This is a genomic window from Streptomyces sp. iso_384, assembly GCF_056172905.1.
Genome location: NZ_JBWBTT010000001.1, coordinates 3,906,753 through 4,137,438, shown reverse-complemented (window position 1 = coordinate 4,137,438; position 230,686 = coordinate 3,906,753). Strand labels below are relative to the sequence as shown.

The 230,686-nt window shown below is 70.1% G+C and carries 177 protein-coding genes, 1 tRNA gene and 18 pseudogenes (2 of these 196 only partly in view); 94 read left to right on the top strand and 102 right to left on the bottom strand.

Annotated features, from left to right (window positions below):
• On the bottom strand, positions 1–2,025 hold the 5' portion of the coding sequence (locus AC0VY3_RS18400; RefSeq protein ID WP_475550066.1) for a polysaccharide lyase 8 family protein. Its footprint begins 390 nt before the window's first position; the window shows 2,025 of its 2,415 coding nt (coding positions 1–2,025); the start codon lies at positions 2,023–2,025; its stop codon lies off the left edge, out of view.
• Between the two features lie 368 nt (positions 2,026–2,393).
• On the opposite strand from AC0VY3_RS18400, the gene AC0VY3_RS18395 reads away from it, so the two are divergent.
• From AC0VY3_RS18395 to AC0VY3_RS18370, 6 genes are all read left to right on the top strand, one after another.
• Positions 2,394–3,524, top strand: a complete 1,131-nt coding sequence (locus AC0VY3_RS18395) for a substrate-binding domain-containing protein (RefSeq protein ID WP_475550065.1) — start codon at positions 2,394–2,396, stop codon at positions 3,522–3,524.
• 225 nt (positions 3,525–3,749) lie between these two features.
• Entirely contained in the window at positions 3,750–5,054 is a 1,305-nt protein-coding gene (locus AC0VY3_RS18390) for an ABC transporter substrate-binding protein (protein ID WP_475550064.1), read from the top strand.
• Positions 5,055–5,173: 119 nt separating this feature from the next.
• Positions 5,174–6,175: a carbohydrate ABC transporter permease gene (locus AC0VY3_RS18385; protein ID WP_475550063.1), complete on the top strand. Its 1,002-nt coding sequence runs from the start codon at positions 5,174–5,176 to the stop codon at positions 6,173–6,175.
• Positions 6,172–7,110: a carbohydrate ABC transporter permease gene (locus AC0VY3_RS18380; RefSeq protein WP_475550062.1), complete on the top strand. Its 939-nt coding sequence runs from the start codon at positions 6,172–6,174 to the stop codon at positions 7,108–7,110. Before AC0VY3_RS18385 ends, AC0VY3_RS18380 begins: the two co-directional genes overlap by 4 nt.
• Positions 7,111–7,157: 47 nt before the next feature.
• Positions 7,158–8,144, top strand: a complete 987-nt coding sequence (locus AC0VY3_RS18375) for a hydroxyacid dehydrogenase (RefSeq protein WP_475550061.1) — start codon at positions 7,158–7,160, stop codon at positions 8,142–8,144.
• A 45-nt stretch (positions 8,145–8,189) separates the two neighbouring features.
• Positions 8,190–9,716, top strand: coding sequence for an HAD-IA family hydrolase (locus AC0VY3_RS18370; protein ID WP_475550060.1), 1,527 nt, complete (start codon positions 8,190–8,192; stop codon positions 9,714–9,716).
• 112 nt (positions 9,717–9,828) lie between these two features.
• Here AC0VY3_RS18370 and AC0VY3_RS18365 read toward each other — a convergent pair whose 3' ends face one another.
• A complete protein-coding gene (locus AC0VY3_RS18365; RefSeq protein WP_475550059.1) occupies positions 9,829–10,698 on the bottom strand; it encodes a class II fructose-bisphosphate aldolase in 870 nt (289 codons plus the stop codon).
• A gap of 125 nt (positions 10,699–10,823) precedes the next feature.
• Positions 10,824–11,711: an SIS domain-containing protein gene (locus AC0VY3_RS18360; protein WP_030080582.1), complete on the bottom strand. Its 888-nt coding sequence runs from the start codon at positions 11,709–11,711 to the stop codon at positions 10,824–10,826.
• Positions 11,712–11,970: 259 nt separating this feature from the next.
• Between AC0VY3_RS18360 and AC0VY3_RS18355 the strand changes: the two genes are divergently transcribed.
• A complete protein-coding gene (locus AC0VY3_RS18355; RefSeq protein ID WP_103507297.1) occupies positions 11,971–12,735 on the top strand; it encodes an SDR family oxidoreductase in 765 nt (254 codons plus the stop codon).
• A gap of 104 nt (positions 12,736–12,839) precedes the next feature.
• On the opposite strand, the gene AC0VY3_RS18350 is transcribed toward AC0VY3_RS18355, so the two are convergent.
• The 9 genes from AC0VY3_RS18350 to AC0VY3_RS18310 form a co-directional block, all read right to left on the bottom strand.
• A complete protein-coding gene (locus tag AC0VY3_RS18350) occupies positions 12,840–15,701 on the bottom strand; it encodes a DUF5682 family protein (protein ID WP_475550058.1) in 2,862 nt (953 codons plus the stop codon).
• Entirely contained in the window at positions 15,698–16,828 is a 1,131-nt protein-coding gene (locus AC0VY3_RS18345) for an ATP-binding protein (protein WP_475550057.1), read from the bottom strand. The genes AC0VY3_RS18350 and AC0VY3_RS18345 overlap by 4 nt, the downstream gene beginning before the upstream one ends.
• Positions 16,829–16,920: 92 nt before the next feature.
• Positions 16,921–18,306, bottom strand: a complete 1,386-nt coding sequence (locus AC0VY3_RS18340; protein ID WP_475550056.1) for a VWA domain-containing protein — start codon at positions 18,304–18,306, stop codon at positions 16,921–16,923.
• On the bottom strand, positions 18,303–19,742 hold the full coding sequence (locus tag AC0VY3_RS18335; protein WP_475550055.1) for a hypothetical protein: 1,440 nt from the start codon (positions 19,740–19,742) through the stop codon (positions 18,303–18,305). Before AC0VY3_RS18335 ends, AC0VY3_RS18340 begins: the two co-directional genes overlap by 4 nt.
• The gene (locus AC0VY3_RS18330) at positions 19,712–20,215 is read right to left on the bottom strand and encodes a hypothetical protein (protein WP_242738140.1); all 504 of its coding nucleotides are present in this window, start codon (positions 20,213–20,215) and stop codon (positions 19,712–19,714) included. The genes AC0VY3_RS18335 and AC0VY3_RS18330 overlap by 31 nt, the downstream gene beginning before the upstream one ends.
• A gap of 111 nt (positions 20,216–20,326) precedes the next feature.
• Positions 20,327–32,911 carry an amino acid adenylation domain-containing protein gene (locus AC0VY3_RS18325; RefSeq protein WP_475550054.1) on the bottom strand — a complete coding sequence of 4,195 codons (12,585 nt, stop codon included), beginning with the start codon at positions 32,909–32,911 and terminating at the stop codon, positions 20,327–20,329.
• 353 nt (positions 32,912–33,264) lie between these two features.
• Complete coding sequence (locus tag AC0VY3_RS18320; RefSeq protein ID WP_103508768.1) at positions 33,265–33,582, bottom strand: antibiotic biosynthesis monooxygenase family protein; 318 nt, start codon at positions 33,580–33,582, stop codon at positions 33,265–33,267.
• A gap of 125 nt (positions 33,583–33,707) precedes the next feature.
• Positions 33,708–34,796, bottom strand: a complete 1,089-nt coding sequence (locus AC0VY3_RS18315; RefSeq protein ID WP_475550053.1) for a sensor histidine kinase — start codon at positions 34,794–34,796, stop codon at positions 33,708–33,710.
• The gene (locus tag AC0VY3_RS18310; protein ID WP_475550052.1) at positions 34,789–35,505 is read right to left on the bottom strand and encodes a response regulator transcription factor; all 717 of its coding nucleotides are present in this window, start codon (positions 35,503–35,505) and stop codon (positions 34,789–34,791) included. The genes AC0VY3_RS18315 and AC0VY3_RS18310 overlap by 8 nt, the downstream gene beginning before the upstream one ends.
• 87 nt (positions 35,506–35,592) lie before the next feature.
• On the opposite strand from AC0VY3_RS18310, the gene AC0VY3_RS18305 reads away from it, so the two are divergent.
• Both AC0VY3_RS18305 and AC0VY3_RS18300 read left to right on the top strand, forming a co-directional pair.
• A complete protein-coding gene (locus tag AC0VY3_RS18305; RefSeq protein WP_103508770.1) occupies positions 35,593–36,291 on the top strand; it encodes a M15 family metallopeptidase in 699 nt (232 codons plus the stop codon).
• 23 nt (positions 36,292–36,314) lie between these two features.
• Complete coding sequence (locus tag AC0VY3_RS18300; RefSeq protein ID WP_475550051.1) at positions 36,315–37,364, top strand: endonuclease/exonuclease/phosphatase family protein; 1,050 nt, start codon at positions 36,315–36,317, stop codon at positions 37,362–37,364.
• 48 nt (positions 37,365–37,412) lie between these two features.
• Here AC0VY3_RS18300 and AC0VY3_RS18295 read toward each other — a convergent pair whose 3' ends face one another.
• The gene (locus tag AC0VY3_RS18295; protein WP_475550050.1) at positions 37,413–38,273 is read right to left on the bottom strand and encodes a helix-turn-helix transcriptional regulator; all 861 of its coding nucleotides are present in this window, start codon (positions 38,271–38,273) and stop codon (positions 37,413–37,415) included.
• Positions 38,274–38,400: 127 nt separating this feature from the next.
• Here AC0VY3_RS18295 and AC0VY3_RS18290 point away from each other — a divergent pair, with 127 nt between their 5' ends.
• Entirely contained in the window at positions 38,401–39,393 is a 993-nt protein-coding gene (locus tag AC0VY3_RS18290) for an aldo/keto reductase (protein WP_242738125.1), read from the top strand.
• Between the two features lie 64 nt (positions 39,394–39,457).
• Here AC0VY3_RS18290 and AC0VY3_RS18285 read toward each other — a convergent pair whose 3' ends face one another.
• Entirely contained in the window at positions 39,458–40,900 is a 1,443-nt protein-coding gene (locus tag AC0VY3_RS18285; protein WP_475550049.1) for a S1 RNA-binding domain-containing protein, read from the bottom strand.
• A 328-nt stretch (positions 40,901–41,228) separates the two neighbouring features.
• Here AC0VY3_RS18285 and AC0VY3_RS18280 point away from each other — a divergent pair, with 328 nt between their 5' ends.
• Genes AC0VY3_RS18280 through AC0VY3_RS18270 form a run of 3 tightly spaced genes read left to right on the top strand, consistent with a single transcriptional unit; the run spans position 41,229 to position 44,158 of the window.
• Positions 41,229–42,338, top strand: coding sequence for a FecCD family ABC transporter permease (locus AC0VY3_RS18280; RefSeq protein WP_103508775.1), 1,110 nt, complete (start codon positions 41,229–41,231; stop codon positions 42,336–42,338).
• On the top strand, positions 42,338–43,120 hold the full coding sequence (locus tag AC0VY3_RS18275; protein WP_475550048.1) for an ABC transporter ATP-binding protein: 783 nt from the start codon (positions 42,338–42,340) through the stop codon (positions 43,118–43,120). Before AC0VY3_RS18280 ends, AC0VY3_RS18275 begins: the two co-directional genes overlap by 1 nt.
• A gap of 15 nt (positions 43,121–43,135) precedes the next feature.
• A complete protein-coding gene (locus AC0VY3_RS18270; RefSeq protein ID WP_475550047.1) occupies positions 43,136–44,158 on the top strand; it encodes an ABC transporter substrate-binding protein in 1,023 nt (340 codons plus the stop codon).
• 75 nt (positions 44,159–44,233) lie between these two features.
• Here the strand turns inward: AC0VY3_RS18270 and AC0VY3_RS18265 are convergent, their stop codons facing one another.
• On the bottom strand, positions 44,234–45,139 hold the full coding sequence (locus AC0VY3_RS18265) for an NAD-dependent protein deacetylase (protein ID WP_475551700.1): 906 nt from the start codon (positions 45,137–45,139) through the stop codon (positions 44,234–44,236).
• A gap of 287 nt (positions 45,140–45,426) precedes the next feature.
• Between AC0VY3_RS18265 and AC0VY3_RS18260 the strand changes: the two genes are divergently transcribed.
• Positions 45,427–46,011: a snapalysin family zinc-dependent metalloprotease gene (locus AC0VY3_RS18260; RefSeq protein WP_103508778.1), complete on the top strand. Its 585-nt coding sequence runs from the start codon at positions 45,427–45,429 to the stop codon at positions 46,009–46,011.
• 65 nt (positions 46,012–46,076) lie between these two features.
• On the opposite strand, the gene AC0VY3_RS18255 is transcribed toward AC0VY3_RS18260, so the two are convergent.
• Positions 46,077–47,285, bottom strand: a complete 1,209-nt coding sequence (locus AC0VY3_RS18255) for a GDSL-type esterase/lipase family protein (RefSeq protein WP_103508779.1) — start codon at positions 47,283–47,285, stop codon at positions 46,077–46,079.
• 75 nt (positions 47,286–47,360) lie between these two features.
• Positions 47,361–47,933 carry a TetR/AcrR family transcriptional regulator gene (locus AC0VY3_RS18250; RefSeq protein ID WP_103508780.1) on the bottom strand — a complete coding sequence of 191 codons (573 nt, stop codon included), beginning with the start codon at positions 47,931–47,933 and terminating at the stop codon, positions 47,361–47,363.
• Positions 47,934–48,015: 82 nt separating this feature from the next.
• Here AC0VY3_RS18250 and AC0VY3_RS18245 point away from each other — a divergent pair, with 82 nt between their 5' ends.
• A complete protein-coding gene (locus tag AC0VY3_RS18245; protein WP_103508781.1) occupies positions 48,016–48,507 on the top strand; it encodes an FBP domain-containing protein in 492 nt (163 codons plus the stop codon).
• Positions 48,508–48,553: 46 nt separating this feature from the next.
• Here the strand turns inward: AC0VY3_RS18245 and AC0VY3_RS18240 are convergent, their stop codons facing one another.
• Positions 48,554–49,114, bottom strand: a complete 561-nt coding sequence (locus AC0VY3_RS18240; RefSeq protein ID WP_475550046.1) for a flavodoxin family protein — start codon at positions 49,112–49,114, stop codon at positions 48,554–48,556.
• A gap of 373 nt (positions 49,115–49,487) precedes the next feature.
• Between AC0VY3_RS18240 and AC0VY3_RS18235 the strand changes: the two genes are divergently transcribed.
• Positions 49,488–50,753, top strand: a complete 1,266-nt coding sequence (locus AC0VY3_RS18235) for a cytochrome P450 (RefSeq protein ID WP_103508782.1) — start codon at positions 49,488–49,490, stop codon at positions 50,751–50,753.
• Between the two features lie 5 nt (positions 50,754–50,758).
• Positions 50,759–50,956 (top strand): ferredoxin, encoded by a 198-nt coding sequence (locus AC0VY3_RS18230; protein WP_181010832.1) that lies wholly within the window; start codon positions 50,759–50,761, stop codon positions 50,954–50,956.
• Between the two features lie 486 nt (positions 50,957–51,442).
• Here AC0VY3_RS18230 and AC0VY3_RS18225 read toward each other — a convergent pair whose 3' ends face one another.
• From AC0VY3_RS18225 to AC0VY3_RS18210, 4 genes are all read right to left on the bottom strand, one after another.
• A complete protein-coding gene (locus AC0VY3_RS18225) occupies positions 51,443–51,997 on the bottom strand; it encodes a tellurite resistance TerB family protein (protein ID WP_181010833.1) in 555 nt (184 codons plus the stop codon).
• A 9-nt stretch (positions 51,998–52,006) separates the two neighbouring features.
• On the bottom strand, positions 52,007–52,147 hold the full coding sequence (locus tag AC0VY3_RS18220; RefSeq protein ID WP_181010834.1) for a hypothetical protein: 141 nt from the start codon (positions 52,145–52,147) through the stop codon (positions 52,007–52,009).
• A complete protein-coding gene (locus AC0VY3_RS18215) occupies positions 52,144–52,800 on the bottom strand; it encodes a DedA family protein (protein WP_103508784.1) in 657 nt (218 codons plus the stop codon). Before AC0VY3_RS18215 ends, AC0VY3_RS18220 begins: the two co-directional genes overlap by 4 nt.
• Positions 52,801–53,624: 824 nt before the next feature.
• Entirely contained in the window at positions 53,625–54,248 is a 624-nt protein-coding gene (locus AC0VY3_RS18210) for a hypothetical protein (protein WP_103508786.1), read from the bottom strand.
• 342 nt (positions 54,249–54,590) lie between these two features.
• On the opposite strand from AC0VY3_RS18210, the gene AC0VY3_RS18205 reads away from it, so the two are divergent.
• Positions 54,591–55,406 carry a class I SAM-dependent methyltransferase gene (locus AC0VY3_RS18205; RefSeq protein WP_475550045.1) on the top strand — a complete coding sequence of 272 codons (816 nt, stop codon included), beginning with the start codon at positions 54,591–54,593 and terminating at the stop codon, positions 55,404–55,406.
• A gap of 183 nt (positions 55,407–55,589) precedes the next feature.
• On the opposite strand, the gene AC0VY3_RS18200 is transcribed toward AC0VY3_RS18205, so the two are convergent.
• A complete protein-coding gene (locus AC0VY3_RS18200; protein WP_475551699.1) occupies positions 55,590–58,172 on the bottom strand; it encodes a helicase associated domain-containing protein in 2,583 nt (860 codons plus the stop codon).
• 202 nt (positions 58,173–58,374) lie between these two features.
• On the opposite strand from AC0VY3_RS18200, the gene AC0VY3_RS18195 reads away from it, so the two are divergent.
• From AC0VY3_RS18195 to AC0VY3_RS18180, 4 genes are all read left to right on the top strand, one after another.
• Complete coding sequence (locus AC0VY3_RS18195) at positions 58,375–59,991, top strand: helix-turn-helix domain-containing protein (protein ID WP_475550044.1); 1,617 nt, start codon at positions 58,375–58,377, stop codon at positions 59,989–59,991.
• A complete protein-coding gene (locus AC0VY3_RS18190) occupies positions 59,991–60,566 on the top strand; it encodes a transcriptional regulator (RefSeq protein WP_103512620.1) in 576 nt (191 codons plus the stop codon). The genes AC0VY3_RS18195 and AC0VY3_RS18190 overlap by 1 nt, the downstream gene beginning before the upstream one ends.
• A 53-nt stretch (positions 60,567–60,619) precedes the next feature.
• Positions 60,620–61,246 carry a class I SAM-dependent methyltransferase gene (locus AC0VY3_RS18185; protein ID WP_098024085.1) on the top strand — a complete coding sequence of 209 codons (627 nt, stop codon included), beginning with the start codon at positions 60,620–60,622 and terminating at the stop codon, positions 61,244–61,246.
• Positions 61,247–61,418: 172 nt separating this feature from the next.
• Entirely contained in the window at positions 61,419–61,685 is a 267-nt protein-coding gene (locus tag AC0VY3_RS18180) for a hypothetical protein (RefSeq protein ID WP_181011109.1), read from the top strand.
• Between the two features lie 420 nt (positions 61,686–62,105).
• On the opposite strand, the gene AC0VY3_RS18175 is transcribed toward AC0VY3_RS18180, so the two are convergent.
• The 5 genes from AC0VY3_RS18175 to AC0VY3_RS18155 all read right to left on the bottom strand — a co-directional run bounded on the left by AC0VY3_RS18175 (position 62,106) and on the right by AC0VY3_RS18155 (position 68,071).
• Entirely contained in the window at positions 62,106–63,362 is a 1,257-nt protein-coding gene (locus AC0VY3_RS18175; RefSeq protein WP_475550043.1) for a sugar ABC transporter permease, read from the bottom strand.
• A gap of 29 nt (positions 63,363–63,391) precedes the next feature.
• The gene (locus tag AC0VY3_RS18170; RefSeq protein ID WP_475550042.1) at positions 63,392–64,234 is read right to left on the bottom strand and encodes an ATP-binding cassette domain-containing protein; all 843 of its coding nucleotides are present in this window, start codon (positions 64,232–64,234) and stop codon (positions 63,392–63,394) included.
• 61 nt (positions 64,235–64,295) lie between these two features.
• The gene (locus tag AC0VY3_RS18165) at positions 64,296–65,330 is read right to left on the bottom strand and encodes a substrate-binding domain-containing protein (protein ID WP_475550041.1); all 1,035 of its coding nucleotides are present in this window, start codon (positions 65,328–65,330) and stop codon (positions 64,296–64,298) included.
• Positions 65,331–65,484: 154 nt separating this feature from the next.
• Entirely contained in the window at positions 65,485–66,957 is a 1,473-nt protein-coding gene (locus tag AC0VY3_RS18160; RefSeq protein WP_103512623.1) for an FGGY-family carbohydrate kinase, read from the bottom strand.
• A gap of 58 nt (positions 66,958–67,015) precedes the next feature.
• Positions 67,016–68,071, bottom strand: a complete 1,056-nt coding sequence (locus tag AC0VY3_RS18155; protein WP_103512624.1) for a 2-hydroxyacid dehydrogenase — start codon at positions 68,069–68,071, stop codon at positions 67,016–67,018.
• 195 nt (positions 68,072–68,266) lie between these two features.
• Between AC0VY3_RS18155 and AC0VY3_RS18150 the strand changes: the two genes are divergently transcribed.
• The 3 genes from AC0VY3_RS18150 (at position 68,267) to AC0VY3_RS18140 (ending at position 71,273) form a co-directional block, all read left to right on the top strand.
• A complete protein-coding gene (locus tag AC0VY3_RS18150) occupies positions 68,267–68,902 on the top strand; it encodes a histidine phosphatase family protein (RefSeq protein WP_103512671.1) in 636 nt (211 codons plus the stop codon).
• Between the two features lie 5 nt (positions 68,903–68,907).
• Positions 68,908–69,684, top strand: a complete 777-nt coding sequence (locus tag AC0VY3_RS18145) for a DeoR/GlpR family DNA-binding transcription regulator (protein WP_103512625.1) — start codon at positions 68,908–68,910, stop codon at positions 69,682–69,684.
• Between the two features lie 104 nt (positions 69,685–69,788).
• Positions 69,789–71,273 carry an FGGY-family carbohydrate kinase gene (locus AC0VY3_RS18140; protein ID WP_475550040.1) on the top strand — a complete coding sequence of 495 codons (1,485 nt, stop codon included), beginning with the start codon at positions 69,789–69,791 and terminating at the stop codon, positions 71,271–71,273.
• 22 nt (positions 71,274–71,295) lie between these two features.
• Here AC0VY3_RS18140 and AC0VY3_RS18135 read toward each other — a convergent pair whose 3' ends face one another.
• Positions 71,296–72,294 (bottom strand): helix-turn-helix transcriptional regulator, encoded by a 999-nt coding sequence (locus AC0VY3_RS18135; protein WP_475550039.1) that lies wholly within the window; start codon positions 72,292–72,294, stop codon positions 71,296–71,298.
• Positions 72,295–72,411: 117 nt separating this feature from the next.
• Positions 72,412–76,167: a S8 family serine peptidase gene (locus tag AC0VY3_RS18130; protein WP_475550038.1), complete on the bottom strand. Its 3,756-nt coding sequence runs from the start codon at positions 76,165–76,167 to the stop codon at positions 72,412–72,414.
• Between the two features lie 224 nt (positions 76,168–76,391).
• On the opposite strand from AC0VY3_RS18130, the gene AC0VY3_RS18125 reads away from it, so the two are divergent.
• From AC0VY3_RS18125 to AC0VY3_RS18115, 3 genes are read left to right on the top strand one after another with little or no spacing between them, the layout of a single operon-like run.
• Positions 76,392–76,700, top strand: coding sequence for a GNAT family N-acetyltransferase (locus AC0VY3_RS18125; protein ID WP_103512629.1), 309 nt, complete (start codon positions 76,392–76,394; stop codon positions 76,698–76,700).
• A gap of 29 nt (positions 76,701–76,729) precedes the next feature.
• The gene (locus tag AC0VY3_RS18120; protein ID WP_475550037.1) at positions 76,730–77,107 is read left to right on the top strand and encodes a GNAT family N-acetyltransferase; all 378 of its coding nucleotides are present in this window, start codon (positions 76,730–76,732) and stop codon (positions 77,105–77,107) included.
• Positions 77,108–77,149: 42 nt separating this feature from the next.
• Positions 77,150–78,088 (top strand): zinc-binding dehydrogenase, encoded by a 939-nt coding sequence (locus AC0VY3_RS18115; protein ID WP_475550036.1) that lies wholly within the window; start codon positions 77,150–77,152, stop codon positions 78,086–78,088.
• Positions 78,089–78,156: 68 nt separating this feature from the next.
• Here AC0VY3_RS18115 and AC0VY3_RS18110 read toward each other — a convergent pair whose 3' ends face one another.
• The 3 genes from AC0VY3_RS18110 to AC0VY3_RS18100 all read right to left on the bottom strand — a co-directional run bounded on the left by AC0VY3_RS18110 (position 78,157) and on the right by AC0VY3_RS18100 (position 80,571).
• On the bottom strand, positions 78,157–79,284 hold the full coding sequence (locus tag AC0VY3_RS18110; RefSeq protein ID WP_475550035.1) for an MFS transporter: 1,128 nt from the start codon (positions 79,282–79,284) through the stop codon (positions 78,157–78,159).
• The gene (locus AC0VY3_RS18105; protein ID WP_475550034.1) at positions 79,191–79,712 is read right to left on the bottom strand and encodes an MFS transporter; all 522 of its coding nucleotides are present in this window, start codon (positions 79,710–79,712) and stop codon (positions 79,191–79,193) included. The genes AC0VY3_RS18110 and AC0VY3_RS18105 overlap by 94 nt, the downstream gene beginning before the upstream one ends.
• Positions 79,713–80,118: 406 nt before the next feature.
• Positions 80,119–80,571, bottom strand: coding sequence for a MarR family winged helix-turn-helix transcriptional regulator (locus AC0VY3_RS18100; protein WP_103512634.1), 453 nt, complete (start codon positions 80,569–80,571; stop codon positions 80,119–80,121).
• 120 nt (positions 80,572–80,691) lie between these two features.
• On the opposite strand from AC0VY3_RS18100, the gene AC0VY3_RS18095 reads away from it, so the two are divergent.
• Positions 80,692–81,597, top strand: a complete 906-nt coding sequence (locus AC0VY3_RS18095) for an NADP-dependent oxidoreductase (protein ID WP_103512635.1) — start codon at positions 80,692–80,694, stop codon at positions 81,595–81,597.
• Between the two features lie 111 nt (positions 81,598–81,708).
• On the opposite strand, the gene AC0VY3_RS18090 is transcribed toward AC0VY3_RS18095, so the two are convergent.
• From AC0VY3_RS18090 to AC0VY3_RS18075, 4 genes are all read right to left on the bottom strand, one after another.
• On the bottom strand, positions 81,709–82,290 hold the full coding sequence (locus tag AC0VY3_RS18090) for a TetR/AcrR family transcriptional regulator (RefSeq protein WP_181011110.1): 582 nt from the start codon (positions 82,288–82,290) through the stop codon (positions 81,709–81,711).
• Between the two features lie 189 nt (positions 82,291–82,479).
• Positions 82,480–83,466 (bottom strand): pyridoxamine 5'-phosphate oxidase family protein, encoded by a 987-nt coding sequence (locus AC0VY3_RS18085; protein WP_475550033.1) that lies wholly within the window; start codon positions 83,464–83,466, stop codon positions 82,480–82,482.
• Between the two features lie 72 nt (positions 83,467–83,538).
• Entirely contained in the window at positions 83,539–85,278 is a 1,740-nt protein-coding gene (locus AC0VY3_RS18080) for a pyruvate dehydrogenase (RefSeq protein ID WP_475550032.1), read from the bottom strand.
• A 322-nt stretch (positions 85,279–85,600) separates the two neighbouring features.
• Positions 85,601–86,077, bottom strand: a complete 477-nt coding sequence (locus AC0VY3_RS18075; protein ID WP_475550031.1) for a carboxymuconolactone decarboxylase family protein — start codon at positions 86,075–86,077, stop codon at positions 85,601–85,603.
• A gap of 61 nt (positions 86,078–86,138) precedes the next feature.
• Between AC0VY3_RS18075 and AC0VY3_RS18070 the strand changes: the two genes are divergently transcribed.
• Positions 86,139–87,125, top strand: coding sequence for a pirin family protein (locus AC0VY3_RS18070; protein WP_103512640.1), 987 nt, complete (start codon positions 86,139–86,141; stop codon positions 87,123–87,125).
• Between the two features lie 57 nt (positions 87,126–87,182).
• On the opposite strand, the gene AC0VY3_RS18065 is transcribed toward AC0VY3_RS18070, so the two are convergent.
• The 3 genes from AC0VY3_RS18065 to AC0VY3_RS18055 all read right to left on the bottom strand — a co-directional run bounded on the left by AC0VY3_RS18065 (position 87,183) and on the right by AC0VY3_RS18055 (position 90,545).
• Complete coding sequence (locus AC0VY3_RS18065; protein ID WP_475550030.1) at positions 87,183–88,976, bottom strand: carboxylesterase family protein; 1,794 nt, start codon at positions 88,974–88,976, stop codon at positions 87,183–87,185.
• Between the two features lie 312 nt (positions 88,977–89,288).
• Positions 89,289–90,128 (bottom strand): alpha/beta fold hydrolase, encoded by an 840-nt coding sequence (locus AC0VY3_RS18060; RefSeq protein WP_103512641.1) that lies wholly within the window; start codon positions 90,126–90,128, stop codon positions 89,289–89,291.
• A 54-nt stretch (positions 90,129–90,182) separates the two neighbouring features.
• Positions 90,183–90,545 (bottom strand): nuclear transport factor 2 family protein, encoded by a 363-nt coding sequence (locus tag AC0VY3_RS18055; RefSeq protein WP_030089380.1) that lies wholly within the window; start codon positions 90,543–90,545, stop codon positions 90,183–90,185.
• A 304-nt stretch (positions 90,546–90,849) separates the two neighbouring features.
• Between AC0VY3_RS18055 and AC0VY3_RS18050 the strand changes: the two genes are divergently transcribed.
• The 6 genes from AC0VY3_RS18050 to AC0VY3_RS18025 all read left to right on the top strand — a co-directional run bounded on the left by AC0VY3_RS18050 (position 90,850) and on the right by AC0VY3_RS18025 (position 94,712).
• On the top strand, positions 90,850–91,500 hold the full coding sequence (locus tag AC0VY3_RS18050) for a MarR family winged helix-turn-helix transcriptional regulator (protein ID WP_146065971.1): 651 nt from the start codon (positions 90,850–90,852) through the stop codon (positions 91,498–91,500).
• Between the two features lie 504 nt (positions 91,501–92,004).
• The gene (locus tag AC0VY3_RS18045) at positions 92,005–92,730 is read left to right on the top strand and encodes a flavodoxin family protein (RefSeq protein ID WP_242738058.1); all 726 of its coding nucleotides are present in this window, start codon (positions 92,005–92,007) and stop codon (positions 92,728–92,730) included.
• A 35-nt stretch (positions 92,731–92,765) separates the two neighbouring features.
• Positions 92,766–93,722 (top strand): DUF5996 family protein, encoded by a 957-nt coding sequence (locus AC0VY3_RS18040; RefSeq protein ID WP_103512644.1) that lies wholly within the window; start codon positions 92,766–92,768, stop codon positions 93,720–93,722.
• A gap of 113 nt (positions 93,723–93,835) precedes the next feature.
• Entirely contained in the window at positions 93,836–94,012 is a 177-nt protein-coding gene (locus AC0VY3_RS18035) for a hypothetical protein (protein ID WP_475550029.1), read from the top strand.
• A gap of 215 nt (positions 94,013–94,227) precedes the next feature.
• Positions 94,228–94,440 carry a hypothetical protein gene (locus AC0VY3_RS18030; protein ID WP_103512645.1) on the top strand — a complete coding sequence of 71 codons (213 nt, stop codon included), beginning with the start codon at positions 94,228–94,230 and terminating at the stop codon, positions 94,438–94,440.
• Positions 94,441–94,457: 17 nt separating this feature from the next.
• Positions 94,458–94,712 (top strand): hypothetical protein, encoded by a 255-nt coding sequence (locus AC0VY3_RS18025; RefSeq protein ID WP_258047425.1) that lies wholly within the window; start codon positions 94,458–94,460, stop codon positions 94,710–94,712.
• An 84-nt stretch (positions 94,713–94,796) separates the two neighbouring features.
• Here AC0VY3_RS18025 and AC0VY3_RS18020 read toward each other — a convergent pair whose 3' ends face one another.
• Positions 94,797–95,108, bottom strand: coding sequence for a MoaF-related domain-containing protein (locus tag AC0VY3_RS18020; RefSeq protein WP_103512646.1), 312 nt, complete (start codon positions 95,106–95,108; stop codon positions 94,797–94,799).
• 444 nt (positions 95,109–95,552) lie between these two features.
• Between AC0VY3_RS18020 and AC0VY3_RS18015 the strand changes: the two genes are divergently transcribed.
• The 7 genes and pseudogenes from AC0VY3_RS18015 to AC0VY3_RS17985 form a co-directional block, all read left to right on the top strand.
• On the top strand, positions 95,553–96,623 hold the full coding sequence (locus AC0VY3_RS18015) for an LLM class flavin-dependent oxidoreductase (RefSeq protein WP_475550028.1): 1,071 nt from the start codon (positions 95,553–95,555) through the stop codon (positions 96,621–96,623).
• Positions 96,620–97,273, top strand: a complete 654-nt coding sequence (locus AC0VY3_RS18010) for an NADPH-dependent F420 reductase (protein ID WP_475550027.1) — start codon at positions 96,620–96,622, stop codon at positions 97,271–97,273. The genes AC0VY3_RS18015 and AC0VY3_RS18010 overlap by 4 nt, the downstream gene beginning before the upstream one ends.
• A 71-nt stretch (positions 97,274–97,344) precedes the next feature.
• Complete coding sequence (locus AC0VY3_RS18005; protein ID WP_181011112.1) at positions 97,345–97,848, top strand: N-acetyltransferase; 504 nt, start codon at positions 97,345–97,347, stop codon at positions 97,846–97,848.
• On the top strand, positions 97,821–99,152 hold the full coding sequence (locus AC0VY3_RS18000) for a glutaminase (protein ID WP_475550026.1): 1,332 nt from the start codon (positions 97,821–97,823) through the stop codon (positions 99,150–99,152). Before AC0VY3_RS18005 ends, AC0VY3_RS18000 begins: the two co-directional genes overlap by 28 nt.
• A 343-nt stretch (positions 99,153–99,495) precedes the next feature.
• Positions 99,496–99,960, top strand: a complete 465-nt coding sequence (locus tag AC0VY3_RS17995; protein ID WP_475550025.1) for a MarR family winged helix-turn-helix transcriptional regulator — start codon at positions 99,496–99,498, stop codon at positions 99,958–99,960.
• Between the two features lie 124 nt (positions 99,961–100,084).
• A complete protein-coding gene (locus tag AC0VY3_RS17990; RefSeq protein ID WP_475550024.1) occupies positions 100,085–100,576 on the top strand; it encodes a DUF6086 family protein in 492 nt (163 codons plus the stop codon).
• Between the two features lie 148 nt (positions 100,577–100,724).
• Positions 100,725–101,093 (top strand): annotated as a pseudogene (locus tag AC0VY3_RS17985) (transposase family protein); the annotation flags it as partial.
• 44 nt (positions 101,094–101,137) lie between these two features.
• On the opposite strand, the gene AC0VY3_RS17980 reads toward AC0VY3_RS17985, so the two are convergent.
• From AC0VY3_RS17980 to AC0VY3_RS17945, 8 genes and pseudogenes are all read right to left on the bottom strand, one after another.
• On the bottom strand, positions 101,138–101,707 hold the full coding sequence (locus AC0VY3_RS17980; RefSeq protein WP_475550023.1) for an SMI1/KNR4 family protein: 570 nt from the start codon (positions 101,705–101,707) through the stop codon (positions 101,138–101,140).
• A 243-nt stretch (positions 101,708–101,950) separates the two neighbouring features.
• A pseudogene (locus tag AC0VY3_RS17975) lies at positions 101,951–102,246 on the bottom strand (transposase); the annotation flags it as partial.
• Between the two features lie 336 nt (positions 102,247–102,582).
• The gene (locus AC0VY3_RS17970) at positions 102,583–104,400 is read right to left on the bottom strand and encodes an ATP-binding SpoIIE family protein phosphatase (RefSeq protein ID WP_103512653.1); all 1,818 of its coding nucleotides are present in this window, start codon (positions 104,398–104,400) and stop codon (positions 102,583–102,585) included.
• Positions 104,401–104,523: 123 nt separating this feature from the next.
• Positions 104,524–104,934, bottom strand: a pseudogene (locus AC0VY3_RS17965) (SMI1/KNR4 family protein); the annotation flags it as partial.
• A 460-nt stretch (positions 104,935–105,394) separates the two neighbouring features.
• A complete protein-coding gene (locus AC0VY3_RS17960; RefSeq protein ID WP_475550022.1) occupies positions 105,395–106,063 on the bottom strand; it encodes a cytochrome b/b6 domain-containing protein in 669 nt (222 codons plus the stop codon).
• Positions 106,047–106,712, bottom strand: coding sequence for a molybdopterin-dependent oxidoreductase (locus AC0VY3_RS17955; protein ID WP_475551698.1), 666 nt, complete (start codon positions 106,710–106,712; stop codon positions 106,047–106,049). The genes AC0VY3_RS17960 and AC0VY3_RS17955 overlap by 17 nt, the downstream gene beginning before the upstream one ends.
• A 363-nt stretch (positions 106,713–107,075) precedes the next feature.
• Positions 107,076–108,326 (bottom strand): PP2C family protein-serine/threonine phosphatase, encoded by a 1,251-nt coding sequence (locus AC0VY3_RS17950; protein WP_103512656.1) that lies wholly within the window; start codon positions 108,324–108,326, stop codon positions 107,076–107,078.
• Positions 108,327–108,553: 227 nt separating this feature from the next.
• Positions 108,554–108,937 carry an ATP-binding protein gene (locus AC0VY3_RS17945; RefSeq protein ID WP_475550021.1) on the bottom strand — a complete coding sequence of 128 codons (384 nt, stop codon included), beginning with the start codon at positions 108,935–108,937 and terminating at the stop codon, positions 108,554–108,556.
• Positions 108,938–109,779: 842 nt separating this feature from the next.
• Between AC0VY3_RS17945 and AC0VY3_RS17940 the strand changes: the two genes are divergently transcribed.
• Together AC0VY3_RS17940 and AC0VY3_RS17935 are read left to right on the top strand one after the other, a co-directional pair.
• Positions 109,780–110,103: a helix-turn-helix domain-containing protein gene (locus tag AC0VY3_RS17940; protein ID WP_103512658.1), complete on the top strand. Its 324-nt coding sequence runs from the start codon at positions 109,780–109,782 to the stop codon at positions 110,101–110,103.
• A 1,404-nt stretch (positions 110,104–111,507) separates the two neighbouring features.
• Positions 111,508–112,266, top strand: coding sequence for a hypothetical protein (locus AC0VY3_RS17935; protein WP_181011113.1), 759 nt, complete (start codon positions 111,508–111,510; stop codon positions 112,264–112,266).
• Positions 112,267–112,281: 15 nt separating this feature from the next.
• Here AC0VY3_RS17935 and AC0VY3_RS17930 read toward each other — a convergent pair.
• Positions 112,282–113,021, bottom strand: a pseudogene (locus AC0VY3_RS17930) (transposase).
• Between the two features lie 512 nt (positions 113,022–113,533).
• Complete coding sequence (locus tag AC0VY3_RS17925; protein WP_475550020.1) at positions 113,534–115,471, bottom strand: BTAD domain-containing putative transcriptional regulator; 1,938 nt, start codon at positions 115,469–115,471, stop codon at positions 113,534–113,536.
• Positions 115,472–115,606: 135 nt separating this feature from the next.
• On the opposite strand from AC0VY3_RS17925, the gene AC0VY3_RS17920 reads away from it, so the two are divergent.
• From AC0VY3_RS17920 to AC0VY3_RS17885, 8 genes and pseudogenes are all read left to right on the top strand, one after another.
• Complete coding sequence (locus AC0VY3_RS17920) at positions 115,607–116,485, top strand: alpha/beta fold hydrolase (protein WP_103512660.1); 879 nt, start codon at positions 115,607–115,609, stop codon at positions 116,483–116,485.
• Positions 116,486–116,897: 412 nt separating this feature from the next.
• A pseudogene (locus tag AC0VY3_RS17915) lies at positions 116,898–117,902 on the top strand (peptidase); the annotation flags it as partial.
• Positions 117,903–118,242: 340 nt separating this feature from the next.
• The gene (locus tag AC0VY3_RS17910; RefSeq protein WP_103512661.1) at positions 118,243–118,716 is read left to right on the top strand and encodes an effector-associated constant component EACC1; all 474 of its coding nucleotides are present in this window, start codon (positions 118,243–118,245) and stop codon (positions 118,714–118,716) included.
• Positions 118,713–123,104 (top strand): caspase, EACC1-associated type, encoded by a 4,392-nt coding sequence (locus tag AC0VY3_RS17905; protein WP_475550019.1) that lies wholly within the window; start codon positions 118,713–118,715, stop codon positions 123,102–123,104. Before AC0VY3_RS17910 ends, AC0VY3_RS17905 begins: the two co-directional genes overlap by 4 nt.
• 178 nt (positions 123,105–123,282) lie before the next feature.
• Positions 123,283–123,561, top strand: a complete 279-nt coding sequence (locus AC0VY3_RS17900) for a hypothetical protein (RefSeq protein WP_475550018.1) — start codon at positions 123,283–123,285, stop codon at positions 123,559–123,561.
• Positions 123,518–124,063: a DUF6879 family protein gene (locus tag AC0VY3_RS17895; protein ID WP_475550017.1), complete on the top strand. Its 546-nt coding sequence runs from the start codon at positions 123,518–123,520 to the stop codon at positions 124,061–124,063. Before AC0VY3_RS17900 ends, AC0VY3_RS17895 begins: the two co-directional genes overlap by 44 nt.
• Positions 124,064–124,079: 16 nt before the next feature.
• Positions 124,080–124,298, top strand: a pseudogene (locus AC0VY3_RS17890) (helix-turn-helix domain-containing protein); the annotation flags it as partial.
• 616 nt (positions 124,299–124,914) lie between these two features.
• The gene (locus tag AC0VY3_RS17885; RefSeq protein WP_103512666.1) at positions 124,915–125,478 is read left to right on the top strand and encodes a P-loop NTPase family protein; all 564 of its coding nucleotides are present in this window, start codon (positions 124,915–124,917) and stop codon (positions 125,476–125,478) included.
• A gap of 377 nt (positions 125,479–125,855) precedes the next feature.
• Here AC0VY3_RS17885 and AC0VY3_RS17880 read toward each other — a convergent pair whose 3' ends face one another.
• Complete coding sequence (locus tag AC0VY3_RS17880; protein ID WP_475550016.1) at positions 125,856–126,482, bottom strand: hypothetical protein; 627 nt, start codon at positions 126,480–126,482, stop codon at positions 125,856–125,858.
• A 515-nt stretch (positions 126,483–126,997) separates the two neighbouring features.
• Here AC0VY3_RS17880 and AC0VY3_RS17875 point away from each other — a divergent pair.
• Together AC0VY3_RS17875 and AC0VY3_RS17870 are read left to right on the top strand one after the other, a co-directional pair.
• Positions 126,998–127,615: a hypothetical protein gene (locus tag AC0VY3_RS17875; protein WP_146065973.1), complete on the top strand. Its 618-nt coding sequence runs from the start codon at positions 126,998–127,000 to the stop codon at positions 127,613–127,615.
• Between the two features lie 55 nt (positions 127,616–127,670).
• Positions 127,671–128,150, top strand: a complete 480-nt coding sequence (locus AC0VY3_RS17870; RefSeq protein WP_475550015.1) for a hypothetical protein — start codon at positions 127,671–127,673, stop codon at positions 128,148–128,150.
• A 234-nt stretch (positions 128,151–128,384) separates the two neighbouring features.
• On the opposite strand, the gene AC0VY3_RS17865 is transcribed toward AC0VY3_RS17870, so the two are convergent.
• Entirely contained in the window at positions 128,385–128,576 is a 192-nt protein-coding gene (locus AC0VY3_RS17865; protein ID WP_308462594.1) for a hypothetical protein, read from the bottom strand.
• 2 nt (positions 128,577–128,578) lie between these two features.
• Here AC0VY3_RS17865 and AC0VY3_RS17860 point away from each other — a divergent pair.
• The 4 genes and pseudogenes from AC0VY3_RS17860 (at position 128,579) to AC0VY3_RS17845 (ending at position 142,339) form a co-directional block, all read left to right on the top strand.
• Positions 128,579–129,105: pseudogene (locus tag AC0VY3_RS17860) on the top strand (transposase).
• Between the two features lie 85 nt (positions 129,106–129,190).
• Positions 129,191–129,613 (top strand): hypothetical protein, encoded by a 423-nt coding sequence (locus tag AC0VY3_RS17855; protein WP_475550014.1) that lies wholly within the window; start codon positions 129,191–129,193, stop codon positions 129,611–129,613.
• A 468-nt stretch (positions 129,614–130,081) separates the two neighbouring features.
• Positions 130,082–130,477, top strand: coding sequence for a hypothetical protein (locus AC0VY3_RS17850; RefSeq protein WP_146065974.1), 396 nt, complete (start codon positions 130,082–130,084; stop codon positions 130,475–130,477).
• A complete protein-coding gene (locus AC0VY3_RS17845; RefSeq protein WP_475550013.1) occupies positions 130,478–142,339 on the top strand; it encodes a hypothetical protein in 11,862 nt (3,953 codons plus the stop codon).
• Between the two features lie 441 nt (positions 142,340–142,780).
• Here AC0VY3_RS17845 and AC0VY3_RS17840 read toward each other — a convergent pair whose 3' ends face one another.
• On the bottom strand, positions 142,781–142,927 hold the full coding sequence (locus AC0VY3_RS17840) for a hypothetical protein (protein WP_181011095.1): 147 nt from the start codon (positions 142,925–142,927) through the stop codon (positions 142,781–142,783).
• A gap of 108 nt (positions 142,928–143,035) precedes the next feature.
• On the opposite strand from AC0VY3_RS17840, the gene AC0VY3_RS17835 reads away from it, so the two are divergent.
• Entirely contained in the window at positions 143,036–143,647 is a 612-nt protein-coding gene (locus AC0VY3_RS17835) for an ankyrin repeat domain-containing protein (RefSeq protein ID WP_103512427.1), read from the top strand.
• 181 nt (positions 143,648–143,828) lie between these two features.
• Here AC0VY3_RS17835 and AC0VY3_RS17830 read toward each other — a convergent pair whose 3' ends face one another.
• The gene (locus AC0VY3_RS17830) at positions 143,829–145,094 is read right to left on the bottom strand and encodes an ISL3 family transposase (protein ID WP_475550012.1); all 1,266 of its coding nucleotides are present in this window, start codon (positions 145,092–145,094) and stop codon (positions 143,829–143,831) included.
• 416 nt (positions 145,095–145,510) lie between these two features.
• Between AC0VY3_RS17830 and AC0VY3_RS17825 the strand changes: the two are divergent.
• A pseudogene (locus AC0VY3_RS17825) lies at positions 145,511–145,795 on the top strand (transposase); the annotation flags it as partial.
• Between the two features lie 34 nt (positions 145,796–145,829).
• Here AC0VY3_RS17825 and AC0VY3_RS17820 read toward each other — a convergent pair.
• The 7 genes from AC0VY3_RS17820 to AC0VY3_RS17790 all read right to left on the bottom strand — a co-directional run bounded on the left by AC0VY3_RS17820 (position 145,830) and on the right by AC0VY3_RS17790 (position 154,229).
• Positions 145,830–147,962: a prolyl oligopeptidase family serine peptidase gene (locus tag AC0VY3_RS17820; RefSeq protein WP_475550011.1), complete on the bottom strand. Its 2,133-nt coding sequence runs from the start codon at positions 147,960–147,962 to the stop codon at positions 145,830–145,832.
• 64 nt (positions 147,963–148,026) lie between these two features.
• The gene (locus tag AC0VY3_RS17815) at positions 148,027–149,484 is read right to left on the bottom strand and encodes an MFS transporter (RefSeq protein WP_475550010.1); all 1,458 of its coding nucleotides are present in this window, start codon (positions 149,482–149,484) and stop codon (positions 148,027–148,029) included.
• Positions 149,481–150,398 carry a DUF6895 family protein gene (locus AC0VY3_RS17810; RefSeq protein WP_103512430.1) on the bottom strand — a complete coding sequence of 306 codons (918 nt, stop codon included), beginning with the start codon at positions 150,396–150,398 and terminating at the stop codon, positions 149,481–149,483. Before AC0VY3_RS17810 ends, AC0VY3_RS17815 begins: the two co-directional genes overlap by 4 nt.
• Before the next feature lie 2 nt (positions 150,399–150,400).
• On the bottom strand, positions 150,401–151,603 hold the full coding sequence (locus tag AC0VY3_RS17805; protein WP_103512438.1) for a radical SAM protein: 1,203 nt from the start codon (positions 151,601–151,603) through the stop codon (positions 150,401–150,403).
• 68 nt (positions 151,604–151,671) lie between these two features.
• Complete coding sequence (locus AC0VY3_RS17800; RefSeq protein WP_475550009.1) at positions 151,672–152,646, bottom strand: DUF6895 family protein; 975 nt, start codon at positions 152,644–152,646, stop codon at positions 151,672–151,674.
• Entirely contained in the window at positions 152,621–153,817 is a 1,197-nt protein-coding gene (locus tag AC0VY3_RS17795) for a glycosyltransferase (RefSeq protein WP_103512432.1), read from the bottom strand. Before AC0VY3_RS17795 ends, AC0VY3_RS17800 begins: the two co-directional genes overlap by 26 nt.
• Positions 153,818–154,106: 289 nt before the next feature.
• A complete protein-coding gene (locus tag AC0VY3_RS17790; RefSeq protein ID WP_258047405.1) occupies positions 154,107–154,229 on the bottom strand; it encodes a hypothetical protein in 123 nt (40 codons plus the stop codon).
• 205 nt (positions 154,230–154,434) lie between these two features.
• On the opposite strand from AC0VY3_RS17790, the pseudogene AC0VY3_RS17785 reads away from it, so the two are divergent.
• The 3 genes and pseudogenes from AC0VY3_RS17785 to AC0VY3_RS17775 form a co-directional block, all read left to right on the top strand.
• A pseudogene (locus AC0VY3_RS17785) lies at positions 154,435–154,587 on the top strand (transposase); the annotation flags it as partial.
• 914 nt (positions 154,588–155,501) lie between these two features.
• Positions 155,502–156,734, top strand: a complete 1,233-nt coding sequence (locus AC0VY3_RS17780) for an IS110 family RNA-guided transposase (protein ID WP_103512433.1) — start codon at positions 155,502–155,504, stop codon at positions 156,732–156,734.
• Between the two features lie 42 nt (positions 156,735–156,776).
• Complete coding sequence (locus AC0VY3_RS17775; RefSeq protein WP_475550008.1) at positions 156,777–157,085, top strand: YrhB domain-containing protein; 309 nt, start codon at positions 156,777–156,779, stop codon at positions 157,083–157,085.
• 839 nt (positions 157,086–157,924) lie between these two features.
• On the opposite strand, the gene pcaD is transcribed toward AC0VY3_RS17775, so the two are convergent.
• Positions 157,925–158,731 (bottom strand): 3-oxoadipate enol-lactonase, encoded by an 807-nt coding sequence (pcaD, locus tag AC0VY3_RS17770; RefSeq protein ID WP_475550007.1) that lies wholly within the window; start codon positions 158,729–158,731, stop codon positions 157,925–157,927.
• A gap of 98 nt (positions 158,732–158,829) precedes the next feature.
• Here pcaD and AC0VY3_RS17765 point away from each other — a divergent pair, with 98 nt between their 5' ends.
• Positions 158,830–159,777, top strand: coding sequence for a LysR family transcriptional regulator (locus AC0VY3_RS17765; RefSeq protein ID WP_475550006.1), 948 nt, complete (start codon positions 158,830–158,832; stop codon positions 159,775–159,777).
• Positions 159,778–159,873: 96 nt separating this feature from the next.
• On the opposite strand, the gene AC0VY3_RS17760 is transcribed toward AC0VY3_RS17765, so the two are convergent.
• The 3 genes from AC0VY3_RS17760 to AC0VY3_RS17750 form a co-directional block, all read right to left on the bottom strand.
• Positions 159,874–160,673, bottom strand: a protein-coding gene (locus tag AC0VY3_RS17760) for an IS5 family transposase (protein ID WP_475551697.1) whose coding sequence is annotated in 2 segments (ribosomal slippage) — positions 159,874–160,334 and positions 160,334–160,673 — 801 coding nt in all. Because the reading frame shifts where the segments join, the coding sequence is not laid out codon by codon here.
• Positions 160,674–160,716: 43 nt separating this feature from the next.
• Positions 160,717–160,971 (bottom strand): DUF6332 family protein, encoded by a 255-nt coding sequence (locus AC0VY3_RS17755; protein WP_475550005.1) that lies wholly within the window; start codon positions 160,969–160,971, stop codon positions 160,717–160,719.
• A gap of 52 nt (positions 160,972–161,023) precedes the next feature.
• Positions 161,024–161,416: a hypothetical protein gene (locus tag AC0VY3_RS17750; protein ID WP_475550004.1), complete on the bottom strand. Its 393-nt coding sequence runs from the start codon at positions 161,414–161,416 to the stop codon at positions 161,024–161,026.
• 711 nt (positions 161,417–162,127) lie between these two features.
• Between AC0VY3_RS17750 and AC0VY3_RS17745 the strand changes: the two genes are divergently transcribed.
• Both AC0VY3_RS17745 and AC0VY3_RS17740 read left to right on the top strand, forming a co-directional pair.
• Positions 162,128–162,691 (top strand): RNA polymerase sigma factor, encoded by a 564-nt coding sequence (locus AC0VY3_RS17745; RefSeq protein ID WP_475550003.1) that lies wholly within the window; start codon positions 162,128–162,130, stop codon positions 162,689–162,691.
• The gene (locus tag AC0VY3_RS17740; protein WP_475550002.1) at positions 162,684–163,388 is read left to right on the top strand and encodes a hypothetical protein; all 705 of its coding nucleotides are present in this window, start codon (positions 162,684–162,686) and stop codon (positions 163,386–163,388) included. Before AC0VY3_RS17745 ends, AC0VY3_RS17740 begins: the two co-directional genes overlap by 8 nt.
• Before the next feature lie 333 nt (positions 163,389–163,721).
• Here the strand turns inward: AC0VY3_RS17740 and AC0VY3_RS17735 are convergent, their stop codons facing one another.
• Entirely contained in the window at positions 163,722–164,654 is a 933-nt protein-coding gene (locus AC0VY3_RS17735; protein ID WP_475550001.1) for a hypothetical protein, read from the bottom strand.
• A 165-nt stretch (positions 164,655–164,819) separates the two neighbouring features.
• Positions 164,820–164,927, bottom strand: a pseudogene (locus AC0VY3_RS17730) (IS5/IS1182 family transposase); the annotation flags it as partial.
• A 341-nt stretch (positions 164,928–165,268) separates the two neighbouring features.
• Between AC0VY3_RS17730 and AC0VY3_RS17725 the strand changes: the two are divergent.
• Entirely contained in the window at positions 165,269–165,412 is a 144-nt protein-coding gene (locus tag AC0VY3_RS17725) for a hypothetical protein (RefSeq protein ID WP_475550000.1), read from the top strand.
• Positions 165,413–165,667: 255 nt separating this feature from the next.
• Here the strand turns inward: AC0VY3_RS17725 and melC2 are convergent, their stop codons facing one another.
• On the bottom strand, positions 165,668–166,495 hold the full coding sequence (gene melC2, locus AC0VY3_RS17720) for a tyrosinase MelC2 (protein WP_242735319.1): 828 nt from the start codon (positions 166,493–166,495) through the stop codon (positions 165,668–165,670).
• A gap of 52 nt (positions 166,496–166,547) precedes the next feature.
• Positions 166,548–166,940, bottom strand: coding sequence for an apotyrosinase chaperone MelC1 (gene melC1, locus AC0VY3_RS17715; protein WP_242735321.1), 393 nt, complete (start codon positions 166,938–166,940; stop codon positions 166,548–166,550).
• Between the two features lie 979 nt (positions 166,941–167,919).
• On the opposite strand from melC1, the gene AC0VY3_RS17710 reads away from it, so the two are divergent.
• Positions 167,920–168,728, top strand: a protein-coding gene (locus AC0VY3_RS17710; protein ID WP_475549999.1) for an IS5 family transposase whose coding sequence is annotated in 2 segments (ribosomal slippage) — positions 167,920–168,268 and positions 168,268–168,728 — 810 coding nt in all. Because the reading frame shifts where the segments join, the coding sequence is not laid out codon by codon here.
• A gap of 21 nt (positions 168,729–168,749) precedes the next feature.
• Here AC0VY3_RS17710 and AC0VY3_RS17705 read toward each other — a convergent pair.
• A pseudogene (locus AC0VY3_RS17705) lies at positions 168,750–168,908 on the bottom strand (IS5/IS1182 family transposase); the annotation flags it as partial.
• A gap of 51 nt (positions 168,909–168,959) precedes the next feature.
• Here AC0VY3_RS17705 and AC0VY3_RS17700 point away from each other — a divergent pair.
• Positions 168,960–170,744 (top strand): annotated as a pseudogene (locus AC0VY3_RS17700) (virulence factor); the annotation flags it as partial.
• A gap of 264 nt (positions 170,745–171,008) precedes the next feature.
• Here AC0VY3_RS17700 and AC0VY3_RS17695 read toward each other — a convergent pair.
• Positions 171,009–171,815 carry an IS5 family transposase gene (locus AC0VY3_RS17695; protein WP_475549998.1) on the bottom strand — a complete coding sequence of 269 codons (807 nt, stop codon included), beginning with the start codon at positions 171,813–171,815 and terminating at the stop codon, positions 171,009–171,011.
• A 93-nt stretch (positions 171,816–171,908) separates the two neighbouring features.
• Here AC0VY3_RS17695 and AC0VY3_RS17690 point away from each other — a divergent pair.
• Together AC0VY3_RS17690 and AC0VY3_RS17685 are read left to right on the top strand one after the other, a co-directional pair.
• Positions 171,909–172,148, top strand: a pseudogene (locus AC0VY3_RS17690) (nucleic acid/nucleotide deaminase domain-containing protein); the annotation flags it as partial.
• 160 nt (positions 172,149–172,308) lie between these two features.
• Positions 172,309–172,635, top strand: a complete 327-nt coding sequence (locus AC0VY3_RS17685; protein WP_475549997.1) for a hypothetical protein — start codon at positions 172,309–172,311, stop codon at positions 172,633–172,635.
• Positions 172,636–173,933: 1,298 nt separating this feature from the next.
• On the opposite strand, the gene AC0VY3_RS17680 is transcribed toward AC0VY3_RS17685, so the two are convergent.
• Entirely contained in the window at positions 173,934–174,476 is a 543-nt protein-coding gene (locus AC0VY3_RS17680) for a hypothetical protein (protein WP_475549996.1), read from the bottom strand.
• Entirely contained in the window at positions 174,476–180,820 is a 6,345-nt protein-coding gene (locus AC0VY3_RS17675) for a polymorphic toxin-type HINT domain-containing protein (RefSeq protein ID WP_475549995.1), read from the bottom strand. The genes AC0VY3_RS17680 and AC0VY3_RS17675 overlap by 1 nt, the downstream gene beginning before the upstream one ends.
• A 747-nt stretch (positions 180,821–181,567) precedes the next feature.
• Between AC0VY3_RS17675 and AC0VY3_RS17670 the strand changes: the two genes are divergently transcribed.
• Entirely contained in the window at positions 181,568–182,761 is a 1,194-nt protein-coding gene (locus AC0VY3_RS17670; protein ID WP_475549994.1) for a hypothetical protein, read from the top strand.
• A gap of 1,181 nt (positions 182,762–183,942) precedes the next feature.
• On the opposite strand, the gene AC0VY3_RS17665 is transcribed toward AC0VY3_RS17670, so the two are convergent.
• Positions 183,943–184,016 (bottom strand) — tRNA-Ala (locus AC0VY3_RS17665).
• A gap of 243 nt (positions 184,017–184,259) precedes the next feature.
• On the opposite strand from AC0VY3_RS17665, the pseudogene AC0VY3_RS17660 reads away from it, so the two are divergent.
• Positions 184,260–184,357, top strand: a pseudogene (locus tag AC0VY3_RS17660) (IS5-like element IS4811 family transposase); the annotation flags it as partial.
• 73 nt (positions 184,358–184,430) lie between these two features.
• On the opposite strand, the gene AC0VY3_RS17655 reads toward AC0VY3_RS17660, so the two are convergent.
• The 6 genes and pseudogenes from AC0VY3_RS17655 to AC0VY3_RS17630 all read right to left on the bottom strand — a co-directional run bounded on the left by AC0VY3_RS17655 (position 184,431) and on the right by AC0VY3_RS17630 (position 188,218).
• Complete coding sequence (locus AC0VY3_RS17655; protein ID WP_475549993.1) at positions 184,431–184,841, bottom strand: hypothetical protein; 411 nt, start codon at positions 184,839–184,841, stop codon at positions 184,431–184,433.
• Entirely contained in the window at positions 184,798–185,103 is a 306-nt protein-coding gene (locus AC0VY3_RS17650; protein ID WP_475551696.1) for a nucleic acid/nucleotide deaminase domain-containing protein, read from the bottom strand. The genes AC0VY3_RS17655 and AC0VY3_RS17650 overlap by 44 nt, the downstream gene beginning before the upstream one ends.
• A gap of 176 nt (positions 185,104–185,279) precedes the next feature.
• A pseudogene (locus tag AC0VY3_RS17645) lies at positions 185,280–186,091 on the bottom strand (IS5 family transposase).
• Between the two features lie 81 nt (positions 186,092–186,172).
• Positions 186,173–186,990 (bottom strand): IS5 family transposase gene (locus AC0VY3_RS17640; RefSeq protein WP_475551695.1). Its coding sequence is split into 2 segments (ribosomal slippage): positions 186,173–186,648 and positions 186,648–186,990, totalling 819 coding nucleotides; the frame shifts between segments, so codons are not numbered across the junction.
• Positions 186,991–187,039: 49 nt separating this feature from the next.
• A protein-coding gene (locus AC0VY3_RS17635) for an IS5 family transposase (RefSeq protein ID WP_475549992.1) occupies positions 187,040–187,848 on the bottom strand; the annotation gives its coding sequence in 2 pieces (ribosomal slippage) (positions 187,040–187,500 and positions 187,500–187,848; 810 coding nt in all).
• Positions 187,849–187,978: 130 nt separating this feature from the next.
• Positions 187,979–188,218, bottom strand: a complete 240-nt coding sequence (locus AC0VY3_RS17630) for a hypothetical protein (protein ID WP_069753380.1) — start codon at positions 188,216–188,218, stop codon at positions 187,979–187,981.
• Between the two features lie 464 nt (positions 188,219–188,682).
• On the opposite strand from AC0VY3_RS17630, the gene AC0VY3_RS17625 reads away from it, so the two are divergent.
• The 4 genes from AC0VY3_RS17625 to AC0VY3_RS17610 are packed head-to-tail and all read left to right on the top strand — an operon-like array spanning position 188,683 to position 193,440.
• Entirely contained in the window at positions 188,683–189,882 is a 1,200-nt protein-coding gene (locus AC0VY3_RS17625; RefSeq protein WP_475549991.1) for a polyprenyl synthetase family protein, read from the top strand.
• A complete protein-coding gene (locus AC0VY3_RS17620; RefSeq protein WP_475549990.1) occupies positions 189,879–191,402 on the top strand; it encodes a phytoene desaturase in 1,524 nt (507 codons plus the stop codon). Before AC0VY3_RS17625 ends, AC0VY3_RS17620 begins: the two co-directional genes overlap by 4 nt.
• Positions 191,399–192,427, top strand: a complete 1,029-nt coding sequence (locus AC0VY3_RS17615) for a phytoene/squalene synthase family protein (RefSeq protein ID WP_475549989.1) — start codon at positions 191,399–191,401, stop codon at positions 192,425–192,427. The genes AC0VY3_RS17620 and AC0VY3_RS17615 overlap by 4 nt, the downstream gene beginning before the upstream one ends.
• Positions 192,424–193,440, top strand: a complete 1,017-nt coding sequence (locus AC0VY3_RS17610; protein ID WP_103511132.1) for a Rieske (2Fe-2S) protein — start codon at positions 192,424–192,426, stop codon at positions 193,438–193,440. The genes AC0VY3_RS17615 and AC0VY3_RS17610 overlap by 4 nt, the downstream gene beginning before the upstream one ends.
• A gap of 39 nt (positions 193,441–193,479) precedes the next feature.
• On the opposite strand, the pseudogene AC0VY3_RS17605 reads toward AC0VY3_RS17610, so the two are convergent.
• The 4 genes and pseudogenes from AC0VY3_RS17605 to AC0VY3_RS17590 all read right to left on the bottom strand — a co-directional run bounded on the left by AC0VY3_RS17605 (position 193,480) and on the right by AC0VY3_RS17590 (position 196,545).
• Positions 193,480–195,035: pseudogene (locus AC0VY3_RS17605) on the bottom strand (FAD-dependent oxidoreductase).
• Positions 195,035–195,763: a class I SAM-dependent methyltransferase gene (locus AC0VY3_RS17600; protein ID WP_475549988.1), complete on the bottom strand. Its 729-nt coding sequence runs from the start codon at positions 195,761–195,763 to the stop codon at positions 195,035–195,037. The pseudogene AC0VY3_RS17605 and the gene AC0VY3_RS17600 overlap by 1 nt, the downstream one beginning before the upstream one ends.
• Positions 195,760–196,186, bottom strand: a pseudogene (locus AC0VY3_RS17595) (lycopene cyclase family protein); the annotation flags it as partial. The pseudogene AC0VY3_RS17595 and the gene AC0VY3_RS17600, both read right to left, overlap by 4 nt.
• A 182-nt stretch (positions 196,187–196,368) precedes the next feature.
• A complete protein-coding gene (locus AC0VY3_RS17590; RefSeq protein ID WP_258047304.1) occupies positions 196,369–196,545 on the bottom strand; it encodes a DUF6131 family protein in 177 nt (58 codons plus the stop codon).
• 173 nt (positions 196,546–196,718) lie between these two features.
• On the opposite strand from AC0VY3_RS17590, the gene AC0VY3_RS17585 reads away from it, so the two are divergent.
• The 5 genes from AC0VY3_RS17585 (at position 196,719) to ligD (ending at position 200,147) form a co-directional block, all read left to right on the top strand.
• Complete coding sequence (locus AC0VY3_RS17585) at positions 196,719–196,862, top strand: hypothetical protein (protein WP_475549987.1); 144 nt, start codon at positions 196,719–196,721, stop codon at positions 196,860–196,862.
• Complete coding sequence (locus tag AC0VY3_RS17580) at positions 196,859–197,524, top strand: MFS transporter (RefSeq protein WP_475549986.1); 666 nt, start codon at positions 196,859–196,861, stop codon at positions 197,522–197,524. The genes AC0VY3_RS17585 and AC0VY3_RS17580 overlap by 4 nt, the downstream gene beginning before the upstream one ends.
• A 9-nt stretch (positions 197,525–197,533) precedes the next feature.
• A complete protein-coding gene (locus AC0VY3_RS17575) occupies positions 197,534–197,995 on the top strand; it encodes an MFS transporter (protein WP_475551694.1) in 462 nt (153 codons plus the stop codon).
• Between the two features lie 240 nt (positions 197,996–198,235).
• Complete coding sequence (gene ku / locus AC0VY3_RS17570) at positions 198,236–199,171, top strand: non-homologous end joining protein Ku (protein WP_475549985.1); 936 nt, start codon at positions 198,236–198,238, stop codon at positions 199,169–199,171.
• Positions 199,172–199,214: 43 nt separating this feature from the next.
• Positions 199,215–200,147, top strand: a complete 933-nt coding sequence (gene ligD, locus AC0VY3_RS17565) for a non-homologous end-joining DNA ligase (protein WP_475549984.1) — start codon at positions 199,215–199,217, stop codon at positions 200,145–200,147.
• Between the two features lie 148 nt (positions 200,148–200,295).
• Here the strand turns inward: ligD and AC0VY3_RS17560 are convergent, their stop codons facing one another.
• The 7 genes from AC0VY3_RS17560 to AC0VY3_RS17530 form a co-directional block, all read right to left on the bottom strand.
• A complete protein-coding gene (locus AC0VY3_RS17560) occupies positions 200,296–200,805 on the bottom strand; it encodes an SRPBCC family protein (RefSeq protein WP_103511128.1) in 510 nt (169 codons plus the stop codon).
• Positions 200,802–201,179, bottom strand: coding sequence for an ArsR/SmtB family transcription factor (locus AC0VY3_RS17555; protein WP_103511127.1), 378 nt, complete (start codon positions 201,177–201,179; stop codon positions 200,802–200,804). Before AC0VY3_RS17555 ends, AC0VY3_RS17560 begins: the two co-directional genes overlap by 4 nt.
• A gap of 257 nt (positions 201,180–201,436) precedes the next feature.
• Entirely contained in the window at positions 201,437–201,670 is a 234-nt protein-coding gene (locus AC0VY3_RS17550) for a S1 RNA-binding domain-containing protein (RefSeq protein ID WP_258047308.1), read from the bottom strand.
• 23 nt (positions 201,671–201,693) lie between these two features.
• Complete coding sequence (locus tag AC0VY3_RS17545) at positions 201,694–202,089, bottom strand: hypothetical protein (protein ID WP_475549983.1); 396 nt, start codon at positions 202,087–202,089, stop codon at positions 201,694–201,696.
• 73 nt (positions 202,090–202,162) lie between these two features.
• On the bottom strand, positions 202,163–202,537 hold the full coding sequence (locus AC0VY3_RS17540; protein ID WP_374935512.1) for a TniQ family protein: 375 nt from the start codon (positions 202,535–202,537) through the stop codon (positions 202,163–202,165).
• 118 nt (positions 202,538–202,655) lie between these two features.
• Entirely contained in the window at positions 202,656–202,934 is a 279-nt protein-coding gene (locus AC0VY3_RS17535; protein ID WP_242740956.1) for a hypothetical protein, read from the bottom strand.
• Positions 202,935–203,327: 393 nt separating this feature from the next.
• The gene (locus tag AC0VY3_RS17530) at positions 203,328–203,972 is read right to left on the bottom strand and encodes a ScbR family autoregulator-binding transcription factor (protein WP_103511124.1); all 645 of its coding nucleotides are present in this window, start codon (positions 203,970–203,972) and stop codon (positions 203,328–203,330) included.
• Positions 203,973–205,067: 1,095 nt separating this feature from the next.
• Here AC0VY3_RS17530 and AC0VY3_RS17525 point away from each other — a divergent pair.
• Positions 205,068–205,658, top strand: a complete 591-nt coding sequence (locus AC0VY3_RS17525) for a TetR/AcrR family transcriptional regulator (protein WP_103511122.1) — start codon at positions 205,068–205,070, stop codon at positions 205,656–205,658.
• A gap of 19 nt (positions 205,659–205,677) precedes the next feature.
• Here the strand turns inward: AC0VY3_RS17525 and AC0VY3_RS17520 are convergent, their stop codons facing one another.
• A complete protein-coding gene (locus AC0VY3_RS17520) occupies positions 205,678–206,700 on the bottom strand; it encodes an SMP-30/gluconolactonase/LRE family protein (protein WP_475549982.1) in 1,023 nt (340 codons plus the stop codon).
• A 186-nt stretch (positions 206,701–206,886) separates the two neighbouring features.
• Here AC0VY3_RS17520 and AC0VY3_RS17515 point away from each other — a divergent pair, with 186 nt between their 5' ends.
• Entirely contained in the window at positions 206,887–208,695 is a 1,809-nt protein-coding gene (locus AC0VY3_RS17515) for a flavin-containing monooxygenase (RefSeq protein WP_103511120.1), read from the top strand.
• Between the two features lie 76 nt (positions 208,696–208,771).
• Here the strand turns inward: AC0VY3_RS17515 and rph are convergent, their stop codons facing one another.
• From rph to AC0VY3_RS17500, 3 genes are all read right to left on the bottom strand, one after another.
• On the bottom strand, positions 208,772–211,435 hold the full coding sequence (gene rph / locus AC0VY3_RS17510; protein ID WP_475551693.1) for a rifamycin-inactivating phosphotransferase: 2,664 nt from the start codon (positions 211,433–211,435) through the stop codon (positions 208,772–208,774).
• A gap of 422 nt (positions 211,436–211,857) precedes the next feature.
• Complete coding sequence (locus AC0VY3_RS17505) at positions 211,858–212,538, bottom strand: response regulator transcription factor (protein ID WP_242740951.1); 681 nt, start codon at positions 212,536–212,538, stop codon at positions 211,858–211,860.
• On the bottom strand, positions 212,539–213,723 hold the full coding sequence (locus tag AC0VY3_RS17500; protein ID WP_103511118.1) for a sensor histidine kinase: 1,185 nt from the start codon (positions 213,721–213,723) through the stop codon (positions 212,539–212,541).
• A gap of 190 nt (positions 213,724–213,913) precedes the next feature.
• Between AC0VY3_RS17500 and AC0VY3_RS17495 the strand changes: the two genes are divergently transcribed.
• The 4 genes from AC0VY3_RS17495 to AC0VY3_RS17480 all read left to right on the top strand — a co-directional run bounded on the left by AC0VY3_RS17495 (position 213,914) and on the right by AC0VY3_RS17480 (position 219,960).
• Positions 213,914–214,237, top strand: a complete 324-nt coding sequence (locus AC0VY3_RS17495) for a hypothetical protein (RefSeq protein WP_103511117.1) — start codon at positions 213,914–213,916, stop codon at positions 214,235–214,237.
• Between the two features lie 124 nt (positions 214,238–214,361).
• Positions 214,362–215,837: an alpha/beta hydrolase gene (locus AC0VY3_RS17490; protein ID WP_103511116.1), complete on the top strand. Its 1,476-nt coding sequence runs from the start codon at positions 214,362–214,364 to the stop codon at positions 215,835–215,837.
• Between the two features lie 281 nt (positions 215,838–216,118).
• The gene (locus AC0VY3_RS17485) at positions 216,119–219,115 is read left to right on the top strand and encodes a 3-keto-alpha-glucoside-1,2-lyase-like domain-containing protein (protein WP_103511115.1); all 2,997 of its coding nucleotides are present in this window, start codon (positions 216,119–216,121) and stop codon (positions 219,113–219,115) included.
• A gap of 287 nt (positions 219,116–219,402) precedes the next feature.
• Positions 219,403–219,960: an HAD domain-containing protein gene (locus AC0VY3_RS17480; protein WP_475549981.1), complete on the top strand. Its 558-nt coding sequence runs from the start codon at positions 219,403–219,405 to the stop codon at positions 219,958–219,960.
• Between the two features lie 68 nt (positions 219,961–220,028).
• On the opposite strand, the gene AC0VY3_RS17475 is transcribed toward AC0VY3_RS17480, so the two are convergent.
• The 4 genes from AC0VY3_RS17475 to AC0VY3_RS17460 all read right to left on the bottom strand — a co-directional run bounded on the left by AC0VY3_RS17475 (position 220,029) and on the right by AC0VY3_RS17460 (position 222,901).
• Positions 220,029–220,613, bottom strand: a complete 585-nt coding sequence (locus AC0VY3_RS17475; RefSeq protein ID WP_475549980.1) for a DUF998 domain-containing protein — start codon at positions 220,611–220,613, stop codon at positions 220,029–220,031.
• 94 nt (positions 220,614–220,707) lie between these two features.
• Positions 220,708–220,995, bottom strand: coding sequence for a DoxX family protein (locus tag AC0VY3_RS17470; protein ID WP_258047301.1), 288 nt, complete (start codon positions 220,993–220,995; stop codon positions 220,708–220,710).
• 217 nt (positions 220,996–221,212) lie between these two features.
• Positions 221,213–222,025, bottom strand: a complete 813-nt coding sequence (locus AC0VY3_RS17465) for an alpha/beta fold hydrolase (RefSeq protein ID WP_475549979.1) — start codon at positions 222,023–222,025, stop codon at positions 221,213–221,215.
• A gap of 138 nt (positions 222,026–222,163) precedes the next feature.
• Entirely contained in the window at positions 222,164–222,901 is a 738-nt protein-coding gene (locus AC0VY3_RS17460; RefSeq protein WP_475549978.1) for a TetR/AcrR family transcriptional regulator, read from the bottom strand.
• Positions 222,902–223,067: 166 nt separating this feature from the next.
• On the opposite strand from AC0VY3_RS17460, the gene AC0VY3_RS17455 reads away from it, so the two are divergent.
• From AC0VY3_RS17455 to AC0VY3_RS17445, 3 genes are all read left to right on the top strand, one after another.
• Complete coding sequence (locus tag AC0VY3_RS17455; protein WP_475549977.1) at positions 223,068–224,276, top strand: saccharopine dehydrogenase family protein; 1,209 nt, start codon at positions 223,068–223,070, stop codon at positions 224,274–224,276.
• Between the two features lie 132 nt (positions 224,277–224,408).
• Entirely contained in the window at positions 224,409–224,816 is a 408-nt protein-coding gene (locus AC0VY3_RS17450; RefSeq protein WP_103511109.1) for a YciI family protein, read from the top strand.
• A gap of 7 nt (positions 224,817–224,823) precedes the next feature.
• Positions 224,824–225,969, top strand: a complete 1,146-nt coding sequence (locus tag AC0VY3_RS17445; protein WP_475549976.1) for an RNA polymerase sigma factor — start codon at positions 224,824–224,826, stop codon at positions 225,967–225,969.
• Between the two features lie 211 nt (positions 225,970–226,180).
• Here the strand turns inward: AC0VY3_RS17445 and AC0VY3_RS17440 are convergent.
• Positions 226,181–227,548: pseudogene (locus AC0VY3_RS17440) on the bottom strand (glycoside hydrolase family 6 protein); the annotation flags it as partial.
• Positions 227,549–228,121: 573 nt separating this feature from the next.
• Here AC0VY3_RS17440 and AC0VY3_RS17435 point away from each other — a divergent pair.
• Positions 228,122–229,258, top strand: coding sequence for a PQQ-dependent sugar dehydrogenase (locus AC0VY3_RS17435; protein ID WP_475549975.1), 1,137 nt, complete (start codon positions 228,122–228,124; stop codon positions 229,256–229,258).
• 109 nt (positions 229,259–229,367) lie between these two features.
• Here the strand turns inward: AC0VY3_RS17435 and AC0VY3_RS17430 are convergent, their stop codons facing one another.
• Positions 229,368–229,979, bottom strand: a complete 612-nt coding sequence (locus AC0VY3_RS17430; protein ID WP_103511106.1) for an XRE family transcriptional regulator — start codon at positions 229,977–229,979, stop codon at positions 229,368–229,370.
• A 91-nt stretch (positions 229,980–230,070) separates the two neighbouring features.
• Between AC0VY3_RS17430 and AC0VY3_RS17425 the strand changes: the two genes are divergently transcribed.
• Positions 230,071–230,686, top strand: the 5' end (the start) of a protein-coding gene (locus tag AC0VY3_RS17425; RefSeq protein ID WP_475549974.1) for an MFS transporter. It continues 1,103 nt past the right edge of the window; 616 of the gene's 1,719 nt are visible here — the first part of the coding sequence; the start codon lies at positions 230,071–230,073; the stop codon falls past the right edge of the window.

The following is a 230,686-nucleotide window of genomic DNA, read 5'->3' as shown; positions in this document are numbered from 1 at the left end:
CGCGCCGGGCAGCAGCTGGTACGCGTACGTGGCGTCCGTCGGGTCCTGGCCGTGGTCGAACCAGAGGGTGAGGTACTTCCGGGAGACCGGATCCGTGGAGCCCGCGGTGTTGATGTCGCGCCAGCGGCCGGTCCGGTTCTCCCGCAGCGCCTTCACGGTGGACCTGCCCGGGAAGACGTAACCGCCGTGCCCGGCGAGATGTGCCCAGGACGCGTCGGTCAGGGTCGCCGACCACGGCAGCGTGAGGGGTTTGACCGAGCCGTCCACGGTGAACGGGGCGTTGCCCGTCGGCCCGAGGTTACGGTTGTCGACGGTGGTCTCCACGGCGGCGCCGTCGCGGCCGTGGATGCCCGCGCCCAGGCACACCACGGTGTCGTCGAGGAAGAACCACGACTTCTTCGCCATCAGCGTGCTGGAAAGACCCTTGAGGTACTGCCCCACGGCGGCGCGCTTCTTGTCGGTGACCCCGCCGACCCAGTTCACATCGGGGAGCGCGACGCCCCAGTCGCCGCCCGCCCCGTCGGCGAGCACCTTGCGCGAGGCCGTGGTGCCGGGCAGCCGGTACGGATCGACGGTGGGCCAGAAGGCGTCGCTGTACTGGCCGTTGGCGAAGGTGTCGCCCCACCAGTAGAGCATCCCCGAACCGGTGTGCCAGCCGCGCAGGTTCTCGCCGTTGCCGACCTCGTAATAGGTGATCCGCCGGTCGGCCATGCTCAGCGACGCCGCCCAGCCGGGGCGGCGGTGTGTGGCCCGCGCCATGTCGGGGAACAGCCGGTGGCCGTCCGGCTCGGGGACCGGGGTGAGCGAGGCGTCGTCCAGGACGCTCTTGATCCGGGCCAGCGCGGTGAGCCCGAGCGAGGGGTTGCTCAGCGGCGGGCTGTAGTAGTCGCGCTGTGCCCAGCCCTTGACGAGCGCCCGCCACCGCGCGTTCTCGGCGTCCGACGCGCCGCGCCCGAGCAGCACGACGGAGGCGAGGATGGGGTGCCCGCGCCGGTGGTCGTCGACCTCGCCCCGGCTGATGGCGCGCCCCGCGACGGAGTCCATGACGAGTCCGTTGAAGAGGAACGGCGCCCAGGCGTTCTCCACCGCGTCGAACACCACCTGCCGCTTCGGGTCGGTGACCTCCCACGTGGTCCCCTTCAGCAGCGCGAACAGCAGCCCGAGCCCGCCGAGCATCACCGATCCGTAGCTGCCGGTGTACGGCACGGTGGTGTGCTGGATGAACGAGCCGTCGGCGTACAGCCCGTCGCCCTTGGCCACCAGCGGGAAGACGGGGGAGAGGGCGTCCCGGGCCAGCGCGATCTTCTCCGGGCTCCCTCCGACGACCCCGCGCAGGGCCAGCACCCGGCACAGGTCGACCCGGTTGGCCCCGGTGCTGGTCCCGGTGTACGAGGCGACGGCGGAGTCCGGTACGAAGTGGTCGACGGCGGCGCAGTAGCGCGCGAGCCGCTCCGGGGCGAGCGCGTCATACATGAGCACGCACACGTCCAGGAGGGCCTGCGGCGCGCCGATCTGCCAGCTGTACCAATTGCCGTACCGGGTCTGCCCGTCGTTGTAGACCTGGGTGTTGAGGTGCTCCAGGCCGGTGAGCACGGCATCGCGCAGTCCGGTGTTCCCGGTCAGTCCGGTGCCCTGCTGGCGGTAGGCCTGGGCCATGGTGTTGAGGCGGACGAAACTGTCGGCCATCCGCCCCGAGAAGACGTACGACTCGGCGTCCGTGTCCGGGTCCGGATCCGCGAAGACAGCGTCGGGCCAGAGCGAGCCCGCTGCCGGGGCCATCGTCTCCAGCCACTGCGAGGCCTTCGCGCCGAGGTCGGCCAGCCGGCTCCTGAAGGGCTCGGCGGTCGGGCTGAACCCCTCACCGAGGATCAGCGTGCTCCAGGTGGTGCGGAGCGTGGCGTACGGGTCGTCCTCGGCGACGGACGCGGCGGCGCCGGGGGTGGCGAGCAGCAGCGCGCCGCCACCCGCGGCGGTGAGCGCCGCGGAGGTGGCCAGGAAGGTACGGCGGGACCAGGCAGAAGTCATGGGAGAGCTCCGGGTCGGTGAGGTGTCTCCGGCGGGAACCCGGCGCGCGGGGGCGCTGAACTGATCCCGGGATCCGACTGTTCTGAGCGGGCGGGCACTTTCTAGCAGCCGACGGGCGACCCGCTCAATGACTTTGGCCGAATTGATCGTATCGATCGCTTCTCGGGGCGTGTATGTCGCTGTCGGGTGTGAACCGGCGCGCACCCGTCGTGCCGGGGCAAAACCCTGTTCGGATCGTTTCGAGCGCATGTGATCGATATGGTTGAGGCAGGCCGGACGGCGGCCGCCCGGGAGCCGGAACCCACGCGCTTCCGCCGCCGGGACACCGTCGGGCCGGGGCCCAGCCGTCTCCGAGTCCAGGGGGATCCATGCGACTGCACGTCGATCAGCGCCACGAGCGGGTGCTCGAACTCGTCCGCGAGCGCGGCAGCCTGCGCGTCGCCGAACTCGCCGAGGAACTCGGCATGTCCGCCGTCACCCTGCGCCGGGACGTCGAGGCGCTGGCCGCCCAGGGGCTGGTGGAGCGGCTGCACGGCGCGGTGGTGTGGCCCGCCGGGCAGTCCCGGCCCGCCCCCGCCGCCGCGCCCCCCGCCGAAGGGCTGGTGGTGGGCATGGTGGTGCCGACCACCGAGTACTACTACGCGGACGTCGTGCGCGGCGCCCGGCGGACGGTCGAGGCCGCGGGCGCCCGGCTGACGATCGGACTCTCCCGCTACCTCCCCGGCGAGGACGCCGCCCAGGCCCGCCGGCTGCTGTCCACCGGCGCGGACGGACTCCTGCTCACGCCGAGCTGGGAGCGCGGCTGCCCGGAGCAGGGCGAAGGACTGTGGACGGTCGAGCAGGAGACCCCGGTCGTCCTGGTGGAACGCTCGGCGCCTCTCGGCCATCCGGCGGCGCGCCTGGACCGGGTGCGCTCGGACCACGCGCACGGCGCCGCCGAAGCGGTGGCGCACCTGGCCGGGCTGGGGCACCGGGCGATCGCGCTCGCCGTGCAGGACAGCCCGACCGCTCCCCGGCTCCGGGTCGGCTACCGCGCCGCCGTGGAGGCCCTGGGGCTGACCCCGGTATCGGCCTCGCCGCTGGACGACGCCCCGTCGCGGTCGGAGGCCGATCGTTTCGAGCGGACGCTGGAGTATCTCTGCGAGGGCGTGGCGAGCGGCGACGTGACCGCCGCGATCGTGCACAGCGACGCGGACGCGATCGTCCTCATCCCCCGGCTCCAGGCCAGGGGCGTGCGGGTGCCCGAGGACCTCGCGGTGATCACGTACGACGACGAGGTCGCCTCGCTCGCCGACCTGCCGCTCACCGCCGTGGCCCCGGACAAGCACGCCGTGGGGGCCGCCGCCGCCCGGCTCCTGCTGTCCCGACTCGGCGTGGCCGAACCCGGCGCGACGGACGCGGGTGCGGCGGGCGGGAGTTCCTTCGCCCGACGGCACCTGGACATCCTGCCCACCCTGCGGGTCCGGGTCTCCTGCGGGGCGGCCGCCGCCGCCCCCTGACCCGGCGAGAGCCGCGCCACGAGCCGTGCCCCGGGCCAACCGGCCCTGGGGGCACGGCTTTTCGCGTTCCCGGGGTCCGGCGGGCCGCACGGAGGGGTGGCAACCCCGCTCGTGATCGATTCGATTGATTTGGTCATTTGCTCTTGACGGCGATCGGTTTCGCGCAAAATGATGTGTGCCGTTCACCTCATCTCCCGCAGTTCGAGGTCTCGTAGGAGCCGGCCCATGCCCTGTATCGCCCGCACGTCCCGCCTCGCCCTGGCGGCCTCCGCCGCCTCACTCGCCCTGCTCGTCACCGCCTGCGGCGGATCGGGACCGGACGCGTCGGGCCCCGGCGACGGCAAGCCCGTCACCCTCACCTTCTGGTCGGCCACCGCGGGCGCCAAGGAAACGGCCGACGCGTTCAACAAGACGCACACCGACATCAAGGTGAAGTTCTCGATGGTCCCCGCGGGGCCCGAGGGCGTCACCAAGCTCTCCAACGCGGTCAAGGGCGGCAACGCCCCCGACGTGGCGACCATGGACTACTCCGCCCTGCCCGAGTACGCCAGCGAGGGCAACCTGGAGGACCTCACCGCCGGCTCCGGCGAGCTGGTGAAGAAGGAGTTCCCCGAAGCCGTCCAGTCCCTGGTCAACCTCGGCGGCTCCACCTGGGCCGTGCCGTTCGACGTCACGCCGATCCAGCTCTTCTACCGCAAGGACCTGTTCAAGAAGTACGGCGTCGAGGTACCGACGACCTGGGCCGAATACCGTACGGCCGCCGAGAAGATCCACAAGGGCGACCCGGATGTCACCATCACCAACTTCGGCGGCGGCGACCCCGCCCTGCTCTCCGGCCTCGCCTGGCAGGCCGGCGCCCGGTGGTACGGCACCAGCGGCGACGCCTGGAAGGTGAACATCGACGACCCGGCCTCCCGCAAGGTCGCCGCCTACTGGGACGGCCTCCTCGCGGACGGCCTCGCCTCCAGGACCCCGCTCTGGGGCGAGGGCGAGAACAAGGAACGCGCCACCGGCAAGGTGGCCACCATCATCGGCGCCGCCTGGAGCGCCGGGAACTTCCCCGTCAGCTACCCCGACTCCAAGGGCAAGTGGGGCATAGCGCCCCTGCCCACCTGGGACGGCGAGCCGAGCACCGGCATGTACGGCGGAACCTCCTACATCGTGCCCAAGGGCAGCGAACACATCGAGGCCGCCGCCGAGTTCATCGAGTGGGTCACCACCGACCCCGAGGCCATGACCGCCCGCCTCAGTTCCCTCAAGACCCCCAGCAGCGCCCTGCCCGCCAACGAGGGCATGCGCGCCGCGGCCGCCAAGCAGTTCGACAGTTCCTACTTCGGCGACCAGGACGTCTACGCCGTGGCCGGCGAGGCCGCCGACACCATCGTGCCCGGCTGGACCTGGGGCCCGGTCCAGCAGCAGGTGACCTCGGCGCAGATGGCCGCGGGCGGCGACCACACGAAGATGCTGACCTCCGGCCAGGCGAAGGGTGAGAGCGCGGTCACCGACCGCGGTCTGAAGCTCGACAAGTAGGCGCGAGCGCGACCAGGGGTCGCGAGCTCGACCAGCGGTCGCGCGGCTGCCCGGGACGGACCGTTCCGGGCGGCCCCACCACCTCACCCCGCCCACCCCCCCCGCCGAAGGAGCAACAGGTGGCAGCCCCACTCGCCCGGCCGGACCGGACCACGGCATCCCAGCCCGCGCCGCCGCCCCCCGGTCCCACCGGATCCGCCGGACCGGGAAAGCCCGGCGCCCCGGGCGGCCCCGGCACACGACGCGGACAACGCCGGGCCCTCGCCCTGTTCACGGTGCCGTTCTTCGCACTCTTCATCGCCGTCACCGTCCTGCCGATGATCTACGCGGCGTGGATGAGCCTCTACCGCGAGGAGTCCTCCGGCCTCGGCTTCGGCGGAACCGAGCGCGTCTTCGCCGGGTTCGGCAACTTCACCGAAGCCCTCGGCAACGAGGCGTTCCTCCGCTCGTTCGGCAACATCGCTCTCTACTGCGCCCTCTACATCCCCGCGATGGTCGGCGGCGCGCTCATCCTGGCCCTGCTGGTCGACTCGACCATGGCCCGGGCCCGGCGCTTCTTCCAGATCGCCTATTTCCTGCCGCACGCGGTGCCCGGCCTGATCGCCTCGCTGATCTGGCTCTACCTCTACACGCCCGGCCTCAGCCCGGTCACCGACGCCCTCGACGCCCTCGGCGCGAACTGGAACTTCTTCGGCCAGGACGAGGCGATCTTCTCGGTCGTCAACATCTCCGCCTGGCAGTGGACCGGCTACAACATGATCATCTTCTACGCCGGGCTCCAGGCCGTTCCGCGCGAGGTCCTGGAAGCCGCGACCGTCGACGGAGCCGGAGCCCTGCGCACCGCCCTCCAGGTCAAGATCCCCATGATCCGGCCGACCGTCGTCCTGACCCTGCTCTTCACCTGCGTCGGCGCCATCCAGCTCTTCGACGCCCCCAAGCTCGTACAGCTCCGCGCCAACACCATGGGCGAGGACTGGTCGCCGACCATGTTCATCTACACCGCGGCCTTCAAGGGCCACGACTACGGCCTGGCCGCCGCGAGCTCCCTCCTGCTCGCCCTCTTCGCCGGCCTGCTGTCCTTCGTCGTCACCAAGCTCGGCAACCGGTGGAAGGCCTCATGAGCACCCAGACAGCCAACCGCGAAGCACCGGCCGCCACCGCACGGCCCAGCCGGGCCGACCGCCGGACCGCACCACGGCCGCCCGCCCGCCGGGGCCGTACCGGAAGCCTCACCTCGCGCGTCATGGTCAACGGCGTGCTCGCCGTCGTGGCCGTCTACACCCTGATGCCGCTGACCTGGCTCCTCATCGCCTCCACCAAGAGCTACCGGGACCTGTTCGCCACCAACCCGTTCAGCCTCGGCGACTTCCGGTTCCTGGCCAATCTGACCGCCCTCCTCGAATACAACGACGGGGTGTTCGTCCGCTGGCTGCTCAACAGCCTCCTTTACACCGTCGTCGCCTCCGGGCTCTCCACCCTCATCTCGGTGGCCTGCGGCTACGCCTTCGACAAGTACGCCTTCCGCGGCCGGGAGAAGTGGTTCGGGGTCGTCCTCGTCGGCGTCCTCATCCCCTCCACCGTCGTCCAGCTCCCGCTCTACCTGATGGCCTCCGAACTGGGCCTCGTCAACACCTACTGGGCCGTCCTCATCCCCAGCCTCGTGAACCCGTTCGGCGTCTACCTCGCCCGCGTCTTCTCCGAGGGGTACGTGCCGGGCGAGGTCCTGGAAGCCGCTCGCATGGACGGGGCGGGAGAGGTGCGGACCTTCACGAAGGTCGCCCTGCCGATGCTCGCGCCCGGCTTCGTGACCATCTTCCTGTTCTCCTTCACCGCGAGCTGGAACAACTTCTACGGCGCGCTCATGATGCTCAACGACGACCAGCTCTACCCGGTCAACCTGGGCCTCTACATGTGGAACCAGAACGTCTACCAGCAGCCGGAGCTCTACCCGCTGGTCATCATCGGCTCCCTCGTCGCCGTCGTCCCCCTGATCATCGCCTTCCTCTGCCTCCAGCGCTTCTGGCGCTCGGGCCTCACCGCAGGAGCCGTCAAGTGAGCCACCCCGCCCCGCACCGGCGGACCCGACCCCGCACCGTCCTGGCGATGAGCGACGAGACCCGTGCGGCGATCCTGGCCCCCGCAGCCCTGGACCGGCTCGCCCGCGTCGCCGACCTCGACCCCGGCCTCCTCGTCACCGACTTCGACGCCGACGACCCCGCCCAGCGCACCGGACTCCATGAGGCCGAGGTCCTGTTCACCGGCTGGGGCTGCCCGCCGCTCGGCCCGGCCGCCCTGAGCGCCATGCCCCGGCTGCGCGCCGTCATCCACGCCGCCGGCTCCGTCAAGCACCACATCACCCAGGACGTCTGGGACCGCGGCATCACCGTCAGCACCGCGGCGACGGCCAACGCCTTCCCGGTCGCCGAATACACGGTCGCCGCGATCCTCTTCGCCAACAAGCACATCCTGGAGAGCGCCCGCGTCTACCGGGAGGCACGCACCCGGGTGAACCTTCTCGAACGGTTCCCCGGCGTGGGCAACTACCGCCGCACCGTGGGCATCGTCGGAGCCTCCCGCATCGGACGCCGTGTCGTGGAACTTCTGCGCCCTTACGATCTGCGCGTCCTGGTCCACGACCCGTACCTGGACGAAGCCGGCGCCCGGACCCTGGGCGTGGAGCGTGCCGAACTCGACCCCCTGGCGGCCGAGAGCGACGTCGTCAGCATCCACGCCCCCGAACTCCCGGCGACGCGGCACCTGTTCGACGCCGGACGGCTCGCCCTGATGCGGGACGGGGCGACGCTCGTCAACACCGCGCGCGGCTCCCTGGTGGACACCGACGCACTCGTGAAGGAACTGGTCACCGGACGGCTCGACGCCGTGCTCGACCACACGGAACCGGAAGTCCTGCCCGCCGACTCGCCCCTCTACGACCTGCCGAACGTCCTGCTCACCCCGCACATCGCCGGGTCCCAGGGCGGCGAACTCCACCGGCTCGCGGACGCCGCCGTCGACGAACTCGAACGCTACGCGCACGGCCTGCCGTTCGCCCACGCCGTGGACCCCCGCACCCTGCACCAGCAGGCCTGACCCCGTACCCGTACACCCCCAAGTACCACCCCCGGGAGACCTGCCATGTCCCGTACCCGCCGGGTGCTCGTCGTCGGCATCGACGGTGTGCGCCTCGACACCCTGAACCGTGTTCCCACCCCGCACCTCGACGCGGTGGCCGACGCGGGCTTCCTGGCCCCGGTGGCCGTGGGGGAGGGCACGCCCACCATGTCCGGGCCCTGCTGGGCGACGATCCTGACGGGCGTCGGGGTCACCAAGCACGCCGTGTGGAGCAACGACTTCAGCGGCCACCGGCTCGGCGTCTTCCCGGACTTCACGACCCGCCTGGCCCGCCAGGACGGCCGCCGCACCTATGCGGCCGCCGCGTGGGAGCCCCTGGTCACCGTCGCCGACGGCGGCCCGATGCTCCGCAGGCCCACGCGGCTCACCCACCACGCCCCGGCCGCCGACACCCCCGCCGCCTGGGAGTTGGCCGACGCCTCGACCGTGCGCGACGCGGTGGGCGTCCTCACCCACGAGGACCCCGAGGCGTCCTTCGTCTACCTCGGCGCACCCGACGAGACGGCCCACCACCTCGGCTGCGGCGACGCGTACGAGGCGTCGATCCGGGCGGCCGACCGCCACCTCGGCGAGCTACTGACGGCTGTGCGCACCCGCCCCTCGTACGAGGCCGAGGCCTGGACCGTCCTCGTCGTCACCGATCACGGACACCGGGACGAAGGCGGTCACGGCGGCGGCAGCGCGGCCGAACGCACCGCGTGGCTGGCCTGCGCGGGCCCGGACATCACGGCCGGGGCCCGCCCCGCCCGCCCGGTCCGGCACGAGGACGTCGCCGCCCAGGTGTACGCGGCCCTGGACCGTACGCCCGACTCGCACTGGACGCTCGACGGCACCCGGATACCCACCGTGCCGCGCGCCGTCCTCCTCGACATGGACGGCACCCTGGTCGACACCGAACCTCTCTGGCTGGAGGCGGCCCGCACCGTGGCGGCGGCCCACGGCCACACCCTCACCGACGCGGAGGGCGCCGGAGTCCTCGGCCGCACCTGCGCCGACACGGCCGCTCTTCTCGTACGCATGTGGGCGGAGACCGCCGCGGAGCCGAATGCGGCCGGGCCGGCATCCGCCGGGCCGGAAGTCGCATCGCTCGCGTCCGAGTTGGAGGACACGTTCCTCGCGTCCGTGGAAGCGGGTGTCCGGCTCCGGCCCGGGGCCCGCGCGCTGCTGGACCGGCTGGAGCGCGACGGGCTGCCCGCGGCGCTGGTGTCGGCCTCGCCGCGCCGGGTGGTGGACACGGTCCTGCGGAGGCTGGGCGGCGGGGTGTTCCGTACGACGGTGGCGGACGGCGAGAGCGACCGCTCGAAACCCTTCCCCGACCCCTATCTGAAGGCCGCCGCACGTCTGGGCCTCCCGCCCGGCGCCTGCCTCGCGGTCGAGGACAGCCCGACCGGAGTGGCCGCGGCCGAGGCCGCGGGCTGCCGGGTGCTGGCCGTGCCGTCGTCGACGCCCGTCACGTCCGCCCCCGGACGACAGGTCCGGCCGGATCTCACGTTCCTGCTGCGGGAATGGGGGCCGGAGGAGCCCGTATGACGTGACGGCAGCTCCTACGACCTGACGACCGACCTGACGACCGACCTGACGACAGGAAGACGCCGGGGCCGGCGGGCATCGTGCCCGCCGGCCCCGGCGTCCTTCCTGCTCGTCACGCTGCCTGCGCCCTCCCCGAGGGCAGCAGCGAGATCATCCGGGCCACCGTACGGGCCATCGCGTCCCGCCCGTCCGCCAGATAGCGGCGCGGGTCCACGCCTCGGTCGTCCCGGGCCAGCCGCTCCCGTATCGCGCCGGTCATCGCGATGTTGAGCGCGGTGCCGATGTTGACCTTGCGGATCCCGCCCGCCACGGCGCGCGCCAGCTCCTCGTCGGAGGCCCCGGACGAACCGTGCAGCACCAGCGGAACCGGCACGGCCTCCCGCAGCCTGCCCAGCAGCGCGTGGTCGATGACGGCGTCCCGCGATGTCATGGCGTGCGAGGTGCCGACCGCCACGGCCAGCGCGTCGACCCCGGTGGCCGCCACGAACGACCGCGCCTCGTCCGGATCCGTACGGGCCCCCGGCGCATGGGCGTCGAGCGCCGGCTCGCCGTTCTTCCCGCCGACCTGTCCGAGCTCGGCCTCCAGCCACAGGCCCCGCTCGTGCGCCCATATGACGGCGGCGCGGGTGGCCGCCAGGTTCTCCGCGTACGGCAGCTTGGCGGCGTCGAACATCGCCGAACTGAAACCGCAGTCCGCCGCCCGGTGCAACAGCTCGGTCGACTGCACATGGTCGAGGTGCAGGGACACGGGGACGGCGGCCTGGTCCGCCACTTCCGCCGCGGCGCGTGCGAGCGGACGGGGCCGGCCCCGGTGGTAGGCGACGGCGTTCTCGCTGATCTGCAGGATCACCGGCGACCCCGCGGCCTCCGCGCCCTCGGCGATGGCTTCCGCGTGTTCGAGGGTGATGACGTTGAACGCGGCGACCGCACGCTGCTGCGCGGCGGCCTCGGCGATCAGATCGCCGGTGGCGGCGATGGGCATGGCGACTCCGGAATGAGGGACCGTCGGCGGGGGAGGGGCTGGGGACTGTCGTCACACTGCCGTCGTCGCCCGTCCGGCAGGCGGCAGTGTGACGACAGTCCCTAGGGAGGGGAGCGCTCGGGCCGTCAGGCCGTGGTGCTGAGGATGACCGAGCGGGTGAGGTGGCGGGGCCGGTCCGGGTCGAGACCCCGGGCGTTCGCGATGGCCAGCGCAAGCCGCTGGACCCGGACCAGCTCCGCCAGCGGGTCGAGGCCGCCGGCCACCCAACGGGCGCCGGTCGCGTGCACCTCGTCCATCAGCCCGGCCGGGGCCTCGCCGAGCATCCAGGTCGCGGTGGAACGGGTGGAGATGCTGATCGGGCCGTGCCGGTACTCCATCGCCGGGTACGCCTCGGTCCAGGCGAGCGCCGCCTCGCGCATCTTCAGCGCGGCCTCGTTGGCGAGCCCCACGCTCCAGCCCTGGCCGAGGAACGTGAACTGGCTGCACTCCACGAGACCGACGGGCAGTGGTTCGGCGAGCGCCACCTGGGCGTCCTCGACGACCGCGTCGGTGTGCAGGCCCAGATGGGCGCGGAGCAGCGTCAGGGCGGAGGTCGCGAAGCGGGTCTGCACGACGGACTTCTCGTCGGCGAACTCCAGCACGATCGTGTCGTCGGCCATGGCCGCCATCGGTGTGTCGGGGTCGCCGATGACCACCGTGCGGCGGGTCGTGTCACCGATCTGCCCGAGGAGCCCGAGCACCTCGGTCGTGGTGCCGGAGCGGCTCAGCGCGACGACCCGGTCGTAGGGGCGGCCGGCCGGGAACTCCGATGCGGCGAAGGCGTCGGTCTCACCCTGGCCGCTGCCCTCCCGCAGAGCGGCGTAGGCCTGCGCCATGAAGTACGACGTACCGCAGCCGACCACGGCGATGCGCTCGCCGGCCGCCGGAAGCCGGTGGGCGAGCCCGTCCGCCATACCGGCGGCCACCTGCCAGCAGTCGGGCTGGCTGGCCAGCTCCTGAGCCACGTGCGTCATCTGTGCTCCCTGTTCCCGTACCCGGCGGATGATGCTCGAAGCTGCATATTAGGCAAGAGTTTCAAGCAATATCAAGCAGGCAGGTGCAGGCTTCGTGCGTCTCGACACGGCCTGTCGCCGCTCGATCACGCGGCCGGTACGCCCCCGGCGGCGTCGTCCCGGGCACCGCTTCGCGGTCGCGCATTCCGCCCCGCGCCGATGGGTAGGGTGGCTGCGCTTCAGGAGTTTCGCGGAATGCACGACGTAGGGGGATTGATCCATGGGTTCGCTGACGGGGAAGGTCGCCTTGGTCACCGGCGCCAGTCGCGGTATCGGCCGGGCGATTGCACGGCGGCTCGCGCGTGACGGGGCCTTGGTCGCCGTTCATTACGGTGAGCGGGAAGAAGCGGCGCAGGAGGTGGTCGAAGAGATCCGGAAAGCGGGCGGACAGGCTTTCGCGGTGGGTTCCCTGCTGGGAGTACAGGGAGACGCCGAAGTGCTGTACGAGGCGTTCGGCGCGGGAATGGCGGACCGGGGCGAGGAACCGGTGCTGGACATTCTGGTCAACAATGCCGGAGTCAGTGGATCCGGGAGAATAGGTGACGCCTCACCGGAGGTCTTCGACCGGCTGTTCGCGGTGAACGTGAAAGCACCGCTGTTCCTCATCCAGCAGGGTCTGAACTTGATGCGGGACGACGGACGGATCATCAACATCTCGTCGGCCGCCGCACACCGGTCCTTTCCGGAATCGGTGACCTACGCCATGACCAAGGGCGCGGTGGAGACGCTGACGCTTGCTGTGGCAAAGGAAGTGGCGGGCCGGGGCATCACCGCGAACACCGTGGTGCCCGGTTTCGTGGAGACGGACATGAACGCCCGGCGGCGCGAGACGCCCGAGGCCGCGGCGGCGCTGGCCGCGCACTCGGTGTTCGGACGCATGGGTCAGCCGGCCGACATCGCCGACGTCGTGGCCTTCCTCGCCTCGGAGGACGCGCGCTGGGTCACCGGCCAGAGCATCGACGCCACGGGCGGCATCGGGCTCTGAGAGGCCCAGGCCCAGGCGCATGCCGAGGGCGAGGTCGAGGGCGCGGTGCCGGGGGTGGATGGCCTCCCGGCACCGCACACGACCACCCACGCCCCTCACCTCGGTCATGAGCCCGAGAGCAGCGACTCCCACGCGGTGGCGGTCTCCGGGTGACGGGCCGGCAGCGCCGCGCCCTGGGCTCCCGCCGCATCCGCGTCGGGCGAGGCCCAGGCGCCGTCGCAGCCGAGCAGCTCCGCGACCGCGTCGAGCGTCACCGGGTGGGCGAAGAGCAGGGCGGCGCCACGGCTCCCACCGGTGGCCGCCTTCGCGGTGCCGGCGGCGGACGTTGCCGCCTCCGGCACCTCGCGCCACGGCGGCACCCACGTATCCAGCGCCGCGAGCCGGGCCGGGAAGATCCGCCCGGCCTCACGGATCAACAGCGGGGCCAGGTCCGCCGCTCCGGCGCGCAGCGTCGTGATCAGCGTCGGCAGCCACGGCAGCAGAACCGGATCCGGCAGCCGCCCGAACGCGTTCGACACGGCCTCCACCACCACGTCCGCCAGCCCCGGCACCGGCACCAACGCGTGCACGAAGCCGCTGAGATAGCGCGGATAGGCGGGCACCACCATCGGGTTGGCCAGCAGCTCGCCGCAACGTTCTCGCAGCTCGGCTCGGGACAGGGAACCGAGCTGCACCTGCGCCGCCCACAGGAGCGCCGTACGCTCCGGGTCCGTGGGGCGCGACTGGGTGACGGCCAGCTCCAGCTGGGCCCGGTCGCAGCCCAGGGACAGCGCCAGGCTCTCCATGCTGAACAGGAAGCCCAGCATCGCCGCCACCTGCCCCACGGTCGCGTCCTCGTCCGTGAACGCCGTCGGCAGCAAGGTGCAGTAGTGGGCGTAACCGGCCTTGACGAACGACTGCACCCACGGCGGCAGCACCGGCTCGCCGGTGCGGTAGTAAGCCAGCAGCCCCCGCACTCGGCGCAGCACCTCCGGCGCCCCGTCCACGGTGCGTTCGGTGGCGAGGACCTCCAGGGCCCGGTGGCCCAGCTCGTCGGCGAGCCGGCGGCCGCGGAGATACAGCGTGGCGTCCTCGACGGCGGCGAGGACGACCGCCGTCGTCGCCCGCGGCCCGTACGCGTCGCGGCGCAGCCGCTGCTCCAGGACCTGCTCGATGCTCACGCCCTCGTAACCGAGCTCGATCAGCGCCCGTTGGTGGGTGCCCAGCGCCAGGTCCCACGACTCCTGGATCGAACGCTCACCGAGCTTCCGCTCGCCCATGATCGGCCGGGCCGCACCGTGCGGCATCAGCCGGCGGAGCATCCACAGCACATCCGAGCAGGCCCTGAGCTCCGGGCTGGAGTGCAGGTCCAGCAGGGCACGCTGCACACCACGCTGCTGGAGCTTCAACTCCAGCGGTGCGAGCCGGTCGTGCACATCGCGGGCCAGCGGCGGCAGCGCGTCGTAGCCGACCCGGCCGATCCGGTCGCCGCCCATCATGATCTCGACGAGACGGCGTACGTCCCGCCTCCCCGGCACCGAGTCCTTCTCGATGCAGGTGATCGCCGCGTCCTGGAAGTCGTACGGAGTGGGCTTGGCCCGGTCCCGCATCCCGGCGAGCAGGATCGACGTCTCGAACACCGCGATGGCGTCGGCGGTGGACGCGAGATAGCCGCTGCGCCGCGCCGCGCGCACGATGTCCACCGACCAGCCGAGCAGTTCGGCCTCGTCGAGCGTGTCGAGGACCGGCGGCCGTCGCAGGAATCCGGAGAGCCGGTCCGAGGCGGCTTCCTCCGGGGCAGCGGAAACGGCCGCCGGGGCCTTCCCCGGCGCCACTGCCTTCTTCGTGGCCCGCGGCTTCTTCGCACCGTCCTGCCCGGCCAGCCGGTAGGGCTGCACCCGGGTGCGCTTGAGGTTCTTCGCCCACTGTGTCGCGGCGATCGACACCGACCCGGGAACCAGCCCGAACTGCGCCTCGATCGCCGCATGGCTGGACGGGATCAGCCCGTGCTGCCAGGTGGTCGCGGAGCGCGGCGAGATCAGATACGACCCGCTGCCCGCCACCCCGAACTCCTCGACCCGGCTGGCCGCGTGGAAGGCGCCGCACACATACAGGCAGTCCTCCGGACCGGCCCCGCTCGACGCCAGATGCTCGCGGATCCTGGTCCACATGTACCGCTCGCGCTCCTCGTCCACCCGGACCCGGTCCCCGTCGCCGGGGGCGAGCCGCCGGAACAGGCTGCCGACGAGGAACATGACCTGGCGGTAGGCGTCGTGGTCGCTGTCGCCGAGCGGAACCTCGACGTACTGGTGCCACCACTCCGACCAGTGCCGCACCTTGCCGTGGCGCAGCAGATGCTCCTCCAGCTCCGCGAAGCGGGGCCGCAGGTCGCCGATCTCCACGCCGACCGCCTCACCGTGCAGCGCCGCTTCGGGCTCCGGCGTCCCGGTCGCAGCACCGGACTCCTCCTCGGGGGCGCGTTCGCCGTGGCGGCCGTCCCACTGGAAGACATGGTCCGACGACCGGTCGACGAGGACCAGCTCGACGCCCGGGGTGTCGAGGGCGTACGCGATGGCCTGGTACTCGGCGGAAGCCTCGGTGATCGGGGCGACGACCGACAGCGGGGCCCACTCGGCGGGGAACCCGTCGACATCGCTCGCGAAGGCCTGGACCGCCACCGGCAGGCGGCAGTTGCGCAACTCATCGAGGAGCGGCGCCATGTCCTCGCACAGCTCCAGATACACGACCTTGGGCTGCTTCTCGCGCAGCCGGCGGGCCATGGCCAGGGCGGAGGCGGGCGAGTGGTGGCAGACCGGGAAGATCTCCAGCGGTTCGCGCACCGCCCGGTCGACGTCGTCGACCATGCCGAGGAGGATGCCCTCCAGAGCGTCGGGCCCGTCGGCGAAGGCGGTGGCGGCCTCGTGCAACTGCCCGCGCAGCGCGGAGAAATGCGTCTGTTCGAGGCCGTTCGCCGGGGAGCCGCTCATGACAGGGTGGTGATCGTGTCGCGGCCGCCGTCCAGGAACTCCGGCCACGAGCCGCCCTCCTCCTGGCTCCGCGGCTCGACCACCCCGTGCAGGTACTTGTTGAAGATGGCCAGGTCCTCGGGGTCACGCCGGGCGAGGGAGCCGACGAGCGAAGCGGCGAGGGTGCGGGCGGTCAGCGTGGTCTCGCCGAAGAAATTGCTGTGCAGGACGGCGTCCTCCAGCACACCGATCTGCTCCGCCGTCGACAGCGCGGACTCCAGCTTCTCGTCGTCGCTGCCCGCGGCGGCCGCCGAGGCCCGCAGATCGGCGAAGCTCCGGAGCAGGATGTCGAGCAGCGTCGGCGGCACGTCCAGGTCGATCGCGTGCCGGCGCAGCAGTTCCTCGGTGCGGAAGCGGACGATCTCCGCCTCGCTCTTCCTGTTCGTCACGACCGGGATGCGGACGAAGTTGAACCGGCGCTTCAGCGCGGACGACAGGTCGTTGACGCCCCGGTCGCGGCTGTTGGCGGTCGCGATGATCGAGAATCCCGGCTTGGCGAAGACGATGTTGTCGGCCGCGTCCGTGCCGTCGCCCTGCAGCTCGGGGACGGAGATGTACTTCTCCGAGAGGATCGAGATCAGCGCGTCCTGGACGTCGCTGGTGGAACGGGTCAGTTCCTCGAAGCGGCCGATGGCGCCCGTCTCCATCGCGGTCATGATCGGCGACGGGATCATCGACTCGCGCGACTGGCCCTTGGCGATGACCATGGACACGTTCCACGCGTACTTGATGTGGTCCTCGGTCGTGCCGGCCGTACCCTGCACCACCAGCGTGGAGTTGCGGGAGATCGCGGCGGACAGCAGCTCCGCCAGCCAGCTCTTGCCGGTGCCGGGGTCTCCTATCAGGAGCAGACCGCGGTCGGAGGCGAGGGTGACGATCGAGCGCTCGACGAAGCTCCGGTCGCCGAACCACTTCTGGGAGATCTCCCGGTCCAGGCCGTCGGCGCGCTCGGACCCCAGGACGAACAGCCGGACCATCTTCGGGGACAGCCGCCAGGAGAACGGCTTGGGGCTGTCGTCGATCGACTCCAGCCAGTCGAGCTCCTCCGCGTACTTGGTCTCGGCGGGGGCGCGCAACACGTCGGACATGGGAAGGGCCTTTCTGAACGAGTGGAAGAATGTCGGGGAGGGGCCGGGTACGCCAGGTAGGTCAGGGACGCCGGCGCCCGGGGCCTCAGGCCTCAGGTGAGGAACGTCTTGAGTTCGTGCACGAGCTTGTCGATGTGTCCGGAGACCACGGGCGTGCCCAGAGCCTTGAACCGCTCCCGGAACCAGGGGTTGACCTCCTGCCGCCCGGAGCTGGTCACCGAGCCGACGGGTATGAACTTCACCCCCGAGCGGTGAACGGCCTCGATGCCCTCGAACAGCGGCTGGGAGCGGTCGAACTCGTAGAAGTCCGAGATCCACACCATGACGGTGTTCTTCGGCTCGGCGATCTTCGGGCGGGCCATCGCCATCGCGACGGGGCCGTCGTTCCCACCGCCGAGATTCGTGCGCAGCAGTACGTCGAACGGATCGTGCACCCACGGCGTGAGATCGATCGAGCGGGTGTCGTAGGCGATGAGATGGACGTCCACCTTCGGCAGCCCGGCGAAGATGGAGGCCAGGATGGTGCAGTTCACCATCGAGTCGACCATCGAGCCGGACTGGTCCACCACGACGATCAGCCGCTGCGGTGTCGTCCTGCGGACGGTGTGCCGGTAATAGAGGCGATCGACATAGAGCCGCTCCTCCTCCGGGCTCCAGTTGGTGAGGTTCTTCCAGATGGTGCGGTTCAGGTCGAGATTGCGGAACACCCGCTTCGGCGGCACGGAACGGTCCAGTTCGCCGACGGTGGCCTTCTCCACCTGCGTACGCAGCACCTCGGCGACCTCGTCGACATACCGGCGGATGAGCGACTTGGCGTTGGCGAGGGCCACACCCGACAGATTGCCCTTGTCCCGCAGCAACTGCTCGATCAGCGACATGCTCGGCGTCAGCCGCGCGGCCAGCGCCGGATCGGCCAGCACCTCCCGCAGCCGCATACGCCCCACGAGATCGCCCTCGATCGCCGCCAACTCGGGCCCGAGGCCGCCGGCGTCCAGGCCCGCTCCCGCCGCCCGCCCCCCGCGGAGCCCGCCGGGCGGACAGCCCAGCGCACGCTCCAGCCAGCCCGCGTCGGACTGCCAGCGCGCCAGCTGCTCGGCGGGCACCGCGCCGGAACCGGTCGTGAAGACATTGAGCAGCACCTTCGAGACCAGCGCCGCGCGCCGCACCTCCGCCGCCCGGTCACGGGCCTCGTCCGCACCGTCGTCCGGTGTCATCAGCCCGTCGAACTCGACGGCCAGCTCCGGGTGGCGCTGCACGACCGAGTCGAGCGACGTCCCGGGATCCAGCAGCGCGGACGGCAGCCCGATGTCCTCGACCACCCCCAGGCTCGCCGACTCCAGCGCGGGCTGCTCCTCACCGTCGAAGAGACGGGCCAGGAGCCGCCAGTACAGCACCTGACGGCGGTTGTCGTACGGGTCGGGTCCGGCCTGGGGAGGGGCTTCGGGGCCAGGCGGCCGCCGGGTGAGATCCTCGGTCATTTCCGCAACAGCCTTCCGGCGCGTTCGCGCAGCACGGCGACGGCGTCGGTGGCGGCCTTCTCCGCCCGGACACCCGCCTTGTCGGTGGTGCCGCCCGCCCACGCCCCGGCGTGCACGGCGACGGCCTTCTTCCGCACGGTCGCCTCGACCGCGAGCGGCTGAACGGAGAACTCCCCGGCGTCCCAGCGCAGCAGCCCGACACAGGCGCGGGAGGCGGCGACCGCCTCGGGCGTCAGCGGGCCGGCGGTGGGCAGCCGGTCGGCGTCGACGGCGAGCAGCCGGCCCGCCAGATCGAAGGCGAGGTGGCCCTCCTCGCTCTGCGCGGTGTAACCCTCCAGCAGCACCGGCACGGCGATCCGGACGGGATGCCGGTCCAGCGGGGCAGTGCGGGCGGCCGTCGCCGCGGACAGCATCACCCGGGCCGTGGCGAAGGCGTCGGCGGGCTCACCCGCACGGGCCCGTTCGTCGTCCCAGACCAGATCCCCCTCGGCGGTCACCGGCATGGCGTCCAGCTCCATCGAGCGGCCCTCGCTCACGGCCCCGAGCAGCGACATACGAGGACGCAACAGCTGCCACAGGCCCGCCCCGACGACCGTGTCGGGCTTGGGTGCCGAGACCCCGGCGCGTACGAGACGGGGCGCCCCGCCGTCCGCGGGCTCGAACACCGCGTGGACCTGCGCCTGCACGGCCGTCGCGTGCTCCTGCACATCGACGCCGAGCGGCAGCAGCCGACCGGTCGCCGGAGCGACGGACGGCTCCCCGGCGGCGCCGGGCACCGTCAACAGCAGGGCGCGCGACCACAGATCGGCCCAGCGGCGCACCGGCACACGCTCCAGTGTCGCCCCCGGACAGCACGCGGCCAGTTCGGCGGCGAACCCGTCGAGCAGCGTCGCCGGACGGCGCAGGGCCGGTTCGGGCAGCATCGCGGAGACGACCGGCGCGGACCCGGCGACCAGCTCGTGATCGATGCCCCGCCAGCCGCTGCGCGCGAGATCGCACAGCCAGCTGCGGGCCGCCGCGAGGAGGTTCGACCCCTGCCCCGGCTCGGCGGACACCGCGCCGGAGCCCGCAGCCCGCTCCGCCTCCTCGGCGGTGGGCCGGCCGACGGCCTCGTCGATCCGGTGCGTCAACGCGTCGTGCACCGAGCCGAGCAGAGCGCAGCGGGCGGCGGCGAGGGCCACGAAGTGATCCTCCCCCGCGGCCCCGGCCGCCGCCTTGTCGGCCGCCTCAGTGACCCGCGCGGCCAGCGGGGTCCCGCCGACCGCCTCGGCGAGCCCGGCGACCGCCGCCGCCTGGGCGGGCCCCGGCCGCAACAGCCCGGCCACCAGCGCCCCGTCGAAGGCGTCCACGGCGGCGAGCGTCTCGTCGAGCCCGTCGACCGGATCGGACAGTAGATCGCCGCGCATCACGCCACCGCCCGGGTCGGCGGGAACCACTGCATCTCGGGCAACGGTGCATTGACCGGGGACAGTTCGAGATAGGCGAGGTGCCGCAGGAACCGGCTGAAGACCTGTGCGGCCGCCGAGGAGTCGCCCAGCACCGGCCGCGTGGCGGTCATGGCGGCGGTGAGGGACTGCGCGTCGGGCTCCCCGTCCGGGGTGTCCACCGCGAGGTACCGGGCGACGCGCTCCGCGCCGTACTGCAGCACCGCCTCGCCGACGAGCGCCTGGATGTGCTTGCAGAACATGCCGCGCGCACCGCCGCAGGGCCGGTTGTTGTTGGTGCTGCACGCGAACGCGTACGTCCGGGCCGCCACGGACGACACGTACACCCGCCCGATGTCCGATCCGCTGGAGACGACGCCCTGCAACCGCCCGTCGGCCAGTTCGACGAACGGCACCTTGGCCAGCTTCCGCGGCCGCGCGGGCGGCACCACCCGCGCGGTACTCGACTTCTCCCAGACCGACAACGCGCCAACTCCCATGCATGCGAAAGGGGACGTCCACGCCATCGCGGCGGGACAGGAACGAACTTAATCCCGACCACTGACAACGCCCCCGGCGCCCGGTACGTGGAACGGTCATGGCCTCCAGGGGCGCCGCGTGAGCATGTCCGGGGCGATGGTGCGGGTGAGGAGGTGAAGCGGCGCGGCACGGATGCCGGACGCCTCCGCCGCCTCCCAGTACGCCAGGCCGGTGGCCGCGTCGACGGGACCGTGGACGAGCGGCACATCGACGCCCGAGGCCTGGAGCAGGGACTCCAGCCGGCAGGACGCGATACTGTCCGGCACCATCGGCCGCGCGAGGTACCCGGCCACCGCGGCGGCGGGCAGGCCCTCGGCCACCAGCCGTTCCGTGGGGCCGGCACTCAACAGCCCACCGCCGACGACCAGGACGTCCTTCTCCCGCTCCATCCGGGCGAGGGCGCGAGCAGTGTCGAAGCAGTGCGGGAACGAGTCGTCGACCACCGTCGTACCCGGTGCGAGCCGGTCGACGTCCAGGAGCGTGCCGCCTCCGCCGACCGCCGCGACGATCAGCCGGGCCCCGTACACGGCTTCGGGCAGCCCCCGGTGCGACTCGACCACCTCCACGGTCTCGGCCAGTCGGCGCTCCAGGAGGCTGTCGGCCAGCTCCTTCAGACGCGGCCCGCTGCCCGGTACGTCACAGAGCAGGAGCCGGGAGGGCGGCCGGTGGGCCCGGGTGAGCAGCAACTCCAGCGAGGAGGAGCCGATCGAGCCGAGCCCTACGAACGCGACGGTGAGGGAGCCCGGTTCCTGCCCCGTCGCGTCGAGAGCGGCGTGCACGGTCCTGACGACGGACACGACGGTCGCCGCGTGACCGGTGGTGACGGCGGGAAAGGTGTGACCTGTGGCGACGGCCTGACCGGTCGGGATGGTGGTGACGGCTGGGGTGGCTCCGGTCGTTCCGACGGCCCGCAGGACATCGAAACCGTAACCGGTGAGCGAGGGGATCATGCCCGCCAGGGACACGGACCGCGCGCCGAGCGACGAGGCGAGCTCCACACCACGGGTGGTGTGCCCGAGCAGGCCGTCACCGGGGGCGAGTTCGTCCGCGAACAGCGGGACGCACACGAAGCCCGAACGGCCCAGCGGTGTACGAAGCGTCTCCAGGAGCCGTGGCCGCCCGCCGGGGAACAGCAGGCTCCGCAACTCCTCGCGCGGCAGCGCCGCCTCCGGCAGCCCGGCCAGCCTGGCGAGGTCGGCCGGCGACGGCAGATAGCCGACGAGCGCGGCGTCCATCCGCCGGTCCCGGCCGGAGCCGCCCGGCCGGCCGAGGCGGCCGGGAAGGGGCGTGGCCGAGGCCGCCGCCTCCGCCAGACCGTCGCGTACCGAGTCCGCGAACGCGGCCGATGCCTCCGGGGTGAACGCCGTCGCCGCAGCGCGGACCGTGACACGCAGCCGCCCGTCGTCCGGGGCGGCCGCCAGGAACACGTCCGTGCCGGCCGGAGGCGGCGTGTACGCGCTGTCGCCGTCCTCCCGGGTGACGGTCAGCGGCCCGCCGCTCTCCGGTCCCAGAGCGGGGAAATCCAGATAGGTGAAGAAGAACTGCGAGGCCAGGGGCAGCCCGTTGGGCAGCGGCGGCACTGCCCCCTCGTACGTCTGCGCCTCGACGGCCTCGGCCGCGACGCGCCGCACATCGTTCTCGAACTCCGCGTCGTCGGGCCGCCCGGACGCCGGACCGGCCGGCCGCAGGGGAACCGCCGTGGCGAAGGGACCGAACACCCGGTGCGCGTCGGGCAGAGCGGCGTCCCGGCCGCTCACCGCGAGACCGAGCAGCAGATCCGCCCGGCCGGTGGCCGCTACGAGCGCCCGGTAGTAGGCGGTGAGCACCGGCGCGTGGAGGGTGGAGCCGGTGCGTGCGGCGAGGCCGCGCAGCGCGTTCACCTGGTCGGCGTCGACCGTGAAGCCGTGGGTGTGGAAGAGCGGGTTCGCGGCGCTGTTCGCAGACGTTCCGGCGGTCGAAGCGGCGGAGAGTACGGGTGGTCGGTAGGGCGCGGCGAGTCGTGCCCACCGGCCGTCGCCGGCCGGCCCGCCGGAGCCCGCACCGGGGACCGTCGCGGGGGCGGTGCCCGCGCGTGCGGTGAGCTGGATGGCGTGGTCGCGGAAGGTGCTGCGCAGGGGGACCGGCGCCGGTTCCTCGCCGCGGGACAGCGCGTCGTACGCGGTCGTCAGTTCCCGTATCAGGAGCGCGGCGCTGTAACCGTCGCCGATGATGTGGTGGGCGTGCGCCACCAGGACGTGTTCGTCGGGGGCGACGGTGAGCACCCGTAGCCGCAGCAGGGGCCAGGCCCAGGGCTCGAAACGGCGGGCGCGTTCGGCGGCGACCCGTTCCTCGACCTGCTCCGGGCCGGTGAGGGTCTCGAAGTCGACCGGCAGCCGCAGCGAGGGCGGAAGCTCCTGCTGGACGGCCGGGCGCGCCCCGGCGGGGAAGACGGTGCGCAGCATCGGATGCCGCACGACGAGCAGGTCCACCGCGTTCTGGAAGCGGGCGCGGTCGAGGTGGCCGTGCAGCCGCAATCGCGTGAGCCCGGATGAGGTCGCACCCGGTGCGATGGCCTCGGCCAGCAGGAAGCCCCGCTGGGTGGGCGTGAGAGGGAAGGGCTCCGGAGCCACGGCCGGATCGTGGGCCGGGGAGGGGGCAGCGGCGGCGTCGACGCCCGCGTCCGCGTCCGCCGCATCCACCGCGCCCGCGAGGGCCGCGAGCGTACGGTGACGGTAGATCACGGTCGGCCGGGGGAGCGGCCCGCCCTGCTTCTCCAGCCGGGCGAAGACCTCCAGCACGAGCAGCGAGTCGCCGCCCAGGGCGAAGAAGTCGTCCTCGCGGCGCACGTCGTCGGCCCGGAGCAGAGCGGACCAGATGGCGGCCAGCCGCACCTCGGTCGGAGTGCGGGGCGGTGTACGGAGGTCGCCCGTGGGCGCGCCGGTCGGTAGGGACACATCTCGATGGGACGTGCGGGACTCGTGGGACCGGTGTGGTCGCAGGGCAGACAGTCCACGGCGGTCGATCTTGCCCGTGCTCGTGAGCGGCATCGTGCCGACACGGGTGATCCGGGACGGAAGCATGTACGGAGGCAGTGACTCCGCCAGATGGAGCCGCAGTGCCACGGTGTCCGCCCGGGACGGCCCCGGCCCGGGTGTCACGAAGGCGGTGAGGCGTCCGTCCTCGGTGATGACGACGGCGTGGGTGACATCCGGATGGGTCTGGAGCACCGCCTCGATCTCGCCCGGCTCGACCCGGTTGCCCCGGATCTTCACCTGGTCGTCCAGCCGCCCGAGGAACTCCAGGGTGCCGTCCTCGGAACGCCGCACCCGGTCGCCGCTGCGGTACCAGCGCCGCCCGCGCCGGACCGTGAACGCGGCCTCGGTGAGGGCGGGTTCGCCGAGGTAGCCCGGGGTCAGGCCGATTCCGGAGATGAGGAGTTCGCCGGCCTCGCCGGGCGGCAGGGGCTCGCCGTCGGAGCCGACGACCTCCACCTCCGTGCCCGAGACCGGGCACCCGATGGGGAGCCGCCGCACCTGGTCGCCGGGCCGGGCGCGGATGATGTGGCAGCTCGTGTTGATGGTCGCCTCGGTCGGCCCGTACAGGTTGGCGATGTGCTGGCCGTCGCCGAAGAGGTCGAACCAGCGGCGTACGTGGGCGGGGGACAGGGCCTCTCCGCCGACATGGATCCACCGGAGCGCGGACAGCTCCGGCCGCGGTGCGCCGTTCCGTACCCGTTCCTCGGACGCGGAGAGGAGCTGTTCCCAGAGCGTGGGGACGGAGCTCCAGACCGTGATCCGGCTCCGTTCGACGTGCGTCAGCAGCCGGTCGGGGTCGCGCAGCAGATCCCAGGCCACGGTGACCACGGTGGCGCCGACGAGCAGCGGGGCGAGGAGCTGACGGACGGAGGCGTCGAAGCAGGGCGACGCGGTCTGGGCGAGCCGGTCGTGTTCGTCGTACCCGAAGGTGCTGATCGCCCAGTCGAGGTAGTTCTCCATCGACCGGTGGGTGATGGGCACCGCCTTGGGCCGGCCGGTGGATCCGGAAGTGAAGATCACGTAGGCGATCTCGTCCGCGTCGGCCGGGCGGTCTGGTGCGAGGACTTCGCCCTGGGAGTCGGGCGCAACTCCCTCGCCCGGGGACCGGAAGGAACGGGCGGCCGGGAGCGGCGCGGCCGCGTCGACGGACACGAGCGTGACATCGCCCAGCGTTTCCCCCACCGCCTTGGTGGCAGCATGACAGAGCACCGTACGGGCCCCGGAGCGCGTGAGCTGGTCCACCAGCCGCGCGGTCGGATGGCCGGCGTCCAGCGGAACCCAGCCCGCCCCGGCGCGCAGGGCCGCGACGACCGAGACGACGGTGTCGGCACCGGGTTCGGTGAGCAGCCCGACGAGGCTTCCCGGGGTGACGCCGCGCGCCAGGAGCGAGGCCGCGAGGGCGTCGGAGGCACGGTCGAGCTCGGCGTAGGTGAGGGTGGCGTCGCCTGTGTCGACGGCGACCGCTTCCGGGGTGGCCCGGAACCGTTCGACCAGCCGCCGCACGACCGTGGCGGACCCGGACCTGGACCCGGACCCGGACCTGGACCTGGACCCGGACCCGTCCGGGATGTCGGGCCGAGGCCGGACGAGAGCGGCCAGTTCGGCGTGGAAGTCGCGGTCCAGTCGGGCGACCGTCGCCGGGTCGAAGAGCCGGACGGGGAAGTTCCACGAGAAGCGCAGTACCGTCTCGTCCTGCCAGCACAGCAGACTGAGGCGGGTCGCGGCGGTGGCGGTGCCGGCCGCGGTCGGCCGCACGCTCACCGGACAGCGTTCGTCGAGAGCGGCGGGGAAGCGCGAGAAGCTGAATCCGGCCGGGCTCACCGTCCGCGGTCCGGCCCCGGACGGGTCCGTCGGCAGCAGCCTGGCCAGGTCGAGACCGGTGAGGCTCGCGTGCTGCTCGCTCTCCAGCCAGATCCCCGCCAGCCGCTCGGCCAGGGTCCCGACCGGCTCGTCCGGGTCCGTCTTGCACACCAGCGGGAGGGTGTCGGCGAGCGGCCCCACCAGGTGGTCCAGACCCGCCAGGCGGCCCTCCCGCCGGGCGCGTGCGACGTTCACCGCGATCTCTCGCTGCCCGCTCCACCGGGCCAGGCAGCGCACGTGCACGGCGAGCAGCAGATGGAACAGGCTCACCCCGTGAGCCGCGGCCCGCTTCTCCAACGCGGTGGTCAGCTCGGCGTCGAGGGCACTCTGCCGGGTGGCCAGGGGAGCCGTGGGGAGAGCGGACGGATCACCGTCGTACGGCAGGCGCAGCGGCTCGCCCCGGGAGGCCAGCCGCTCCGACCAGTACCGCCCGTCGAGGGCGAGGGCCCGTGCGCCGTCCGTGGCGGACCGCTCGGCGGCGGCAGCGGCCGCGTACCGCGCGAAGTCGGTGCCGAGCCCGGGCAGCGTCGGCGTACGCCCGTGGGCGAGGGCGGTGTAGAGCGACCAGAGTTCCCCGGCAAGGACGTTGAGGCTGTATCCGTCACCGGCCGCATGGTGGATCACCAGCACCAGATGGGACAGCTCCGGGCTCTCCCGCGCGAGGACCGCGCGTACGGGAGGCTCGGCGGCGAGGTCGAACGGCCGGTTGCACAGAGCCGTTTCGAGCTCCTCGATACGCCCGGTGAGCTCGTGGACCTCGTACCAGGCGGAGAGCGCTGCGGGCGGCGCGACGTACTGCCGCGGTGTCGCCGGGCCGAGCAGATCCACGCCGTTCCCGGTGTGCCCGGGGTTTCCGGTGCATCCTGTGTCCCCGATGTTCCCGGCGCTCCCGATACGGATCCGCAGCATGGTGTGCCGATCGGCGAGCGCGGCGAGCGCCCGGCCCAGGAGCCGGGTGTCCAGGGGGCCTCGGACGGTCTGGCGGACGTAACCGTGGGCCGGGACCTCCGGGTGGAGCCGACTGCTGGTGTACAGGGCCTGTTGGACGGGGGTGAGCGGGAAAGGTACGCCGTCCGGAACAGCAACAGCAACAGCAACAGGAACAGGAACAGGAACAGGAACATGAGCGGGCACGTCACCGGGCCCAGGAACCGGCGTCGGAGACGAGGCCGGGTCGGGCGACGAGTCGAGGTGCGCGGCCAGTTCGCCGACGGTCCGGTACTCGAAGAAGAGCGTGGCGGGCAGGGCCCTGTCCAGCTCCCGTTCGAGCTGCCTGACGAGGTCGACGGCGGCGAGCGAGTCGAGGCCGAGGGTGAGGAACGGCTCGTCGTCGGGAATCCCGGCGGCGGGCACCTGCAACGCGGAGGCCAGCAGCCGACGGAGCAACGCGGCGGTACCGGTACCGGTGTCGGTGTCCGCTTCCGGGGCCGTTCTCGTCAGATCCGTCGGGGGCGCTACGACCGCAGGGTGTGGGGCCGGCGCCAGGTCGGCGATCAGCAGCTGTGACGCGTCGACGCCACATGCCGTACGGAGAGCTGCCAGTCCGGCAGCGGGGGCGACCGGCCTGCCTCCGGTGCTCCGCCCGGCGGTGGAGTCTCCGCCCGACCCGGTGCCGAGGGCCGCAGCCATGCCCGTTCCGGCGAACGCGGCGAGGTTCACCGACAGCCACGGCCGGCCCGCGTGTCGTTCCGATGCGGCGAACGCGTCGAGGAAGGCGTTGGCAGCGGCGTAGTCGCCCAGGGCGCCCGCCAGTCCGGGCAGCACGGCGCTCACGGAGGAGAACACGACACGGACCGCCGGGTCGAGGCCGTGCCGGCGGAGGGCCAGTGAGAGCAGCACACTGCCCCGGGTCTTGGCGGCCAGGGCGTCCGCCGTCTCCTCCGCGCGTCTGTTCCGCAGAGTGCCGGGCCGCATCACTCCCGCAGCGTGGAAGAGCGCGTCGAGGCGGGGGAGCCCGGAGAGGAGCGCGTCCACATCGTGCTCCACCGAGACGTCCGCCACGCGGTGGTGGACGGTGGCGCCCAGTGCGCGGAGCTCCTCGGCCAGCCCCACGGGAAGCTGCGGGGTGCGCCCGGTCAGCACGAGGGTCGGGCGGCCCCGGCCGGCGAGGTCCCGGGCGAGCGCGGCGCCGATTCCGCCGCCGCCCCCGGTGATGAGGAAGGTGCCGTCGGGCGGCAGCGGTGGCCGGTGCGCACCGGTCGGTGCTGTGGCACCGCTCGTCAGCGGAGCGAAGCGGCGGGTGAGCCTGCGCCCCGCGCGCCAGGCGACGGAGACGGCGCTGCCAGAGGCGCTGTCCGACCCCAGCTCGGCCAGTACGGCGGCCAGGCGCTGGGACGGGGTGTCCAGCGAACTGAGGTCGACGGCGACGGCAGAAGCACCCGGAGCCTCCTGCGGCAGCGCCAGCAGAAGTCCGCCGAGGACGGCGTGGGCCGGCCGTGGCCTCTCCCGTACGGTTCCCGTGGCGTGCACGTCCTCGGTCAGCACCAGCAGCCGGTCCGCGCGCGACTCGTCGAACCGCGCGAGGGCCTCGTCGAAGGCGGCCAGCGCGGCGTTCTGCGCCCGGTCGAGCGCGTCGGCGGTGTCCTGGCCGGGAGCGGGCCCGGCCACCAGGACCACGGCGTCCGGCGGCCCGTCGCCCGTTGCGTGCATCCGGATGCCCTCGGCGGTGAGCTGCGAGGCGAGCCGGTCGACGGACGCGGAGTCGGGTCCGGCCAGCAGCACCGAACGCCCGGCCTCCGCCGAGCTTTCGGGCAGGGCGGCCTCCGCCCACCGGACCCGGTGCAGCAGAGGGCTCACGGGCGGACCGGCCCAGTACCGGGAGCGCTGGAAGGGGTAGGTGGGCAGCGGAATCCGGTGGTGCCCCGCGTCGAGCGCGGTCCGGTCCAGCGGTACGCCGTGCGACCAGAGCCGGCCGACGGTCTCCAGGAGCGCGCTGCTTCCGCCGTGCTCGTCACCGCGCTCACGGGGCAGTTGTTCCTCCGGGGCCGCGCGGCCGTCGAAACGTCCGGGCAGAGCGCACATGACGGTCGTTACGCCACCGGAACTGCCGTGCACGCTGGCCGCACCGGCCCCGCCGTGGGCGTACGCTCCCGTCGCCGCGCGGACCGCACCTGTCAGAGTCGCGCCGTGGCCGACCTCCACGAAGGTGTCGTACCCCTCCCGGGCCAGGCGTTCCACGGCAGCCCCGAACAGCACCGGGCGCTCGGCGTGTTCGCGCAGGTACTCCGGGCCGAGGACCGGCTGCCACTCGGCGGTGACGGTGCTCATGAGGGCGATGGTCGGGGCCTGCGGGTTCAGCGCACGGGCCGCGTCGGCGAGCCGGTCGGCGATCGGCCGCATCAGCGGTGAGTGAAAGGCCCGGGAGACTCGCAGGCGACGGGTGGGCACGCCCTGCGCTTCGAGGCTGAGGACAGCGCGCTCAACGGTGGGGACGGCCCCGGAGAGGATCTGAAGCCCGGGACCGTTGTACGCGGCGACGGCGAGCGCCCCGTCGGACGCCGCCACCGCCGCTGCGACCGCGTCCTCGTTCCCGCGAACGGCGATCGTGGCGCCCGGCTCGGTCAACGTGCCCATGAGACGGCCTCGTTCGGCCGCGAACCGTACCGCCTCCGGAAGCGTCAGCACCCCGCTGACACAGGCCGCGGTGATCTCCCCGACGCTGTGCCCCGCAACCGCGTCGGGGGCCACGCCCCACGTACGCAGCTGGCGCGCGAGCGCCACACCGGAGGTGACGAGCAGCGGCTGCGCCACCTCCGTCGCGGCCTGGGCGACGGGGTCCACCCCCGGATCCAGCGCCCAGTCCAGCAGGGGCCGGCCGCACATCGGACCGAGGAGCGCGGACGCCTCGTCCAACGTGTCCCGGAACACCGACGCCGTCCGGTACAGCGCCCGGTCCCGGCCGGGGAACTGCGTACCCTGCCCGGGAAACAGGAAGACCACACGCGGCCGGGAACGGACGACGCTCCCGATGCGCCCGCCGGTTTCATCCGTGCCCCTGCCCCTGCCCGTGCCCGTGCCGGTGGTAGCGGAGGCGATGGCGGCGAGCCGTTCCCGCAGATCACCGTCCGCGACGACGGCGAGCCGGTGCGGCCCCTCGTCCCGGGACGTGCTCGCGGTCCGGCAGACGTCGCCCTCACGCAGCTGCGGACGGCTCTCCAGGTGCGCGGCGAGCTGGGCCACCGCGTCCCGCAGCCCGCCGCTGCTGCGTGCCGACAGAGTCAGCAGGTGGGTTCCCTCATCCGCGACGTCGCGAGCGACACCCGGCGACGTCGACGGCGAAGGCGCCGGTGCGGGCGGAGCCTCTTCGAGGACGGCATGGGCGTTCGTGCCGCCGAAGCCGAACGCGTTGATCCCCGCGACGAGCGGACCGGCGGACGTCCAGTCCCGGGCCTCGGACACCACGGAGAAGCCGGCGGGAGCGAGGCCCGGCGAGGCCGGGGTGCGGTGCAGCGACGGCGGCAGCCTGCGGTGGCCCAGGGCCAGCACGACCTTCACCAGCGCGGGCAGCGCGGCGGCGTTCAGCAGATGCCCGATGTTCGTCTTCACCGAACCGAGCAACCGCGGCTCGCCGTCGGGCCGTACGGGAAACGCGTGGGCCAGCGACCGCAGTTCGATCGGGTCGCCCACGGCCGTGCCGGTCCCGTGGGCCTCCACATAGGTCACCGCTGCTGGATCGACGCCCGACGCCTCGTACGCCCGGGTGATGGCCTCGCGCTGCCGCAACGGATTGGGCGCCATGAGGCTCATCGACCGGCCGTCGTTGTTGACGGCCGTGCCCCGGACCACCGCGAGTACCGGATCGTCCGCGAGCCGGGCCGCGTCGAGGCGTGTCAGGACGATGGCCGCGCCGCCCTCGCCGGGTACGAAGCCGTCGGCGTCGGTGCTGAAGGCCCGGCTGCGCCCGGTGGGGGACAGGGCCCCCGCCGCCTCCAGCAGCCGGTGCGGGGCGGAGGTCAGGTGGAGGTTGACCCCGCCGACGACGGCCAGGTCGCACTCGCCGTCCAAGAGGCTGCGCCGGGCCAGGTGCAGGGCCACCAGCCCCGACGAGCAGGCGGTGTCCACGGCGAGTGCGGGGCCGTCGAGGTCGAGGCTCTGGGAGACCCGGGCGGCGATGAGGGAGGGCAGATTCCCGGTGAGCGCGGTGGGCGGCGGAGAGCCGTCGGCGGAGGCCCGGTCCAGGACCTCCCGGTAGCCGCTGTCCCCGACCGCCGCGAACACACCGATCCTGCGCCCGCGTCGGCGGGGCCCCGCGTATCCGGCGCGTTCGAGGGCCTCGTGGGCGAGTTCGAGGAAGAGCCGTGCCTGCGGGTCGAGTGCGCGCGCCTCCTCCTCGCCGATGCCGAAGTAGCCGGCGTCGAAGGCTGCGGGATCGTCCAGCAGGGCCGCCCAACGCTGCCGGGGAGCGGACGGCCGTGCCTCCGGACGGTCGTGGCCGTCGTCCCAACGCTCCTGCGGTACGGGGCCGACGGCGTCGTGCCCGTCGACGAGCAGGTCCCAGAAGGCCTCGGGGGTGTCGGCGCCGGGGAACCGGCACGCCATCCCGATGACGGCCGCGGCGGTACCGGCCCGCGACACGGCGCTCCCCACGGCCTCCGGGGCGGACGAGGGCAGACCGATCTCCGGGGCGGACGAGGGCAGACTGACCTCCGGGGCGGACGGCGGCGGACCGATCTCCGGGGCGGACGAGGGCAGACCGATCTCCGGGGCGGACGAGGGCAGACTGACCTCCGGGGCGGACGGCGGCGGACCGATCTCCGGGGCGGACGAGGGCAGACTGACCTCCGGGGCGGACGGCGGCGTACCGGGGACAACCGTCAGAAGGTGACCGGCGAGGGCCGTCACCGTGCCGTGGTCACGGATGACCGCAGGCGGCAGCGTCACACCGAACGCGTCCTCCAGCGCCACCAGCACCTCCATGGCCTTGAGCGAGGTCCCCCCGAGGCTCCCGAACGGCTCGTGCACCCCGATCGCCTCGGCGGACCGGCCCAACACCCGCGCCCACACCTCCCGCACGACCTCGACGGTCCCCGCCGCCGACCGGGGTTCCGGGGCTGTCCGAAGCTCCTTCGACGACCGGGCAGCTTGCGCACCGCGGGGAGCCGCAGGCGGGGCAACCCCTCCGCCACCCACCCTCTGCTCGCCCGTCCCCTGCTCGCCCGCCTCGAACCGCTCCCGCAGCAGCCGACGCTGGAGCTTGCCGCTCGTCGTGCGGGGGAACGCCCCCGGTGGCAGGACCAACACCCGCACGTCGTCATGGAACAGCGCCTCGCGCACCCGGGCCGCGACGCGTTCGAGGACCTCCGCCGCATCGCGCGGGGGCCGTGCCCAGGGAATGAACACCACGACGCGCTCCGCACCGGTGACCGGGTCGGTCGAACCGATCACCGCAGGGGTACCGACAGGCAGCCCGGGCGTCGCCGCCGCGACCATCTCGACGTCCGTGGCGTGGAACGTACGGCCGTTGAGAAACAGCACGTCCTTGTGCCGGCCCGTGACGCACAGTCGCCCGTCCCGCAGGAATCCGAGATCACCGGTGCGGAGCCACCCCTCGGCGAACACCTCCGCGCTCACGCCCGGCAGACCGTGGTAGCCGCGGGCCAGTTGGGGACCGCTCACCATGATGTGACCGACCCGCCGGTCCCCGAGGACGGTGCCCGCGTCGTCGACGACGCATACGTCGCAGCCGGCCACCGGCAGCCCGACGTCCATCAACTCGACAGCCCCTGGGCCCGGTTCGGCGTCCACGGCCACCCCACCGCTCAACGAGGCCCGGTCCAGGACCAGCGGCACGGCCACCTCTCCCGGCGGCGGGAAGGTCACCGCGAGCGTCGCCTCCGCCAGGCCGTAGACGGGCTGCGCCGCCGCCGGGTCCAGCCCCGCGGGCCGCGTCTTGAGGGCGAAGGCGCGCCACACCGCGGGCGCGATCGGTTCCGCCCCGACCAGGAGCAGCCGTACGGCGGACAGGTCCAGCCGGGCCAGGACCTCGTCGGGAACACGGCGTACGGCCAGCGCCAGGGCGAAGTTGGCGGCGGACAGCACCGTGGCCCGGTGCCGGTCCGCCACCTCGAACCACATCCGGGGCCGCTTGGCGAACGTCAGCGGACCGATCTTGACCTGCCTGGCCCGGGCGGCCAGGGGAGCGAGGTGGGTGCCGATGAGCCCCATGTCGTGGAAGTACGGCATCCAGCTGACCACCACGTCGTCGGCGCCCAGCGCCGAGGCGGCCCGTATCTGGTCCAGATTGGCCAGCACCGCGGCGTGCGTCACCTCCACCCCCTTGGGCGCACCGGTGCTCCCCGAGGAGAACTGCACGAACGCGACGTCCTCGGGCGCGGCGGCGGCAGGCTCCCGCAGTGCAGGCCCCTCCCGCAGGGCGTCCAGGGCCAAGGCGTGTGCACCGCCGGGGAGTTCACCGGCCACCAACGCGGTCGAGGCGTCCACGAGGACGGGCGGCCGCTCCAAGTGCTCCCAGACCGGCAGCACCCGACGGGCGTCCGGAGCCAGCGGAACCGGCACCAGACCGGCCGCCAGAGCACCCCAGAACATCGGCTGGAAGTCCTCGCTGCGGTCGGCGAGCAACGGCACACAGGCCCCCGGCGCCAACCCCGCCGCCCGGAGTCCGCCGGCCACGCGCAGGGAGTCGTCAAGGAGTTCGCGCAGCGAGACGGTCAGCTCGCTGCCGTCGCCGCGCACATGAACGACGACCTGCCCGGGAGCCTCACGGACGGCGTCCAGCAGTACATCCAGCAGCGTCATGTCGTGCTCCACCGGTCGATCCGTCCGTTCTCCGAAGAATGATCTTAAAAACGTGCAGGACACGAGGAATCAACCGACGGGAGGAGACGGCCTGCACCCTGGGAGTGACGTGACGGAAGCCTGAGGGAAGGCATTCGCTGTGCTGTGCTGTGCTGTGCTGTGCTGTGCGAACGCGACCGGCCGGAGGGGGCGGGCATCGTCCCGATCGACCTGACGGCCCGCCGCGCGCTGGACACCGGCCACCACACGGTGGTGGCTGCCGCCGATCGGCCGCCGACGCGCCGGGGCCGGGCCGAAGGAGAGAACAGGCCTGCCCGGCCGGTCATGAGCCGGTCCGGGCAGGTGACACATCGGTGCGCGCAGGCCTACGAGCCGGCGGGCGCGGCCTGCTGCACGACCTCGAAGGACCACACCGAGGAACTGCTGGAGGCCGGCTTCGGACGATCGCCGCCGCCCTGGTGGGCCGCCTTCATCGGGCCCTCCATCCACGCCTGGAACGACTCCTCGTCACGCCACCGCGTGTACACCAGGTAGTCGTCGGTCCCTTCGACGGGACGGAGAAGCTCGAACCATTCGAAGCCGTCGGAGTTCTCCACGGCGCCGGCCCGGGACGCGAAGCGCTTCTCGAGGGTTTCCCGCTGCTCGGCGGGAACGGTCAGCACATTGATCTTGACTACGCTCATGGCCCCATCCTGCCGTACGACGTCCGGGCAATGACGTCCCAGGGTGGACCGGAACACCTTGGCCCGACCGCCACCGAGCTGCGATGATGACACTTTTCCCGTTCCTGACGGCAGAGTTCCGGCTCTCACCCGTGCGGGGCGGTCGCGGGCAGTTCCACCGTGACGCGGAGCCCGCCGCCGGTGCGCGGGGTGAGGGTGAGCGTCCCGTCGTGCGCGCGGGTGATGGTCTCGACGATGGCCAGGCCGAGGCCGACGCCCGTGTGGTGGGTGCGCAGGCGTTCCGCGCCGCGCTGGAACGGTTCGGTGAGCGTCGTCGCCGCCTCGGGGGTGAGCCGTGCACCGGTGTTCTCGACCGTGAGCTCCACGGTCTCGGGGTGCACGCTCGTCGTGACCCGGACGGCGCCCCGGTCCGGCCGGTTGTGGACGATCGCGTTGTGCAGGAGGTTCGTGGTCAGCTGCAGCAGGAGCGTCGGCGAGCCGACCGTGGGGGCGACGTCGCCGTGCGTCTCGACGGTGACGCCACGCTCTTCCGCGAGGGGCAGGAGGGTCTCGGCGGCCTCCTCCGCCAGGAGCGACAGGTCGACGCGTTCCCGGGGGAACGAACGCCGGTCGGCGCGGCTGAGCAGGAGCAGCGCCTCGGTGAGGTCGATCGCCCGGCTGTTGACGGCGTGGAGGCGTTCGATGATCTCGCCGGTGTCGCGGTCCGGATCGGCACGGGCCACTTCGAGGAGCGTCTTCGACACCGCGAGCGGCGTGCGCAGCTCGTGGGAGGCGTTGGCCGCGAATCTCTTCTGCTCGGCGACATGCGCTTCGAGCCGGGCGAGCATCGTGTCGAAGGCGTCGGCGAGTTCCCGGAACTCGTCCTTGCGGCCCGGCAGCCGGATCCGGTGGGAGAGCGATCCGTCCGTGGCCGCACGGGTGGCCTCCGTGATACGGGTCAGAGGAGCGAGCATGCGGCCGGCCAGGAACCATCCGCCCAGGAGTCCGAAGACCAGAAGGATCGCCAGCACGGTGGCCGCCGCCGGGGCGAAGGTGTACGCGAGGAGTTGACGATTGGGGTTCTGGTGGAGCATGCGCTGGTTCCAGTCGTCGGGCACGTACTCCAGGAGGTACACCCACACCGCGGTGAGCAGCAGGACGCCCGCGACCATGAGGAATCCGGCGTAACTGAGAGTCAGTTTGAGGCGGACGCTCAGCCCTCGCCGCCTAATCACGGTCGCCCCCTTCGCTCCCGTCGTCCTCGTCGCCGCTTCCGGCTCCGGCCGCCGCGTCGATGCGATAGCCGACGCCGGGCACGGTCGCGATGACCCCGGGCTCACCGAGGCGTTTGCGCAGCGCCGATACGGTGATGCGCACGGCGTTGGTGAACGGATCGGCGTTCTCGTCCCAGGCGCGTTCGAGGAGTTCCTCGGCGCTGACGAAACCGCCTTCGGCGGCGATCAGGACCTCGAGCACGGCGAACTGCTTCCGGGTCAGCGCGACGTACCGCCCGTGCCGGTACACCTCTCTGCGGAACGGATCGAGCCGCAGCCCCGCGATCTCCCGAACGGGAGGCCTGCTGTGGGCGCGTCTGCGGTCGAGCGCCCGGAGCCGGAGCACGAGTTCCCGCAGCTCGAAGGGTTTCGTGAGGTAGTCGTCGGCGCCGAGTTCGAACCCGGAGGCCTTGTCATCGAGCCGGTCGGCTGCGGTGAGCATGAGGATCGGCGTACCGCTGCCGGAGGCGACGACGTGCCGGGCGATCTCGTCGCCTGAAGGGCCGGGGACGTCACGGTCGAGGACGGCGATGTCGTACGTGTTGACGCTCAGCAGTTCCAGAGCGGTGTCGCCGTCGCCCGCGATGTCGGCCGCGATCGCTTCGAGGCGCAGACCGTCGCGGATGGCCTCTGCCAGATAGGGCTCGTCCTCGACGATCAGTACACGCATGTCCTCGATGGTAGGAGTCGGCGCATATCGTCCGCGTATCGAAAAGCGCATACGCGCCGGCAACCGAGCGCCGCCTTCACTGGCGGCATGACTCGAACCCCGCCGTCGTCGCGCACGTCGACCCACCGGATCCGCCGGCCCCTCGTCGTCGGCCTGGTGGCCGTCCTGGCCGCGATCGTCGTAACCCTCGGCCACCCGCTGCTGAAGCCCTCCTCGGACTCGGGCTCGGGCTCGGCGAAGCCGGGCCAGGGCTCCTCGGTTCACCCACCGGCCCCGTCCCTCCCGGACCGGGCGCCCCCGGACTCCTCCCAGCAGGAGCGCCGGGGCGTGCTCGACGAGGCCGACGGTGTCGTACCCGACGGAGTGACGGTGCTCGACGACGACGTTCCGGCCGTGGCCAACCTCGACGCGGATCTGCTCGCGGCCCTGCGCAGGGCCGCGCCGGAGGCCGCGGACGACGGAGTCGCGTTCACCGTCAACAGCGGCTGGCGTTCACCGGCGTACCAGAATCAGCTGCTCCGCGAGGCGGTCTCGCAGTACGGCTCCGAGGCCGAGGCCGCCCGGTGGGTCGCCACCGCGACGACGTCTCCTCATGTGTCGGGCGACGCGGTCGACATCGGGCCCGACGAGGCGACGGCGTGGCTCGCCGAACACGGCGCCGCGTACGGGCTGTGCCGGATCTACCGGAACGAACCCTGGCACGTCGAACTGCGCACGGTCGCGCCCGACCGAGGCTGTCCGCGCAGGTACGCCGACCCCACACAGGACCCGAGGATGCGGCCGTGAGCGGCCGTGAGCGAGGACGGACGATGACGCGGGTGGACACGCCGAGCAAGCCGAACCTGGCGGGCAGTGCGGACACGGCAGGCCCGCCGGAGGCGCCGGAGGCATCGGGGCCCTGGAGGCGCGGCCGGTTGCTCGCGGTGTCGGCGCTGCTGCTGGGCCTCATCCTGCTGCTGCACGCGAGGATCCCGAACCGGATCGGAAACCTCGGCAGCCTGGTCGAGACCTTCCTGCCGTGGTTCGGCCTGCTCGTCCCGGTGCTGCTGGCCGGCGCGGTGCTGCGCCGCTCGGCCCTCGCGGCGATCGCCCTGCTCCTGCCGCTCGTGGCATGGCTGAATCTCTTCGGCGGCCTGCTCACCGACAAGTCGCAAGCGGGCGGCGACCTCACGGTGGCCTCCCACAACGTCGGCGCGGAGAACGCCGACCCGGTCGGCACCGCCCGCGCCCTGGCCCGCTCCGGTGCGGACGTGCTGGCACTGGAGGAACTGGCCGCGCACGCCCGGGGGACGTACGAGAAGGAACTGGCGAAGGCGTACCCGCACCACACGATGCAGGGCACGGTCGGGCTGTGGAGCAGGTTCCCCTTGTCGGACACCCGGCCGGTCGACGTGAAGATGGACGTCGGGCCGCTGGGGGACGCCAAGCCCGCCGAGGTCAAGATGGTCTACAACCGGGGGCTGCGGACCACGGTGGCCACGGACCGGGGGCCGCTGGCGGTGTACGTGGCACACCTGGGGTCCGTACGGGTGAACCCCAGGGCCGGGCTCTCGACGGGCCAGCGCGACGCCGGCGCACAGTCGCTGGGACGGGCGCTGGCCGCCGAACGGAACGAGCGGGTGGTGCTGCTCGGCGACCTGAACGGCAGCCTCGACGACCGCGCGTACGACGGCATCACCGCGCGGCTGGAATCGACCCAGGAAGCGGCCGGCGACGGCCTCGGCTTCAGCTGGCCGGCCACGTTCCCCGTCGTACGGATCGACCAGATCCTGGTGCGGGGCGTGGAGCCGAAGAGCTCGTGGGTGCTGCCCGCCACCGGCAGCGACCATCTGCCGGTGGCGGCCCGCATCAGCTGGTGAACGCCGACGAGAGCCCCGGACAGGCCCTGGTCCGCAGGACCGCCCGCCCTACCGCTCGGGTGCGCCCGTCGCCCCGGCGGGAAACTCCTCGATGCCGAGGACCCGCAGCAGGTCCAGCCGCTCACGGGTCCCGGTGTCCGCCGGGGTGAGAACGAGCAGCAGCTGACCGTGGTCGGGGGTGACCAGCGTTTCGCAGTCCATCACCAGCCGGCCCACCCGAGGGTGCAGCAGGGTCTTGCGGTCGGCCCGCCGCACCGCCACCTCGTGCTCCGCCCAGAGCCGGCGGAACTCCTCGCTCGCCGCCCGCAGCCGGTCGATCAGCCCGGCGACCACGGGGTCGCCGGACCGGCGTCCCGCGGCGGCGCGCAGATCGGCCACGAGTTGCCGGGCCTGGTGCTCGTGCTCCTCGGGCGCGCCCGTCGCGCGGACGGCGGGATCGGTGAACCAGCGGTACACCAGGTAGCGCCGGTCGCCCGAGAAGCCGGTGTGGTCGCCCGCCAGCAGCAGCGACATCCGGTTCTGGGCCAGGACCTCGCCCAGGTCGGAGACCACCATGGCGGGGGTGTCGCCGAGCAGATCGAGCATCCGGACCAGCCCGGCGCGGGCCAGGCCCGCCACCGAGTCGGCCGGCGGCGGCTGGTGACCGGCCAGATGGAACAGATGGTCCCGCTCGTCGTCGGTGAGGCGCAACGCCCTGGCCAGCGCGGTGAGCAACTGCGGCGATGGCTGACTGCTGCGCCCCTGTTCCAGGCGTACGACGTAGTCCACCGACATCCCGGCGAGCATGGCCACCTCCTCCCGGCGCAGACCGGAGGTACGGCGGCGGGGACCGTCGGCGATGCCCACCTCCGCCGGGCGGATCGCCTCCCGGCGCCTGCGCAGGAAGTCGGCCAGCTGATCACGTTCCATGCCCCCATGGTCCCGCGCGGCGGCAGGCCGATCCAGGGAGCGCCGCTCCCATGATGAACGCTCCGCTCCCGCCGGGCGCGGCACCGGCGCAGGGTGGGTGGGCAGACCGACGACGAAGGAGCACGCCATGCAGACACGAACCCTCGGCGCCACCGGCCCCGCCGTCTCCGCGCTGGGCCTGGGCGCCATGGGCATGTCGGACGCCTACGGCCCGACCGACCGCGCCGAGTCCGTCGCGACCGTCCACGCCGCACTGGACGCCGGCGTCACACTGATCGACACCGGCGACTTCTACGCCATGGGCCACAACGAACTGCTGCTCGCCGAAGCGCTGCGCGGCCGGGACCGCGACAGCTACGCGCTGAGCGTCAAGTTCGGCGCGCTGCGCGGGCCGGGCCACGAGTTCAGCGGGCAGGACGGCCGCCCCGGGGCGGTGAAGAACTTCCTGGCCTACTCCCTGACCCGGCTGGGCACCGACCACATCGACATCTACCGCCCGGCCCGGCTGGATCCGGCCGTGCCGATCGAGGAGACGGTGGGCGCCATCAAGGAGATGGTCGACGCCGGATACGTACGGCACATCGGCCTCTCCGAGGTGGACGCGGCGACGATCCGCCGGGCGCACGCCGTGCACCCGATCGCCGACCTCCAGATCGAGTACTCGCTGATCTCCCGCGCGGTCGAGGCGGACGTCCTGCCCACGCTGCGGGAGCTCGGCATCGGTCTCACCGCGTACGGAGTCCTGGGCCGGGGCCTGATCTCCGGCCACTGGTCCACGACCCGTTCCGTTCCCGGCGACAGCCGCGGCTTCGGCCCGCGCTTCTCCAGCGGGAACGTGGAGCACAACCTCGCCCTCGTGGACGCCCTGCGCCGGGTCGCCGAGGCCAAGGGGCGCACCGTCGCCCAGCTGGTCATCGCCTGGGTGGCCGCCCAGGGCCAGGACATCGTGCCGCTCGTCGGCGCCCGCACCCGCGAGCGGCTGGCCGAGGCACTGCCCGCGCTGGACCTGGAGCTCACCGCGGACGACCTGGCCGAGATCGAGAAGGCCGTTCCGCCGGGCTCGGCACGCGGCGACCGCTACCCGTCCGCGTTCATGGCGGGCCTTGGCGTGGGCAACTGAACCGGCCCTCGCCGACCGGGCCGTGGGCAACGGAACGAGAGCCCCCGCAGACCGGGCCGCCGTGTCAGTCCCGCGCGACGGCCTGCCGGTTCGTCAGGACGATCCGCCGCCGGGACAGGTCCACATCCACGATCCTGACCGGCAGGGCGTCGCCGGCCCGGAGCGCGATCTCCGGGCCGGCGAGGTGTTCGTCCGCCAGCTCGCAGATGTGCACGAGCCCCTCGAACCCGTCCTCCGCCTCCTCGACGCGTACGAACACACCGAAGGGCAGCACCTTGGTGACCGGGCCGACGAGCGTCCGGCCGATCTGCCCGGTCAACAGCCGCAGCGGATCCTCGTGCAGGGCCTTGAGGGACAGCGACACGCGCTCGGGCAGGAATTCGACACCGAGAATCTCGGCTTCGACCACCTCGCCGACGGAGACGACATCGGACGGGTGCTCGAAGCGGCGCCACGACAGCTCGGGGATGTTGATCATCGCTTCGAAGCCGCCGATGTCCACGAAGGTGACACCGAAGGAGGCGATGTGGGTCACCGTGCCGGTGACGATCTGCCCGGGCCGAAGGGTCCTGAGGAGGGCCCAGTGCCGGTCGCTCGGCGTCGGTTCGTTACCCCAGCGGGCACGCAGCACCCCGTCGGCGTCGGGCATCACGCCCGTGAACAGCGGAACGCGTTCGTCGACGGTCAGAGGCGACAGCGCCATGACGGTGGCACCGGACAGCTCCGGCCACACCGCGATCCTGGCCCGGGGTGCGATCCGGGCCCGGACCGCGCCGACGCCGTCCCGGGTGAGGCGGTGCCGGCGCGAGGCGCCCTCGACGTGCATCTCCTCCAGCACGCCCGCGCGGCACGCCGAGACCATCCGGCCCAGGCCGGACCAGAACACGTCGTCGGCCGGGCGCCGCACCTCCTCGCCGTCGGTCTCCATGGCGTACGGGGACGAGTCCAGGCGCTCCGGGAACAGCCCGAGCCGCCGGGTCAGCGCGAGCGCCCGCTCGCAGGGCCGGTCGCTGCCGACGTACAGGTACTGGTCCCAGCCGACGTGGACCGTGAACCTGTCCTCCACCTCCAGCCGGCACCAGACGCCGCTGTCGCGCAGCATGGACCGCACCAACTCCAGCCCGACAGCGAGCGATACCTCGGACCCGTCGTGAAAGCCCGCCGGAAGAACGGCCGTTGAGCCGACCGGAAAATCGACCGGAAGGCACTCCGGCGATTCCTCCGGTGCGCCGCCGTCCTGGCCGGGCGGGAACAGGCCGGCCAGCCCGAAGCCGTCCACCGGCGGTTCGGCACCGAAGTGGGCGAGGGACGGGACCTGCGGTTCGCGTATCACCGGCCGGTCGATACCCGAGTCCTCCGCGAAGGCCGCGACGGCCCGGAGGTACGCGGCCTCGACCGCGCCCCGGTCACTGACGGTGTCCTCGGGGCCGGTGCAGTGCCCGTGTTCATCACGGTGGTCGGGGTCGTACTTGCTCACGCGGTGGACATGGGTCGGCACCCACCCCATCCTCCAGCACCGTCCCCCCGTCCCGCACAGCACCGTCCCCTCGTCCCGCAGTACGAGCCCTCCGCCCCCTGCCGGCGCTCGCCCTCCCCGAAGGCGGCACGGGCGTACCCGCTAAGCTGCGGACTCCCCGCGGGGGAAGTCCGGTCGAAATCCGGCGCTGACCCGCAACGGTAGGCGGAGCCATCGGTTCCGCGAGCCCGATCACCCGTGGGGGAGAAGGCTCCTGACAATTCGCCGTGGACTGCGAAGGGCGCTGCGCGGGGCGCCCGTCGTCCGGGGCCGCTCCTCCTCGCGCAGACGTACGGCCCGAGGTGAAAGCGACCGACCCGTGGCCACGTCGCTCGACCGCGTACCCTCCAAGCCGTCCCGCCCGGCCCCCGTAGGCGCCGGATCGGCGCCGCCCCGCCGCGTACCCCTGCCGCTCCTGCTGACCGGTCTCTGTCTGGCTCTTCCCCTCTCGCTCGTCTGTGGAGCGGGCCTCGGAGCTTCGGGGCTCTCCTGGGCGGAAGTGCTGCGCTACCTCTGGGCGGGACTGACCGGCGCGGCCATCGGACCCGACGAGGTCCCGGCCTACACCATCGTCTGGGAACTGCGCCTGCCACGAGCGGTTCTGGCCGCCGTCGTGGGAGCCGGTCTTTCGGCCATCGGCGTCGCCGTCCAGGCCATGGTGCGCAACGCGCTCGCCGACCCGTTCGTGCTAGGCATCTCCTCGGGCGCGGCGGTCGGCGCCAACGCCGTCCTCATCTTCGGGGCCCTGGGCGCGCTCGGCATCTGGGCCCTGTCCACGGCGGCATTCCTCTCCGCGCTCCTCGCCATGCTGCTCGTGTACGCGGTCGCCCGCACCGAACGCGGCCTGACGCCGCTCCGGCTCGTGCTGACGGGGACCGCGATGTACTACGGCTTCTCGGCCGTCACCACGTTCATGGTGTTCGCGGCCGAGCGCGGGGAAGCGGCCCGCTCCGCGATGATGTGGCTGCTCGGCAGCCTCAGCGGCGCCAACTGGGCCGCCGTGCCGATCGCCGCCGGAGCGGTGCTCGCCGGACTCGCGCACCTCGGCTGGTCGGCCCGGCGCCTGAACGCCCTCGCCATGGGCGACGAGACCGCCGCCGCGCTCGGCGTCGACGCCGGGAGACTGCGCAAAGAACTCTTCCTGGTCTCCGCCGCCGTCACCGGGGCGGTCGTCGCGGTGAGCGGAGCGATCGGCTTCGTCGGCCTGATGGTCCCGCACGCCGTTCGCATGCTGGTCGGCGCCGACCACCGCCGGCTCCTGGCCGCCGCTCCTCTCGCGGGAGCCGTCCTGCTGATCTGGGTGGACATCCTCTCGCGCGTGGTGCTGGCACCGGCCGAACTCCCGGTCGGCGTCCTCACCGCGGTCATCGGTGTTCCCTGCTTTCTCCTCCTCATGCGCCGGCGCGCCTACTCCTTCGGAGGCATCTGATGCGGATCGACATCGACGCGCTCACCGTCGAGATCGCCGGCGCACGGCTGGTGGACCAGGTCACCCTCGGCGCGGCCGACGGGCAGCTCGTCGGGCTGGTCGGCCCCAACGGCAGCGGGAAGTCCACCCTGCTGCGCTGCGTCTACCGGGCCCTGCGCCCCTCGGCCGGCGCGGTCAGGATCGGCGGTGAGGACCTCCACGCCCTGAGCGTCAGGGAAGGCGCCCGCCGGCTGGCCGCGCTTCCGCAGGACGCGGTCGCCGAGTTCGACTTCACCGTGGCCGAGATCGTCGCCATGGGGCGGCTGCCGCACCAGGGTCCGGTGGCCCGGACGACCGACGAGGACCGCCGGCTCTGCGCCGACGCACTCGAAGGCGTCGGCGCGGGACACCTCGCCGAACGCGGCTTCCTCACTCTCTCCGGCGGCGAGCGGCAACGCGTCCTGATCGCCCGCGCCCTGGCCCAGCAGCCCCGGGTCCTGGTTCTCGACGAGCCCACCAACCACCTGGACATCGCCCATCAGCTGGAGGTCCTCGCCCTGGTCCGGGGCAGCGGCCTGACCGTGCTCACCGCCCTGCACGACCTGAACCTCGCCGCCCTGCACTGCGACCTCGTCCACGTCATCGACGGCGGCCGGATCGTCGCCTCCGGCGCCCCGGGCACCGTCCTGACCACCGAACTGCTGGCCGACGTCTTCGGCGTACGGGCACACCGCGTCGCACACCCCGAGACCGGCGCGCTCCAGCTGCTCTTCGACCTGCCCCCCGCCCGTCCCGCCTCCTGAGGAGCCTCGACCACCATGCCGAACCCCCTGCGCCCCGCAGCACTCGCTCTCGTAGCCGCCCTGACCCTCACCGGCTGCGGAGCGGACGTCACCGACCGGGCCGACAAGAGGGACGACCAGGCCGGCGCCGACCCGCACTACCCGGTGACCGTCGAGAACTGCGGCGAGAAGAAGAGCTACGGCAAGGCCCCGCAGCGCGTCGTGACCAACGACGTCGGCATCACCGAGATCATGTTCGCCCTCGGTCTCGCGGACCACATGGCCGGATATGTGATGCCCGACGACAAGGGCGACATGACGTCCGTCCCCTGGAAGGACGGCTACCGGAAGACCAAGTGGCTCTCCAAGGAGCGGATCAACAAGGAACTCGTCCTCGACGCACGCGCCGACCTGGTCTTCGCCGGCTGGAACTACGGCTTCAACGAGGGGGAGGGGTTCACCCCCGCAGAACTGAAGCGCGTGGGCGTCGACTCGTACCTGCTGAGCGAGTCGTGCCGCAACGGGCAGGGCAAGGCCCGCGGAGTCATGCCGCCGCTCGAAGCGCTCTACACCGACCTGCGGAACCTCGGAAAGATCTTCGACGTCGAGGACCGGGCGGACACCCTCATCACGGCCTTCCGGAAGGAGGTCGCCGACGCGCGGGCGAAGGCGGCCAAGGGCGATGACCGGCTTCGCGTCTTCCTGTACGACGACGGGAAGGACAAGCCGCTGACCTCGGGTGCGTACGCCGGACCGCACGACATCATCACCAAGGCCGGCGGCGACCACATCATGAAGGACCTCAAGGACAGCTGGACGACGGTGGGATGGGAGACGGTGGTCGACCGCGACCCCGAGGTCATCGTCATCAACGACTACGGTGACACCGGCGCCGATCAGAAGCGGAAGTTCCTGAAGTCCTACAAGCCGCTCGCAGGCGTTTCGGCGATCAAGAACGACCGGATCGTCGTCCTCGACTACGTGGACCTGGTCGAGAGCCCGCGCAACCCCGCCGCCGTCAGCTCGCTGGCGGAGAACCTGCGGACGTTCGCCCGGTAGGCCCCGGGCTCGACACGGGACCCGGAACGGCCGAGGAGATCGACGCGAGCCGAGCCCCGGCGAGGCCCCGCCACCTCACCCGGTCCCCGCGGCCTCCGCGTCGTCCTCGACGGGAACGCCCAGCCGGCCGGCCACGGTGGTGAGGGCCGCTCCCAGCGGAAGGGCGACGCGGGTGACGGCATGCCGGTCGCCCCGGGTCGGGTCCCGGTTGACGATCAGCACCGGCGACCCGGCCCGGGCGGCCTCGCGGACGAACCGGAGGCCGGACATCACGGTCAGGGAGGAGCCCAGGACCAGCAGCGCGCTCGCCGCACGGACCAGTTCACGGCAGTGTTCGACCCGCTGCGGGGGCACGGCCTCGCCGAAGAACACCACATCCGGTTTGAGGACGCCGCCACAGACGACGCAGGGCACCACCCGGAAGTCCCCGACCTGCTCGTCCGTGAGATCGGCGTCGCCGTCCGGGTTGATCGCGGCAGCCACCGGCGCGAAGCCCTCGTTCGCCTCCTCCAGCCGGCGGGCGAGTTCGCGCCGTGGGCTGAAGGCGCCGCAGGAAAGGCAGACGACCCGGTCCAGGCGACCGTGGAGGTCCACGACGCCCTCGCTGCCGGCGGCCTGGTGCAGCCCGTCGACGTTCTGGGTGATCACACCCGAGAGCAGACCGTGCCGCCCGAACGCGGCCACGGCCCGGTGCCCGGCGTTGGGCCGGGCCCGGCCGAAGGTGCGCCAGCCCAGATGGCTGCGCGCCCAGTACCGGCGACGCGCCCCGGCGTCGGCGGTGAAGTCCTGGTAGGTCATCGGGGTGTGCCGGCTCAGACTCCCGCCTTCGCCCCGGTAGTCGGGGATGCCGGACTCCGTGGAGATGCCCGCCCCGCTCAGGACCAGGACCCCGCCACCGCCCAGAACCTCGGCGACCGGCTCCAGGTCCGTGGTGCCCGGCGGCAGCTCCTCGGTGGAGGTCCAGCTCAGAGTGGGTCGCATACGCATGCACCCAGGGTACGGAAGCGGCCTCCGGTACCGATGGCGTCGCGCGGTCCTCATGACGTCGCGTGATCACGGGGCGGCGGCCCACGACGGGGGCAGGGTGTGTTTCCGGCCGACTTCTCTTGGCAGGGGCATGATCAAGCTGCTGGGGCGGCATAGGTTCTGCGGCCCCGGGAGGAGCGGCAACCGGCCGGACCCGTACAGCGGTTCGGTCCGCCGTGACCGTCCTCCCACTCCCTCGGCTCCCAGGCGGAGCCGAGCCCCCCATGAGTGAAGGGACAGCAATGCTGACATTCAGATGGCTCAAGGCGGCCGGTGTCGCCGCGGCGATCACCCTGGCCACGGCCACGGCCACGGCGGCGCACGCCGCTCCCGCGCCGGACCCGGCGGCGGAGAGCACGGCGGCGGTGGTGACGCTCCGGTACGACGACAGCCGGGCCGGTGGCTGGGAGGCGGCGATCGCGTCAGGCGTCGCCTCGTGGAACGCCAACGTCGCCAACGTCAAGCTCGTCGAGGCGGCCCCCGGCACACGGGCCGAGATACAGATCGTGGCCACCAGCGGTTGGCCGCAGGCCACACTCGGACCGGTCCGCCCCGGCGGCCGGGCCAGGGTGGAGCTGGGCAGCCAGGCGGTCACCGAGGGCCACGACAAGACCCGTATCGCCGCCCATGAGCTCGGCCACAGTCTGGGCCTGCCGGACACCAAACCCGGCCCCTGCTCCCAGCTGATGTCGGGCTCCAGCGCCGGCGCCGCCTGCACGAACGCCGTCCCGAACGCGGCTGAACGCTCCCGTGTCGAATCCGCCTACGCGGGCGGCCTCGCCTCACGCACCCCGGCCGACGGCCGCATCCTGGTGGACGCCCCGTAAGCCGGTCGCACGACGACGCGCGAGGTTCCGGCCTCGTTCTGAACCCGGTCCCCGGCCGCCCCGGGTCACCCGCCCGTCGTACGGAAGGGGCCGCCGTCGCCGAACGCGAGACGGGCGAAGCGTTCGGCGATGAGCCGGTGGGTGGCGGGATCCGGGTGCAGATCGTCCGGCAACGGCAGTTCGGCGTTGTCGGCCTCTCCGTAGAGTCCGAGCCCGTCGAGGTGGTGCAGATGGGGGTCGGTGGCGGCGCGCTCTGCGACGATCCGGGCCAGCTCGTCCCGGATGACGGTGAGGGTGAGCTTCCCGGCGGCGGTCTCCGCAGGGTCACCAGTGGCCTTGAACCGCAGCCGCCCTTCGCTCATCGCGCTGTAGTCCGGGGCGGAGGGGCCGGGTGTGGTCTCGTGGATGGGGCAGCAGACCGGCGAGACGACCAGCAGCGGGGCGGTGGGGTGCCCTTCGCGGATGGTGTCGAGGAAGCCGTGGACGGCCGGGCCGAACGCGCGCAGCCGCATCAGGTCCGCGTTGACGACATTGATGCCGATCTTGACGCTGATCAGGTCGGCCGGGGTGTCGCGCAGGGTGCGGGCGGTGAAGGGGTCGAGCAGCGCACTGCCCCCGAACCCCAGGTTGATCAGCTCGGCCCCGCCGAGCGCGGCGGCCAGGGCGGGCCAGGTGCCGGTCGGGGTGGTGGCGTTGGACCCGTGGCTGATGGAGCTGCCGTGGTGCAGCCAGACCGGCCGGCCGCTGGGCCTGGGCTCGTGGACGGGCGCGTCGGTGCGCAGGGCGACCAGTTGCGTGGTCTCGTCGTGGGGCAGCCAGATCTCGACCTCCTTCTCGGCGTCCGGCAGACCGGTGAACCGCAGCGTCTCCACGGGGCCGGTCCGGAACTGTGTGGCCATCGTGGCCAGATCGATGGTGAGCGTGTCGCCGTCGGCGGTACTGGCCCGGGCCGCCGGGCGACCGTCCACGAGGAGCTCATACACCCCGTCGGGGCGCGGCGGCGCGCCGGTGTAGACCCGCTTGGTGGCCACCACGTCCAGCTCGACAGCGGTGGCCCGGGTGCGGAACGCCAGCCGGACCCCGGAGGGCTGCGACTCGGCCATCGCCAGTTGGCCGTCGGGGATCTGCAGCCGTGCGCGGGCGGGCAACCGGTGCGGCAGCACGCCGCGTTCGGTCTGCTCCAGGTCCAGCGCGCCACGCAGGATGCCGCGGGTGACGGGGGTCGTCGTCCAGTCCTGCCGGGCCTGGTGCCGGGCGTCGTGCCGGGTGGTCATGTTCTCGTTCTCCTCATCCGTCGAGGGTGCTGGTCGGGGACCTGGTCGAGGCGCTGGCCGAAGGTCTGGAGGCGGTCAGGACCGGGCGGGCCAGTTGCGCAGCAGGGCGTCGAGTGCGTCGAGGATCTCGGTCCAGCTCTCCTCGGAGCCGGGGGAGCTGTGCCTGAAGGCGCCGGCCGTCTCCAGCTCGACGAAGCCGTTGAAGACGCTGCCCAGGAGCCGGACCGCGTGGGTCTCCTGGAGCTCGGTCAGGGCGTAGCCGCGCAGCACCGCCCGTGTCATCCGCGAGTGCCGCATGCCCGCGCTCGCCGCCGCCGCGTCCGGATCGAGCCGGAACCGGGCCGCGGTGAAGCGCCCCGGGTGCTGGAGGGCGTAGTCGCGGTAGGCGTCGGCGAAGGCGCTGAGCGCGTCCTTGCCGGCCCGCCCGGCGATGGCGGCCGACGCCCGGTCGGCGAGCTCCTCCAGAGCGAGCAGCGCGATCTTCGTCTTGAGGTCGTGGGCGTTCTTGACGTGTGAGTAGAGGCTCGCCGTCCTGATGCCCAGCTTCCGGGCGAGCTCCGAAGGGGTCACGTGCTCGAAGCCGATCTCGTCCGCCAGCTCGGCCCCCGCCCGCACCACCCGCTCCGCGGTCAGTCCTGCTCGTGCCATGCCATCCTCCGAACGCTTCCCCGAGATCGCCTAACCAAATATAGATTTGCCTAACACTATTAGGCAAATTAGCGTGGGTCGCATGGAACCGCTGACCGAGCAAGAGATCCGTACCGCATTCGTGAACTGCACCAAGGGCGAGGCCAAGCGCCTGTCCGTTCCGCGCGACCTTGCCGACCGCCCCTGGGGCGACCTGGACTTCCTGGGCTGGCGCGACCCCCAGGCCCCTGACCGGGCCTACCTCGTGATCCCGTCCGACCAGGGCCCCGTCGGGGTCCAGCTGCGCTCCTCCGACGCCGGCTCCTGGCAGACCCGCCGCAGCATGTGCTCGATGTGCGTGACCACCCACACCGGGGGTGTCTCCCTGCTGGTGGCCCGGAGATCCGGGAAGGCGGGCCAGCAGGGCAACTCGGTCGGCGCCTATATGTGCAGCGACCTCGCCTGCTCGCTCTACGTGCGCGGGAAGAAGGACGCGGGGGTCGGGGCGCGGCTCCACGAGTCGCTCACCCTGGAGCAGAAGATCGAGCGGACCATGACGAACCTCGGCGCGTTCATAGCCAAGGTGAGGGCCTGAGGCCTCGGGTGTGAGGCCTCAGGTGTGAGCGGCGCGAGGGGCGGGATCAGGTCGCCGGCGCTTCCCTGTCCCGCAGCCGCTCGGCGAAGGCGCGGGCCCCGGACAGGTCGTCGGCATGGGGCCTGTGCTTGTTGACTCCGCCGAGGAGCCTGAAGGGCGCCCAGGTGTCGAGGGCCCGGCAGGTGAAGCTCCCGTCCACATCGAACCCCCTCTCTTCGAGGCGGCGGACCAGCGGGCGGGTGAACGGGATCACCGGCGCTTCGGGGAGGCCGCTGGTGGTGAACACGAAGGCGCGGACGTTCTGCCGGTCCGGGCGTCGCCCGGTGGGGAGGGCGTTCACGAAGTCGGTGAGGCGCGGGTGGAGTCTCCCGTAGAACACGCCGGAGCCGAAGCCCACGAGATCGGCGGTGGCCACTTCCCCCGGATCGGCCTCTTCGGGGCTGACGACCTTCGCGCCCAGCGGCTGGGCCATGGTGTCGGCGATGTGAAGGGTGTTGCCGTGCGACACGGAGACGCACACGGTGACGGCCTTCATGGCGAAGTTCCCCTCTCCGGCTTCCGCGGCGCTGCTGCGGTGCGCGCGGTGCTTGCGGTCCTGGTTGTCCATGCGGTGCTTCCGAAGTGAAGACAGCGCAGCGCCACGGATATGACACCGCGCCCGTGTTACGTGGGCCACATGCGTGACACCCGCCCGCGGGGCGTATCCGCCGACCCCGGACGGCATGATTCCGGACGTCGTCGTGAACAGTTTCGGCCGTCTGCGCTCCGGTGATCCGCCCGGCGCCGGTCCGTCGCACCCGTGGGACCTGAGCGGATACGGCACGGCTCGGGCGGGTGCGAAAGGCATCGGCCAGATCGGCCGTCCCGAGAACTGGCCGGTCCGCCCATCGACCACATAGGTGCCTAAGGCATCCAATTGGTGTGCGGTGCGGAGCGACCCGCTCCGCACCCATCACCGAGCTCTGCGAGGCGACCGCTCCATGACGGAATCCACGACGGAACCGGCCCGCCAGGACCCTGCCCCCACCTGCCCCGTCACCCGACCGATCACCGCGACCCCGCCCACCGCCACACCGTTCCCGCAGGACCGCGACTGCCCCTACCACCCGCCCACCGGTTACGCACCGCTGCGCGAGGACCGGCCGCTGAGCCGGGTCACCCTCTACGACGGACGCCCGGTCTGGGCGGTCACCGGACACGCCCTGGCCCGACGACTGCTGGCGGATCCACGGCTGTCCACCGACCGCACCCACCCCGCCTTTCCCGTACCGGCCGAGCGGTTCGCCAACGCACGGCAACGGCGCGTGGCACTGCTCGGCGTCGACGACCCCGAGCACAACGCCCAGCGCAGAATGCTCATCCCGAGCTTCTCCGTGAAGCGGATCGCCGCGCTGCGCCCGAGCATCCAGGAGACCGTGGACCGGCGACTGGACGCGATGGAACGGCAGGGGCCGCCGGCCGAGCTGGTGGCCGACTTCGCGCTGCCGGTGCCCTCGATGGTGATCTGCGCGCTCCTCGGGGTGCCGTACGCCGACCACGAGTTCTTCGAAGGGTGCTCGCGGCGGCTCCTGCGCGGCCCGGGCGCGGCCGATGTCGACAGCGCCCGGGCCGAACTGGAGGAGTACCTGGGCGCCCTGATCGACCGCAAGCGGACGCAACCGGGGGACGGGCTGCTGGACGAGCTGATCCACCGCGACGGCCCGAACGGCCCCGTCGACCGCCAGGAACTCGTCTCGTTCGCCTTGATCCTGCTCATCGCGGGGCACGAGACGACGGCGAACATGATCTCGCTCGGTACGTTCACGCTGCTGGGACACCCCGGACAGCTGGCGGCCCTGCGCGCCGGAGAGACGACGACGTCCGTGGTGGTCGAGGAACTGCTGCGGTTCCTGTCCATCGCCGACGGGCTCCAGCGGCTGGCGGCCGAGGACATCGAGGTGGCCGGGACGACGATCCGCAAGGGCGAGGGCGTGATGTTCTCGACCTCGCTCATCAACCGCGACACCGAGGTCTTCGCCGATCCGGACATGCTCGACTGGGACCGGTCGGCCCGCCACCATCTCGCCTTCGGCTTCGGCGTCCACCAGTGCCTGGGCCAGAACCTGGCACGTACCGAGCTCGACATCGCGCTGCGCACACTCTTCGAACGGCTGCCGGATCTCAGGCTCGCCGTGCCCGCGCACGAGATCGAGCACAAACCCGGGGACACGGTCCAGGGCCTGCTGGAACTCCCGGTGGAGTGGTGAGCGGCATGGGTGTCCGGGTCGACAGGGAACGCTGCGTGGGAGCCGGCATGTGCGCGTTGACCGCTCCGGACGTGTTCACGCAGGACGACGACGGGTTCAGTGAGATGCTTCCCGGCCGCCCGGCGGCGACGGGCGACCACCCGCTGGTACGGGAAGCCGTACGGGCCTGCCCGGTGGGGGCGGTGGCCCTGACCGACGACTGACGGACCCGGGGCCCGGTCGCGGCGACCGGGCGCCGCGCCGAGGCCCCGGCCCGCCCGGTGGGGCGCAACACGGTTGCGTCCCACCGGGTTTCCGCGGCTACGCGGCGGGGGTCGGGTCGACCGTGACCCAGCCCTTGTCGTCACCGGGCTCGGGGTCGTGCGGGAAGCCCGTGCCGGCGATCACCGGCTGCAGGGCGACGCGGCCCTTGGTGTCGGGAACGACACTGTCGACACGCAGGTCGTGCCCCCGGAACTGGTTGGACGGTCAAGAAAGCCGCAGGGTTGTCCGGGTGGTGAGGCGATCCGTGCCTGCCCGCCGACGGCCCGTCAGACGGTCGGCACCGCACGGCCGGTCAGACGGCCCGCACTGCACGCCCCGTCAGACGGCGGCGCGCACCGGCCCCGGGCGGCCGGGTCCTGCACCGCGCCGGCCGGGCGGGGACCGCACTCATGTACGCTGCGGGCCCCGCCCGTTGCCCGTCCGGATCAGAGGCCGAACTCCTGCGGGGACACCCCGAGTGCCACACAGGCCTCCCGCAGTACCTGCGCCTCCGCCGGGGCGATGTACCCGTCCGCACCGGCGATCACGAAGCCGGTCTGGACGACCGCCTTGGCCTCCACGGGCTTCTTCGCCGCCTTGGCGATCTCCTGCATCGCCTCGGCCTTGCCCTGCGGGAAGTTGACCGTCATCTGGTCGACGTGCTTGTTGAACCTCTGCCTCAACTGCTCGGGCGGGAAGTTCTGCAGGACGTCGTTCTGAACGATCAGCGACTCCACATGGTGCCGCTCGGCCGGGTCGACGGACCCGTCGGCGGCGGCGACCAGAGCGCACATCGCCATGCTGGCGTCCCGGTAGGCCCCGCTCTTGAGCTCCGTCTTGAGAGAGCCGAGCTGGGACTTGAGCAGCCCGACCAGCTTCTCCTTCGAACCCCCGGAAGCCCCCGTACCCGACTGCCGCCCGCCGGCGGCGGGGCCGCGAGCGCCCTGCGACTGCTGCTGCAGGCCCTTGGCCTGGTCCTTGATGCGGTCCCACATAGCCATTCGTGCCACCTAGTCGATCGGTTCGATGTCCCGCGCGATGTGCGCGGCCAGTTGCAGCGACTCCTCGCGGACCGCTTCCGGCGGCCCGCGAAGGGTGATCGGCGGGCCGCCCGTGGCAAGGAGCTCAGGACGGTTCACCGAGCCGTTCACACGAGGTCCTGTTGCCGATCAGCTCGACGGGCACGCACCCTGCGAACGACCGCGACCGCCAGCGCGGCGACGACCAGCACCAGGACGGCCTTCGAGAGCACGCCGACGTAACGCTCCACGAGATCCCACTGGTCACCCAGCAGATATCCGGCCATGACGAGGATGAAGTTCCACAGGAAGCTGCCGAGGGCGGTGAGGAGCACGAAGGTCGGCAGGGGCATCCGCTCGAGTCCTGCCGGGACACTGATCAGGCTCCGAAAGATCGGAATCATCCGGCCGAAGAAGATGGCCTTCATGCCGTGCTTGACGAACCAGTCCTCCGTCTTCTTCAAGTCGGACACCTTCACCAGGGGGATCCGCTCCCACAGGGCGTACATGCGGTCCCGGCCGAAGAGCGCACCGATCTGGTAGAGCGCGACAGCCCCCACCACCGACCCCAGCGTGGTCCAGAACAGGGCGGAGTACAGGCTGATCACGCCCTGTCCCGCGGCGAATCCGGTCAGCGGCAGAATGACTTCGCTCGGCAACGGAGGAAAGAGATTCTCCAGGGCGATGGCGAGCCCGGCCCCGGGACCACCCAGGGTGTCGACGAGGCCGGTCGCCCACCCTGCGATGCCGCCGGACGGCTCCGAGGCGAGGGGGAATTGATGCATGTGGGGTTGCTCCAGGACTGAGTAGGGTTGCTGAGGAGGGCGACGGCTGAACGGTTTCCCGAAGGGGCGTATTTCTGGATTTCCGGTTCAGCCCCGGGATGGTGCGAAGTGCGATGCGGCGCGCGTTTCGAGGAATGCCGAAGAACGAACCGTCGAACGATGTCAGGCGATTCGGGGCCCGCAGGGCTGCCGCAGGAGAAGCAGGAGGTGAAAGAACGACAGGAGCTTCAGCAGCTCCAGGATTTCCAAGATCTCAGGGATCTGGGATATCCGGGTTCTCCGGAAGGTGAAGCTGTCGGCCGGCTCGCTCAGCAGCGAAGGATCCGGGCACGGTCAGGGCCGCGCGACTCGGAGTGCGAAGCATGCTGCCGGGCCACGCCCGCCGCGCAGTCGTGAAGATCCGGCGAGGTGAGGGGAACGGCCGCCTGAACGGTGGGCGACACCATCGTGTTCCCCGCCTTGTGGCGGTGCTGGAGCGTGACGTCACCGTCCAGGCCCTCCAGCGGAGTGCTCTGCCCCGACGCATCGAATACGGAAACGGCCTGAGAATGAGCCGCCGTGTCGACGGCCCCCGGAGTCGGGGCAGGGGCACCGAAAGCGAACGCGGATACGATCAGGAGCACGGCGATACCGGCGCAGAAGGCCAGCATCTCCTTGCAGCGCATTCCTACGCTCCCTGTCCCGTGGATTCCGCTCGTCCGAGCGAAGCGCCAAAGCGGCTCGGTGAATGGCCGCCGCAGGGCTGCACTCTAACAGCCCTGGATGAAGGGAACCTGAAGCTCATTCAGCCGTCCGGGCCGTCGCCGGCAGCTCAGGCTCGCTCGCTAGGAACCGCTCAGTGGCGATGCCCATGTGGAGTCGTGCCGAGGTCTGCCCATCAGGTGCGTGAGCAGGCTCTCCGCCGTGCCCGGGGCGGTCTCGTGCGGGGCGCCCGCCGCGATCAGAGCGGCGCTGAGCCTTGCCGGTGCTGTCCGCGGCGCGTCCAGTTCGTCGAGAAGGGGGAGGAGGAGCAGGAGACGGGCGGCGGGGTCCTGGGCACCGTCGGCCTCGGGGTCGGGGCTGTCGGCGATGCGGACCAGCTCGTGCCAGGGCAGTCCGGTCCCCGAGAACCCTCCGTCCCCGCCGGTGATCCGCCGCGCGCGGGTCCGGTCCGGGTGGGTGAGGAGGTAATCGATGCCGTAGTCGCCCACCAGGTTGCGGTAGACCACCACGACTCCGGTGCCGTCCGCGGCCGGTACCCGGAACACCGGCCAGCGCTCGGGATCGAACAGGATCTCGGTGAGGGCATCCGTATCCGCGCCGTCGTCGCCGAACCACTCCGGAACAGCACGCTCGGCCCCTGCCCCGGCACCGCCCATCGCCATGAGGTGGTTCGACCAGAAGCCCGGTCGAGCCAGCAACGGCTCCCCGGCGACCAGCGGGCCCTCTTCGTATCCGTTGATCAACACTCCACCTCGTTGCGGCTCATCGCGGTGACCTGACCGCCCGTCGGGCGCTGCATCCGTCGTTTTCGGGGGCGCCCGATCGTACGAAGAACCTCTCCGGGTCCGGCTACCGGGGGTGCCCGGAAACGAGTCGCGGCGAGCCTCGGCCGCGCGGACGACCGCCGATGCAGGATGGCCGGGGGCGGCCCAGGACCGCCCCCGTACCGTTCTGCCGCGTGGAGAGGCCCCGGCCATGAAACAGCTCGACGAACCACCGATCCCTTCGGCCGGCGGCCCAGGACCGCGCCCGAGCCATCCGAAGCACCCGAACAGGCGGCCCCGATCCGGCGTCGTGACGGTGGCGGCGTGACCGCCCCTCCGCCCGAGGGCACGCCGGGCGGCGGCCGTTACGGCGAGGCGTACTTCCGCCCCGATCGGGCGGGCGAGGCAGAGCGCATCGACTTCGGGGCTCTCGCCTACGACGACCTGACCATGGCCCGGCTACTGGCGCTCGGAGCCGGTCCGGGATGGCACTGTCTCGACATCGGCGCCGGGACGGGCACCGTGTCCCACCGGCTGCTGGGCGAGGCCGGGGTGGGAAGCGTGCTCGCCGTCGACCGCGACGTACGGTTCCTGAACGCGCGCCCCGCACCCGGCCTGGAGGTGCTGGAGGCCGACATCACCGCCCCCGGCTTCGCCCCCGGCCGCTTCGACCTCATCCACGCCCGCTTCGTGCTGATGCACCTGCCGGAGCGGGACCGCCTGATCGGCAAGCTGGCCGAACTCCTCGTGCCCGGCGGCGTCCTGGTGCTCAGCGACGCGGTCGACCTCACGAGCGACCGGCCGCCGACGACCCCGTACGCCACGGCGATGCGGGCGATGTGGCAAGGACTTCGGACCACCATCGGGACCGACGTCTCCCAGGTCCCGTCGTATCCGCACCTTCTGCGCGGGGCCGGGCTCGAACCCGTCGCCGCCGAGATCCACGTACCACCGCTGCTGCCCGGCAGCCCCATCAGCCGCTTCTGGGCCGACACCTGGCAGCGCAGCAGAGAAGCGATGCTCGCCACCGGCCTGGTCGACGACGCGGCTGTCGACGAGGCGGTGCACCACCTCGAGAGCACCGCGTGCGCCGCGCTGTCGGCCGGCATGCTGACGGCCTGGGGACACCGGCCGGCCTGACGACCACGCCGTCGTCCCCGCGCCCGACAGGCTCCGGTCCGGGTGAGCGGGTCGAGACGGAGAGCGAGACGCCTCCCGGGACGGCCGGCCGTGGTCGCGGGCCAGGCGCTGGTGGCGGCGGGCCGGACGACCGACGGGGAGCGGCGCCGGTCCGGCATGCGGGTCCCGCTGACGCTTACTCCGTCACGTCCACGGCACGCCGAGTTCCGAGAGCGCGGCGCGCTGTTCCTCGGCGAGCCTGTCCCGGCGGCTCCTGGTGTTGGACATCCACACCCCCAGCCGCACCTTCACCGGGCCGGGTTCGTCCTCCACCGTGATCTCCTCGGTGTGGGCGCGCGGGACACGGTGGTGACCTTCGCGGGCGGTGTACTGGGCGAGAGCCCGTACGCCGCGCTCGAAGGACCCCGTCCTCCCGGCCGCGGGCCGCTCCGGTTCGGCCGGCGGGCGCAGGCCGAGCCGTTCCAGGCGTTCGCGCTGCTCGGGCATCAGGGCCTGCCAGACGGACGGTTCGCGCTGTCGGTGGGCCCAGGACCCGACGTCGAGTCCGTGGACGGTGACGCCGGGCAGGATCGCGCTGGGGGCGTGCTCCTCGGTGAGCAGCAGGCGGGCGGCGGCGTAGTGCCGCTGCCAGTCGACCGGCCACCGCGGATTCCAGTCCGGGTCGATCGCCGCCAGGGCTTGACGACGGTGTGCCGCCCGCTCCTCGTTCCCGCCGAGGCCGCCGGGCCTGCGGAGGTTGGCGAGCCACTGGCCGACCGCCACACCGTCCGTCACGGCGTCCTTCGGAGCGGCTAGCGTGGCGTGCTTCGCGTGGTAGGCGCGGGCGGCCGCGAGCTTCTTCCAGAAGGCGGCGTCCGCGACGGACCAGATCATGCCGAGTCCGTCGAGAAGTTCGGCCCGCCACGGCTTGAGGGTCCCGAGCCGGAACGCCCTCCTCTGCTCGCTGACCCAGGAACCGAGCGGAAGGGCGCCCTCGCCGCCGTCGAGGGGGACGACGGTGCCCACGGGAACGCGGGCGTTTCCGTGCTCCTGGGCCCAGGCGTACAGGGCGTCGTAGCCGGTGAGCCAGACCTCGGAGTCCGGCTGCAGGACGCGGGTACGCAGGAACGCGGCGATGACGCCGGGGTCATGGGGCTGGGAGAACCGGAGCAGGGGCACCCCCGCGTCGCTGCTCGCACTCACCCTCGTACGCGCGTCCGCGTTGCCGGCCGGGCCCGCGTCCGGGGTGCCTGACACCGCGTCGTCGTCGGTGTCGTCCTCCTGGACCGGGTCGAGGCCGACCACGGGCAGGGCCTTGCCCCGGGCGGTGGTGGTGCGCAGGGCCATGCGCTCGACGAGCCGTTCGTCATGGGCCCGGAGCCCCTGCAGCACGGCGACCAGAGGGCGGTAGCTCGGCGAGGCCATCATCCGGTCCGGGTCCTCGCCGGGGCGGAGGAACACCGGGACCACCAGCCGGGACACCTTCCCCTGGCCGGGTTCCTGGCGCAGGCCCCGGCCGGTGATCTGCACGATCTCGACGGGGGAGCTGCGGGTATCGGCGAAGACGACCCCGGCCACCCCGCGTCCGCCCCGGATGTCGACCCCCTCACCGAGCACCCGGCAACTGCTCAGGAAGCTCAGGTCGGTCACCCAGCCCTCCGCATCCAGCCCGTCCGCGAACCGGCCCAGCACGGCACGGCGGTGCGCGGCCGGGTGCTCACCGCACAGCCAGTCCGCGCCGATCCGCTTCGGATACGCGACCGGGTCCACCGCGTGGAGTTCGGCGGCGGTCTCCGGGAGGCCGCGGGCGAAGGCCATGGCGTCCAGGGTGCGGGAGTGGAACGTCATGAACGACCGCATCCCCGTGGTGTCCGCATGCTTCAGCAGCGCCGCCTGCAGCGCGGCGAGCCGTCGACCCCGTCGTTCCTCCGAGGACGCGTCCGGCCCGGGCGGTGCGGGGTCGCGGATCTCCAGTACGTCGATCTCGAACCGCGCCAGGACCCCGCGCTCGACACTCTCCATCAGCCCGAACTCGTACAGCACCGGGCCGTAGAGCTCTTCGTCGTCCATCGACGCCACCAGCCCGCCGCCGGGCACGTCCGTCGCGGTGCCGGCGCCCGGAGACGCCTCCCACAGGCGTGGGGTGGCCGTCATGTACAGCCGTCGCGCGGCGGGGATCCGCTTCTGGTCGTGGACGGCCGCCCACGCCTTCCCGGGATCGCCGGAGGTCCGGTGGGCCTCGTCGACGACCAGGAGGTCGAAGGCGCCCATGCGCTGTCCGTACGAGCCGAGCAGGGCACGCTCCAGCACACCCGGGGCCGCGCCGGCCTCGTCCTGGCCGCCCCGGTCGCCCTGGTCGTCCTCCAGCCCCTGGGGCGACAGGCTCGCGTACGTTGCGAACACCAGCATCGGCCCGCTGCCGGCCCACAGCGCCAACTGCGTGGGGTTCGTCGTGCACCGGACATCGAGAGCTTCGAGCAGCGGGTCGGAACCCAGACCGCACACCGCGACCGCCGGGCCGTCGTGCCCCACGGCACGCCAGGACTCGACCGTCTGCGTCAGCAGGTCCAGCGTCGGCACCAGGACACCGACCAGGCCGCGCGGGACCAACCGCCGGGCTGCCACCGCCGCCATGATGGTCTTGCCCGTGCCGGTCGCCATCCGGACCTGCCCGCGTCGGCCCCGAGCGGCCATCCAAACGTCCGCGGGCGACGCGGTGGGGGAAAGGCCCTCGACAACGGCATCGACGGCCTCCGCCTGATGCGGGCGAAGGCTGATCCCCTGCACACTCACCACTCCTGACTCCCCGTGTCCGACGGATTCGACGGATTCGAGGGATTCGACGGATCCGACGAGCCCGGACATCAGACAATAGCGAGGCTCCGGTGCTCCGGCCGCGCATCTCCGTCCGGAGAATCGCCTCAGACCTCGCGTCCAACACGCGTCCAATGTACGTGCAGATGATGTCCAATTGTTGTACGGTGGGGCGGTGAGTGAGAACAGTGTCGAAGCGCTCCTCGAAGAGGCCCGCCTGACGGCCGCCATTCCGCCGCCGGTCGAGCGGCAGCGGCTGCGTGAAGCGGCCGGTCTGTCCCGCGCCCAGGTCGCGTCGGCGGTCGGCGTCGGACGTTCCACCGTTGCCAACTGGGAGACCGGCGTCTCCGATCCGCAGCCGCCCGCACGCCTTTCCTACCTGCGCCTGTTGAAGGGCCTCGTCGAGATCTACCCGGCTGCCCCGGCGTCCGCACCCGTCCAGGCCCCCGCGCCTGCTCCCGGGCCCGCGTCCGAACCCACTCCCACCCTGGCGTCTGCTGCCGTCGCCGACCCCGAACCAACCGTGCCGGTGCCCGCGTTCACCAGCCACGACACGCTGCGCGGCCCGGACGGGCTCGCCGTCGAGGGCGAGCCGGGCCCCTGTGTCCGCTGCGGAGTCACCACCACCTTCCGGTCCACCGACGGCCACCCGTTGCACGCCGGCGCCTTCTGCGTACCCGCGGCCCCCTCGAACGCGACCGTGCCCACCCCCGCCGCAACTCCAGCAACAACCGTCCCCGCCCCGGCAGCCGCCTCACCCACCCCGATGCCGGTCCCGACCCGCCCGCAGCGCCGGGCCAGGTCCGCCGCCCGCGCCCAGGCCGAGACGACCTCGCTCATCGGCCGTGCCGTCCAGGAAGAGGCCGAGCGCTCCGGAGGGGACGAGGAAGCCGCGCTCAAGGCTCTGATCAAGCGGGCGATCCCGGACGTGATGCACCTGTTCAACGAGACCCGGGCCACCGCCCGCTACGACTACACCGCCTACCCCGCCCTGCCGGACATCCTGAAGAAGCCCTCGAAGAAGGACCCTGACCAGATCTGGGAAGCCCGCCCCCGCTTCCACCACCCCGACTACTCCCTCAAGGCCCCCGGCGACATCCGGGTCACCGCGCTCGACGTCAACGCCGCCTATCTGTCCGCGCTGAAGTGCTGGCTCCCCATCGGGAAGCTGGACCACAGCACCGGCACCGACGGCGTCGAACCCAAACGCTCCGGTGTCCACCTGATCACCCCCGCCCCGTGGCCCCACCCGCATCTGCCGGACCCGATCGGCGACCGCGACGAACCCGGTGCTCTCTGGGTCACCAACGCCACCCTGCGCCTGCTGCAACGCCTCTCCGGCCCCAAGTACGGTCTCACCGAGGCGCCCGTCATCCACGAGTCGTGGACGTCCGGTGCCACGGAGAACTTCCTCGACGCCCTGCGCAAGACCCTCGGGGCCGCCCGCGAGGAAGCCATCGCCGAGGACGACTTCCTGACGCTGGAGTACGTCAAGGCGATGTACAGCAAGTTCATCTCGACGATGGGGGAGTCGATCCACAACCGGGAGATGGTCCGGCCGGACTGGATGCACATCATCCACTCCCAGGCGTACGCCAACCTCTGGGGCAAGGCCTACAAGGCCCACCAGGCAGGCCTCGACGTCGTCGCCATGACGGGCACCGACGAGCTCCACGTCACCGGCGACTGGCGGCAGGTCTTCCCCGAGGGCCGGGGCGTGGCCCAGATGAAGATCAAGTACGGCGAGGGCAAGGCATCCGGTGAGTACACGATCGGCACGGTGACCCGCTGATGGCAGGCCGCTGGATGAACCTCGGCCAGTACAACGCCAACGGCGTTCCCGGCGCCGACGCCCTCGGTATCGCGATCGAGAACATGGTCACCGGCATCGCATCACCGGTCGACACCGAGCGCGGCCTCGCCGCCCGCCTGCGCTATCTCACCATTACCGACGCCGGCTACGCGGCCATGGACCGGGCCGGCATCCATGTCTCCCCCCGAACCCTCATCGCCTGGCTCGCCGAGGAGCGCACTCCCAACCGGGCCAACCGCACCCGTCTGGACGCCGCCTACTGGGATCTGCGCCGCCGAAACGTCGCCGCCGACCTCAAGCACCGGCTCAACAACAACGGCCGCGGCACCCGCGTCGAGATCAACCCCGTCGACCAGTCCGAGGTGGAGCGCAAGTACCGCCGCGATCTGGCCGGCCGCAGCATCAACGTCCGCGGTGTCTGGGACCGGGCCGTCGACGCCTGGCTCGACGACGACGCCCAGGAACTCGACGCCATCTGGGACCGGATCATCGAGGACCTGGGCTCCGACTACGACGGGTACAGCAACGTCTCCTCCATCGGCTGGGCCGCCTGATCAGGCCCATCGCACACGAACCGGCGGAGCCTGACCGGAAGGCAGAAGGAAACATGACTGGGCAACGCGACCGTTGGGCGGAACTGACCGGTGGAGAGGCCGGGGAGGAATACGCCCGGCGGTTCGCCCGGCTCGCCGCATCGGGCCACGACATCCATGGCGAGGCCACCTTCTGCGACACGCTGCTGGAGCCTGCCGCCCGGGTGCTCGACGCCGGCTGCGGCACCGGCCGGATCGCGATCCGGCTCGCCGAACTGGGCCACCACTGCACCGGCGTGGACGTCGACTCCTCGATGCTCGCCGTCGCACGCCGCGAGGCCCCCACCCAGGAGTGGCTTCTCGGCGACCTGTCCAGGCTGGACGCACTCGGCCTGGAACCGGGCTTCGACCTGGCGCTCGCCGCCGGGAACGTCATCCCCCTGCTGGCCCCCGGCACCGGACCGGCCGTCGTCGGGCACCTGGCGACCGCACTGCGCCCAGGCGGACTGCTGGTCACGGGCATGGGACTGGACGCGGCACATCTGCCGCTGCCGGAACCGCCCATGACCATCACCGAGTTCGACGACTGGTGCGCCCGGGCCGGACTGACGCTGCGGCAGCGCTACGCGACCTGGAGCGGCGACCCCTACGAGCACGGCTGCGGCTACGCCGTGAGTGTGCACTCCCGCCCCACCGCGTGAGCACACGGCCCGTCCGCCGCACACCTCGTCGCGGTTCCTCCCATCGCGGTCTCCTCCTCACGACCTCGGAGTCTCCTCCACGCCACGCGTCCTCCTCGTCGAGGACGACCCTTCCGTACGTGAGGGCGTCCGCGGCTCCCCGGTAACCGACGATCACCTTGAGACCGGCCCGATGAGCCCTTCGGCTCTCCGGCCCGGCGAGCGCGGTGATGTCGAACAGCCGCCGGTCCAGAACGCCGTCGGCGATCAACTGCCGTGCGTCACACGGCACTACATGGCCGTCGCCGAGGCCTTGGAGGTGGCCGGGGCCGCCGCGCCCGGGCCGTCGGTCTTCCCCGACGCCGGGCCGGTCATGCCCATCGTCACGGCGACGGCGGCCGTCATGACGGCACCGGCCTTCAATGACCGTTTACGCAAAATGGGCCCCGCTCAGGAGTGATTCGGGCGGGTGAAGTCCCGCCCGCACGGGACGTGTTGAAGAGGTGTGCGTCCCGGATTCCTGAAGTATGCAGAGGCCGCTCGAAAGTAGATCGGTGCAGGAGAAGTACATGTGGCCCCTGCGGCGGTCGACGGCCGCGCCCTGGAGATGCCCGGACCGCCAGGCCCCGTCGTCAATGGAAGCGGGCGGCGAAGACGGGCGCGGCGGCACAGCGCCGGTGTGCCCGCTCCGCCCGGTGGACGGCGTGGCCGGTGTGTCCGGAGTACGGGCATGGGCCAGGCCCCCGCCCGCCGCCAGGAGGGCCGACGCGAGGACGGTGGACAGGAACAGGGCGGCGCTGTGAGCGAGTGCGCGGCTTCGCATGGTTCCTCCGGGATCGAGATCCTGGGGTGAGCGGGGCCACCGGATGCGAGCGGTACCTCAGGCCCTGCCGTGCGAGAACCGCGAACGCCGGGCCACGGCATCCAACGACACCGCCAGCAGCAGTACCCCGCCGGTGACCATGAAGCGGTAGGCGGAGTCGAGATTCAGCAGGGTGAGCCCACTGGAGATCGACTGGATCACGAGAACGCCGAGCAGCGCGGCGAACGCCGTGCCCCGGCCGCCGAACAGACTGGTCCCGCCGATGACGGCCGCCGCGATGGCGTTGAGGTTGACGTCACCGCCGCCGCTGCTCTGGTTGGCCGCCGCGAGCCGCGAGGCGGAAAGCACCCCGCCGACGCACGCGAGCGTCGTGCACAGCACGAACGCGGTGGTGAGGACGGCCTTCACGTTCACGCCCGCACGCCGGGCGGCCTCCATGTTGCCGCCGACCGCGTACATCGACTTGCCGAACGAGGTACAGGACAGGACGTAGTGCAGCGCCAGCACCAGGGCGAGGAAGAACACGAACATCCAGCCAACCCCCCGGTCCCGGTTGAGATACCAGACCGCTGTGCCGAGACCGGCCAGCAACGCCAGGCTCCGCCCGACGAGCAGACGCCGCGAGGCGGCGGCGAGACCCGCCCGCCGGCGCTCCCCGGCACGGGCCGCACCGGTCGCGTACAGCACCGCCGCTCCCACGACGACCATCGTGTACGCCAGCCAGGGCGGCAGGAAATGGAGTTGGGCGAAGGTCACCAGGCCCGAATCGAAAGGGAGGTTGATCGACCCCTTGGGCCCGAGTATCCACAACTGCACGCCGAGGAAGCCGAGAAGACCGCCCAGCGTGATGACGAAACTGGGCACGCCGATCCGGTTGTGGACCTGGGCGTAGAACCAGCCGATCAGACCCGCCAGGGCCAGCGATGCGGCCACGGCGAGCCAGGCCGGCAGACCCCGGTCCACGAAGAGGACCGCCAGGACGGCGGCGCTCAGTCCGCTGACCGAGCCGACCGACAGGTCGATCTGCCCGACGAGGAGGACGCAGACGACCCCCAGGGCGATGATTCCGACCGGCACGCTTTCGAGGGCGAGGTTCGTGAGGTTCGGGCTCGACAGGAAGATCGGGTTGAGGATCTGCATCACGACCCAGATCACGACGAGCCCGGCGAGAACGGGCAGGAGACCGAGGTCGCCGCCGCGCAGCCGGGCGGAGACCGCCCGCCACCGGTCGCGCACCCCGCCGGACCGGTTCGTCGGCTTTTGCGGCCCGCCCCGGGAAAGCTCCGGGCTCGTGACCGCGGCCGGTTCCGTCACGACGTCTCCTTCGCCCGCGGCCGGTTCCGTCATGACGCTTCCCCCTTGCCCGAGGCTTCCGTTCCGCCGCTCGCGCTCCGGTCCCGGCCGGCGCGGCGGCTGACCACGTTGTCCGTGGCCCCGGTGATGGCCGCCACCAGGTCCGAGGCCGTCGCCTCGGCCGCGTCGAAGACGCCGTTGTTGCGGCCGAGCCGCAGGACGGCCACGGTGTCGGCGACGGCCCGCACATCGGCCATGTTGTGGCTGACCATGATGACGCCCAGGCCGCGCTCCTTCAGACGCTCGATCAGGTTGAGCACCTCCGCGGTCTGCGCCACACCCAGCGCGGCCGTCGGCTCGTCGAGGATGATCACCTTGGGGTCGCCCAGCAGGGTCCGCGCGATGGCCACCGTCTGCCGCTGTCCGCCGGACAGGGCGGCGACCGGTACGCGCACGGAGGGGATCTTCGCCGACAGCTCCCCGAGCAGGGCGCGGGAGCGGACCTCCATGGTCACCTCGTCCAGCCGCAGACCGCGCAACTCCCTTCCGAGGAAGAGGTTTTCCACCACGTTCAGGTTCTCGCACAGGGCGAGGTCCTGGAACACGGTCGCGATGCCGAGCTGCTGTGCGGTCGCGGGGGAGGGGACGGAAACGATCTCGCCGCCGAAGCCGACGGTACCGGTGTCCGGCTGGTGCACCCCGGAGAGGACCTTGACCAGGGTGGACTTCCCCGCGCCGTTGTCGCCCACCAGCGCGACGACCTCGCCCGCGGCGACGTCGAGGGCCACATCGGTGAGCGCGGCGACCGCACCGAAGGACTTGCTGATCCCGCGCAGCGAGAGCAGCGGCCCTCCGGACGCCTGTCGCGGCGACGGAAAGGACTCAGCAGACATCGACCGACCTTCCGAGGCGGGCGGGGAAGAGGGAGTGGCGCGGAGTCGTCCGTTCCCGCGACTACGTGACACCCGCCTCGGCGCAGGCGGCCGCGTACGTCGCCGTGCACACCTCGGCGGTCTTCAGCGGCTTCCCGTCGCCCACCAGAACCTCCGCGATGTTCTTCCGGGTGACCACGGTCGGGGTGAAGAGTTCGGAGGGGGTGCCGAAGAGCGTCGTGTCACCCCGGGGCTTCTTCCCCTGGGCGAAGGCGTGGGCCGCGGTCGCCGCAGCTTCCGCGACGGTCTTGATGGGCTTGGAGATGGTGTTGTACTGATCGCCCTTGACGATCCGCTGCGCGGCGGCGAGTTCGGCGTCGTTCCCCGTCACCGGCGGCACGGTCGCCCCGGCCGCCTTGAACGCGGCGATGGAACCGCCGCCCGTTCCGTCGTTGGCGGCCGCCACACCGGCGATCTTCCCCGGGAACTTGCTGATCTGGCCGCTGACCCAGCTCTGCGCCTTGCCCGGTTCCCAGGCCGGGGTGTCGTACTCGGCGAGCAGATCGAATCCGCTGGAATCGACCGCGCTGTGGATGCCCTTCTTGATCAGGCCCGCCGCCGCGTCGGTCGGTGACCCGTTGACCTGGAGGAGACCGCCCTCGGCCTTCGTGGCCCGAAGGTGCTCCACCAGGGACGCGCCGATCATGGCGCCGATCTTCTCGTTGTCGAAGGAGACGTAGTAGTCCGCCTTGACCGCCGGGATCGGCCGGTCGTACGCGATGACGGGAACCCCTCGCCCCTGTGCCGTACGGACGGTGCTCGCCGCCGCTGCGGAGTCCACCGGATCGATCACGATGACATCGGCGCCCTGCGCGAGAGCGGAGTCGGCCTGCTGCTGTTGCTTCGCGGCATCGCCGCCCGCGTTCTGGTACAGCACCTCGCACCCGCCGCAGAGATCTCTCACCTTGGCCTTGAAGAGCGGCGCGTCGTACAACTCGTAGCGGGTGGAGGCGATATCGGGCATCAGAAAGGCGATCTTCGCGTTCTCCGACGACCTGCCGTCCGAACCGCTCGGCGCTTTTGTCGTACAGGCAGCGGCGGAGGCGATCACCGCCATCGCGGATAAGGCTGCTGCGAGAGATCTGACAGAGCGTTGCTTCACTGGAATCTCCTCTGTCCTGAGGCGGAGAGCCCTCCTTCGCGTCAAATTAACAGCGGAAATTTTAGTAGTGTCAATGGGCGTGTCATAAACAACAGGGCGGTTGGGTTCTTCAACGGCGTACGGGTACCCGCGCGGGGGCTCCCCACATGGTCCGGGCCGTCGCCAACTCGGCGCGGTACCGCTCGTATCCGTCCTCGTACAGCGCCCGTACGTCCGCGCGCGGCTCGACCACCTGATGGCGCCCGGGCGGCGCCTCGTACCCGGGGGAGAGCGAGGCCCTGGCGACGGACACCACACCGAGCGCCCCGACCTGCTCCTCCAGCGGAATGCGGACGGGACGGCCGAGGACGTCGGCGATCAGCCGGGCCCACATGACCGATCGCGTGCCGCCGCCGCACAGCGCGAGCGTGCCGCTCAGCCCCGCCGCGTCCAGGCAGTGCCGGGCCGCGTACCCGATGGCCTCGCAGACGGCCCGCACCGCGTCCGCCCGGCCGGTCGCCAGGCTGAGCCCGTCGAGCCTGCCCTGCGCCGACGGCTCGACGAACGGGGCCCGTTCGCCCGCCTCGGACAGGAAGGGGAAGGCGCGGACGCCCCGGGCGCCGGGCGGGCTGTCGGTGAGCAGCGCGTCGACGTCGGCCGTGGTCGCGCCGACGAGGGCCAGCACCCACTCCAGCGCCGCCGTCCCCACCATGGCGGGCATGGCACGCAGCCACCGGCCCGGGTCGGGCGTGCACAGCCACATGCCGGCGGGCTCGGCGAGCGGATCGAGGTCGACGCGGTCGGTCAGCACCTGGCTGGCGAGGGTCGTGCCGAGGATGAGAACCCCGTCCCCGACCTCGCGCACGCCGCTGCCGATCGCGCAGGCCGGCAGATCGTACGGCCCCGCCACCACCGGCAGGCCCTCGGGCAGCCCCAGCAGCCCCGCGCCAGGCCCGTCCAGCCCGAGCACCGTCCCGGGAGCGGCGGGAGAGGGCAGCAGCCCCGCCCGCCCCTCGACACCGCACGCGGCCAGCGCCTGAGGTGCGTAGCGACGGGTACGCGGGTCGAGGAACGGCAGCGTCGCGTCGGAGGCGTCGAGACACACCCGGCCGGTCAGACGCTGGGCGACCGCGTCCACGCAGTACCCCGCGACGGCGGCCCGGTCCAGCGCGTCCGGCTCGTGCTCCTGGAGCCAGTTCAGCAGCGGGCCGTGGCACCCGGGGAACATGCCGGAGCCGGTGTGCGCGTGGGCGGCGGCGATCGTGCCGTCCGCCAGCCACCGGGTCACCAGATCCGAGGCCCGCGCGTCCATCCAGGAGATGGCGGGCCGCACCGCACGGCCCTCGGCGTCCCGCAGCCACAGACCGTCACCCTGCCCGGTGAGCGCCACGGCGTCCGGCGTACGGCCGATCGCGGCGGCGACCTCGCGAACGACATCGACGACACCGGCCACGACCTCGTCGAGATCCTGCTCCACCCGCCCGCCCGACAACATCTCCACATGCGAGCGCCGGCTCGCGGAGGCCAGGCCGTCGCCGGTCCCGTCGAACGCCACGGCCTTGGTGACCGACGTACCGATGTCCACGCCGATGATCGTGCTCACGCCTGGTACCTCCTGTGCGGGCCGATGGGCTGCCGGGCGGCGTCGATGGCGGCGGCGGTCAGGGCCGGCCGGCCGCCAGGACGTCCCGGTTGGCGAGGTGTGCCAGCTTCTCCCCCCGCAGGAAGCGGCCGACCTCGGCGGCGGTGATGTCCGCCGCGCGGTGGGCCGTCTGCCGGGTGGCGCCCGCCAGATGGGGCGTGGTGATCACGTTCGGTACGTCCCGCAGCGCCCAGTCGGCGGGGATGGGCTCGATGTCGTACACATCGAGGGCGAGCGCCCCCAGACTGCCGCTGCGCAGCAGCTCCGGCAACGGCGCGTGGTCGAGCAGTCCACCGCGGGCGGAGTTCACCAGGACCGCGCCGTGCGGCAGCAGCCCGAGACGGCGGGCGTCGAGCAGATGCTGGGTCTCCTCGGTCAGACGGGCATGCAGGCTCACCACCGAACTCCGGCTCAGGAGAGCGTCCAGCTCGACGAGTTCGACCCCGTCCGCCTCGACCGCGGCACGATCGGCGTACGGGTCGGCCGCGAGTACCCGGGCGCCGAAGGCGCGCATCACCCGGGCCACGATGCGGCCGATGGCGCCGTACCCCACGAGCCCGACCGTGGCCCCGCCGAGCTCGCCGCCGCTCTCCTCGTACGCGTACAGATCGCCCCGCCACACGCCCCGCTTGAGCTCCGCGTCGGCCGTGCCGATACGCCGCATCGCCGCGAGCATCAGCCCCACGGCGAACTCCGCGGCCGCAGGGGCGTTACGGCCGGGGGCGAAGCTGACCCGGACTCCGCGGCGGGTGGCGGCGGCCAGGTCCACATTCACCGGTCCGCCCCGCGAGACGGCGACCAGACGCAACGCGGGCGACGCGGCGAACACCCGCTCGGTGAACGGGGCCATCTGCGTCACACAGACGGACGCCCCGGCCAGCGCCTCGACGAGCTCGTCCTCCGTGCCGCTCGCCTCGTGGACCTCGGCGACCGGACCGAAGGGCTCATGGGGCCAGGGGAGGGTCAGCTCCGCGAACTCCGGCGGCTCTCCGCCCGTGCGGGACAGCTCCTGAATCACTGCCGCGCGAATCAACGCGGGACGGACGAAGTGGTCGCCTGCGGCGAGGATGCGCATGACGTCGGATTCCTTCTGCGAGGAGAGCCGGTGGGAGACGTTGGCGAGCAGGTCGGAGCGTGATCCGGGCCGCGACAGGCCGGTCCTGGGCTGTGTAAAGTCTGTTAAATTTAACAGCGGCCGCGTGAGCGGGCAATGCGCCCGGCGCACTCGGCGTGTACGGGCCACGGCCTCGATCTCGAAAGGGCGGTCTCGATGACCTCTCGTCTCCTGCTCGTACGGCACGGCGAGACCGAGTGGCACGCGGAGAACCGGTACGCCGGCGTCACCGACATCGCCCTGACGCCCAGAGGCGCGGCCCAGGCCGCCGACCTCGGTTCCTGGGCCGCCCGCAACGGCGTGGACGCGATCGCCTGCTCCCCGCTCGGCCGCGCCCGCCGGACAGCGGCCCCCGCGGCGGCGGCGCTGGGCCTGACGGTCGACGTCCAGGAGGGGCTGCGGGAGGTGGACTTCGGCTGGGGTGAGGGCCGGACCATCCAGGAGATGGCCGAGGAGGACCCCGAAGCCGTACGGCGCTTCCGCGAGGACGCCGACTCCGGCGCCTTCCCCGGCTCCGAGCCCGTCGCCCGGGCAGCAGCACGGGCGACCGGAGTCCTCCGCGACCTCGCACACCGTCACCAGGGCGACAGGGTGCTCGTCGTCGCCCACAACACCCTGCTGCGCATCGCCCTGTGCGAGCTCCTCGGCCTGCCCCTCGGGCGCTACCGGCGGATCTTCCCGCGTCTGGACAACGGGGCGGTCACGGAGATCGAGATCCACGGCACGGACACGGCGCTGCGCTCGCTCAACGTCCCCACCACCGCGCCCGGCCCGAGCCCTGCGGGAGACTGACCCCCATGACCAAGAGATCCGCCGAAGAACGCCGACGGCTCATCGCCGAGCATGTCGTGGAACAGGGCACGGTCACCGGCGCCGCCCTCGCGCAGCTCACGGGCGTCAGCCTGATGACCGTCCACCGCGACCTCGACGACCTCGCGCGCCAAGGGGTGCTGCGACGCTTCCGCGGCGGCGCGTCGGCCCTGCCCTCGACGGTGTTCGAGTCGAGCCTCGACTACCGGCTCGGCGTCAACACGGCGGAGAAGAACGCCGTCGCGCGCGCCGCCGCCCAACTGGTCGAGCCCGGCATGTCGGTGATGCTCGACGACTCCACCACGGTGCTGGTCATGGCCGGTCTGCTGGTCGACCTCGCGCCGCTCACCGTGGTCACCAACGCCCGCCGGGTGCTCGACGTCTTCACCGACCGTGAAGGCATCCGCCTGATCGCCCTGGGCGGCGAGTATTCGCGCACGCACGATTCCTTCCTCGGGATGCCCTGCGTCGAGGCGGTGGAGGCGCTCTCGGTCGACCTCGTCGCCGTCTCCACCTCCGCTCTCGACGCCAGGACCGCCTACCACCAGGAGCAGGACGTGGTGCTGGTCAAACGGGCGATGCTGACGTCGGCGGCGACGAAGGTGATGCTCATGGACCACACCAAGCTCGCCCGGACCGCGCTGCACCGCGTGGGGCCCGTCGCCGACCTGGACCACCTGGTCGTGGACGACGGCGTGGACGCCGAACTGCTCGGCAAACTCCGCGAACGCACGCAGGTGACGGTGGCGACCGTCGCACCGTGAAGCCGCCCTCCCGGTGATGGCAGGCATGTTAATTTCACACAGGATCACCCACGCGGATGGTGGACGGACGAGATTGGTCCCGTCGGGGAAGGACGCTTTCAGCCATGAGCAGTGACTCCCGCAGCACCAGCACCCACGCTCCGGCCGTGATCGGCATCGATGTGGCGACCGCGTCCGTCCGCGTACTGGGCGTCGACGGACAGGGGCAGGTGCTCGCCGAAGCCCGGGCCGATCTGCCGGTCCCCGTACGCACGTCCACGGGGACGAGTACGGGAACGAGCGAGCAGGACGCCCGTTCGTGGTGGCCCGCCGTACGGTCGGCACTGCGCCGCACCACGGCCGCGCTGCCCCGGGGCGGCCGCGAGGTGATCGCTGTGGCCGTGTCCGCCACATCCGGCACCATCGTGCCCACCGGGGCCGACGGCGAACCGATCGGCCCGGCCCTCATGTACGACGACCGGCGAGCCGCCGCCCTCAACGCCGAGGCCCAGCGGACGGGCAGCGCCCGCTGGAACGCGCTCGGCCTGTCCGTGGGCCCCACCGCGGCGCTCGGCCGAGCCGTCTGGTGCCGCCGTACCTACGGCTCCGGTCTGCACCAGGTCCTGCACACACCCGACATCATCGGGCGCGAGCTGACGGGCCACCCGGTCGCCACGGACTGGAGCCACGCGCTCAAGTCCGGCTACGACGCCCGCGGTTCGGAGTGGGCGCACGAGGTCTTCGACGCCCTCGACTTCCCGCTCGCCCTGCTCCCCGCCGTACGCGCCCCCGGCACCGAGGCCGGAGTCGTCGGCCCGGAGGCGGCCGAGGCCACGGGCCTGCCCGAAGGGTGCTCCGTACGCCTCGGAATGACGGACGGATGTGCGGGCCAGATCGCCACCGGGGCGGTCGAGCCGGGCCGGTTCGTGGGCGTGCTCGGCACCACGTACGTCCTCAAGGGGGTCTCGGCGGACCTGGTGCGTGATCCGACGGGGGCGTTCTACAGTCATCGCCACCCCGACGGCTGGTGGCTTCCGGGCGGGGCGTCCAACACCGGAGGCGAGTGCCTGGCCCGAACCGCTCCGGGCCGCCTGCCCGCGCTGGACGCCGCGGCGGCGGCCCGGGGCCCGGCTTCGTACGTGCGCTACCCGCTGTGCCGCGAGGGTGAACGGTTCCCCTTCGTCTCCGGTGCGGCGCGCGGCTTCGAACGGGGCCGCCCCCGCGACGAGACGGACGCCCACCGCGCCGCACTCGAAGGAGTGGCGTTCGTGGAACGCCTGGCCCTGGACCGGATCGAGCGTCTCGGCGTCCCGGTGCTCGGCCCCCTGTACGCGGCCGGCGGAGGCAGCCGCAGCGCGGTGTGGACGGCGATCCGCGCCACCGTTGTGAACCGCCCGGTCCGGGTCGTCGAGCGCGCGGAGACGGCGTTCGGCGCCGCACTCCTCGCCGCGACCGGCACGCTCCACGAAGACCTCACGGCGAGCGCCGCCGCCATGGTGCGTACGGGAGCGCTCGTCGAGCCGGTGCCGGCGGAACGCCCCGCGCTGGAGGACGCTCACGCCCGCTTCGTCGAGGCACTGCGCGAGCGCGGCTGGCTCACCGACGACTGACGCGGCCGCCGCCCGGCGCCGTCTACAGCCATCCGTGGCGCGCCGCGTGCCAGGCGAGCTGCATGCGGGTCGCGGCGTCGGAGCGTTCCATCAGACTCTGGATCCGGCGCTGGACGGTACGACGGCTCAGCTGCATCTGCGAGGCGATCGTCTTGTCACTGACCCCCGCCACCAGCAAGGACAGCAGCCGGCGGTCCGAGGGGGAAAGGACGTCGGGCGATCGGGTGCCGTCATCGGCCGGCCGGCCCGTGTCGTCGATGTCGAGCGGTACCGCGTCCTCCCAGTAACGCTCGAAGAGCGCGATGAGGGCCGCCAGGAGATTGCTGTCCCTGACCAGCGCCGTCGTGGGCTCCTCCGGGCTGCCGTGCGGTCCGCCGCTGACGAGTGGGAACACCGCGACGGCGCGATCCACGATCGCCAGGCGCAGCGGCAGTTGCGGGACGGCACGAGCGACCTCACCGGCCTGCACGCCCGCCATCACGTTGCTCACCGCGTCCTCGTCGTCGAAGAACGCCTTCTCGTACAGCACCCGGTAGCGGACGCCGCGGGCCAGCGCGTCGAACTCGTCCCCGTTGCTTCCCGAGGGCATGGCCACGTACTGCGCCTTGCAGAACCAGAGCATCTCGTCCTGCGCGCCCTTCTGAAGCTGCCGCAGGCAGTGACGCAGCGCCTCCGCGCCGGTGACGACCTCGAGGAGCTGGCCGGCATCGCGGCGACGCATGGTCTCGCGGTAGGAGTCCATCAGCCGCGCGGCCTCGCGCCGGGCGATGTCCAGGGCGTCGGCGCTGTGCCTGATCCGCGGCAGCAGGGCCGCGTCCGGGGCGGCTGCCATGTAGAGGTGCGGGGTGCCGTCGGTCGGGCTGGCGAGTCCCTTCGCGGTGAGCGCCCGGAGGACTTCTCCGGTGCGATCCGCCGTCAGCCCCGCGCGCTCCGCGAGATCGGACGCGCTTGCCCGGCCGGATGCGACGAGGAGCCCGTAGACGGACTCCTCGTCGGGGGAGAGTCCCGCAATCTCCAGCATGACGCATGCCCTCCCCGAGACCTGGGTCATATTGTTGAATAGCGTACTACATGGCTGGACGGCGGGACCGGGGGTGTACGACGCCGCTCGCACACCCCCGTACATCCCGTGCCGGGGCTACCGGTGTACGGCGTAGGCGCGTTGCACCGTCTGCCGCACGGTGTTGCCCGCGCTGTCGCTCGCCGTGACGCGGAGCGTGACCCATGTCCGGTGCTGTGCCGGTGTCGTGAGCCCGGCCCGGAAGCCGAGTTCGCCGTGAGCCTTGGTGCGCGCGGTGGTCCAGGTCCGTCCGTCGTCGTACGACGCCTCGACGCGGACCATGACGCCACGCGGAGCGGCGAGGCCCTTCTGTGCGCGGACCTTCACATCGATGCGGTGCGACCGTCCACCGTCCACCACATTGCGGGCGTCGACCGGTACGTCGTAGTCCAGCTGGAGCAGGGGGAGCGGCGTGGTCTCCTTGCTGTGGCCCGAACGGAACGACCAGGACGTATCGGTCGACACACCCGCCTTCCAGTCCTCCGAGTCGCGCGCCGTCGACAGATCCAGCCGGTAGCGGGCGGGTGCGTCCGGAACGCTGATGTCCTGCCAGGCGCTGCTCACCCCGGCCACCTTCTCGCCGTCGCGGTACAGGACCGCGCTCGCGAGATCGCCCTGCGGGGCCTCGCCGAGACCGTCCCCGGCACTTCTGCGCGACCAGTGTCCGGGCTGCGAGTCGGTGAACTCCGGAATTCTCAGGCGCAGCAGGTCTCCCTCGCGCACGGTCGGGGTGGAGGTGCCGACCGGAATGGAGGGCCGCACGATCGCGCCCTGCCAGGTCTCCGCGGGCCGGTGGCCGGCCCGGAAGGTGCGCGGCTGGTCGAGCATGCCGTGGACGAGCGGCTCATCCACGAAGAAGGTCGTCGTGTGGTGCACCCGGTGCTGCCATACGGTGTCGTCGGCGCTCACGTACTCGGTGCGGGCGAACCCCAGAGGAACGAACCGTGTGTACTGGTTCCAGGCCGTCTCCTGGTAGGGCCGCCAGCCGAAGCGCTGCTCACTGGCCCAGCCGCTGACACCGTTGTCCGCGTACGTGGTGGGAACAACCGCGCTGTTGGACGCGGACACCGTGTGCACCACCTTCCGCGGCACCTGCTGCCGCGCCACCTGCATCACGTCGTAGAGGTAGGGGCTGCGGGCGGTGCCGGAGAGTTTCACCGAGGTCGAGCCGCGGGCGATGCGGGCCAGGAGTTCGGCCCCCTCCGACGCGCCGATCCGTATCGTGGGCACGGCCCAGCGCTCGCCCATCGGCTGCCAGCGGGTCCAGCTGTTGTCTTCGAAGTGGACGACCAGCACCGCTCGGGCGCCGGCCTTGGCGGCACGCTCGACGAAATCCTTCTCGTTCTCACCCGTGGCATTGTCGACGACCGCGATCCGACCGCGGGCCTTGGTAAAGACGGGCTTGTCCGCGGTACCCGCGTCGATCGCGCTCAGGGTTTCGCCGGACTCGGGAAGGAGAGGCGACATCGGAAGGTAGTAGGCGCCCAGGTCGGCCTGCTTCTTCTTCGCCTTCACCTTCGCCGTGAGGAGAGGGGCGACGAGCTGCCAGCGGGAGGCGAACTCGAACGTGCCCTCGGTGACCCGGGCGGTCGGGCTGATGTAGAGCCGCTTGGCGCTGTCGAAGTACATCGTGCCCTGCGTCAGCCCCCGGCCTCCGATCTCCCGGTACGTCTGGTAGCTCAGGATGCCGCGCTGCTCGGCGGGCCGGGGTGTGCGGATCTCGACCGGCACGGTGGTCCGGGCGTCCAGGGTGACGGTCATGTCCTTGGTGACCTTCACCTCCGGGATCACCGCGTGGCGCAGCTCCTCGCCGTCGTGCGACGTGTCCAGCCAACTGGTGTTGACCTGGTAGACACCCTCCTCGACCTCGGTGGCCGCCGCAGCGGGGTCGGTATACCCGACGAAACCGTCGGCCCCCCAGATGGTGGGCAGGTCACCGACCCGCTTGCCGTCCTTGTCGATGGTCTTCAGGGTGATCCGGTGGGTGGGCCCCTGGACGAGGACGCTCACCGTGGTCCGCGCGAGCACCGTGCCGTCGGAGGCGGTGGCGGTGACGTAGCCGTAGAACTTGCCCTGCCCCACGCGGGCCGGGTCGACGGTCAGGAGGGCCTCGGCGGACGAGTTCGCCGGAATCTGTACGGAGTCGGCGCCGAGACGCACCGATCCGGCAGCGGGCTTCCGGCCGGCTTCCGTGGCCAGCTCGACGCTCAGACTCAGCCCGACGCCCTGGCCGGAGGAGTTGGTGTAGCGGAGCCGGGAGAGGCCGGGTTCGGTCGCCTCCGACGTGAAGGGCCCCAGGGCCAGGGTTCCGGTGGCGCTCACAGCGCCGAGCACGGCGGCGCGGGCGTCGATCCGTCCGCTGCCCTGCTCCGTCACCTTCTGATCGGCGACGGTCACCGCGGAGCTGATCAGCGCGTCCTTGAGCTGGGCGGCGGTCCACTGTGGATGCCGCTGGGCCAGCAGCGCGGCCGCGCCCGCCACATGAGGAGTCGCCATGGAGGTGCCGGAGGCGGCGACGTAGTGCTCGTCCACCGGCGTGCCCATGGTGGTCCCGGCCGCGCGCGCGGCCACGATCCCCACGCCGGGAGCCGTCACATCCGGCTTGACCGCCTCGTCACCCGGGCGCGGACCACGGCTGGAGAACGGGGCGAGCGAGTCGTCCCGGTCCACCGCGCCGACCGTCAGGGCCGCGTCCGCCGCGCCGGGGGAGCCGACCGTCCGCGGGCCCTGCGCGCCGTCGTTGCCGGCCGCCACGACGAACAGGACGCCGGAGCGCCGGCTGAGGTCGTTGAGGGCCAGGCTCATCGGGTCGGTCCCGTCGCTGGCGCCCGACGAGCCGAGGCTCATGTTGACGATATCGGCGCCCTGCTCCACCGCCCATTCCATGCCCGCGATGACCTGCGACGAACTGCCGAAACCGTCGTCTCCGAGCACCTTGCCGACCAGCAGTCGGGCGCCGGGCGCCACACCCCGGCGGGTGCTGCCGGACCCCGAGGCGACACCACTGCCGCCGACGACGGACGCCACGTGGGTGCCGTGCCCGAACACGTCTCCGGTGCCGCTGCTGCCGGAGAAGTCTTCGGCCGCCGTCACCCGGCCGGCCAGATCGGGATGGTTCTGGTCGGCTCCGGTGTCCAGGACGGCCACCTTGACCCCGTCGCCGCGATACCCGGCCGACCACACGTCCGGGGCGCCGATCCGGGCCGTGCTGCGATCGAGGGACGCGCTCACCCGGCCGTCCAGCCACACGCGCGGCGCGTCGGCGGCCTTCGTACGCTGTCCGCCGGCGGAGACCAACGTCTTCCAGAACCGGCCGAGATCGTCGTTGTCGACGCGCAGCGCGTGTGCGTCGATGCTGTCGAGCCTGCGCACGGACGACTGCTCGGCCAGACCGGTCAGTTCGTTCAGCGACGAGGCCGTCGTTCCGTCGGCCTGCTCCACGATCAGCGGGAGGGCCTCGGTGTGCTCCGTGTCGTACTGCTGCGCGAGGAGCGCTGTCACGTCGAAGAGGCCGCGGTCCAGCTGCCCGGCCGCCACCAGCGGGTCGGCGTCGGACGGCAGGACCGTGACGTGACCGTCCTGCTCCAGGGTCCGGAAGAGCAGGCCCTTCCGCCCGGGGCCCGGTGTCACGGACGCCGCCTGGCGGCCGTCCGGGCCGCGGGTGAGCGCCACTCGGTCGCCCGTGATCAGCCGCACCGTCGCCGCGTCGCCCGGTGCGGGGGGCGCGACGGCCGTCCCCCGGGGCGCTTGTGCACTCGCGGGCAGGGGGACCACGGCGCCGGCGGCCAGTGCGAGACCAGCTGATATGGCCGCCAACAGGCGCAACCGTCTCATCAGGTGCAGCCTTTCCTCTTGATCGACGTAACTGCGTGCCGGGCCAGAATGTGCTGATGGCCGAAGGGGTGTCATGCGAATCCCGTGACGCAGGTGGGACATGTCGCAAGAGCGACAGCCTCGAACCGGCCTATGTTGATGCATCAACCTTCCGGGGTTAAGGTGAGGTAACGGTCGACGGGTATCCGTCGAGCCGGTCGTGAGCAGGTATTCAAGGAGGAAACATGGCGGTCGAAGTGAGCGACGTGCCCGGGGCGAACCGCTATGAGGCGTACGTCGACGGTGAGTCCAAGCCGGCGGGCATCGCGCAGTACATCCGTACGGCGGAGCTCGTCGCGTTCGTGCACACCGAGGTCGAGCCTGCGTACGAGGGCAGAGGGGTCGGGTCCGCGCTGGCCCGGGCCGCCCTCGACGAGGCGCGCGCGGCGAACCTGCGGGTGCTGGCCACCTGCCCCTTCTTCGCGGGCTGGATCGCCCGGCACCCCGACTACCAGGACCTGCTGTACCAGTCCCGCAGCAAGGTCAGCGACTGAAGCAGTTGACTCATCAACTATATGGGTGATTGGCTTTCCTGGTAGGTCTCTGCCCCTCGCCGGAGAGGCAGAGGTTCGGCAGTCATCCCGAGGAGGAAACCATGGGAACTCGCGTTGCGGACAACCCCGATGAGTCGCGTTACGAGATCTTCGACGGCGATGAGCGGGCCGGATTCGTCGAGTATCACCGATTCCGGGACGAGATCGCCTTCCTTCACACGGAGATCGACCCGCGCTTCGGGGGCCGAGGCCTCGGGGGCACGCTGGCCCGCTCGGTTCTCGACGAGGCCAGGAAGCAGGAGCTCACCGTTCTTCCCTTCTGCCCCTTCATCCGCGGCTGGCTCCGCAAGCACCCGGAGTACACCGACCTGGTGCCGGAGGCACAGCACGCGCGCTTCGGGCTGTGACGCCCGCCGGATCACCGGACACCCGAGGAGGTCTGTTCCGCCGTGCGAGCCCTGATCGTCGATCGCTCAACGCCCCGCGGTATCCGTCTCGGTGAAGCGGAACCACCCCGGCCGGCGCCCCACCAGGCGTTGGTACGGGTGGCCGCAACCTCCCTCAACTTCGGCGAGGTGAGCCACGGCATCGCGACAGCGGCGCCAGGCACCGTTCTCGGCTGGGACGCGGCCGGGCTGGTGGAAGTGGCCGCCGCCGACGGGTCCGGACCGCCCGTCGGCACTCCGGTGCTCACCATCGGCGCGGACGGCGGGTGGGCCGAACTCCGTGCCGTGGACACCGGGGCACTGGGTTCCGTACCGCCCGGCACCGATCCCGGTGCGCTCAGCACGCTCCCCGTCGCCGGCCTCAGCGCCCTCAGGGCTCTCCGCCGTTGCGGGCCCCTGTCCGGAAAGCGCGTGCTGGTCACCGGTGCGACGGGCGGGGTGGGGCGGTTCGCGGTGCGGCTCGCCCACGCCCAGGGTGCCCGGGTCACGGCGTCCACGGGCGATCCGGACGAACACGGGGACGCCCTCCGGGCCTTGGGCGCGGACGAGATCGTTCACGGACCCGAGCGCGCCGACGGAGAGTGGGACGCCGTCGTGGACACGGTCGGCGGCGAGCAACTGGTGCGCTCCTTCGCGAAGCTGGCGGCGCACGGCACGCTCGTCGCCGTCGGCGACGTCACCTCGCGCCCCGTCACCTTCCCGCCGGGTGCTTTTCTCGGCAGCGATGACCGGCACGGCCGTGCGATCGTCACGTTCCACTCGCTGGACGGCCCCGCACCCGCCCCGGATCTGGAACACCTCGCCCGGTTGATGGCGGAGAAGGTGCTCACGCCCCACATCGGCTGGCGCGGCGACTGGAGCCGCGCGGACGAGGCCATTGACCTGCTGAACTCCCGCCGCCTCCACGGCAAGGCCGTACTGGATGTCCCGGGCGGTCGGTGACCTCGCAAGGCGGGAGCGGGGCGCCCGCCGCCCGGGACGCAAGTGCCCCGCTCCCGTCTGAACCCGAATCAGTGGAGCTGGCGTTCGTGCTCCTCGGCGAGATCCAGGTTCGCGGACACGCCTCGCAGCGTCACCAGCGCCCAGATCGCGGCGAGGACCATCACCCCGGCGCCGGCGATACCGGTCACCGTGGCCGCCTCGGTGAACGCCTCCTTCGCGGCCGCGAGGACGAGGTTCCCCGTGCCGCCGCCGACTTCCCCGGCCACGATCAGGGCTTCGGCCGGCGTCGAGGACGCCCGGTCGAGCAGGTCCGCCGGGAGACCGAGCGCGTCCGTTCCGGCGGCGGAGACCCTGGTGTACCAGGAGACGAGCAACCCGCCCAGCACCGCGGTGCCGAGCGTCGTACCCACCTCGTACGCGGTCTCGGATGTCGCGGCGGCCTGTCCGGCGCGTTCGGGCCTCACGGAACTCATGATGATGTCGTTGCTCAGGGCCAGGGCAATGCCCGCGCCCAGCGAGACCAGCCCCAGCATGGTCGCGACGAGAAGAGGGGGCGATGCCGGCGCCAGGAAGACGGTCAGCCCGAACCCGGTGGCCGTCGTCAGGAGCCCGCCGGTGATGACGTGGGCGGGCGGATGACGCTTGACCAGGGCGGCCCCGACGAACGCGGCGCCGGCGGCGAGAACCGCCTGGGGCATCAGCCAGAAGGACGTCCGGAGCGGGCTGAGCCCGAGGACGAGCTGGAGGTGCTGGGTGAGCGCCAGCAGAGCTCCGGCCATCGCGAGGATGGCCAGCAGATCCGTGATGACGGCGCCGCGGAAGTACCGCACCTTGAACAGCCTGACGTCCAGGAGAGGCGTGGGGAGCTGCAGTTGCCTCCGGACGAACAGCGTGATCGCCAGAAGGCCGACGGCGAGGGCCGTGAGTCCGAGGCCGACGTCTTTGCCTCCGGTGAGGGTCTTGATGCTGTACACCACGCCGATCAGACCGACGAAGGAGAGCGCGACGCTCGGGATGTCGATCCTGTGCAGATCGGGGTTGCGGCTCTCGGGCAGCAGGAGCGGACCGAGGACGAGGAGAAGCAGCATGACGGGGATGTTCATCAGGAACGCGGCCTGCCAGCTGAACGTCTCGATGATCCAGCCGCCGACGAGATCGGCCCCGCGGCTCCGCCGACCGAGGCCATCGCCGCCCATACGGCCATCGCGTAACGGCGCTGCTGCCGGTCCAGGAACATGTTGCGGGCCAGCGACAGCGTCGAGGGCATCATGATCGCGCCCCCGACGCCCAGGAGGGCGCGGGCGGCGATCAGCATCCAGGGCTCTGTCGCCAGTGCGCCGAGCACCGAGGCGAGCGCGAAGAGGACGGCTCCGATGAGCAGGTTCCGCCGCCGTCCGAACCGTTCACCCATGGAGCTCATCGCCACGAGCAGACCGGCGAGCACGAGTGAGTAGGTGTCGATCATCCACAGCTGCTGCGTGCCCGTGGGGCTCATGTCGGCCGAGATCTCCGGCAGCGCCATGATCAGGACGGTGCCGTCGATGGTGATCAGCAAGAGGGGCAGGACGAGTACGGCGAGACCGGTCCAGGTCTTGGCCGTGGCCTTGGGAGGGGGGCCAGACATGAACACTCCTGATACGAGGGCGGGGATGGGCTACCCACGAGCTTACGGACCATTTGGTCGGTAATGCTATGCGTATCGAACTGTAGTGCCGTGCGCGTGTTCGGCGGATGGTCGCCGTGCGTTACCGTGCGCACTCGCGCGGTGCTCTCGGTGGTGCCTGATGTGCCTGTATGCACTTGGCCGGCGAGGGGTGGACGGGGCTCGCCGACCCGATCCTCGCGGGAGTGGTGCCCCTGTCCGGGCAGGCCGCTACTGCCCGCGGCCGCCGAGGTCGCCGCCGGGGGCGGTCGTCGCGGCCGTCGCGCGGTCGCGTGCGGTGAGGGGGGTCGTGATCGTGGCAGAGCTGAAGTGGCCGGGCGGGGTGGCGGGGTCGCCCGTCAGGGCGTGACGGTGTGGATCGTCACCCTCATCGGGCCAGCGACCGGGCGACCGTCGCCGTGATTCCGCCGAGCTGTGCGACCTGCTCCTCGGTCAGTCGGTCGAAGAGGTGTTCACGCAGGGTCGCGTGGTAGCCCGGCGCGGTCTCGGCGTACTTCGCCGATCCCGCCTCGGTCACGGAGGCGATGGTGACGCGAGCGTCGGAAGGGTCCCGCTCGCGCGTGAGCCAGCCGTGCTTCTCCAGTCGCGACGCGAGGCGGGACAGGTGTGACGGGGTGACCCGGGACAGCTCGGCGAGCGAACTCATGGTGTGCGTGCGCTCCCGGTGCTCCGTCAGGCACCACAGGATCAGGAACTCGTGGTGGCAGAGGCCGTCCCGCTTGAGGCGCGCCTCCAGTGCCGCCGGAAGCCAGAGCAGCACCGACAGCATCGAGTCCCAGGTGTCCGACTCGGCCGGGATGAGTTCGCCGTCTGCTGTCATGTGCGTGATCCTAGCACCAACACTTGCCTTGGAAAGCAACTCGCAGTTATTTGCGGCGGAAAGGGAATCGCTGTAAGTTAATTTCCGCAGTAAGTAATTTTCGGATCCAGGAGTGATTTCATGCGTGCTGCCCGCTACCACGACTACGGCCCCGCCGATGTGATCGTCATCGACGATGTCCCGGAGCCGCACGCCGGTCCCGGTGAGATACGCATCCGGGTGGCCGCGGCCGGCGTCAACCCCGTCGACTGGAAGCTCCGCTCGGGCGAGGTCCGCGAGTACTTCCCCGTCGAGTTCCCGGCGATCCCCGGTCGCGATGCCGCCGGAGTGGTGGACGAGGTCGGCGAGGGCGTTTCGGGCGTGACCGCGGGTGACGAGGTGTTCGGCCTCGGCGGCATCTTCGGGGCGTCCGCGGAGTACGCCGTGCTGACAGCCTGGTCCGCGGTGCCCGAAGCGTGGACCCTGGAACAGGCTGCCGGAGCCGGTCTCGCGGTCGCCACCGCGGGCCGGGCGCTCGACGCGCTCGGTGACCTCTCCGGCCGCACCCTGCTGATCGAGGGAGCCGCCGGCGGGGTGGGCGGCGCCGCCGTCGCGATGGCGGCGGCGCGTGGTGCCACCGTCATCGGTACGTCGAGCCCGGCCAAGCACGCCTACCTGCGAACGCTGGGCGCCGTGCCCACCGCCTACGGTGACGGACTGGCCGACCGGGTCCGCGAACTCGCCCCCGGGGGAGTGGACGCGGCGCTCGATCTGGCGGCATCCGGATCGCTCGCCGACCTCGTCGCCCTCGTCGGCCACGTGGACCGTGTCGTGACGGTTGCCGACGCGGTCCGCTCGGCGGAGCTCGGAGTGCGGCATGTCTACGCCGAGAACGACGCGGCGGTGCTGGCGGAGGGGGCCGCGCTGGGCGGCCGGGGCGCGTACACCCCCTACGTACAGGCGACGTACCCGCTGGACAGGATCGCGGACGCGCACCGGGAAGCCGAGGGCGGTCACGTCCAGGGGAAGCTCGTCGTCACCCTCTGACGACGGGTGATGCCATCGGCCGATGGCGCCGGTGCGCGTCCACCGCAACGGCATTCCTCATGACGGCTCGGGCCCGGGAGAACTCCCGGGCCCGAGCCGTTGCTCAGGGGTTCAGAGAGGGGTGCGGAAGGTGCCCTCGCTGGCCAGCTCCAGCAGAAGGTCGCGCGCGGTCGAGATGCTGCTCTCGTCCTGCTCTCCGTAGACGGCGGCCATGGCGATCCCCTCGGCGGCCCTCCGCACGATCAGGATGCGTTCGGGGCTGATCCCGTCGAGGGCGAGCTGCTCGTCCCACCACGCGGCGTTCTCCTCCATGACCGGAACGACCGCGGGGATCGTGTAGAGACCGCCCCACATCGGTGCCGACGTGAAGTCGCGGGCCGTCGCGGCCTCGGCGCTCCCCGCGCAGAGCGCGCGAACGTATGCGCGGAGCATCTTTCCCGGGTAGTTCTCGGACAGGTCGAGGTGGCTGCGGACCGTCTCCCGGAAGCGTTCGTGCGTGTCCTCCACCAGAGCGACCACCAACTGGTCCCTGCTGCCGAAATGGTGGATCAGACCACTCTTCGACACCCCGGCGGCCGCGGCCACCTGAGCCAGGGTCACGGCGGCGCCCTTGTCCAGGATCACCTGGATGGCCGCATCGAGCACCGCACGCCGTGTGCGCTCGGCGTTGCGTGTCTGTCGCCCGTCGGTCACCCGATCCACCCGCCCGTTCTGATGTCGCCTACTGACCAATTGGTCTACTTTACAACACGGTAGGACGGTAGATCGGGGTGTGAGGGGGCGTCCTGAGAGGGGATCCGCGGTCATGGACACCCGTACGGCCGCAGCGTCACCGACGCCGGGCGCGGCGTCCTCCGCCGGCCCCGGTTCTCCTTGGCGGCCTCAGCTCTTCTGCTGACCTTGCTGGTCGGCGAGCCTGCGCAGCCGCTCGCCGGTGCCGTCGCGTCCGGCTCGCCATACGCCGTGCTTGGCCAGAATTCCGTTGCCCAGAGCCTGGACGGTCCTGTTCGCCGGTGCGGCCAACGCCGTGGAGGTGTGGGGGGCGTAGAGAGCTTCCGTCTCGCTCCGGGCCGTCAGCCAGCCGGTGAAGGTCATCATGGCCAGACCGACGTTCTGCGGGCGGAAGGAGTGTGCGAGCAGGCCCGCGCGCCTCCCGCCGGGCGGAAGCAGACCCGGAGGTGACAGCAGCCGGAACCCGGTGTGGTCGCGCCCGACGATCTCGACGGGCACCACGACGGGGTACCCGTCCGCTCCCCGGTAGGCCAGCAGCCGGTACGGAAGGGGGGTGATCTTCCGCGAGAGCTTGGCGACGTCGACGCGAGGTGCTGTGCCGTTCTCGGGCGCCCGCTGTTCCGCGGGGGCGTCCGGCCAGGCGGGTCCGGTGACCTCTTGCGGCCCGTAGGCGGCCAGGTCGGGCCAGGTGGCCGTCCTCCTGACGTCGACATCGACGCACACCCGGGCTCGTCGGTACTCGTGCAGCAGCCAGTCCCAGGCCCGGCCGCTCTTTCCCGGGCCGAAGAAGCGATCGGACGCCTTCAGGACATCGTCCAGCCGCTGGGTCGAAGGGCGCATGTCCACCACGGCGTCGCCCTGGGCGAGGACGTAGTCCTCCGGGCGGGCGAATCCGTGTTCGCGCGTGTGGTAGGCGAGCGCGACACGGGGGTCGCGGAGGATGCGCTCCAGCTTCTTGGGGAAGCCGAGCGAGGTCGTGAACCCGATCCGCCCCGCCGTTCGGTCGGTGAGACCGAGCGGGGAGACGCTGACGACGACGGCGCCACCGGCCGGGGTGACGTAGGCGACCGCGACGTTCAGGTCTCCTGACAGCACCTCGTGCGCCGAGTCGGACCAGCGCAGGGGAGTGGAGGTCATGAGCCGAGCCCTCGCAGTATCTCTTCCATCGATCAAACCTTTCCTGATGCGGATGGTGCAGGCCGGATCCGCTCAGGGGCGGGGGATGTTGCGCAGATTCGCCCGAGCCAGGTCGAGCATCTTGCCGACGCCTCCGTCGAGCACCGTCCGGCCCGCGGCGAAGGCGAACCCCTTGATCTGGGCGGCCGAGATGTGCGGCGGTATGGAGAGCGCGTTGGGGTCGGTCACCAGGTCGACCAGGAACGGTCCGTCGTGGGCGAGCGCCCGTTTGAGCCCTTCGGGGACATCCCCGGGGTGCTCGATGCGGATCGACTCGATGCCCACGCTGCGGGCGATGGCCGCGAAGTCCACCGGCTCGTGGTCGGTCTCGTGCTCGGGCAGCCCTTCCACCAGCATCTCCAGCTTGACCATGCCGAGCGAGGAGTTGTTGAAGACGATCGTCTTCACCGGCAGATCGTGCAGCTTCACGGTGAGCAGTTCGCCCATCAGCATGCCCAGCCCACCGTCACCCGACATCGAGATCACCTGGCGCCCGGGGTCGGCGAACTGTGCGCCGATGGCGTGCGGCAGAGCGTTGGCCATCGTGCCGTGCACGAACGAACCGATCACCCGGCGCCGGCCGTTGGGGGTCAGATAGCGCGCTGCCCACACGTTGGACATGCCGGTGTCCACAGTGAACACCGCGTCTTCGGCGGCGAGTTCGTCCAGAACCGAGGCCGCGTACTCGGGGTGGATGGGGGTGTGCCGCTCGACGTCGTGGGTGTACGGGGAGACCACCGCCTCCAGCGAGCGGGCGTGTTTGCGCAGCATCCGGTGCAGAAAGCCGCGGTCCTCCTTCGCCTCGACCAACGGGAGCGCGGCCCGCAGCGTCTCCCGTACGTCACCGTGGACCCCGAGCTCCAGAACGGTGCGACGGCCGAGGCGGCCGGCATCGTGGTCGATCTGCACGCTTCGCGCTTGCGGCAGGAAGTCGTTGTACGGGAAGTCGGTACCGAGCAGGACCACCAGGTCGGCCTCGTGCATCGCGTCGAAGCAGGCGCCGTAGCCGAGCAGGCCGCTCATGCCGATGTCGTAGGCGTTGTCGAACTGGATCCACTCCTTGCCCCGCAAGCTGTGCCCGACGGGGGCGGCTGCCTTCTCGGCTAGCGTCATGACCTCGGCGTGGGCGTCCCGCACTCCCGCGCCGCAGAAGAGCATCACCTTCCGTGCCGCGTTGAGCTTGTCGGCCAGCTTCTGCACCTGTGCGGCCGGGGCGACGACCCGGCCGCGTTCGGTGACCAGGTGACCGGCACCCGTCGGGTTGACGGCCTTGTCGTGTGCGACATCGCCGGGTATCACCAGGACCGACACCCCGCTGTTGCCCAGAGCGCGCTGCATGGCGATCCGCAGAACCCGCGGCATCTGCCCGGGCGTGCTGATCATCTCGCAGTAGTCGCTGCAATCGGTGAACAGCCTTTCCGGGTGGGTCTCCTGGAAGAAGCCGGTGCCGATCTGGTGGGACGGGATGTGCGAGGCGATGGCGAGGACGGGTGCACCGGAACGGTGCGCGTCGTACAGGCCCTGGATCAGGTGCGTATTTCCGGGGCCGCAGCTTCCGGCGCACACCGCGAGTCTGCCGGTCAGCTGTGCCTCCGCCGCCGCGGCGAACGCGGCCGCCTCCTCGTTCCGTACGTGCACCCACTCGATGCCGTCCGTACGGCGCACCGCGTCGACCACCGAATTGAGGCTGTCGCCCACCACCCCGTAGATCCGCTCAACCCCCGCCTGGCGCAGGACGTCCACCATCTGCTGGGCCACGGTCTGATTCCGCATCGCCGGACTTCTCCCCTCGGACTGCACACCTGTGTTGTGTGACGATCGGCAGCCAATATAGTTGATACGTCTACTTCAAGGTGCCCGGGCGTCGCCGTGCCGGAGAGGGGGTGCGGCGGGGGCCGGATCGGCCGGGCCGTCGACGAGCATGGAGAAAGGGGGTTGATGCATGCACTGTGCGGATGCGTGCGAGCCTCGCGTTGCCGGGAGGTGTCGAGCGGGCCGCCGCGGAGATGCCGCTACTGACGGGCGTCGGCGCCCTCGTGGAGATGCCGCGGACTGCGGCTCGTCTCCACGGAGGGGGATGTCGACCGCTCCGGTGTCAGGCCTCCTTGACCGGGTGCCCGCTCATGATCGACACGCGGTTGAACGCGTTGATGCTGATGGCGACCCAGAGCACGGCCGAGATCTGCTCGTCGGTGAGATCGTCGCGTGCCGCGGCGGCCGCGCCGCCCCGAGCGGATCCGTTCAGGCTGGTCGTCTCCTCCGCCAGGGTCAGCGCGGCGCGCTCCGCGGCGGTGAAGACCTCGGCCTCGCGCCAGGCCGCCAGCAGCCCGAGACGCTGCGGGCTGTCCCCGGCCTCGAGCGCCGCGCGGGTGTGGGCGCGCAGGCAGTAGGCGCACCCGTTGATCTGGGAGACGCGCAGGTTGACCAGTTCCACCAGGGTGACCGGCAGGCCTGCGCGGGCGGCCGCCGCCCCGGCGGCCTGTGCGGTCCGTGCGAGAGCGCGGAACACTTCGGGGTCGAACTTGTCGATGAACACCTTCTTGGCGCGGCTCGATGCCGAGGTGATGGTCACGGTCTGCTCCCTGCGATCGAAGTAATGTTGAATAATAAACTATACGTCTGGAGAGTTGAGCATGAGCAACGTCGAACGTGAACCCGTCGGCAGGCACGGCACGCGGGTACCGGAGGCGACTGAACCCGCCCTCCACCGCGTTGAGATCCTGACACCGCGTGATGTTCCCCTGGGCGGCCCGCGGTCCATGAACGTGCGCCGCACCCTTCCTCAGCGGGCCCGCAGTTTCGTGGGCGCCTGGTGCTTCGTCGATCACTACGGACCCGACGACGTCGCACTGCGCGGCGGGATGGACCTCCCGCCGCATCCCCACACCGGCCTGCAGACGGTCACCTGGCTGTTCGACGGCGAGGTGGAGCACCGGGACAGTCTCGGCAGCCACGCCTATGTGCGCCCCGGCGAGATCAATCTGATGACGGGGGGGCGCGGCATCTGCCATTCCGAGGTCTCCACCGCTCGCACCACCGTCCTGCACGGCGTGCAGCTGTGGGTGGCGCTGCCGGACGAACACCGCGAGGCGGAAAGGGACTTTCAGCGGTACGTGCCGTCGCCGATCCGGAAGGACGGCGCCGAGATCAGGGTGTTCCTCGGCTCCCTGCTGGACGCGGTCTCGCCGGTGCACACCTTCACGCCGCTGCTCGGCGCCGAGCTGATCCTCGAGGCCGGCGCCTCCCTCACGCTGAGCGTCGACGCCACGTTCGAACACGGCCTCCTGGTGGACGAGGGAGACATCGAGCTCAACGGGACGGCGCTGAGCCCTGCCCAGCTCGGATTCCTGCGTCCGGGCAACGGTTCGCTGACTGTCCGCAACACATCTTCTGCCCGGGCCCGAGTCATCCTGCTGGGCGGTCCGCCTTTCGAGGAGGAGATCGTCATGTGGTGGAACTTCATCGGCCGCAGCCATGACGACATCGTGCGGGCCCGCAAGGACTGGGAGGAGGCGTCCGAACGCTTCGGCGCGGTGGAGGGGTACGCCGGTGACCGGCTGCCGGCCCCGGAACTGCCCAACGCGACGCTCGCGCCCCGCCGTAACCCGCCCACCTCCTGAAGCCACCGCCCGCGGGAGTCGTGTTCCCGCGGGCGGCCGACGCCGGCTCGGCACGCGCTACGCGAGAGGCCCGTCGTAGCGCATCCAGAAGTCGACGGCATCGGGGCGAGGCCGGGGGGCGACGGTGCTGCCGCCATCGAACCTCATCACCTTCTCGGCCTCCTCCCGCAGGGTGGGCCAGGCCGGCAGCCCCGGCCCGTTGGGATCTCCCGTACGTGCGAAGTTGATCCAGAACCCGCTCATCTGGTCACGCAGGGTGTGGTCGCGCCGCCCGTAGGCGGCGTGGCCGTCCTTGCCGAGGTTGTCGTACGCGTACATCACCTCCGCCCCGTGATAGGCGCCGAACTTCCGGAGACCGGCTTCGGGAGGGACGTGCGCGAAGTAGTAGGAGTAGACGTCCGCCTTCCCCGTACGCGTCTGCAAGGTCCCCCACTGGCGCATGGCCCGGGTCATGATCTTGTCGGTCTCGGCCCGGAGGAGGGAATCGAGCATCTGCGCCTCCGTGTCGCCGGGGTAGAGGCGGAGGAAGAGCTCCGCGTCCGCACCGTGTTCCTGACGCACCTTTTCCCGGTAGTCGCCCACGTCGGCGTCCGGGGGGCTCAGCAGGGCGAGGGAGGCCTCGTCCGCGTTGCTTCCGACGAGCATGGGCACATCCAGCTGATCGCCCGCGGCGTATATCTCCGCGGGAGTCCGGTCCAGAACCAGGCCGTCGACGGACGGCCGCCAGTGGCTCTTCAGCGACTTGGCCGCGTCCACCACCCGTTCCACGGGCATGCGGCGCATCTCTTCCACGGTGGCGCCCCCGAGCTTCTCGCTCAGGCGCCGCCCCGCCTCCTCGGCCGCCGGCCCGGTGTCGTACTGATCGCCCCGCTCGGTGTTCCCGCGCGTCCCCATGCAGGCTCCACCGCCGCCGATGATGCCGTCGACCAGACCCTTCGCGCGCGGTGTCGCCCCGAGGACGCACACGCTCTCGCCACCGGCGGACTGACCCGCGATCGTCACCCGGTCCGGGTCGCCGCCGAAGGCCGCGATGTTCTGACGGACCCACCGCAGAGCGGCGATCTGGTCGAGCACGCCGTAGTTGCCCGAGGCACCGGCCTCCGACTCCTCGGCCAGCGCGGGGTGCGACAGGAAGCCGAGCACCCCGAGCCGGTAGTTGATCGTGACGGCGATCGTCTCGCCTCTGGAGGCCAGCGACTCGCCGTCGTACAGCGGAAGGGCGCCGGAGCCGGTGGCGAATCCTCCGCCCGGTATGTAGACGATCACGGGGAGCTTCGCCGAGGCGGGCTTCCTGCTGCGCCAGATATTGAGGTAAAGACTGTCCTCGCTCACCGGATAGGGATTGAGGAGCGTGTTCTCCAAGGGAGCTTCCACCATCTGCGACAGTGCCCGGGTGAGGAAGGCGGAGGCCGGCTGAACGGGAACGTCGGAGAACCGGTCGGCGCTGAGCAGCCCCGCACGTGGTTCGGGGGGCTGCGGCGGACGCCAGCGTCGGTCTCCGACCGGGGGGCGGGCGTAGGGAACCCCGGCGAAGATCTCGACATCGCGCTCATCGTTGAGAACGCCCCTGACCGGCCCTTCTTGCGTCGGCACGATCCGGGACGGCCGGGGATCGGCGCCTCCCGCCACCCGGTTCTGCGGCGACGGATGGGCGAGGACTGCCGTGGTGCAGACGAACACCGCCGCCAGCAGCCACGCCCCCGCCTTGAGCAGAGCGGGACCTCGAAGCCACCAGCGCACGGTGAGAACGAGCGACCCCAGGGCGGCGGCTACGAGCGCCCACCCCCACCACGGGCTCCGGTTGAGCCAGGAGATCACGGAGACGACAACGGTCAGAAGAGCGAAGGACACCCACGTCCACGGAGACCGTCCCGGACTGCGCTGACCGCGCCGACCGCGCGCCGATTCTTCGCGGGCGGTCCGAGCGGTGCCGGTCGTATGCCGCTCTTTTCGCGTTCCCACCACTGTCTCTTCCTTCGTCTCACTCCCTTCGGTCCGCCCGTCGGGTGCACTCGTTCTTCCAGCTCCACCGGAACGGCGCCACGGTGTTGAGGACACCGACGCCGACCCGCGGCCGACACAAGCTTCTCCTCGCCCCGCAGCGGCTGATCAGCCGCTGCGGGGCGAGGAGAAGGGAGCCGGTGTCGCGGCCGTCGACAGGCCCTAGCCGAGGAAGGCGCGAAGGGCCGCGTTGACCTCGTCGGCATGCGTCCAGAGCAGCCCGTGCGGGGCGCCCTCGACCTCCACGTACTGCGCCTCGGGCAGCTCACGGCGGAAACGCCGGGCGGTCGCGTCGATGGGCAGGATCTGGTCGGCCGTTCCGTGCAGGATGAGGGCCGGCTTACCGCTGTCGCGGACCGCCTCGACATCGGCGCGGAAGTCCTCGATCCAGGCGGGAACGACCGCGTAGGCCGCCACGGGCGCGCTCGACGTCGCGACGTTCCAGCTCGCGGTCACGGCCTCCTGGGTGATACGGCTGCCGAGGTTCTCGTCGAGGTTGTAGAAGTTGGCGAAGAACTGGGTGTACCAGGCGTACCGGTCACCCTTCGCCGCTTCCGCGATTCCGTCGAACACCTCTTGCGGCACCCCGTCGGGGTTGTCGTCGCGGGCGACGAGGAACGGTTCCAGCGAGGCCAGGAACGCCAGCTTCGCGACTCGCTCGTGCCCGTACCGCGAGACGTAGCGAGCAAGCTCGCCCGTGCCCATCGAGAAGCCGACGAGAACGACATCGCGGAGATCGAGATCTTCCAGCAGGGCGTTCAGGTCGGCGGCGAACGTGTCGTAGTCGTATCCCGTACCGGCCTTCGACGACCGGCCGAAGCCGCGACGGTCGTAGGTGATGACGCGGTATCCGGCCTCCAGCAGGTCCCGGGTCTGCCGCTCCCAGCTGTGACCGTTCAACGGATACCCGTGGATCAGCACGACGGGCTGACCTGTTCCCTGGTCCTCGTAGTACAGCTCGATCGGCGTGCTGTTCTCACTGCCGACGGTGATGTACCCCATGTTCTTCTCCCTTTCCGAGATGGACGAACGTGCTGGCCGAACGATGTCCCCGCGTCAGACCATCGGATTGCCGCTGACGGTCCGGTCCGCCTCGACGTACGGCTGGACGACGTCCCAGTGCTCGACGACGCGGCCGTTCTCGAAGCGGAAGATGTCGACGATCGCCGCGTCACCGTCGGGATGCCAGCCGCTCACCCGGCTGTGCGCGATGACGAAGTCGCCGTCCTCGAACACCCGCTCGGGATTCCAGCGGAAGCCCTCCAGCGTCGGCACCGCGGCGCGGAGTCCGTCCAGCCCGTTGGGCAGGTTGGGGCTGTGCTGGATGTACGGCTCGGCCCAGTAGCGGTCCAGAGCGGTCACATCCTTGTCGTGGAAAAGCTCCCGCATGGCTGTGAGCAGGGTTTCCTTGTTCGACATACCTGGACTCCTTGAAGGTTCCGGTCGGCCGGTACAGCCGACCGGCGAGGGCCACGACTGAATACGGCGTCATGCCGGAGAACGAGAATGGCCTACGGGTGAATTCCCACGATCTCGACGTCGACCGTTCCGGTGTGGACCGTAGGCCAACATTCTGCCGCTGGTCACCGTGAACGTCGTTCGCGTGTCGGATTCGTTGGCCGGCCTCACCCGCAATGCGCCGGGGTATGCCGCGAGCGTCTTGCCGGAGAGCTGACGTGCGGCACGACTAGATTCCTCTTGCGAGGGTAGTCATAGAGGTGAGTTGAACTCGCAACTCACTGATGGACCCAATAATACGAAGGCTTCGCTGTTTGGCAAGCCGGGAGAGCCGGAGGAGGTGGCGGACCGATTGTCCGATCTCGCGTCGCCGCAGCCCGGCGGACAGGACCGACTCCTTCCCTCGGCTGAATCCGGCGACGTCGCGACGCCCCGGGCGGCAGGGGAGCAGCGGGAGAACTGGCAGTCGTTGGTGATTCTCGCGCACCTGGTCGAAGCCGAACTGGAGCGGAAGACGCAGTGCGACGCAGGCATCGCGCACAGCCACTTCAAGATTCTTGCGCTGCTCGCGGGTGCGGACCGGTGCACGATGGGACTCACCCGCCTGGGTCGCGCCCTGCGGTTTCACAAGAGCCGGCTCTCCCACGCACTCCGCTCGCTGGAGGCGGCCGGTCTGCTCCGTCGCGAGGACACCCCCGACAAGGGCCGCGCCTATCAGGCCGTCCTCACGCGACGCGGTCTCGACCTCGTGGAACGAGTGCTGCCACTGCAGGACGTCTTCGCCCGCGATGTCGTGCTCTCGGGCCTCACCGCGACCGAGATCGCGCAACTGCGCACGCTCGCCGAGAAGATCATCGCCAACCTGGACGCCGACAGGAGTGGCCAGGCCTTCCGGCACGGACCGGTATCTAGTTGACACGTCAAGTGTCGGTGCTAGTGTACGGCGGCATGCGCAAGCCGTCCCATGAACAGCGAAGCCGAGGCCGGACTCGGCGCACTGTCGACGCCCGAGGGGAGCATGGTCGGTCAAGTCGTGCGAGGTGATCGCAGGAATCGACGACGAAAATTTCTCCTGTCTGCACACGGGAGACACATTTCCCAAAGTTACGGGGCAGGGTCCGGTTCGGCGTGGAGGGTGAACAGGGCCGTCCCAGGGTTTTGCAGGCCCGGATCCAGGGAATCTCGGGCCACGACGTCGGTCAATTCCGGAACGAGTTGTGGCACATCGTCAAGACGCCTCCGGACCCGCCTTCCGGAAGGCTTTTCTTTTCCTGTGCGGAGACCCTGGAAGCGGAGTAGGAGTCGCAGTCCTCGCGCACTGCCTGCTATCAGGCTGCCGTGCCGGATACGAACAAGGCCGGACACGAAGAAGTCGGCTCTCGGGGGCCGACAGCACCGAATACCCGGAAGGACCACCTCGATGAACGCTCCCGTGATCGAAAAGCCCGACTTCAGCGGGCTGAGCGCGATGTACATCAACTGCACCCTGAAACGCTCTCCCGAGCGCAGCCACACCCAGGGTGTGATCGACCGCAGCGTGGCCATCATGGAGGCGAACGGAGTCAGCGTGGACCAGATCCGCGCCGTCGACCACGACATCGCCACCGGTGTCCGCCCGGACATGACCGAACACGGCTGGGACACCGACGAGTGGCCCGCGCTCCTTCAGCGGATCCTCGCCGCCGACATCCTCGTCATCGGCGGATCGATCTGGCTCGGAGACAACAGCTCGGTGACCCGCCGCGTGATCGAACGGCTCTACGGCTACTCCGGCGTGCTCAACGAGCAGGGGCAGTACGCCTACTACGGACGTGTCGGCGGCTGCCTGATCACCGGCAACGAGGACGGCCTCAAGCACTGCGCCATGAGCGTCCTCTACAGCCTGCAGCACATCGGCTTCGCCGTCCCGCCCCAGGCCGACGCCGGCTGGCTCGGCGAGGTCGGCCCGGGCCCCTCCTACCTCGACGAGGGATCCGGCGGGCCCGAGAACGACTTCGCCAACCGGAACATCTCGTTCATGACGTACAACCTCCTCCACCTCGCGTCGATGATCCGTGACACCGGTGGCTTTCCTGCCTACGGCAACCAGCGCTCGGCCTGGGACGCCGGCTGCCGCCCCGACTACGCCAACCCCGAATACCGCTGACCCGCTTGCAGGCGCTACCGAGGATGTGAGCTGCGATGACCGCACCGGCTGCCACGAACTGGCCGAGCCTGAGAGTCTCCGACTGGACCGCGACCCGCGACACCCTGCACATGTGGACCCAGATCGTGGGCAAGATCCGCATGGCCCACGCACCACTGGTCAACCACTGGTGGCAGGTGACCTTGTACGTCAGCCCCCGCGGGCTGACGACATCGACCATCCCGTACCGCTCCGGGGCGTTCGAGATCGAATTCGACTTCGTCGGTCACCGGCTCGAAGTCCGCAGCAGCGACGGCGGTGTGCGCGGCTTTCCGCTCCGGCCCATGGCGGTGGCCGAGTTCTACGCCCAGGTCCGGCACACGCTCGACGCGCTCGGGATCGAGGCCCCGATCCATCCGCACCCCAACGAGGTCGAGCCGGCGATCCCCTTCGCCGAGGACCACGACCACGCCTCCTACGACGGTGAGGCGGCGACCCTGTTCTGGCGACAACTGCTGCAGGCGAACCGGGTCATGGGAGAGTTCCGGTCGCACTTCGTGGGCAAGGTCAGCCCGGTGCACTTCTTCTGGGGAGCGATGGATCTCGCCTGCACCCGCTTCTCCGGGAGGGTGGCTCCTCCACACCCCGGCGGCGCACCCAACTGCGGGGACTGGGTCATGGTCGAGGGCTACTCCCGGGAGCTTTCCAGCTGCGGATTCTGGCCCGGCGGCGGCGAGGAAGGAGCCTTCTACGCGTACGCCTACCCCGAACCCGAAGGGTTCGCCGATCGGCAGGTCGGTCCCGAAAGCGCCTACTTCAGCCCCGAGTTCAAGCAGTTCCTGCTGCCCTACGAGGCCGTCCGCTCCGCGCCCGACCCCGACCGTGCGGTCGCCGAGTTCCTGCACACCACCTACGAGGCCGCCGCGGTGCTCGGGGAGTGGGACCGCGCCGCGTTGGAAGACGACCCCTTCCGGTGGGACGGAACCTCCACGCCCCGCTGGTCGCCCAAGTAGCCCGTCGCAAGCTCCGGCTGCTGACATTTGTCATGCGTGGCGATGACAGCTGTCACCGCGAGGCGTGACAGCTCGCCCTGCCGCACGGGCATGAGCAGGGCGATCCTGGACTCATGACTCAGAACGTGATGGAGGCCGGGAAGGCGCGGCGCATGTTCGCCGGTGGGTGCGAGGCCGTTCGCAGTGTCTCCTTCCCGGCCGCACGCGGCCGACTGCGCGCCCTGCTCGGTACGGACAGGGCGGGCAGGAGCTCGACCGCCGAGCTCCACCAAGAGCTCCGGGCGCGCTGACGGGAGCCGGCCCGGGTGCTCCTCGGCGACGCCGATGCGCTGTTCCTCGAGGAACCGGAAATCGGCCAATACGCCGAAGGACGCGATGAAGACCGGGAGTTGGATCGCGACCTCCGCGACGAAGCCGCGAGGCTCTGCTCGCCACGCACGATGCTCTGCTGGCCGGGCCGAGGACATGGCCGACCGGCTCGCCGGGCATCACCGCGTACGAGGCCGTGGGCCGGCAGGCGGCCCTGCTGATCGCCCCGGCTCCCTTCGCCGTGCCGCGCGCCATGGTGGTGCCGATACGGTTCTTCGCCCGCGTGTACCGGGTCGCGAAGCCCATCGGGGCGGCCTTTCCGGCCGCGGTGGGCGAGCAAAGGGCACGGAAGCACGGCTCGCGGTGGCCGAGGAACGACTGCGGTGCGGACACGATCCGCGCGAAGTGATGGGAAGGAACCTCACGGTGAAAGCGCTCGAGCGCGAGCCGGCCGGTATGAGCGACGGGGGCGGGGCCGAGCCGGACGCGCGGCCGCTCACCGACGACGGACACTCCGTCCTGTTCACGATGGCCGCCATGCTGTCCCTGGAGGACGACATGACGGTCGTCTCCAGCCTGAACGGACGCCTGACCCCCATGGAGGGCTCCCGGGACGCGGAGCTCGGTGAGCCGGACGCCTCCGGGCCGACGGCGCCGGTGTCGCTGGGGGAGGGCGGGTGAGCGGCGAGGGCCAGGAGGCTCGGGCCGCTCAGCAGCGGCCTCACCACCCCTGCTCGCCGATGACGAGCAGCGGCGGTGAGGTGATCATGCCTCCTTGATGGTCCCGACGAAGTTGTAGAGGGTGCCGTCGACGGTGACGTTGGAGTACACCGTGGCGTTCGCGAAGTCCTCCACATGCGTCACGGTGGCGCCACTGGCCTCGGTCCAGGAATTGAGGTACAGACCCTCGCGGATTTCCTTGAGATCCAGCTCGACGGTCTCGGCGTGGCCGTCGGGTGCGAGCCCTCCACCCTGCTCAACGACGAAACTGCCCTGGGAAGGCGAGTCGAACGTGAAGTTCACCTTGAGCGGCCCCAGTTCGAACCTGTAGCTCTTGCCGACCAACGGATGGGTCATGGCGTTTCCTTCTCTTGGGTGCCGGGGGATCCGACTGGCGAGGTGAACATTCGGATGGCGGTGGGTGGAGCCATCTGACTGCCTGGGCTCATGCGCGGTCGCTGGTAACTGACGGCAATCACAGGTTGCCGGACCTCGGGGGAGCGGTACTGACCACTCTGCCGCTCAGGTCGGCGCATCGCCCGCCGTGGGGCTGTCAGGCCGACTGCGGACTCCCCGCCAGGTCGCTGACGTGCGGATACTCCGCCGCCGGCCCACCTCTTTGTTGACGTATAAACCATAAAATGGCAGAGTTGATGTGTCAACTTAATTGCAGGAGGGTGGCGAGACACCCAAGGGGGCTGTGATCGGCCGGATCTACCCCCAAGGGCGGGCCTCGACCTCGCCTCGCAGCGGCGTGCGATCTGGCGCTGAGCCCACGTAAGCGTTGAAGGAAGGCCCACGATGGATGCTTCGCCAATCGAGTTCGGAATCGACAGCTTCGGAGACCTGCCCCGCAACGACCGGGGCGCGATCGTCTCGCACGCGGAGGCGATCCGCGCCGCAGTGGCCGAAGCGGTCCTCGCCGACGAGGTCGGGATCGACGTGGTCGCGCTGGGCGAGCACCACCTGCCCGAGTTCGCCATCTCCAGCCCCGAGACCGTGCTCGCCGGTATCGCGACCGTCACGAAGCGCATCCGGCTCGCGTCGGGCGTGACGGTGTTGTCCTCGGACGACCCGGTGCGGGTGTTCCAGCGGTTCGCCACGGTCGACGCGCTGTCCGGCGGACGGGCCGAGGTGATCCTCGGACGCGGCTCGTTCACCGAGTCGTTCCCGCTGTTCGGGTACGACCTGAAGGACTACGAGGTGTTGTTCGAGGAGAAGATCGACCTTTTCCACCGGCTCCTGGACGAGACGCCGGTCACCTGGGAAGGAACCACACGCCCCGCCCTGCACGCCGCTGACGTGTACCCGAAGACCGAATCGGGACGCCTCAACACCTGGGTGGGCGTCGGCGGGACGCCGCAGTCCGTGATCCGCACGGCACAGTACGGATTCCGGCTCATGCTCGCCATCATCGGCGGCGCTCCCGACCGGTTCGCTCCCTACGTGGATCTGTACCGGCGGGCGAGCGAGGAGTTCGGCACGACCGCACGGCCGGTCGGGCTGCACTCGCCCGGCTTCATCGCCTCCACCGACGCGGAGGCCAAGGAACTCTTCTACCCCGGGTACAAAGAGACACGGGACCGGATCGGGGCGCTGCGCGGCTGGCCGCCGCTCCGCCGGGAGGAATTCAACACCGAGGTGGACCACGGGTCGCTGTACGTCGGTTCGGTCGAGACGGTCGCGACCAAGATCGCGCACGCCGTCCGGGTGCTGGACGCGGGCCGATTCGACTTGATCTATTCCGCCGCCGGCACCGTTTCGGCGTCGGCCCGGCTTCGGGTGGTCGAGCTGTACGGTACCCAGGTCATCCCCCGGGTCCGCGAGCTTCTGGCTGAACAGCCCGCGGCCACGGCCGGAGCGAAGCGATGAGCATCGGGATTCTGGGGGCCGGGAAGATCGGCACCGTACTGGCGCGTCGGGCAGGCGCTGCCGGATATCGGGTCCTGATCTCCGGGTCCGGCGACCCCGCCAAGATCGTGCTGACCACCAAGGTTCTCACCCCGGGGGCGACGGCCGTATGGCCGGCCCAGGCCGCGGAGGCCGCCGACGTGGTGATCCTCGCTCTTCCGCTCGGCAGACACCGAGAGCTCCCGGTGCCCGAACTGGCGGGGAAGCTGGTCATCGACGCGATGAACCACTGGTGGGAGGTCGATGGTCCGCGCGACGCGATCCTCCCGCCGGAGGCCTCATCGAGCGAGGCCGTGCAGGCGTTCCTGAAGGGCGCCCGCGTCGTGAAGGCCTTCAACCACATGGGCTACCACGACCTCGAGGGCGAGGCGCGTGCGGCAGGTACCCCCGGGCGCAAGGCGATCGCGATCGCCGGCCGGCTGCCCGACGACCTCGCCACCGTGTCCGCGCTGGTCGACACGTTCGGATTCGATCCGCTGATCATCGGCGACCTCGCAGAGGGTATCCGGCTCGAACCCGGAACACCCGCCTTCGGCGCCAACGTCGACGCCGCTCAACTCCGAGTCCTTACCGAGACCCCCGCTCAGGCAGGACTCGTCGAGCACTCCTAGACCGAAAGCACCTGAGTTGGATCGCGATGTACCGATCCAGCCGTGATCTCCTCCCAGGAGAAGACATTCATATGACCCGAGAAATAGCCGAAGAAGCCGGCGCTTCCGTGGTAGTCAGGGTCGATATCAATCCGTCGATCAGTTCCTACTCCCTCCGTCGTGCGGATGAAAGCGTTGTCGGCACGGCGGACTTCGTGATCTCTCCCGGCGAATACGAAGAGCGGATATTCTTCCGCACCGAAATATATCCAGATGCCCGCGAACGCGGCCTGGAGAGGCTGCTGATGCAAGAAATCCTGAGCAGCAGCATCGACGAAAATTGCACCGTCGTGCCGTTGTGCCCGCTGCTGGCTCACCATCTACGTCTGCACGGAAAGGAGTTCGTCGGGGAAGGTGGTGCCTTCCGCGAGCCCCTGCCCGACGACATCAGACTGATCACGCGTGCCGCGCGAAGCGAGGCGCAGGGCTGCGGATCCGATGCGTCGCTGATGCGGCGGCAGGGTTATCCGGCAACGTCGAAGTTGCCGTTTTCCACGAAGGGGGACGAATGCGGTCGATCATTCCCGACTATCTGACCGAGGTATTGGGCGCTGTTCAGCCGGACACGTCCGGAGAACTGGCGGGATACATACCCGAGCTCGCCGCAGCGGACCCCGACCGCCTCAGTGCGGCCTTCGCCATGATTGACGGAGAGGTCTACGGTGCCGGTGACATCGACACCGAATTCACGATTCAATCGATCTCCAAGCCGTTCGTGTACGCGCTGGCATTGGCGGATCGCGGTTTCGACCCCGTGATCGCCAAGGTCGGTGTCGAGCCGTCCGGAGAGGCGTTCAACGAGATCTCCCTCGAAAGCGACACCGGTCGCCCGCGCAATCCGATGATCAACGCCGGCGCGATCACCGTCCACTCCCTGGCCGGCGCGGAGGGTCTGAACGCGACCGAGCGGGTGGAACGTGTGGTCGACGGCCTCTCGGCCTTCGCCGGACGTCGGCTGGGAACGGATGAGGCCGTATACGCGTCGGAGATGAAACACGCTCACCGGAACCTCGCCATCGCGCACATGCTCCGCAGCCACCACATCCTCGTCGAGGACGCGAGGGCCGTCGTCGACGGCTATACCCGCCAGTGTTCCGTGCTCGTCAGCACACGTGATCTGGCCATCATGGCCGCGACGCTGGCGAACCGCGGGACGAACCCTCTCTCGGGCGAGCAGGTGGTCCCGGAACCGGTGGTACGCCAGGTGCTGAGCGTCATGTTGAGCTGCGGAATGTATGACGCGGCAGGCGACTGGGGCACCCAGGTCGGCATCCCCGCGAAGAGCGGGGTCGCCGGGGGCCTGATCGGCGCACTGCCCGGACAGATCGGCATGGCCGCGTTCTCACCGCGACTGGACAACCACGGAAACAGCGTTCGCGGGGTGTCATTGTTCGAACGATTCTCATCGGACATGGGTCTGCATGTGATGGAGGTCCCCGCCACCGCCCGCGCGGCTTTGCGGACCAACCATGTCATCGGCAGCGGACCGGACGCCCTCCGGGCTCTTCACCTGCAGGGCGGCATCGGCTTCGCCGGAGCCGAGAGGATCATCCGGGAGACCGTGGGCACCTCGTACCCGGAAACCGGGGTGGCTCTGGACCTCACCCGGGTCCATTCGATCGATGACGTGGCCCGGCGCATGCTGCTGGAATTCGCGCGTCGGCTGACACTCGACGGCCACGAGGTCTACTTGGTCGACCCGGAATCGATCATGCCCGACCCCGATCCGGGCGATGGCGGACGAGTGACCGTCGTGGACAGCCTGGACAAGGCCGTGGCCGCGCAGCAGGGCATGTCCCGGGACAGGAGCCGACTGCGGGGGAGGGGCTCGTCGATGTAGTGAGCGCAACAGCAGCGGTGCCGTCGCGTCGGTGAGCAGTCCGGTTGGACGGCTCCTGGCGGGCCATCGCCAGTGGGAGACCTCGGCCGGGGCTCCGGATCGACGCCCCCGGGGCAAGTGGCAGCAAGATCCTGTCGGCCGTCCGCAGCCCGTCGTCGCAGATCCGGCAGAGCTGCTCCACATACCTGACTGCGAGGCCAGAACTTCTTGTGAGAGGCGCCACAAGCCGCAATTCATGAATATCGCCAATGGTGCGAGCAGACCAGCATGTTCTGGGCCATCACCGGCGACGGCCGCGTCAGCGGTATGGAGGACGTGCCGATGGCCTCGATACGCTTGGCCCATGAACGCAACACCGCGCTGGCTGACCCCGGAGCAGCAGGCCGCCTGGGATGGCTTCATCCGCATGCAGGAGAAGCTCATCGGACGTCTTTCCCGCTACGTCCAGGCTGACTCCAGCATGTCCGCGGCCGACTTCATCGTGCTGGCCAAGCTCACCGAGGCCGGTGGGCGGATGCGCTTCATGGACCTCACCAAACTGGTGGAGTGGGAGAAGAGCCGCATGTCCCACCAGGTGGCGCGGATGGCGAAGCGCGGCCTGGTGACCAAGGAGGACTGCCCCGACGACGGACGCGGGTCCTTCATCGTCGCCACCCCGGCCGGCTATCAGGCGATCGAAGGCGCCGCACCCGTTCACGTCGAGCATGTCCGCCGACTGTTCATCGACGCCCTCACCAAGGAGGAGCTGGACACGCTCACCAAGATTTCGAGCCGCGTCGTCGCTCACCTGGAGGCGCAGCCCGACTGAGGCGCTCGGCCGGGGAGACCTGCCCCTCACGGCGAGCGCCGCCGCCATGCTACGGACAGGCGCCTTGCCGGAGGCGGTGCCGGCGGAACGTCCTGCCCCGCCGTGGAAACCCTGAAGACTGGCAATGATCATGCTGGATACGCTGGCTCGTCACGACCGAGCTGGAGGCGCCGGGATGAGCCAGTACTTCGACATGGGCGACGAGACGCTGTGGAACCCGTCCAACGGGGCGTCACGCATGTTTCAGCGTCAAGCAGCCGTCTTCGAGGCGGAGCTGGCACTCCCATCGGGCATCGGACCGATGGAGAACGACGAGTGCCAGATCAGCCCCGACACCTTCGAGACCTTCGTCAACGCCCTTCTGACGAGGCACCGAAGAACGAGCCACACCGTCTGGCTCGCACTCTCCGAAGGCTTCGTCGCCACCACGCTGGTTCTCGCGGAGCGAGCCGGGGTCGAAGTGAACTGGGCACAACACGAAGCCACTCCGGAAGCCCCGTTCGAGGACGTGCAGGTTTCCGCCGCGACAGGGATGTCGGCTCCGGCCGAACACGAGGTCTGGGCCGCGGACCTGCGTGAGAAGGCACGGGAACTGGCACGACGCATGCCTCGCTGACGAGGAGGGGCGGATGTGTTGTTTGTTCAATGAGCTTTTTCAGAGTGGCCACTGATCGGGTGACGGGCCGGCGTCCGCAACGCACGAGGCTCCCGTGCCGTTGAGAGAGGTGCTAGACATCCCAACTCATCAACACAGGAGCCTCATCGCCGACCCTGCAGGCAAACTGCTGTGGATCTCATCCGCGCTACCTGGCCGCACCCACGACCTGACCGCGGCCCGAACCCACCGAATCATCCGGATCTGCGAACGCCAGGGCGTCCCCATCCTCGCCGACCGCGCCTACATCGGAGCCGGCCCCTGGGTGACCACACCGTTCAGACGGCTCCCGAACAGGGACCTCACCACGACCCGGCGAACGGTCAATCGGGCCCTGTCGGCAGCACGGGCACCGGTCGAACGAAGCATCGCAAGGCTGAAGTCCTGGCAGATCTTCCGCCGGGCCCGCTGCAGCCCCAACCGCATGACCATCATCGCCGCAGCCATCCTCCTCACCCTGGAACGTCGACGCCGATGAATCTCATGGCCGTTCCAGGGGCCGTCATCCAGTCGGGAACCGCCTCACGACCAGACAAGCCGACCTTCGGCGAACCGGCTGACACGGGAGCTTCCACCGGCGATCCTCGTCAGCGTCTCCGCCACGGAGTCGAAATACTGGGCCATCGATTCGTACTCGCCCGTGACCGTGGGGCCACCCACGAACCAGCTGCCGACACGCCCGTCCCGCACATCGATGAACTTCCCCATCCAGCCGTCCTGGTCCGACAGGAACGGGATCCACTCGTTACGCCAGAACGGGTAGTCCGGCTGGTCCGGAGGGTCGAATCCGCCGGGCACGAAGCGGTTCGCGTAGAGCTTCTCCATCGCCCGGATGCCCAGAAAGAAGCTCCCCTCGTCGGGGAACCCGTCGAAGCCGCAGCATTGCACTTCGTCGTCGAAATCTTCCTCCGGCAGATCGAGATTGTTCTGCAACAGCCACGTCCGCAGATCCCCATGCAGGGAGATCCCCATCCGTTCCTCGGCTGCCGCGAGCATCTGCTCCGTAGCGGGCCCGGGCAGATCCGCGTGATCGGCCGGCGCGTGCTCCCGCAGGAGACTCATCACACGCGGCCAACTCTCAGCCACACTCATCGCCCTCTCTCCTCTCTACAGGGATTTCTCCGTCCGACTACGCCACTGCGGAGGTCGGGAAGTGCCGGCCGGACAACCTTGCAGGGATGGTACGTCGGGCATACGTTCGATCTATCTCCGCGACGTCTTCCGTCCCGAAGCGCAGAGCCAGCCCCTCAGCGAAGTGGCCGCCCGCGACTTCTCACAGACAACCCACCGTGCCCGGCGGGTCCAGCCGAGGTGCTTCCAGGACTGAAGCGAGGACCACGGCGTCACCCCCGCGGCCAGGACGATCCGACCATCCGCCGCCCTCGGCAACGGCGTCCCGGCCAGGGCCTGACGCAGCCGGGCGATATGGATCCGCCCCTGGTCGAGGCCGTCGTAAAGAGCCCCGTGCCCGCGACGGTGTTCCGGCGCGAGGCCAGGTCGACGAGCGTCCGCACCGGCCCGTCCGTGCACAACAGCGCGTCGCACAACTTGAACAGGGCGTCGCCCCGTGTGGTCGGACACGCGTACAACTCTGTCCGGAGGGAGGACACTTCCGCGCATGCATCCCGCAGGACGTCCTGACACCCGAAACTCACGACCACGGCCTTCGTGCTGGTTCCTCTGCTTCTGTGGCGGAGCACAGGATCAGACGAAGGCCGTTTTCACGTCTGCTCAACTGCGAGAACGCTGGTCAAGTTCGAGTCGCGTTCGGCGCTGGACCTCAAATGACAAGCTCAGCGCGGACTACGACGGCTACAGCCACGTGTCCTCGATCGGCTGGGGCTGCCTGACCCCGGCCCGGTACGTCTCACCCTTGTCAGCGGTACCACGAACTCAACGGAAGAGCGTCCCGGAAACGACATCCTGAAAGCGTAGAAACGTGACGCCAGGATTTCCGAAGCAGGACATCAGGTCCACGGCTGTGAGCTGCGGTCTAAGACCGAGGACGGCATGTTCTGTTCCGCCCAGACCACCTTGCCGGTGACCGTGCGGGACGAGCCCCAGCGGCGGCACAGCATGTTGATGAGCTGAAGCCCCCGCCCGCCTTCGTCACTGAGGTCCGCGTGTTGGATCTGGGGCAGGTCGGGGCCGGTGTCCGACACCTCCACTACGAGGCGTTCCCCGCGCAGCAGCCGCAGCTCGCCGGGGCCGTTCCCGTAGCGCAGTGCGTTGCCGACCAGTTCGGAGACGACCAGCTCGGAGACGTCGGCGAGTTCCCCGAGACCCCACGCGGCGAGTTGGCCGGTGACGAGACCACGGGCGGCCGAGGCGGCCCGGCCGTCCTGCGGCAGCTCCCACACCCGCAGCTCCCCAGCCGGGAGTGCGGCACTCGTGGTGACGAGGAGTACCGCCTCGTCGAACCGGGCGGCGGCGGCCGGGGCACGTTCCACCAGACCGCCCTTCGCCAGAGACCCGGGCGGCAGGCTCAGCGCCGCCGTACGCAGCCGTTCCAATTGGGCGTCCACGTCCTCGTCCCGGGACTTGGTCAAGCCGTCCGTGTACATGACCAGGTGGGCGCCGTCCGGGACGCGCAGCCGCAGAGGGTCGTACGGAATCACGCCCGCCCCCAGCGGCGCGCCGGTCGGCACCGGGACGAAGTCGGCGGCACCCTGCCCGTCGAGGAGCAGCGGCGGCAGGTGCCCGGCGCTCGCCAGCGTGTAGGAGGAGTCGGCGGGGTCGTAGACCGCGCACAGACAGGTGGAGACCTGCTCGTCCTCCAGATCGCGGGTGGCCAGGTCGAGCCGCGCGAGGATCCGCTCGGGGGCCATGTCCAGGGTCATCAGCGTGCGGGCCACCGTCCGCAGGCGCCCCATGGTGGCGGCGGCTGGCAGCCCGTGCCCCATCACGTCGCCCACCATCAGGGCCGTCCGCCCCCCGGGCAGGGCCATCACGTCGTACCAGTCCCCGCCCACGCCGTGATGCGCCGCCGCGGGCGCGTACTCGGAGTGCACCAGCAGACCAGGCGTCGCCGGGGTGACGCGCGGCAGCAAGGAGCGCTGCAACGAGACGACCTGCTCCCGCTCCCGCCCGTACAGACGCGCGTTGTCGATGAAGACCGCCGCCCTGGAGGCGAGCTGCTCCGCCAGCGCCAGATCGGTGCTGGAGAACGGCGGGGTTCCTCGGCCGCGCACGAAGTCGGCGCTGCCGAGCAGCAGCCCACGGGCGATCAAGGGCACAGCCAGGTAGCTGTGCACACCGGCGGCACGCAACTGTGCGGCCGCGCTCGCGGTGGGCGCGACGCGGATGAAGTCGTCGTCGCGCATCCTGCTCAGCAGCACCGGCTTGCCCTGCCGGAGGACGTACCGGTGGAGCAGCGTCTCGTGCGGCTGCTTGGCATGCACGAAGATCTCACCCACCGGGGTCGGCTCCAGGTTGGAGAGCTCCTCGATGGCGCACAGCGCCGTGGCCCGCATCTGCGGAATGCCGGGCTCGGTCTTCCGGGAGCCCACGTCACCCCGCAGGACACTCTCGAGGATGTCCACGGCCGCCCCGTCGGCGAAACGGGGCACGGTGAACTCGGCGAGTTCTTGTGCGGTGCGCTCCAGGTCCAGGGTCGTGCCGATGCGGGAACTGGCGGAATTCAGCCAGGCAAGACGGCTGCGGGTGGTGAACCGGTCTGGCGGCAGGACGCCTCTGTTCCGGCGGAACCACACGTTCGCGCCTGCCGAGCGTCGCCCGGCGGAGCCCCGGCTCGGCAGGCGCCGTCTACCACTGCCGGCGTTCACTCTTCCGCCTCCCCATAGGACTCGACGCCTCTTGGTGCCCAGTGTGCACCGGAAGCGGCCGCGAGGCTCTGTCGATGACGAGGGGGTTTCCCACGTGGAATATCGATTGCTTGCTACGGAGAGTCAGATCTTCGGGGCCATGCGATGGCGGTTTGGATGGGCACGAAGTCGAGGCGAGGCGAGTTCCAGGGTCCGGGTGTCGCGTCCGGCGCTCATGTGGTTGAGCCAGCGTTCGTACCAGTCGAGGAAGGCGGTGGCGGAGGAGACGTTGGGTCCCCAGAACCCGTCGCTGTTGCCGATGAGGACGCGGCCGGTGAGGGGACCGGTCACGGCGATGACGCATACGTCTGTGCAGCCCATCTCGATGACGTGGAGGAAGAGATCGCGTCCGTGGGCCCTGGGTTCTGTGCGTTCGAAGCCGCGGGGTGTCCCTGGTTCTCCACGCGGGTTCATGACCAGCAGGGAACACCGCTCCAGCGGCATGAGGCCGTAGAACGGCGCCGCGCCTGAGCCGCCGATGTGCGTGAGGAACTGGGTCGGGCAAGGATTCGACCAGCCGCAGCACCGTACTGCGGCTGACGGACACGCCGAGACTCTCGCCATGCGGGCCCCGGCCCGACCGGCGAGCGCGAGGCCGACCGCGGCCAGCGTCGACCGCAGGCGCTCGGTCTGTCGGCCGTACCGACGGGTCAGCCCGTAATCTGCTCGACGAAGGTCCGCCGCCCGCACGAGATGACCGGGCAGCGGAACCTCCGGACCCGCAGGCAGAGGACGCCCCGTCTACCACCGCTCGCCATATCAACGGGAAACTGGAGGTAGGAGCTATGAATCCCCGCGACCAGCTTCCACAGTCAGGGCAATCGGACCCGGCCGCCATCCTCTGCGCCTCGATGCGTACCGCTTCGTCGGTCACGTCGACCGACAGCACAGCCACGTCCGAGATCGACGGGAACAGGCCTGATGAGTGATTCCTGATGCGGCTTGACAAACTGCCTCAGGAATCACTCGTTCGGCGGCCGTGGGAATGGAGCGCGTGCGAGCGGGCCTCGTCCGGGTGCCACAGCGGGTGCTCGACGGCCGCCCAGACCGGGTCGACCGTTCCCGTGCGCATGCCGCGGCGGGACTCCGGGTCGGCGAGGGCCTTGCCGATGTGCCCGGCGAGCACGATGCCGACCGCGAGAGCGAGCCAGTCGTGCACGAAGGTCGCCGCCGTCCGCCAGACCAGCGGGGTGAGGCCGGTGAACCACATCAGCAGGCCGGTGCCGAGCAGGACCAGGACCGCGCCGGCGATCCAGGCCGCGTACGTCTTCTGCCCGGCGTTGAACTTGTCCGCGGGCCGGGACGCGGCCCTGCGGTCACGGCGCAGGACGGCGCGCAGCCACCGGCGGTCGTGCGGGCCGAACCGGTTGAGCCGGCCCAGGTCGGCACGCAGGGCGCGGGAGGCGAGGCCGAGCAGCAGCGGCGCCGGGACGAGGAGCCCCGACCAGATGTGGACGTCTCTGACCAGGTGGCGGCGGCCGACGAGTTCGGCGAGCTGGGGAACGTACAGGCAGGCCGCGGTGGCGACGCAGGTCAGGGTGAGCCAGGCCGTGGTGCGGTGCACCCAGCGCTGGGCGGCGGTGAACCGCGGGACGCGGGTGGTGGGTTCAGACGGTGGGGGCATCGTCACGTCCGTTCGAGCGGCCGACCCAGGCGTCGACGTCGTAGCCGCGCTCCTCCCAGTAGCCGGGCACCACCTCGGGGGTGACGGTGATGCCGGAGAGCCACTTCGCGGACTTGTAGAAGTACATGGGTGCGACGTAGAGGCGGGCGGGGCCGCCATGGGTGTGACTGAGGGGTTCGTCGCGCATCCGCAGAGCGACCATGACGTCGTCGCGGCGGGCCTGGTCGAGGGTGAGGCTCTCGCTGTAAGCGCCGTCGAAGCAGGTGAAACGGATGGCCCGGCCCCGCGCCTGGACGCCGGCCGCATCGAGGATGCGGGAGAGCGTGACTCCCTCGAACGCGGTCTGCGGGACGCGCCAGCCGGTGACACACTGGACGTCGCGCACCACCCGGGTCTGCGGCAGGGCCCGCAGCTCGTCGAGGGTGTACGAGCCGGGCCGGTCGACCAGGCCGTCCACGGTGAGGCGGAAGGTCGCGGCGGTCTTCTCGGGGACGGACGAGACCACGGAGTAGTACCGGAATCCGCCGCCGTTGGGGAGCAGGCCGGTCAGGCCGGTGGGGTCCTTCCGGGCCGCGGCCCCCAGGAATCTCTCCAGGCCGCCTTGGAGCATGGGCGCGGCGGCCACCCCGACGGCGCCGAGTCCGAGCATGCCGAGGAGGATACGGCGGCCTACGGGGGCGCCGCGCTGTTCCGGTCGTTCTTCATCCACGCCTCGATTCGACACCCGGGGTGGCCGGAAGGCCAGGGAATGGGGGCGGACGTCAGAATTCCGTCATGTCCCAGGACCCGGCTCCGGGGAAGAGCCGGGCACGCGGCCGGTACGGATCTCCTGCGCTCGCTGCATGCCGGACTCCGAACCCGGCCAGTACGCGCCTCCTGCGAAAGATCCGCTGCAGCACCAACCAGATCACCGACATCGTGAAGGCCGGTCTCGTCCTTCACGACGCCTCGACCTGAGGTTGGAAAAGGCTCAGTGAGTCGTTGAGCCGGAGGCTTGGGCGGGGTGGGGTAGTCAGTGGTTGGGTGTGCGGGCGGTTGAGGCTTGTTGGGTGTCCGCGCCGGAGCTGACGTGGCGGTGTTCTTCTTGTGGGCCGTGCCAGTCCAGGCACATGACGGTGGCGTCGTCTTCGAGGCGGCCGCCCGAGGCGTCGCGTACGGCGGAGGTCAGCATCAGCGTGGTTTCGCGTGGGTGCAGGCTCCGGGTCTGGCGTAGCAGGTCGGCCATGTCGATCTTCTCTCCGTGACGTTCGAGCATGCCGTCCGTCAGCATGAGCAGCCGGTCGCCGGGACGTAGGTCGAGGGTCTGGATGCGGTAGGGCCGGGGTGGGGCGAGGGCCAGCCCGAAGGGCTGGTCGATCTGGCAGGTGATGGTTTCCACCACGCCTGCACGCATGCGCAGAGGCCAGGGGTGGCCGGCGTTGACGAGCTTCGCCTTCCCGGTGTGGAGATTGATGCGCAGCAGCTGTCCGGTGGCGTGGCCATGTCCGTGGGTGGTCAGGGCCTGGTCGCCCTGGTGGGCCTGTTCGGCGAGGGTGGCTCCGGCGCGGCGGGCTCTGCGCAGGGCGCCCACCAGGACGGTGGCAGTCAGGGCTGCGTCGAGGTCATGGCCCATGGGGTCGGTCACCGACAGATGCAGGGTGTCGCGGTCCAGCGAGTAGTCGAACGTGTCGCCGCTGAGGTCCTCGGAGGGCTCCAGGCTCCCGCTGAAGGTGAACTGCGCGGCCTCGCAGGACAGGGCCTGCGGAAGCAGCTGGTACTGGATCTCCGCTGCCAGGGTCGGGGGCCTGGTGCGCTTGCCCCAGGTGTAGAAGTCGGTGAAGCGCCCGTTGGCGATCACGACGTACGCCAGTGCGTGAGCGGCTTCCCCGACAGCGTGCACAACATCTTCCTCGCTCCTGTCGGCCGGCAGGAGCAGTTCCAGCAGTCCGATCGCATCTCCTCGGTTGGTCACAGGAACGATTACCCGCTGCTCCCGCCCGGCGGGCTCGTGATGCGGCCGCTGAGTGCGGATCACCTGCTCGTAGACGCTCCCGGACAGAGGGATCCGCTCCGTTTCCCCGCCGGTGCCGGTGCCGGTGCCGGTGGTGGTGGCGGTGGAGAGCCGCGCGAGCGCTCTGCCGGTCAGATCCACAATGAGGAACGAAACCTTCGTGGCCGCGAAGCGCCTGCGCAGATCCTCCGCGACCACGGCCACGGCCTCAACCGGCGCCGCCATCTCCGCCGCCGTCAGCAGCCGGGGAAGATCGCTCGGACGACGGCTCATGGCCGCGGCTCCCTTCCCGGAGGTCTGGCCCCGCTGTGCCCCGCCGCGCAGTCGACACTCCTCGCGCCTGCCCTGCGCTACGCGGTGATCGATGCGAGCCATCCGCAACAGGGATCCACGCGTACGGTCCATTGCGTGACGGTCCTGCAGTCAACTGTTCCAGTCTGAACCTCAATGTGCTCTTTGTCCGGACGAAGGTCTTGCCGGGCCTGGCTGGGGTCGTGGTGCTATCGGGTGAGGGAGGCGCTGACGGTCTTGCCGCCGGTGGGCCGGTGGATGACCGCGGTGGTGCGGGCGATGTGGGTGACCATGCGCCAGCCGAAGCCGCCGGTTGCGCCGGTCAGGTCGGGGGTACGCATGCGCGGAGCCTGTGGGCTGGGGTCGTCGACGGCCACCTCGATGAGGTCGGGGTGGGCGGTCATGCGGAGGATGTAGGTGCCGCCGCCGTGCCGCAGGGCGTTGGTGACCAGTTCGGAGACGACCAGGAACACGGTGTCGGCCGTATCGGGCGCAAGAGCGGGCTCCCGGAGGGCCTCGGGGAAGATCCGGGCCTTCTCGCGCGCATCCGCAACAGTGGACGTGGGGCGGACAGCGGCAGCGTCGACGCGCATCGTATTCGTCAGGTTCGTCCTTGTCTCCTCGGCTCGTCGCTGCCCGGCCCGGCCCGGCCTAGGTTGCCCGTGTGCCCCGTCCCGCCCCGCCCAACCTCGCAGGGGTCGATTACCTGTGTGCCGAGATATCGAAAATCTATGTCGGTCACGGTAGACATTCGGTGGAGGCGTGGTTATGGTTTCTCTCGTAGTCAAGGAAGTCAGCAGGGCCCGGCAGAGACGAACTGCCGGGCAGCAGCACACGTAGTTGCAGTGCGCAGGACGGTCCGGTGGTGGATTTCCGAAGCCAGTTCTTACAGGAAGGCGACGGGCTGACGGCCGGACCAGGTGGCTCACAGTGATCAGGGGCCGCCGCGAGAAGTACCGCAGTTCACACAACGATGGATCCAGCAGTGAACTGGGAGCAGTACCTCGGTGAAGGCGTCGGCTGCGGGCGCGCGCACCGGGAGGTTCGGCAGTGGGGTTCCGAGCCGGAGCAGATGCAGGACGGGCGACGGGACTGGCTGCCGAAGAGTGACGCTGCCACAGGTCACTGAGTAGGACGCAGTACCAGCTGTACGCAAACAGTTGATCAAGAGGAAGAGCGGAGGAGTTGGTCGCCATCAGGATCGCCCGGGTGTATGACGTGGGCCCGGGTACCGCAGGACATCGATAGTGAGGTGGTCTCCGGTCGAGCAACCGCGATCCCCGCAGCCCCCGACCTCTCCCCCTGGGGCGGGCATGCGGAAACAGAGAGCCGGCGCAGCCGATCACGCCCGGCCGATGGTGTAGCAGTTCCTTCGGGGCCCTGGTGCCAAATGGTGCCAGGGCCCCTCCGGGGTGTGTTCCGCAGAGAGGTGCAAGTGACAGCAGGCGATTCGTTCGGCCGTCTCAATGACGACGACTGCCCCGCCTACACCATGGGCCGGGCCGCCGAAATGCTCAACACAACACAAAGGTTCCTCCGCGCGATCGGCGAAGCCCGCCTCATCACCCCGCTCCGCAGCCCCGGCGGCCACCGCCGCTACTCCCGCTACCAGCTGCGCATCGCCGCCCGCGCCCGCGAACTCGTCGACGCTGGCACCCCCATCGAGGCCGCCTGCCGCATCGTCATCCTCGAAGACCAACTCGAAGAAGCACAGCGCATCAACGCCGAACACCACCGCACGACCGACCGGCCAACCTGACGGCTCGCGCCCGCCCTGCCCGGAACGCAGCAGCTCCGGGCAGGTGATCGAATCTGCGCGCCGCCCGGACCGCAGAGATCACCTTCCGGCAACACGAAGGCCCTGATCCTTTGCAGCAGGTCAGGACGTTCATCGCCTCGGGGGAAGCTGGCGCGGCTGCCGGGCGGAACCGGAGCCGCCGACCGCACTGAGCCCGACATGGGATCCGGGCCAGTCAGCGCGCCAACGTCAAGCGCAGGCGCAAAGGCAAGGCTGCCTCAAGTTCTCAGGGCATCCGCACACCGGCATCGCAGGTACCGCCGGCCAACCAGCGTCACGCCCTCCACCAAGGCCTGCTGAACCCATCAGACAGAAGGGCGCTGCGGGACAGGCTGGGGGCGCCGTTCCTCTCGGCACGGCTTCCCGTGCCCCGCCCACCCCCAACGCGGACGCTCGGCGCTCCCGGGCGACTCCAAGGTTCTCCAGGACCTGAACGCTTCAGCGAAGCAGGAGAGGGTGCGCCTGGGGCATGTGACACTCCCGAGTGGCTTTGTTCACGAGAGTGGGTTCTGGCTCAACTTCTGTGATGTGAACGGTCACGCCGAACTCTGGACGGTGCTGTGTCCGGCGTCTCGCAGGTCAGGCCCGTGGAGCATGCTCCTGGAGGAGGCACTCGCTCTCCGAACCACAGACGTTGAGCCGGAGCCCGACTTCGGGAGGCGCCTTAGAGGTAGCCGTTCGATTTGGACGTCGAGCCTGCCGGGCGGCGGACGCGCCTCAGTCTTGGCCGGGGTTGCAGTGCGGCCGGATTCTCGGCGGCCTTACTCCGACGTGTTCTTGTTGGAGGCCATGTCCACCAACCTGGCCACTGCACCTGTCTCTCCGTTGAGGTTCGTAGTGGAACCGGTGGCCCCTCGAGCGGGTCGCCCGTGAGTGCGTCGATACCGCCATCTCCGGCTTCTTGCAGGATGCGGTTAGGCCCAGCAGTGGGCCCGCCGTCAGCAAGGGCGGGGGCAGCGCTGGCCGGCAGAGCCGCGCCAGCAAGCGCGGCGGCAGTGATGATCTTCATGCGATGACCGGCGAGGAATCCGGCAGCGGGACCCCTGCGAGCCTCCAGCCCGCTCAGGCCAAGAGCAGGTAACGCTGGGACGTGCTTGGCCTGTTGCTGGGGGAGGAGGCGCGGATGTGCGGTCCTGTCGGTGCGTGAGTGCCGAGGGCCCCAGTAGAAGATGTGACCGTAGAGGGAAGGTTGTGCCCTTCTTGTGCCTGTTTGTTCCGCGAACTCGGCAGGGGTGTCATGACCTTGTAACTGTCCTTTCGTCACGATCACCGCAGCAGGCAGGGTGTTGATCGACCGAGTGCATAGCCGTGCCGCGCAATGAGCCCGCTGGCCGCACATCAGTAACGCTCACAGGAAGAGGCCACATGCTTAGCAACCACCGCAAGTCCGTCCTCACCGCTGCCGCCCTGATCGCTACGACAACGCTCCTCACGGCCTGTCAGGACGGTGGCTCCGGGGGCGACAAGGCGAACACCTCCAGTTCCTCGTCCTCGGAAGCGAAGGCGATGTCCGGCAGCGAGAACAAGGCTTCTGGCAGCGACGAGGAACAGCCCGACAGCACCGCTGGGAACAAGTCCGACGGCAAGAAGGTGACCGGCACCTGGTTCGGCACGGTTTCCTATCTCGCCCCCGGCAAGTACACCGTCTCCGATCTCAAGGACACCAAGCAGCAGTTCTTCACCTCCACGGACACCGACATCCAGGGCGCCGGGAAGATCTGCGGGGACGCGGCCGGCCAGGCCGCCACGCCCTGCAGCGAGGACGAGCTCGAGGCCGCCGCCAGGGACGGAGTCTCCGCCACGGTCAAACTGAAGAACGGCATCGCCGTCAGCGTCATCGAGGACCACTCCGGCAACGAGGACGGCAAGACGTCCGGCCTGTGGAGCGGCAAGCTCGCCTACCTGGCCCCGAACAAGTACTCCGTCGTGAACGACGAGGGCCGGCGGGCGTTCGTCACCTCCACCGAAACCGTCATCAACGGAGCCGGCTTGATCTGCGGCGACCGCGAAGAGATCAAACAGTGCACCGAGGACGAGCTCGAGGCCGCCGCCAAGAAGAGCGTCGACGTCGTCGTCAAAGTCGACCGCGGCATCGCCGTCACCATCGACGAGAACCACAACTGAGCCGTCGTCGCTCAGTCAGGGGCCGTTCCCGTCCGATGTTTCATCCCGGGAACGCCGGGCCACAAGACCGGTCATCCCTAGGCGAATCATGGCTTCGGAGCGGTTGGGCAGGGTTTAGTAGTCGCGGGCCATGCACCGGTGGAGCATGAGCCAGCCGTAGGTTCGCTCGACCGCCCACCGCTTGGAGAAGAGGGTGAAGCCCCTGGTCCCGGGTTTGCGGGCGGTGTCCGCGTCGCCCCACGCCGTGCGGATGTCCGGGTGGTTGGCGGCGACCTGGTCGGGTAGTGCGGTCCCGGCCGCGGAGTCCTGCACGCCGGCTGCGGGGATTGGCGTGGCCAGGAGAAGTCGGAGTGGGTCGGTGGCGATGCTTCGCTTCCGTCCGGCGATCTTCTTGCCGGCGTCGATACCCTGGCCTGTCACGGGGATGCTGCTGGAGGTCTTGGCGCTTCGGGCGTCGATCACGCAGCCGTCTGTTCTGCGTCCCGACCTTCTTTCTCTCGCAGAGGCTGCCGGAGCAGGCCGTTGAGCTGTGCGAACGCGCCCCCGTCGGCCCATTCGGGTAAATGGCCGTGGGCGGTGTTTCAATGCGGGAGGTAGCGCCACTGGACCCCGGTGCGGTCCACGCACAAGATCGCGTCCATGACATCGCGCAGGTCGTGCTCGGCCGGCCGGCCGAAAGCAAGGGCCCTGCCACGGCGGTCGAAGCGTCACGCGGCCAGGACCGACTCGATCAACTCCCGGCGGGCATCGGACAGATCACTCGGATACGGACGTCGCCTCGCGCTACCTTCGGCGCACCGCGCCGGACCGTGGTCCCGCTGTCGGCGCCGGCTACCGATGTCGCCACCGTCGAAGACGACGCTGGGGACGACGTATGGCAGAACGCCGTCGGTGTCGACGGGGTCCGTGACGACTCGGTAGTGCCGCTGCCAGTTAAGTGGCCACGTGGCAACCCCGGTCCTCATCGATCACCGCCGCCTGCGCCGCCCGCCTGAAAGTGCGGGGATGAGGTTCCCTCACGAGATTTCGTTGCCCTGGGTGATGTGCCGTTACTCTCCGAGAGTGGCTCTTGCTCGCGAGGTGGTGGTCGCTCGTGTACGTCAGTGGTGCAACAGCAGCACGCCACGCCCGCTCCTCGGCGGGAAGTCCTGGTGCGAGTCCGGGCTGACGTCCCACGCTCGGAAAGGGCGGTTTTCGAAACCGGGCCCTTTCCTTCCGCCAGAGCCCGACTCCGGTGCGGGGCAGCGGGTCCACGGAGGATGGTGGGTCATCTCTTGTCGGCGCATGCCTCCGCCTCCGCCAGATACCGCGTCACCGGCCCCAGCGTCAGCATCCCGCTCGCTCCGCCCGCGTCCTCGGAGCGCGCGGCGCGCAGGGCCGTTGCGGCGCGGGCGGCCACCGGGCGCTCGCCGAGGCGGACGGCGGCGTGGGAGGTCAGGCACCAGAGTGCCTCCTGCATGTGGTCAAGGGGTGGTGCGGGCGTCATCTTCAGGGCGGTACGGGCCTCTTCGTCACGGTGGCGGGCGAGCAGCACCAGGGGGCGTGTCCAGGGGTGGTACGGGCCCCAGTCGAGAGCGGGATCGGTGGGCGCCGGACGGCCGTGCAGGAGGCGCAGGCCCAGGAGGGCGAGGGCGAACAGGCCGCGGTGCAGCCCCGGCATGCCCCCTGTCGCGGCAAGGGCGCCTTCGGCGGCGCGGTAGTGCGCCGCAGCCGTGGCGACGGCCGGTCCGCCCGTCGCGGTGCTGTGTGCGGCCGTGACCCGGGCCCGGAACCAGGCGGTGAGTACGGGGACGAGAGAGGCTTCGGTGCTGACGGCGAGTTGCTCGGCGGCCTCGGCGTGTGTGGTCGCGGCGTCGAGGTCGCCGAGAGCGGAGGCGGACTGCAGGCGGATGAGCCGGCCCAGCACGGCGAAGTTCGGCAGTTCGTGTCGGGTGGCGAGGTCGAGGATCTCGGCCCCGGTCACATCCCGTGCAGCCGCGAGCCCGGGCCGGGTGAAGGACTGGAGGAACACGCCGTTGAGGGCGAACACGAGCAGGGCGGGATCACCCAGCTCCCGGGCGAGCGCCTCGGCCTCGCGCGCCGCCTGCCCGGCGCGCTTCCGTTCGACCGCGGACAGATCGGCGGTGCGGCTCTCGACCGCGACCGTGGCCAGCAAGCGGGCGCGCAGTTCGGCGGGGCCGTCGGTGCCGAGCGCGGTGAGTGTGCGGTTGGCCGCCGCGACGACGGCGCGGGACTGCTCGGGGTCGTCGGCCCGGCTCCAGAGGGCGGGCACGTCGTAGGCGCCGATGACACGGGCGGTCAGGGCGATGTCGCCGGTGCGCTCGGCCGCTCGGACGGCGGCGAGCCGGTCGCGCCGCGCGTGGATGAGGGCATCGCCACCCGCCAGGGCCAGGGTGCGGGCCAGTTCGACGGTGGTGCGCGGGCCGAGTCGTCCGCCTGCGGCCCACACGGTACGTGAGGGCTGAAGCTCTGTGGCTCCGTGGAGGATGTCCGTCTCCAGGCGCCGGAGGCCGGCACCGGGATCGAGCCCGAGCTGGTCCGCGAGCATCCTGCGGGCGCGGCGGAGGGTGTCCAGTGCGTCCGCCTGACGGCCCGCCCGGTGCAGTGCGCGGGCCAGCAGCCCCCAAGCCGGCTCACGCCAGGGGTGCTCGGTGACGTGGGCACCCAGGTCGGCGACCAGCTCGGCTCCCGATCCGGCGTCGAGGAGGAGGCCGGCGCGCAGCTCCACCCCCTCCAGCCTCAGCTCCTCCAGCCGGGCCCGTTCGCGCTGCGCCCACGCCGGGCCGGTCACGTCGGCGTAGGCGGCCCCACGCCAGGATGCGAGGGCCGCGTCGAGGCCGGTCAGCGCATCGGCAGTGTGCCGGGCGCGTGCCAGGGCGTCTTCGAACCGGTGGACGTCCACGGCGTGGCGCGGCAGGCGCAGCGCGTAGCCGGGGCCTTCCGTGACGAGGAGCTGCGGCGGGGTGCGAGGTGGTCGGTCGGGTTCGATGGCGCGGCGCAGCGCGGCGATGAACGTTTGCAGCGCCCCCAGGGCCCGCACCGGCGGCTCGGCCCAGAGGTCGTCCACGAGGGTGTCGGTGGAGACCGTCCGTCCCCCGGCGGCGACAAGCCGGGCGAGGACCTCACGGTGGCGGGGCCCTCCCAGGTCGACCGGGGAGCCGTCGTCATGGAGGGCCCGCACGGCACCTAGGACGTCGATTCGCATGTTCTCCATCCTGCGTGCCGCGGCCCGGCGGCGCCGAAACGTACTGATCGGCTGCTGATCGCCGTCGTCCACGCTGGCCCTGTCACTCCCGGACCAAGGCCTTGGCCGGTCCTCCGCCCCAGGAAAGGGCCTTTCATGACTCCGACCATTCCCGGCTTCGACCACGTCCGTCTGCCCGGCACCGCGGGGGTGGAACTCGCTGCAGCCGTCGGCGGCAGCGGCAGCCCCGTCGTGCTGCTGCACGGCTTCCCCCAGACCCACCTGATGTGGCGGCACGTCGCCGAGCGGCTCGTGGGCGAGCACACGGTGATCTGCCCCGACCTGCGCGGCTACGGCGCCAGCGACAAGCCGGCGGCCACCGGCCCCGAGGTGTACTCCAAGCGCACCATGGCCGCCGACGTCGTCGCCCTGGCGGCGGCGCTCGGCCATGAGCGCTTCGCCCTGGTCGGCCACGACCGGGGTGCCCTGGTCGCCTTCCGGGCAGGACTGGACCATCCCGAGACGCTCACGCACCTGGGCATCCTCGACATCGTGCCGACCCTGGACATGTGGAACGTCCTGCACGGTGTCCCGGCGGCGGTCGGCTACCACCTGTTCCTCATGGCACAGCCGCCCGGGCTGCCGGAAACGATGATCACCAACAGCGCCGACGCCTTCTTCGGCTCCTTCCTCGACGCCTGGGCCGGCAACCCGGCCGCCATGCCGGACCCCGTCCGGTCCGCCTACCTGCGAGCGAGCGCCGCGGCCGTCCCCTCGATCGTCGCCGACTACCGAGCCTCGGCGGGCATCGACGTGGCACACGACCAGGCGGACCAGGACGCCGGTTCGCAGCTCGCCATGCCCGTGACCGTCCTCCAGCAGGACTGGGGCGCGCGACTGGGCTACGACGCCGCCGAAGTCTGGCACGCATGGGCGCCGGACCTGGAGCACCGACTGACCAGCGCCGGACACTTCATGGCCGAGGAGGCGCCCGACGAAATCACCGAGGCGATCCGCGACCTGCTGCTCCGCTGAGCCCCTGCCCGGGCCAGAGGAGACCGAGCCCCGAGATCCTGTTGGCCCATGGCCGGCGCGCGCGTCAGCAAGCGGCGTTGCTCGAACTCCTGGTCGCCCACCACGACGCCGTCCTCGTTCCCGAGCGGCCCGGGGGAGCAGGACGAGCTGCGGTCGGCTGTTGACCGGATCGAGAAGAGGAATCCCAGCCGGCGGTGCCGGGAGCGGGTTCGTCCTTGATGGCGCCTCGGTTGGTAGTTCGTGGCCGGTTCTGATCGTTCATGTCCGTGTTCTGTCACGGTGGGTCCGGCGGGCACAACCCGCCTTGCTAGGCGCCTGTCTTGAGATGTGAGGGACCGCTGTTCGTTGTTCTCAGCCCCATCAGTCCCACCAGCCCCATCAGCCCCATCAGCCCCACGATTGAAGGACTTGCATGCGTATCTCAGATTCCCGTAGCCGTATCCTGCGCGGCGGTACCGCCGCCGCAGCCGCAGCGCTGGTGGCGGTGGCCGCCGTGCCGGCGTTCGCCGCCGCCCCGGAGCCGGATCTCGGTGTCGGGACGATCGCGCCGGTCGAGGGGGTTCAGCCCGGAAGCTCGCTCTCGACCCCGCTGACCTTCCTCAACAAGGGGACGGCGGTGGTCCCCGAGGTTTGGGTGACCTACGCGGTGTCGTCGGGCCTGAAGGCGGACGAGACGTACAAGAACTGCACGTACTACACCGTCCCCTCGTACGACGAGATGCCCGCGTCGAACGTCGCTTCCTGCAAGATCGACCAGCCGCTGAAGCCGGGTGTCGTCTACGGCACGGCGAAGCCCGTCTCGCTCAAGGCGCTCGGCTCCGCGTTCCGCGAGGATCTGCGGGTGACGATCGGCACCGACGCGCCGGACCCGGGCGACGGCGGCTCCAGCGACCCCGTGCCGGGCACAGGCGACCTGCTCACCCTCGTGCAGAAGGCTCCGGCCACCGACACCGACCGGCAGAACCACCCCGAGCCCGTTGCCCAAGCCGGCGTGAACGTTGCGAACACCGCCGACTTCGCCCTGACCGGCGCCGAGGCGAAGGGCAAGGTGGGCGACAAGGTCACCGCGACGGTGAAGTTCGCCAACAAGGGCCCCGCCCGCGTCCAGGGCAACCGCGACGAGAGCGTCACCACCGTCGACGTCCACATCCCGAAGGGCACCTCCGTCGTCAAGGCCCACGGCTACTGCGACGCGGTCACCGAGACCCACTACCGCTGCGGCACCTCCCAGTCCTGGGTCGACGTGGACGGCGGTGAGAGCTATCCCTTCGTCCTGCGCATCGACAAGGCCGTCGGCCGCACCACCGGCGAGGTCGCCTTCACCGGTCAGGAGCGCCCCTTCGACCAGAACGCGGCCAACGACACCGCGCAGATCCTGATCGATACGGGCAAGGGCGCCGGCACCGCCAGCGGCTCCGCTGTCCGGCAGAGTTGACGGCACGCCCTTGACGCCGACGTCTCCGCCCCGCGTTGACGTCGGCCAGGCCGCCGCGGGCGCTGCCACAGGCCGGGTGGGACAAGCTGAGACCGCGTCGCACCCCGACCATCCGGTGCGGGCAGCGATCCCTCGCTGTGGCAGCTGGCCTGCCTCGCCGGGCGGCAGAGGAACGCGCGGCACGTCGAGGGCGGCCCGCAGGGCGCCCCGCTGTGACCGCCGGCTCCGGCGGGTCGCACGTTCCGCCGAGCGAGCTACCGAGCTGCCGCCCGGCCGATAGCCTGTACGCGAGGGTGAGCCAAGCGTCCGAAGGGGGACGAGGATGCGTCTGACGGTGACCGTCCAGGACGACGCGGGCGAGGGCAACGGCCACGCGGAGCTACGGAGTTGGCTGCTGGACGTGCCGGAACTGCGGGGCCGGGTCGACCGTCGGGAGCGGGATGACGGGTCCGCCCGGACGATGGGCCCTGCGGCCGACGCGCTGGTGGCTCTTCTGGAGCCCGGTGGCGTCGCAGCCGCGTTCGCGGGCGCGATGGTCGCGTGGGTGCAGACCCGCCGCAGCAGCCACACCGTCACGGTGATCCGTCCGGATGGCACCGAGATCACCATCTCCTCCCGCCAGGCCCGCGCCATGAGCCCCGAGGAGGCAGCCGCGCTGGCCGAACGCCTCGCCCGGCCCCCGGAGCACGGCGCGCCCCCCGCGGTGCCCCCGGGGAGCGCGGACACACCGGACGAGCCCCGAAGAGGAGGGGACACCACGGACGACCCGCGGCGGGACCCGGACGCCTCGGGATGACAGACGGCAGCACCGGGACGACAGGTGGCGCCCTCACCGCCCCGGGAGCGCACGCCGTTCTCTTCGGAACCGGCATCCAAGTTCCCGGAGCGGAACTCCCGGACCTGCCGTCGGTCGACGCCACCCTCGACGATGTTCAGCTCGTGCTGAGCGAGGCCTGCGGCATGGATCCCCGGCAGATGGTGCGGGTCCCCGCCGCGGCGGGGCCGTCCGAAGTGATCGACGCCGTCGAGAAGGCCGTCGAACGGGGCGACGGGCCGGTGTTGTTCTACTACGTCGGGCACGGACTGCTAGGCCCGCGCGACGAGTTGTACCTGGCCACGCGTGCCTGCCGGTCCGCCCGGCAGATCGCGCCCGCGGTGCCCTACCGGACGCTTCGCGACCTGCTCGGTGAGGCGCCGCACGGCAGCCTGGTCATCCTGGACTGCTGCTTCTCCGGGCGCGCCGAGGCACCCCCGTCGGACGGCGGCACCCGGGGGCCGTTCGAGTCCGCCCGCCCCCGCGGCAGCTTTCTCCTCAGCTCGGCCTCGCACTACGCGCTTTCCTTCGCCCCGGACGGAGACCGGCACACCCTGTTCAGCGGCCGGCTGCTGCGGCTGCTCACCCAGGGTGACCCCGCCGGGCCGCCCTGGCTGAGCCTCGACGACCTGCACACCGCGCTGGAGCGGGAGTTCGCGGAGGACCGGCGGGTGCGACCCGCCCGGCGCAGCGAAGGTTCCCTGGGTTCGCTCCTCCTCACCCGCAACCGCGCGTACGTCCCCGACAGCGGGCGGCCCGCCCAGGCCGAGCCGCCCGCAGACGTGCTGTGCCCCTACCCCGGCCTTGAGCCCTTCCGCACCGAGGACACCGGGCACTTCTTCGGACGCGCGGAACTCACAGTCCGGCTGATCGACGCCGTCGAGGGGAATGGCCGGGAGGACGGCGTGCCGGTCGTGCTCGTCGGCGCCTCGGGAGCCGGGAAGTCCTCCCTGTTGCGCGCCGGGCTGCTCGCCGGGCTCGAGGCCCGGGAATCACGCCGTCCCACCCTGCTCGTCCCCGCACCCGGGGAGCGCCCCCTCGACACGCTGGCGCACGCCTGGGCGTCGGCCACCGGACGGCAGCCGGACGAGGTGCGGGCGAGCCTGGCGGCGGGCCGCCTCCCGGGCCCGGCGCCCGGACGCGCGACCTGCTGGCTGCTGGTGGTCGACCAGTTCGAGGAGGTCTTCACCCGCTGCCCCGACCCCGGTGAACGCGCCGCCTTCGTCACCGCCCTCACCAGCGGGTCCCGCGGCGGGCCGCAGGTGGTCCTCGGGCTGCGCGCCGACCACTACGGAAGCTGCCTCGAACATCCCGGCCTTGAACCCGCCCTGGCCCGCGCGGTCACAGTGCCGCCGATGCGGGACCGGGAGTTACGCGCCGCCGTCGAGGGCCCTGCCGCCGCCGTCGGCCTCGTGCTGGAGCCCGGCCTGACGGACCGGCTGCTGCATGACCTGCGCGAAGGCCGCCCAACGGCCGACGCCGGCGGTGCGACTCCCTTCCTCGCCCACGCGCTGCGGGAGACCTGGCTGCGGCGAAGCGGCGTACGGCTCACCCTGGCCGGATACCAGGCCACCGGCGGCATCTGGGAGTCGGTGGCCACCACCGGAGAACGCCTCTGCTCAGCGCTGGACGACGAGGGGCGGCGCAGGGTCCGCGAGCTGCTGCTGAGCCTCGTCCACCTGCCGCGGGACGGTGGCGCGCCCGTGCCGCGCCATCGGGTCCCGCTCGCCGACCTGCCGGAGGGCACGGAGAAGATCCGTGACCGTCTCGCCCGCGCTCGCCTGCTGACCGTCGGCCGCGACACCGCGCAGCTCGCTCACGAGGCGCTGTTGCGGGCGTGGCCGAGGCTGGCAGACTGGATCAAGGAGGACGCCGCCACGCTGCTGCTGCGCCAGCAGGTGCGCACGGCCGCCGAAGAGTGGGACGCCGCCGGTCGGGACGCGGCCTTTCTGCACCGCGGCAGCAGGCTCCAGGCTGTGCTGGCGCTGCCTGGCAGGGCCGCTCTTCCGGCCAGGGAACGCGACTTCCTGGCTGCCGCCGAGGAAGCGGCCGAGCGTGAACGGCTCCGTCAGGCGCGGCGGCGTAAGAATTTGCAGCGGGGGCTCATGGCGCTGGCGCTGGCCCTGGTGGTGACGGTCGCCGCAACGGTGGTGGCGGTGCGGCAGTGGCACGAGGCGCGGGAACAGCAGGAACTGGCCACTGCCCGCGCCCTGTTGGCGCAGGCCGAGACAATGCGTACGGCGGACCCGCAGACCGCGCTGCGGCTGGGCCTGGCCGCCCACGAACTGAATGCTTCGGTGGAGGCCCGGCGCAGCCTGTCCCAGACCCTGTCCGGTCCGTTCCGGGGCAGCCGCACGTTCTACGGCGCCGGGCCGGTGTTCAGCCCTGACGGCCTGATGCTGGCCACCCGAAGCGCGGACGAGGTGTCGCTGTGGCGTGTCGGCGACGATCCCGAGGAGGTGTCGCGGCTCGCACGGCTGCCGTGCCTGGATCCGATCGGCGCGGGCGCCATGGCCTTCGGCGGACCGGACGGCGACCTGCTCGCCGCGACCTGCCAGGACGGGGTGGCGCTGTGGGACCTCACAGGGCTCGGCGGGCGCGACGGGCCGCAGCGCCTTCCCTCACCGCGAGACGCGAGCCTGCCGGGAACCACGCGGGCAGTGGCGTTGGACGAGCGGGGCACCGTGCTCGCGGCTGTTGTCCGGCCGGACAGCGCGAACACCTCGGACGCCGCCGGGGGCGGGGACGCACCCGACGAGCGCGGCGCGCTGGTGCTGTGGGACCTGTCGGACCTGGTGGACCGTCAGCGGCCCCGGCTGATGTCGGTCACCAGGGGCGTGAACGAAGCCGACAGTGTGATGTTCGGCCCGGACGGCCGCACCCTCGCAACGGTCGCGGACAGCCGCATCGAGTCCATGGGCGTCCGGGTCTGGGACATTGCGGATCCCGGCCGGCCGAAGCCCGGCGACCGCATTCCCGCGGACCGGATCACGGCCTTCAGCCCGGACGGACGACTGCTGGTCACGGTGTGGTCCCGCGATGTCACCGTGTTCCGCGTCCTGCCACGGGGGAGGGTCGAGGTGCTCGCCGAGTGGCCCGCGACGGCATCCTTTTTCACCGGTGTCGTGTTCTCACCGGACGGACGCCGGCTGGCCACCAGCAGTTTCAACGGGGTCGTCGACGTATGGGACATCACCGACCCCGGGGAGCCGGTGCGGGAGCACAGTCTGGGCGGGCCGAACCGGCGGATCGAGGCCGCGGCGTTCGGCGCGGACGGACGCACGCTGCGCACAGTGGGCGGCAACACGCTCACCCACTGGGACTTCACGTCCGCCGCCCGGGTGGTGGGCACGGTCCGGACCGGCCTCCGGGCGTTGTCGCTGGCGGCGACACCGGACGGCTCAACGCTCGCCTTCAACGCGAGGGAGGGGATCAAGCTCTGGGACGTCCGGGACCGCTCGCATCCCGAACACACCGGCACGGTGCCTGCCCACGAGGGCGGTTCGAGTGATCTCTCATTCAGCGCCGACGGAACACTGCTCGCCGCGGTCTTCTCCGAGGCCGTCGAGGTGTGGAACGTCGCCGACCCCGACCGGCCCCGCCGCCTGCTTGAGACCCCCCTGTCCTCGGAGGGGTGGGGCCCGCAGGTGCGCTTCTCGCCCAAGGCGTCCCTGCTGGCCCTCTGCGAGGAAGAGCTGCGCCTCCTGGACGTCTCCGACCTGCCCGGCACGACCGTGGTCGGCTCACTTTCCGACGTCTCCTGTACGGACTCCCTGGCGTTCGCCCCCGACGGACGCCGTCTCCTGGTCCCCCTGGCGGACGACGGTGTCGCCCTGTGGGACGTCCCGGCCGACGGGCCGGGCCGTCGCGGTCGTGGCCCCGTACGACTGCCGGACGACGGTCTGACCATCCCGCCCTCCCGCGGGGCGTTCAGCCCCGACGGCTCCGTCGCGGCGGTCGACGACCAGTTGTGGGACGTCCGGCCCCCGGACACCCCGCGAGCGGCGGGTGACATCGACGGAACGGTGCTGGCCTTCCACCCGGACGGATCGCTGCTGGCCGGGACCGAGAACGGGAGAACAGCAGCCGTCGTCCTGTGGGGCGCCGCCGACCTCCGCCATCCGCACGTCGTCCGCCCCATCCACCACCCCGCCCATGTGACCGACGCGCTGTTCGGAGCGGACGGCCGCACACTGATCACCCTCAGCTCCGGCACCGCATACCTCTGGGACCTCGGCGACGCCCCGGCGATCGCGGCCGACCCCGTCGCCATGGCCTGCCGTGTCGCGGACGGCGGCCTGGCCAAGCCCTTCGAGTGGCCGCGGTACGTCCCGGACACGCCGTTCCGCGAGACCTGCCCGACCACCTGAGGCTCCGGGGCCCCGCCCCGCACCTCGGCCCGCCGGGTGCGCGACGCCTGGAAGGACTTCAAGGGGCCGGACGAGGACCCCCGGCGCCTGCGTGGCAGGGGAGGCTCCCGTGACGCCGGTCCCGGCCTGCGGGACGGTCTGCGCAACTATGCGCAACTGAGTCACAGGGGAGTACGTGATGACGCTACGGTTCGTCGGGATCGACCCCGACACCGGCGGCGAAGGGTCGCCGACGGTGTTGGTGGAAGAGGAGAGCGCGGACTTGGTCGTGAGGGGCGAGAAAGCCGACGCCCTCCTCAAAACCCTGGTCGGCTCCACCGGGTGGGTGGTCGGCCACAAGACGGGGATCCCGCCGCGTGAGCGGGTGATCCGGATCCCGATCCACATGGTGCAGATTCTGAGGGAGGCGTGCGATGCCGCTGAACGCGCAAGCGCTGAACACCGCGACGTTCGCTGAGCTGCTCGCCGACACCCACCACACGGCGGTCCACCCGGAGATGCGTGACCTGTCCGCCGTCGGCGACGAAGCCGACGACTTCGAGAACTTCCTGCGCACCGGCGCCCCCAACCTCGACCCGGCCTGCTCGTTCTGGCCGCAGTGGATGCCGCTCGTCAAGGACGCGGTCGCCCGCGGCATGGTGATGCGCCGGGCGCGGATCGTCTCCGCGCCGGTCACCGACTACATCCGCTACGAGCACGCCATCACCCCGCTCAACCTCCAGGTCGGTGAAGACGTGCGGTGTCTGCCTCGCCGCCGGGCCGCCGACATCGCCCTGCCCGGCAACGACTTCTGGCTCCTGGACGACCGGCTCGTGCAGTTCCACCACTTCACCGGCACCGACGACTGGGCAGCTGACGGCAAGGAACGCACCACCGCCCCGGCCGCCGTCGCGCTGTCCCACACCGCCTTCGAGACGGTCTGGGAACGCGGCATCCCGCACGAGAAGTACACCGTCTAGGACACTGAGCAGCCCTATGACCGCCTCTCCATCCTCCAGCGCACAAGCAGCCCGTGAGGCGCTGGCCGTGCGCTTGCAGCACCTGCGCAAGGACGCCTGCCTCACCGGGAAGGAACTCTCCGCCCGGTGCGGCTGGCACCCCGCGAAGACCACCTGCATCCAGAAGGGCGACGCCCCGCCCTCCGACGCGGACATCCGCGCCTGGTGCGCGGCGTGCGACGCGGACGACCAGGCCGGCGTCCTCAGCTTCGACCGATTCCGCTCCGACCCGGCACTGGCCGCCCTGCATTGGCCGGACGACGTCCTGGAGCAGTTCCTCTTCGAGCGCGGTGACAACGGCGCTTTCGTGCACGACTACGGCACCATCGATCTTCGGCACATCACCTGGCAGCTGGAGAGCATCCCCGTTGCGGACTTCCACACCATGCAGACGGGGAAGCCCGACGTCGGCTGCATCGAGAGCTACGTCGCCCATCCGGTGCACCGGGTCGCGGTCCGGCCCCCAGAAATCGGCCGGCACCGGGAAGAGCACGGGACCTGGCTGCGACGGCCGCTCCTGATGGCCCGGCGCCTCCTGGACCCGGCGGACAACGGACTGCAGCTCCTCGAGGGACGTACGCGCGTCGGCGTCCTGCGCGGCCGCGCTCGCGAGCAGCTGCATGTCGCCCTCAATCACCACGCATGGGTGGGCCGTCCGTAGAGGCGACCAATGCTCGCTGCGTACGCAGCGAGCATGAAGGCATTCTCGAGGAGGAACTGCTGATGACTGAAGACCCCGTCTCTGCCCAGCCCTCATCGGGATATGGCGACACACACGACGAACGGTTGATCTGGGGATGGGATGAGAATCCGTGACTGAGGCCGCCCATAACACCGTGGGTACCGAGGAAACGCGTCTGATCGTGGTCCGCGGGAACAGCGCCTCGGGCAAGTCGTCCGTCGCGGCCGGCCTGCGCGAGAAGTTCGGCCGCAACCTCGCCATCGTGGGCCAGGACAACCTCCGCCGGATCGTGCTCCGCGAACGCGACCAGCCCGGCGCCGCCAACATCGGCCTGATCGACCTCACCACCCGCTACGCCCTGGACAACGGCTTCCACGTAGTCGTCGAGGGCATTCTCTACGCCGACCGCTACGGCCCCATGCTCCACGAACTGGTGCGCGCCCACCGCGGTGTTTCACGCTGCTACTACCTCGATGTGCCGTACGCGGAAACGGTGCGACGGCACGCGACGAAGCCGGATGCCGCGTACCTCCAGCAGGTCACCCCCGATCACCTCCGCGACTGGTACCGGGACAAAGACCTCCTGCCCGACTGCCTGGAGACCGTCATCGGGGCTGATAGCTCCCCGCAGGACACCATCGCGCAGATCCTGCACGAGAGCGGGCTGGACGAGATCGCCCCGGTCGACCGCTGAGCCCGCAACCGGCCCCCTGCCCGCCGCATGAGCTGGGGACGGTACTGCCTCGACCAGCCGGTGCCGCGCGGCCGTGCGCAAAAGGTGTCCAGCAGCGCGTCCGTCGGCTCTTGGCACTGCCACCTGCTGCTGTGGGTTCCCAGCGCTTGGCAGTGTTGCCATGGAAGACTCTTCCTTCGGCCAGGTGGCGACTTCGCCGATCGTGCCGGCGATCATTGTCGGCAGTTGTGTCAGGGCTCGCTCGAGTGGCCTCTGGCAACCACTGATCACGGCGTGTAACCGTTCGATCCGGAGGCCGAGTTGGTGTTATCCGGTAGAAGGTCGTGGAGGAACGTGCAGGAGGGCTGAGCGCTCTTCATCCTGGATTCCCCGGGTCTTCAACGGGTGAGCAGGGCCTTCAGGACGCCGGTGACAGTGGCGGTGCCGAGGAGGCCGCCGGCGAGCGTGCCCACGCCGACACCCATCGCTGCCAGCGGTTTGATGTCCGGATTCAGCAGCGTTCTGCCCCCGAGGTGCCGGACGGCGACGACCGTGGCGAAGCCGCCGGCACCGAGAAGGAGCGAGGTCAGGAAGAGGAACCCCGTGAAGTTGTGGTCCGGTTCCTGCGCGGAGGTCTCCCGCTGGCCCTGGAAGGCGACCTCGACTATCTGGCCGCCCCAGTAAGTGGCGGTGACGGTGTCGCCGGGCTGGGCGGCGCTGTAGACCGGGTGACTCCCTCCGCCCATCCGCACCCACTGCGACGGGCTGCCGTCGCGGGAGAGCAGCATGTAATGGGGGCGGCCCTTGCTCGAGTTCCGGCGCTCCTTGTCGACGAGCGTGACCGGCGTCTGTGACAGGCAGCCCGGTGCGGGCTCCGCGGTCGGACATGCGGGCGCCGAATCGTACGCCTGCTGTTTCTCCAGCTTGCCGGGCAGCAGAAGGGCGGCGAGGGCAAGACCGGCGAGCAGGAGGACGCCGGCGATCGTGGCCGACAGTGCGGGTCTGGGCCTGTGCTCGGCAGCCAACCTGATCCCCTTACGGCCCATGGCGTAGTTGGCGAGGATCCTTACATCGCGACTCGAGGGCGTCAATGAGACTTTACCAATCCGCGACCTCGCGACCTGTGGCACCGTCCACGCCTGACGCCCGCAAACCTGACGCCCGCAAACCGGGCGCCCGCACACCGGACGCCCTGCCGCCGACCTCCCGCTCGCCGCCCGGACGACCGGGATCAAACCGGCACGTCGCCCGCTGCGACGTGCCCTGCGCCCTCCCCACGACCAGGACGGCGGCTGGGGCTGCGCCCACGACAGCGGCCCCAAGGACCCCACACCATCACGGGCGGACACTACGACCATCAGGCTCCCACACCGATCAACACTCAATCCGCACAGTGTTCACGCAGAGCGACATCAGCGCCGTCTGCCAACAAGCCAGGCCGCTTCCACACCGTGCAGCGCTCCACCGCCCACCCCCTGGTACCGCGCCTGAACCGGCAGTCGCTGCCGCGCTGCGTCCTTCACCTTCCTCCGCTCGGCGGGTGCGCGGGCCACCGCTTGCCGCGGGCTGGCGGGCCGTCACCGGCTACCGCGGGCGACTGACTGTCACCCCCGCCTCCGGCCAGTCGATCACGCCGACCACCTACTCGTGGAGCATGTACGGGGTCCTCAAGGATCTCTGCTCCGGCGGGTGCACCGCGAAGACCGCGGCCTGGGCGTCCGCCTGGTCCCCGGTCGAGACGACCGCGGGTGCGTATGTCGCCCGGGCCACGACGGTCGGCGAGCCCCTGTATCTCGGTGCCTCGTGGAGCAAGTGGAACAAGGTCGCCGGCCGGTGCGTGACGTACAGCGCGGGCGAGGTCTGCGTGAACCGGCATGAACGCAGCTACCGCATGAACGCGCACGAGCGCGGGCAGATCGTGGTCAAGCCTGCCTCCGGCCAGTGGATCGAGCCGCGGTGGGTCCGGGTCGGCCACGTCCACGACGGCACGGGCAACTCCCAGACCAAAAATCTGTGCGAGCCGTCCTGCACGCGGCGCAGCACGAACTGGACGGGCACGACCATGCGCGTCGGCAGCGGCGCCGACGAGTACTTCGCCTCCGCCAGCTGGGCTCTTCCCTCCGGCGAGGTCAAGAGCCTGCGGGTCTCGTATCCCTGAGCTTGAGTTCTAGCCTCAGATCCGGGCGGGGATTCCGTCATGGCATCGTGCGATTGTGCAGATCTCGACGGACGACCAGCCACTGCCTCTGACCACGTGTTGGCTGTACTGGATCGCGGTGCCGACCGGCGACCAGACGGGGGTCATGGCAACCCTGGGTCTCACCCGGTCGAGGTCCGTGACGTTCGCGGAGGCCGCTGCCGTCATCGAAGACGATGGCCATGGAGGGACCGATGGGCTCGCCCGGGTCTACGTTAGTCCTGAGGTCGACGGATGGACGCTGGTTATCGGCCCCTGGTGCGATCCGTGCGACGACGAAACGAGTGACGAGATGCTGCGACTGTGCGTTGATCTCAGCAGCCGGTACGGCCAGGCGCAGGCGTACTACTACGGGGAGCAGGGTGACGGGTCGGCCTGGCTCATCGCCGAGGACGGCGTCGTGGTGCGGCGGTACTGCGAAACCGGGGTGCCCGACGAAGACGCGCTCTTCACGCTGGGAGGGCCGCTCCCACTGGAGGGGGCCCGTCGGGAGTAACTCGGACTCTCGCCGACCTGGGACGAGAGCACCAGAGGCAGCGAGGCCGAGGACGAGTGGAAGTGGGGCGGGCGCGACATGGCCCCAGAGATCGCCGCAACGCTGGGAATCAGTCCGCGCGGGCTGACACCACAAACGCCAGTACGCGGCACCGGCCTGCTCGCCCACACCCTGCGTATCCGGTGAATCGCACTGGGCACCGTCCTGTTGTTGTGCGAGGTGTCCGACACCGGCTCAGGTCTCGGCGGGTAGATGGATCGAGGCCAGTTTGGCCGGGTCGACGACAATGCGGATGCCGGTGATTCGGCCTTCGGTGACGGTGAAGGCGATGAGGGAGAGAGGGGTCCCGTCGGGGCGCCAGGACATGTGGCCCGGGGTGCCGTCGACCAGCACGGGCCGATGGCAAGCGACCTCGCCGGAGAACATGCGTGCCCCTGACCGGGTTGCGGCATGCGCTGGCGGTGCTGCCGCGACCCAAAGCGGCCGACAACCGCCTCGTCCTGGCGGTCGACGTGACCAACTGGCTGCGGCCGGACGCCCCGTGCAACCCGGACCGGCTGTTTTGTCACGTCTACGGACGCTCGGGACGCTCCAGTGACCAGTTCGTTCCCGGCTGGCCGTACTCGTTCGTCGCCGCCCTGGAGACCGGCCGCACCTCCCGGTGCCAGCTGCTGGACGCCGTCCGACTCGGCCCCGACGACGATGTTCGCCGAGGTCACCGCCGACCAGGTCCGCCGTGTGGTGGACGAGCCAGTGGGAACAGGGGGACCCGGAGATCCTGGTCGTCTTCGACGCCGGTTACGACGTTCCGCGCATGGCCTACCTCCTGGCCGGACTTCCGGTGGAGGTGCTGGGACGGATGCGTACGGACCGGGTGATGCGTTGCCCCGCATCCATCCGCGAGGAGTTCCACCGGCCCCACCCCGGCGGCGGGCGCCCGCCCAAGCGGGGGTGAGTTCCGCTTCGCCAAACCGGACACCTGGGGCGAGTCCGACCAGGAAACCGTGCAGGTCACGGACCGGTACGGCAACGCGAGAGCTATGGCCTTCGACCGCCTCCACCCCCGGCTCACCACCCGCAGCGCGTGGATCGAGCACACCGACGCACCGCCCGTCACCGAGGGCACGCTGATCCGCCTTCAGGTCGATCGTCTGCCCGGCGGCCACGATCCGCTGCCTCTATGGCTGTGGTCCTCCCGGGCCGGGATGACCGGCACGGATGTTGACCTGCGCTGGCAGGCATTCCTCCGCCGGTTCGATCTGGAACACACCTTCCGCATGATCAAGCAAACCCTCGGCTGGACTTGTCCCAAGCTCCGCTCACCCGAGGCCGCGGACCGGTGGACGCGGCTCGTGATTGCTGCCCACACCCAGCTCCGCCTCACCCGCGAGGCTGCGCCTGGCCGACGGTGTACTGGTACACGGCGCTGCTGCACAAGCCCGCCCCGCCCGCCCACTCCGTAGCCGACGCCACGAGCGACCTGGCTCTGGCGCCCGCTGCCCCCGATCCGGCACCGGCCGCCGACGTCGACTTCCTCGCCGACGCCGGGAACACCAAGCTCCCAGCCGCCGAGCCAGGCAACCCCGCGGCGACGTCGCCGACGAACCCGGCCCCACCCCGCCCCGAAGAGACCCCAGTAGACCGGGCACCACACAGAAAAGGAACACCCCACCATGTGGAAGACCGCAGAGAGCGACCCGGTTCTCGCGGACGCCCGGGGCGGTACGGGAGGGCCTCGGCTCGGGCTGGGTGAAGCCCGGGGGGACAGCGGATGTCCACCGAGGCACCGGTGGTTGCGGTGCCGTGCTGTGCGTGTCGCCCCGGCGTCATCTGACGTACCTAGCGTGTGCACCATGCGACGAGCTTGCTGCCCGCGTGCATTGGCCGGAACGGGATCGACGGCAGTTCTCGCCGCCCTTGTGAAGGCAGGGGTGACGATCCCTGTCGCGCCCGCCGTTGGTGCGGACTCCGTCGAACTCCCCGTCCTGTCGGCCTCTGTGGCGCCGGGCGAAGAGCGCGTGGCCGCGGCCGCCCGGAGTGCCGAGGCGGAGCTGCGGACGGTGCGGGCTCCGCTGACCAAGGGCGTGGACAGGCTGGGCGGACGACTTCGCCCGGCAGGTGCGTCCGAAGTGCCGGGCGGACAAGAGGTCCTGTGCGCCGATGTCACCCAGGGGCTGTACGGGGCACTGCACACGCTGGTCCCGGCGGCACTCACCGATCTGGAGTACGTCGAGAGCACCCGCACCGACGCCGTCGATCGGATCCGGCCTCACGGTCGGAAGACGGACGAGGCGCTTCACTGCGCCGGTGGGCAGGTGAGACGCTGAGTGGAGGAGATCGAGTTTCCGCCGGACGTCCGGACGATGCTCTGGATCCTGCTGGGTGAGATGCCCCTGCAGGCCAGGGAGTATCTGGCGTGGGAAAGTCGTGAGCTCTACCTGGCCCTCCAGAGGGGCCTGATGGATCTGCGCGCCGCCTCGCGGGAGACGATCCAGATGGTGGAGGCGGCGTTGCCGCCCGAGGTGGCGCGTCCGTACATCGAGAGTGTGCGGATGCTCACCGACGAACCGGGCGGCACCGACCCCGTCCAGCAGTTGCTGTTCCAGCTCGACGAGCTGGCCAACGGCCAGGTGGACTACTCGCAGAAGATCCAGGCGTCCAAGTGGGAGATCATCGCCGAGATCATCATGCTGATCGCCGAACTGGCGATCCTGGCGGCGCTGATCGCGTTCACCGGCGGCGCCTCGGTCTCGCAGATGTTTCTCGCGCGGGCCCGGAGGAAGCTCGCGATCCTCATCATCATCGACCGCCTGCTGCGGATGTCGCCCGCCGGGTCGCCCCTGGGACAGGCGATCCAGGAGGCCATCGTGGCGCTGGGGATCCGGCTGGCGCAGATCGGGCTGAACACCGGGGGCCGGAAGCCCGGGGGAGTGGACTGGAAGGACGTCGCCGTCGCCGGCGCCTTCGGCGCGCTCACCGCCGGCTTCATGGAGGTCTTCGACAAGTTCCTGAAGCCACTCGAGAACTTCTTCAAGGACCTCCTCGGGGACGTCTTCAGCAAGTTCAAGATCGACCCGGACGGCCTGGTGTTCAAGGGGATCGTGAACGGTCCGCCGGTCGTGGTCACCACCTTCGTGGTCGGCGGTGCAGCCGAGAGCACCGCCGAAGTCATCATCAACGGCGCCTTCTACGACAAGTGGGAGTTCAAGTGGGAGACGTTCGTCGGCTCCGGCACCAGCACCGTGTTCGACATGGGCGCGGGGCTGGCCATCGGCGCCGGGGCCTTCTCCATCTACAACAACTACTTCAACAACGACCGGTTCACCGACGTCAACGAACTGCCCGGCCCTGACAGCCGCTTGGGAGGCGGTTCGGGGTCCGTGAAGCCGGATGTGGGCCCGGATGTCAAGGGCCCGTCGGCGCTGAAGAGCAACCTGTTCACCCCGGATCCCGCGGTGCCTTTCCCGAACACCGTCTCGACCGAACTCCCGAGCGGGATCGGCAGCGGTCTCAGCATCCCGCCGCCCACGTACACGCCCCCGCCGCCGTACACGTCGCCGTCCGCGCTGAACATCCTGCCCACCGGTGGCCGCGACGTACTGTCCGGACCCTTCGACCTCACCACCCGGGACTCGAACAGCCCGAACGACACGAACAACCTCGGCGGCTACGGCTTCAACAGCGGCAACGGCTTCAACGGCTTCAACGGCAACAGCTTCAGCGACCCTAGCGGGCCACCGGCCCCCTACGTGCCGCCGTCCACCTCCTCGGCCTTCACCCCGTCCACGCTGCCGTCCGAGCGCACCTCCGGGCCGTCGCCCGTCTCGAACGCCGACCTCACGACACCGGACCTCACGCCGCAGGACCTCACCGACGGCCTCACGCCGGACACGCCTTCGAACGTGCCACGATCGACAAGTGACCTCCCCCAGGGGCTCACCACGCCGAAGGGCTCCTCCACCGCACCGGACTCGAACACCCCGGGTGGTAGGGACGCCACGCACGTGGATACCGACCCGGGCGACGCACCGTTCGGCCAGGACGGGACACGGGACATCCCTCACGACACCACCGGGCAGGACCTGCCCGGGCAAGGACAGCCCACCCGGAACACCGGCGCCCAGCCGGGCACGGAACACGGCACACACCAGCAGGTGAACGGCGCCTCACCGGCAACCGACGCCGAATCCGACACCGTCACAGCGCCGACGCCCTTGGGCACCTCGGCCGGCCCGAACACGACAGCACCCGCATCCGCCCCCGGAGCTCACAACGCATCGCCCGGTACGCCGGGAAGCCAGTCACAGCAGTCCTCCCGGACCGACCTGACAGACGGGACCGACGCGACAGGCCTGACAGACGACGATGTGACCGGCCTGCCTGACCAGCAGGCCGACCGAAACGGTCAGGAGTACCTGTCCGACGGTACGGACCAGTCACTCACCCCGGCACCCCGTGACACGAACACGAACACGACCACGACCGTGCCCGAAGACGACCCGGCGCCCCCGACAGGGCTGCGTACCTCCTCCGAAGCACCGCAACCGGACGCGGCACCGCTGACCGGCGAAGCCCCGGCCGAGCACACCGGCACGGACGCCGAAACAGGCGCGGACGCGCTCACCGGGCCGACGCCGGAGCCCTCCCTGCCCATCGCCGATCCGGTGCGCCCCGAGCAACGGCGGGCCGGGACCCACGACGCACCGGCGGCGCCGGAAGCACCGGCCGTGTCGCCGGACACCTCGTCGGCCGAGGCGTCCGACGACCGGTCCGCTACGTCGTCGAGCTTCCCCGGCATGTCCTCACCGTCGTCCTCCCCGCCCCTTTTCCCTTCCCCGCCGACCGCTCTGCCGACTTCTTCGTCGTCCTTGCCCGCTCCGGGGGCAGGGCCCCAGCAGGGGGACCTGCCCGGACTCTCCGGCCCGGATGCCGACCTGGCCCCGGACGGGGCCGAGGCGGTAGGGGCGTCCGGCCCCGTCTCAGGGACCACCGCCGACGCCGCCCCCGGGTCGCCCGCCTGGGAGGCGGCGCGCGCCGGGGTGGAACCGGTGCCGCGCTCGCACACCTGGGTCGACCCGGTGTCGACGCCACCGGATCCGCAACAGCAGTTTCGGACAACGCAGTTCGTGGTGAGGTCGAAGTTCGAAGTACGCCGCTTCGCGGTGGGCGGCGACCGTGTCACCGACCTCACCGTCGAGGTCGGTGTCGGCAGCCCGGACCGGATGCCCGACGGCGTCTGGGCGAAGGTGCTCAGCGGCGTCGATACCGCGATCAACGCACCGGGTCACCGGCTGCCGAACGGTGACCTCCTGCATGTGACGGTGGTGCGCGTCGAGAGCGCCCCGCACCCCAACGGGCTCAACGTCGAATTCGTCGGCCGCGACCAGCAGATGACCCGGTCCGCCTGGTGGGCGGATGCCGAACCCGACGACTACGCGCACGAGATCACGCACATGCTCGGCCTCCGCGACGAGTCCCGGCACGCGGTCGCACCTCAACGCCCGGACGTGGAGGGGAGCCTCCTGGGGGACTACCGGCGCCCGGCCCCCGAGGGGCTAGCCCAGGGCGGGCTGCGCGGCCGTCATCTGCAGCTGATCAGCACACTCATCGGGGACCTCACGCCCACACCCACCAGGACACCCACATCCGCATCCGCGCGCACGACCGCGACGGCAACCGTGTCCGCGACGGCGACCGTGGCCTCCCCGCCGCCCGTCCGCCGTCCGGCCACCACCAGCAGTGCCCCTGGTGCCGAGCCGTACGCGCCCGTGCTCCCCAGCACCCGGCCCCCCGTGCTGGACCGGGACCTGCCCCGGCCGCTCGGCGGGCGGCGGGACCGGACCGACTTCGGTAACGGCTCCCGGATGCCCGCGTACATCGACGACGTGCAGGAGCTCGTGCAGGACGCCCCTCCGGAGGTCCTCCTCGAACTGGTCTCCGGAGGCATGACCTTCGGGCACAGCGACGTCGTCCTGCGCGGCACCGGCGAGGCGCTGGCCGAGATCGATCGGCTGCTATCCACAGGGTCCGAAGGGGTGCGGCCCGAGCAGCCGAAGAAAGGCCGCCCGGCCGGTTCGAACCTGATGGCCGACGTCACGTACGCCTTCACCCAGGAGCCCAAGACACTGGCCGGGGACGGGCGCGTCTTCCCGTACACGGCGCAGGACGGCAGTGCGCGGAAGCTGTCGGTCGTCGCGAGCCACTACGGCGACTGGGAGCAGTTCACCGACACCTACGGCAGCCCCGTGAAGGTGGACGGGATGCACCGCTCGGTCTTCACCGCCGGGCAGAGCAAGACCATGCAGTCGGCGTTCCAGATCGCGCTCGGCGGGCCCATCGGGCCCGTGGGCGCGGCCGCATTCAGCGGTTTCGGCCGGCTCGGTCTGCGGCTCGGTTTCACCGACCGGGTGGGATATGGACAGACCGAACAGGGGACGAGCCAGACGGAGACCCGCGCGCTCGACGGCTCGCGGGTGTATCTGGACCACGTCTACTACGACCTGCGGGTCACCGATGCGGACGGAAGGATCGTGACCGGTCCCGAGCCCGCGGTCTTCGGGTTCGCGGTGAGGGACGGGCTGTCCGTACGGCTGCCGGACAGCGTGATGAGTGCGACCGCCGCCCCCGGGCGCATCCCCCGCTCCATGGAGCTCGGCCGGCAGTCGGTCTACCGGCTGGTCCGGACGGAGGGGTTCGGCCCCGTCTCCCGGATGCGGGACTGGGCGGCCCAGGAGATCGGCGTGGCACCGGGCAGTACCGCCTACGGTGAACTGAACTCCTTCTTCTCCTCGTTGAGCTTCCAGCGGCAGAGCCCCGCACTGTCCAGGGGACGGGTCACCACCGTGCCTCTCTTCGCCGATGACAGGACCCGTACGCCGCTGGGCGTCTTCGTGGTCGATGTGGTGCCGGGCCGGGCGACGCTGATCACGGAGACGCCCGACGCGGAGATGCGCGACATCAACACCCTGGCCGTACGCAACGACCGGAGTGTCCAGAAGACGGCGGCCTTCGGAATCGACGGCGTCGCGGGCCCGGCCTTCAACTTCTTCGACCTGGGGAACGGCGCCCTCAATCTCCGGCTCCAGTTCGGCGCGGCGTTCCGTCACCTCTTCTCCGTGTCGCGCACCGCCGGCCTCGGCGGTTCCGGGGCGATCAAGACGGCCGGCCAGGTCAAGGGCGATGCGACGGGTCTCTACCTGGTCCGGAAGACGGTGTACGTCCAGCGCAGCGGCAGCGGCTCCCGGCCGCAGCAGTTCCACACCTGGAGCGTCGACCGGATGACCCGCACGGAGGCGCGTCGGCTGGCGGGCTGGGACGACGGCCTGCGGCGTGCGCTGCGCGCGGGAGCACCAGAACCGTTCGCCCCCGCGTACCTGACCCCGGACAGGCCGCCCACCCTGGGCATGCACCGGGTGGAGGAGTTCGCCTTCGGCGACGGCACGAAGACCGGGCCGACCGGAGCCACGGGACGGGAGCGCACCCTCCTGGACACCCTCGCCGACGAGGTGCTGACTGCTCTCGCGGCTGCCTATCCCGGGCTGGTCGCACGGCTCGACCAGCTGGCGCCGCCGGAGCACAGGACCTGGCGGGAGCGGGCGAACGCAGTTCTGGGCCCGCCCGGTCCGTCCGCCGGCGCACGCCCCGCGCCGACGACGCGGTGGAAGAACGACGACGAGTACCGCACGGCCCTCGCCAACACCCTGGAGGTCCTCAGCGCCCTGTCGTACCGGAGCATGGCGGGAAACCTGGAGGCGCTGACCACGACCGGCATCCGGATCCGGTTCAACGAGCCGGGCCGGATCGGACAGGGCCACCGCTACATCTGGCTGCACGGGGAGCTGACCAACCGCCGTTTCGAGGGCGTGCAGGACGACTTCAAGCTGCGCTACAGCTCGGTCGGTGTGGAGCGGGTGGACGGCCAGAAGAGCGCCAAGCGTATCGGGGAGGCGGGCGTCGAGGGGCTGATCGCCTTCCGTGACCCCATGACGGACGACATCGGCGCACCGAACAACGCGGGCGGGCCGAGCGCCGGCGTGCGCTGGGGTTGGCAGGTCGACGAGGAGACCAGCTTCGGCGCGACGGCCACGCACGAGCCGATGACGGTGAGTGCCGGTCCGTCGCACCTCTACCGTTACGACCTCTCGATCACCGTGGACCGCGGCGGGTACTGGCGGTTCCGGGGTCTGCTGCGCGGAACAGCGACGCTGGGGCTGCTCGGCACCCAGCCGTTCGTCTTCCGGCAGCCGCAGGACCTGCTCATCGGTACGGCCCCCGGCGGCCGTCAGGTGGGCGGCGGGCCCCGGACCGGGCAGGTGCTCATCAGCATCCCTGGCACGCATGCGCCAGCCGTGGACCCGCACCGCCGGGCTGCTGCCAACCCCTACGCGAGCGTCGCCCTCCAGCCGGTACGCACTCTGCGGCCCGACCGGGCGCGGGCACTCGCCCTCGGCGACCTGTCCAGGCCGGGCAGCCTGGTGCGCGCCTCCGACCTGGTGGGGGACCCGGGCCCGGTGACACCGGACGGCCGGGGCTCGCAGATGTTCCGGGACCTGCAGAACCATCCGTTCCTGACCATCGGCGTGATGCCGTCACCGGCCCTGGTCTCGGCACTCGGGCAGGCCATGGCCGCCGGGTCAGGCGGCGCTTGGCAGCTCACCGAGGAGGGTGCGCCGACCCGCGAGGCCGTACTCCGTGCCTTCCAGCCGCAGTACCTGACGGCCAACTTCGACCAGAGCTCCGGGCCGCTGGGCTGGAGTGCCTCAGGGCTGATGGGGAAGGGCCCGTACGCCACGCTCTGGGCCACCTTCCGGCATCTGACGGCGGTGGACGGCATCCAGGCGCTGACCGGGTCGGTGCCGATGGACACGGAAATGGTGCTGGGCGGCACCGGCCAGACGGCGGGTAAGCTGACGAAGACCCGCACCTTCTTCGTCGGCGGGCAGCTCGTCTACGCGCGCTCCCACGCGGCAGGGCCCGGACTGCTCGGCACCTACGGCCTGGTCGCCAGCCCCTGGTCGACGGCCGACCAGTCGAGCAGGACCGTGACCCGCTCCTTCGTCCACGACATGAACCGCAAGGGCTTCGGCCACCAGGTCCTCGTGTCGGGCGCCGCCGAGCACTGGCTGGCCCTGACGGCGAGCCTGCTCGGCTCCGGTGCCGCGGGCAGGCCGCTCGTTCCCGACTGGATCGCCGCGGCGGCCGGACGGATGACGACCGTGCCCGGCGGCTGGCTGGCCCATGTGCCGGAGAAGAGCGCCCACCTCGTTGGGCTGATCGACGACGGCATGGGCGAGGTGCCGCGCTACACCCGCCACAGCTGGTCCCCGCAACCGTGGCTGCGGGACGACCGCTTCGGTACGTACGCCGTCAACGCGCTGGACCCGACCGCGGCGCTCGCCGCCTTCGAACAACAGGTGGCCGTGCTCGGGCTGGACGACGTCGGCCGGGAGCGCGTCCGCACCCTGGTCTCGTCCCGGGTCCTGCGATCCCTGGACAAGGAGACCACGGGCGGCGGCTCCTCGGTCCCGGCCCGCACCGGAGCGTGGGGCTGGCACAGCGTCCGGATCGGCAAGCGGCAGATCCGGATCAGGGTCCAGCTCGAACCCGGTACGCCGACGTTCGAGATGCTGGACCACAGCGTGGAGATGGAGGAGAACCGGCGGGCCATCGAGACGGTCACCGAAGGTGCCGAGTCCACGAAGGGTGCCGACTTCGGCTACCTCGTCGGGGAGGCCGTCCACACGGAGAACCCCACGGGGGCCGTGGCGGCGGGACCGACGTTCACGGAGACCGGCTCCGACCGTAAGTCCAGCGGCGAGAGCCGTACGGAATCCACCCTGACCGTGTTCCGGGCGGCCTCGACGGAACCGTACGCGGAGATCGCCACGCCCTACACGCTCCGGATAACGCTGGAGGCGGACGACCCGGCACCGGGGCGACGGGGGCCCGTACGCACCGGGTTCGACCGGTTCCGCGGCAAGCAGGTCATCAGCGTGGCGCACCCCGCCGGGACCCTGCGCGAGCACGTCCCCCTGAGCCTGATGGCCCCCGACGGCGAGCCGGACGCCGATCTGCTGCCGCCCCCGGACCTGACCGGGCTCGCCGCACCGAGGCAGGGCGTCCCGCCGTACGTGCTGGGGCCCGACACCCTGCACGGTGACGGCACCCTCAAGCCGTTCCGTTTCCCCGCCACCGGCTTCGACGTGCGCCGGATCGTCGGCCTCGCGGACATCCAGGTGGCGAACACCTACGCGCTGGCCCTGTCGTACGACGCGGGGTTCTCCGTGGACGGACCCGATGCCGCACGCCGGGCCAGGGACACCGGGCTGACCCGGCTGGGCACCGGCTCGGCCCAGGCGCTGGAGGACGGGACCGGCAACGCCGCGCTCACGGCCTACTACCACCGTGCGGTGACGCCCCAGGGATACGGCGTCCCCGGGCTGACCGAGAAGAACATCGTCAGCACCGAGAGCGCTCAGCTCGAGCTGTACGCCAAGCCCGACTTCAGCCGCGCCCGGCTGCTGACCGTCGCCGACGGCCAGAAGATGGAGATGCTCCGGCGGACCGGCGCCGGCGCGGCGTCGTCCGTGGGACGGGAGAACGTCCAGGACTCCGCGCTCGGGGCGGGCGTGCTGATCAGCTCCGACAAGACGGGCATGCACCAGATGGGCGGGTCGGGCACCGGGCCGTACGCCGCTGAAGGCGACACCCTGCCCACCTCGGCGGACCAGCTGACCTCCATCAACACGAAACCCAAGACGGGCCGGGTGTTCCTGTTCGCCGTCCCCACCTCGTGGCTGAGCGTCGCCGATGTGCGTCGGGGCATCAAGGACACCCGAGTCGGACGCTTCGTCGGAGGCACCTTCGGCCATGTCAGGCCCGGCCCGAAGGCGGTCGGCTCGGAGGCGTACGCCCTGACCTGGGTCAGGGACGATGTCGCCAGGGAACTCGGCCTGATCGACGACACGAACTTCCCCGCCCGGGTGGGTGCCGCATGGGACGCGGTGGGCGAGGCGAGCAAGGCGTGGGTCGACGCCGACAAGGCGTACTGGAAGAAGCGCCGTTCGGCGATCGGCCGGAGGGAGGAGCGGGACGCGGCGCGGATCGCCCTCGACGACGCGGAGACCGCCGCCGGGGCGGCCCGCCGAGAGCTGGCCCAGTCGTACGACGTGGCCGAGGCGGCCCACAACGCCGTGGAGGCCGCTGAGGAACGCATGGACCGGATACGGCGCGCCGGTCAGCAGTCGATACGCGAGGCCCGCGAAGCCCTCGAAGCCGCCGAGGCCTCGGACACCGGTGAGGCCGCCCACGATGGTTGGGCGGAGCTGGCACGCCAGGAGATGGCGGAGGCGCGTGCGGCCCTGGCGGCCGCCGAACGGATCTCCCGGGAACGGCTTTCGCCCGCCGAGGTCCACATCGCCGCCCTGCGGGAGCGTAAGGCGGCGGCCGACCGGCGGGTGAACACGGCCGGAAGGGCGCTTGCCACCGCGGACCGCCGGGTCGGGGCGGCCATCCGGCGGCACGACGCCGCCGTCACCGCCTTCGATAGCCGGCGCTCGCTGCTCGGCACACTGAGGACGACGGCGGAGGACGCCGCGGCCGAGTACCACCGGGTGAGGGCGGGGACGGACCAGCTCACCCGGTGGCACCAGGAAGCGGCCACCGTCGAGGGCCGGAAGCGCCTGGAGGGCAGGACCGAGCCCCCGGCCGTCACCTACCTGAAGCCCGCTGTGCCGGCGCCCCCGGTGCCGCCCGCGCTCCCGGCGTACACGAGGACCGGCACCGGTCCGGACGCCCGGCTGACCTCGCCCGACGAGGTCACGTACGCCCTGCACGAGGTGCCGGAGGACGGGGACGCCTTCCTGCACGCGCTGGTGGAGGGGCTGAGCAGGAGCGCGCCCGGCCTGCTCACCGAACAGGGGGTGGACCTCGGCGACCGGCGTGCGGCGGCCGACGCCGTGCTGCGGATGCTCACCGCCAGGCTCATGGACCCCTCGGACGCGGACCTGCTCGAAGCCGTCGCCCCCGATGTCATGGATGCCTTCAGCGACGCCGAAGTCACCGGGGCGGGCTTGCGGGGGGCCGGGCCGCTGGCGGCGGACACTCCTGGAGGCCGCGAGTTCGACGGGCTGGGCGGACTGATGCCGCACTCCGTGACCCCGGACCCGGCGGCCCGGGCCGCGCTGGCCGTCGCCCAGCTGATGCGCCCGGGGAACACGGAGGGCGAGGCGGGCTGGAACCACGGGGCGGCCGACCTGCTGCCGGTGCTGGCCGCCCGGACGTTCGGGGTGGACATCACCGTCGTGGACGACGCGGGGCGCTTCCAGGACTTCGGCCCGGGACCGTCCGATCCCACGGGCCACCTGGCGGGGACCCTGGGCCTGCCGCCCGGCGGCCCGCGGCCGCACGTGGTGCTCAGCCTGGCGGACCGCCATTACCGACTGGCGGTACGGGAGGGGGCGGTGACGGACGCGAAGCCGGAGCCGAAGGCCGGGGGCAAGACGGAGGCCAGCACTCAGCCGGAGCCGAAGGTCCAGGACAAGACGGAGGCCAGCACTCAGCCGGAGCCGAAGCCGGTGCAGCCCTCGTCTGCCCTGCCTCCGGACGGTGCTGCCAGGGGGCGGCCAGTTCGGGTTCCGGCCACCGGGGAGTGTCTCTTCCACTCATTCATCGCGAGCGACCCCGGATACGTACGCAGCCGGCTGCCCGCTCTGGCGGAGTCCGACCCCGCCGCGTACGCCTGGCTCGGCGACGCCGACGCCGTACGCGGAGGGCTCAGCGGCAGAGCGGTCGTCCAGTCCACCACCGGGCACTACCCGGGCGGCCCGGAGACCGCCGTCGTGAGCGCGATGCGCAAGGCCGTCGAGGCCCATGTGACCGGGAGCGGAGGCCGTCTGCCCCGATCCGTCATCGGGCAGTTGCGCCTGTCGACGACGGCGGAATTCGGGGCCCGGATCGCGGGACTGCACCGGGCGGGGCTCGTCTCGCTGCTCGCGCACCACGGTGTGGACGCGGACATGCTGATCGACCGCTCGGAGGCGGGACTGCGCGCGGAGTTGGCCGTTCTGTACCCGACGAGCGCGGCTCCACTGGACGACGCGGAGATGCGTACGGTCATGCGCGCTGTCGCCCGCTGGGAGGAGGATTACATCACCGACGTGGGCGAGATCTTCCTGCCCCTGCTCGCCCACACCTTCGGGGCCCGGGTCGAGGTGGCCTGGGACGGTCGTCTGGCCGACACCCGCCGGGCCGGTCCCAGCGGTGCATCCCGTGTGATCGAGGTGCACTACAACGGCGTGGACCACTACAACGGGAGCAGCGCCGAAGCGCATGACCTGCTCGTCTACGGCGACGGCGTGGCCCCCAAGCGCGTCAAGCCCGAGGAGCGTGACGGTGAGGGCGACGTACGGGTGAATCCGCTGTGGATCCCCCTGGACGATGCCGATCCCGATCTGCTGGTCACGGCGAACCCGGACACCGTGTGGATCTACACGGTGACCGAGGACGGACAGATCCTGCTGGGCAGCGAGCAGCCGAGCGGGATCATCATGCCGGAGCAGTTCGACGCGCTGCTCGCTGGCATGCGGAGTGTGGCTCCGGACCTGGCGGCGGACGGACTGCGGAAGGACCTGGACGGGCTGGGGCACACGGGCATCGCGGCCCGGTTCGGGGAGTCCGGACGGTCGGAGCCCGGGATGAGCCGGGGGTCCGGCGAGGTCCGGTGGAGCCCGGAGCTGAAGCGGTGGACGGTGAACGACAAGTTGAGCCGCTACAGGAGCGAATCCGTCCGGCCGGGCCTCGGCCCGGACGGCGCGGCGGGCCGGCTGCGGGAGGTGGCGGAGCTCTTGACGGAACGCCTCGGCGTGCGGGTCGTGCCCGAACAGGTCAAGACCGCTACGGCGGCGCCGTCCGGTCTGCCTCCCGTCCCCGTCGTTCCACCGCCGGTGGTGCCGTTGAAGGGGATGGTGTCGGTCGCGGAACTCGAAGCGATCGGCATGACGCTGTCGTTGGCGCAGTCCACACAGGCGGCGCTCCTGCGCGACAAACTGCCCGTGGAGGAACTGGGGCTGACGCCCGAGCAGCACAGGCTCATCCGGGTGAAGCGGGGAGAGCCCGACACCTCGGCGCCCACGTGGCTGCTGCTCGACTCGCCGGAACCCTCGTCCCCGGGAGCAGCGCCGACTCCCTAGACATGATCATGGGCTGGGAGGACGGCGACGAGGACAGCCGGTCCGCCGAGCCGGACCACCACCGGGATCCTGGAGGACCTCTACGGTCCCGGGATCGGCGAGGCCCCGCTCTATCCGGCACTGCGCGAGACTCTGGTGCGGCTGGACGTGCTGCGCCGGGCCGTGACCGGATCGCCTCTGCGTGAGGGCCCGTTCGACCTGGACGCGGTCACCCGGTACGTCCTCGGTCTGGGTGAGCGGGAGGCCGTGACCAAGGTGCAGCGAGGCGAGCTGTTCCGAGTGGCACTCGACGAGAACGTGGAAGGGGCCCGGGGCCTTGCCGGCCTCGTCGCGTTCCGACTCGTGCTCGACGGGGTGTTCTCCGTCGCCCGCACGCTGCCCCGGACCGGTGGCAGCCGGGGCAGGAACTGGACGGGCGGCAGGATCAGGGAACTGGACACGTCACAGGCGGTCGGGGTGGCCCAGCAGCCGCACGGGGTGCCCCCGCTCGTGAATGTCCTCCCCCGTGCGAGTGACCGACGGGTCCAGGGGCTTCGCCGGGGTGGGGTGCGGCCGGTAGAACGCCGTGGTGATCAAGAACCTTGCCACGATGTTGCATCTGAGGCAACCAGGTCGCGCCACCCTGTTGTCCGCCCCGGCGGGCCGATTTCGGCAGATCTACACTGAGCTGCGAGAACGCTACGGGGGAGCAGGCTCATGGGCGTGGGTACGGGTACGAGCAATGCGGTGGGTGGCCAGTCCTCCCTGATCTCCGCGGTCCAGGCTGGAGACACGGACCTGGTGAGGGTCCTTCTCCACGAGCACAGCGAGTCCGACTACCTGGACGCCGCGTTCTGCCTGGCCGTCCGGATGCACGCCGGGCGCATCGCCCAACTGCTGCTCAGATATGGTGCAGATTCGGGCCAGAGCCGCCCCGATGACCTCATCCCCCTGAGTGAGGCGGTCGACTCGGGTTCGCCCGCTCTGTTCGAGGCGCTCGTGGACCACGAGATCCGCGGCAGGTATCCCGAGAGCGAACTCTTGGAGGCCCGGGACCTCGCGCGCCGCTGGCACGAGACGGGGGTCGAGGCCGAGCTGCGACGCCGTACCGGATCCCGGGCCGCTCTCGGCCGTCAGCGGGTTCAGGACGGTGAGTACGACAGCGTCGTCGAGTTCACCCTTGGTGGCGTGACTGTGCGGGACGGCCATGGGGCGATCCTCACGTACGTCGAGGAACTGCTCGGGGGAAGAACCTCGTTCGAGGAGCTGATGGACCGCGCGTTGGCGGTCCTTGCCCCTCTGCCGGATTCCCCTCAGCGGGTGGGCTGAGCGGATCGAGGCGGTTTCGGTTGGTGGCGTGCTGGTCTGCACGGCAGGCCACCAACCGGCCGTCGCGGGCCGGTGAGGGTCGAATCGGTCGTGTTACCGGGGGCATCGGGGAAGTCGCGATACGGTTCTGTGAGGGCTGCGGCAGGCCGCTGTTTTCGGGCTCTCCTGCCTGATGTGTGGGTCATTCTGTCTGGGGTTGGCGTCCTGGGAGGGTGGGTTTGTCTCCGGCGAGGGTGAGCATGACGAGGGCGATGATGGCTTCGGCGGTGTGGAAGCCGAAGCCTCGGCGGATGATCAGTCGGGTCTTGGTGTTGGTGGACTCGATCAGTCCGTTGGACATGCCGGTGGTCAGCGCGGCGCGTATGGCCGTGTAGTGCCGGCGGATCCTGCGCTGGAGGTCGACGAAGGTGTCGATGCGGCAGCGGCGGGCCCAGCTGATCCAGCGGTCCAGGGCTTTCAGGGCGGCCCGGGGCCGGGTGCGGGCGAGGGTGAACACGGCGCGCAGGGCTTCCTTCAGGCGCCAGGCGCGGTGCAGGCGGGGGTCGGTGGCGGCGATCCAGGTGAGCTTGACCGCCTGGCGGTCGGTGAGGTCGGCTTCGTTCTTCCAGAGGGCGAAGCGGGAGTCCTTCAGGGCCCGCGCCCGCTCGGCGTCGCCGAGTTCCCGGCGGGCCCGGTTCCAGGACGCGCGGCGTTCGGTGTCCAGGGCGTCGGTGGCCCAGGCGACCACGTGGAAGGGGTCCATCACCCGCAGCGCGTGCGGGGCGCGCTCGGTCAGGACCTCGGCGATCCACAGCGCGCCGTCGGCGCTGATATGGGTCAGCCGCTCGGTGCGTTCGGCGCCGAGGGCGTCGAAGAAGGCGTGCAGCACGCTCTTGCCGTGGCCGTCGGCCATCCACACCACCTTCCCGCTGTCGTGGCAGACGACCACGGTCATGTACTTCTGCCCTTTGCGGTGGCTGATCTCGTCTATCCCGATGCGGCGCAGCCCGTTGAGCCGGTCGGTGTGCCGGTCGCGGTCGGCAACGAACCGTTCGACGATGTTGCCGACCGTGCGCCAGGAGGTACGCATCAGTTGGGCCGTCGCGGTCTTGGAGCATTCGGCGGTCATCCAGGCGGTCTGCCGGTCGAAGGCGTGGGTGTGCCCGGCGCCGTGGCGGGCCCAGGGTACGGCGGCGGCTGTCACCCCGTGCTCGCGGCAGGCCACCCGCGGCGCCTCGGCCTCCAGGAACACCCGGATCACGCCGTGGTCGAGGTCGCGCCACCGGCGCCGGCCCCGGCCGTGGTCGTACCGGGCGGCCGGACGGCGGCAGCTCCCGCACCGCTGCCGACGGCGGGCATCGGGCCGTACCGACACGACCACACACTGTTCGTTCTCATCGATCCGGACGCCCTCGACCACGGTGTTCTCCGCCGTCAGGGTCCGCTTCCATATCCTGAAGAGGGACACGCCGTTTTCCTGCTTGATCCAACTTGAGCCTAGAGAACTCAAAGGATGGCAGGGGACGGCGTGTTTCCCGTATCAAGGCTGGTCAGGGCACCCACGCATAGGGCAGGAGAGCCTGTTTTCGGAGGCTCCAACTCGTGCGAGGTTCTGCTCGGCGGCCTGCCGTTGCAGGCAGTGGCGGCAGGACCAGCGGTTGCGGAAACGTGTGGCCGCGGAGTTGAGCGGGGTCGGCCGGGCTGAATGCCTGGAGTGCGGAGCCACTTGGGTGGCGGGGGTGGACCGCCGTTCGAACGCGGTCTACTGCTCGCGGCGATGCGTGACGAGGGCCTGGCGGTCGCGGAAGTAATCGTTCGCGGAACGGTCACGGTGACCGCAACACGAACGCACCCGCAACCCAACTTCGTTCATTTACCGGTCAATTACGGTCAAGGCCGCGGCTACTGTTCGCCGACCGCGGCTACGACTACGACATGTACCGACGCCTGCTCAGAGCCCGTGGCATCACACCGAAGATCGCCCGCAAGGACACCGCCCACGGATCCGGTCTGGGCGAGACCAGATGGGTCGTCGAGCGCACCTTCGCCTGGCTCCACCAGTTCAAACGCCTCCGGATCCGCTACGAGAAACGTGCCGACCTCCACCTCGGACTACTCCAACTCGCATGCAGCATCATCTGTTTGCGACGACTCCGAACCTCATTCTGAAACGATCAGTTAGTAGACCGTGTCCTACATGGTCCTATGGGGCTGGCGGAGCGAGGCCGACGTGCTGAGCGAGGAAGGCCAGGCACTCGGCCTGGAGCGCCACCGAGCGTGAGGCGGCGCGGTCGCCGTGGCCGACGCCCTGTTCCAGCCGGAGCAGGACTGGGCCGGGGCCGGTGGACGCGTGCTGGAGGGCGGCGCACATCTTGCGGGCGTGCAGCGGGTCGGTCCTGGTGTCGCCGTCCGACGCGGTCAGCAGCACCGGTGGATAGGCGGTGCCGGGGGTGACGTGGTGGTAGGGGGAGTAGCCGAGCAGGGTCCGCAGCTGGGCCGGGTCCTGGGCAGTTCCGTACTCGGGCACCCAGCTGGGTCCCAGTCCGGACAGCTCGTAGCGGACCATGTCCAGCAGCGGGGACATGCAGACCGCGGCGGCGTACGCGTCGGGCCGCTGAGTGAGGGCGGCGCCGACCAGCAGCCCGCCGTTGGACCCGCCGATGATCGCGATGCGGCCCGGTTGGGTCCAGCCGCGTGCGAGAAGGTGGTCGGAGGCGGCCGAGAAGTCGTCGAAGGTGTTCTGTTTGCGTGCCCCGCTGCCGGCCCGGTGCCACGCCTCGCCCTCCTCGCCGCCGCCGCGCAGCCCCGCCCAGGCGAAGACTCCGCCCGCCGCGACCCAGGCGAGGACCTGCGCCCGGTAGCGGGGCGACATCGTGCCGCCGAAGCCGCCGTAGCCGGTGAGGAGGACCGGACGGGGCCGGTCCGGGCATCCCGTCGGTGAGATCACGAACATGCGGACCGTCGTGCCGTCGCGGGAAGGGAAGGCGGTCTGGACGGTGACCGCTTCGCTGACCGCCGAGGTGGGCCGGGGGCCGCGCTCCCAGGGCGTGACGGTCAGGGTCCTCGCGTCGAAGCGGAGGACGCGGGCCGGGGTGGTGAAGTCGGTGTACGAGAGCCACACCTCATGACTCCCGTGCGGTCCGGCTGAGAAGTCGCCGACCGTGCCGGTGCCGGGCAGCGGGACCGTGGCCAGCCGCCGCCCGTCGGTCAGGTCGTGCACGGTCACCTCCGCGACCGTGCGGACGGTCCAGGCGGCCAGGCCGAGCGGGTGGCCGAGCTCGTGGCCCGACAGGACGACGAGGTCGGTGAGGACCGCGTCGGGGCGTTCGGCGATCACCTCGCGCCAGGCGGCCGGGCCCCGATGCAGGTCGGCCGGTCGGCAGGCGACGACCCGGCCCCGGGCGGCGCCGCGGTCGGTACGCAGCCACACCACGTCGTCCGGTCCAGTGGCGGGTGCCAGGTGCAGGCGGGTGGCGGCCTCCATGTCCTCCTGGACGGGCCGGAACACCGGCCGCTCCGGCGGCCCTTCGGCCAGGTCCGCCAGGTACAGGGCGGTCCCCCGGCCGGTGCCCCGGGTGGCCGTGACGACGAGCCGGCGGCCGTCCTCGCTCACGGCCACGCCGTAGAACTCGGTCCGGTCCCGTCCTTCACCGAAGACCACCGCGTCGGCGTCGGGCGTGGTCCCAGTCCGGTGGAGGTGGACGCGGCGGTGGTAGCGGCCTTCGCCGGGGTGCAGCCGCGGGTCCTGCGCCCGGACGTAGTAGAACGCCTCGCCCCCGGGCAGCCAGCCGATTGACGACTTCCGCACCCGGTCCACCGGACCGTCGACGACCTTGCCTGTGTTCACGTCGATCACCCGCAGCAGCGAGTCCTCGGTGCCGCCCCGGGACAGCTGGAAGGCCAGGAGGTCCCCTTCCAGGGACGGCTGCCAGGCGTCGAGCACCGTCCGCCCGGACGGGTCGAGGGCGACGGGGTCCAGCAGCACTCGCTCCAAGCCGCCTTCGCCGGCCTCCGCGACCACGAGGACCGGATGCTCCTGGCCCGCGTCCTGCCGGAGCCAGAACACCCTGCCGCCACGGACCTTGGGCGCCATCGCGCGGTCGACGGCGGTGAGCGCCGCCACCCGCGCCTCCCACCGCCCCAGCCCGTCCCAGGCCGCCCGCTCCTCCTCGTACAGGGCGTCCTGCTCCGCACTCCAGCGGCGTGTGGCGGTGCAGTCGGCGTCCTCCAGCCACCGGTACGGGTCGGGGGCGCGCACTCCGTGCAGCTCCTGCACGAGGGACTGCCGGTCTGCGTGGGGGTACCGGTGCTGAGTGGTTCGGGGGACGGAGGTCACGCGGTTCTCCCTCGGGGCGTGGTGGGCGGTGTACGTGCACCTAGGGCCTGTCGCCGAGCTGTCCTTAGGGGGCGATGTCGTGGTCGACAGCACGGGGCCGGTGCGGAACGGGCGCCGCGCCGCGCGGATCGGCGTCGGGTCTCTCGCCGTTTCCCGGACGGGCGTCGGGCTTCCTCGCGCTCTCCGTAGCGGTTTTGCGTCTCTCGGCGCTCTCCGTGCCAGGTAGAGCGCGCCAGGCGTAGACGCCAGAGGCTACGACGAACAGCCCGGAGAACGCGAAGATCGTGTCGATGGGACCGAACCAGAGGGAGCCGACCGAACCCGCGATGTCTCGCAGGACCGAGCTGGCGAGCCAGCCGGAGAGCACGGCGGCAAGCATCGACGCCAGCTGGGTCACCGGGTAGAAGACCGCCACCACCCGGCCCCGGTATTCGGGGGCCGCCGCGGCGAGCAGCAGCGGCGCCATCGCGGTGTTGAGCATGGTGAGCGGCACGGTGAAGACGAACAGGACCGCGATGCCGCCGATGAACCCGGTCTGCCGGGAGTAGGCGATGAGCAGCGCGCCGCTGGCCAGGAGGCCGATCCAGGTGGTCCGCCGCGCCCCGATCCGCTGCACCACGCGGCCTGCGCAGAGCGCGCCGACGATGCCGCCGAGCCCCATCGCCGTACCGATGTAGCCGTACAGGTGGGCGGACATGTGGAGGTTGTCCGTGGCGAAGAAGATGTTCAGGGTCGAGAGGGCACCGAGCCCGAACTGGCCGATGACCGCGAGCAGCACCAGCGCGACCAGGAACCTGCTGCGCGCGAAGAAGCGGAGGCCGGCGGTGAACTCCCCCAGCAGGCCACCGGTCCGGCTCGCGGTGTGCTCCGGCGCGGTGTCCGGGCCGGAGGCGTCGGGTGTGTGGGACGGGATCGAGCGGATGGAGCGGATCGCGAGGTACGACACCGCGTACGAGAACGCGTTGAAGAGCAGCGCCCACTGGAGACCGGCCGCGAAGAGCAGCGGCGCGGCGAGGGGCGGTCCGACGATCCACGCGGTCTGGCTGGTGGCCTGGGCGATGCCGGCCGCCCGAGCGCGGTCGGCGTCGCCGGTCACGAGGTCCGCGATGACCGCGAAACGCGCCGGAGTGAAGAACTGGCTGGCCGCGTTGAGCGTCAGGACGGTCAGGTAGACAAGGGCCAGCCAGAGGCCGATGGGGAGCGCGTCGACCGGCAGGAACGAGACGGTGGTGAGGGTGACCACCAGCCCGCCGCGGACGACTTCGCTCCGCAGCATCGTGGCGATCTTGTTCCAGCGGTCGACGAAGACGCCCGCGAGCGGGCCGACGAAGAGGACGGCGGCGCCGGTGGCCAGCAGGACACCGCTGACGGCGGCGGGCGCCCAGGTCTTCTCCTTGGCCAGCACGGTGGCGACCCAGAGGACCAGTGTGGTGCTGAAGACGGCGTCGCCGAGGGAGGAGACGGCCTGGCCGATCCAGAGCCGGGTGTAGTCGCGGTTGATGAGGGTGAAGCGGAGGCTCATGACGGTCGTCCCGTCGAGGCCAGGCTCAGCGCCATCAGAGCGGTCACCAGGGTCGTGTGGTAAGCCAGCCGGAAGAGCTCGCCGCCGGTGACGCCGCCGGTCGCCGCGAGCGCCGCCGACCGGCCGGGGATCGCGCCGTCGGGCCGTTGGGCACGCGCCAGGCACTCCACGGCGGCGGCCCCGGAGGGCGTGCGCTGCGGCTCGGCGCCCAGGATGAACTGGGTGAGGAGGAGTTCGGCGGCCAGGTCCCACCAGTCGTGCTCGACGCAGTGGGCGAGCATGCGGTCGGTCAGGTTCCGGGCGTACGTCAGGGCGTCGCCGGTCAGCGCGGGGCGGGCGTGCCCGAAGTCCCCGAGGTAGAAGCCTGCGTGGGTCAGGGCGTACGCCTGCGGGGCGGTGAGTGGCGCCGTGTCGTCGCTCTCCTCGGCGCGGAGAGCGACGAGCGGGCTGTGCGGGACGAGTTCGGCGTACGGCTCGATGCGGTGGCGGAGACCGGCCTTGTCCGCGTAGTAGCGGATCTCGATGCGCTGGTACGGCGTCTTCCCCTCGGGCGCGAGGAAGGCGTCGGGCAGGTGGGCGAGCGCGGCTGTGCGGCAGGTGTCGTCGATCCCGTCGGGTGCCAGGGCCGCGTAGATCAGCCGGTAGGAGGGTGCGTGTTCGGGGTGGGCGGCGAGGAGCGGCGGGAAGCCGGGGTGCTGCCAGAGGGTCCGTACGAGGGTGGCGGCGGCGTTCAGGGAGTCCGGCGGCTTCTCCAGGCGGGCCGCGCAGTGGCAGAGCAGGGCCAGCTCGAGGGCGGCCTTCGCCGGGGCGTGCGTCGCCGTGGCGGCGCTCGCGGAGAACGGGTCGAAGTGGTCCAGGTGGGTGCACAGCCAGTCGAGCGCGCCGGAGGAGAGCTGGTCGAGGGGCGCGTCCATGACTACAGGCGCCCCGTCTCGTACAGGTGGTCGAGCAGCGCCGCGTCGACGGTGTCGCGGAACGCGGCGAGGGTCCGGCCGTCCTCGTCGTAGCGGTAGAGGTCCTCGCAGGCGATCCAGCGCTTCTCGGTCCGCTCCCCGGGCTGGTACCCGTCGGCGGCCGTGCCGACCTCCCAGTCGGGCTTGCCGGCGGTCTCCCAGCAGCTGGCCAGGGTGCCGTCCGCGCTGATGACCGCGCCGTACCGGCCGCCCGCGTGACCGCAGGTGGGGCAGGGCCGGCGGGAACCGGGGCGGGTCACGGTGAAGCCGAGTTCGAGTGCCCGGCGCTGCCACCGGCTGAAGGCGGCCGGGAGTTCGCCGGTGTGCAGCAGGTCGTTGGCGTACCCGATGCCCACATCGCCGACCCGGGCGAAGTACAGGGTGCAGCGGGCGGGGTCGAGGGCTTCCGCGAGCCGTTCGACGAGCCGGTCGACGCCGGCGAAGTTGTCCTGGGAGACGTTGACGCGCAGGGTCCACCGGATCGGTGCGGCCTCCGAGGCCCGGACGATGTTGCGGACGATCGTGTCGAAGGTCCCGCCGCCGTCCGCCCGGCCGACCCGGATGCGGTCGTGGTCGGGGCGGTCGCCGTCGAAGGTGACCTGGACGGAGTCGAGCCCGAGGTCGGAGAGCTGCCGTGCCAGCGCCGGGGTGAGCAGCGTGGCGTTGGAGATCATCCAGGCGGAGGTGAGCCCGATGTCCTGGGCGCGCTCCAGCAGTTCGAGGCAGCCGCGCGGGTTGAGCAGGGGTTCGCCGCCGAAGAGGAGGATGCGGAGCCGTTCCAGCTCGGATTCGGCCATCCGCTGCCGGGTGAAGTCGAGGACGGAGGTGATGGTCCGCGAGGTGAGGCGGGTCCGGGCGATGCGGGGCGGTCGGGTGCCGCCGGCCGGGTCCTGGGCGGTGTTCTGGAAGCAGTAGCCGCAGCCGAGGTTGCAGTGGGTGCTGGTGAGGACGGTCAGCGCGTACGAGCGTGGCGGCGCGGAGGAGAACAGGCCGCGCTCGCGCAGCAGTTGCTCCGAGCCGGGCAGCAGCGTCCCCTCCGGCGTGACATGCCGGCTCCCGAGGCGGACGACCCCGCCGGGACCGAGGAACCACCAGTTCCGCTTGCCTTCGAGGAGGCGCTCACCGCCGGTGCGCTCCGTCGCCGGTGCAAGTTGTTCCAGACTCATCGTGTCCCCTTGGCCGCTGTGTTCCGCATGCGTACGCGCCCTGTCCGGTCGGTCGACCTGCTCGACGCTCATCGGTTCCCTCTCGTCACTCCCGCCACGGCGGTCCGCTCCGTCCGGTCCTTCCGGCTCTCCGTGACGACGAGCATCGCCAGCGCGGTGCCGAGCGTCGCCTGGTAGGCATGCCGGAAGAACCCCACGGGCGTCGTGTACGCCGCGTCCGCCGGAGCGCGCTCGGCGGCGGACTTGCCGGGTATCGCACCCTCGGCTGTCATGGACCGCGCGAGCATCCGGACGGCTGCCGCCCCCGAAGGCGTGCGCAGCGGATCCAGCCCCAGGCAGTGCTGAGCGAGGATCAGCTTGGCGGCGAAGTCCCAGAGCTCTTCCTGTACGCAATGGTCCGTGAGCCGTTCGACGGTGCCGGCGATCCGCTCCAGTCCCTGGCCGGTCGGGCTGGGCTCGCGGAAGCCGAAGTCGCCGGTGTAGAAGAGCGTGTGGGTGACCTGGCAGACATCCAGCCCGGCCGTGGGCAGCCCGTGGGCCCGAGCCGCGAGACTGTCCGCGTACAGCTCCTCGTACGGCGCGAGTCGGTGCGCGAGGCCGGCGAGGTCGGCGTAGTACCGGGTCTCCAGGTGGAGGTAGGGCGACTTTCGGCGCGGGGTGAGATAGCCGTCGGCAGCCAGCCGGTCCAGGACGGCGCGATGGGGCCCGGTGACCGTGCCGGACGGTGCGAGCGCCGCGTACATCAGTTGGAACTGCCGTGCGTAGTGCGGTTCGAGCGCAAGGAGCTGGGCGAACTCCGTTCGCTGCCAAGCACGTTTTACTGTGGCGGTCACGTCCTGAAGGCCGGGGTCCGATGGGGCGAGCCTGGACCAGACGCGGCGGAGCAGGGCGAGTTGGAGAAGCGCCTTGACGCGCGGGGTCACCGGAAGTCCGGCGCGGGCGGCCGGTGAGTCGAGGTAGGGAGCGTGGCGCGCTGTCCACCGGAGCGTGCCGGTCGACACCGCCGCCGCGGCCTCGTCAAGGCCGGCTGGTCGCGTACGCATGGTCCTCCTTCGGTGGCGCGGATGTCCGGGCCGTCCGCTCGACGGCGTCGGCCGCGAGGGACGCGCTGTCGACGGCGGCGAGCCGGCGGCCGAGCGCATGTGCGCGGGCTCGCAGACCGTCGTCCCGCCAGGCCGCATCTAGCACCTGCGCCGGCCCGGTCGACGGCGGGCCGGACAGGTGGACGGCGACACCGGCCCGCAGGCAGGCACCGGTCAGCAGGGGCTGCTCGGAGCCGTTGGGCGAGAGGACGAGGGGCCGGCCACGCAGCAGCGAGGCCAGGACGGGCGCCGAGGTGCCGTTGGACAGCACGACGCCCGCCAGGTCGATGAGGGGGCCCAGCCAGGGTTTGCGTACGAGCAGGATGTCGGCGTCCGGGTCGGGCAGCGGCTCCGTGGAGCGGCCCTGCTCGACCACGGCCTGGAACGGCCCGTCGGTGAAAGCCCTGTTGAGCGTCGGCCACAAGCTCGAGCCGCCGAAGTTACGGCCGAGGTGGACATAGACGACGGGTTTGCCGGACCGGTCCAGGTGGCGGGTGATGTCGTCCAACTCGCGAGGTCTCGGCGCGGGCTCCCAGGCCAGCGGCCCAACATGCCGCACGTTCTCCGGCAGATGCGCACCCGGGTACTCCAGTCCCGGATCGCCGCGCAGGAGCAGGGCATCGCCCAGCAGGGGGCTGCCCTGCCAGCGGGAGGCGCGGGCCGGCTCCCCGGCCCGCTCCCGTACGGAGGCGTAGAGCAAATGCCCCTCCTGGGTCCGGTTCTCCCGGGTCCGACCGTGCTGAGGTTCTCCGTCGCCGCCGGTCCGGTAGTCCCACAGGTGGGCCGCGAGCCCGATCACGATGACGGGGAGGTCCAGTACCTCTGCGGCGAGCAGGGTCCCATTGCACAGGACAGAGGTGACCAGCAGGTCGGCGTCGGCCGCACGGGCCGCACGCACGGTGGCCCGGTACTGCGCCACACCGGTGGCTCCCCAGCGGGCGGCGGAGAAGGCCCCGTCGCCGCCGAAGTCCTCGGCGGGCGCGAAGGCGAGTTTGGCGTCGGCGACGACGTCCCTGGCGGTGGACCGGCCGAGCACACTGACGTGGTGGCCCCGGCGCCGGAGCTCACGTCCGGCCGCGAGGGCCGGGTAGAGGTAGCCGCCGTCGCTGAGCGGGCAGAGGAGGATTCTCACGATGCCCGGTCCTCGTGGGCGGGCCCCTGCCGGAGCGTGCGGGGGTACCGGGACCGTGTCGGACGGGTTGCGGAGGTCACTCGGTGCTCCCCTCGGGGCATGGTGTCGGTTCGTCGCGTACAGGCATCGGTTCATCTCGGACGGATGGCGGCCCGCCGCGTAGGGAGCCGTGGTTCATCTACTGCGGGCTGTGGTCCGTCTCGTACCGGGCCGCGCAGGCTCCCCGGCTCCCGGCGCGGGGCCATGGAGCCGGGGAGGCCGTGCGCTGCTCAGTGTCTAGCAGGACGAGTCAGAGCTGGCTGGTGCCGTTGATGATGCAGCCGGCTTCGAGCTCCTGGTCCTCGCCGTGCGCGACGACCTCCATGTCCTCGGCCTCGAGGTCAGCGGGCTCAGGGTTCGTGTTCTCGGACATCCTGTTCCTCCTTGGTGAGCGGCGTCCGCTGCGCCGACTACGGAGAACCTACGAGCGGGAGGTATGGGAGCGCCTGACCACCGGTTCGGAGCTGGTATACCTCCAGCTCCAACCAGCGGCGATTCCAACGGACTTACTGATCGTTTCAGAATGAGTTGAGCCGTGGGTCTTGCGCTCGACGATCTTGGTCGGCAGGGTGTCCGGCGTGCGTGCTGATCTTGTTCCGGATGACCTGTGGGAGCGGGTGGCCCCGCTGCTGCCGCCCGCCCCCGAACGGCGCCATCGCCACCCGGGGCGGCTGCGCATTCCCGATCGAATAGCGCTCGCCGGCGTCATCTACGTACTGCGGACCGGTGTCGCGAGAGGAGCGGCAGCGTGGACAGCTCAGGGCGTTCACCGACGGGTGGCCCCACCAGTCACCCGGCCCTGACGGGTGACTCCCGGACTCGTTGACAATGACGGAGGAACGGGCAGAAGTGGCCCCACCCGTTCCGTACGACGGCGCGTCCAACAGATTGCTCAACAAGTTGCACATCCAGTTGCCCTTCTGATTGCTCAACAGGTTGCGTACCTGCTGCTATCCGCCGGGGTGCTGGTGCAGGTCGGGGCCGGTGGGTCAGCGGGCCCGGGAAGCCGACACCTCTTCCCCGGCAGCGGGAAGAGGTCCCATTTCCCTTCCCTGCGGCGGCGGGCAAGCCTGCCGGGCGCGATCCGATAGAGGGTTGCACCGGCGGTTGGCTGTACCGGGTGCTGGACGGTTGCCCCAGGGGTTGCACCGGGGGTTGCACCGGGAGTGTGAACCCCCCGATCCGCCGACCGCCCGTTTTCCCTGGTCATGCCCGGCGGGCAAGCCCGATCCCCGCGCCGACACCTCTAATTCGACAGTAATTAGAGGTTCTGGATCTCTGAGGGGCCCGGGGCGGTTGTCCAGCCCGGGGCAGGACGTGTGTGGTCCGGTCGGTGCCGTGGTGACCCCTACGACACCTCCGACCGTGCGAGGTCTGTAGAAAGACCGGTGGCGCTCGGTGCCGGCCGGTCCTCGCACGTTCTGCCCTCACGGGCCCCCTTGGGTTCGAGATCCTCGATGGATGAGCTGCCGCACGGTGACGCCTTCTTCCTCACGAGCCTTGAGCTCTGGACACGGCGTGCGCCCGTGCGGCCTTGCGGTGCCGCGCACGGCTGATGAGGTGGCGGACCTTGGAGTCCTGGAATTAGTGCGCCGTGCGGCCCGTGTGCTCGCGTTCGAGAACAGCACCGGCGAAAGGGCGGGGTATGGACGTGTTCTGCGGGATCGACTGGGCGGAGGGACACCACGACGTCGCGATCATCGACACCAGCGGTAAGCAACTGGCCAAGTGCCGCATCAATGACGACCTGGACGGCTACGAGGTCCTGCTCGACCTTCTGGCTGAGCACGGCGACACCGCCGAGGCACCCATCCCCATTGCGATCGAGACCAGCCGCGGCCTGCTGGTCGCCACGTTGCGGACCGGCACCCGGCAAATCTTCGCAGTCAACCCGATGGCGGCTTCCCGCTACCGCGACCGGCACGGCGTGAGCCGCAAGAAGTCCGACCCCGGCGACGCCCTGGTCCTGGCGAACATCATCCGCACCGACATGCACATGCACCGGCCGCTGCCGACGGACAGCGACCTGGCCCAGGCCATTGCCGTCCTCGCTCGCGCCCACCAGGACGCGGTCTGGAACCGGCAGCAGATCGCCAGCCAGCTCCGCTCGGTCTTGCGCGAGTACTTCCCGGCCGCGCTCGACGCCTGGCGGGAGAAAGCGGGCACCCTGACCCGTCCAGATGCCCGGAAGATCCTCGGAGCGGCCCCCACTCCCACCCTCGCCGCCCTGCTGCCGGCGTGGAAGCTGCGGCTGATGATGACAAACGCGGGCCGCAAGCGCGGCATCACCGAGGACGCCGAACGGCTCCACACACTGTTCCGACAGGCCGCCGCTCGCCAGCTGCCCGCAGTTGAGGAAGCCATGGGAATCCAGGCGAAGGCCCTACTGACCCAGCTCAACGCCGCCTGCAAGGCCGTCGACGAGCTCGCCAAGGCGGTCGAGCGGACCTTCCGCACCCACCCGGACGCGCCGATCATGCTCAGCTTCCCCGGCGTCGGCGCCCAGGTCGGAGCCCGCATCCTGGCCGAGGTCGGCGACGACCGAGCCCGTTTCGCCACCGCCTGCGGACTGAAGGCATACGCGGGCGCGGCCCCCATCACCCGGGCTTCAGGCAAACCCAAGTACGTCGGCCGCCGGTTCGTGAAGAACAACAGGCTCAACCACGCCGGATACCTCTGGGCCTTCGCCACCCTCACCCACTCGAAGGGTGCGAACGCCCACTACAGGCGACGACGCGAAGCAGGAGACTGGCATGCCCAAGCCCTCCGCCACCTGTTCAACCGCATGCTCGGACAGCTCCACCATTGCCTTCAGCAGCGGGTGTTCTACGACGAGAGCGTTGCCTTCCCGCTGACGAGCGGGTCCGCAGTGGCATGAACACCGATTGGCTGACGGCAGGGCAAACCGCATGATGGGTGCGTGATCTCGAAAGAGCGTGCTGTTGAACTGGTTGAGCAAGCCCTCTTGCTTGAGCACCAGGAGCATCCACTCTCGCAGGAGGCCGTGCCGCCCGAGGTGGTTTCCGGGGTGGTGCGGCACGAGTTTGGGTGGCTTCAGTCAACGCAGTCACGGGCATGGCTTGAGACGGGTGACTCAGGGCATCTCATCGTCGGCGGCGGACCGATCCTGGTCGATGGCGAGGACGGCAGCGTCTACTTGATTCCGATCGTGACCTTCAAGCAGGACAACTGGCAGGACGAGCACCGCCGACGCTTCAGGGGCACATGACGTCCGACGCGAAGGCCCCTCTCAGTGCACGTGTGGCGCAGATTCTCGCCGACGAGGGGCGCCTGGCTGCCCTGCGTGCGCTGCGTCAACATGCACCAGCACTGGATCTGAGGCAGGCACTGACATATGTGTCGACACTGGAACGCGGCGACGTACTCACTCGCGATCTCGTGTCGCTTTCGGATCCGGAGGTGCCACCGTCGGAACTTCCGCTGATCCAGATGCCAGGGCCTGTCCTTCGCCCATGAAGTGATCCACTTGACGGCTTAACTGCATGAGGTGTCTTTCTCCGCGACAGCCGGAGGAAGAGGGAACGTCTGTTGAGTCCCACGCAGGGCTGAGGGGCGCCGGCTGGCCGGACATCCCTCCCGAAGCCTGCTTTGCTCGGCTGGGCCTGTCGGTCCAAGCACGCTCCCGCGAGAGAGGGCGTCAGCTACTGGGCACGCCGTTCATGGGACCACCTGGTTCTCGCCCGAGACCACCCGGTCGTCGAGGAGCCCTTCCGAGTGCGGGGATGGTAGAGAACTTCGGGCTCACGAAGGGCAAGGCAGATGTTCGACTGTTCAGCATGCGTACAGGCGAGGCGTCGGGTCCTTGCCCACCCGCCGGGGCCGGCGCAGGCCCCGACGGCGCTTGTGCTTCTCAGGGCGTTCGGACGACGGTTCCGGAGACGAACCATTGACGTCGGCGGCGGTGGTAGGACCGACGGGCAGAATCCCGAAGAAGCCAGGACTGTCACGCCCTGAGACGAAGATTCTCTGTACCGCAGGGCTGCCCAGTCGTCCCGGGCAGCCCTGCGGCTACTCACGCCCATGCCACCCTCCGCTTTTCGCTACAGGTCAAGACCCTTCTGTAAGGAACGCCACCACAGCCTCCAGGAACTTCGTCTGCCCTTCGACGTTCGCCATGTGCACCGTGGGCAGGACAGTGAACCGCGCCCCGGGTACGGTCGCGGCGAGCTCCTTGCCGTGGTCGGCCGACGTGACGGTGTCATGCTCGCCCGCGATGACTAAGGTCGGGTTCTGGATGAGTGTGGCCGTGCGGCGCAGGTCGTAGTCACGCACCGCAGCCCAGCTGCCGGCCACGCCCTCGCGCCGCGTGGCGAGCAGAGTGCGGCGGAAACCCTCGACAACCTCGTTGTCGCCCCGCAGCATGCGGGCCGGGAACCAGTTGTTCAGGAACCTCTCCGCGATGACCTGCATGTCGGGGGCCTCCAGCAGTTCGGCGATCGGCCGATCCCATTGATTCGCCGGGCCGAGGTACGCGGCGGTGTTGGAGAGGACCAGACGGTCGACACGCTCCGGAACATGGATCCCCAACCACTGCGCGACCATTCCTCCCAGAGACAGACCCAACACGTGCACCCGCTGCAGGCCCAGGGCATCCAGCAGCTCCACCACGTCGCGCCCCAGCCGGTCCATGGAGTACGGGCCGCTCGGGGCATCGGAGGCGCCGTGGCCGCGTGCGTCGTAGCGCAGCAGCCGGAAGTGCTCGGTCAGAGCTGGCACCTGGCCATCCCACATGCGGAGGTCGGTGCCGATGGAGTTCGAAAGCAGCAGCACGGGATTGTTCTCATCACCGTCGAAGCGGTAGGCGATGCGGACACCGTCTCCGGTTGTGATGGCGGTACGGGTTCGAGCAGTCATGTCAGCTCCATGATCTAGCGGCTATGCGCTCAGCCTAGAAACACTGCCTGCAGAGATCTATTACAAAGATCGAACACACGCTGTAGGTTCTCTGGACAATGTCGGACTTCACGCTCCATGAGTTGCAGTGCTTCAACGCCGTTGTGCGCGGCGGCGGCTTCCAGGCCGCCGCCGATCTATTGCACCGCTCGCACCCTTCTGTGTTCGCTGCGGTCGCCAAGCTGGAGCGCCAGCTGGGTCTGGACCTGCTGGATCGCTCGGGCTATCGGGTTCAGCTGACCGAGGCCGGGCACGCCTTCCACCGCAAGGTGCGCGTCCTGCTGCATGACGCCGAGGAACTGCAGACCTACGCCGTGCAGTTGGCTATGGGCGAAGAGTCCGAGCTGCGCGTGGTGCTCGGGGACCTGTGTCCGCTTCCACCGGTGCTGGAGATACTCAGCCGCTTCTTCGCTCAGCGCCCGCAGACACGACTGCACCTGCTATTCGAGACCGTCACCGGCCCCTGGGAGCGGCTGCTGGAAGACGAAGCCGACCTCATCGTGCACCGCGTCCCCAAGAGCGACGTACGGATGGAGTGGATCGACCTCGGCCGCGTCGCCCTGGTGCCCGTCGTGGCACCCGGGTTCCTGCCCTTCCCTCCGGACACCGACATCACACCCCAGCGGATGCAGGCCCTCACCCAATGCGTGGTCCGGGACTCGTCGCGGCATCCGTCCGAACAAGGCCATTTCCTGGTCGAGGGCGCGCCCCAGACCTCTGTTCCCGACCATCTCATGAAGAAGGAGCTGATCATGCACGGCATGGCGTGGGGACACGTGCCGCGGTTCATGATCGAGACTGAGCTGTGCAATGGAAGCCTGCTTTCCATTGCCGGACAGCACTTTCCCGGTGTGGTCGAGGAACTCTCGGCAGCGCGACGGCGCGACCGTCCGCACGGGCCAGTCGCCGACCAGCTGTGGGACTTCTTGGCCCGCCATGCACCGCTCCTGAAGCCGACGCTAGGCCATGTACCTGGAGAGAAGAAGGCACCGGAACGCGACAGGTGACGTTGCCGGAACTCGGCCGATACGCGCCATGAACCAAAGAACAACAGGTCCTGAGCGCCCTCTTGAGCGCCCTCATGTCTGTTCTAAGACGCCATCTCATTTGGCGAGTCTGCGGTAGCAGATGAGGGTGCAGGCGATGCTCGTGAAGGCGAGGAAGTGGTCGGCCTTGCGTTCGTAGCGTCGGTGGAGGCGGCGGCAGCCGGCGAGCCAGGCCATGGTGCGCTCCACGGTCCAACGATGGCGGCCCAGCCGTTGCGAGGACTCGACTCCCTTGCGGGCGATGCGATGGGTGATGCCGCGACCGCGTAACCATCGCCGCAGGTGGGCGTAGTCGTAGCCCTTGTCGGCGTGGAGTTTGGCGGGCTTGCGCCGTCGCCGGCCGCGTCGCGAGCGGATCGGCGGGATGCCCTTCACGAGCGGGATCAGAGCCTGACTGTCGTGCACGTTGGCCTCGGAAATGCCGACGGATATGGGCAGACCCGACCGTTCCGTGATCATGTGGATCTTCGAGCCGTACTTGCCCCGGTCGACAGGATTCGGACCTGTCAGGTCCCCCTTTTCAAGGCCCGCATGTTCACCGAGTCGATCGCGCACCGCGACCAGTCCAGCTCACCGCGGGCACCGAGTTCGTCAAGGACCAGGCGGTGGAGCTTCGCCCACACCCTGGCCTTCGACCACTCCGAGAACCGCCGGTGGGCGGTCGCTCCGGACGGGCCGAACGACGCCGAAGGCAGCTGCTGCCAGGTACAACCCGACGTCGCCACGAAGACGATCGCCGCCAGCACTTCCCGGTCGCCATGCCGACGCCGACCACCACCCTGCGGCCGCGACGGCGCCTCCGGCACCACCCGCTGGAACAACGCCCACAACTCGTCCGGCACCAACCGCTCAACGATCCCCACGGCGGGAGGCTACCGACCGCAAGGGGAAGGGCCGTAGTCAGTGGCCCATTCGGTGCTGCTCGTTGAACCGAAGCAGCACCCGTACCAGACGCCACACTCCGGCCACCGCTCCGAGCAGCGCACCCCCTACCAACACGCCTCTCTCTGCCGAGCCAGAGAGGTCAAGGACCAGGACGAGAGCCCAGGCGACGGCAAAGATCACCCCAGCCAGCACGGCGGCAGTCACCAGGGCGAAAACGATCTCCACCGTCATTGCGTCCTTTTCCCACCGCGACTCACGCCCCATGTCCATGCTGCAAGTCTCACATCACGGTCAAGTCAACGGGCCTGCGCCCGGTCTCCGATTACACGGGCGGCTCGATCGCCAATTGAGATGAATTCTGAGTATGGCGCTGAAGGATGTTGGCCGCGCGTAGAACTGTCAGCGGTTCAGAGCTGGACAGGGTGTCCAGGCGTTTGTTCACCTGCGCCAGGAGAGCCGCGAGGTCGTCGGGCAGGGGCACGAGCGTGGCCTCGACCTCCTGCGTGTGCTGCAGCCAGTCCCTCTCCGGGCCGGAGGTGTCGTACTCGTACGGCTGTCGTTCATGGGCCTGGTCCCAGTCAACCGGGTACAGGGTCTCGCCTCGCCAGCCGCACGAGCACGAGCCGCGCAGGTGCGTAGCGGCCGGACCCTCGATGCGTCCGTCGTACGCCCACCACTCGGTGAGCGTGCCGACGCCGCCACCGGAGGTGGACATGATGGTTGACGGGGCCTGGCTCAGATCCGTCCGCGTTCACTGCCCCGGGCTGCCCGCCGTGCACCTCCCCCAGCTCGTCCGTCACCCACGGGTACATGCTGACGAATCCCGTCTGGAACACACTGCCTCCCGGCTACCCCATGCTGTCTCGGTGTTTCTGGCAGTAAGCATGGCCTTCCCGTGAGGGGCCCGGGGAGGAAACGGCCAACATGAGCGTGCAGGCGATGGCGGGGGCGATGGAGCCGCTGTTGATGATGCGGGTCTGAAGAGGGGCGGGTCCCGTACCTCGTACGGGCGGCCGGCCATCGATCAGCGCCCGCCGCTGCGCCCATTCCCCGCCCGCACGAACAATCCCGGCGGGGCAAGGCCCTGAGGTTGTTCGACTGACGACCCTGTGGCGTACCTCACAGATGATGGGGTCACAAAAGGCGGGGGTGCCTGCACTACATAGTGTCGGCAGGTGAACGGGTCACCGCCGGGAAAGGCGGACCGTGATGGATCCGGTGCTCGGGGGAGGGCTGATGATGTTGTGCGGCTGGTTGTGCCGACTGCTGCACATGTGCGTGGCCAGCCGTACCGAACTGCGCAGAACCGAAGTACAGCAGCGAGGTCTCAGCGAGCGCGTGCGGCACCTACCGCCTGGCAGCCGTCTGCTGGAACGGCCCGGCAGCGTCGAGGTTGTAACGGGAGCGCAGTCGGCGGAGCTTCGCCGTGGCTGAGTCGGTCTCGCCCGTGGCGAGGAAGACAGCACAGGTGCCTTCACACATCGATGGGACCTCGCCAGCTTTAACGACCAGCAGCCTTGAGGACATCTACCGCGTCGAGATGCCGCAGCTGACTCGGTTCCTGGTCCGTGTCGGCGCGACCCCCTATGAGGCTGCCGATGCCGCTCATGAGGCGTTCACCGTAGCCATCGAGAAATGGGACGGCATCCGGAATCCGCGGGCATGGCTGCGCAAGGTCGCTCACCGCTGCTACCTACGTCAGACAGGGCAACGGGACACCCCGTACGACCCGTTGCCCGATCGGCCGGGCGGTACCTGTCCCATCGCCCATGTGACCCTCAAAGAGGGAAATCAGCGGGTCCTGCACGCACTGATCCAGTTGCCGCCGCTGCAACGGCACGTCATGGCGTGGGCCCAGGACGGCTTCACCGACCGGGAGATCGCCCAAGCGCTTGATATGCGGGAAGCCGCCGTCAGGAAAAACCGTAGTCGCGCCCGGCTTCGACTGCAGCAGACCCTCATTGAGGAGACAGGGGGCCACGATGAGTGAACACACCATGTCCCGGGAGACTACGGTTCCCGAGGCTGACACCGTCCCGGGAGATGGCCGCCCCACGGCTGCTGATACACGTCTGGATCTGCTTCTTGCAGCTGCCGACGAAGAGCTGTCCCAGAGTCTCGACGATGCGCTCGATCTCACGGGCGGTCTTCAGCAGCTCGCTTCCCTTCCTGTCTGCCCCGCTCCGCCGCAGCCGGTAGCCGACCTGAACGGGAACACCCTGCACTATTCGAGCCCGCACATCATCGGGCGCCCTGGCGAACGCACTCACATCGACGACAACCAGCAGCTACAGGACGCCCTTGATCTCCTGCAGCACACCAGCGACCAGTTCCACGGCCTTGTGAGCATGACGGACAGCGGCCCTTACTCCGTGGAAACCGCACGATCCAGGCTGACACACGCTCAGCTGGCTATCTCGCGGCTCATCACCAAAGCACAAGGCAGGACACTAACGAGGACACAGAACACCGCGGCATTCAACGAAATCCACGACTGCGTCAACACGGCCTGGACCACCATTGCGCAGACACTGGAAAGCCCCGCCGCAGACCTCCACGCCGTGCTCCTCGACGACGCCCTCGACACTCTCGACAGCGCCACACAACGCCTCACCCAGGCTCAGCGCATCCTTGACCACCTCCTCGACCAGATCGGAGAAGACCTCGACCAGCCCCTCCCCGCCTGAGCCCGAGTTCCGGCTCGCAACCATCCGGGGACCATCCCCGCGGGCGCGGGGAGCAGGCGCACCTGCGGGGATGGTCCCCGGATCCGCGTCGGCCGGAAGCCGGACCGTCGGCCGAGGTAAAGGTAATCAGTCTCGAGGCGGCGGTCCGCATGCTCACTGAGGCCAGCTGGCCGAATCGACGACGGGGCGAGGGAGATTGCGCAGTGCCAGTCCCGCAGCTTCGCCGACGCCCGTCTCCTGGCCGACGCTCTCGACAACGTCTACGAGGTCGCCGAGAGCGTCGGGCGGAATGCGCCGGATGAATAGCGTCGCCCGCACCGACGTTGCCTCCCTCTACCCCTGAGGAACGGGATCGCCAGGCCGACGAATCTGACCGATCCGCGACCACGTGACAAGGTGCGCCTGAGCAGCCGACCGTACCTCTGTGCTGTCCCAGCCGAGATACGCATAGAGCCGATCCAACATCGCAATGCAGGCCAGCGGGGCTCCGGCTGCGCGCAGAGCGGCCTGCTGAGCCGACAGCTTCAGCTCTCCAACTGAGGCACCTTCGATCACCGGTGCCTCGCCATCCGTCGAGGCGGTGAAGGCTTGAACGAGGCCGTGTGCCTGGCCGTGAGCCATCGAGGACAGAAGCCGCCAGTACGTTGAGCCTAGGCCGGGAACCGTGACGGAGATGCACTCGTCGGCAAGCCTCAGTGTCCCCTTGTGGCCACTGCCGATGGATGGTGGACGTCTGCCGTCGCCTCGTCCACGCACAGGAAGGTTCTGCGCCCGTGCCGCAGACACGATCTCGTCCATGCGCCGGTGCGTGTGGCTCTGATGCTGGCGTGCTTCAGCCCTCTCGTCGTTGCTGAACATCTGGGACTGTTCCCACAGACTGCGCAGCCGGCTGTTCACGTATCGGATCGTTCGTTCCTCGGCACCGATCTCCGGCTCAAGGCGGTACCAGAGCTGTACGGATATCTCGATCACGCTGCGTGCCACTGTGAATGGCGCGTAGATGCTCGGAGGGCCGGTCAACAGGGTGGCCACGGCATAGAGATGATCCAGTGCTGCCGATACTGGCAGCAGGAGGTCCGTGACCGCCCCGGACACTGGCTTCGAGCCCCAGACGCCTGCATACGGCTCGGCCGCGCACTCCTTGTCTGCTGGTGAGCCAACGGCGTACACCATGGCCTGGCGCATCATCTGGCTGCGTTGCCTGTTGTGCGCGTCGTGCAGTTTGATGAGCGAGTCGGAAAGGTCTTTCCACGGATCTACTGACATCGCCCGAACCTACAAGCTCGTAACACGATCTTGTTGAAGTGTGCTGGTTGGCCGTGACCGGTGTGAGGATTCGGCCGTTCGTGATGGTGTGAGTACTCGGCCGTGGATCGTGGACGACGACTTGTGGGCGCAGATCGAGCCGCTCCTGCCGCCTTGGCCGGAGCGGAGCAGGACCTGGGGCAGCCGGTCTAAGACTCCTGCCTCCTGACACCGGTCCAGACGCCGCCAGCACGTCTGACCCGAGCCGAACCTCAGCTCCAGCGGCAGCAGTTCGCAGAACTGAACGCGGCCGGCGAACTCGACTGGTCACGGGCGTGCGTGGATGGTTCCCACGTCCGGGCGGAAAAGGGGGTGCCGACACCGGTCCGTTGCCGGTCGACCGACAACGGACCGGTGTCGGCACCAAACACCACTTGATCTGCGACGGTCGCGGCACCCCGCTCAAGGTCATCACGACCGCGGCGAACGTCAACGACGTCACCCAGACCCTGCGTTCTTCTTCCCAGGGCGCGACACGTACGACACTGTGGCCGCGGACAGTGCCTGAGAGCGGGGCGAAGCCCTCTTCCAGGTGGGGCTGCCACACAGCGGCGGGTGACGGGGAGAGGAGCGGCATGTCGACAGCGCAATTCCGGTTCACGGCACTCCAGGCGCAGCACCCGGCGGAGCTGGGGGACTTCTGGCTGGCGGCACGGCTGGGCGAGGGCGGAATGGGACAGGTGTCGCCTCCTCGCCGGGCGGGCAGCCGGCCGCGGTGAAGGTGATCCGGCCCGAGTTCGCCCGGGACGCCGAATTCGGGTTCTGGCTCAACTTCTGTGGCTGGGCCGTACGCGCCCGTGCCCGTGTCGGACCAGTGGGCTGACCTGCTGGTGTCCATCGTTCGGGTCCCAGTGAACCGATCGCCGAGCCGGCACCACAGAAGTTGAACCAGAACCGAAAAACGAACGAAGTCATAGGCGCAACCTCCGCGGTGCGGTCCCCCCTGGCGGTGCGGTCTCCCACCGCAGGCGGCGCTACGCCAGCGTGTCGAAGGTGTAGAACTTCGTGTGATCCAGCATCTCGGCAGGCGTCACATCGTTCCAGGGGCGCATGACGTCGTTGCGGCTCACGACGTTCCTCGTCGCCGCGGCGGGCAGGTAGGCGGAGCGGGGGTGTCGTGCCTGCCACTGCGCCCAGAGCCGGTCGACGAACGCGTGGTGCAGCCAGAAGACCGGGTCGTTGGGCGAGGCGCCGGTGGCCATCTGACCGCCCACCCACACATGCACGCGGTTGTGGAGATTGACGCCGCGCCAGCCTTCGAGGTGGTTGCGGAAGCCGTCTGACGCGCTGTTCCAGGGCGCGGTGTCGTAGGTGGGCAGGGCGAGGACCGAGTCGACCTCGGCGCGGGTCGGCAGCTGCGGTACGCCGGACCCGAGGGCGCGACGCAGGAAGCCGCGCCCGTCGACCGTCACCCTGACCGGCCATCTGCCGCCGCTGACGGCGAACGGCCCCTCGGTGACCTGCCCGTCCCGGCTCCGGCCGCTGCCTCCGAGGAAGCCGGGTGCCCACAGGGAGGCCGAGGCGGTACGGTCCGCCGTCCAGTCCCAGTAGGGCAGGGCGACGGCGGGGTCGATGGCCTGGAGCGCCTGCTCGAACTGTATGAGGAATCTGCGGTGCCAGGGCAGGAAGGACGGTGACCGGTGGCCCACCCGGTCACCGCTGTCGGTGTCGCTCATGATGAAGAGGTTGTGGGTGGTGACGAACGTGTCGTACTGGCCGGTGCGCTTGAGCTCCAGGAGCGCGTCGACGAAGCTTCGCTTCTCGGCGGCCGTGAGGCTCGCCTGGTTCTTGCGTACGGTCATGAGGGTGCTCCCCGGTTCAGGAAATGGTCAGCGGAATCGCGCGGGCGGGGGATCAGGCCAGGGGCACGAGTCCGGAGCCCTGGAGCTCGATCACTGCCGCCCGGGCGACCGCACGCGGAGTGGCGAACGTCTCGTAGTGGTTGATGACGCTGACCCAGGTGCTGTCCGCGTTCTGCATAACGTGCAGTTCCTCGCCGTCGATCTGCACGGTGTAACCCCCGTGATGCCCATCGGCGTGCGACGGCGCGCCCTCGATGCGGCGCCCCCGAAAGGTCTCGCCGAACGGCTGTGGGCCTTCATGCCCCGCGTGCCCCTCGTGGGGCTTCGGGCCGGCGGTCCGAGGTTCGGACGCTCCCCCTGCCGTCCGCGCGAAGCCGGTCAGGAGGAGGCCGGTCAGAACCGTCGCCGTAGCTCCGAGGGCGCGGCGACGGGTGAGTTGAGACATGGGAAAGTCCCCCAAGTGTGGCGGTGGTGAGCGGAAACCGAAGGCAGATGCCTCCGGACCCCCCTTGAATGACGGCGAATCACCGGAAGGGCGATCGACTCGGTCAGGGTCGGCGCGCCCGGCATGCCGTTCTGGAATATGCCTACAGCCACATGCGCGGGAGGCAGTACTCGTGTCGGGGTGGTTGGCCGCCATACGGACAGGGTGAAATGGGCGGTGCAGGGTTCAACGATGTTGATCTTGCTGTTCGGGTGCCGAAACTGGATCACGGCAGAAGTTTTTGAGGAAGAAGCGTCAACATCGTGAGGAATTTCCCGTCAAACGCCGGAAGTCGTGGCCTCACTCACATCCCGAAGCTGTCCGGAAACCCCCGCGTGGTCGTCAGGGACGCTCGCCCGCTCCGCCGCCCGGGTATGGACGGGGTGCGCCGCGACGTCGGCTGTCTGGCGCCCCAACTCCATTGCGTCGGAGTGTATGAACGCCTGACCGGACGTCTACGGCGCCGCGATCGCAGCGGTCCGCTCATCCTTCGGCTCGGATCGCAGGTCCCTTCGATCCTCCAGGCCCTCTGACCAGCGGCCAGCTCTTCGCCCGGCTCCGGAAAATCGGACTCCCCTCCGAGTCCGGTCGTTGCGCGGGCCTGCTCGACATCTGCACCACGATGCCCGCGGGCGTCCTCGAGCGGCTCCTCGACAACAGCCCCGCCGCTGCCGACCGATGGGCAGCCCCGGAGCCGTCAGAACGGCCTACGCAGCCAAGGTGGCCCACCGATCGGACAACTGAGACCCATTACGCAGCACCCGCGTCTGCTCGGCTGCCTGTCACCATGCGCGGGTGGCCCACGACATCGTGTTCTTCCTCGCCCCCGACGACGAGACCGTCGCGGCGTCGCGCCTGCGGGGACCGGGTGAGGCCTTTGAGTCTGTGGCCTGCCGATTTAGAAGCCATCTCATTTGGGCGACTCGGTATTCTGTGAGTCATGGTGGGGATCGTTGAGCGGTTGGTGCCGGACGAGTTGTGGGCGTTGTTCCAGCGGGTGGTGCCGGAGGCGCCGTCGCGGCCGCAGGGTGGTGGTCGGCGTCGGCATGGCGACCGGGAAGTGCTGGCGGCGATCGTCTTCGTGGCGACGTCGGGTTGTACCTGGCAGCAGCTGCCTTCGGCGTCGTTCGGCCCGTCCGGAGCGACCGCCCACCGGCGGTTCTCGGAGTGGTCGAAGGCCAGGGTGTGGGCGAAGCTCCACCGCCTGGTCCTTGACGAACTCGGTGCCCGCGGTGAGCTGGACTGGTCGCGGTGCGCGATCGACTCGGTGAACATGCGGGCCTTGAAAAGGGGGACCTGACAGGTCCGAATCCTGTCGACCGGGGCAAGTACGGCTCGAAGATCCACATGATCACGGAACGGTCGGGTCTGCCCATATCCGTCGGCATTTCCGAGGCCAACGTGCACGACAGTCAGGCTCTGATCCCGCTCGTGAAGGGCATCCCGCCGATCCGCTCGCGACGCGGCCGGCGACGGCGCAAGCCCGCCAAACTCCACGCCGACAAGGGCTACGACTACGCCCACCTGCGGCGATGGTTACGCGGTCGCGGCATCACCCATCGCATCGCCCGCAAGGGAGTCGAGTCCTCGCAACGGCTGGGCCGCCATCGTTGGACCGTGGAGCGCACCATGGCCTGGCTCGCCGGCTGCCGCCGCCTCCACCGACGCTACGAACGCAAGGCCGACCACTTCCTCGCCTTCACGAGCATCGCCTGCACCCTCATCTGCTACCGCAGACTCGCCAAATGAGATGGCGTCTTAGACCGTGTTCTACATGGTCAGTTTGAGGAACCGTTTGTAGCAGCAGAGAGCGGCGGCTCGTCCGAGAAAGGCCAGGTAGTTGCGGGGGTAGCGTTCGTAGCGGTGGTTGAGACGGCGGTAACTGGTCAGCCAGGACATGGTGCGTTTGATGACCCACCTCCACCTGCCTGTCCAGATCGGCAACGCCTTCACTGGCACCCGGGGCGCCACCGGTGAACAAAGGCTCCAGCCCCTGGAGCCGTACGGGCGGCCGCCAAGGACGCCTACGCCGAATCCCTGGACGCGGGGGAAGCGGCGGACGCCGCGCGGGCGGCGGCCAATGAGGCCGACCGGCATGCGGACGACGCCGAGGCAGCAGCAGGCCGGGCTGAAACCGCCGCCGACGCGGCCACCAAGGCCGCGGCCGACGCGGACGCCGCGGCGACCCGTGCGGAGGCGGCGGCGAAGAGCTCCCGGGCTGCCGCAGACGGGGCGCAGGCGGCGAAACTGCGGGCGGACGCCGCGGTCAGTACCGCGACCAGCGCCGCCGCGGATGCCATCGACGCCTCCGAGCGAGCCTCAGCCGACGCCGCCCTGTCGGTCAAGATGGCCAACGAGGCCGAGACGAAGGCGAAGACGGCCAAGACTCAGGCCGACGCGGCCAAGACCGAGGCCAACAAGGCCACCGCCGCAGCGGCCAAGGCAGCCGGATTCGCCTACGTCACCGCTCAGGCCGCGGTGGACGCCGGGAAGGCGGCGGCGCAGGTAGCGGCTCCCGCCAACGACGCCATCCAGCTCGGCTCGCCCTACGTCACCAAGGACTCCGCCGCGTCCCTCGTGGTCCTGTCCGGCCAGGCGGCGAAAACCATTGCCGAGCAGCAGAAGGCTGTCGCGAACGCGCACGCCCTCAACGCGGCACAGGAAGCCGCAGCCGCCCAGAGCATCGCCAATCAGGCACAAGGTGACGCCAAGGCCGCCTACCAGCACGCCGCGAACGCCGCCAAGCACTCCGCAGACGCCCGCGGCTACTCCAAGGAGGCACTGAACTACGCGGCCGGAGCAGCGACCGCGGCGGCGAAAGCCCAGCAGTCCCTGGCACGCACCATCGGATACCAGTCCCAGTCCACCGCAGACGCGGCAGCCGCAGACAAGGCCGCCGGCCGCGCAGATGGCCACGCGCAATCAGCCCGCACCTCCGCGGACGCCGCCGCCCTGGACGCCGACGCCGCCCGCGCAGCCGCCACCCGAGCGAACGAGTCAGCCGACCAGGCAAGAACAGCCGCCGAGCGGGCCGACGCCGCCGCCACAGCCGCAGAGGAAGCCGCCAAGGACGCCCAGAAACACGCAGAGTCCGCCCAAGAGGCGGCAAAGCAGACCGAGGACGCGGGCAACGCCAGCCAGATCGAAACCGGCACTGTCCCGGACGCAGCCGGCGCATCCATCGGCGGTCTCTTCTACGTCATCAACAAGATCGACCAGGTCGGCAAGCCAAAGGTCTTGAAAAAGACCGACGGCTGCGACGGCTTCTGGGACCAGATCGCCTACAAGGGCGACTGCACGATGACCCAGGAGATCAGCTACAAAGCCGAACTCGACCTGTACCTGTGTGCCGTCGAAGTGTTCGACAACACGTGCTTCTCGAACGACACGCTGTACCTGGGCGAGACCAAGACCGACACCCTGAAAACCAAGGTCACCCACACCATCACGATCGCGGAGTACCAGCAGGGCGTCGACCCCATCGACATCCTCTTCGGCAGTTGGATCCGCTGCACCCAAGCGCTCACTCCCGGCGGCCAGAACGGAAGCTGGGGCGGCTGCGCCTGGGCCATGGTGGACGTTGCGTCTCTGTTCGCCGGCAAGATCCTCCGGCCCATCGCCGATGCTATCCGTGCTGTGGACGGCGCTGCCAGGACCGGCATCGGTTTTCTCGACGCATGGAAGGCCCTGAGCGTCCTCAGGCTTTCTGACGAGGCCCTGACCGGAATTGCCGGGAAGATGGCGGAAAAGGTCTACGCCTCTTGCCGGAAGGTTTCGCGGGTCGCCCACGGTATAGATTCGCGTGCTGTCTCCATTGCCCCGATGGGAACTATCGGAACTCCGGTTCCCGAATACTCCTGTGACGGATTGATCGCATACAACAGCACCGAACTCTCCAACATGGCTTACCGATCGAGGATCGAAGCAGGGTTCGGCGTATGGGCCGGCAGGAATGTGGCCGTCGCAAAAGTTCCCGGTTGGAATGACGCGGAAACCGGAGATCTCGTGATCGGTTTCAGTGAGCCTCTTTCATCCTCTGTAGTCGCAGGTCAGTAGGGTATGGACGGCCTGGACGATGGTGCCGATGCGGCGGGTGGAGCATCTTGCTCGCCGGAGCAGCCGCCAGGACTTCAGTTGCGCGAAGGCGCGTTCGCCCGGAGCTCTCAGCCGGGCGTGGTCCCGGTTGAACTGCTGGTAGTGCTCGGGCTGTTCGCGGTGGTGGTAGTACGGGGTGCGGAAGGTGGCGCCGGCGCCCTGGTAGGCGCGGTCGGCGAGGACGAGGATCTGCTGGGTGAGGCAGGCTTGGACGATGCCGTGGGCGCGGGCCGCGGTCAGGTCGTGGGTGCGTCCTGGCGTGGCTCGGGAGAACCAGAGCGGTGTGCCGTCGGGTCGGGCGATTACCTGCACGTTCATGCCGTGCTTGCGGTGCTTTTGCGAGTAGTACGGCTCGTCCGCGCGGATTCGGTCGGTGGGGATCAGGGTGCCGTCGACGATGACGTGGTCGCCCTCGCCGAGGCCGGTGAGGGCTTCGTGGAGGCCGGGCGCCCAGGAGGCCAGGACGTCCAAGGTCTCGTCGACGTACCGCCAGGCGGTGGCCTGGGATATCCCGAAACCCGCTCCGAGCTGCGAGAACGTCTCGTTCTTACGCAGATGAACGAGCGTGAGCAGTGCCTGCTTGAAGCAACCGAGCTTGCGCCAGCGAGTGTTGCGCGTCAGGCGGTGCTCGTACAGCAACCAGGAGACATGCTCGACGAGCTCATGAGGGACGTCGACCATGGCAGGATACGGAACCAACAGGGCCTCTTCGGTCGCCGGTGTGATGAGTGAGATCACCACGCCAACGACGAGAGGCCCTGTCTCGTCACCACACACCCTGACCAGCCAGATTCACCTGCCAGCACAGGATGAAAGAGGCTCAGTAAGGGCGGAGGGTTTCACGCTGAGGATCACATTCTTGAGCAGCTGGCGGTGAAAGAGTTCTCGCCGAAGCGGATCAGTGCTCTCTATACCGAACGGCAGCCGTGCCCCGTATGCGGACCCAATCTGGAGAACCTTCTCAAGGAAGGTACGGAAATAACGTGGTCGGTGCAGTGGGGATCGAACGCCACCATGAATCGTGCATTCGAGGGACTGCTGGCCGACATGATCCAGAAGCAGGGACGCCCATAGCCACCAGCTTGATCAGGTGGCATCGCACATGCTAGAGGTGAGTGGGCGGCCTACTGGGCCGCCCACTCACCCTTCACAACAACACCAACGGAGCTTTAATGTTCGAAACTATGAGAGCAAGCGAGGCGAGATCGCCGAATGGAACGAACGAGCCGTCAAGGTGGCCGAGGCATTGGCGGCAGCCGGTTTTGCCGTGCAACAAAACGTGGATCACGCAACCGAACTTCAGGGTGCTATGGTCTCGGTTGATCCGGCCGGCGATTCCAGGGGAGGTGTTTTCGTCCAATGGAATGCAAGTTCATCCCTGAATGAAAGCGCGGCAAAGAACGCCCTGGAAGATGGTATTGATTCGCCGATCTTCAGGCATTTCAGCTATGTTGTAGAGCAAATGCATGCAACCTTGATAGCGATTCTTGGGTCCGCCGGTTTCGATGCAGTGGACGCCGAAGACGACATGAACCCCTATCTCATCCGCGTCAACCCGTGATCGAGCTAAACGGTCTCGACGTACGTAGTAATAAAGAACAAGCTGAGCGCGTGGTGGGCAACCCGAACTCCCGGCAGTGGGGCGGCGTTGCTGCAAGTGGTGAGATCGTTCGAACTGCTCCGTACGGCTGCGACGTTTTTCGGTCGTAGCGTTCAGAGTACGAGGAATCCCAGTGAGGAAGGCTTCGCCGGACCCGAACTCAAGGGGCGACGCCGCTGACGGCGACGTCAGCGCCGCCATACAAGAGGACCACATCAGCAAACGATGTTTCTCCCCCTCCAGGCGCCCCCGCTTCGAAATAGCCCAGCAGTGACATCGCTTCGAGCCCGTAACACGATCATGTGCGGGTCTTCTTGAGGCGTCTCCAGCAGATCAGGCTCCCGCGCATCACATGTGTCGCCGGTCGGTGTGAGTTCTCCTTCTTGTCGCGGTACAGGCATCGCTTGGACCTGCGAGGATGCAGATGACTTGAGAGATACCCCGGTGTGCTTCTTCCGCCTGATCAGGGCTTCGACCTGTAGTCCAGCAAGCTTGATGAGAATCCCGCAGATGCATTGAGAATTCCAGTAACGGCTGGGGGAGAGTCTGACCAACTGCCGTCGGCGGCGTGACAGCACACGCTGTATCGGGCTCCCCGGTTCCCGCTCGGCTGAATCAGCTCATGACAGGGCGCCGGTGCGCGCCGTTACAGGAGGCCGTCGCCCCGCCCCCTCGCGCACCACGCGGTGCTGAGGCTCAGCCTACGAGGGAGGCCGGTACGTGATGTGCATGAGCATGTGCCGGGCGGCTGAAATCCTGTCCACTCAGCACCTCAGACGCATACGCGGCCCCGGGAAGTCAGTGAGGTACCTGGCACTGAGCTAGCTCAATGATCCCGCCGATGTTGTTCAGGTAGGGCAGCGCGTGTCGTGCAAGTTCCTGGGGCTGACACCCATAACGCTGAGGCGAGACTGTCTTTGAAGGTACTGCTGCCCGACCCGCTGCAGGCGTTCGCCGCCCGCGCGGTGGCGGGCCAGGAGTTCCGCGGGACACTCCACCGGAACCGGCCACGTAAAACTGCGACAACAGGGCCTCCTGGCGCTCGGGTTTCTACGCCCACGTCCGGCTCCGCCTCCAGCGCGACGCCGTCGACCTCCTCAGCCGCACCCTCCGTGACCCCGCGGAGGGCACCAGCGGGCCCAACGACAGCGATGAACCGCCACTCGTCCAAACCGCTGTCCACTGACGTTGCCGTCAATCGCTGCCGTCAAAACGCCAAGAAGGCCCGCCAGTCTTGGCGGGCCTTCTCAGTCAGCCACTCATGGAAGCGAAGGAAAAACTTCTTCCCACGCCTTCAACCGCCCATCAATCTCTCTGGGTGCCAGTCTCGCAAGACCCAGGGCTGGCGAAACGAGATTCTTAGCAGCCCTCAGAATTCGAATCTGCGCAATGTCGAGGGCGCGCCATTCTACCGATAGATCACGAGCTTCATCGCTTGAAATCGGAAGCTCTTGAAATAGGAGGTCGATTAGATGCCCCGGATTGAGGATGTCGACTTCAGTGTTCACCGGAACCTGCCGCAAAAGAGCCACAGAGAGATTCAGGCGGCGAATCACGCTCTCACGCTGATCGATAGAGCCCAAGGCCACCGCAGCCTCGAGAGCGTACTCAAGTGCCAGCGAACAGGTAGCCCACGACTCCACGGGCAGAGAGCTGCACTCGTCCGTCAGGCGCATCGTCATCAGCTCAACGACGCCAAGCCACTGGTCGCTACCCAGGTCAGGGACTCTCGGAGCGTGCGCGGCCAGGACCTCAGAGAGCGACCGCAGGTCGAGCGACGCCAGATCATCTAGTCCGATCATCAGAAATGAACTCCCGCCGCAGCAAATGCATCTCTACCGATTTGTAGACTCTCATTCGATGGCCGGAAATGACCACTGTGGTTGTTGATATCCAACCCGAAGAACCCGTCCCCCGATGAGCCAGCGATATCAGCTTCACCGGCCGCGCGAACCGGGGCCCCGCGGGAGAGCACCGAGTGTGAAATCTCTTGACCATCGACAAACTTCGGCACGACTACGAGGCTTCCGTCCTCCCGAACCGCCCATTTGATGGTCCCGGAACCGACTGCGGAATCAAAGCCGGCAGATCCAGCGCCAGAAGGTGTAACACCCAATCTGTCCGCCAGAGAAAGCTCCCGGTCAAGGGTTTTCGACATTTTATTGTCGAACACTCCGCAACTGTTGTGCACGAGTACCGGCGTGGCGCCAGCCAGTACATAGTACGTGTGCATGTCGTCGACGGTGAGGTTGTATGTGCGTGCCTGCTGGTCGTAGCTTCGGTTGCCTGTGACCGTCGCTGTTCCACCCGAGTCGGTGAGCAGTGTCATGCCGGGCTTCAGGCCGTCCGCTGTGATCCAGCGATTCTCGGACGGGGACCAGAAGGGGTGCTCGTGCGTGGCAGTGAGCTTGCTGGCGCCGGTTTTCGAAGTTATCGAGAGTTCATTGAAGTGCTTGTCGTCCTCCGTGACGATGAGTGCAGTGACGCGGCGAGCCCCCGTTTTTCCTGTCTCGGGATCCGCAGCTTGGACTTCGTCTCCCGGTTTCACCTCTTCAATTTTTTTCGTCGTGCCGTCGGCCATCAGGACTTCGGTTCCCGCGAGAAAGCATTTTCCGCAGCCGCCTCGATTGAGAATCTTGGCCATGATGGCCTGGAATCCTACGTTCCCACAGATGGGGCAGGTATCAGGTGTCGGGATTTTATCTACGTGCTTCCAGCCGTCGTAGAACTTCCTGAACTCATCGCACCCCTGCACGAAGCTGAAGGAACACTGCTCACGCAGGAAGAGTTCCGTATTGAGCTCAATGCTCATTTCAGGCTGGTAGTACTGCCACTTCGTCACCATCCCGAGGAGGTTCGTCAGGTCCCTTTTCTTACCGACGTATAGGTGAATTGCCTTCTTCGGCGGAAGCTGTGACTCTCCGGAGCCGAGGTTGGTGGTCGGGAGATGTGAGTTGTCGATTCCGTCATCTGGGTTCAGGTTGATCGGGAAGTCGGGGTCAGGCTTTCCGTGGTTCTGTCCTCCGTCATCCGGCTGGCACCGTCCGTTTCCGGGATCCATGCACAGGCCGCTGGGGTCGGAGTAGGTGACCGGGTTGTTGTTGGAGTAGGTGTAGCCGTGCATTTGCTGGGCGTCGGCTATGTCCATGATCGGGTCGACGCTGATGAAGCGGCCGGTGGCCGGGTCGTACTCGCGTGCGCCCAGGTGGGTGAGGCCGGTGTCGGTGTCTCGGGTTCCCCCTACGAACCCCTTGTCGCCGTCCCAGGCAGTGGGCTCTGCGCCGCGGGGCGCCCCGAAGATGGTGCTCTGCCGGCGAGTGACCGTCTGGCTGCTGTCTGCGGTGACCTGGGTGGTGCTTGTGCCGTTGTGGTCGCTGATCAGGAAGGTGATCTTGCCGCCGGTACGTACGGCTGCCGTTTCGTCGGCGGCCGTGTAGTAGCGGGTGCCGGTGACCTTGCTGGCCTTGTCCAGGTGGAGTTCGTTGCCCTTGGGCAGGTAGAGCGTGGTCCCGGTGGAGTCCCGGCGAATGAGGCGCTGCCCTGCTGTGTCGTAGAGGTAGCTGGTGGTGTCGGTCACCTCGCTGACGGATGCGAGGTGCCCCTCAGCGTCCCACTTCAGGTCCTGGGTGGCGTCGTTGCCGATCTTCCGGGTTTCGGTGTTGCCGGCGCCGTCGTAGGTGTAGGTCTCGGTGCGGGCATCGGACCCACTCTGTGTGATGCCGGGCAGATTGTGAGTCCCGGCTTCCGGTGCGGCGTACGTGCGGACTGTGTCCGTTGCGGGCCCCGCGGCGGCGGTGTGCTGGGTTTCGGTCTTCCGGTTGCCCACGGCGTCGTAGGAGTACGAGGTCCAGTACGGGTCGGGTCCACCGACCGTGCTAACGGAAGCAGGCGCAGCACAGTTGTCGGTGGAGGTCCAGGCTTCGGTGATGCGGCGCAGGGTGTCGAGTGCGAAGCACTGGGTATCGCTGAGGGCAGGGGCATCCTGACCGGTGACGGTCTGGATGCGTTTGATGTTGCCGGCGGGGTCGTAGGTGTAGCGGACGTCGTCGATACGCTGGGGGGCCGCCTCGCGGTCGGTGAACGCGCGGGTCAGCGCACCGGTGTGCTGGTCGTATTCGTTGGTCTTCCACAGGTGCTTGGCGAAGGCTCCGAATTGCCGCTCGGCCAGGCGTCCGTAGTGGTCGTATTTGACCGACGCCAGAAGCGTGTCGTCTCCGGCGGAGACCGACATGGGAAGGCTCGAGCCGTAGGCGTAGGCGTTGACGACGTCCTCTTCCGGGAGGCCGCCGACGGCTGGTTGTGCCGTCTCCATGAGCTGCCCGGTGTGCGGGTTGTAGACGTCGGTCCAGGCGTAGGTTCCCGCCAAGGCGCCTTCGGCAGTCGGGATTGTGACAGTGGTGCCTACAGGTGTGTAGAGGGCGTTGTAGTTGTTGATGGTGCTGGTGTAGGCGTCATTTCCGTTGTGGCGGGTGGTCCTGTAGAGCTGGCCGAGGCCCTTGATGGCCTTGTCGTACTCCCAGGAGGCGCGCTTCGTGGTTCCTTGCGTGAGTGCTGTGGGGCGTCCCAGGTCGTCATAGTCGGTGTGCAGCGTGATCTTTCTGCCATCGGTCACGTCCGTGGCGCGACCGCCCTTGTCGTAGACGGTCGTGGTCTCGCCCTTGTCGGGGTCGTCCACGTAGTCCTGGCGGCCCGCCGCGTCATAGCCGTAGGCCCACTTGGCACCCGAGGGGTCGGTGACCTGCTCGAGGCGTCCGTGCTTGTTGTAGGTGTACTTCGTCGACTGCGATGTGGTGCGACCGGTGTTGGTGTACTGCTTCAGCTCCGTGATCCGGCCCAGGGCGTCGGCCACCGTGGTGCTGGCGGTACCTCCCGACGGGGGTACAACGGTGGTGGTGTCTCCGGTGTACGTGGTGATGGTGCGCTTGGTTTCGTCGCCGAACTTCTTGGCGATCACGGCAGTGACGCGGCCGGCTCCGTCGAAGCGGGTCTCCGTGGCGGAGGGGTAGTTGAGTTCCTGGGCGGTGACGGGCACCGGCTCGGCTGCTCCGGTAGCGTAGTAGACACCCGAGTTGCGCCATGCCTGCCCGCGGCTGTCGTAGGAGGTCTCGGTGATCAGCCGCCCGGCGTCATCGGGCGACGGGTCCTGTGTCTCGATCTCCCGCAGAAGCCCGTCGTAGAACGTGTACAAGGTCCGGTAGGCGCCGTTGTGGTTGAGCGCGGTGGTGGTGACGAGGACGGGTCCGTTGTTGCGAATCTGGTAGGCGAAGGTCTGACTGGGGCTGTCGGGGTAGGTCGCTGCGGAGCGGGTGGGCTGCCAGATCTTAGTGACCCGGCCCAGCGGGTCATAGATCGCTGAGGTGACGCGGGCATTGGCGTCGGTCACCTTGAGCGGCTGGCCGCGCAGAGGGTCGAGCTCAGTGGTGATGGTGTGGCCGAGCGGGTTGACGACCTGCCTTTTGGTCGGCACCTGTCCTGTGGCGGGGGTGTAACTCGTTCTCGTCGTCTTGCCGTAGACGTCGGTGACAGAAAGCGCCCGGCCGTAGACGTCGAAGTCGGCCGCAGGCGTCGATCCCGTCGTTGTGTAGCCGGTGCCCGCTCCGTTGATGGTCTCGACCTTGGTGGCGTTCCCCTTGGTCGGTGCAGCGGTGAGCGACGTGGCTCCGTCGTAGTAGTTCCGCTGATCACTGATCACGCCGTCTGCGCCTGGGTCAGCGACCCCGCACAGGGTGGCGACGGTTCTCTTCTGCGCCACGAGGCTGAGCAGGTTGGTCGCGGTGTTGGCCGCGTAGGTCGTGGTGGAGCACTTCTCGTCGTTCGTCCTGGCCGTGTCACCCGTGTCTGACTCTGTGGCGACCTGTCCGTACTTGTTGAAGGTGCGCGTGATCGAAGTCTTGTACTCCCCCGCGGCGGTTTTGGTGCGTGCCTCGTCCTTCGCCGTGCCGCTGAGATATGCCTGCAGATCGGACTGGCCGGTGCGGGGCCGGCTGGCCGTTGCCGCGGATCGCCAGGGTGTGTAGGAGATGGCTGAGACGAGTTTGCTGGTGTCATCCCCGTTGTAGGTGATGGCTTCGCGTACGCGGCCGGCGAACTGTTCCCGGTCAATGACCGATACACCTGCGGAGTCCTTGACGGCCGCCCCGTCGACTCCGCGGAAGTAGCGGGTTTCGGCGAGGGTCGGGCCCTCTTCGGTTCCGCCCTTGCGTGTCTGCACTCGGCCGTAGCCTCGCGCGACGGAGTAGGTGCGGTCGTTCTCCTTGATGAATTCGTCGGTGCTCTTCGTCCAGGCGGCACCGTCGAGGTAGGTGTACTGGGTGGTGGTATCGGGCGTTTCGGCGACGTTGTCACCCTCGAGAACCTTGGTCACCACATAGGAGTTGAACCAGTCCTCCTTCGCGGTGTTTCCTTCGAAGGCCCACTTGACCGGGTAGCAGCGCGTCTTGTTGGTCCCGTCCGAGGGGGGCAGGGTGGTCGCGGTGCAGTCGGGTCGGGAGTACTCGGCTCCGACTGTGCCGCCGCTCTCGTTGGTGACCTGGTACATGCGCAGGCGGATGAAGGGGGCGAGGCCGTCGCCGGTCTTGTCCACCCGGTTCGCCATCTGGACGCCGGCGAAGGTGATCGGGGGCAGAGTGGTGCTGCCTCCCGCTTTTCCGGTGTGCTGGATGGACTCGAGCCACATCGGGGTGGAAATGCCGTCGCCTGATGCGGGGAATCCCTGTTTGAGCGTCCAGGTGTCGACTGGTGCGTAGGAGCCGCCGGTGAGGAGACTGGTGTTGATGCTGGTGAGCCTCTTGCGGGACCAGAAGCTTGGCGAGTACTGGTCCTTGCAGTCGGTTGCTTCTTCCTTGCAGTAGAGGTCGAAGGGCACGTCGGGCCAGTTGGAGGCGTTGGCTGCGTTGAATGTCCCGCAATTGGTCAGGCAGCGCTCGGTCACCCCGAAGTCGACGCGGGCCATGGCCTTGGCCGTGTAGACGCTTTCGTTGCGCAGTCCGTACTCGATGCGATCGAGGTAGCCGGCCCGCTGGTAGGGGGTGGCAGTTGCGGTGCCGGTGGTGGTGGAGACGTTGCGCCCGTAGTTGTTGTTCTCGGTTTTCCAGTAGTAGGCCATCGCGTTGCCGTGGGGGTCGACTACGTAGTCGAGCTGCCAGCGCCAGGCTTGCTGGCACCAGGCGGAGGCGAAGGACACGTTGTAGCAGGGCTCGCCCGTTTGGTTGCCGAAGACCGGCATGGTGAGGGTGGAGTTGGTGAGGGGGTCGTCTGCCCCGGTTCCGTGGTCGCTCCAGCCCTTGAGCTTGTTGAGCCCGAAGAAGTACTGGGTTCCGTCGGTGGCCGTGATCTTCCAGTGTTCACCTACGCCGTCGACGCCTGCTGTTCCCTTGTCGCCGTTGTCCGCACCAGTGAGCTTTTCGACCTTTTCGCCGCTGTCCTGCTCAGGGTGCCAGCCTTTGGCAGCGTCATAGATGAGTTCGGTGGTCTTGCCGCCGAGGGAAAGGACAGCGTTGTTGTTGTACCAGCACTGGTCGCCGACCTTGGTGGCGCTGCCCTCGTCCTTGTCGTCGTTGCACGACTTGTAGCGCCGTTCGATGTATCCGGGCTCCATCGACCAGCCGTCACCGATCCAGCCTGCTTGGTTGTTCGAGGCTGCTGTCCGCCCGTCGACGCTCTGGGAGGAGTATCTGAGTTCGACTTTGGGCACCAGGTCACCCGGGACCGCGGGCATTCCGATGTCCGTGGACCAGTTGAAGGATCCGGTCGAGTTGCCGGCGTTCCAGGCTCCCGACGGCTGCAGGGGGGTCGCCTTGAAGCTGCCGGAGGTGCCTTCGGCGCCAGCGACGGCCGCCAGGACTGTGGGGGTGGCGGCCATCGCTGTGGCTGTTGCGCTGAGAGTCTTGCGTTCTGTGTCGTTCGAGGATCTCAGCGGCTGAGCGTTGCGGCACTGGTCCTTTTGCGGTGTGGTCAGCGAGCAGTTGGGCAGCTGGACCAGCCGCAGTCGGGCTGCCCAGTCTCCGCCGTAGGCGTCTTTGAAGGTGTCGTAGTCGACGGTGACCTTGACGGACTGCTTCTGTGCTGCCGTCTCGTCTGGTGTTACGGAGAGCAGCAGGCCATCGACACCCGCTTTGTCTGCTTTCGATCGGCTCGCGACTGTCACTCTGAGCTTGGAGGGTGCGCTGGTCTTGCCACGTTCTTCTGCGCTCTTGGCAGGCGTAAGTGAGACGGGAAGCCGACCTGCTGGCGTAGTTCTCGCCTTGGTGGGATCCAGTACCAGGTCAGCGCTGGCCGCGGTGGGCCAGTCAACGTTGAGTGAGCGCCATGGGGAGCGCTCTGCGTCGTTCTTACGCTTGTTGGACCCGAATTTGACGGGTTCTACTGGCACAGCTTTGGGTTGCTTTATTGCTGCGCGGGAGGTTGTGGGGATCGCTTCAGGGTCTGCTGCGATTGCGGCTGCGGGCAGCAGCCCCAACAAGAGTGCTGCGGACAATGGCGCAGCCATCGATGACCTGCCGAACCAACGCATGACCCACCCCTTGCCCACCCCGTGAATGACCGTCGGAAACTAACAGAGCCTTCACGAAAAAGTCACTCCCTCCCTCTTGCGTCGACGAGCAAAGCGACACAAGGAGGGACGTAGGGCGCAAGTTCGTTACGGTTGAAACGCGTTGACAGTCAGTCAGTATGGGCCTTTTCTGACAACAAGTGATCATATCGATTAATTGCGTTGTCGATCACTACTGTAGTCGCTTAGGTGCGGATTCCTTTCGACTGTTGACCGGGCAGGTGGCGGCTATATGGTCTGGAGCGAAAATCTTTTACTCCTGGGGGGAGCGAAATGAGTCGATTTACGAGACGGGATGGGCGAAGGCCCAGACCCCTCTTTCAAGCCATATCTTTGGCTTTGGTGACAGCCTTCGGAGCGGTCGGCGTGGTGGTGCCGACCAGGTCCGCGTCTGCCGCCCCGCCTCGGTCTGCCGCGGCAGATACGCCTCTGGACGACGGCTCGGTCAGCGAGGAGGACAAAGCGCTTCAGGTGGCGAAGTCCTTTGGTAAGCCAGCAGAGTTGGAATCTGCACGCACCGAAACGTCTGACACCTGGGTGCTGCCTGACGGCTCCTTCTCCGTGAAGCGCTACGGCTCGGCCGTGCGGCTGCTGCGTGACGGTGCCTGGGTGGCGACGGATCCGAGCCTGGTGTTCGCGGCGGACGGATCGGTCGTGCCGAAAGCTTCCACGGTGAGCGTCATGTTCTCAGGAGGCGGGTCAGGCCCGCTGCTGTCCGGGGTCAAGAACGGCCGCACCCTGACGCTGTCTTGGCCTACTGCGCTGCCCAAACCCGTTCTTGCGGGGAACGTGGCGACCTACAGTGAAGTGCTGCCCGGAGTCGATCTCCAGCTCAAGGCAGAGGTGGAAGGGTTCTCCCAGCTGTTCGTGGTCAAGACTCCTGCAGCGGCCGCCAACCCCGCTCTGAGCAAGCTGACTTACAAGATGAAGACCGTCGGGCTGACTGTCTCCAAGGACGCCGAGACCGGAAGCCTGGCTGCCGTCGACCCGGCCGGGCAGACCGTTTTCACGAGCCCCACGCCCCTGATGTGGGACTCGACTACAGCATCATCAGCGCCTTCCGCCAAGTCCTCGCTCAGCTCGCAGGAGAGCCCTCTTCCCTCGGAGTCGTTCGAACCGCCCCCGGGGTCGACCGACGCGCAGATGGAGACCACTGTCGGGTCCGACACCATCGAGATCAAGCCCGATCAGGCACTCCTGCAGGCGTCCGAAACCACCTACCCCGTCTTCATCGACCCCTCGTGGGCGTGGGGAGAGAAGGAGAACTGGACCCGGATCTACAAGCAGTACCCCAAATCCTCCTTCTGGAACGCGAACGAAGTGGCACGCGTCGGGTACGAGGCTCAGACCTGTTGCCAGAGCCGGGTCTCGCGATCGTTCTTCCAGGTCGATACGGACAACATCAAGGGCGCGCTTGTCCCGCAGCATCCGGATCACCAGGAGCGCGGCGAGGACGTCGGTCTCGGACGCCTCCGGCTGGAGACGTCCCTGGGCACGTCGGCAGGTCTGGTCGTACCGGCGGGCGATCTCCCCTAATCGCTTCTCGTCGTACTCGATGCCGAAGGGATCCTTGCGCCGGATGCCCCCGGGGTCTGCCAGCATGTGCGCCCAGGCGCGCTCCCGGTCGACCTCGGCTTCCGGACGGTCGGACCGGCGGGGCCTGCGTGTCGTCATGACGACGACTCCTCTCGTCGTCCGTGTGACGACTGAATCGTGCGACGGTTCAGCCGGGCGGCCGTTTTACTCCCGGACGGGCGGCACGACGGCTCGCTCCCCGCACGCGGCGGCGTGAGCGCGCTGCCCTTCCGGGCCCAGCGCGAACGCACGGCCGCCGCCGTGGCCAGGGTGAATGCGGCCAGGACCGCGACTACGTATTGCGAGACGACGCTCTCGATGACGGACTTCCACATGATGATCGGCGCGCACGAACGTGCGCGGACTCCTCTGCTCGGCTCGGTGCTCCACGGGAACGCGCCGGAACAGCACGGCCTGTCGGACGGCGGGACGCGACGGCGCGAGCGGCCGACGGAGCGTCCCGGTGCCACGAGTCTGCCGGGCACGGTCAGATGGCACATGCCACCAGCGGCCCCGGCGCATCATTCGCCATGGTTCGCCAGCCCCAGCCACAAGACAAAGCTGCATAAAACTGATCACTGAATGTCGCCTTCCGGATGCATCGCGTAGGCCAACAGCGCTTGCGGAAGCGCCAGTTCGGGGCACCAGGCAGGATCAGCCGCCCCGGAAGACACCCGGCACGCCGACCGACCACCACCACCGCGGGTCGCCGCATGAGGGCGCCAAGAAGTCCGGCCCGGCTGCGCCGCACTCGGCATCAGCTGGGCCGCAGGGAGCCGATCAGGTGTTTACGCCGGCCCTCTCCGCGCGCCGCCCGGCGAGCACGGTCGGCGCCGCTCCCGGCCGCCGGTCTGCCCGCCGGGTCCGGCTGGGGCTCACGCCGTCGCCCGCCAGTCGCCACCGGCCCGCCGCCGCAGCTCCACCCGGGCCGCAGGCGACTACCTGGCCGAAGTCGACCAGAACGGATGCCAGTGGATCCGGACCGACAGCAGAAGCAGGCGGCGGCGCAGCTCGGTGACCCGGTACCGGGTGGCTTTGTTCACGAGAACCGGTTCTGGCCCAAGTTCTGTGGCTGAAGAACTCTGAGCGACAGATGGAACGTCTTCCAGACGTCGAAGCAGGCTCCAGGAGAAGAGGCAGGACAGGGCTGGCCGGATTCGAACCGACGTCCTCCCACATGCGGTGAAGGCGCGACAACCACTGCGCTACGAGCCCTGTCCTGCCAGGGATCATACGAGCCCTGGCACCTCACTGCCTCGAATATCCCAGGTCAGACAGACGACTCGCCGTGACGACTTCACAGAAGTGTCGTCGAAGGACACGTCAAACCGGATCAAGATGCTCAAACCCCAGATGTTCGGCCGCGCCAGCTTCGCTCTCCTGAGACCGTGTTTGAGACCTGCCGTTTCCCGTTACCGAGGCGTTCGCTGAGCTCACCGTGAGCGGTGTTGGGGGCGGGTATCCGTCAGATCTGACGGATGAGCAGTGGGCGCTGGTGGAGCCGTTGCTCCCACCTGCGCGGGTGGGCCGAAGGGTGGTCGGCGGGAGAGACATCCTCTCAGTCGAGATCTACCCGTACTGCGGTCCCGTCGATGCTGAGAGGCTCAGCATCGACGGGACTCGACGAGGATCAGGGGCAGCCCCCCTTTACGTGGACGGCACTTCCATAGGTGTGTGCGTCCGCCTTCTCCACATCGAACCCGGCTGACGCGAGGATCTGCAGGACTGCGTCCCGCATGCAATTCTGCACGGTTTCGTAGTGGCGAATCGCGTGGGGCAGGTTCGTGGGATCAACCCCGATTTCTAGAAGATTTGCTGCTGCGGTCGCGAGACCTTCCTGAGTGCTCCATTCCACGAGAACACCGCCGTCGGCCAGAGATTCCACCAGAACATTCGCACCGGGCGCATCTTGCGAGTTTCCCTGAAAGGCAGGAAGACCTGCCTGAGTCAAGGCATCACAGGCTCTGTCGGCTAGTTCCTTACGCCGGTCCATGACATCACGCGTGGCTGTCGACGGTAGATCGAATCCGTGCTGGCTCATGTGTCTCCATCTCATGCCGCTGCTCCTGCAAGTCTGCCGAAGACCGCGCCACGCGACCACCGCCAGCCTGCATGACGTACTTCGCCAGAAGTTGCTTGGCCGCACTTTCGATGCCATCGAAATACGGAACCGACCATGTGATGGGCGTGCCTGCCTTGAGGGCCCCGGACAACTCAGAAGCACAGGACGTACACGGCTGCCGCTCCGTATACAAACTGGTGATCCTGCTGGGGTCGACCTTCTTCGCCTTTAGGGACCGTATTGAGTTCCGATCAATGGGTGGCTCGGGTGAGGTCCTTGAGCCAGATCATCGAGGCGCGTAGGTGGAGGCCGGCGAGGTAGCTGTCGGGAGACTTGTCGTACCGGGTGGCGATGCCACGCCAGGCCTTCATCTTGTTGATCAGCCGCTCGACGGTGTTCCTCTCCTTACTGATCGTTTCAGAATGAGGTTCGGAGGCGCCTCAGGCAGATGATGCTGCAGGCGAGTTGGAGCAGTCCCAGGTGGAGGTCGGCGCGTATCTCGTAGCGGATGCGAAGTCGCTTGAACTGGTGAAGCCAGGCGAAGGTCCGCTCGACGACCCAGCGGGTTCTGCCCAGGCCGGAGCCGTGGGCTGTGCCTCTCCGGGCGATCTTCGGCGTGATGCCGCGGCCCCGTAGAAGGCGGCGGTACTTGTCGTAGTCGTAGCCGCGGTCGGCGAACAGCCGACGCGGCCGATGCCTAGGCCGTCCGCGCACCCCGCGAATACGGGGTATCGCGTCCAGCAGGGGCATCAGCTGCGTGACATCATGACGGTTTCCGCTGGTCAGCGAGACGGCCAAGGGGGTTCCGTGCCGGTCGACGATCAGGTGGTGCTTGCTGCCGGGCCGCGCCCGATCGACCGGCGAAGGTCCGGTGTGAGCCCCCCTTTGAGGGCCCTGACATGCGAGCCATCGATGGCGGCGTCGTCCATGTCGAGCAAGCCCGCGGACCGCAGCTCGGACAGCAGCAGCTCGTGCAACTGCGGCCACACTCCGGCCTCACTCAGTCCACTCCCGCAGACGCCGCCAGGCGGTCACACCACTGCAGCCGACCTGTTCAGCCGGAACATCCCGCCAGCTCACGCCCTTGCGCAGCACGTAAACGATGCCCTCAGCGCAGCGCGGTCATCCGCCGGCAACCGCCCCGGATACCGATGCCGCCTGGGCGGACGAACAGGTAACAGCGGGGCCACTCGTTCCCACAGGTCATCAGGCACAAGATCAGCGGACACCTGACAGATCCTCCCGACCAAACACCCGTCTGCCAAGCCCCACAACGAACTTCATTCTGAAACGATCAGTTAGACCGTGTCCTACGTGGTGAGGCGGAGGAGTCGCTTGTAGCAGCAGATGGCGGCGGCGAGGCCGAGAAAGGCCAGGTAGTTGCGGGGATTTCGTTCGTAGCGGTGGTTGAGCCGACGGTAGCCCGTGAGCCAGGACATAGTGCGCTCGATGACCCACCTTCGGCGGCCGAGTCGTTCGCTGGACTCGATGCCCTTGCGTGCGATGCGGACGCCGATGCGCTTGCCGCGTAGCCATTTGCGCAGGTGAGGAACGTCGTACGCCTTGTCGGCGTGAAGACGCTGAGGCTTGAAGTACCGGCCGCGGTGTGGGTCGTGTCTCGTTTGGTGACCGGCGACCATGGGCTTCAGCGCGAGGCTGTCGTGGACGTTGGCCGCGGAGATACCGACGATCAGGGGCAGTCCGTTCGCGTCCGACAGGACGTGCATCTTGGAGCCCGGCCTGCCCCGGTCCACGGGGCTCGGACCTGTGTGTTCGCCCCCTTTTTAGCGCGCACGTGGGCGGAGTCGAGGACTGCACGCGACAGGTCGAGCAGGCTGGCGTCGTAGAGCCGGTGCACGATCTCCTCGTGCAGTCGGCCCCACACGCCGGCCCGCGACCAGATCACGAACCTGCGATGGGCCGTCGACTTGGATATCCCGAAGCACGGCGGCAACGCGCGCCAGGCACAGACACTGACCAGCACGTAGACGATGGCCGCGAACACCGTCTCATCAGGCGTGTCCTGAGTGCCGCCACCCTGCGGCCGCACCTTCGACGGCGGGATCAGCGGCTTCGCGATCTCCCACAGTCCGTCCGGAACAATCCAACTCCATGTACCCCGCCCCATGATCAGCCCAACGACCACCTCACCACGTAGGACGGTCTTAGACGCCATCTCATTTGGCGAGTCTGCGGTAGCAGATGAGGGTGCAGGCGATGCTCGTGAAGGCGAGGAAGTGGTCGGCCTTGCGTTCGTAGCGTCGGTGGAGGCGGCGGCAGCCGGCGAGCCAGGCCATGGTGCGCTCCACGGTCCAACGATGGCGGCCCAGCCGTTGCGAGGACTCGACTCCCTTGCGAGCGATGCGATGGGTGATGCCGCGACCGCGTAACCATCGCCGCAGGTGGGCGTAGCCGTAGCCCTTGTCGGCGTGGAGTTTGGCGGGCTTGCGCCGCCGCCGGCCGCGTCGCGAGCGGATCGGCGGGATGCCCTTCACGAGCGGGATCAGAGCCTGACTGTCGTGCACGTTGGCCTCGGAAATGCCGACGGATATGGGCAGACCCGACCGTTCCGTGATCATGTGGATCTTCGAGCCGTACTTGCCCCGGTCGACAGGATTCGGACCTGTCAGGTCCCCCTTTTCAAGGCCCGCATGTTCACCGAGTCGATCGCGCACCGCGACCAGTCCAGCTCACCGCGGGCACCGAGTTCGTCGAGGACCAGGCGGTGGAGCTTCGCCCACACCCTGGCCTTCGACCACTCCGAGAACCGCCGGTGGGCGGTCGCTCCGGACGGGCCGAACGACGCCGAAGGCAGCTGCTGCCAGGTACAACCCGACGTCGCCACGAAGACGATCGCCGCCAGCACTTCCCGGTCGCCGTGCCGACGCCGACCACCACCCTGCGGCCGCGACGGCGCCTCCGGCACCACCCGCTGGAACAACGCCCACAACTCATCCGGCACCAACCGCTCAACGATCCCCACCATGACTCACAGAATACCGAGTCGCCCAAATGAGATGGCTTCTAAGATGGCACGGGTGAGGGCCCACACCGTGGTGGCGCGGGCCCTGACCCGTTCTGGAGCAGTTGCAGCCGGGGTGGACCCGGTTGCCGAGTCAGCGGACGAAGTAGCCGCGCTCCGCGTCGAAGTAGGCCTTCTGGCCCTTGATGTAGGTGATCCCGTACGGGCCGCCGAGGTTGCGGTACTCGCCGCTGGCCCAGCCCCCCTCGATCTCCGCGTGGCCGCCGCCGGCCGGGCCGTCCCAGCCGTTCGTCCCGTGCGCGGCAGCCGGGCCCGCGGCGACGAACCCGGCTGCGGCGACAGCCGCCAGCGTGATCGCGATACGACGCATCATGAAACCGCTCTCCATTCATGTCATCGGTACGTGCAGTGCGACCACCCTGACCGACGAAACCGCTCATGGCATATGCGGCGCGCGGATACCCCGACAAGGAGAACCTGTTCGGCCCCCGGCGCGGCTCACCCGTCGATGGATTCTCTTCAGGCGGCCCCCCGCACAGCGCCTGGGCCCGCAGCTGCACGGCTCGCTGCTCGTCGAGCATAAGAAGTGCTGCTACCGGGGCGGGCCAGCGTGCACCCGTTTTCGTGGGCCATATGGGCGTGGTCGCCGTCGTCATGACGTGTTCGGGGTGTTTCTCCACACGGAGTGTGCGACCGGCGTGATCGTCTCTGCATCAGAGCCTGCTTTCGCGCAGCGCGACTACTGATCTGAAGGGCACGAACGCATGCGTTTGGGGTACGCGCCAGGCCGCGGTGACGAATCGTTCGTCATCACCACTGATCTCGGGAAGGCGTGAGATGGGCCGTCACCACTGCCACTCGTCCGAGGACGCCCAGGTCGTGGACTCGGACGTGGTTGATGCGGTCCTGCGCACCGCGCGGGCAGTGCTGGCGGACCGAGTCGACGAAGCCCTACGGAGCGACGTCTTGTTCTGCGAGGAGTTGGCGCGGCGGGTCGCGGACTTCACGCTGGAGGGCGGTAAGCGGATGCGGCCCCGCCTTCTGTGGTGGGGGATGCGTTCCTGTGGCGCGGCTGAGACTGCGGCGGCCCTGCGGCTCGGGGTGGCGCTGGAGCTGATTCAGAGCTGCGCGCTGATTCATGACGACGTGATGGACCGTTCGCGGCTTCGCCGGGGGAAGCCTGCCGTGCACATCGGTCTGGCAGAGCGTGCGGGTCTCTCGCCGGATTCCGAGCGGGGTTCGGTCTTCGGTACCTCAGCCGCCGTGCTGGCGGGTGACCTCGCACTGGCCTGGGCCGACGACACGGTGGCGGAGACCGTACTGTCTGCCGTCCAGCGTCGTCGGATCGGCGCCCTGTGGCGGGCCATGCGGACCGAGATGGTCGCCGGACAGTACCTGGATCTGCGTGGCCAGGTCAGTGGCGAGTCATCAGTGGCGCAAGCCTTGCGGACCGCCTGTCTCAAGAGCGCTTCGTATTCCGTCGAGCGGCCTCTGGCGCTCGGCGCCGCCCTGGCAGGCGCCGATGAGCGGACCACAGACGCTCTGCGCTCCGCCGGCCGGTGTGCCGGTATCGCGTTTCAGCTGCGGGACGATCTGCTCGGGGTTTTCGGCGACCCGGGGCTGACCGGGAAGCCGTCCGGCGACGATATCCGCGAGGGCAAGCCGACCTACCTGCTGGCTGTCGCCCGGAGGTGGGCCGAAGCGGCGGGCGACGAACAGGCACTGGCCCTACTCGGTCGCGTCACGGGCACCGCCGACCTCACCGAGGAGGATCTCGCGGACGTACGCGGCATGCTCGAGGTGACGGGGGTGCGTGCCCATGTGGAGCGGAAAGCTACACGTCTCCACGACCATGCCGTACGTCGTCTGGGACAGGCCGTCGACGTGGATGCGCACGGCGGCCGCCAGCTGCTCGGTCTGCTGCGCACGGTTTCTGGAGAGCGGACTGGCCACTCCCCCACCGCCGGCGAGACGCGCAGCGGGGCGGCGGATGTCCACTCGGTCCTGATCGCGGCCGAAGGAGGTAGTGCCGGGTGATCACGGTCATGGGGCCCGTCGACCATGTGGTGGTGGTCGGTGCCGGTCTGGCAGGACTGGCCGCCGCGCTGCATCTGCTGGGCGCGGGCCGCCGCGTGACGGTCGTCGAGCGGGAAGGCGTGCCCGGGGGGCGGGCTGGGTTTCTGGAGTCGGGCGGCTTCCGTATCGACACCGGGCCGACCGTGCTGACGATGCCGGATCTGGTGGAGGAAGCCTTCGCCGCGGTCGGGGAGCGGATGACCGACCGGCTGGAGCTGATCAGGCTGGCCCCCGCCTACCGGGCCCGGTTCGCCGACGGGTCCCAGCTCGACGTGCACACCGACGGTGCTGCGATGGAGGCCGCCGTCGAGGAGTTCGCGGGGGCCAGGCAGGCGGTCGGCTACCGACGGCTGCGGATCTGGCTGGAGCGCCTCTACCGGGTGCAGATGCACCGTTTCATCGACACCAACTTCGACTCACCGCTCCAGCTCGCCCATCCCGACCTCGTCCGCCTCGCGGCGCTCGGTGGTTTCGGCCGGCTCGACGCGCGGATCGGGCACTTCGTCTCGGACGAACGGCTGCGCAGGGTCTTCTCCTTCCAGGCGCTGTACGCGGGCGTGCCGCCGGCGCGGGCCCTGGCCGCGTACGCGGTGATCGCCTACATGGACACGGTGGCCGGTGTGTACTTCCCTCGGGGCGGCATGCACGCGTTGCCCCGGGCGATGGCGGACGCGGCCGCCGACACGGGAGCCTCCCTCCGCTACGGGCAGAGCGTGACCCGGCTGGAGCGCTCGGGTGACCGGGTCACCGCTGTCGTCACCGACCAGGAACGCATTCCGTGCGACGCGGTCGTCCTGACTCCCGATCTCCCCATCAGCTACCGGCTGCTCGGCCGCAGCCCACACCGCCCCCTGCCCCTGCGGCATTCGCCGTCCGCAGTGATCCTGCACGCGGGCACGGACCGCACCTGGCCGGAACTGGCGCACCACACCATCTCTTTCGGCGCGGCCTGGAAGAGCACCTTCCACGAACTCACCCGCACCGGGAAGATGATGTCTGACCCCTCCCTCCTCATCACCCGGCCCACCGCGAGCGACGCGTCCCTCGCACCACCGGGCAGGCACCTCCACTACGTGCTCGCTCCCTGCCCGAACACCGAGGTCGGGCCCGGCGTACGGGAATGGCGGGAGCTGGGACCCCGCTACCGGGACGAGCTGCTGGCCGAGCTGGAGCGCCGCGAGATGCCCGGCCTCGGCGCGGCGATCGAGGAGGAGGGGCTGGTCACGCCGGCCGACTGGACCGCCCAGGGGCACGCCGCGGGCACCCCCTTCTCCGTGGCCCACACCTTCCCCCAGACCGGCCCCTTCCGGCCGCGTAACCTGGTGCGGGGCACGGTCAACGCCGTCCTCGCCGGCTGCGGCACCACGCCCGGCGTCGGCGTGCCGACCGTCCTGATCTCCGGGAAGCTGGCGGCGGAGAGGATCACCGGCCCCAGAGCCGCCCGGAATCCGCGCCCTGTCCCGAGAGGTTCCAGCGCATGACCGTCCACGAACTCGACGCAGCAGGCATCCATGACCCCGCGCTCCGGGCCGCGTACACCCGCTGCCGCGCTCTCAACGCCCGTCACGGCAAGACCTACTTCCTCGCGACCCGGCTCCTTCCCGTCGACCGGCGGCCGGCCGTCCACGCCCTGTACGGCTTCGCCCGCCGGGCCGACGACATCGTCGACGATCTCGGCAGCACAGCCACGCCAGGGGATCGCGCCCGCGCCCTGCTCGCCCTGGAAGCCCAGCTGGAGACGGGGCGGCGGGGGGCCCGGGCCGCCGAGCCGGTGATCCGTGCCCTGGCCGACACGGCGGGCCGGTACAACATCGACCATCGACACTTCACCGACTTCCTCTCCTCCATGCGCAGCGACCTGACGGTCGGCGGCTACGCGTCGTACGAGGAACTCGGCCGGTACATGCACGGCTCGGCCGCGGTGATCGGTCTTCAGATGCTGCCGGTACTCGGAACGGTGGTGGCGCGCGAGGAAGCAGCACCGCACGCGGCCGCGCTCGGTGTCGCCTTCCAGCTGACCAACTTCCTGCGGGATGTGGGCGAGGACCTGGACCGGGGCCGGCTCTATCTGCCGGCCGAGCTGTTGGCCGCGCACGGGGCGGACCGGGAACGTTTCGAGTGGAGCCGGAGTACGGGGATGCCGGACGCCCGGATCACCGACGTACTGCGGGCCGCCGCAGCCCACAACCGAACCGTCTACCGGGCCGCCCTGCCCGGCATCGCGATGCTCGCCCCGGTATCGCGGCCCTGCATCCGTACGGCGTTCGTGCTGTACAGCGGCATCCTCGACGCGATCGAGGCGGACGGGTACACGGTCCTGCACCGCCGGGCGGTCGTCCCGCGCCGACGGCGGGCCGCCGTGGCGCTGGACGGCCTGGTGCGGGCGGTCGCCGCACGCGCAGTGCGCCGGGGCCGAGCAGACACGGTCGCGGCGGTCCGGTCCGACGGGGCGTCCCGGCCGCGGACGGCCGGCGCCCCGGCCCCGGTGCGGGAGGAGGCCGTATGAGCCCGGCGGCAGGACACCCACGATCCCGGCGCATTCCCTTGCGGGTGCGGCGCGCGCCCGTCCCGTGGGAGCGTCAGACGCCCACGTGGCGCGAGGCGAAACCCGGACTCATCACGGAGGCCCTCAAGCGTGCGCAGAGCAGGCCTTCCGGCAATTGGTACGTCATCGGCGCCTCGCGCGACCTTCCTCCCGGGAAGGCCCTCGGCGTCACGGTCGGCTCCACCGAAGTGGTGGCGTGGCGCGACCGCGGGGGAAAGCTGCGCACCGGTCCGGGAGCGTGCCCGCATCTGGGGGCGCCGCTGTGCGACAGCCCCGTCCGCTGCGGCACGCTGGTCTGTCACTGGCACGGACTCGTACTGGACGGCGAACCGTTCGCCGGATGGGAGCCCTATCCCGCTTTCGACGACGGGGTCCTTCTCTGGGTGCGGCTCGACCGCATGGGGGGCGAGCCCCCTTCGGCACGTCCCTACGTACCCGCCCGGCCGAGGGCGCGGGACGCCGTCGAGGCGGTCTACTCCGGCGTAGGCCGCTGCGAGCCGGAAGACGTGGTGGCCAACCGCCTCGATCCGTGGCACGGCGCGTGGTTCCACCCGTACTCCTTCGTGGACCTGACGGTGACGGGAACCCCTGCCGACAGCCCGGCGGACGACGCCGGGTTCACCGTCGATGTGTCCTTCAAGGTGGCCGGGCGTCTGGTGGTGCCGGTCCGGGCCCGGTTCACGGCGCCCGAGCCCCGTACGGTCGTCATGCACATCGTCGAGGGCGAGGGTGCAGGGTCCGTCGTGGAGACCCACGCCACACCCATCGCTCCGGACGAGCGGGGCAAGCCCCGCACGGCCGTGACGGAGGCACTGGTCGCGGCGTCGGACCGTCGTGGATTCGCCGTGGCCCGGGCGGCCGCTCCGCTGATGCGCCCCCTGATGCGTGCCTCGGCCGGCCGGTTGTGGCGGGACGACCTGGCGTACGCGGAGAGGCGCTGGGAACTCCGCGACAGCGGGACGTTCCCTGGCTGACGAGTGGCCCCCTTTCATAGGCTCCGCAGGGCCCCTCCGTCAGTCGGCCAGCGCGGCGAGCCGGCGCAGAACGGCCGGCCGTCCCCCGCGCGGGACGGTCCAGAGCGTCTGTCCACGTACGCCGCACCGTTCCAGCAGGGCGTTCGCGGCGAGGAATCCGCTGGTGGCCGCGCGTTCCATCAGGGCCACGGGCAGATCGGTGCGGACCATGTCCCCGGCCACGGTGACCGTGGGGTCGGGGCTGCGCACGCCGGGCCGGTCCCGGTAGCCGCCCACGGGGAACATAGGGCAGTCCGCCCGCCATTCGTGGCGCTCGTCCAGGTTGCGGGCGCTGCGGGTCTCGGGGTAGATCCGGTGCAGTTGTCTCAGCGTCTCGTCCTGTACCGCGGACCGGTCGCAGTCCGGTGCGACGGCGTAGGCGTGGAGCTCGACGACCGAGCCTCTTGTACGCCGGGCCCAGCGGGCGGCCTCTCCCTCCCAGCGGTCGAGGACGCTCACGTTGTCCAGCGGACCGTAGCCGCTGGTGCCCAGGAACCCCGGCCGGTCGTACGCCACGGGCCGGTCGAGCCAGAGCCGTGAGACCAGGAACGGCGGGGCGGTGCGCAGCCGTGCGATCCGTGCGCGCCAGCCGGTGTCGCCCAACTCGGGAGACGCGGCGACGAGGCGGCGCAGGGCGCCGCTGTCCAGGGCGAGGACGAGGGCGTCGTACTGGATGGTGCGGTCGTCGGTCGTGAGGTCCAGCCCGCCGTTGGGCAGGGGCGAACCTGCCGGACCGGCGTCTGTGTCCTTACGTCGGCGCCGTGGACTTCCAGGTAGCGGTGAAGCGGTTCCCACAGGGCTGTGGGGAACGGTTCGCCGGGCACCTCGAAGAGCAGGCCCTCGTTGGAGCCGAGGAAGTAGATGCGGAACATCAGCCCCAGTTCGGCCGCCGACAGTTCACGCGGGTCGGCGAAGAAGCTGCGGGAGAAGACCTCGCTCGAACGCCAGGTGGTGGGCAGCCTCAGGGAACCGGATGCGGTGGAGGAAGTCGGTGGCGCTGATCCCGTCGAGTCGTTCGTAGACCTCGGGCACCCGCACGTCCAGCAGCCCCAACGCCGCCCTCGGGTTCATCCGGGTCAGGTCCCCCAGACCGAATGTGGGGCTGAGAGCGACGAACCCCATGGCGCTGAGCGGAGGTGTGCGCGGCACCCGAGCGAAGCTGTCCCGCAGGCCGGAGTCGTGCCGCAGCGGATAGTCGGGCAGCCGGGTCAGGGAACCGAGGTCCGGGTCGACCCGACGCAGAAGACCTCGCAGGTTGTAGTACTGCCGGAAGAACGCGTGGAACCCGCGGCTCATCGTCACCGTGGTGCCGTCGGCGAGCTCGGTGGGCCACCCGACAGCTTCCCGCCCAGGCCCGGTTCGCGCTCGTGGAGAGTTACGCGTGCGCCGCGTTCGGCCAGGAGGGTGGCCGCCGCGATCCCTGCGATGCCGCCGCCGACGACAGCCACCGCGGGAGCGTGCCCCCTGAACCGGGCGCGGGCGGCCGGTGCCGGCACGACTGCCGCCTGCCGGTCCCGGCCGCGCCGGTGGCCACTGCCGCTGTCCCGCAGGAACATCACGCCTGCACTCCCGCGCCCGCGGTGGTGCGACCGACGAAGGTGTGGGTGATACCGGTCTGCCAACCGGGCAGCGGGAGGATGCGTACGTCGGCGAAGCCGGCCCGGCGCAACCGCTGGGCGAACGCGGGAGCCGTGTCGAACCGGGTGACACTGACCCGCAGGTGACGGTAGAGGCCGGCGTCCCCGGCGAGCCGTCCGGCAGGCTGAATGATCAGTGAGCAGACCGCGTTCCACAGGGCACGGTGGACGGGTGATCCGCCGAGCGCGTACTCGTGGACGGCGAGGCGGCCGCCCGGTACGAGCAGACCGCGCACCATGTCGAGGGCCACGTCGGGGTCGGTGAGATTACGGAAGAGGTAGCCGGCGAACACCGCGTCGAAGGAACCGGCTTCCAGCCGTCCGGCCAGCTCCTCGACCGGGTGATGCGCGAAGTCGACGCTCTGCGGCCAGCTCTTGGCCGTCGCGCGGTCCAGCATTCCTGCGGACGCGTCGACTCCGGTGATTCGGGCGCGCGGGGCGGCAGCGAGAAGCGCAGCTGTGGAAGCGCCCGTTCCGCATCCCAGGTCGAGCACGCGCAGCCCTCTTCCCCCCTCCGGCAGGCCCAGTCGGCGTGCGGAGCGGCGCAGGTGCGCGTGGTAGCCGGGGCTGGCCGAGACGAGGCGGTCGTACGCGGCGGAGCCGTGGTCGAAGGCCTCGGACAGTGCGTCACCACGCAGCAAGGTCATGGAGTGCTCTCTTCGTGGGCGGGCGGTGAGGGAGGAAGCGGAGCCGCTGGGCTTTCACGCCGGATTCTGAAGGGGAGTTCGAAGACGGTCCGCAGCATGGGGGCCATCGGTGTCCGCAGGCCTACGAGCAGGTCCTCGTGCAGCTGCGAACTGCCGTCCATGAAGCTGAGCAGCCGCTCGCCGGGAACACCGCGGAAAAGGCGGCTGAAGAAGTCCGCGCCGTTCACCCTGCCGCTGTCCAGGGCCCAGCATCACGGCGTCCATCATCCGCGCCCGCCGCCCGTACGGGACGGGCATGCGCAGGGGGCGTCCGGCGCGCAACTGATCGGCGATGGCTCGGCTCTGTCGCTGCACGGCCGCGAAGGTGTAACCGGTCGACGGGCGGGTCGCTCCTCCGGCGGTTCCGATGCGATAAACCGAACGTTCATTCGCACCTTGCCGCGCCGATACTTCGGTCTCGCACGTGACCACCGAAGCCCTGCTCAAACCTGCCGTCGCTGCACTTCCCTTGATGATCCGCACGTTCTGACAGGCCGTCGGCGGTGGGGTGCAGGAGATCGCGGACTGCGCACTCGATGCCGCGATGGCCCCGGAGGATCAGCCTGTCACCAGTAGTGCCGTCGTCCTCCCACCGCGTGCCCCAGGGCTCCGAGAGCCCACAGCACCGCGCCGATGGCCACCAGGATGATCCCGATGGTCCACAGGACACCGATGCCGGCGATCACGCCAATGATCAGGAGAATGAGGCCGAGGATGATCATGGTGCCTCCGATCATGGACATTCTCTGTTACCAGGTTCGCTCCGTCGCGCCCAGCCCACAACCGGGGGCGGCCCGGCCCCCCGGCCGCACCGGCACGGCATATCGTCCTGGCCGCCGACGGACAGGTCGCCGCGAAGCCGTACGTCCTGCTGTGCAAGCGGAAGATCTGGCCGAGCCTGTTGCGCGAGTCCGGCGTGGTCTTCGTGCGCGCCGAGGGCCGCAAGTGCATGATCCGGCTCCGCGAAGATGACCTTGAAGCACGCTTCCCGGGCCTGCTCGGCACGGTGCTCACCGGCTACGAGAACGCCGACGACGACCGCGGGGAGGCCGACGCATGATCCGCAAGGTGTGGCCCCTGGCCCTCGCCGCCGTCTCGCTGACGGCCACGGTGTCGATGATCGGCCTGGGCGTCACGACGTTTACCGCCGCCTACGCGGTCGCCGGGCCGCTGCTGTCGGGAAGGCTTACCCGCGGCAGCACGGCACGGGCGCTGCTCATCGCGCTCGGGCTGTTCAACCTCGGAAACCTCGTCACCACGATCGCGCCGGGCATCGAGGTCTTCCTCGCCTCGCGCGTGGTGGGCGGCGTGGGCGCGGGCATCCTCACGGCCGTCGCGACCGCCACAGCCGCTGCGATGGTCGCCGACCACGAACGGGGCCGCGCCATGTCTCTGGTGACCTTCGGGCTCTCCGCCGGCACGGTCGCGGGCGTGCCGGTCGGGATGATCATCGGCCGGAATGCCGGGTGGCGCTGGACCATGGCCCTGGTCGCACTCATCGGCGTGGTCAGCATGGCGGCGCTGGCCTTCCGCGGGAAGACGCTCCCACGTCTCGACGCAGCGGCGGGCGGGTCCGCGTTCACTGTGCTGCGATCGAGCCGGACCAGCGTCGGCATCGTGGCCGCCTTCCTCCTGGGCGTCGCGGGCCTTGGCCTTTACACCTACCTGCTGCCCATGGCCGAGGACCGAGGGCTCGGGGGCCTGGGCTTTGCCCTGGTCTGAGCCTGGGGCATCGGCGGCGTCACCGGCTCCGCGCTGATCGGCAAACCGCTCGACCGCTACGGCCCCAAGCCGCTGCTGGTCACGCTGCCCGCCCTGCTGGCGCTGAGCTTCGCCGCGGTATGGCTTTCCTCTTCGCCGATCGTGTGGCTGATCGCGGCTGCGGTCTGGGGCGCGGCCGGCTGGGCGAGCGTCCCGACGCTGCAGCAGGCACTCACCGCGCACCGGCCCGCGCAGGCAACGTCCACCATCGCGTTCCAGCTGGCCGCGATGTACCTGAGCTCCGCCGTCGGGGCCGCCCTCGGCGGCGCGTTGCTCACCGCGGGCGACGGCCCCCGGCCGGCCGGCCTCGCAGCCTGGGCGCTCGCTCCTGCGGTTCTTGCCATGGCGCTCACCAGCTGGATCGCGACCCGCGCTCCAGCGCGTCAGGCGCCAGAACCGGCACAGACAGCCGCCTGCAAGAGCACAGCATGACCGATCACGCCCCGGACCCTATTGGCTTCGTCGGCCCCGGACCGGCCACGCCGCGCGAACTCGCCCTGATGAGGACCCGCCACGTCGGGCGGAGCGCTCGCCACCTTCACCGAGACCGGACAGCTGGTGAAGATGCGGGTCGTCAGCCCCAGCGTGAGGATCACAAGTACGGGCAGCCGGCCCGGGGGCTCCCGCCCGACGCTCGTCCGCTTCTCGCCCGCGGGGTTCTGGAGGTCAAAGATGCCGCGTCCGCTGTGGACCGGAGCCATCAGCTTCGGGCTGGTCACGATCCCGGTGAAGGTCGTGTCCGCGACCGAGGACCACGACGTGCACTTCCACCGGGTGCATCTGGAGGACATGGGCCGGGTTCGGACCCGGAAGGTCTGCGAGCTCGACGGCGAGGTCGTCACTCAGGACGAGATCGGCAAGGGTTACGAGATCGCGAAGGACCAGACGGTTCCGGTGACGGACGAGGAGTTGGAGCAGATGCCGCTGCCGACGGCGAAGGCGATCGAGATCGCCGCGTTCGTCGACGCCGGCACGATCGACCCGGTCCGCATCAGCGACTCCTACTACCTGGCCGCCGACGGGCAGGTCGCCGCGAAGCCGTACACCCTGTTGCGCAGAGCGCTGGAGCGGTCCTCGAAGGTCGCGGTGGCGAAGTTCGCGTGGCACGGCCGTGAGCGCTTGGGTCTGCTGCGGGTCCGGGAGGGCGCGATTGTGCTGCACTCCATGAAGTGGCCTGACGAGGTCCGCAGTCCCGACGAGCTGGCCCCGCGCGAGGTCGAGGTCGGGGAGGAGGAGATCGAGCAGGCCCTGCAACTGGCCGAGCGGATGACGATCGAGGACCTGTCCGGCTTCCGGGACGAGTACCGCGAGGCCCTGGAGGACATCATCGCGGCGAAGTCCGAGGGCAAGCCCGTTCCCGCCCCGGCCGAGGACGGGAAGCAGGAGAAGGGCGAGGTCGTGGACCTGATGGCCGCCCTGAACGCCTCCGTCAAGACGGCTCAGGAATCCCGCGGCGATCGTGGCGAGGGCGCCACCGTGCACGAGATGCGGCCGTCGAAGAAGACATCCCGAAAAACACCAGCGAAGCAGACTGCCGCTTCGAAGAAGTCCACGGCGTCGAAGAAGCCTGCGAAGAAGACGGCCGCGAAAAAGCGCAGTGCCTCCTGACCCTCCTCCTGCTGCGGGTGCCGTCCTGCCGAGGATCGAACCGATGCTCGCAACTCCCGGGCCTCTGCCACCAACGAATGTGGAGGACCGGTGGGCGTTCGAGGTGAAGCAGGACGGCCAGCGGGCCATGGTCTACCTGCCGGGTGACGGCACCATAGTCCTGCGAGCACGTTCAGGTACGGACATCACCGCCGTCTACCCCGAGCTCCTCCCCCTCGCCGAGGCCCTCGGCGCACGGAGCGCCGTGCTGGACGGGGAAATCGTGGCACTCGACGATCAGGGCCGAAGCGACTTCGAGCGCCTCCAGCAGCGGATAGGCCTATCGGACTCCCCCGCAAAGGCCGCGCGCATGGCGGCCCGGGTGCCCGTGCACCTGATGCTGTTCGACGTCGTGCACCTCGACGGCCAGCTCCTGACCGGACTGCCGTACGCGGAACGGCGCGAACTTCTGGAAGGCCTCGGGCTGGACGGGCCCGCCTGGTCGACGCCCGCTGCGATCGTCGGACACGGAGCCCAGGCCCGGGAGGTGGCTCGGGACGCCGGGCTGGAGGGGCTGATCGCGAAACGGCTCACCTCCCGGTACGAGCCCGGGGCACGGTCGAAAACCTGGCTGAAGGTCAAGGTCCACCGCCTCGCCGACGTGGTGATCGGTGGGTGGGTCCCCGGGCGCGGCCGGCTGACCGGCCTGCCCGGGGCGGTTCTGGTCGGTGAGCGGCGCGACGGATTGGTGCATTACGCGGGCAGCGTCGGCACCGGCTGGAGCGAGGCCGAACGCGCCCGCCTCGCCGAGCTACTCCAGGCCGCGGCTATCGACGCCTGCCCTTTCGCGCAGATCCCGCCGGTGGCCGGAGCCCGGTGGGTGCTCCCCCGGCTCGTCGGCGAGGTCCGCTACTCCTCCCGTACTCGCGCCGGGCGCCTGCGCCACCCCTCCTGGCACCGACTACGCCCCGACCTGGCACCCGAGGACCTGGCCTGAGAGTGCGTTGGGCGGACGTTCGGGGCAGGGCGGAAGCTGCAGGCCCTTCGCGTGGGGAGGCCCGCACCCTGTCAGCACCCTCTGGACAAGCCCCCCGTTTCGAAGGGGCGGAGGAACTAGATTTCCGTACTCGGTGCCCTGCTGTGGCTCAGCTGAACATGTCGAGATAGTGCTGTGCGTGGGCCGGGTGGTAGTCGCCGAAGTCGACGGATGCCGGGTCACCGCCGGTCTCGGCGGCGACGAGCCGGTCGAGGTAGTAGTCCCAGCCGGGGCCCACTCCGCCCGCCATCGCCGGGTCGTCGCCGACGGACTGGGTGAAGGTGAGCGTGGTGGCGCCCTCGTGCTCGACGAGTGTGAGAGTCATGTGCCAGACGAGTTCCTCGCCGGGTACCCGCGACGTGAGGACCAGTCGGCGGGGGGCCTGGCACTCCTGGATGGTGAAGAGTTCCGCCGGGTGGTCGTCGCCCTCGTAGAGCATCCGGAAGTCGACCGCGCCGGTCGATGGGTCGCCGGTCCATTCGCCGATCCATCGAGCCAGGCGGTCCGATTCGGTGACCGCCGCCCAGACGTCCTTGATGCCGGCCCGGAAGGTGCGGTCGAAGGCGATGGTGTCCAGGCCGTCGATGGTCACGCGACGCCCGGTGGGGGTGCTGGTCATGCGGATGCCTCCTGAGGTCTTCCGGTGCCGGGAGCGGCGTCGTTGCCGGCCCGGCGGTCGTGGACGGTTCTGCGGACCTCCAGGTCGAGGGCGTCGAAGGCGCTCTCGGGGATCGGGGAGCGGCGCCCGGCGAGTTCGTCGAGCAGGGCGCGGACCGGGGCGAGGCCCGGGCGGGCGAGCGCGTAGTGGCGCTCGCGACCGTGGTCCTCGACGGTGGCCAGCCCTGCCTCGGTGAGCAGTCGCAGATGCTTGCTCACCGCGGGTCGGCTGATCGGGTGCTGTGCCGCGAGGTCGACCACCCGGGCCGGGCCGGAGGCGAGGGCGCGCAGCAGGTCACGGCGTACGGGGTCGGCCAACGCGATGAACGGGTCCACGCATCATTAGTAACCCATTGGTTACCAATTTGCAAGGCCTCGGCTCCACGGCTCCAGGTTCCCCTGACGGGGAAACGGCGCGACGCCTGGCCGCGGCGGTGATCGTCGGCGTGCGCGAAGGGCGGCGCGCTACAGGTGTGTACCTGAGCGCGGTACCTGGCCTCGATGGCCAACTCCGGTGCTCGACCTCACGACAGCGAAGGCGGGCAACGGCTGTCTCGGCCTCGCCTGATCTGTGCGCCGGATTCCCTTCGTCGTCAGTCACACAGCTGACCTTCTGTGGCAGAGGCAGCCTGGACATGTGACAGAACCATGCGGCGGTGCGCGAGATCGACGTCGATGATCTTCACCGCGAGGACGTCGCCGACCTCGACGAGGCCCCCGGACGATTCATTCAGCTCGCTGGTGGGCACGAGCCCCTGGAAGCCGTCCTCTCGGTCCTCGATGCGGACGAAGACGCCGAACGGCACGACGTCGGTGACCGGCCTCATAACCACCTGGCCGACCCTCTGCGCTACCTGCGGCCACGGGTCTTCCTGCACTGCTCGGAGCGACTGCGGCACCCGTTCCCGGACCATGTCGACATCGAGGTGAACAGCGGGAGGTCCTCACCGGCATACATGGAAACGACGCCGGCAGCACGCGCGCTGGTGAGCTGGGAGGTCACCGCCTCGAACTGGGTCTCGTCGACGACCGTGCTCGTGATCTGACCGTCCTCGTCCTCCCAGACGATCTCCACGAGGCCTTCGTCGGGCAGAGCGGCCACGGCCTGGTCAACGGCGGTGAGCAGGTCCGGCCAGACTGCCAGCTGCGCGCGTGGAGCCAGTGGGGCGCGCACGGTCTCGATGTTGCCGAGGCTCAGGCGGTGCCACCGGGAGGCGTTGCCAGCGAAGACCTCCTCCAGGAACACCGCGCAGTGGGCACTGACGGTCCACTGCAGGCGGGCCGTTGGAGAATGCGGGGGCTTCGCAGGCTGGGCATCGTCAGGCCAGGTGACGGTTGTGGTCTGGGCAGATGAACGTGTGCGGGAGCCGCCAGGAGCCTTGCCAGATGGGGCCGCCGGGGAGATCGGCGGTGTCGGAGAGGCAGTCGGGGCAGTAGCGGCTGAAGGTGGTGAACACCCATCCGCTGTTGGCCATGCCCAAGGGGCTTTGACGCTGCCCGAGGTAGACGGCGCCGAGCGGGGCGTAGCCGGGGGCCTGGCCGGCCAGGGTGAGGCTGTGGATCTCCGCTGTTGCGAGTCGGCAGATGGTGGCGATCTGCTGAGCCTGGTCGGCGTCGAGACGAACCAGGGGCTGTGTGGGGATGCTGTTGCCCTGGAGGAGGCCGCACCGGTTCCCGAGATCGCCGGGCGGGATGCCGATGCGGTGGGACAGGCGCAGGAGATAGCCCGAGGGCGTTGGTGGGTTCGTCGCAGATCAGCAGGGGTGCGGGCGAAGGCGCGGGCGGGGGCCCTGTGTTCGTTCGTCGGCGGTGTCAGCGGGCGTCGGTGGGCGGGTCCTCGCCATCCGCCGGTCCGGTCCGGTCGGCGCCCTTCGACAGGGACCACGCGATCGCGAAGCCGAGGGCCGCCACGAGGGCATAGGAGAGGGACGCGCCCCGGGCGCTCATCATGCTGTCCGAGCCCTTGGTGGGGAACCAGAACTCGGCCGTCGGGCCGTCGGCGACGAACGCCACGAGCGCCGCGACGGCGAGCCCCGAGAACCCGAGCGCGGGAACGCTGCAGACCAGCATCCATATCCATCGTCGCTTCACGACACCTCCCTGTAGGTAGGGCCGTATGGTACGGCCGGGGACCTTCGAGGACGACCTGCGGCCGTTCTACCTCGACGCCTGCGGATTCACGCCGACCACGGCCGGCCTCCTCGCCCTCTGACTCCTCGGCCGACCTGCCGGCCACCTCTCCGGATGCGGCAGCACCCGCCCTGGTACCGGTATCCGCCCCGGTACTGGCAGGTCAGCCGGCCAGGTCTCCTGGGGCGCCCGGGGGGCCCAGGGGGGGCCGGGGGCACCCCGGGGGGCATGCGTGGGGGCGTCCGGGCGGCGGGAGGGCTCTGCGGCGCGGCTCTGCTGGGCTTCCCGGGCCCGTGCCATGGCCGACAGTGCGGTGACAGAGGTGGAGTAGTGGTGGGACGTACGGGCCCTGGCTCACCGCGGGCGGGTTGTACCCGCGGGGCGGCGTGGCGGGCCCAGGCGCAGTCGGGTGAGTACGGCCGGGCGGGCGAGGCCGGGCATGATCAGGGCCCACATGGCGCTGACCTGCTGGTGCAGGGCGTCACGCTCGGCAAGGGCGAGGGCGAGCAGCTGCACGCCGCTGTAGCAGCCGACCAGTGTGCGGGAGGCCTCCCCGGGATCGACGTGGTCCTGGAGCTCGTCGGCGTCCCGGGCGGACTCAAGGACGGCAGTGACGGCCCCCAGCGAAGCCGCGTAGCTGTCGGCGGTCTGGTACGGGCCCGGCTCGATCGACAGGCGTACGGCGGCCCGCAGGACGGGGTCCTCCAGAATGCCGGCGGTGTAGTGGTGGCTGATGTCGATCAGAGCCTGGAGCCAGAGCTCGGGGACCGGACCCGCCGCCATGTGCTCGGACACCTGCTGGAAGTAGTCGTGCTGGTGCGACAGGACCGCGTCGCCGAGCTCTTCCTTGGACGCGAAATGGTGGTAGAAACCCCCGCGGGAGACGTTCGCCAGGCGCTGGATCTCCGGAGTCGTCGCACCGGCATAGCCTTCCCGGTCGAACACGATTCCGGCGGCCTCGACGATCCGCTGAACGGTCCGCTCACCGCGTTCCTGCATCGCCGTCACGCCTCCCTGAGCCGCGTCCGACGCTACCCGAGGCCCCGGCACCACGCCCGTCCTGGAACACCCCCCGCCCAGGCAACGACTGAACAACGAAAAGCCTGAGCAGCGAATAGCTCGGTGGAAAGGAAGGGGGGTGTGCGGTGTTCCTCGGACAGATCGCACACCACACACCCAGACAAAGACAAGGCACCAGAGACCCCGGGGGGGGGCAGGGCCCGAGGGGGCAAAAGCGGCAGGGGCCGCGAGGGCAGAGCCAGGAGCCGTGGGGGAGGCAAAGAGAGCGGAGCAAGAGCCCCGGGGGGAGGCGGGCGTGGGGGGCAGAGCGCTCCGTTGCGTTCGGTGTCGTCGGCCGTGGTCTGGCGCGGAGGCGTGGCTGTGTCCAGGCCTGGCCTAAAAATGGGCCTGGGGATGGGCCGGGGGGCGTGTCAGACATGTCTCCGGGCCCGGTCATCGCCACCGGCCCCACCAGCGCTGCCGCGACGTCCTCCGCGTACGGAAACGAATGCGCCCGTATCGGGATTGCCGTGGGCGAGAACCGGTTCACCCTCGCGGGCTCGAAGCACGACCAGCAACACCAGCACTGGCGCGGGTACGGGCACGGGTACAGGCACGGCGATGAAATGCCTTGTGCGAAAGAGGGGCGGAGACCGGGCCGGTCACCCGATCGTGCGCAGCACCAGCCGTACGACTGCCATGACGCCTCGCCCGATCCATCCGAGCAGTCCCGTCTCCACGGCCAGTTCGGCGGCGTCCATGGCCGTCTCTCCCCGGTCCGACGATCCGGAACGGCACCGGGAACAAGAACGGGGCCAACGTCGTTTCTGCGCACCGCACTTCTTGCACATCGCCATGCCATCGATTCTTCCTGCTGCCGACCCCGAAACACCAATCGAACGCGCGGCCGGACAGTGCTCATACCTTCCACCCATCCGTGGCAGCCGGTGCCGGTGCCTCTACGGCCAACACGGTCGGCCAGACCGCCTGCGGCCCACCAGCACAGAAACCGACACCGAGCGCAGCGAGACCGCCACAGCCGACCAGCGCCGCAACCCCGTGAAGCCGCATTGCCCCGGCCGGTACCCTTCCCGGATGACCGAGCACACCGAGCCGGGCGGACGGCGACCCGCGAACGACGGGCCGAAGGCTGCCGGACGTAACCGGGACGCCCTGGTCGCCGCCGCCCGGGAGGTCTTCGCGGAGCACGGGCTGGAGGCTCCGCTGTCCGCGATAGCGCGCAGGGCCGGGGTCGGGCAGGGCGTTCTCTACCGGCACTTTCCCGACCGGACCGCCGCGGTGACCGCGGTTCTGGAGGAGAACGTGCGGCAGATCGAGCAGGCCGCCGAGGCCGAGAACGCCACCTTCCCCGCGGTGCTCGGCGTGCTGACCTGGCATCTCGCGGAATCTGCCGCATTCATCGGCCTTCTCCACGCCGACCCGGCGGGCAGTCGCTCCGGGATTCGCGCGCACGCCCTGACCCTGTCCGGGCGCGTCGAGCGTGCGTTGCGCAAGCATCTGCCTCCCGGTCATCGGCTGGGGTCGGCGGACGACCTCGTGCTGTCAGTGGCCATGGTCTCCGCCGCCGTCATCGGCGCCACCCGCAAGGAACGCGAGCACCGGGCGCTGGCCGCCTGGCGGTTGCTCGGTGTCGAGGTGGGGCCGGTACGGGCCTTCGGCGGTTGAGCTGCGGGGCATGTCCGTTTCAGCCGCCATTGGACTGCCGGATACCCTCCGCGAGCGCGTCGAAGGTGTACAAGTAGCCTCCCGCGGGGCCGCTGACGGTCATGTACGCCTTCGTCCCGCCGGGCGTGATGGCCACGTTCGTCGCCGACTCCAGACCTCCGGCGCGGGAAGGGACCTCGACCGTCGCCAGCCGCTCACCGTGCCGGTCGTACACAGCCATGGCCGCCCGCCCGTGCAGCCCCTGGTAGAGATTGCCGTCCGCGTCGACAGCGATCGAGTCGGTCTGAGCGATCCCGGCGTCCACACGGATCGCGGTGTGCCGGGAGAGCACTGCGCCTCTTTCGTCGAGGCGCAGGTAGGAGATCCGGTTCTCGGTGAGTTCGCTGAACCACAGCCCCCGGTGGTCCTCGTCGAACGAGATCCCGTTCGGTGCGGCCAGGTTCTCGGCCAGGACCGTGGCCTCCCCGCCCTCACGGCCGATCCGCACCACACGGCCCAGAGCCTTGCCCTCGGACAGGCCCCGTGAGTCGCTGACGTACAGATTGCCCTCCTGGTCGAACGCGATGTCGTCGGGGTTCATCCGCGCTCCTTCGATCTCGCCGGAGAAGAAGGTCCGCAGGTCGCCCCCGTCGGGGGCCAGGCTCACGACCTCGCCGTGCGCGAAGTCGCTGAGGTAGAGCCGCTGGTCGTACGGGCTGAACTGGGCCGAGGTATAAGCCCCTTTGCCGTCGGTGTGGACCGCGCGGGACGTCTTCTTCGCGACGTCGACGCGGATGACCTTGGGCTTGCCCTCGGGTGCGGTGACATCGACGACGTACAGGCCGCCGTCCTTGCCGAACACCGGGCCCTCCAGCAAGGTCATTCCCGTCTCGGCGTGCGTCCGGGTCAGCTGCATCAGCTTCTGCGCCCGGATCGTCCGCCTGTCCGCGGAGGCCGTCGTTCGTTCTCCTTCCGGGTCGGCGGGCTTGGTGCCGCATCCCGTCAGGAGCAGTGCGCCGATCGTGGCCAGCACCGTGAGACGCCGGGCCGGTGTTCGCTGCATAACGGGTCACTCTTCCTGTCCACGGTGCGGATTCCCGAGGCGGCGTGCGTACGTACGCCTCTGTCCTTGGCTTGATGTCGTCGCCGCCACCGAACCACAACCGGACAGTTCTGTCCGGTAGTTGCTACGGTAGCGGACGAGTCGCCCGCCCGGGACCGACCCCGACCACCGGATCGAGGCCCCCGCATGACGAACCCTCACGTACCGGCCCGTCACGAGCCGGCCGCACTGCGCGAGCGCTACCGCTCCGAGCGCGAGCGGCGCGTCCGGCCCGACGGCGCCGCCCAGTACCGGGACGCCGAAGCCGAGTTCGGCTACTACGCCGCCGACCCCTACACCAAGGAGCCCCATAGGCGCGGCCCTTGTCACGACACCGTCGACGTCGCCGTCATGGGCGGCGGCTTCGGCGGCATCCTCGCCGGGGCACACCTGCGTCAACAGGGCGTGGAGCGCGTGCGGTTCGTCGAGAAGGGCGGCGACTTCGGGGGCACCTGGTACTGGAACCGGTACCCGGGTGTCCATTGCGACGTCGAGTCCCACGTGTATCTGCCGATGCTCGACGAAACCGGCTACGTACCGGAGTGGAAATACGCCCCCGGAGACGAGATCCGCCGCCACGCCGTACGGATCGCGGACGCCTTCGGGCTCTACACCGACACCCTGTTCTCCACCGGCGTCACCTCGCTGACCTGGGAGGAGACTTCCGGTACATGGATCGTGGCCACCGACCGCGGTGACGCCTTCAGGGCCACCTACGTCGTCAACGCCACCGGCACCCTCACCGACCCGAAACTCCCCGGGATCCCCGGCATCGAGAAGTTCACCGGCCACACCTTCCACACCTCACGGTGGGACTACGCCTACACCGGCGGCACGCCGCAGGGCGGCATGACCCGCCTCGCGGACAAACGCGTGGGCATCGTCGGCACCGGAGCCACCGGCATCCAGGTCATCCCGATGCTGGCCCAGGACTCCGCCCACCTCTACGTCTTCCAGCGCACCCCCTCCACCGTGGACGTACGTGCCAACCGCCGCACCACCGCCCAGGACGTCGGCGCCGGCCACGACGGCTGGGCCCGAGGGCGACGGGAGAACTACCTCCGCATCGTCTCCGGCGAGAACAGCGACCACGACCTCGTCGCCGACCGGTGGACCGAATCAGCGGGCCTGCTGGAAAAACTCCTGCCCAGCTTCCGCCGGCACGGCGACCGGGCAGCCTTCGAAGCCGCCTACGAGGCCGCCGACGCCGCCAAGATGAACGAGCTGCGCACCCGCGTCGAACAGAGCGTCACGGACCCGGAGACGGCGGAGAAGCTCAAGCCCTGGTACCGCTATGCCTGTAAACGCCCTACCTTCTCCGACCTCTACTACCCAGCGTTCAACCGCGACAACGTCACCCTCGTCGACACCGCGGACACCCATGGCATCGAGCACATCACCGAACACGGCGTCACCGTCGGCGCGACCACCTACGAACTCGACTGTCTGATCTTCGCCACCGGGTTCAACGTCGGAACCTCCGCCATCACCACCGGCAAGCTCCCCGTTCACGGCCGCGGCGGCACCCAGCTGCTCCACACCTGGGCACGACGGGGCCCGCGCACCCTCCACGGCTTCACCAGCAACGGCTTCCCCAACCTCATACACCTGGGCGCCCTCCAGAACGCCAGCAGCGTCAACTTCACCCACATCCTGGACGAACAGGCCCGCCACGCCGCCGCCCTCATCGCAGCCGCCGAAGCCGCCGGCGCCCTCATCGAACCCACACCCGAGGCCGAGGACGCCTGGATCGCCGTCCTGGCCGCGGACGCACCCGACCACGCGTGGTTCCACGCCGAGTGCACCCCCGGCTACTACAACCGTGAAGGCCGCGGCCGGCCGAACGGACCCTTCGCCTACCCCCACAGCGCCGTCGCCTTCCACGCACTCCTCGCCCGCTGGCGCGCCGAATCCATTCAGGAAATCCTCCGGGACCGAACCGGCCACCACAGCTGACGCGTCGTACCCGGCCCTGCTCCGGACCGCCCCCGGGCCGGTTCGGAGCAGGGCCGGGTCACGCCGAGCCGGGCCGTCAGGGCAGGATCTCGACGTACCCCTCCCTGCCGTGCACACGGATCCGCTGCCCGTCCCGGATCAGCCCGGTCGCCCGCTCCACCCCCACCACAGCCGGCAGGCCGTACTCCCGGGCGATGACCGCACCATGGGTCATCAGGCCGCCCACCTCCGTCACCAGACCCGCGATGCCGACGAACAGCGGTGACCAGCTCGGATCCGTGAAAGCCGTGACCAGGATGTCGCCCGCCTCAAGATCGGCCCGCGCCATGTCCAGGACGACGCGGGCCCTTCCCTCGACCGTCCCGGCCGACACCGCCAACCCGGTAAGCGCCCCCGCCGGCACATCGTCACGCCGGTACACCCCGGTGAAAACCTCACCCTCCGACGTGAGCACCCGCGGCGGCGTCAAGGCGTGATACGAACGGAACGCCTCCCTGCGCTGTGCCACAAGGCCGGCGTCCACCCGGTTCGTGCGCACGGCGTCGTGGAGCTCCTGGAACGTGAGGTGGAAAGCGTCCTCCGCCTCCCTGAGCACCCCTGCCCGCACCAGGCGTTCGGCCTCCGCCAGCAGAGCTTGCTTGTAGACGAAGTAGCGGCTGACGATCCCGTACTTCGGATACTCCCGGTACCCGATGAACGTCCTGACCCGGTCGATCATCCGCTGCGTCTCGTCAGCCTTCCCCTCCCCGCCCGGCAGAGCCCGCAGGCGCGACAGCACCTGCTGTTCCTTCCGGCGCGCCTTCTCCCTGCCATCCGCGAAACGCTGGCCCGCCGCGCCCGCCTCGAAGTTCCGTACGTTGTCGAGGATCACCGGCACCAGCGTGACGGGCCGCTCCCGCCAACGCGGCCTGGTGATATCGATCTCGCCCACGCAGCGCATGCCGTACCGGTCGAGATAGCCGACGATCGCCTCGCGCGACCCGGCCCCGCCCGGGAGCCTCTCCAGTTCGTCCAGGAAGTCCCCGCTCCCAGCATCCCCGGCACCGCCCGCGTCCCCGGTGCCCGCGGCTTCCACGGCGTCCCGCAGGAACGCCACCACTTCCGGCCACGGGCGGATCACATCCGCGACGTCGAGCAGGTCCAGCCCCATCTGCGACGTGATGTTGTCCGGCGCGGACAGCGTCAGGGTGTCAGCCGCGTTCTTCTCGCCCAGCCACTCCCCCAGCTTGTCGTTCAGCCACCACGTGGCCTCCATCCCCGCCATGATCACCCGCATGCTCAGCGGATCGCTCAGCACCCGCTTGTGCTCCTCGAAAGCCTCCAGCAGAAACGTGAACAGCGCCGGTCCGCTCTTCGTCCGGATGTCCCGCTCCAGCGCCTCGACCGACGCCCGGCTGCGCTCGATCAGCCCGGTGACGACGGCCGGATCGGTCGCGATCGGAGCGGGGGGCGCACCGGCGGACGGCGGCCTGCCGGGAGCAGTGTCCGAGAGCGGCGGGACGACGTCGCCGCGGTCGACGACGGTCTCCAGGGCATCCCTGATCAGCGGGTCGCCCTTCCCCATCGCATCGAGGAGACCGTCGCGGGTCGCGGGCGAGGCCAGCCGCTCGGTGACGTCGACGAACAGCCTCCCGCCCGCCTCCAGCATCGGCACCAGAGCCGTCAGTTGCCACATCGAGTACCCGAGAGGCCTCATCGGGTCAGTCATCATCTGCCCGTGGCCCACCGAGACGTAGACGTGGTTCTCCTCGTCGCCGCTCTCGGGCACGGGGAAGAGCGTGGTGATCGGCCGGCTCTGAACGATCCGGAAGCCGTCCTTCACCAGACACCACTCGATGTCCTGCGGACAGCCGAAATACGCTTCGATCCGCCGCCCCAGCCGCACCAACTCCACCGCCTGCTCATCCGTCAGCGCCGGACGCTCCCGCTCCCACGCATCGACGGCCACCTCCCGCTTACCACCACCCGGCACAGGACGAACCGCCCGCCGCTTGGCGGCAATCGCCCTGGCCACCACCTCGCCGTTCCGCACCGTGAGGACATCCGGGTTCACCAGACCCGACACCAAGGCCTCGCCCAGGCCGAAGCCTGCCTCCACCGTCGCGACCTTCCGGTTCCCCGAGACGGGATCGGCCGTGAACAGCACACCCGACGCCCGCGGAGAGACCATGCGCTGCACGACCACCGCCATACGGACCGCACGGTGGTCGATTCCGTTGCGCTGCCGGTAGACCACCGCCCGCTCCGTGAACAGCGACGCCCAGCAATGGCTGACGCGACGCAGGACCTCCGACGGCCCGACCACATTCAGGTACGAGTCCTGCTGCCCGGCGAAAGAAGCGGTCGGCGAATCCTCCGCCGTCGCACTGGACCGCACCGCACAGGCAGCCTCCTCGCCAGGACCGGCGAGACCGCCGGGGCCGACGAGCGCGCCCGTGATCTCCGCCGCGATGTCCTCCGGGACAGCGACCTCCTCGATCGTCCTCCGGATCAGCGCGCTGAGCGTACGGATCGCCTCCCGGTCGTCCGGGTCCACACGCGACAACTCATCGAGCCGGCCGTCGAGCGCGGGAGCTTGCGCCATCACCCGCCGAAAGGCATCGGTCGTCACACAGACACCACCCGGCACATGGACTCCCTCGATCCTCGACAGCCCGCCCAGATGCGCGCCCTTGCCGCCGACGACCGCGACCTGCGTCTCGTCGACCTCCCGCAGATCCACCACGTACCGCCCGGTCATCGCGACACCTCCGGGGTGGCCGTCATCCATCGCACCGCGGCGGCCCGCCGGATCACCGGTGTCCCGCTCTCCGTCACACTTCTCTTCGGGCACGTTCTCATCCCTGGTCGTCTTCCTTCCGGCGAGTCCTGCGGCCGACACACCCGGGCAGGCGGGGCCCACCCCCGCAGCCGCACGACCGGTCCCACCCTTGATTCGACGTCACCGCAGACCCGGTTCGCCGACAACAACACGCGTACGTCGTCGCCCTCGATTCCGCAGGCAGCAGCGGTCGGCCGACGATTCTGCGCCCTCCCCCGGGCCTTGCCGCAAGCCCCCCGGTGAGCTATAAGTTGAGAGTGGCAAGGAGAGAGTTTCCCTCCTTGCCTTTGCCGTTTGTGCGACTCCCGTGCGAACCGGCCCATTCAGGGTGATGCCGCGGGTCATTCCTCCGCGTCGCGCACCAGCAGCGCGACCTGCACCCGGTTCTGGACCGCCAGCTTGGAGAACAGGCTGCCGGTGTGTGCCTTGACCGTCGCGACGCTGATGTGGAGCCTCTCCGCGATCTCCGGGTTCCCCAGCCCGTCCGCGATCGCCCCGGCCGTCTCGCGTTCCCGCTCGGTCAGTGCCGACAGCCGGTCCCGCGCGGCCCGACGGGACGCGTCACGGGCATGGGAGGACTGCGGGCCGGTGGCCGCGGCGATCACCCGTGCCGTGGCGGCCGGGGACAGCACGGGGTTGCCGTCCGCGACGGTCCGCACCGCGTCGAGGATCCGCGACGGCTGGGTGTCCTTCAGGACGAACCCCAAGGCTCCGGCCCGCAGCGCGCCGAGCACCAGGTCGTCGGAGTCGAAGGTCGTCAGCATCAGCACCCGGGGCGGCATGGGCCGGGTGAGGAGCTCACGGGTCGCGCTGAGGCCGTCGAGGACCGGCATCCGTACGTCCATCAGCACGACGTCCGGCCGCTGCTCGTCCGCCACCGTGATCGCGGCCCTCCCGTCGGCCGCCTCCGCGACGACGGTCAGGTCCGGCTCACCGTCAATGACCAGCCGCAACGCCATCCGCACCAATTGGTCGTCGTCGACGATGACGACGCGTACCGGCTCCCGCTGCTCACTGTCCACTCAGGTTCTCTTTTCATGGGTGGGGGCCGGCCATGGCAGCCGCACGGTGAGGACGTACCCGTTGTCGGGTGTGGGGCAGTGGTGGAGCGTTCCGCCCGCGAGGTCGACGCGTTCGGTGAGGCCGAGCAGGCCGAATCCCGATGCCGGTGGCCGCTGTGCGGGTCTGTCGGTGGCCGGGGAATTGCGGACGCTGACGCCGAGTCCGTCGCCCGCGCCGCCCTCGACAGCGATGTGGACGCGTGCGCCCGGAGCGTGTTTGGCGGCGTTGGTCAGGCCTTCCTGGACCACCCGGTAGCAGGTCCGGCCCGCGACGTCGGTCGGTGTTCCCGTCACGGTGGTGGTCAGCGTGACGTCCAGGCCCGACGTGCGGGCATCGGCCACCAGGTCGGGGATGCGGTCGAGGGAGGGCTGCGGTGGTTCGGGGTGGCCCGGGTCCGCCCGGAGCACGCCGAGGACGTCCCGCAGCTCTTCCAGCGCCTGGTGGGAGCCCTCGGCGATGCCGCGGACCAGCAGTCGGTTCTCCTCGGCCCTGAGGTCGCCACGGTGGTCCAGCACTCCGGCCTGCATGGCGACCAGGGAAATGCGGTGCGCGAGTACGTCGTGCATCTCGCGGGCGATCCGGTTGCGCTCCAGGACCCGTGCCTGTGCCGCTCGCGCCGCCTGTTCCCGCTCCGCGCTCTCCGCACGGTCCCGCAGAGACCGCACCTCGACGCGTCGCGCGCCGATGGCCATGCCCACGGCCACCGCGATGCCGGCGGTCAGGGCCGGCAGCGCGAGCTGGAGCCAGAACGTGCCCGGCGGGTTCTGGACCGGGTAGAACCCGCCCACGAACTGCGTCGCGGTCACATAGGCCAGGACGACCGCCCCGATCTCCACGGGCCGACGGCGGGTGGAGATCGAGCCCAGGGCCAGAAGGGCGGTGCCGGTGGCGAGTGCCGACGCGGTCGAGGCGATCGTGACCGTCATGGCAACGGCCAGCGGGAACCGCCGCCGCCACGGCAACACGATCAGGCAGGCGAGGGCCACCAGCGGATCGCCGATGCGGAACCAGGGGTCCGGTCCGGCGCCCTGGTTGTGCAGCAGCACGCCGATGTAGAGCCAGATCGGCACGCTCAGCGCCGCGGCCGCCGCCAGCCGCCAGGTCTGCTGCCACCATCCGAGCTGTGGCGCGCCGTCCGTGTTCACCCGTTCAGTATCGCGAAGCCGCAGGGCCGGGGAGTCAGCCCCAGGGCGGATGCGTCTTCGACCGGAGTCGTACGAGCGCCTCGCCACTGGTCGGTCCCGCTCAGGGCCGCGGGGCCGATGTGCCCGGTTGCGCCGCGCGGACAGACTCGTCCCCGTACCGAAACGACCGGACGTGGGACGGAGTGGCGCGATGCGTGAGCGTGGCCTGGTGGCGCTCGAGGCGGCCGGGATGGCGGTGACGGCCCTGGCGTCCCAGGCGGTGATCCGTGGCCTGCTCGACCGGGACACCGCGCTGCTGTGGGGTCTCCTCGGCCGGGTCCCCGGCGGCTCTGCCGGTTCGATGGTGCTCCTCGGGCTCGTCGCGCTGCTCTCCGTGGTGGCCGGTGGCTGGGCGCACATCCGCCGGGAGTCCGCCGTCGAGCGGGCCGGAGGCTATGGGGCGGTCCGCGGCCAGGAGACGGTCCGAACCGGAGTGGGACCGCGGGCCCGGTCTTCCGCCCGGCCGAGGAGGTGAGGGCCACAGAGCGGTGGCCGCTCTCACGACCGCATATCCGTCACGCGCTTCACGCAGTCAGCGGCGGGCGCTGTGAGCCCGCATTTTCCGGCGCCTTGTGCGCCCTTCTTCAGGAGGACATCTGATGCGTAGATCCTTGTCCCTGGCCCTCGCCGCCGGTGCGGTGGCGGTGGCGGCCGCGATGCCGGGAGCGTCGGCGGCGACTTTGGGCGCCGCGGGGACGGGTCCGGAGACCGTGCGATGGGGCCCGTGCCCCGAGGACGTCGCCGCGCCCCGTCTGCAGTGCTCGACGCTCGACGTCCCACTGGACTACCGGCGCCCGGACGGCCGCCGGATCGAGATCGCGATCTCCCGGCTGGCGAGCGAGAACCCGTCGAAGCGCCGCGGTGTGCTGCTGACGGATCCGGGCGGTCCCGGGGGTGCGGGGCTCGATTATCCGGCCGTTCTCGCCGCATCGGGTCTGCCCCAGGAGGTGCTGGACTCCTACGATGTGATCGGCTTCGATCCCCGTGGTGTCGGTCGCAGCTCTCCGGTGACCTGCGATCTGACGCAGGAGCAGCAGTACCGCGGCAATTTCGCTCCGTACGCGCACACCGCGGCCGACGTCGCGCGGGAAGCGGGGTACGCGCGGACCGTCGCGAGGCAGTGCGCCACGTCGCGGACGGCGTGGATGCTGCCGCACATCACCACCGCGAACACCGCGCGCGACATGGACCGGATCAGGGCGGCGCTCGGGGAGCGGAAGATTTCCTACCTCGGCCATTCGTACGGCACGTACCTCGGTGCGGTGTACACGACGATGTTCCCGAGGCGCGGCGACCGGGTCGTGCTCGACAGCAACCTGGGTCCCGGCGGTTACGACGTCGCGGCCATGCGGTTGTTCGCCCGTGGGCTGGAGGACCGGTTCCCGGACTTCGCACGGTTCGCGGCCGCGCACCCCGAGTACGGTCTGGGCAGCACGCCGGAGCAGGTGACCGCGAAGTTCTTCGACCTCGCGAAGCGGTTGGAGAGGAAGCCTGTCCAAGGTGTCGACGGGACGGCGTTCCGCGGGGCCACGTTCGAACATCTCTACGCGGATGCCCTGATGCCGCACCTGGCGGAGCTCTGGCAGGCGCTCGACACGGACCGGCCGTTGCCGCCCTCCTTGCCCCTGCCGGCGAATCTGGAGAACCTCATGGCGGCGCGCTTCTATGTGATCTGCGGTGATGCGCGCTGGCCGGGGACGGTTCGGGAGTACCAGCGCAACGTGGCTGTCGACCGGCTGCGGTATCCGATGCTCGGTGGCTCCACGGCGAGCATCGGTCCGTGCGCGTTCTGGCCGACCGGTCAGGTCGAGCCGCCGGTGCGGATCGGTGACCGGGGTCCGTCGAACGTGCTCATGGTGCAGAACGAGCGCGACCCGGGGACGCCGTTGGCAGGCGCCCGGGAGCTGCGGCGGGCGTTCGGCCAGCGGGCCGTGATGGTGACGGCCGATCAGGGTGGGCACGGCGTCTATCCGTTCGACGGCAACGTCTGCGCGAACGACACGGTGACAAACTTCCTGACGACTGGTCAGCGCCCGGCTCGGGATCTCGGCTGCGCGGCGGAACCGGGCGCGTAGCGGGGGCGTGCGGGGCATCTGGTCGTTGCTGACTGACCACCAGATGCCCTGCACAACAAGGGGTTTGAGCACTTTGCATCATCACCGGCGAACTTTGAACACTGTGGTGACGAAGTATGGACGCCGCCGGTGGAAGCCTCCTACTGTTCTCGGCGCAGCCACCGGATCCCGTCCGGAGCATGCGCTGCCCCACCGCACGAGCCGAACGTTCACCCCCGGGCGCCGGGTGGCCCCACCCACCGCCGCGACGTGCCCCTCGCCGCGAGGGGCCAGGAGGAAGAATGCATCCACGGCCGCTCCACCGTCGCCGCAGACATCTCACCGGTCTGCTGGTCTCCGCGTTCCTCGTCGGCGCCTTCTCCGCCGTACCGGCCACAGCCGCGCCGGCGCCGCGGGACGAACTGCCGCCGCAGGAGCCGGGCGTCACCCTGCGCGTCTTCGATGTGCAGGTCCCCCTCGGCGAACTGTGCGACATCAAGGCCGGGCAGACGCCGAACGTCGACAAGCTGATGCCCGAGATCGACTGGAGCTCGCCGGACGACTTCGGCTTCGGCGACCACTTCGTCTCCCAGGTCACCGCCAACCTCGCCGTTCCCGAGGACGGTGCGTACGCCTTCCGGCTGACCAGCGACGACGGTTCGCGGCTGCGGATCGACGACTCCACCGTCATCGACCACGACGGGCTGCACGGCGCAGAACCCAAGGACGGCTCCGTCGAATTGACGGAGGGTCACCACGCGCTGCGGATCGACCACTTCGACCGTACGGGCGGACAGCAGATCACCTTGGAGTGGAAGCCGCCCGGCGCCGGGGACTTCGCCGTCGTGCCGAACTCCGTGCTGAGCACCGACGCCGATGTCGTACGGGTGACGGCGCCGGGCCGCAAGGAGTGCGAGGGCGCTCTCGACTCCCCCGGCGACGGGCTGCCCCTGACCGAGGTGCACCCGGACTACGCGCTCACCGATCTGCGCCCCGCGGGCTTCGAGCCGCAGGTCACCGCGATGGACTGGCTGCCCGACGGCCGGCTCGCCGTGACCACCTGGGGCGGCACGGACAACGAAACCGGAGAGGTCCATCTCCTCGACGGCGTCCAGGGCGAGACCGGTCCCGGCGGTGTGACGGCGAAGAAGGTGGCCGAGGGTCTCAAGGAGCCCATGGGCATCAAGGCCGTCGACGGCAAGCTGTACGTCTCGCAGAAGCACGAACTCACCGAGCTCACCGACTCCGACGGCGACGACGTGACCGATGAGCAGCGGACGGTCGCGACCTGGCCGTACGGCGGGAACTTCCACGAGTTCGCCTTCGGCCTGCTCTACCGGGACGGGTACTTCTATCTGAACCTGTCCGTGGCGATCAACCTGGGCGGGGCGACGACCGATCCACAGCCGGCGCCGAACCGCGGATCGACCATCAAGGTGAACAAGGAGACCGGTGAGGTCGACTACGTCGCCGGTGGCCTGCGTACGCCCAACGGCATCGGCTGGGGGCCCGAGGGCGACATGTTCGTGCTCGACAACCAGGGCGGCTGGCTGCCCTCCTCGAAGCTGCTCCACATCAAGCAGGACCGGTTCTTCAACCACTACACCAACCCGGCGGGCCCGTTCGACGCGAAGCCGGTCACCAAACCGGTGCTGTGGTTGCCGCAGAACGAGATAGCCAACTCCCCCAGTACGCCCCTGCAGTTGACCGAGGGCCGGTTCGCCGGGCAGATGCTGTTCGGCGACGTCACGTACGGCGGGATCCAGCGCGCCTACCTGGAGAAGGTCGACGGCGAGTACCAGGGCGCGGTCTTCCGCTTCACCCAGGGCCTGGAGGCGGGCGTCAACCGGATCAGCATGGGCCCGGACGGCGCGATCTACGCCGGCGGGCTCGGCGCGGGCGGCAACTGGGGCCAGGAGGGCAAGCTGACCTACGGGCTCCAGAAGCTCTCCCCCAGCGGTGACAAGGCCTTCGACATCCTGGCCATGCGCGCGAAGCCCGGCGGTTTCGAGCTGGAGTACACCGAGCCGCTCTCCGAGGAGACGGCCGCGAAGCTCGCCGAGAGCTACCAGGTCGCTCAGTGGACGTACGCCCCCACGCCGCAGTACGGCGGGCCCAAGATCGACGAGGAGTCGCTCGCCGTCAGCGCGGCCACACTCTCCGAGGACGGCAGGAAGGTCACGCTGACCATCCCGGGGCTCAAGGCGAACCGCGTGGTCCACGTCCGCTCGCCGCGCCCCTTCAGCTCCGCCGACGGTACGGAGCTGTGGAGCACCGAGGCCTGGTACACGCTCAACTCGCTGCCGGGCGACCAGCCTCCGGCCACCCGGTACGAGGCGGAGGAGGGCGCCCTCACCGGAGGCGCGGGCGTCGACACCGAGCACGCGGGCTACTCCGGCGGCGGATTCGTCGACAACTTCGGCGAGGAGGGCGCGGCGGTCACCTTCGATGTGGAGGCCGGTGAGGCGGGTCCGTACGACGTGGGTCTGCGCTACTCCAACGGGCCGAACCCGGCTCCCGGCACCAAGACGGTGAGCGTCCACGTCAACGGCGAGAAGGTGCGGCAGATCGAGCTGCTGTCCACCACCGACTGGAAGACCTGGTCGACGGGGACCGAGCAACTGGAGCTGCGTGAGGGCCGCAACACGATCACGTACTCGTACGACAGTGGCGACACCGGTCATGTGAACCTGGACATGATCACCGTCCATCCGAAGGGCGCCCGTGTCCAGCTCTTCGACGGCACGGACCAGGCGGCCTGGCAGCATCCGGACGGCCGCACGCCCGAATGGCCGGTGAGCGATGGGGAGATGGAGATATCCGGCGGGGACCTGCGGACCAAGCAGGGCTTCCAGGACTTCCGTGCGCATGTCGAGTTCTGGCTGCCGAATCTCCCGCCGGACGTGACCGGCCAGGATCGCGCCAACAGCGGTGTGTACCTGCAGGAGCGTTACGAGGTGCAGATCCTGGACTCGTACGGTGACACCACGCTCGCCGACAACGAGGCCGGGGCGATCTACACCAAGAAGGCTCCCGATGTGAACGCCGCCACGGCGCCGGAGACCTGGCAGACGTACGACATCACCTTCCGCGCCGCCCGCTACGACGCCTCGGGCAACAAGACGGAGGACGCCCGGATCTCCGTCGTGTGGAACGGCGTCACCGTCCACGACGACGTGGCGGTCGACGGTGCGACCGGCGGCGGGGCGGCCGAGGGTCCGACGGCCGGGGCGATCAAGCTCCAGGACCACGGAAGCAAGATCCGCTACCGCAATGTGTGGGTCGAGCCGCTCGGCTAGGGCGTGTCCGGGCAGGGTTTCGGGGCGACAGCGGGTTGCTGTCGCCCCGGAGCCGTCCGTGACGGCGTTCGCGCCGCGTGCCGCCCGGTTCTGACGGCGGATCCGTGGGCGGAAGGCTGTGGGCGGAAGGCTGTGCGCGGTGGAACCGTGGGCGGTGGAACCGTGGGCGGTGGAGCCGTGGGCGGTGGAGCCGTGGGCGGTGGAGCCGTGGGCGGAAGGCTGTGGGCGGAAGGCTGTGGGCGGTGGAGCCGTGCGCCGCGTTTCGGGTCCGTCGCTATCGTGCTCCCGTGAATCCCACCGCGCCGTGTCCGCTGTTGTTCCTCGACGTCGACGGGCCGCTCATCCCCTTCGGCGCGTCAGCCCACCCGTACCCGACCTACGAGGCGGGCCCCGAGAGCCCTGGCACCGGCGCGAATCCGCTCCTGACCAGGATCGACCCCCGGCACGGACCGCGACTCAGGGCGCTGCCCTGCGAGCTCGTCTGGGCGACGACCTGGATGGAGGACGCGAACACCTGGATCGCCCCTCGTATCGGCCTCCCTCCCTTGGATGTCGTCCGGTGGCCGGAGCCCTCCGTAGGGGACGGCTCATGCGGAAACGGCGACGAGGATGAGGACGAGAGGAACGGGCTCCACTGGAAGACCCGGGTTCTCGTGGCGCGAGCCGCGGGCCGTCCCTTCGTCTGGGTCGACGACGAGATCACCGGCACCGACCGGGACTGGGTCTCCGCCCATCACCCGGGCCCCGCGCTGCTTCACCGGGTGGATCCCCGGTCGGGCCTGACGGACAGCGACTACGCGTCCATCGACGCCTGGCTGCGGCGCGGGCACGTTGGGCGTCGGTGAGTCGCACCGGACTCCTGCCTGGTGGCCGGCGCCCCGGCAGGAGGTGGCGTTCCTGCGGTGGCGACTCGTCAGGCCGCCCTTCTGCGGCAGGAGATGACGACCAGAAAGGGCCACAGTGCCTGGACGAACGTCACCACGCGCTCGGCGACGCCGGGCGTGCCATCGCCCTGCAGCTCCGCCACGAACCAGAGAGCGCTCGCGACCATCAACGCGCTCGCGGCAAGGGACACATCGAGTCTCAGCCCCCACGGCACCGGATTCCGCCCCCGGACGGAGGCCAGCGGAGGCCACACCGCCAGCAGCAGGACGCCCACTGTGGCCACCGCCCCGTGCTCCAGCGCCCCGCCGCTGCTCGGCGCCGGCACCAGGGTCAGGGCCAGGGCGCACAGTCCGCCGCCGGCCAGGGCCACCCGCCCGGGCAACGCCGCCTGCCGGAGCGCGTTCGCCGTCAGCACGTAACACGTCCCCAGCACCAGCAGCATCCCTGTCATCAGCCAGTAGCTGGTGGCACCATAGGCGGCCAGCACGCTCAGGGTGTGCCGCGCGGGGTCGTACTCCGGGCCTTGGCGCAGTTGCGCAATCATCCAGGAACCGACCAGAAGCACGGGGGCACAGCCGGAGGAGACCAAGGCCCACCAAGGAGCAGATCGCATCGAGCCAGCATAAATGCGCATATCTTGCTTGCTACTGATCTCCGCGCTGGTCTCCGTACCGATCCCCGCGTCGCGGTCGGCGGGCGCGGGGCGCTCAGGCGGACAGTACGCGCAGGACCAACGCGGCGGCCGCCAGGAGGGCGAGCACCACCGCCGGGGCGATCTCGTAGTCCTTGGCGCGCACGTGGGCGACGACGGCCCCGATGAAGTACAGGAAGACGCCGATGGCGGCGGCCGACCCGGTCAGCGGCACGTCGAGGCCGATCAGGAGGCCGAGGGCGCCCGCCGCCTTGAGCGAGGCGAGCCGGGGGAACCAGGTGTCGGGAACGCCCACCTTGCCCATCGAGGCCGTGATGGCCTCGTTGCGCAGGAACGTCAGCACGGCGGAGGCGCCGATGACTTGGAGCAGGAGCTCTTCGCAGACCTGTCCGTACGCGATCAGGGGGCGCTGCGCCGGCTGCTGGGCAAGCTGCGGACCTCACCGCAGGACTTCAGCTGCACGGAGGACTGAGCTCCGGCGGCCCCCGCAGCTCCGTGGGCGATGAGGCGGCCGCACGGATCGGGTGACCTGTGGAGCGTCGGGGCCGAGTATCGGCCGGTCAGAGCACCGTGCCGTCGGAAGTCCCCGTTTCCGCCTTCGCCCGCCTGATCGGCATCATCGTCTCCACCGCGTCCTGCGCGAGATGGTCGAGGATCAAGCGGTTGACCAGAGCCGCCTTCTCCAGCGGAACCAGATGGGACGCGCCGGGCACGATCGCGAGCTGTGCGTCCGGGATCGCGCGGTGGAGGGCGATCGTGTGTTCCGGCGTCATCAGGTCGTCGTCGCCGGCCATGACGAGGGTGGGCGCCGCGACCCGGGCCAGCTCCTCGGTCGTGAGCGTCGGCTGGGTGCGCCACATGTCGATCACCTTCGCGGCCACCACCGGCCAGTGGCTCGCGCCGTCCGGTGCGACGGGCTCGTACAGTTCCCGGAAGAAGGCGAGGTCGGGCCCCTCCGGCGTCATCGCGTCGAGCATCGACGGCTCGACGAAACACTCGGGACCCGGACGGAAGTTGGCGCCGATCGCCACGACCTTGCGCACGAGGTCGGGCCGGGCCATGGCGACGAGCAGCGCGACCACTCCCCCGTCGCTCCAGCCCACCAGATGCGCCGGTCCCTCGACGACCTGCTCCAGGAAGGCCACGGTGTCCTCGGCCATGTCCTGGTACGTCAGCGGCCCCGCCACATCGGCCGTGTGCCCGTGGGCGCGGCGTTCCGGCAGGAGGACGCGGTAGGCGGCGGCGAGGTCGGCGCGCTGTGCGCCCCATGTGTCGTTGGTGCAGAAGCCGCCGTGCAGCAGGACCAGCGGGTCGCCGGTCCCCTCGGTCTCGTACCAGGTCCTGACACCTGGAAGGTCCGCGTACTCACCCATCGCCCAGGCCTCTCCGGGTTGCTGTCGTCTCCGGCCAGTCTGCGCCGCGGCCCCGGGGTCCGCCAGGTGGGACCGTACGGCAGCCACCGAGCGGTCCCGGCCGGACGGTCCCGGTCGGACGGTCCCGGTCGAGCGGCTTCAGTCGGCGCCCGCGTCGTCCGGGCCGCTTCCGTGCCGCGCGCGCCGGACGCTCGCCGCCGCGCTGTCGAGGAGCATCTCCAGCGCCGTCGGGTAGGCGCTGTCGTTCATTCTCGCCACCAGCAGCGGCGCGGTGGCGGCGATGTTCGGGTGGGTCTCCGCGGGCAGCCGGGCGTAGGTGGCGCGCCAGACCCGCTCGTCGGCGGCGCGTGCCGCTTCGGGCAGGGCCAGGCTCGCGGCATCCAGTGCGGCGAAGGCGAGTGCCTGGTCGACGAACGCCTGGTAGACGCGGACGACGTCCGTGTCGGGCAGTCCGGTGGACCGCAGGATGCCGAGGACCGCCTCGTCGCCGGCGATCTCGTTGGCCCGGCCGCTGACCCGGCTGGCGGTCAGCACCGCGGCCTCCGGGTGGGCGAGGTAGGCGGTGTGGATGCGCAGGCCCACCTCGCGCAGGTCGTTCCGCCACTCGCCACCGGGCCGCCATCCCCGCATCGCGCGGCCGATCAGCTCGTCGGCGATCGCCAGGGTCAGGTCGTCGATGCCGCGGAAGTAGCGGTAGAGCGTGCTCGGGTCGGCGCCCAGGGCGATACCCAGGCGCCGCACGGTCAGCCCGTCCCTGCCGTGTTCGTGGAGCATGCGCAGCGCCGTCTCGACGATCAGCCGCTGGGTGACGACCACGCCCTGCTTGGTCGGCCTTCTGCGCCGGCGCCCCTCCTCCGGAACCACTTCTTTCGCCATCGGAGCCCCTCTGCCGGACTGGTTCCGGTCTCGGCGTAGGTGTGGACCTGTCGGATTCCGAGCTTATGCCAACAGCGTTGACGTTACTCAAGTGCGCCCCTTTCATGGACGAATCCAAGGGCATCGGGCCGCACGGCCCGGCCCATCGACGAAAGGCACATCCGCCATGCGCGTACTGCTCGTCGGCGCAGGTGGCGTGGGTACGGCGATCACCAGGATCGCCGCCCGCCGCTCGTTCTTCGACCACATGATCGTCACCGACTACGACCTCTCCCGGGCCGAGGCCGCGGTGGCCGCGCTCGGCGAGGAGCAGGCCCGGTTCACCGCGCTGCGCATCGACGCCTCGGACAGGGAGGCGGTCACCGCCCTGCTCACCGAGCAGCGGTGCGACATCCTCGTGAACGCCACCGACCCCCGGTTCGTGATGCCGTTGTTCGAGGCGGCGCTGGCCGCGGGGGTCGACTATCTGGACATGGCCATGTCCCTCTCATCGCCGCATCCGGAGCGCCCGTACGAGGAGTGCGGGGTCAAGCTCGGCGACGGGCAGTTCGAGCGCGCCGCCGCGTGGGAGGAGGCCGGCCGGCTCGCGCTCGTCGGGGTGGGCGTCGAGCCGGGGCTCTCCGATGTCTTCGCCCGGTACGCCGCGGACGAGTTGTTCGACACGATCGAGGAGATCGGTGTCCGCGACGGCGCGAATCTCACCGTCGAGGGCTACGACTTCGCTCCGTCGTTCTCGATCTGGACCACCATCGAGGAGTGTCTGAACCCGCCGGTGGTCTGGGAGAAGGACCGCGGCTGGTTCACCACGGCCCCGTTCAGCGAGCCGGAGGTATTCGACTTCCCCGAGGGCATCGGGCCGGTGGAATGCGTCAACGTCGAGCACGAGGAGGTCCTGCTGATCCCGCGCTGGGTGGAATCCCGGCGGGTCACCTTCAAGTACGGGCTGGGCGACGACTTCATCGACACCCTCAAGACGCTCCACAAGCTCGGTCTGGACCGTACGCACAAGGTGAGCGTGCCCGGCGGTGACGTGTCGCCGCGCGATGTGGTCGCGGCCTGCCTGCCGGATCCGGCCTCGCTCGGCGACCGTATGCACGGCAAGACCTGTGCCGGCACCTGGGTGAAGGGCACCAAGGACGGCGCGCCTCGCGAGGTGTACCTCTACCACGTGGTCGACAACCAGTGGTCGATGCGGGAGTACGGCTCCCAGGCCGTGGTCTGGCAGACGGCCATCAACCCGGTGATCGCCCTGGAGCTCGTGGCGAACGGCGTGTGGAGCGGCGTGGGTGTGCTCGGCGCCGAGGCCCTGGACCCGCGTCCGTTCCTCGATCTGCTCGTTGCGTACGGGTCCCCGTGGGGCCTGCGGGAGCAGTGATCGCGGGCTCGTTCGCGGCCCGCCGGAAAAAGTCGAGAAGTTTTCGGGCGACGATGTCGAGAACCAGGATCCGGCTCCGTCCCCGTGGTGAGAGCGACCAGAATGGGTCGCACCGCATCGAGGAGTATGACCATGGCCAAGTACCTGCTGCTGAAGCACTACCGCGGAGCCCCGGCCGCGGTCAACGACGTACCGATGGACCGGTGGACGCCCGAGGAGATCTCGGCGCACATGCAGTACATGCAGGACTTCGCGGACCGGCTGGAGAAGACCGGGGAGTTCGTCGACGGTCAGGCGCTCGCCCCCGAGGGTGCGTGGGTCCGGTACGACGGTGAGGGCCGGCCGCCGGTCACCGACGGCCCGTTCGCCGAGACCAAGGACCTCATCGCCGGCTGGATGATCATCGACGTCGACGGCTACGACCGTGCCGTCGAGCTGGCCGGTGAGCTGTCGGCCGCTCCGGGGGCGGGTGGGAAGCCGATCCACGAGTGGCTGGAGGTACGCCCGTTCCTGACCGCGCCGCCCACCGTCACGGAGTGACGCCTCGATGGACGTGGCTCTCCTGCGCAGTCTCACACCGAGCGTCCTCGGGATCCTCGTCCGCCGCGGAGCGGATTTCGCGGCGGCCGAGGACGCCGTGCAGGACGCCCTGGTCGAGGCGGTCCGCGTCTGGCCGGACGAGCAGCCGCGGGACCCGAAGGGCTGGCTGGTCACCGTGGCCTGGCGGCGGTTCCTCGACGCGACCCGGGCCGAGGCCGCCCGCAGGCGGCGGGAGGACCGCGTCGACGAGGATCCCGCGCCGGGACCCGCGCCCGCGACGGACGACACGCTCCAGCTCTACTTCCTGTGCGCCCATCCGTCGCTGACGCCGTCGTCGGCCGTAGCGCTCACGCTGCGTGCCGTCGGCGGGCTGACGACCCGCCAGATTGCCCGGGCCTATCTGGTGCCCGAGGCGACCATGGCGCAGCGCATCAGCCGGGCGAAGCGCACCGTCGCCGGTGTGAGGTTCGATCAGCCCGGCGATGTCGCCACCGTGCTGCGCGTCCTCTATCTGGTCTTCAACGAGGGCTATTCCGGTGATGTCGACCTCGCCGCCGAGGCGATCCGGCTCACCCGGCAGCTCGCGGCCGCGATCGACCACCCGGAGGTGGCGGGGCTGCTCGCCCTGATGCTGCTCCACCACGCCCGGCGCGCCTCCCGGACCGCGCCGGACGGGAGCCTGGTGCCGCTCGCCGAGCAGGACCGGGGGCAGTGGGACACCGTAATGATCGCCGAGGGGGTGGAGATCCTGCAGGCGGCACTCGTCCGCGACCGGCTGGGCGAGTTCCAGGCCCAGGCAGCCATCGCGGCGCTCCACGCCGACGCTCAGGCGGCCGAGGAGACGGACTGGGTGCAGATCGTCGAGTGGTACGACGAGCTGGCGGGCCTGACGGACAGCCCGGTCGTCCGGCTCAACCGGGCGGTGGCCGTCGGCGAGGCCGACGGTCCGCGCGCCGGGCTGGCCGAACTCGCCGCGCTGAGCGAGTCGTTGCCCCGCCACACCGCGGTGGCGGCATATCTCCACGAGCGTGACGGTGATCTGACGACGGCGGCACGGCTCTACGCGGAGGCCGCCCACAAGGCCCCCAACCTCGCCGAGCGCGCCCACCTGACGCGCCAGGCCGCCCGACTCAACACCGGCCGCCCGGGGTGACGGGCCCGGCGCCGCGGCTTCGGGAAACGGCGCGGGCAGGTGGTGACGGAGTCGGGCGGTCGCCCGACCGCGGCGCACCGTACCGCGCTGCACCGCTCACCTCACTGTGCCGCACCCGACGGGGCTGATCCCGTCGGGTGCGGCACGTGCGCCTCGATCGCCGTGGGCCGGTGCCCTGGTGACCTGCCGGCCGGCGCTATCCGCGCTGTGCGCTGCCGCCGTCGAGCGGCGGGTGGGCGTTGCGGAGCAGCTCCTGGAACTGTCCGGAGAACCAGTGCCCGGCCACCGGGGAGTCGGGCAGGGCGCCCGTGAGGTTGAAGCCGTTGCGGCCGTTGCCGGTGTACGTCGGATCGCACATCCGGTCGAAGCCCTTGCCCTCGTCGTTGTCGATGGGCTCGCTGCTGCCGTCGGACTCGCCCGGGGGCTTGGCCCAGACGTAGGCGTCGATCCCCGGCTCGGGTGCAACCGTGGGCCGCTCGCCGACGCCCGCGCCGCTCTGGTTGCACCAGTTGCCCGCGTGGATGCGGCGGTCGGTGCGACTGCCGTCGACATAGGCATCGACGCCGGTCAGCGGTCCGGGGCCGGTGGGCCGGGAGGAGCCGCCCCAGCCGTTGCGGGCCGTGTCGATGAGCATGCCGAGGTCGGCGGCGAAGCCCTGGCGGACCAGTTCGGTGCGCAGCCCCTGGGCGAACGAGAGCTCGTCGACGTAGTAGTTCCAGTCCACCCAGCGCGACTGGCGCACCGTGGTGCCGTTCACGGAGTCGGTCACCGCGAAGTGGGGCTCCCGGAGCGCCGAGTAGTTCGCCGTGTTCACGATGAAGCCGTGTACGTCGGCGACGGTGGCGCCCTCCGTCGTCGCGGCCTTCTTGAACTGCTCGGCCGCGGGGACGAAGTTGGAGTCCCAACCGAGCCAGCCGTGGTGGGCCGCGTCGACGTAGTTGTAGACGTTGGGCAGGGCGCCGAGCGTGTGCAGGGCGTAGCCGATGCCCTTCTCGTAGTTGCCGTTGGCCTTCATCGTGGCGCACTCGGGCGTCGAACCGGCCGTGCCTCCGGCGTTGGTGACGAGGTTGGGCAGCGAGTCCGGTTCGATCAGCGTGACGATGCGCAGACTCGCGTAGGCGGGGTCGCCGAGTATCTCGGCGATGGGGTCGACGTAGTCGTTCTTGTAGCGGTCGAGTTCGGTGGGGCCGAGTTCGCCGTTGGAGGCGAGCGCGGAGCAGTCCCGCCCCGGCAGGTTGTAGACGACGACCTGGAAGAGGTCGGCCCCCTGGCTCACGGCCGTGTCGAGGTGCGCTCGTAAGCCTCGCGCGCCGGGTGTGCCTTCGATGGCGGCGATGCGGTCCATCCAGACGAACGACGGCTCGTTCGCGATGGCTCCGCCGCCGGGTTCCGCGGCGGCCTTGGCGGCCCAGTCGGGGTTCACGTACGCGGTGGCGCCCGCATAGGGGTTGTCGACGCGGACGGCGGCCGACGCCTGTCCGGGGACGGCGACCGCGAGCGATGCGCCCATGATCAGGGCGGACAGTGCGGCGGCCGTCCTTCTGCGCGGTGCGTGCGGGGTGGTGCCTCGGATTCTCATTGCGGCTCCGTGTTCCTCTCGTACGTCCGTCGCGGGTATCGACGGACGGGTTCAGGGGTCCGTGACGCTCGGGAAGGGAGAAGTAGGGGAATCGGGTGGGGGAGGCAGGTGAGGGCGAAGCGGGTGGGGGCGAAGCGGGTGAGGAAGCGCGCTTGTGGGAGCGCTCCCAAACTGACGGTGCATCCGATGACTGTCAAGCATCCCAACGCAATCACCTTGCATTGCGCGGTAGTTGAGGGCAGATGGAGCGCTCCCACCAGGGAGCGAGGACGTCGGCACGCGTGCGTCACCGGTCGGGTTCGCGTCGAGGTTTGGCCGACTACCGACTTGCGAAGGGGGCGGGCCGCCGGGGAACGCACTGCGGAACTCGCCGTGGAGCGCGCCGCGGAGCGTCCTGCGGAAGAAGATGCCGTAACGCTGGTCTAGGCCAGGCCGTGCAAGTCCCCCTATCCTCACCTGTAGCCGGTGACACACCCTTCCCCCACCCAGGTTGCCTGCCGGCTCGTGCCCCCACTCAACTCCGCTCGAGCAGCCGGGTGATCTCCCCCCATTCGCCGCCTCCAGGAGGCCACGGTGAAATTTCGCACCAGAAGCTCGGCGATCATCGGTACGCTCTGCCTCGTCACGTCGTTGGCCTTGGCCACGGCGTCGGCCGACGAGCCCGCCGCCCCGGTTCAACCGGTGAACGCCTCCCTGACCGAAGTGGCCAAGGCCCAGGGCCCGTCCGCCGGCGCGGCCGGCCCCGACGACACGCTGTGGATCGCCGAACGTGCGGGAACCGTAAGGGTCCTGGACGGTTCGGGTCTCGGCTCACCCGTCCTCGACATATCCGACGAGACCACCACCGACGGCGAACGCGGCCTGCTGGGCGTCGCGTTCGACAAGACCTTCGCGCACTTCTACATCTCGTTCACCGACCTCGAAGGCACCAGCACGATCGACGAGTTCGCCGTGGAGGACGGTCAACTCCAGCCGGACACACGGCGGACGGTCCTCACCCAGCCCCAGCCGTACGCGAACCACAACGGCGGCGACATCAAGTTCGGCCCCGACGGCTATCTGTACATCGCCTTCGGCGACGGCGGCTCGGGCGGCGACCCGCACGGCAACGGGCAGAAGCTCGACACCCTGCTCGGCAAGCTGCTTCGGATCGACCCGAGCGGCGGCGAACCGTACGCCATCCCGGCGGACAACCCGTTCGTGGCCGACGCGAACGCGAAGGACGAGATCTGGTCGTACGGGCTGCGCAATCCGTGGCGGTTCTCCTTCGACGCGGACACGGGCGACCTGCTGATCGGCGACGTCGGCCAGAGCGACTGGGAGGAGATCGACTGGGCCCCGGCGGACAGCAAGGGCGGCGAGAACTACGGCTGGTCCTCCATGGAGGGCACGCATCCCTTCCGGGGCGGCACGGAACCCGCGAACCACGTCCCGCCGGTGCACGAGTACGACCGTACGGGGCTCGGGTGCTCGGTGACCGGCGGATTCGTCTACCGCGGCGAGGCGCTCCCGGACCTTCAGGGCAGCTATGTGTTCAGCGACTACTGCGACGGCACCCTGCGTACGCTTCAGATGGCGGACGGCGAGGTGACCGGCGTGGGCGACCTCGGGGTCAGCGCCGGCGAGGTCATCTCCTTCGTGGAGGGCGGTGACGGCGAGCTGTACGTGCTCGGCAGCAATGGCGCCGTCTCCCGCGTCGACCCCGCGTGATTCGCTGAGCTGGTGATTCGCTGATTCCTGCGGGTGGCCGGCCGCACGGGCCGGGGCCCCGCCGGTCGTGATGATCGGTGGGGCCCCGGTCCGCGTACTCCGGCACTCGTCACGGGAGGCTCCGCCCTGGCCGGGCCGGGCGGTCCGCCTTGTCCGTGCCTTCGCCCCGCTGGTGGCCGCGGCGGGCGTCCCGGTCGAAGATGCCCAGCAGCTCGCACGGTCCGCCCTCGGCGCCGATCGCGTGCGGGAGCATCGTGGGGAACTCCGCCGCCTGGTTCGTCTCGATCCGCAGGCGCCGGTTGCCCAGGAGCAGGATCGCGGTGCCGGAAAGGACGACGAGCCACTCACGGCCCGGATGCGCGCGCAGGCGCGCGGGGTTGTCGGGCGGGGGCTCGGTCATGCGCTGGCGGATGACGGTCATGCCGGGTTCCGCCTTGATGGGCCACCGCATCTGACCATGTGCTCCGTCGATCATCGCGTTGGAGACGATGTCGTCGGACGCGGTCTCGACCAACTGGTCGAGGGAGGTGTCCAGGGCGCGGGCGAGGGTGACGAGCTGGTCCAGGGCCAGACGGCGGCGGCCGTTCTCGATGCGGCTGAGTGTGGACTGGCTGACCTTCGCGCGGGCGGCCAGCTCCTCCAGGGACCAGCCCTGGGCCACGCGCAGGGCGCGGATGCGTTTGCGTACCAGGCTGTCCAGCTCACCATCTTCTTGCGTCATAGGCATGATCGTATGCCATTGGAGCAAGTCACGCTTAGCTTCGTTCGTGCTCGGCCCCCGGAAGAAGTGGGCTCGCACGGAAGAGGTATCCATGAGTACGAACCAGCCCGGTCCGGTGCGTGTCGATCCGGACGGCGCACCGCGCCTGTCCGGCGCGGACGAGGGAGAGGGCGTGCTCGATGCGCGCCGACGCCGCACGATCCTGCTCACCGTGTGCCTCGCGCTGATGGCCGTGATCGCCTCGGTCTCGGGCCTCAACGTCGCCCAGCCCGACCTGGCCGTCGCCTTCGACGCCTCGCAGAGCACGATCCTGTGGATCATCAACATCTACACCCTCGGCCTGGCCGCCCTGTTGCTGCCGCTCGGCGCGATCGGCGACCGGCTCGGCCGCAAGCCCGTCCTGGTGGCCGGTCTCGTCGTGTTCGGCGTGGCCGGCGCGGCGGCGGGTCTCGCGCCGTCGGCCGAGGTCATGCTCGGCGCACGGCTGCTCAGCGGGGTGGGCGCGGCGATGATCATGCCCATCACCCTTGCCGTGATCACCACGACGTTCCCCCGGAACGAGCGGGGGCGGGCGATCGGCGTGTGGACCGGGGTCGCCGGAGGCGGAGGCGTACTGGGCATGTTCCTCTCCGCCGCACTGGTCGACGTGGCGAGCTGGCGGTGGCTGTTCGTCCTGCCGCTGATGCTCGGCGCGGCAGCTCTCGTCA

What these genes read in the sequence shown, in the direction of transcription:
- AC0VY3_RS17855 (WP_475550014.1), top strand. Translation starts at nt 129,191, where the DNA reads ATGGCCTTCGACCGCCTCCACCCCCGGCTCACCACCCGCAGCGCGTGG.
- AC0VY3_RS18255 (WP_103508779.1), bottom strand. Translation starts at nt 47,285, where the DNA reads ATGACCACCCGGCACGACGCCCGGCACCAGGCCCGGCAGGACTGGACG.
- AC0VY3_RS18165 (WP_475550041.1), bottom strand. Translation starts at nt 65,330, where the DNA reads ATGGCGGTGATCGCCTCCGCCGCTGCCTGTACGACAAAAGCGCCGAGC.
- AC0VY3_RS18295 (WP_475550050.1), bottom strand. Translation starts at nt 38,273, where the DNA reads ATGGAACGTGATCAGCTGGCCGACTTCCTGCGCAGGCGCCGGGAGGCG.
- AC0VY3_RS17655 (WP_475549993.1), bottom strand. Translation starts at nt 184,841, where the DNA reads ATGAGCCAGCACGGATTCGATCTACCGTCGACAGCCACGCGTGATGTC.
- AC0VY3_RS17525 (WP_103511122.1), top strand. Translation starts at nt 205,068, where the DNA reads ATGACCGAGCACACCGAGCCGGGCGGACGGCGACCCGCGAACGACGGG.
- AC0VY3_RS18000 (WP_475550026.1), top strand. Translation starts at nt 97,821, where the DNA reads ATGCGGTCGATCATTCCCGACTATCTGACCGAGGTATTGGGCGCTGTT.
- AC0VY3_RS18380 (WP_475550062.1), top strand. Translation starts at nt 6,172, where the DNA reads ATGAGCACCCAGACAGCCAACCGCGAAGCACCGGCCGCCACCGCACGG.
- AC0VY3_RS17455 (WP_475549977.1), top strand. Translation starts at nt 223,068, where the DNA reads ATGCGCGTACTGCTCGTCGGCGCAGGTGGCGTGGGTACGGCGATCACC.
- AC0VY3_RS18035 (WP_475550029.1), top strand. Translation starts at nt 93,836, where the DNA reads ATGACTCAGAACGTGATGGAGGCCGGGAAGGCGCGGCGCATGTTCGCC.
- AC0VY3_RS18100 (WP_103512634.1), bottom strand. Translation starts at nt 80,571, where the DNA reads ATGACAGCAGACGGCGAACTCATCCCGGCCGAGTCGGACACCTGGGAC.
- AC0VY3_RS18045 (WP_242738058.1), top strand. Translation starts at nt 92,005, where the DNA reads ATGAACGCTCCCGTGATCGAAAAGCCCGACTTCAGCGGGCTGAGCGCG.
- AC0VY3_RS18345 (WP_475550057.1), bottom strand. Translation starts at nt 16,828, where the DNA reads ATGTCCGACGTGTTGCGCGCCCCCGCCGAGACCAAGTACGCGGAGGAG.
- AC0VY3_RS18275 (WP_475550048.1), top strand. Translation starts at nt 42,338, where the DNA reads ATGCGGATCGACATCGACGCGCTCACCGTCGAGATCGCCGGCGCACGG.
- AC0VY3_RS17530 (WP_103511124.1), bottom strand. Translation starts at nt 203,972, where the DNA reads ATGCAGGAACGCGGTGAGCGGACCGTTCAGCGGATCGTCGAGGCCGCC.
- AC0VY3_RS17625 (WP_475549991.1), top strand. Translation starts at nt 188,683, where the DNA reads ATGGGCCGTCACCACTGCCACTCGTCCGAGGACGCCCAGGTCGTGGAC.
- AC0VY3_RS17450 (WP_103511109.1), top strand. Translation starts at nt 224,409, where the DNA reads ATGGCCAAGTACCTGCTGCTGAAGCACTACCGCGGAGCCCCGGCCGCG.
- AC0VY3_RS18015 (WP_475550028.1), top strand. Translation starts at nt 95,553, where the DNA reads ATGGATGCTTCGCCAATCGAGTTCGGAATCGACAGCTTCGGAGACCTG.
- AC0VY3_RS17475 (WP_475549980.1), bottom strand. Translation starts at nt 220,613, where the DNA reads ATGCGATCTGCTCCTTGGTGGGCCTTGGTCTCCTCCGGCTGTGCCCCC.
- AC0VY3_RS17520 (WP_475549982.1), bottom strand. Translation starts at nt 206,700, where the DNA reads ATGCAGCGAACACCGGCCCGGCGTCTCACGGTGCTGGCCACGATCGGC.
- AC0VY3_RS17465 (WP_475549979.1), bottom strand. Translation starts at nt 222,025, where the DNA reads ATGGGTGAGTACGCGGACCTTCCAGGTGTCAGGACCTGGTACGAGACC.
- AC0VY3_RS17430 (WP_103511106.1), bottom strand. Translation starts at nt 229,979, where the DNA reads ATGACGCAAGAAGATGGTGAGCTGGACAGCCTGGTACGCAAACGCATC.
- AC0VY3_RS17900 (WP_475550018.1), top strand. Translation starts at nt 123,283, where the DNA reads ATGACGCTACGGTTCGTCGGGATCGACCCCGACACCGGCGGCGAAGGG.
- AC0VY3_RS17630 (WP_069753380.1), bottom strand. Translation starts at nt 188,218, where the DNA reads ATGATGCGTCGTATCGCGATCACGCTGGCGGCTGTCGCCGCAGCCGGG.
- AC0VY3_RS18170 (WP_475550042.1), bottom strand. Translation starts at nt 64,234, where the DNA reads ATGTCTGCTGAGTCCTTTCCGTCGCCGCGACAGGCGTCCGGAGGGCCG.
- AC0VY3_RS17995 (WP_475550025.1), top strand. Translation starts at nt 99,496, where the DNA reads ATGAACGCAACACCGCGCTGGCTGACCCCGGAGCAGCAGGCCGCCTGG.
- AC0VY3_RS17960 (WP_475550022.1), bottom strand. Translation starts at nt 106,063, where the DNA reads ATGCCCCCACCGTCTGAACCCACCACCCGCGTCCCGCGGTTCACCGCC.
- AC0VY3_RS18395 (WP_475550065.1), top strand. Translation starts at nt 2,394, where the DNA reads ATGCGACTGCACGTCGATCAGCGCCACGAGCGGGTGCTCGAACTCGTC.
- AC0VY3_RS18085 (WP_475550033.1), bottom strand. Translation starts at nt 83,466, where the DNA reads ATGACCTCCACTCCCCTGCGCTGGTCCGACTCGGCGCACGAGGTGCTG.
- AC0VY3_RS17750 (WP_475550004.1), bottom strand. Translation starts at nt 161,416, where the DNA reads ATGTCCACCTCCGGTGGCGGCGTCGGCACGCTCACCGAGTGGTGGGCG.
- AC0VY3_RS18375 (WP_475550061.1), top strand. Translation starts at nt 7,158, where the DNA reads ATGAGCGACGAGACCCGTGCGGCGATCCTGGCCCCCGCAGCCCTGGAC.
- AC0VY3_RS18155 (WP_103512624.1), bottom strand. Translation starts at nt 68,071, where the DNA reads ATGCGCATCCTCGCCGCAGGCGACCACTTCGTCCGTCCCGCGTTGATT.
- AC0VY3_RS17780 (WP_103512433.1), top strand. Translation starts at nt 155,502, where the DNA reads ATGGACGTGTTCTGCGGGATCGACTGGGCGGAGGGACACCACGACGTC.
- AC0VY3_RS18140 (WP_475550040.1), top strand. Translation starts at nt 69,789, where the DNA reads ATGAGCAGTGACTCCCGCAGCACCAGCACCCACGCTCCGGCCGTGATC.
- AC0VY3_RS18300 (WP_475550051.1), top strand. Translation starts at nt 36,315, where the DNA reads ATGACGCGGGTGGACACGCCGAGCAAGCCGAACCTGGCGGGCAGTGCG.
- AC0VY3_RS18260 (WP_103508778.1), top strand. Translation starts at nt 45,427, where the DNA reads ATGCTGACATTCAGATGGCTCAAGGCGGCCGGTGTCGCCGCGGCGATC.
- AC0VY3_RS18230 (WP_181010832.1), top strand. Translation starts at nt 50,759, where the DNA reads ATGGGTGTCCGGGTCGACAGGGAACGCTGCGTGGGAGCCGGCATGTGC.
- AC0VY3_RS18060 (WP_103512641.1), bottom strand. Translation starts at nt 90,128, where the DNA reads ATGGGGTACATCACCGTCGGCAGTGAGAACAGCACGCCGATCGAGCTG.
- AC0VY3_RS17460 (WP_475549978.1), bottom strand. Translation starts at nt 222,901, where the DNA reads ATGGCGAAAGAAGTGGTTCCGGAGGAGGGGCGCCGGCGCAGAAGGCCG.
- AC0VY3_RS18105 (WP_475550034.1), bottom strand. Translation starts at nt 79,712, where the DNA reads ATGTCTGGCCCCCCTCCCAAGGCCACGGCCAAGACCTGGACCGGTCTC.
- AC0VY3_RS18225 (WP_181010833.1), bottom strand. Translation starts at nt 51,997, where the DNA reads ATGGCTATGTGGGACCGCATCAAGGACCAGGCCAAGGGCCTGCAGCAG.
- AC0VY3_RS17610 (WP_103511132.1), top strand. Translation starts at nt 192,424, where the DNA reads ATGAGCCCGGCGGCAGGACACCCACGATCCCGGCGCATTCCCTTGCGG.
- AC0VY3_RS18215 (WP_103508784.1), bottom strand. Translation starts at nt 52,800, where the DNA reads ATGCATCAATTCCCCCTCGCCTCGGAGCCGTCCGGCGGCATCGCAGGG.
- AC0VY3_RS18355 (WP_103507297.1), top strand. Translation starts at nt 11,971, where the DNA reads ATGGGTTCGCTGACGGGGAAGGTCGCCTTGGTCACCGGCGCCAGTCGC.
- AC0VY3_RS18150 (WP_103512671.1), top strand. Translation starts at nt 68,267, where the DNA reads ATGACCTCTCGTCTCCTGCTCGTACGGCACGGCGAGACCGAGTGGCAC.
- AC0VY3_RS17485 (WP_103511115.1), top strand. Translation starts at nt 216,119, where the DNA reads ATGCATCCACGGCCGCTCCACCGTCGCCGCAGACATCTCACCGGTCTG.
- AC0VY3_RS17905 (WP_475550019.1), top strand. Translation starts at nt 118,713, where the DNA reads ATGACAGACGGCAGCACCGGGACGACAGGTGGCGCCCTCACCGCCCCG.
- pcaD (WP_475550007.1), bottom strand. Translation starts at nt 158,731, where the DNA reads ATGACTGCTCGAACCCGTACCGCCATCACAACCGGAGACGGTGTCCGC.
- ligD (WP_475549984.1), top strand. Translation starts at nt 199,215, where the DNA reads ATGCTCGCAACTCCCGGGCCTCTGCCACCAACGAATGTGGAGGACCGG.
- AC0VY3_RS18305 (WP_103508770.1), top strand. Translation starts at nt 35,593, where the DNA reads ATGACTCGAACCCCGCCGTCGTCGCGCACGTCGACCCACCGGATCCGC.
- AC0VY3_RS18235 (WP_103508782.1), top strand. Translation starts at nt 49,488, where the DNA reads ATGACGGAATCCACGACGGAACCGGCCCGCCAGGACCCTGCCCCCACC.
- AC0VY3_RS18310 (WP_475550052.1), bottom strand. Translation starts at nt 35,505, where the DNA reads ATGCGTGTACTGATCGTCGAGGACGAGCCCTATCTGGCAGAGGCCATC.
- AC0VY3_RS17980 (WP_475550023.1), bottom strand. Translation starts at nt 101,707, where the DNA reads ATGAGTGTGGCTGAGAGTTGGCCGCGTGTGATGAGTCTCCTGCGGGAG.
- AC0VY3_RS17925 (WP_475550020.1), bottom strand. Translation starts at nt 115,471, where the DNA reads ATGCGAATCGACGTCCTAGGTGCCGTGCGGGCCCTCCATGACGACGGC.
- AC0VY3_RS17490 (WP_103511116.1), top strand. Translation starts at nt 214,362, where the DNA reads ATGCGTAGATCCTTGTCCCTGGCCCTCGCCGCCGGTGCGGTGGCGGTG.
- AC0VY3_RS17600 (WP_475549988.1), bottom strand. Translation starts at nt 195,763, where the DNA reads ATGACCTTGCTGCGTGGTGACGCACTGTCCGAGGCCTTCGACCACGGC.
- AC0VY3_RS18190 (WP_103512620.1), top strand. Translation starts at nt 59,991, where the DNA reads ATGGCAGGCCGCTGGATGAACCTCGGCCAGTACAACGCCAACGGCGTT.
- AC0VY3_RS17515 (WP_103511120.1), top strand. Translation starts at nt 206,887, where the DNA reads ATGACGAACCCTCACGTACCGGCCCGTCACGAGCCGGCCGCACTGCGC.
- AC0VY3_RS17445 (WP_475549976.1), top strand. Translation starts at nt 224,824, where the DNA reads ATGGACGTGGCTCTCCTGCGCAGTCTCACACCGAGCGTCCTCGGGATC.
- AC0VY3_RS17815 (WP_475550010.1), bottom strand. Translation starts at nt 149,484, where the DNA reads ATGAGCCTCCGCTTCACCCTCATCAACCGCGACTACACCCGGCTCTGG.
- AC0VY3_RS18055 (WP_030089380.1), bottom strand. Translation starts at nt 90,545, where the DNA reads ATGTCGAACAAGGAAACCCTGCTCACAGCCATGCGGGAGCTTTTCCAC.
- AC0VY3_RS17835 (WP_103512427.1), top strand. Translation starts at nt 143,036, where the DNA reads ATGGGCGTGGGTACGGGTACGAGCAATGCGGTGGGTGGCCAGTCCTCC.
- AC0VY3_RS18285 (WP_475550049.1), bottom strand. Translation starts at nt 40,900, where the DNA reads ATGGGGTGGGTGCCGACCCATGTCCACCGCGTGAGCAAGTACGACCCC.
- AC0VY3_RS17945 (WP_475550021.1), bottom strand. Translation starts at nt 108,937, where the DNA reads ATGCGCGTCGACGCTGCCGCTGTCCGCCCCACGTCCACTGTTGCGGAT.
- AC0VY3_RS17765 (WP_475550006.1), top strand. Translation starts at nt 158,830, where the DNA reads ATGTCGGACTTCACGCTCCATGAGTTGCAGTGCTTCAACGCCGTTGTG.
- AC0VY3_RS18110 (WP_475550035.1), bottom strand. Translation starts at nt 79,284, where the DNA reads ATGGGCGGCGATGGCCTCGGTCGGCGGAGCCGCGGGGCCGATCTCGTC.
- AC0VY3_RS18290 (WP_242738125.1), top strand. Translation starts at nt 38,401, where the DNA reads ATGCAGACACGAACCCTCGGCGCCACCGGCCCCGCCGTCTCCGCGCTG.
- AC0VY3_RS18125 (WP_103512629.1), top strand. Translation starts at nt 76,392, where the DNA reads ATGGCGGTCGAAGTGAGCGACGTGCCCGGGGCGAACCGCTATGAGGCG.
- AC0VY3_RS17810 (WP_103512430.1), bottom strand. Translation starts at nt 150,398, where the DNA reads ATGGACGCGCCCCTCGACCAGCTCTCCTCCGGCGCGCTCGACTGGCTG.
- AC0VY3_RS17755 (WP_475550005.1), bottom strand. Translation starts at nt 160,971, where the DNA reads ATGGACATGGGGCGTGAGTCGCGGTGGGAAAAGGACGCAATGACGGTG.
- AC0VY3_RS17680 (WP_475549996.1), bottom strand. Translation starts at nt 174,476, where the DNA reads ATGATCGGACTAGATGATCTGGCGTCGCTCGACCTGCGGTCGCTCTCT.
- AC0VY3_RS18040 (WP_103512644.1), top strand. Translation starts at nt 92,766, where the DNA reads ATGACCGCACCGGCTGCCACGAACTGGCCGAGCCTGAGAGTCTCCGAC.
- melC2 (WP_242735319.1), bottom strand. Translation starts at nt 166,495, where the DNA reads ATGACCGTACGCAAGAACCAGGCGAGCCTCACGGCCGCCGAGAAGCGA.
- AC0VY3_RS17865 (WP_308462594.1), bottom strand. Translation starts at nt 128,576, where the DNA reads ATGTTCTCCGGCGAGGTCGCTTGCCATCGGCCCGTGCTGGTCGACGGC.
- AC0VY3_RS17495 (WP_103511117.1), top strand. Translation starts at nt 213,914, where the DNA reads ATGCGTGAGCGTGGCCTGGTGGCGCTCGAGGCGGCCGGGATGGCGGTG.
- AC0VY3_RS18240 (WP_475550046.1), bottom strand. Translation starts at nt 49,114, where the DNA reads ATGGACAACCAGGACCGCAAGCACCGCGCGCACCGCAGCAGCGCCGCG.
- AC0VY3_RS18005 (WP_181011112.1), top strand. Translation starts at nt 97,345, where the DNA reads ATGACCCGAGAAATAGCCGAAGAAGCCGGCGCTTCCGTGGTAGTCAGG.
- AC0VY3_RS18080 (WP_475550032.1), bottom strand. Translation starts at nt 85,278, where the DNA reads ATGCGGAATCAGACCGTGGCCCAGCAGATGGTGGACGTCCTGCGCCAG.
- AC0VY3_RS17805 (WP_103512438.1), bottom strand. Translation starts at nt 151,603, where the DNA reads ATGAGTCTGGAACAACTTGCACCGGCGACGGAGCGCACCGGCGGTGAG.
- AC0VY3_RS18020 (WP_103512646.1), bottom strand. Translation starts at nt 95,108, where the DNA reads ATGACCCATCCGTTGGTCGGCAAGAGCTACAGGTTCGAACTGGGGCCG.
- AC0VY3_RS18365 (WP_475550059.1), bottom strand. Translation starts at nt 10,698, where the DNA reads ATGCCCATCGCCGCCACCGGCGATCTGATCGCCGAGGCCGCCGCGCAG.
- AC0VY3_RS18265 (WP_475551700.1), bottom strand. Translation starts at nt 45,139, where the DNA reads ATGCGACCCACTCTGAGCTGGACCTCCACCGAGGAGCTGCCGCCGGGC.
- AC0VY3_RS17895 (WP_475550017.1), top strand. Translation starts at nt 123,518, where the DNA reads ATGCCGCTGAACGCGCAAGCGCTGAACACCGCGACGTTCGCTGAGCTG.
- AC0VY3_RS17955 (WP_475551698.1), bottom strand. Translation starts at nt 106,712, where the DNA reads ATGCTCGGACTCGGCGCCGTCGGGGTGGCCGCCGCGCCCATGCTCCAA.
- AC0VY3_RS17910 (WP_103512661.1), top strand. Translation starts at nt 118,243, where the DNA reads ATGCGTCTGACGGTGACCGTCCAGGACGACGCGGGCGAGGGCAACGGC.
- AC0VY3_RS17550 (WP_258047308.1), bottom strand. Translation starts at nt 201,670, where the DNA reads ATGAGGCCGGTCACCGACGTCGTGCCGTTCGGCGTCTTCGTCCGCATC.
- AC0VY3_RS18250 (WP_103508780.1), bottom strand. Translation starts at nt 47,933, where the DNA reads ATGGCACGAGCAGGACTGACCGCGGAGCGGGTGGTGCGGGCGGGGGCC.
- AC0VY3_RS18070 (WP_103512640.1), top strand. Translation starts at nt 86,139, where the DNA reads ATGAGCAACGTCGAACGTGAACCCGTCGGCAGGCACGGCACGCGGGTA.
- AC0VY3_RS17990 (WP_475550024.1), top strand. Translation starts at nt 100,085, where the DNA reads ATGATCATGCTGGATACGCTGGCTCGTCACGACCGAGCTGGAGGCGCC.
- AC0VY3_RS17920 (WP_103512660.1), top strand. Translation starts at nt 115,607, where the DNA reads ATGACTCCGACCATTCCCGGCTTCGACCACGTCCGTCTGCCCGGCACC.
- AC0VY3_RS17560 (WP_103511128.1), bottom strand. Translation starts at nt 200,805, where the DNA reads ATGACCAGCACCCCCACCGGGCGTCGCGTGACCATCGACGGCCTGGAC.
- AC0VY3_RS18185 (WP_098024085.1), top strand. Translation starts at nt 60,620, where the DNA reads ATGACTGGGCAACGCGACCGTTGGGCGGAACTGACCGGTGGAGAGGCC.
- AC0VY3_RS18360 (WP_030080582.1), bottom strand. Translation starts at nt 11,711, where the DNA reads ATGACGCACGTGGCTCAGGAGCTGGCCAGCCAGCCCGACTGCTGGCAG.
- AC0VY3_RS17790 (WP_258047405.1), bottom strand. Translation starts at nt 154,229, where the DNA reads ATGTCCGAGAACACGAACCCTGAGCCCGCTGACCTCGAGGCCGAGGAC.
- AC0VY3_RS18320 (WP_103508768.1), bottom strand. Translation starts at nt 33,582, where the DNA reads ATGAGCGTAGTCAAGATCAATGTGCTGACCGTTCCCGCCGAGCAGCGG.
- AC0VY3_RS17615 (WP_475549989.1), top strand. Translation starts at nt 191,399, where the DNA reads ATGACCGTCCACGAACTCGACGCAGCAGGCATCCATGACCCCGCGCTC.
- AC0VY3_RS18010 (WP_475550027.1), top strand. Translation starts at nt 96,620, where the DNA reads ATGAGCATCGGGATTCTGGGGGCCGGGAAGATCGGCACCGTACTGGCG.
- AC0VY3_RS18370 (WP_475550060.1), top strand. Translation starts at nt 8,190, where the DNA reads ATGTCCCGTACCCGCCGGGTGCTCGTCGTCGGCATCGACGGTGTGCGC.
- AC0VY3_RS18270 (WP_475550047.1), top strand. Translation starts at nt 43,136, where the DNA reads ATGCCGAACCCCCTGCGCCCCGCAGCACTCGCTCTCGTAGCCGCCCTG.
- AC0VY3_RS17590 (WP_258047304.1), bottom strand. Translation starts at nt 196,545, where the DNA reads ATGTCCATGATCGGAGGCACCATGATCATCCTCGGCCTCATTCTCCTG.
- AC0VY3_RS17725 (WP_475550000.1), top strand. Translation starts at nt 165,269, where the DNA reads ATGTCGACAGCGCAATTCCGGTTCACGGCACTCCAGGCGCAGCACCCG.
- AC0VY3_RS18095 (WP_103512635.1), top strand. Translation starts at nt 80,692, where the DNA reads ATGCGTGCTGCCCGCTACCACGACTACGGCCCCGCCGATGTGATCGTC.
- AC0VY3_RS18390 (WP_475550064.1), top strand. Translation starts at nt 3,750, where the DNA reads ATGCCCTGTATCGCCCGCACGTCCCGCCTCGCCCTGGCGGCCTCCGCC.
- AC0VY3_RS17735 (WP_475550001.1), bottom strand. Translation starts at nt 164,654, where the DNA reads ATGTCAGTAGATCCGTGGAAAGACCTTTCCGACTCGCTCATCAAACTG.
- AC0VY3_RS17740 (WP_475550002.1), top strand. Translation starts at nt 162,684, where the DNA reads ATGAGTGAACACACCATGTCCCGGGAGACTACGGTTCCCGAGGCTGAC.
- AC0VY3_RS18350 (WP_475550058.1), bottom strand. Translation starts at nt 15,701, where the DNA reads ATGAGCGGCTCCCCGGCGAACGGCCTCGAACAGACGCATTTCTCCGCG.
- AC0VY3_RS18135 (WP_475550039.1), bottom strand. Translation starts at nt 72,294, where the DNA reads ATGCTGGAGATTGCGGGACTCTCCCCCGACGAGGAGTCCGTCTACGGG.
- AC0VY3_RS18130 (WP_475550038.1), bottom strand. Translation starts at nt 76,167, where the DNA reads ATGAGACGGTTGCGCCTGTTGGCGGCCATATCAGCTGGTCTCGCACTG.
- melC1 (WP_242735321.1), bottom strand. Translation starts at nt 166,940, where the DNA reads ATGTCTCAACTCACCCGTCGCCGCGCCCTCGGAGCTACGGCGACGGTT.
- AC0VY3_RS17580 (WP_475549986.1), top strand. Translation starts at nt 196,859, where the DNA reads ATGATCCGCAAGGTGTGGCCCCTGGCCCTCGCCGCCGTCTCGCTGACG.
- AC0VY3_RS17935 (WP_181011113.1), top strand. Translation starts at nt 111,508, where the DNA reads ATGCTTAGCAACCACCGCAAGTCCGTCCTCACCGCTGCCGCCCTGATC.
- AC0VY3_RS18340 (WP_475550056.1), bottom strand. Translation starts at nt 18,306, where the DNA reads ATGACCGAGGATCTCACCCGGCGGCCGCCTGGCCCCGAAGCCCCTCCC.
- rph (WP_475551693.1), bottom strand. Translation starts at nt 211,435, where the DNA reads ATGACCGGGCGGTACGTGGTGGATCTGCGGGAGGTCGACGAGACGCAG.
- AC0VY3_RS18245 (WP_103508781.1), top strand. Translation starts at nt 48,016, where the DNA reads ATGGAACCGCTGACCGAGCAAGAGATCCGTACCGCATTCGTGAACTGC.
- AC0VY3_RS18145 (WP_103512625.1), top strand. Translation starts at nt 68,908, where the DNA reads ATGACCAAGAGATCCGCCGAAGAACGCCGACGGCTCATCGCCGAGCAT.
- AC0VY3_RS17800 (WP_475550009.1), bottom strand. Translation starts at nt 152,646, where the DNA reads ATGCGTACGCGACCAGCCGGCCTTGACGAGGCCGCGGCGGCGGTGTCG.
- AC0VY3_RS18180 (WP_181011109.1), top strand. Translation starts at nt 61,419, where the DNA reads ATGAGCCCTTCGGCTCTCCGGCCCGGCGAGCGCGGTGATGTCGAACAG.
- AC0VY3_RS17950 (WP_103512656.1), bottom strand. Translation starts at nt 108,326, where the DNA reads ATGAGCCGTCGTCCGAGCGATCTTCCCCGGCTGCTGACGGCGGCGGAG.
- ku (WP_475549985.1), top strand. Translation starts at nt 198,236, where the DNA reads ATGCCGCGTCCGCTGTGGACCGGAGCCATCAGCTTCGGGCTGGTCACG.